This window comes from Gordonia westfalica (genome assembly GCF_900105725.1).
GTDB lineage: Bacteria > Actinomycetota > Actinomycetes > Mycobacteriales > Mycobacteriaceae > Gordonia > Gordonia westfalica.
Genome location: NZ_FNLM01000036.1, coordinates 229,452 through 460,137 on the forward strand (window position 1 = coordinate 229,452; position 230,686 = coordinate 460,137).

The window sequence follows — 230,686 nt, forward strand, 5'->3', positions numbered from 1 at the left end:
CCGACAGTCGTCGAACCGTCTGTGACTGGCAGAACGTCGACATCGACAGTCGCTCCGCCGGCGAGGGACACGGTTGTGTTCGTTGTCGTTCCGGGGGTGTCGCCGGCGTCCAGTGACCGCGCTGCGAACTCCCAGAGGGTGGATTGGTCAGACGGTCCGATCAGTCGTGCAGCAGCCGCGTTGCTGATGATGGTCTTCTCGTCCAGGCAGACCACCGCATGCCGGCTGTCCCGATTGTCTGCGAGGAACGACTGAAACAAGAGCTGTTCGTGTCGATGCGCCATCGTCGCGAACGCTTGCTCGATCTGGGCGGCGACCTCGCAGACCCACGACAGCATGATCGGGCTGGTGTCGCTGTAGCGGCAGGTCAGGTTCAAGGTACCGACCAGGCGTTTGGTGTTCGGCTGATAGATCGGTGCCCCGGCGCAGGTGAGCTGCAAAGACTCCGCGAAGAAGTGTTCAGGACCGGCGACCATGGCGGCATGGCCGGTTTCCAGCACCATCCCCCCACTGTTGGTTCCGACGGTCGTCTCCGCGAATGAAAACCCCGGTAGGACGTCGTGCTGGTCAAGGCGCCGGGAGAAGCCGCGGTCCTCAACCCACCGCGCGACCACGTATCCATTCGCGTCAGTCAGCGCCAAGCTGCTGGACGAATCGACCAGGGCGCTTCTCTTCGATTCCACCACCGGGACGCCGACCGTCAATAGCTGCTCGGCGGACTGGGTATCGGTTCGAAAAGTCGGGCGACTGCGCTCAGGTTCGAGGCCGTACATCAACGAACGCTTCCAGGAATGAGCGATCGCGGGACGGACGATGCCACGCTCGGTAGGGTCTGCCCCCTCCAGGAAAAGTTCCCGCTCGCGAAGCAGAGTCCTGGTGTGTTCGTCGATCGCCACGAAAAGTCCTCCTCACAGGCCCGCTCCAGCGGATACGCCGCTGATTGCCAGTCATCACTCCACCCCGCGCGATGTGAGGTGGGACACGCTGATGATGCCAAGCTACTGACATTGTGTCAACAGTGGATCCACTGGGTCGGATGCCGGGCCGAAAGGGTAGGGCTCAAGCGTGCCAATCGATGTGCGCTTCCACGATCCCAGTGTCCACCCGGTACCACCCTTTGCTCTCTGCGTACGCCAGCATCGCGTCGAACCCGCTCTGCCATTGGGGAGTCGGCTCGGCAAGAAGGGCGTCACTCGCGAGCGCGCGCAACATGCTCGCGTCGATAGTGAGACGCTCCTGCTCGGCGGAATCGCGCGCAAGCCCCACAGCGCGCAAGCTTGCGGTCACCTCGGCCAATTCAAGTCTCGAGCTCGCAACCACCGACAGGCGTTTCAGGTCCTCTGGCTCACGGACCGTCGGCGCCTCCGGCGGTGCCACAACTATGTACACGACAGCTCCTTACGTCTGGGGCGTAATCCGGCTCTTCCTGATTGACGGTGCGTGGAACAGGTTCTTGCGACCACAAGATGTAGGGGTGAGCAAGATCGCGGGGTGTGGGCGGTGAGCCTGGAGATATAGGCGGGTCCTGTGGTGTGAGGATGAAAGCTCTCACACACCCACCCGGACACCAACAGGACCCACGTTGCAGCGTAGCGCTATTGCCGACACCATCTGCCGCACCATCGAGCTCGGGGTGACGATCACCGGTGCCGCCCTCGACGGCGAGGACCGCACCCACGTGTTCTGCCAGGTCCTGGAACCGAAGAACACATGTCCCGGATGCGGACAGCCGGGTCGGCTGCGTGACCACATCGATCGTGAGGTCGCTGATCTGCCGATCGTGGGGCATCCGACTCGGCTGCATATCGCGGTGCCGCGCCACCTGTGCGAGAACCCGGACTGTGCCACCACGATCTTTCGTGCCGACATCTCGACCATCGTGGCGCCACGGGCCCACGTCACCCGCCGCACCACCACGTGGATTCTGCGGGCGATGATCGTCGACAAGATGTCGGTCAAGGCGGTCGCCGCGGCGGTCGGGTTGGGTTGGAACACCGTCAACACGCTCGCACTCGAGGAGGCCCGCATGCTGGCGTCCGCACCGGCCCGCCTGGACGGTGTGCGGGTCCTTGGGGTCGATGAGCACAAGTGGAAACACGTTCGCGGCAAGGGGGATTCGAGTTTCGTGACCGTGCTCGTCGACCTGACACCGATCGTCGATGGTACCGGCCCGGCACGCTTGCTGGACATGGTCGCCGGCCGCTCCAAAGCCGCGTTGAAGGATTGGCTGACCGCGCGCGATCCTGCATTTCGTGACCGGATCAAGGTCGTCACCATGGACGGGTTCGCCGGGTATCGCACCGCGACCGTTGAAACCCTGGACAAGGCGCGTGCGGTGATGGATCCGTTTCATGTGGTGCACTTGGCCGCAGACAAGCTCACGGTGTGTCGTCAACGCGTGCAACAGGATACGTGCGGACACCGCGGCCGCACCGGGGACCCGCTCTACGGCATCCGCCGCCCTCTGCTCACCCGAATCGGCTTGTTGACCGACAAGCAGAAGACCCGCATCACCAACGGCCTCGAAGCGCGTGAGGAACATCTGGCGGTCGCGGTCACCTACGCCGTCTATCAAGACCTGATTGACGCCTACGGCCAACCGCACAAGCGTGACGGGAAGATCGCGATGTACAAGCTGCTCAAACGCATCCACACCGGCGTTCCGAAAGAACTCGCCGAACTTGCCCAACTCGGCCGTTCGTTGTGGGCCCGACGCAAAGAGATCCTGGCGTACTTCGACACCGGTGCCTCCAACGGCCCGGTCGAAGCGATCAACGGACGCTTGGAACACCTGCGCGGGATCGCGCTCGGCTTCCGCAACCTCAACCACTACATCTTGCGGTCACTCATCCACTCCGGCGGCCTGGCAGAACGCCTACACGCACTCTGAATCAGGAAGAGCCCGTAATCCCTTCCTAGCTTCGCTGCACAAACGCGACGGGATGCGTCGCAATTCGAAACGATCGGCGGTTGTGGCGAGAGTGTAGTGATCTGGGACATTCGCTGTGATCGGGACGACATACCGTTTAGGGCGGCAATACTCACGCCTCATGTCAGGAGATCCCGAGTGACACAGTCGATCCAACGTCCCGAGTGGGCCGATCCTAAGTCGCCCGCCGCCCAAGCCGCAGGAAACGAAGAAGAACTGGTATTGGAGTTAATGCAGGCGCTGAGCAGCAACAACGCTGACCAGTTAATCGGCTATTTCGCGGACGAGGCCATGTACCAGAACATGCCCTTGCCTCCCGCCTACGGACGCGACCAAGTGCACGCAACGCTGACTGGTCTGTTTCAGGTCTTGCGCATCGACAGGATCGATACTTTTCACATCGCGTCCCGGGCGGGCGTCGTGTTCACCGAGCGTGTCGACCTGCTCACCGCACTCCCAACCGGTAGGTCATTCGAACTCCCGGTGCTCGGTGTACTGCACGTGAACAACGGAAAGATCTCGGGATGGCGCGACTACTTCGACCTCCGTAGTTTCGAGGATGCCGTCGACTTCCGGCTTGGGGGATAGAGGCGGCCGGAGTCGCCCGGATCGCTGTGCGCGGGCGGCTCCGGCAGTCGGCCCGCAACGAAATCCTATCGGCATTAAGAGGTTCGGTCGCGATGCACTCAAACCCGCTAGTAGTGCCCCATAGAGTGGTGTAACTCGGTGGCCGAGATCGTGTCTGACGCTGTGTTGTTGACCGATGCAAAGCGGCCACCGCGTGATCCTTCGAGTCAACCTTCCACAGAATCCTCGAGGAGTCATCGCGATGACCGCACCCCATATTGTCGACCCTGCCGGCCTACTCGGCCAAGCCCTCGCAGACGCGTCACCGGATCTGATGCGCGAACTGCTACAGACTATGATCAACGCCCTGCTCTCGGCGGATGCCGACGCCGTGTGCGGTGCCGAATGGGACGCACGATCTGCCGAACGCACCAACCGCCGCAACGGCTACCGTCACCGCCCCCTCGACACCCGGGTCGGCACCGTCGACGTCGCCATTCCGAAGCTACGCTCGGGCAGCTACTTTCTCGAGTGGCTCCTCGAACGTCGCAAGCGGGCCGAGTCAGCGCTGATCACCGTCGTGGCCGACTGCTACCTGGCCGGTGTATCGACCCGCCGGATGGACAAACTGGTCAAGACACTCGGCATCGCCTCACTGTCGAAGTCGCAGGTCTCACGCATGGCCGAAGACCTCGACGAGCAGGTCGCCGCATTCCGGCACCGCCGCCTCGACGAAGCCGGACCGTTCACCTTCGTCACCGCCGATGCGTTGACGATCAAAGTTCGTGAGAACAAGCAGGTCGTCAAGGCCGTCGTGCTGCTGGCGACCGGCGTCAATGGCGACGGCCACCGCGAGGTGTTGGGCATGCAGGTGGCCACCAGTGAGACCAAGGCATCGTGGAACACCTTCTTCGCCGACCTGGTGGCCCGCGGCCTGGGCGGGGTGCGCTTGGTGACCTCCGATGCTCATGCCGGGCTCATCGAGGCGATCGCAGCGAACCTGCCCGGCGCGGTATGGCAGCGCTGCCGCACCCACTACGCCGCCAACCTCATGGCAGTGTGCCCCAAGTCCATGTGGCCGGCGGTAAAGGCGATGCTGCACAGCGTGTATGACCAGCCGACCGCCACCGCGGTGCACGAGCAGTTCACCGGCTCCTCGAATACACCGACGGCCGGTTGCCCGAGGTCGCCGACCACCTCGGCGACGCCCGCGAGGACCTGCTCGCCTTCACCGGGTTCCCCGACGACGTGTGGCGCCAGATCTGGTCTAACAACCCCTCGTGAGTATCGGTCCGCAACCACAGCCATTCTCGCCCCTGTCGCCCGTTGTGCTCTGGATCACTTGTCGGCTAGAAGCTAGTGGAAGATCACCGATAGGTCTAATGGTCGGTCCATGCATTTGCGCTGATCAGAGCGATTCGACGGCCCGTCACGTGCGATCCTCTGGCCTGCAGAAACACAACTTTGTGTTGCGCCGATCACAGTAGGATCGACAAGGGCCGCGCAAGATCCGGGCACGACGACCGGGACTGGGCTCGGTTTGGAGGAGTGATGGACACCAACGCTCGACGACTGCGCCCGGTGGACCGGTCGTGCGGTGATGATTCGGCGCCGGCAGGGGAGAAGCCGCCGGTGTCTGAGATCCGGAGGTTGGTGGAGAAGCCGACGTACATGATCGGTTCGGTCCACAACGCTCTGGTCTTGCTGACCGAGATCCGCGACCAGGGCGGGCTCCGCCTTCGTGATGCGGCGCGAGAATTGGGTGTCGCCGAGTCGACTGCGCACCGCCTACTGTCCACGCTGGCTTACCACGGGTTCGTTCGTCAGGAGGCCGACCGTCGGTATGTCGCCGGACCCCAGATGGGGATCCAACCCGCTCTGGCCGGAATTCAGCGCGCGGTCCGCGACGCGAGTCTCCCTGAGTTGGATCGGATCACCAGGGCGACCAATGAGACGGCCAACGTGATGGTGCGCACCGGGTCCCTGGTGCGGACCGTCGCCTCGGTCGAGTCGACCCGACTGCTGCGTATCGGTAGTCGGCTGGGGCATGTGACCGAGGCGCATCGGGCCGCGGGCGGGCGCGTCATGCTCGCCGAGTTGGACGACGAGTCGATCGCTGCTCTCGATCTGGATTCGCCGCTTCCGGAGGGTTTCTCGCGAGTGCTGGCCATGGCTCGGGAGCGCGGATACGCGACTTCCATCAACGAGGTGGAGGATGGCCTGAGCAGCATCGCGGTCGCAATCCATCATGACGGCGAAGCCGTCGGTGCCCTGGTCCTGCTGCTGCCCTCCACCCGATTTCCCTTCGGAGCCGAAGGTCGACTGGTCAAGCACCTGGCCCACACCGTCACCCGGATCGAGAACCGATTGCTCCGCGACTTCTCGTCGTAGCCGATTGACCCCCGCGTTTTAAGGTCCTACCATAAGACCGTTAATGGACGACGAAGGGACTGAGACGTGGCCGGTGTGTGGTTCGACGAGTTGTCGGTTGGGCAGACATTCGATCATCCGATCCGGCGGACGGTCACGGAGACCGACAACGTGATGTTCACGGCGATGACGCACAATCCGGCGCTGCTCCATCTCGACGAGGAGTACATGAAGGGCACCCCCTTCGGCCAACGGATCGTGAACAGCGCGTTCACTCTCGGGCTGATGGTGGGCATTTCCGTCGGCGACACCACGCTCGGGACGGCCGTGGCGAACCTTGGGTGGGATGAGGTGCGCTTCCCGAAGCCGGTCTTCCACGGAGACACCCTCCGGGTCGTCACCGAGGTGATCGAACTCCGGGACTCGAAGTCGCGTCCCGACCAGGGGATCGTGACGTTTCTCCATCAGGCGTACAACCAGAACGACGAGCTCGTGGCCTCGTGTAAGCGGAGTGGACTCCAGCGGAAGAAGCCGGCATGAGCCGACCAGTTCGTTCGTTCCTGTTCGTCCCCGGCGACAGCGAGAAGAAGCTGTCGAAGGTCGCCACCTCCACCGCGGACGCGGTGATCCTCGACCTCGAGGACGCGGTGAGCGCGAACCGGAAGTCGGTTGCGCGGGAACTCGTCGCGGAGTTCATAGCGGGCGCCGACCGCGGCCGGCCCGGCCCGCAGCTGTGGGTCCGGGTCAACCCGCTCGACAGTGAGCACGCCTTGCCCGACCTGGCGGGCGTCGTCGGGGCCGCCCCGGCGGGCGTGGTCGTACCGAAGATCAACGGACCGGCCGACGTGGCGCGGATCGCCCACTATCTCGATGCCCTCGAGACGGCGCACGGTGTCGACCCGGGCAGCGTCCGTCTCCTGCCGGTGGCGACCGAGACGGCCCGGGCACCCTTCCGTCTCGGCGACTTCGCCGACGCCGGCATCGACCGGGTGTACGGACTCACGTGGGGCGCTGAAGATCTCAGTGCCGCACTCGGTGCGTCGACGAATCTCGGGTCGGACGGGCAGTGGGCGGTCACGTATCAGTTCGTGCGATCGCTGACTTTGATGGCTGCCCATGCCGCGAGCGTGGAGGCGGTGGAGACGCTGTACGTCGACATCCGCGATGAGGCGGGACTCGCCGAGTCGTCGCGCCGCGCCCGCGCCGAGGGTTTCAGTGGCCGTATCGCGATACATCCGGCGCAGGTCGACGTGATCAACGAGGCGTTCACGCCGTCGGCGACCGAGATCGAATTCGCCACACGCGTGGTGGAGGCCTTCGCCTCTGGCGTCGGGACGGTCGCCCTCGACGGGCGAATGCTGGATCTGCCGCATCTGAAGCAGGCGCAGCGCGTGCTGGCCCTTCAGCCCCCGGCATGTCAGTAGGTTTCCGCTCCCGTCAACGTTCCGTGTGCCAGAGGCCGAGCACTTCGATAGAAGTCTCGATCCTGCGCGCCGTCTCGTGGATTCGCGCGATGCCTCCGGCGTCGATGAAACCGCGATATCGGCCGGTCGGCAGCGCAACCACCAGGGCGCCGACAGCGACGCGCTCGACTGTGCGCAGGCAGACCGCGACGCTCGACAGGCCGCTCTCGACCTCGTCGATCGCCGACGCATGACCAAGTGCCCGGATGGCGGTCATTTCCTTCAGCAGACCGTCTGTGCGGTCCTCGTCACGGAACAATTTGCGCAGTGCCGAGTCGTCGAGTTCGGCCAGTAGAACCTTGCCTCCAGCGGCGCTCCGCGCGGGCGGCGCATGACCGACCCGGTTGCCCGCACGGAGGAGTCTCGGCGATTCCACTGACGCGATCACCCGGGCGAGTTTGTCGGTTCGGACAACGACGTTCACCGTCTCCTCGGTAACCTTCGAGAGGGCGCACATCTCAGGAAAACTCAGGTCGCGAAGCCGGCGATTCAGTTCCGAGGTGGCGGGGCCGACCCCCACCAGGGGTCCGGCTCGGTACCGGCGATCCGCATCCTGCGCAACGTAGCCGTGGTAGGCCAACGTCGACAGCAATCGATGTGCCGTTGAGTCTGCAACGCCGATCTCCCTGGCGGCCTCGCTCACTCGGACTGCCCCTTGATCCCGGATGGCATTCAGAAGCACGAGTGCATTGTGAACGGACTCGACCATGTAAGCGGGCCGCTCCACGGGTGCGCGTGCCCTGGGACGCGCGGGCATTGTCTGTTCGGGTGGGGTCACCGGCGACCTCCTAGACGTGGACGACATCGGGTGGGTCGCTATGGAAGCGGCCGAATCGGTCATTGAGTTCGCGAATGTGGTGCGTCCGCATGACGATTCCATACCCGTCTTCTGCGCGACCGCCGTAGGTCCACCGCATCAAGGACAGATGCACCAGGGCGCTGGGTGCGGCTATCCAGGGTGCGCCGATGTCCGGGGACGCGTGTGACAGATGAATGCCGGTGAGTACGTAGTAGTAGGTCGCGAAAAGGTTTGTGGTCGGGGAGATCCCGCCAGAAGAGAGATGAATGTACTCGTCGGCCTTGATGATCACGAAGGCGATACCGAAGAGAACTGTCACGCCCAGCAGGACACGCGCGCGCCGGACTCGACTGTCTCGCAGCGCATTCAGCGCAGCCAGAACACAGAACGAACTGGCCAGTAGGACGATGGTGTTGATCAGGCCAGACCACACGTCGAGATGTTCGGCTGTCGCAGCGAACGTCTCCGGAGACTGCTTCCTGGCCACCACGAAAGCGAGGAAGAACACCCCGAACAGGGTCATGTCCCCGAGAATGAAGACCCAGAGTCCAGGCTCTCCGGGGATACGGCGGCCGAGAACGTCTTCCTGTGGGCGAGTTGTGTCCGGCATCTCGACGGGCGCCGCGGTGGCGCGCTCCGAGTGGATGAAGGCAGGTGCGGCGGGCCGGCGCCGGTCCGCCGACGAGGCTCGGGCGTTGACGTCGGCGGTCATACGGGCACCGACTCGGTTGCGCTCTCTCGTCGGACCGCGGCGCGGATACTGAATCCCATGATGAACGCCCACGAGGCGTAGGCGGACAGCGCCAGCCAGAACGAGAAGATGCCCTGCCAGGCGAACGGGCCGCCCTTGAAGAAGTACGAGAGGACTCCGGGTAGGAACAAGAACGCCACCCAGAGGTTCGCGTAGGCAACCCAGCGAGGAAGGATCGGGTCGTCCACGCGGTCACGCAGGATGACGAGGGCGATCGCGACGTTCTGGACGACGAACGGAGCGACGGGCGGTACGAAGAGCAGCCATGCGAGATCATTCAGCATCACGGTCAACTCCGGCGACCGATCCGGCCGGAATGCGGCCACGTTCATGACGACCAACGGTACGAGCAAAAGAACCCACGTCACCGTCCCGGCCACAAGTTGCACGAAAGACAGTGTGGGGGAGCGCCCCTCGGCCTTGAGAAGCTGAATGGTGACAGCTGCCACGAGTATCCCCATCCCCGAGATCCCGAAGATGGACAGTGTCACTCCCGCTTGGAACGTGGCGGGCGCGTCAGCGTAGAAGGCGACGAGTTCAGCGGCGTCGAGGTCTGCGGCCGGCGGTGTGGGAAGTATCCCGGCGATGAGCCAGCCGATCAGGGCGACTCCGATCGCGATCGGTCCCGCCAGCGCGCTCCAGATATGTGTCTGCTGCGATTTCATGTGACTCCCTCGAAATGTTGCCGGGAGTCGCGGCGCCGGCCGGTCATCCCCGAGTACGAACATGCCAAGAGCAGCTCGCGTGGGGCGGGGATCGTCCGCGGTTATCTCGAACGAGGGATGCGGGACCGTTCCGCGATGGAAGGCGCCTGATCCCGCGGTACAGAGACGTCGCGGGACCAGGCGCCGGAACGCGGAGCTCAGTGACTGTCGAAGACCAGGACGGGTTTGACCACGTCGCCGTCGTGCTGAGCGGCCACGGCCCGGTTGATGTCGGCGAATGGGAATGTCGTGACGAGCTTGTCGAGGGGCAGGCGACCGTCTCGATACAGTGAGACGAGTTCCGGGATGAACTCGTCCGGCACACTGTCGCCTTCGATGATGCCCGTGACCGTCAAGCCCAGGGTCAACGCAGCGATGATGTTCAGGTCGATACCTGCCGCCGGATCCGAGGGCACCCCGATGAGGCCGATGGTGCCTCGGACGGCCACGGCGCCGATGAGCCCCTGGATCACACCGGGGATACCGGTGGTGTCGATGACGTAGTCCACGCCCCTTTCGACGACGGCGCGGATCTGCTCGGCGACGTCGCCGGAGGCCGGGTCGATGGCATGGGTGGCGCCGAGTTCGAGTGCGAGGCCCCGCCGTTTCTGGTTGGGCTCCACGACGATGATGGTCGCGCAGTCGGCGACGACGGCGCCGAGCACAGCCGACAGGCCGACCGATCCGCCGCCCGTGATGGCGATGGCGGAACCCTTCTCTGCCTTCACGGACCGGGTCACCGCACCGAACCCGGTCTGCACGCCGCACCCCAGCGGCGCGAGCAACGCGAAGGGGATGTCGGAATCCACCTTCACCACGTTGCGTTCGTTGGCCAGTGCCACCCGGGCGAACGATGACTGACCGAAGAACAGACCGCCGACCGGAGCGCCGTCCCGGCTGAGCGGCTTGCTGCCGTCCGGACGGACCCCACCGTAATTGACCTCGTTGAAGTGCTCGCAGTACGACTGCCGTCCCGTCGTGCACGTGACACATTCGCCGCAACTGTTGAAGGTGATTCCGACCTTGTCGCCCACCTGCACTTTGGTGACGCCGTCGCCGATCTCGAGGACCGTTCCAGCTCCCTCGTGACCGACCACGCCGGGGAACTCGATCGGGAGGACCCCGTCACGGGCAGCCAGGTCGGTGTGGCAGATGCCGGCTGCCTCGACCTGGACCAGCACTTCGCCTGCGCGTGGGCCTTCGATGTCGATCTCGTCGACACTGAAGTCGCTGCCTTGCCCGGTGAGCAGTGCGGCTTGCGTTTTCATGGATCTCTCTCCTGTGATGTGGTGATGCGGTTGTCGTTGTCAGGAACCGACCGGGGTCGCCGCGGTGACTTCGTGTAGCGACACCGACGGGTCACCCAGAGCGCCGGGTGACACCGGGGTACGTTGCGCGATGAACTTCTTGCCGGCGATGAAGTCGGACGGTGCGTTCGCGGCCTCCACCGCGTGGACCGTCTCGTCGGCCCCGAGGTGGTAGAGGGCGAAGGAACCCGGCTTCTTGCCGGGCCGAGGTACGATCCGAGCCCCGGGCCTGACGAGACCGGCGATCTTCAGTTTGATGTCGAACTGATCCGACCAGAACCATGGAACCTCGGGCTCCGGCTGCGGTCGCCCGGTCAGCGCGGCCACGACCTGCTTGGCCTGGTCGGTCACGTTCGGGATCGACTCGAGCCGAACCAGGTCACCGGTGTCGTTGATCGGTCGACGGGCGACGTCACCGATCGCGAAAACCGAGGGATCGCTTGTCCGCCCGCACCAATCGACGAGCACGCCGCCGTCGCAGGCCAGGCCCGCCTGATGGGCGAGTGCGTCGTCCGGGATGGCGCCGATCCCCACCAGGACCGTGTCGGCGGCAATGGTCGAACCATCCGCCAGGTCGACAGCCGTTGCCCAGCCGCCCTGTTGACGGACTTCCGTCACGGTCGCGTCGACCCGGATGTCGGTGCCGCGTGCACGGTGATAGTCGGTCAACCGTTGCGAGAGATCTGGACTCGCCACTCTCGCCAGGATGCGGTTCTCGCGCTCGACGACGGTGACGGGCACGTCGTGCGACCGTGCGACCGCGGCGACCTCCATGCCCACGTAACCGCCGCCGATGATGGCGAGCGTTCCGCGGGCCTCGAGGGATCGGCCCAGCGCCGCGGCGTCCTCGATCGTGCGCAGGGTGAGCACTCCCGCCGCGTCCGAACCGCGGACCGCCAGTCGTCGCGGTGACGATCCGGTGGCGAGCACGAGATGGGCGTATCCGAGCCGCTCGCCGGTCGACAACCGCACAGTCTGCGACGATCGGTCGAGTGCGGTCACCGATGCTCCCGTGCGGACCTCGATGTCGTTGTCGGCGTAGAAGTCCGGCGGCCGAATGGGCTGCTGAAAACCCGGGTCACCGAACTTCTTCGACAGCGGCGGCCGGTGATAGGGGAGGTGGGGCTCGGACCCGATCATCACCACGGGTCCGTCGAAACCGGCCTGCCGGAGCAGCGCGGCGAGCGTGGAACCGCCGTGCCCGGCCCCCACGATCACCACTGGACCCGATTCTGGACTCATCGGCCCGCGAACTCGAGTTCGACCGGCATGTTCTTCAGGCCACCGACGAAGTTCGTCTGGATGAATGTGGTGTCCCCGGTGAGATGCACGGCCTCCAGGTGAGGAAGAAGTGTCTCGAACATGATGCGCAACTCGATCTTGGCCAGGTGCTGGCCGATGCACATGTGCGGTCCGTAGCCGAAGGCGATGTGCTTGTTCGGTCGACGGTCGATGTCGAACAGGTCGGGCTCGTCGAAGACATCGGCATCGCGGTTGCCCGACTGGTACAAGAGCATGAAGCGGTCTCCGGGCTGGATCGATCGCCCCCGCAGCTCGTAGGGTTCGAGCGCAGTCCGCATGAAGTGCTTGACCGGTGACGCCCACCGCAGGGCTTCGTTGACGAGGTTGGGCACCAGCGACAGGTCGGCCTTGAGCCGCGACAGCACCTCCGGATGACGCGCCAGCGCATGGATGGCGCCGGCCATCGTCGACGAGGTGGTGTCGTGTCCCGCGGTGGCGATGGCGATGAAGTATCCGTAGGCCACTTCCTTCGGGAAGTACTCACCCTCGGCGGTTTTCGCCACGGCAATGATCGACGCCAGATCGTCGGTGGGGTTGTCGCGTCGATCCATCAGGAGTGCATCGAAATACGCGTAGAAGTCTTGGATCGTTGCGACCCATTGTTTGGCCGCCGCATCGGGGGTCAGCGGTTCGACGTCGTCGCGTGCCGCATCGGGATCCGCGGTGCCGAAGAACTCCTGGGTGAGGGTCATCATCCGCGGTTCGTCGGACTCGGGCACTCCGAAAAGGCTCATGATGACGTGCAACGGGTACTGAAGCGCGAAATCCTTGACGAAGTCGATCTTTCCGTCGCCGGCGAGGAGTCGATCGACCGATTCCGTGGCCAAGCCACGGATGGTGTCCTCCCACTGTTTCAGGTTCGCGGGTCGGAACCAGTCGGCGGCGATGTCCTTGACCACGGTGTGCTCGGGAGGGTCGAGATAGGTCAAGGTCTCCAGGATGCGCAGGCTGCCGTTGTTGATGGTTTTGGTGAACTCGTCGCCGGCTCGGTTCGCGAGAATCGGATTGAACTTGCCCTTGTCCTCGCCGCCCGCGCTGGAGAAGACGTGCGGCTGGCGTTCGATCTCCATGATGTCGGCGTGCTTGCTCACGAGGTAGACCGGGTCATACCCCTCGACCTCCGCGACACCGAGTGGGTTGTTGTCGCGCAACCATCGGTATGCCTCGAACAGTTGGGCGTCGTCTCGGTGCCCTTCGGGAAGGACGATCTGCTGCGCGATGTGGGCCGGGATGGGCGCGGACGGGGCGGGCTGCGCTGTCGAGGGCTGCACTGTCGAGGTCATGGGTCTCCTTCGAGCGATGGGCTGTACCCGTACAGCATGTTGTCCACATCACATTCACCGCATCACCCTGGCAGGGTATATCCGTCGCCCCGAAGAGGGATTCTGGTGTGACAGAGGTTCGGTCGAATCTGGTGTACCTCTGTCGGACAGACGATTACGTCCCGAAGAGGGATGCGGATGCGGCCTGAGACCCCGCACCATGAGTACCGGGCCGGTGGCCCCGTCATATCAACCACACCCAGAGGAGGTCTCGTCATGGCGCGAGTCGTGTATCACCTGCCCGACGGCACCGAACAGGCCGTCGACGTTCCGACCGGCCAGAGCGTGATGGACGGATCCGTGCGCAACAACCTGCCCGGGATCGTCGCAGAGTGTGGCGGAAGCTGTTCGTGCGCAACGTGTCATGTCTTCCTCGAGGGAGCGGGGGCCGGGCAGTTCGACCCGCCGTCCGACGAGGAGGCCGAGCTCGTCGAGTTCTTGGAGGGTGCCCGTCCGACCTCGCGGCTGTCCTGCCAACTCATCGTCTCCGACCAGGACGAGGTGCACGTCGAGGTCGCCGACTCGTCGTTCTGATCCCGACGGTCACATCGAGCGTCCGATCAGCTCGGCCCGGTTCGTCGCCCCCAATTTGCGCAGGATGTGCTTGACGTGTGTCTTGACCGTCTCGACCGACAGGGTGTACTTCTCGGCGATGGCCGCGTTGGACGCTCCGGCCACAACCTGTTCGAGAACCTCACGCTCCCGCTGAGTGAGCAGGGCTGCCGCAACAGCCAGATCGGACGCCGCGACGGTCTCGGAAGCCTCAGCGGCCGAGTCGAATCCGAGGTTGAGAAGCCGGTCGCCGAGTCTGCGGTACCGCAACTGCTGCTCGGCCACGAGATCCTCACTCTGCATCCGATCGAGCGCTGCGGTGGTGAGATCGATCAGGAGCCGACAGACCTCGGCTCCGTCCTCATCGAGCTCCCGGTAGACGACGAGAGTGATGTCCGGTTGCACGGTGAACGTCGTGGCCACGTCCGTGGACAGCGAACGATCCCGGACGGCGACGGACTTGCCCTCGGCAGCAGCGTGATTCGCATCGGCAGTCCCGTCGTCGCCGTCGGGTCCGGATCTCGCGACCTCCCTGCTCCCGGCATCGAGCAGGATGACCATCGTCGCGGGGACGCACTTCGCCACACCGTCACAGAGGGCGGCGGCCAGCTCCGTTCGGTCCGGTGCATCGAGGATGGCCGCCGCGGCCAGGTCGAGTTCCGGTCTGCTCGAGGGTTGAGGGGTCATCGCGCCGCAGTGGCGGTTCTGACTTCTCGATGGAAGGCCGCCGCCTGGGCGCGGGAACTCACGCCGATCTTGCGGAAGATCCGCCGTACGTGACATTTGACCGTGCCGTCGGAGATGAACAGACGATCGGCGATCTGCTGGTTGCTCGCGCCCGTGGCGAGCAACCGGAGTACTTCGTCCTCACGTTCGGTGAGTTCGACCGTCGAGCCGCGGGTGTGTTCGTCGGCTCGGGACCCGGGGTGTGTCTCCTCGGCGAAGTATGTCTGGGGCCGGCTTGCGAGGGTCGGGTGCACGATGTCGTCGACGAGTGCCGCCAGCTCCTGGCCCACCCGGCGGACACGACGGCGATTGTTCCGGGCGGCGATGACCGTCCCGGAGATCCGAGCGGCGAGGAGCAGGAGCCGGACGTCCTCGTCGGTGATCTCGTCACGGTTGCGGTCGACGTGCAGGGTCGCGACGGTACGGCCGTCGGCCACGATGGGTGCGGCCGCATAGGCGGCGGGATCGGAGAGATCGATGAGGGGCCGGTAGGCCTCCCGATGATAGGCATTGCGGCCTAGTACGTAGGGCCGTCGATGGCGGATCAGGTCGGCCTCGCGCGGCGCGCGGAGGAGCGGTACCGCCGTGCCGTCGACAGCGCTCAGCAATTCGTCGAACTCGTCGCGGATGCCCTCCCCGACGTGGACGTACTTCGGTGCCCACGAGGCGTCCCGCACCCAGGAGAACATCGCCTTCGAGAAACCCAGGGACGTGCAGGCCTCCCGGCAGGCGACAGCGCCCGTCGCGGATTCGTCGGCGCTCTGCAGCTCGGACAGAAAGCGACGCAGTCGCTGTGCGCTCGGTGCTGCTGCATGTGCGGAGTCCGCCGTCGTCATGAATGAGGTCTTTCGGATGGTTCGACTTGTGACGCAGAGCACACTCTAGCAGGGTGCTCTGCGTCGACGCCGCGGTCAGCCCGCCGGGGGCAGGTAGACGGTGTGCAGATGCTGGAAGGTGTGCAGCCCTTCGGGGCCCAGCTCGCGTCCCATGCCGCTGCTCTTGATGCCACCGAACGGGGCGACCGGATCGTTCGTGTAGTGGTTCACTCCGACCGTGCCGGACTTGACCCGGCCGGCGAGTGCGGCGGCGCGTTCGACGTCGGACGACCACACCGAGCCACCGAGGCCGTACTCGCTGTCGTTCGCGATCGCCAGGGCTTCTGCCTCGTCGCCGAACGGGATCACGCTCAGGACCGGACCGAAGATCTCTTCGCGGGCGATGGTTGCCGTGTTGTCGAGGTCGGCGAACACCGTCGGCTGGACGAAGTAACCGCTGTCGAGGTCGGTCGGACGCCCGCCGCCGGTGGTCAGACGAGCCCCCTCGCTCTTGCCCTTGGCGATGTACCCCTCGACACGTTCCCGCTGGCGCGCGGAGACGAGGGGACCGACCTTGGTCTCCGGATCGAGGGGATCGCCGACCTTGAGGGACTCGGCGAGGCCGGTGAGCGCATCGACGACCTCGCTGTACCTCGATCGCGGCGCGAGCACGCGGGTGTTGAGCCAGCAGATCTGACCGTTGTTCAGGAAGGTGACGCCGAACAGGGAGTCCATCGACGCATCGAGATCGACGTCGTCGAGCAGGATCGCCGCGGACTTGCCGCCGAGCTCGAGGGTGACCGGCCGCAGCAGCCGGCCGCACGTCTCGGCGATCGAGCGGCCCGCGGCAGTCGAGCCGGTGAACGAGACTTTGTCGATTCCGGGGTGTTCGACGAGATACGCGCCGATCTCGCGTCCGCCGGGCACGACGTTGAGAACGCCGGGCGGCAGTCCCGCGGCGGCCGCTGCCTCGGCCATCAGGAACGCGTCCAGGACGGTCTCCTCGGCGGGCTTGAGCACGACCGTGCACCCGGCCGCCAGGGCCGGCGCGAGCTTCAAGAAGCTGATGGCCTGCGGCACGTTCCACGGGACGATCGCGGCCACCACGCCGATCGGATGCCGCGTCACCCGGGCGGTTCCGCCGAGCATGCCCGCACGCTCGTCGACCTCGGGGGCCTCGACCATCATCTGGCTGAAGTAGCGGAGCAGGACGGCTGGGAAGCCGCCCTCGAACTGTTCGGCGAGCCAGATGGGCATCCCGTTCTGGATGGACACGCGACGGGACGTCTCGGCGGCCCGTGCTTCGAGTTCGGTGGCGAATCGTTCGAGGATCTCCGCACGCTGTTTGGGGTGCATCGTCGCCCAACCGTCGGCAGCGTCGAAGGCCGAGCGGGCGGCGGCAACCGCGCGGTCGATGTCGGCGGTGGATGCCGAGGGCACACTGCCGATCGAGCTCTCGGTGGTGGGCGAGTGAACATCGATGACATCGGTTCCGGCTGGACTCTGCCAGCCGCCGTCGATGTAGAACTCGCGGTAGTCGATGGTTGTCATCCTCGCTCCTAGATCAGCGCTTCGGCGGCGTACCGCTTTGTGAACGGCGTCACCACAGCATCGTCGATGATGCAGTCGAGTGCAATGGTTTGTTTGGTACGACCAAAAAATATCACCCGGCGAATGCGGCAACTACCCCTTTCGGGTGATCTTCGGCTGATCAGGGGATTCTGGGCATGGTGGTTCGGTCTGCTGGGTGCACGAGGCTTGCAGATTTGGTCCAACCATTCTAGCCTTCGGGTGATGTGCGCAACAGACCAACGGAGGATGGCGTCATGACGAGCGAACACAACCTCGGCCGATACACCGCGGCGCAGGTCGACGAGTTCTATGCGAGCGGTCAGTGGACCGACGAGAACTTCACCGAACTGCTACGGTCCCGCGCCGAGGCCAGTCCCGACAAGGTGTTCGTCACCGACGGCGTGCACGCCCTGACGTATACGGACCTCTACGACACGTCGCAGCGGCTTGCCCTCGGGCTTCACCGCCGGGGGCTCGTGGCGGGAGACCGCGTGGCGGTTCAGCTGCCCAACTGGGCGGCCTTCGTCGTGATCGCCGCGGCGCTGTCCCGGATCGGGGCGGTCATGGTCCCGATCATGCCCATCTATCGCAAAGACGAAGTCTCACATGTTGTCTCGGACGCGTCGGTGAAGATGGCCGTCGCGCCGGTCGACTTCAAGGGCTTCGACTACGTGTCCATGTTCGACGAGATCCGGCAGGATTCGGACACCCTGACCTCCATCGTGGCGGTGCGCGCTCCCGAATCCGTCCGTGGTGAACTCGCCGACCGCGACGTCCTCGTATTGGAGGATCTGGTCATCGGGGGCGTGTCCGCGGACCAGGTCGACGCCGAGCTGGACGTGCGTGTGCACCCCGACGATCCGTTCGTCATCGTCTACACATCGGGAACGACCTCGCGTCCCAAGGGATGCCTGCATACGTTCAACACCTACGCCTCCGGCGCCCGCGCGCTGACCGTGGCGTTCGGACACACCGAGGCCGACGTCCAGTTCGGGCCGTCGCCCATCACCCACACCACCGGCCTGGTGACGAGTGTGCTGATCCCTCTCCTCGCCGGCGCGTCCACGCATGTGATGGCGGAGTGGAATCCCGTGCAGGGTCTCGCCGAGATCGAGAAGTTCGGCTGCACCGCCGCGGTCACGGCCACGACGTTCCTGCAGACACTGATGGCCGCCGCCGACGAACATCCCGACGCGGACCTCTCGTCGCTGCGCGTGTGGACCTGCGCCGGTTCACCGATTCCGTCATCCGTCGTGGAGAACGCGAAAGCCAAGCTCCCGGGGGCCAGCATTCTCTCCCTCTACGGGCGCAGTGAGAATCTCTCGACGACCACCTGCACGATCGAGGACGATCCGCAGCGCGCCGTCACCTCGGATGGCGCGGCGCTTCCCGGTGCCGAGGTCAGGGTGGTGGGCGAAGACGGCTACGAAGTCCCGCGGGGCAGCGAGGGCGACATCGCCTACCGCGGACCCTCGCACATGATCGAGTACCTCAACCGGCCCGAGGAGACCGCCGAACTGTTCACACCTGAAGGTTTTTCGCGTTCCGGCGATGTCGGCGTGATGACCGACGACGGATTCGTCCGGGTGACGGGACGGACCAAGGACATCGTCATTCGCGGCGGCATGAACATCAGCGTTCGCGAGGTCGAGGACAAGCTGGCCGACCACCCGGATCTCTTGGCCCTCGCCGTGGTGGGGATGCCGGATGAGAAACTCGGCGAGAAGGTCTGCTGTTACGTCGTCGCCAAGGCCGGACACACCACACCGACCGTGGACGAGCTCCGCGACTACCTCACGAGCCGCGGTGTGGCGATCCAGAAGACGCCGGAGCGGGTCATCGCGATCGATGAATTGCCCATGACGGCAACCGGGAAGATCCAGAAGCACGTCCTCCGTAAGAAGGTCGCCGACGAACTCGACCAGCCGTCTGCCGCGGGTGCACTCTGAACGCGGGCCGGATCCCAACCGACGACTTCGTCGTCAGCGGCGCGGAAGCGCTTCTGCGCGTGCGTCCGATTTCACTCGGGGCGGATCGGGCCGAGTTGGCTGTCGAGTCCGGGCCATGGTTGGCCGACCCGATCGCCGGCGTGAGCCGAGGCTCCCTCGGGGTGGCTCTCGACGACGTCACCGGGCATGTCGTCGCGCGCGGAACCGACGAGCACCGATGGCCGGTGAGCCTTTCCATCCGTATCGATTTCCTGGCCGACCCACCGCTGGACAAGACGTCCATGAGCGTCCACGGTGAATTGATCGCGCGTGACGAGCGCAGCGGAACGACGCGCGGTTCGGTCACAGACGACTCCGGGCGGACCATCGCGCTGGTCACCCAGCGGTCGCACCTTGTCGCGGTCGAGGCACAGCCGACGAGTCCGCGGACATCGTTCGACCTTCCCTCGGTCGAGACGACCGTCCGGGACGCGTTGGGATTCACGGTCTCCGCCGGCGGCATTGTCGAGTTGCCGCCGACACCGCTGGCGGCCAACGGGATGGGCAATGTCCATGGCGGCGTGCTGATCTGCGGATCTGAGTTCGCCGCCATGTCGGCGGTCGATGCTGGTGGTGTCCTCCGCACCACCAGCATCGACATCGCCTACGTCCGCCCGGGGAATGCCGGTGATACGACGACCTTCGCATGTGATGTCGTCCACCGTGGTCGTTCCATGTCGGTGGTCCGAGTGGTTGCGGCCGGTTCGACCGGAAAGCCCTGTGCCGTGGCGACGGTGATCGTGCAGACGGTGCCCGCGTGAAGGGATGTGCCCGCGGGCGTCTTACGTCGGTGGGGCGTTGTGGGTGAAGGGCTCATCCCGGCTGCCCGATCCGTGCCCGTAGCCAAGCGACCAGTTCGCCGATCACCTCGATGCGGTTGGTCTCGTTCAGCACTTCGTGGCGGCCGTCGGGGTACACAGTGGCGGTGACATCGGTGAACCCGGTGTCGCGGAAGCGTGCCACCAAGGGTTCGAACAAAGCCAGTCCCGCGTTCACCGGGTCCTTGTCGCCGACGGCGAGGTAGATGGGTAGATCCTTACGGACGCTCGCGAGCGCGGCCGGATCCGACAGCGCTCGGGCGCCGAGGAACATCGCGCGCGTCCCTTCCACGTCGAGACCGAAGCCGCACAACGGGTCCGCGACGTAGGCGTCGACGATCGAGTCGTCGCGGCTCAGCCAGTCGTAATCGGTGCGCGGTGGCGCAAATCCGGCGTTGAACATCGCCAGATCCAGCGGTGTGTCGAGATCCAGGGCCGGCTCGAGAAGATCGAGAGCCGCGGTCCCGGTCAGTGCGATCGCGTCGAACAGTTCGCTGTCTCGCAGCAGCGCTTGCTGAGACGCGAACGAGCCCATGCTGTGCGCGACCAGACCGAGCGGCAATCCGTCCTCGCGTTCTCGGACATGTTGTGCGAACTCTCCGATGTCGGACACCAAGGAGGGCCACCCTGAGGCGCCGACGTATCCGGGTTCCAGAGCGCCTGTCGACGCGCCGTGGCCGCGCTGGTCGTATCCGTAGACGACGAAGCCGGCGTCGTTCAGTGCATCGACGACGTGCTGGTAGCGACCGATGTGTTCGCCCATTCCGTGCACCAGTTCGACAGCGGCCAGGGGGCGCGTCGGTGGTGACCATCGATGGGCTGCCAGGGCGACTCCGGCGACATCGGTGAAGGTGAACGAGTCATGCATCTGAAGTCCTCATCTCGATGTGAACCCACGAACCGCTTCAGACTCTAGTGACAACGGCGGCTTCTGGAACCGGGTTCCACCCTTCCGCGCGAAAGGTCCTACTTCGAAATTGGCCCTACCAATTGTCGAATGGTCCATTTACAGTCTGTGCAGCGCATCACATCGATGATCGACACCGGTTCGGATCACATCAACCGATGCGTGCGTCGGCGCAAGTCCGGCGGTCGCCATGCCTCCGATCACGCTGACGTGCGGAAGCAACCTGTTCAGAGAAAGTGGTGGGTGATGGATCTCGACGAGTCGGAGTCGAACCGCACGTCAGGAAAGGTGCCGATCGGCCGCAGTGCATACGACACTCTCGAGGAGGTGATCGATCGCATCGGAATGAATCCGGTCCACCTGCGGATCTTGCTGATTGCCGCATGCGGCGGGCTGTTCAACGTCATCGAGCAGTACAACATCGGTTATGCCGCACCACTTCTGGTGGAGCAGTGGGATCTGTCAGCGCGTTCGGTGGCGTGGCTGTCGTCCGCCACCTTCCTGGCGATGGCCGTCGGGTCGGTGGTGTCCGGCATCTACGCGGACAGGCTGGGACGAGAACCGCTCTTCATCGTCAACATCCTGATCTACAGCGTCGGTGCTCTCATCGCGGCCTTCGCGCCGAACTACGAGGTGCTGCTGTTGGTGCGGGTCATCGTCGGAATCGGACTCGGCGGTGAGATGGCACTCGGATACACGCTGGTGGCCGAGTTCATTCCGCGCCGACAACGTGCGGCCTCGAGCGCAACGATGAGCCTCATGCATGGCGGAGTCGGGATCTGGGCGGCATCGCTGCTCGCCGCTGTGATCCTCGGGCCAGTGGCTGCCGTACTGGGCCACCCGGAATACGCATGGCGAATCCTGCTGGGAGTCATGGTCTTCCCTGCGATTCTGGCGTTGATCGCGCGACGGAGCATGCCCGAGACCCCGCGATTCCTGCTTCGAGCGCATCGCATCGACGAACTCAACCTGACGCTGACCGCCCTCATGCAGAAACGCATTCGCCTGGGTGCGGGAGACGACGTCACCGTCTTCGTGGAGCCAGGGACCCGGCCGGAAGACGACCCCGCGGCGAGGCTACGGGACCTGTTTCATCCGAAGCTGCTCCGTAAGAACCTCATTGCGTCGGTTCTCGCCACGACGCTCTTCGCCGGAGTTGCATCGCTGACGGTCTATGTCCCCACCGTTCTCGTCGACCTCGGTTATGAAGCGAGTTCTGCGGCCGCGATCTCGACCCTGATCACCTTCGGCGGACTGCTCGGTGGGGTGATCGGAATCGTGGTGGGGCACCGCCTTCCTCGCCGCTTTGTTCTCGCGACATGCGCACTCACCAGTGCGATCGCGCTCGCCGTCTTGGTCGCACATCAGACCACTCTGCTGGTCGTCGTTCTGGGGTTCGCGACAGCACTTGCGTTGCAAGTGTTCTCGGGTTCGTTCTGGGGATACCTGCCCGAGCTCTACCCGACACGTGTCCGGGCCCTGGGGGTTGCCTTCGCGACCACGGTGGGCCTGGTGGTCGGCGCATCGCTCGGGCCTCTGCTCGCCGGCACGTTGTTGGACACCTTCGGTTCGACGACGATGTTCACCGCTCTCGCGGCGGTGATGCTGGTCATGCCGACGGCTGCGGTATTCGGTCCAGAAACGCACCGACGCGCGTTGTCCGAGGACTAGCGCGCCGATTACCGGAACCGCTGTGCCCGTGTCGACGACGATTCGGGCACAGCGGTTCTCAGGTGAACCAGAGTGAATCGACCCGATCGGGGGCGGTCAGTTCGACGCCACTCGGGCGCGTGCCCGCGCGCTGACGACGACCCGGTCGCCGACCGTGGCCTGTAGTGAGAGGTTGGCGACAGCGGTGTCCGCGGTTGTTTCGATCGAATCGACATCGCCTGCGAGCGTGAGTGTCTCGCCGATCTGCAGGGGTGAGGCGAAGCGCACGGAGAACCCGAGGAGGTGTTCGACGTGCACGAGGTCGGCAACCCATGCGGCGAGCATCCCCGCTTGCATCTGCCCCATGGAGATGACCCCGGGCAATCCGGCGCGCACCGCGTACTCCGGATCATGATGCAGCGGATTGAAGTCACCACCGGCTCCGGCGAATCTGACGATGTCGGTCTGGGTCACCGGGCCGATCGACCGGGGTTCGAGGTCCTGGCCGGCGGTGAGTAGGACGGGTTCGCGCATTGGTTCAGGCACCTCTCTCGATCAGGACCTCACGTTGTACGACCACGGGTTCACCTGCGGCATCGACCCACGTGGTCTCCAGGGTGACCAGCCGCATCGTCCCGCCCCGCTTACCGTCCCGGGTCGTATCGTCGACGATCCGCCGGGTGCCCGTGAGGTGATCCCCGGCGAGCAACGGTCGCCGGAACTCCCACTCGACCGAACCGACGACCACCCGCTCGATGGCCAGGCCGAGTGCGGCCACGAACTCGGCCTGATTGCGATGGTGACCGGCGACGACCACATGTGTCGGGGTCGCCGGAATGCGCTCGAACCCGGCTGCCGTGGCGGCCGCGGGATCGACGTGCACCGCGTCCTCGGCGTGTGTCGCACGAGCGAACTCCCTGATCTTGCCCGACTCGACGTCGAACGAGACGACGTCGAGGACGTTGTCTCCCGGCACCGCGAGTCCCATTGAATTCCTCCCTTGGGTTTTTGGTCTGACCTATTGTAGCGTTGGTCCGTAACGATGTGGAGGTTCGAATGGATCTGAGCGATTCGCCCGACGAAGCCCGCTTCCGGACCCGCGTCCGCGACTGGCTGACCGAGGTGCTGCCGACCCTGCCGTGGCCTGAGCCCTCCCGGCTCGAGGACAAGCGCGAGTTCTGGTCCGCGTGGCAACGACAGCTCTACGACGCCGGCTTCGCGGGCCTGTCCTGGCCCGAGGAGTTCGGTGGCGCCGGAGCCGATGCCAAGATCAAGGCCATCTTCAACGAGGAGATGGACCGCGCCGGTGCGCCGGAGCGGCTCAACATCATCGGCGAGGATTTCGCCGGCCCGACCATCGTCGCCTTCGGGAACAGTGAGCAGAAGCAGCGTTACCTCGGACCCATCCTGAAGGGTGAGGAGATCTGGTGCCAGCTCTTCTCCGAGCCGGAGTCCGGCTCGGACCTCGCTTCGCTACGGACGAAGGCCACGAAGGTCGACGGCGGTTGGAGCATCCAGGGCCAGAAGATCTGGACGTCGCGGGCGCAGATCGCGGACAACGCGATCCTGCTGGCACGCACTGGTGGTGGCGATCGACACAAGGGCATCACCTACTTCCTGCTCCCCATGGACTCCGCGGGTGTGACGGTACGTCCGCTCGAGCACATGCTCGGCGAGGCCGAGTTCAACGAGGTGTTCCTCGATGACGTCTTCGTCCCCGACTCGGCCGTTGTCGGCGAGGTCGACGGTGGCTGGAAAGTGGCGATGGGCACGCTCGCCTTCGAGCGAGTGGGAATCGCCACCGGCCGGGTGAACACGACCCGCGCGGTCAAGGACCTCGTGGCGCAGGTCTCCTCGACGACCGACGAGAACGGTGCTCCGCTCTCCTCGGATCCCACAGTCCGGCAGACGATCGCAGATCTGTACGGTCGGGCGCTCACCCACTACCTGATCGGCCAGCGGGTCATCACCGGTGCGGCGTCGGGTGAACCGCCCGGCCCCGTCGCCTCGATCGGGAAGCTCTACTTCTGCCCGCTGGTGGAGGACATCGCCGACTTCGGACTGTCGCTGGGGGAGATGGGCGGCCAGCTCGGTCTGTCCGACGGCCCGGCTGACGCCGTCCAGCAGCGGTGGCTTCGGCTCGCGTACCAAGCGCGTGGTACCGCGATCGCCGGCGGCTCGACATTCATCCAACGCAACATCGCGTCCGAGCGTGTGCTCGGGATGCCCCGCAGCTGAGAGGTCGCGACATGAGTTCCTACGTCTGGAATCCCACCGCCGAGCATCTCGAGCGTGCCAACGTTCTTCGATTGGCACGCCGGCACGGCATCGAGTCGATCGACGAGTTGCGCCGACGATCGACGGCCGATGTGTCCTGGTACTGGGATGCCGCGGTGCAGGATCTGGGCATCCCCTTCGCGACCCCCTACGAGGCCGTGCTCGACACCTCCCAGGGCATCCAGTTCCCCGAGTGGTTCGTCGGGGGCACCTTCAACGCGGTGAACGCCTGCATCGACCGATGGCTCGCCGGCAGCGCGCAGCGCCCCGCGATCGTCCACGAGCGCGAGGACGGTGCGGTCACCACTCTGACCTACGCCGAGCTGGCCGAACAGGTGGGACGGGTGGCGGCCGGCCTGATCGAGTTGGGTGTGGGCGAGGGCGACGCGGTCGCGATCTACATGCCGATGGTTCCCGAGGCGGTCATCGCCTGCTATGCGGCGGTCGGGATCGGCGCGATCATCGTGCCTCTGTTCTCCGGATTCGCCGCCCCGGCGATCGCGTCTCGGTTGAACGACGCCGAGGTCACCGCAGTGGTCGTGGCCGACGGTACGGTCCGGCGGGGCCGGACGGTCGGCATGTCGGGCGAGTTGAGCAAGGCGCTCGCCGACACTCCGTCGGTTCGATCCGTGATCACCGTCCAGAACGTCGGCGCTGACGTCGATCTCGGGGTCGACGGCAGGGATGTCACCGTCACCGAGTGGGCGTCACTGGTCGCCGACGGCAAGCCGGGTCACGTCTTCCGGCCGTTCCCGGCGATGCAGACGATGATGCTCGGATACACCTCGGGCACCACCGGCAAACCGAAGGGTGCGGTTCACACGCATGCGGGCTTCACGATCAAGGTGGCCACCGAGGTGGCGTACTCGTTCGACATCTCCGAAGGCGACTCGTTCTGCTGGATCACCGACATGGGTTGGGTGATGGGCCCGCTCGCGGCTTTCGGCACGCACGCCAACGGCGCCACCCTGGTGTTGTACGAGGGGTCGCCCGATGTGCCGGACACGGCCCGGCTGTGGGATCTCGTCGCACGCCACCGGGTGACCATGCTCGGCGTGTCGCCGACCCTGATCCGGGCACTGAAGTCGACGCCGCTGGAGCAGATCTCGCGATACGACCTCGGGTCGGTCCGCGTTCTGGGATCCACCGGCGAACCCTGGGATCCGGACTCCTATGACTGGCTTGCGGCCGAGGTCTTCGGCGGCCGGGTCCCTGTCATCAACTTCTCCGGCGGCACCGAGGTGGGCGGCTCCTTCCTGGCTCCCTATCCAGTGGAACCGATTCCGAGCTGCTCGCTGGGCGGCCCGTCACTCGGCATGGATGTCGACGTCGTGAGCGACGACGGAACGCCGCTGCGTGGCGCGATCGGCGAACTCGTGTGTCGTCAACCGTGGCCGGCGATGACCCGCGGGGTCTGGCGTGACCGCGAACGGTATCTGGAGTCCTACTGGTCGACCTTCGAGGGCATGTGGTGTCACGGGGACTTCGCGCTGGTCGACGACGACGGCCGGTGGTACATCCTCGGTCGTTCCGACGACGTGATGAACGTGGCGGGCAAACGACTCGCGCCGGCGGAGGTCGAGTCGGTGCTCACCACGCATCCGGCAGTGGCCGAGGCGGCCGCGGTGGGGATTCCCGACCCGAAGAAGGGCGAGACGGTGTGGGCCTTCTGGGTTCCCCGCGCCGGTGCCGACACCGAGAGCGTGTCCGACGAGCTGCGTCGACTGGTCGCTGACGGTCTGGGCAAACCCTTTGCCCCATCACAGGTCTGGATCGTCGACGCGCTGCCGAAGACGCGGTCGGCGAAGATTCTCCGCCGGGCGATCCGAGCGGCTGCCACCGACACCGACCCCGGCGATCTGTCGAGCGCCGAGAACCCCGACGCGGTGGGCGCGATTCGAGACGTCGTCCGCGGCACGTCGGCGAACTGAGGAGAAGCGTATGCACTGGGAGTTGTCCGACGAACAGGAGATGTTCGCCTCGTCCCTCCGTGAGTGGATCGGCGCAAAGTTCCCGACCGACGCGGTGCGGGAACTGCAGTCCGGGGGCGATGCGACGAGCTTCGGCGCCGCACTCCTCGGTGAGGGCTGGTGGGGCGTCGGCTATGCCGAAGAGGCCGGGGGTGAGGGCGGCGGTGTCCTCGAACTGGCCCTGGCGTCGCGCGAGTTCGGCCGAGCTGCCGTTCCCAACTCGCGGTGGCTGGCCGCGGCGCTGGCCGCTCCGCTCCTGACTGCCGACGAACTCGCCGCCCAGGTGGCGGGCGAACGCCGGTTCACCGTGGCCACCCGGGCCGACCGCGTGCCGAGCTGGAATCCGGTGGAGACGAACGGGTCGGAACTGACCGGATCGGTCGCTCATGTCCTGGGCGCCATCGAAACGGACGTGTTCCTCGTTCCGGTCGACGGTCCCGACGGCCCGGGATTTGCGCGTGTCGAGGCATCGCAGACCACGGTGACCGCGGACGATCTGCTCGATCGATCCCGTGCGACGGGCATGGTCGACTTCGCCGGCGCGTCGGTCGCCGAGGTCGTGGGCGGTGTCGACGGTCTCGCCGAGACCGCGAACCTGGCGGCGGTGCTGGTCGCCGCCGACGCACTCGGCAGCGCGGAGCGGATGCTCGAGCTCGCGGTCGACTACAGCAAGCAGCGCAAGCAGTTCGGGCAGTTCATCGGCTCATTCCAGGCGGTCAAGCATGCTGCCGCGCAGATGCTGGTGACCGTGGAGGCGTCCTTCTCGACCGTGCTCTATGCCGCGGCAGCTGTCGACGCCGGCCTCGAGGACGTCGAGCCGATCGCGGCGGTCGCCAAGGCCCAGACCACCAAATCGGTCGCGGATCTCGCCGACACAGCACTGACCGTGCACGGCGCGATCGGGTACACGTGGGAGCACGATCTCCACCTGTTCTACAAGCGGGCCAAGCTCGATCGGACGCTGTTCGGTGGTCCGAAGGCGTGGAACGAACGGATCGCCTCGGCTCTGTTGGACGGCACACCGTCGGAATGAACAGCCCTCTTGTATTTGGTCAGTCCATTGATATAGTTGCGAAGAAGTGAGAGACGGAGGACCGACGTGGATTTCGAGCTGACAGACGATCAGGCCACGATCCGAGATGCGGTTGCCGAACTGGCCGCCAAGTTCGACGACCAGTACTGGGCCGAGAAGGACGAGGCTCACGAGTTCCCTCGTGAGTTCTACGATGCGTTTGCCGAGGGGGGCTGGCTGGGCATCACCACCCCGGAGGAATACGGCGGCCACGGGTACGGGATCACCGAGGCGTCGATCCTTCTCGAGCAGGTCGCCGCGTCCGGCGCCGGGATGAACGGTGCCAGCTCGATGCACCTGTCCATCTTCGGTATGCACCCGGTGATCGTCCACGGCAGCGAAGAGCTCAAGCAGCGCACACTGCCCCGCATCGTGAGCGGTGACCTGCACGTGTGCTTCGGCGTGACCGAGCCCGGCGCCGGTCTCGATACCACCAAGATCACCACGTTCGCCAAGCGTGACGGGGACAAGTACGTCGTCAACGGTCGCAAGGTGTGGATCTCCAAGGCCGTCGAGTCAGAGAAGATCCTGCTGCTGACCCGCACGCAGAAGTTCGACGAGTCGCCCCGCAAGACGGATGGGATGACGTTGTTCCTGACCGACCTCGATCGGGACAAGGTCGACATCCGCCCGATCAAGAAGATGGGTCGCAATGCGGTCACGTCGAACGAGCTGTTCATCGACGGCCTCGAGATCCCCGTCGAAGACCGGGTCGGCGAAGAGGGCGAGGGCTTCAAGTACATCCTCGACGGCCTGAACCCGGAGCGGATGTTGGTCGCGGCAGAGGCGCTCGGTATCGGACGGGCGGCGATGCGCGCCGCGGTGCGCTACGGCAACGACCGTGAGGTGTTCGGCCGTCCGATCGGCAAGAATCAGGGAATCCAGTTCCCGCTGGCGGACTCGCTCGCGCGTCTCGACGCCGCCGAGCTGATGCTGCGGAAGGCGACCTGGCTGTACGACAACGGCAAACCCTGTGGCCGAGAGGCCAACACCGCGAAGTACCTATGCGCGGATGCGGGGTTCGACGCGGCTGACCGGGCGTTGCAGACCCATGGTGGGATGGGCTATTCCGAGGAGTACAACGTGTCCCGCTACTTCCGAGAGGCGCGCCTGACGCGTATCGCCCCGATCAGCCAGGAGATGATCCTGAACTACCTCGGGTCCCACGTTCTCGGCCTTCCCAGGAGCTACTGATGACCGCAGTCGACAAAGACGACCTGAATGCCGCCTACCCCGGCTCGGCCGGTGTGTTCGGGTTGACCGGCCGGACGGCGCTGGTCACCGGGGCAGGAGGCGGCGTCGGGGCCGCGGTGGCCGAGGCATACGCAGCCGCGGGTGCTTCGGTGCTGGTGACCGACATCGACAAGGACGCCGCGGCGTCGGTCTGTCAGCGCATCACCGCGCGTGGCGGCGTCGCAGAGCCCTTCGCGCTCGACGTCTGTGACAGCGATGGTGCGCGCGACGCAGCGGCGGCGGCCGCCCAGCTCGGCGGCGGCACCCTCAACATCGTCGTGAACAACGCCGGCGTGATCGCTCCTGCCATGTTCCCGAAGATGGACGAGGCGCGGTTCCGCAAGGTGCTGGACACCCATCTCATGGGCAGCTACCACTGCAGCCATGCCGCCCTCGATCACCTACCCGATGACGGCAGCGGCCGAATCATCAACGTGACGTCGGCGGCCGGCCTGACCGGGACGATCGGACAGGCCAACTACGGCGCGGCCAAGGCGGCCATCATCGGTCTGACCAAGTCGCTCGCCCGCGAACTCGCCAAGCAGTCGGTGACGGTCAACGCGGTTGCGCCGCTCGCGGCGACCGCCATGACCGAGAACATCCGTTCCAACGAGAAGCTCGCGGCGAAGACACTGGCTCGGATTCCGCTCGCCCGCTGGGCCTTTCCGGAGGAGATAGCGCCGACGTTCGTCTTCTTGGCTTCGGATGCGGCAGGGTACATCACCGGCCAGATCTTGCCGGTCGACGGCGGGACGGTGATCTGAGATGGCGCGTGTGACAGGACCTTTCGTCTCTTCGGGACGGGAAGTGGTGATCGCCGAAGCGGTGCGAACCCCCATCGGCAAGTCGCATCCCGAGAAAGGCTGGTTCCGCGACATCCATCCCAACGCGATGCTCGCGGCCTGCTACCAGGACCTCATCGGCCGGTCGGGCATTGATCCGAGCGTTGTCGAGGACCTCGTGATCGGCTGCACCGCACCGTTCGGCGAGCAGTCTCGCAACATCGGCCGCAATGCCTGGCTCCAGGCCGGGTACCCGCCCGAGGTGCCCGCCACCACCCTCGATCGCCGCTGCGGGTCGGCGCAGACAGCGGTGAACTTCGCCGCGTCGCTCGTGGCCTCAGGAGTCCACGACATCGTCATCGCCGGCGGCGTCGAACACATGGGACACGTGCCGATGAATTCGCCGGCCAAGATCAGCGAGCTGTACGGCGAGCCGTGGCCCGCGGAATTGCGGGCACGCTACGACTTCGTCACGCAGGGGGAGAGCGCCGAACTCATCGCCGAGCGGTGGGAGCTCTCCCGCGAGGAGATGGACCGGTTCGCCGTCCGCTCCCACGAACTCGCGGTGGCGGCGATCGAGGCCGGCCGCTTCGTCGACGAGATGGTGCCCATGGAGCTCGACGGCGAGGTGCGCACAGGAGACCAGACGGTCCGTCCGGGTACGTCGATGGAATCACTGGCCGGTCTGAAGACCGTGTTCCGCTCGGAGAACGGGCGGATCACCGCGGGGACGTCGAGCCCCGTCTGCGACAGCGCGGCCGCGGTGCTGCTGTGCACCCGGGAGGCCGCCGAGCGGCATGGGCTGCGGATCCGGGCGCGGATCGCCGACCAGACAACGGTCGGGGTGGATCCGATCATCATGCTGACCGGGCCCATTCCGGCGACGCGAAAACTGCTCGAGCGCAACGACCTCACCGTCGACGACATCGACCTGTTCGAGGTCAACGAGGCGTTCTCGTCGGTGGTGCTGGCGTGGCAGCGTGAGCTGAAGCCCGACGAGGACCGCGTCAACGTCAACGGCGGGGCCATCGCTCTCGGACACGCCGTCGGCGCGACCGGTGCCCGGCTGATCGCGAGCATCCTGCACGAGATGGAGCGCCGCGACAGCGCCCTCGGTCTCGTGACGATGTGCTGCGGTGGCGGTCTCGGCACCGGGACCCTCATCGAACGAGTTGATTGATGATCGACTTCGGGGCGTGGCTGCGGCCGGAGATGGGGGTGTGGTGGAGCCAGGCGGCCGCCGAGCCCCGTCCCCTGGTCGACCGGCTGCTGGAGCAGGCGCCGGGGCTGGGGCCACTGCGCCTGTTCACCGGTCTGAGTTGGAACGACCAACTCGCGCACTCGCTGTCACCGGCCGACATGATGGTGTCCTACGGCGGTCTCGGCGCGCTCCGCGAGCTCGGCGCCACCGACCAGCTCGACGTCGTGCCCTGTCACTATTCGGCCCTGCCCAGGATGTTCGCCGAGCACCGGCTGCCCTGTGATGCCGGGCTGCTGCAGGTCGCGCCGCCCGATCGTGACGGGATGTGCTCCCTCGGGATCGGGGTCGACTACATGGCCGACGCGATCGAGCACACGTCGCTGCTCTTCGCCGAGATCAACCGGCAGATGCCGGTGGTGGCCGGGTCGCCCCGGATCCCGCTGAGCCGTTTCACCGCCACCATCGAGACCGATCGTCCACTGCAAGAGGAGGATCGCAGACCCGTCGGCGACCTCGACCGGGCGATCGCCGGCCACATCGCGACTCTCGTCGATGACGGCGACACCATCCAGGTGGGCATCGGGTCGACCGGAGCGGCGGTGTTCGACGCGCTCTCCGGTCACCGGGACCTCGGTGTCCACACCGGTATGGTCACCGACGGAGTGCTCCGGCTGATCGAGAAGGGCGTCGTCACAGGTGCCCGTAAGCAGATCGACGTCGGGATGGCCGTCGCGGGTACCGCGTTGGGCTCCGCTGAACTCTACGAGCGGATATCCGAACTGCCGGTGTCGTTCCGCCCGACCAGCTACACGCACACACCGCCGGTGCTCTCCCGACTGTCCTCCCTGGTCGCCGTGAACTTCGCCATCGAGGTCGATCTCACCGGCCAGGTCGGAGCCGAGATGAGTCGCGGCACCTATCTGGGTGCCGTCGGCGGGCAGGTCGACTTCGCGCGTGCCGCGGCTCTGACCGGGAAGCGCTCGATAGTCGCACTCCGGTCGACGATGCGCGGACGGTCGTCGATCAAGTTCGCCCTCGACGAGGGTGTGGTCACCACCGCGCGCGCCGACGTCGACTGTGTGGTGACCGAGCACGGTGTCGCACATCTGCGCGGGCAACCCCTCGCTGAACGGCGGCGACGCCTCATCGACGTCGCCGCACCCGAATTCCGCGATGAGCTGGCCCGAGCGGTGCAGTCCGCAACCGGCTAGCGAGTCATCGCACATCCATCACTCTCGAAAGGACACACAATGAGCAACCGGGTAGCACTCGTCACCGGAGGCGCGCAGGGCATCGGCGAGGGGATCTCGCGCAAGCTCGGCGCCGACGGATTCCGCGTGGCGATCGCCGACCTCAACCTCGAGGTCGCACAGCAGACGGCCAAGGAGATCGTCGCGGCCGGCGGCGAGGCCATCGCGGTGCCGATCGACGTCACCGACACCGCCTCGGTCAAGGCCGCCGTCGAGCAGGTGACCGCCGAACTCGGTCCCATCGAGATCGCGGTGAACAACGCCGGCTGGGACGACTTCATGAAGTTCGTCGACACCGACGAGGACTTCTGGGACAAGATCCTCGAGATCAACTTCAAGGGCTCGCTGCGCGTGAATCACACGGTGGTCCCGGGCATGGTCGAGCGCGGATTCGGCCGCATCATCAACATCGGCTCCGACGCCGGGCGCGTCGGCTCCTCTCTCGAGGCGGTCTACTCGGGTGCCAAGGGCGGCACCATCGCCTTCACCAAGACGCTCGCCCGCGAGGTCGCCACCAAGGGTGTCACCGCGAACAGTGTCTGCCCGGGTCCCACCGACACGCCGGCCCTGCGCAAGTTCGCCGACAATTCGGGCCAGGATGCCGACAAGGTGCTCGGCGGCATGACGAAGGCCGTGCCGATGAAGCGCCTCGCCACCCCTGCCGACATCGCGGCCGCGGTCGCGTTCTTCGCTTCCGACGAGGCCGGTTACATCACCGGGCAGACGCTGTCGGTCAGCGGCGGCCTGACGATGGCATAGGTGTGGACAACGTGACTGTGGAGTGGTCGACGGTTCGTCGTTATGAGGACGTCGACTACTCCCGCACCGCCGACGGGATCGCCAAGATCACCATCTGTCGGCCCGAGGTACACAACGCCTTTCGCCCGCAGACCCTCATCGAGATCTCCGAAGCCCTCACCCATGCACGTGAGGACCCCACGATCGGCGTGATCGTGCTGACCGGTGAAGGCGACAAGGCGTTCTGTTCCGGCGGCGATCAACGCGTGCGCGGCGATACCGGCTATCTGACCGAACCCGACAAGCCGGGCGCGGTGGGACGGTTCCACGTCACCGATCTCCAGGTCCAGATCCGCCGACTACCCAAACCGGTCGTGGCCATGGTGGCCGGATACGCCATCGGTGGCGGCCACGTGTTGCAGATCGTCTGCGACCTGACCATCGCGGCCGACAACGCCCGACTCGGACAGGTCGGCCCGCAGGTCGGCTCATTCGACGGCGGCTTCGGCGCAGGATTGCTGTCGAACATCGTAGGCGCCCGCAAGGCCAAGGAGATCTGGTTTCTGTGCCGGCAATACGATGCCGCACAGGCCCTCGAGATGAATCTCGTCAACACGGTTGTGCCGCTGGCGGACCTGGAATCCGAGACCGTCGCGTGGTGCCGACGGATGCTGGAGCTGTCGCCCCTGGCGCTACGACTGATGAAGGCCAGCTTTCACGCGGCCGAGGACGGACTGGCCGGAATTCAGCAACTGGCCCACGACACCAATCTGCTCTTCTACTCGACCGATGAGGCCAAGGAAGGCCGCGAGGCGTTCAAGGCGAAGCGAACCCCGGACTTCGATCAGTTCCCCCGGCGTTCGTGACCCGACGGTGAAAGGTTCTCTCTCATGACGACGTTCGGCATCAACGCCTTCGGTACCGGATCGGGACCCGACCGGTTCTCGACGATGGTCGATCTCGCTCGTGAGGCCGAGGATGCCGGATGCACCGCGATCTGGACCAGCGAACTCTACAGCCGGTCGGCGACCGTTCCGATGGCAGCCCTGGCGGGCGGCACGAGCTCCATCCAGATCGGGTCGAACATCGCCTACGGTGTCGGACGGAGCCCACTGATGTGGGCGGCCGAGGCGCGAGACCTGGACGAGATGTCGGGCGGGCGGATCATCCTGGGGTTGGGCAACGGAACCCCGAAGATGATGGAGGCCTGGCACGGCGTGAGCGGTGAGGCGCCCGCGGCGCGGATGGCAGAACTGCTGTCGGTGCTGAAAGCCTTGTGGCGTCTGCACGAAGGTCCCGTGCACCATGATGGGCGCTTCTACTCGGTTCACGTCGCGCCGACCGCCGATGTCCCGGCGCCGATCCGGCCCGAGATCCCGATCTGGATCGCGGGCGTCAACAAATACATGCTGCGTACTGCGGGCCGCCACGCCGACGGGTTGGTGGGCCACCCCATGTTCACCGCCGAGTACGTCCGGGGTCCGGTGAAGGACGAGATCGCAGTCGGCGCGACCAGCGTCGACCGGGATCCCGCCGACGTGACCATCATGGGGATTCGGATGTGCGCGATCAATGACGACGTTGAACTGGCGCGTCGCCAAGCCGCTTTCGCCATCGGGCAATACGCGGCCTCCCGGGTTTACGATCGGCTGTTCGAGCTACACGGCTGGAGCAAGGACCAGGCTGTCATTCGGCAAGCCGCGCGGGACCGTGACGAGGAAGCACTCGTGCGAGCGGTCACCGACGACATGATCGACACGATCACCATCGCGTGCAAGCCGGCTGAGTTCGCGGACGCCTTGGCGCGCATCCCCGACGGCTTCGATCACCTCGACCTGATCGCGCCGCCGTGGGGCCTGTCCGACGAGGAGACCCGGTCGACGACCGCGGCGATTCTCGACGGGCTGCGGGTCCACCTCGCGGCCGGTAGATCCTGACGCAGTTGCCGCTCAGGCGTCGGCCAGGTCGATCTCGGTACGTTGTTCGACCTGGACGACCGCCTCGGCGTAGCCGTGGACGTGCTTGGTCATGCGCCGCATCGCCGCGGCGGGATCACCGGCCCGGATCGCGTCGGTGATGTTCTTGTGTGCGCGATGCGTGGTCTTGCGGACGTCGTCGTCGACGAATGCGGTGTTCTCGGTGGAACTGTAGATGGCGGTCGACAGCGCCGTCATGAATCCGGTGAGCAGTTCGTTGTGACTGGCAATCGCGACGGCGAGGTGCCAGTCGACATTCGCCTGCAGGAATGCCTCGAGTGGCAAGGTGATGTCGCCCAGAATGGCGTTCGCCGCGTCGAGTGCGGCGAGGTCGTCCTCGGTGCGATACTTCGCGGCCAGGCTGGCGCAGGCCGGTTCGATCGCCTCGCGGGTTTCCAGAAGCGCGGTGAGGCGAAGCTGCTGTCCTCTGATCAGCAAGCTGACCGAGGTGGCCACCGAGTCTCCGCCTGGTTGCTGGACGAAGGCGCCGCCGGACCTGCCGGTCTTGATCACGACCAGGCCCTGCACTTCGAGGATGCGCAGTGCCTCGCGAACGGTGGTGCGGCTCATCCGGGTCTGGGTGACCAGTTCTCGTTCGGGAGGCAGTGCTGTACCCGATGGGAAATCTCCCCGAAGAATGCGTTCGCGGAGGTCGTTGGCGAGAACATCGGATGCCTTGGGCACCTGCATCGGCTGGAGTTGAACGGGATGGCGCGCAACTGTGCTCGACGAGGATGGCTCGGGCATGAGACCTACTTCCTGTGCATTTGGTCGTACCTAATGTAACAGCACTGGAAGAGCATACGCGACTTCTAGCTGCGTAAGTGCGTTCATGGTAATTTGGTCGTACCAAAATAATGGTTGACTTGCCGTGCGACGACTGGCTACGTTGCAGGAAGAGACCGCGGTCGACGGACGACCACTGCGACGGGATGTGAGGGATCATCGATGGCCGAGCGAGCCGAGGACATTGTCACCTGGACGACGGCGAAGCCGGGTATCACCTCGGTCGTGCTGAACCGTCCGCCCGCCAACGCCCTGGGAATCCCGCTCCTGGACGGCATGCATCTCGCCATCGATGCCGCCGAGAAGGCCGGGGACGTCAAGGTCATGGTGATCTCGTCCGCACAGCCGAAGTTCTTCGCCGCGGGGGCTGACATCAAGCACCTCTCCTCGATCGATGCCGAGACGTTCACCGCCTACGGCGACAAGATGCGTGAGGTGAACGATCGCCTGGCCGCAGCGGGGTGGATCTCGATCGCCGCGGTGGACGGCGTAGCCCTCGGTGGAGGCCTCGAACTCGCGATGGCTTGCACACTCCGGGTCGCCGGTAGCGGCGGGAAGTTCGGCCTGCCCGAGGTGAAACTGGGTCTGATCCCGGGTGCGGGCGGGACGCAACGGCTTCCGCGGCTCGTCGGTCGTGGCCGGGCGCTCGACATCATGCTCACCGCCCGTCAGGTCGGCACGGACGAGGCGTATCGCATCGGTCTGGTGGACCGCGTGACAGACGGTGACGTAGTCGAAGCCGCACTCGCGTTCGCCGACGAACTCGTCGGACCCTCGCTGCCGGCCCAACTGTCGGTCGTCCGCACTGTCGACGCCGCCTTCGACCTTCCTCTCGGCGAGGGCGCGCGATTCGAGGTGTCCGAGATCCAGTCGCTCTTCGAGCGCGGGGAGGCGGCCGAGGGGATCTCGGCGTTCGTTGCCAAGCGCGCACCGCAGTTCCGCTGACACCCACCCGAGACCGACATCCGCTATCAACCGGCAAGGAGCCAGGCGATGAAAACTCTGGACGAGACCTTCGAGACCTTCCTCGTCGAGGAGGTGAAGCCGGGGATCGTGGTCGTCACGCTCAACCGGCCGGATCGCTACAACGCGATGACCAACACGATGTTCCTGGAGCTGGAGCGACTTGCCTGGGGCCTCGAGACCGAGGATGCCTGTCGAGTCGTCATCCTCACCGGCGCCGGGAAGGCGTTCTGTTCGGGCTACGATCTAGCCGACGCCGATGACCTGCCCAACCTCGGTGCCTTGGGCATGCTCGATCAGCAGGAACGTGCCGCTCGGGCGCTGTCTGCGATCCGGTCGCTGCGGGTGCCGGTGATCGCCGCGGTCAACGGCCCGGCCGCCGGCGGCGGACTCGCGCTGGCACTCGCCGCCGACATCCGGTTGGCCGGCGCCACTGCCAAGTTCAATGCTGCGTTCGTCCGGATCGGCCTGTCCGCAGGTGATCTCGGGACGTCCTGGCTGCTGACCCGCCTGATCGGGCCGGCGAAGACCAGCGAGATCTGCTTCACCGGCCGCATCGTCGAGGCCGAGGAAGCCGCACAGCTGGGCATCGCCAACTCGGTGAGTGCCGACGACGTGGTCGCCGATGCGATCGCCCTGGCCGAGAAGATCGTGTCGAATTCCCCCGGCGGGGTCCAGCTGTCGAAGCGCGCGCTGCAGGCGAACCTCGAAGTCGGTTCGTACGCCGCAGCACTCGAACTCGAGAACCGGGGGCAAGCCCTGCTCACGCGGAGCCCGGACATGGCCGAGGCGTTGAATGCCTTCAAAGAGAAGCGCGCGCCGGTCTTCCAGGGCCGATGAGCACCCACCGTTCCATCACGACCGAGGCAGGCGATCATGACCTTTGAGTTCCCGGAGCTGGAGACACTCACCTTCGAAGAACCCGAACCCGGTGTCGGTGTGCTCCGGATCAACCGGCCGGACCGGATGAACTCGCAGACCGTGACGATGTTCCACGAATACCTCGCAGCCGGACGTGCACTGCGCGACAGCGGATTGCGCGCGCTCATCCTCACCGGCACGGGGGAGCGCGCCTTCTGCGCCGGCTTCGATCTCGACGAGATCCACGTCATCACCGAGATGGGGGTGCGAGAGTTCCTGAAGTTCCAGGAGACCGCGACGGGCGGTATCCAGTCCATCCGGCATCTTCCCTTCCCGGTGATCGCCGCCATCCACGGTCCTGCCACCGGTGGCGGTCTGGCACTCGCGCTGGCGGCCGACATCCGGTTGGCGGCACCGACTCTGAAGATGAGCGCGGCGTTCGTCAAGGTCGGTCTCTCGATGGGCGAACTCGGCACCTCCTACAATCTCGCCCGTCTGGTCAACCCGGCGCGGGCGGCTGAGATCGGTTACACGGCACGGATCGTCGGAGCAGACGAGGCACTGGCCATCGGCCTGGTCAATCACGTCCACCCGACGGATTCGTTGCTCGACGAGGCGATGGCGATGGCCCGGCAGATCGCGCAGAACTCGCCCGGTGGCGTGCGGATGTCGAAACGGGCCATCCAGCGCAACACCGAGATCGGTTCGTACGAAGCTGCTCTGGAACTCGAGAACCGCGGCCAGGCGCTTCTCACACGCTCTGAGGACATGCCCGAGGCGTTGGCCGCGTTCAAGGACAAGCGGGCCCCCGAATTCATCGGGCGGTGACCGGGATGGCTTGGGACTGGGACGAGGAGACCCTCGCGGCGTTGCGTGTGTTCCTCGAGGATCGCGAGGTGCTCGCCGGTGACATCACGACGAAACCCATCGGCGACGGGCACTCGAACCTGACTTTTCTCGTCAGTGACGGAACTCGCAGCGTGGTGGTCCGCCGCCCGCCGCCGCCGCCGATCCCACCGGGAGCGCACGACATGCTCCGGGAGGCGAAGCTGCTGTCGGCGTTGTCCTCGAGTCCCGTTCCGGTTCCCGAGGTGCTCGCCGTCGCCCAGGCGGGCGAGGTGCTGGACGTCCCCTTCTACGTCATGAGCTTCGCCGATGGCCACGTGGTGACCACCACGACGCCGTCGCCGCTGGCTACGACGGAAGACCGCCGATCCATCGGCCACAGCATGATCGACACCCTCGCGGAGTTGCATGCGGTGGACTGGCGCGCAGCCGGACTCGAGAAGATGGGTCGCCCTGAGGGTTTCAACGCGCGTCACCTCCAGCGGATGCGCCGACTGGTGGTCGACGACAACGACCGGGTGCCGGAGGCCTTCGCTGATGTCGACAGCTGGCTGCAGGAGAACACTCCGCCGGAATCCGGCGGCACCCTCATCCACTGCGACTTCCGGATCGGCAACGTCGTCATCGCTCCGGATTCACCGGGGCGCGTCGCGGCGGTTCTGGATTGGGAACTCGCCACGATCGGTGATCCGTTGCTCGACGTCGGATATTTCCTAGCGACGGTCCCGTCGCCGGGACTGCCGATGAACCCCACCGCCGAGCTCAGTGCCGCGCTGCTGGAAGATGGGTATCCGTCGAAAGAGTCTCTGGCACAGCGGTACAGCGAGAAGACCGGACGCGACCTCGGCACTCTGGCCTGGTACACGACATTCGCGTTGTGGAAGCTTGCGGTGCTCTACGAATACAGCCGCCGGCGCGTGGAAGTCGGCATCGGCGATCCGTACTACACCGATCCTGTGCTCGTGCAGCGGTTCCTCGCCGACGCGCGTCGTGCGTCCGGTCTCGACTGAGCCCGGCTCCGGCCGGTGACGATCGGCCGCGGACAGCGGCCGCCAAGGGAAAGGACGGCAGATGGCCGCACACGCAGATACGGGCAGCTTCCGCGACCGCCTGGTCGGTCCGGAGGAAGTGGATCTGCCGCAGGGGTTCTTCGACCGCCTGATGTTCAACATGCATCCGGTCGAGGAGCAGGCTCCGTCGGTGATCATGGGTTACGGGATCTATCCGCCTCGCGGCACGAGCGACGGCTTCGTCGTCGTCACGGATCGCGCCGAGCAGCGAAACCTGCGGTTCTCCAGCGAGATCGAGGCCAGCGGGCGACAGGGGGCCGGTCCCTTCTCGTTCGAGATCGTCGAGCCCAACAAAGAATGGCGTCTCCGGCTGGCGTCGAACGACATCGCGGTCGAGTTCGACCTGACCTGGCGTGCGCGGACGCCGGCCTGGTTCGGCGAGGTGGCGGTCGAGAACGCGTCCGCCACGCGGACCGCATTCGACCACCTCTTCCAGTCGGGGCGGTACGAGGGCTCACTCCGGATCGACCACCGCGAGATCAACGTGAACGGTTGGTACGGGCAGCGGGATCGGTCTCGAGGCGTCCGCACGATGTCTGGTGGGCAGGGGCTGCACGTGTGGTACCAAGCCCAGTTCCCGGACTTCGCAATCGGGTTCCTGCTCGTCGAGACGCGCGACCACGACCGGCTGCTGCTCGAGGGCGCCGTCATGCATGAGGACGGCCGGCTGGATCCGATCGTCGACGTCCGTCATGCTCTGGAGTTCACCGAGACCGGCGACCTGTTGACCGGAGAGGTGTTGGTACTGACCGCCGCGGGCGAGAAGTACCCCGTGCGTGCCGACGCGCGAGCAGGTGGCGGTTACATGGCCGGTGCCGGGTACGGGGGCCACCACGGTGAGTCCCACGGTGTCGACCACGTCGAGCACGATCGGTACGCGCTCGACGGATCGGTGAACCCCCGCACCCTCGATTCTGCTCTCACCGACCGCTTGTGTTCGTTCGACCTCGACGGCACGAGTGGCTCCGGCATCTTCGAGTTCGCGCTCACCCGGAGTTCGAAGTACCGGTACCGATCCACCCTCTGAGCTGTTCACCGTCACGTCGCACGACAGAAGGGGGCGCATCCGATGGATGCGCCCCCTTCTGGCTGTCGGTGGAGGGGTCAGACGCTCCGTTGTGCCTTGCTCGTCTCCGAAGCGGCCTTGCTCGTCTCCTTGATCTGCGCCCAGTCGGCGTCGCTCAGGTTGGTGAGACCGGCGAAGGTGCCGGGGCCCGCCAGCATCTGACCCCCGTCCATTGCGATCGTCTGCCCGGTCAGGTAGTCACAGGCATCCGACAGCAGGAACATGGTCAGATTCGCGAGTTCTTCCATGGTCCCGGTGCGTCCCGCCGGGATCTGGTCGGCCTGGGTCGCGCCGACCGAGCTCTTGTCGGTCGGGTTGAGCATCTCCCACGCGTAATCGGTGGGAATGGGCCCGGGGGCAACGGCATTGACGCGGATGTTGTGCTTGGCCCACTCGACGGCCAGCGACATCGTCATCGAGTGAACGGCTGCCTTCGCCATGGCCGAGGGGACGACGAACGCCGACCCCGTCCATACCCAGGTGGTGAGCGTCGAAAGGACAGAACCCGGCAATCCGTCTGCGATCCAGCGCTTTCCAGCGGCGTGCGTGGTGTGGAAGGAACCGTTCATCACGGTGCTGGTGATTGCGGAGAAGGCGCGGGGACTGAGATCCTTCGTCTGCGCGATGAAGTTCGCGGCTGCGTTGTTGACCACTCCGGTCAGGGGACCGTGGTCGTCCCAGATGCGCCCCATGGTCTCGTCGACGTTGTCGTAGTCGCGCACATCCACGGTGTGGAAATGCACGGAGCCGGGCCGCGATGCGGACGCCTCTGCCGCCGCCTCCGACAGGACAGCTTCGCGCCGACCCCACAGATGGACCTCGGCGCCATGGTCGACGAGGTGCCGAGCGACACCACGTCCCAGGCCGGTACCACCGCCGGTGATCAGGATCCGCTTACCCGACAGGAGTTGTGGTGAGAATGTGGTTTCGGTCATCGTGTTTCTCCATCTGTTTCACGGTGTCGGCGGAAGTGATTCACAACCCGACGTGTTTGGCGATGATCTCGCGCTGGATCTCGTTGGTGCCGCCGTAGATCGGCGGTGCGAGGGCGCGCCGTACCTGCGCCTCCATGCCGTACTCACGCGCGTACCCATAGCCGCCCATCATCTGCATCGCTTCCAGGCTGGTGTGCTTGGCGACTTCCGTGCATCGCATCTTCGCCATCGCACTCTCCTGGGCGAGGTCGTCCTCGAGGCCTGCGTCGATCTTTGCCGCCACGTCATAGACGAAGACGCGGGCGAGCTCGACATCGGTTGCCAGATCGGCAATCCGGTGTCGTAGTGCCTGGAATGAGGAGATCGGTGCACCGAATTGTTCGCGCTCGCGGGCATAGGCGATGACGTCGTCGAGTGCCCGCCGGGCCGCGCCGATGCTCATCGCTGCGATGATCAACCGCTCGATGCTCAACCCTCGCATCAGTTGTTTCCATGCTTTGCGGGGTGTCCCGACGACGGCGTCCACCGGTACTTCCACGTCGGTGAAGAACACGTCGTTGCAGGTGTGGGGTTCCATCGTCTCGATGGCGCGGATGCCGAGACCGGCTGCGGACGTGGGCACCATCAGCAAGGTCATGCCCTGGTGTCTGGTGCCCGACGAATCCTCACGTGTGAGTACGAGAATGTGTTCGGCGACGTGTGCGGCGGAGATCCACGTCTTCTGGCCATTGACGATGTACCGGTCGCCGTCACGCCGGGCGCTGACCCGTAGGCCGGCGAGATCCGAACCCGCTCCCGGCTCACTGAGGGCGATCGCCTCGAGCCGTCCGGACGTCAGGTTGGTGACGATCGTCTTCTTCTGCGCGTCAGTGCCCCAGCGGAGATAGGTCTGCGCTGCGGTCAGTCCGGTCGAGTACCCGGTGATGGGGGCGAGTCCGCGCGCGGATTCCTCGAGGAAGATGCACTCATCGACGAATCCGGCCCCGCCGCCGCCGAACTCCTCGGGTAGGGACACGCCCAGCCATCCGTTGCCGGCCATGTCGGTGAGAACCGAGGGGCTGTTCGACAGCGTGCCACCCTCGGTCACGGCGTCACGCTGGGCGACGGTTGCCAGTTCGCGGCGACAGTAGTCCTGCACTGCCGCCGCGAACTCGCGTTGTTCTGGGGAGAACAGCACTCACTTACCCCGGTACTTGGAGAAGTCCGGCTTGCGCTTCTCGTTGAACGCGGTGATGCCCTCTTGAGCCTCCGGCGTGTCGCCGAAGATCTCGAGCGTCGAGTAGGCCATGGTGCCGATGCTGACGAAGTGCTCGGTGTCGGTGTTCATCGACTGCTTGAGAACCTTGAGCGCGGTGGGCGAGAAGTCGAGCATCTGGTCGGCCCACGCGCGAACCTCGTTGCGCAGCTCGGCGGCCGGGACAACCCGGTTCACCAGGCCCCAGTCCAGCGCTTCTTCGGCCGACAGTCGGCGCAGCATGAACCAGATCTCCCGGGCCCGCTTCTCGCCGACGACGCGTGCGAGGTAGCCGGAACCGAGACCGGCGTCGAACGAGCCGACACGCGGGCCGTTCTGGCCGAACTGCGCGGTGTCAGCGGCGATGGTCAGGTCGCAGAGGACGTGCAGCACGTGTCCTCCGCCGATGGCGAGGCCGTTCACCGCTGCGATGACCGGCTTGGGTGCATCGCGGATGACCCGGTGGAGCGCCTCGACCTCGAACAGGCCGCTTTGCGACGGGCCGTAGTCGCCGGTTTCCATCCGCTGCTTCTGGTCGCCGCCCGCGCAGAATGCCTTGTCGCCGGCACCGGTGAGCGCGATGACGCCGACTTCGCTGCTCGCCCACGCCTTCTTGAAGGCGAGGACGAGTTCGTCCACGGTCTGCGCCCGGAACGCGTTGTAGCGCTCGGGACGGTTGATGGTGATCCATGCCAGACCGTTGTCGACTTCGTAGGTGATGTCGCTGAACTCGGTCATCAGACTTCGGTGTCCTCTCGTGTGGTGGGCGCCCGCCCGATTGTGGCCTGTCCAGTTGTGGTTATTAGGACTGACCATTTGCATGCACCATAGCTGCCGAGCCAAGAGTGGGCAATAGGGCGCATGTGCGAAGCGGTTGTGGTCACTGGTCCGATCTTTGCATTTGGACTGGCCATATGTTGCGATTGTGTGACTCGCGGCATAGAGCCGCCGACGCCTATGAATGACGACGAACAGGAGAGCGGCCGATGATCATGACCGCGACCGACGCCACCGCGTCACCGACACGCCAGTTCAGCCGGTGGTGGTTCCCCATCACCGGCTTCCTCACGCTGCTCTTCGGCAGCAGCACCGTGAATGTCTTGTTCAACGTGCTGGGTACGGAGATTGCCGATGATTTCGGCTGGAACCGGAGCGTCATCACGAACGGGTTCTCCGTCGAGACAATCCTCACCGGTATCAGCATCGTCGTCCTCGGTGTGTTGGTCGACCGCTACGGTCCCCGAATCCCGGCCATTCCCATGACGATGGGGTTCGGTGCCGGGTTGATGCTGATGGCAGCGCTGCCGAACAACCAGGCCGTTTTCTATCTCTTGTGCATCGTGATCGGTGCGTGCGCAGGAGCGTTGAATCCGGTCGCGCATGCGACGGTGGTGAGCGCCTGGTTCGCCGACCGTCGAGGTCTCGCGCTCGGCGTGCTCATGGCGGGTATGGGGGCCTGCGGGGTGCTGATTCCCTACCTCGCGAACTTCGTGTTCGGGTTGGTGGGGTGGCGCGGGACCTTCCTCGTCATCGGAGCCCTCTGCACGATCATCCCGACCGCTGTGTACCTCTTCGTGACGCGGATGCCGGCTCGCTTCGACGAAGAGCGGGCACAGGCGCGCGCGGCCGGTCGAACTGCCGGCGAGTCACTGTGGTCGATCGCACGTCGCTCGCGGCAGTTCTGGTTGCTCAGCGCCGCAATCTTCCTCGTGTCCACGGCGACATTCGGACTGATGTCGCAGGTCGTCCCGATGACGACAGACAAAGGCATCGACCGGTCCGTGGCTGTGGCAGTGCTCTCGGTACTGAGTCTGTCGTCGGTGTTCGCGCGGCTACTCGTCGGCTACCTCCTCGACCGTGTGTTCGCGCCGCTGATCGGGTCGATCATCTTCGCATTGTGCGGCGTCGGCGTGGCGTTGCTCATAGCGTCGAACGGGCCCGCGCTGATGTTCCTCGGGGCCGTGCTCGTCGGTCTCGCTCTGGGCGCCGAGGGTGACATCGCGGCCTACATGATCAGCAGGTACTTCCCCAAGCATTCCTATGGACGCGTGCTGGGCTTCGTGTACTTCCTGTTCGCGATGGGGTCCGCCACCGGCGTGTTCATCCTCGGTCAGGTGTACGGACTCACAGGATCGTACGGTGCCGGGATCGTGCCCATCGTGGCGATGGTGGTCGTCGCCATCGTGTGCCTGCTCGGAATGGGTGCGTACCGGTACTCCCTGGACCACCGTGACCTGACCGATGACGCAGCGGGCGATGTCATGGGCCCGGGGGTGGAGGAAGCATCGCCCGACGACGTCTCGAAGGCTCGACGATGAGTGCGCGGGCAATCGTTTCCATCGGTAGGACGTCGATCGAAGTCGTGGCCACCGCCCTCGTTCTGATGGCCGGGATCATCGTCCTGGTCGTCGCCGAACTCGTGGGCTGGCTGTTCCGACCGTGACCCGAGGACGCAGTCGGCATCCGTACGCCGACTGCGTCAGGACACGCTCTCGACCACCGAGGTCCAGTGGCGCTTCGTCGGCCCATGCCAGTGCCGGCGAAGCGCCAGAAGCCGTTGTGCAGCTGCGCGATACGAGCAGTTCGGGTCATAGACGGAGGCAGAGCCGGGTCGGTGACGAGCAGCTGTTGCAATTCGGCGTCGAGCTGCATGAGTGCGGTCAAGAACTCGGCGCCCCCATCCGGCGTCAGCGCCTCGAATCTCTCGAGCAGGTGCCCGTATCGCTCCTCGAGGGCCGGCACATCCCATCCGCGATCGACGATGTCGGCGATCGGCAAGCCCAGCCCGTCCAGTTCACCCACGAATGAGATGCACGACCGGTCGAGTCCGAGTTCTCGGAGAGCCGCGCTCGTGCGGTGGTGCCGGTCGGTGTGGGGGACACCCACACCGAGGGCAACGGGTTGCCGAACCCATCCCAGCGGAGTGCGCGATAGACCCGATCACGGGTCGACCGGTGCTCGTTGGAGATCGTAACGATGACGACGCGCCAATGCCCATCCCACTCAGGGGCGTCGGCGAGCTGTTCGACCCCCCGGGATGCCGTCTTCTACCAGCGTCTGTCCAGCTGGTGTCAGCCGCCATGATGTGTTGCGGCCGTTTCGCTCCTTGGCGATCCAGCCCGCGCTCGAGCCGCGGGCTATCGATTGCCGGACGGCCGGCTCGGAGAATCCGGCATCCCGCATCACAGCCAGGAACGCCGCGGTGGGTATCGCGACATCGTCGGGATGAACCATGTCGCCCAGGATGTCCAGGAGAGTCGTCTGTGCGGTGCCCAGGGTGCGGCGCTCCAGACTGGTGATGTCGGTCTGAGCGGGGCTCTCGGCCATCCAAGTCATGCTCTCATGGACTCGCCGACTCGGGTTCGCCGATCACCTCCCGACGAAGTGCGGGGTGCGCCGCTCGAGGAAGGCTGCGCGACCCTCGCGCCAATCCGCGCTCGCGATCAGCGTCTGCTGTAGCGAAGCCTCGAGTTCGAGGTGGTTGGCCATCTGTCCCGGGACCAGGCCCGGACGGCCTGTTCGGTCATGCCGTAGGCGGCGGTCGGGCCTTGCGCCGGACGATCGGCCAGCGCGAACGCGTCCGGGAGCAAGTCGCCACTGACACGGCTGACCAGGCCGAGGGCGGCGCACCGTTGCACATCGAGCTTCTCGGCGAGTGTACGAACGAGAGAACCCGACGATCGAGGAGCCCACCGACGCGATCATCAAGATCGCCGCGACCTGCGTGTGCGGGTCGGACCTGTGGCCGTATCGCGGCATCGAAGACGTCGACCACGCGCCGATGGGGCACGAATACGTCGGCACGGTCACCGAGGTGGGAGACCAGGTGTCGACGGTGAAGGTCGGCGACTTCGTCGTCGGCTCGTTCTTCGCATCCGACAACACCTGCGAGATCTGCCGGGCGGGTTATCAGTCCCGGTGCGTCCATGCGGAGCCGATGGGCGCCATCGGCACCCAGGCCGAATACGCCCGGGTGCCGCACGCCGACGGCACCCTCGTCGCCACCCCTGGGCAGCCCGACGCCGACCTCATCCCGTCGCTGCTGGCCGCGTCGGATGTGCTGGGAACCGGGTGGTTCGGCGCGGTGGCGGGCCGAGGTGGGCCCGGGGAAGACGGCGGCCGTCGTCGGCGACGGTGCGGTGGGTCTTCTCGCTGTCCTCGCCGCTCAGCGGCTCGGCGCCGACCGGATCATCGCGATGAGTCGGCACGCCGACCGGCAGGCGCTCGCCCGTGAGTTCGGCGCCACCGACATCGTGACCGAGCGCGGCGACGAGGGCGTGGCCAGGATCAAGGAACTTGCCGACGGTCTCGGGGCGCACTCGGTCATCGAAGCGGTCGGGACACAGGAGTCGATGATGCAGGCGATCCGCTCGGCACGCCCCGGCGGGCACGTCGGATATGTCGGTGTCTCCCACGACGTGGAGTTGCCCGGGATGGAACTGTTCTTCTCCGAGATCCACCTGCACGGTGGTCCTGCCCCGGTGCGGCGTTTCCTGCCCGAGCTGATCGACCTCATCTGGAAGCGGGAGATCGATCCCGGGAAGGTCTTCGACCTGACCCTCCCGCTCGATCAGGCGGCCGAGGGCTACCGGGCCATGGACGAGCGTCGCGCGATCAAGGCGCTCTTGACCGTCTGACGTCACCGTCCGACTCGCGCCGAGAGCTGATCGTCGACGACGCGGCGGGCCGACGATCAGACGGAAGGGCGGCGGTCACCAGCCCGGTCAGGACCGCTTCCAGGCGGTCACCTCGAGCGGGAAGAGAGCAAGGCGCCCACTTCTTCGGTACCGCCCAGACGGGTGATGGTCAGGGCTTCATCGTCAAGGTGCTGGGCAAATTCCCGCTGGTAGGACGCTCGAACGAGCCTCCGTGCCTGGCCGACGGCCGACGTCTGTCGATCGAGAAGCAGGGACACAACACGGTCGACGTCGGTGGCGAGTTCGTCCAGCTCCACCACCGCATCCACGAGGCCCCACGCGAGTGCGGTCGACGCATCGATACGTTCGTTGAGAACGAGCATCTGAAGCGCCCGCCGCATGCCGATCGCGCGGGGGAGGCCGATCGACACCCCACAATCCGGTGACAACCCGATCATCGAGTACGCAGCGACGTAAGAGCTGGCGGGAGTGGCGGCCACATAGTCGGCTGCAAGGAGAAGGCCGAGCCCGGCGCCCGCAACCGGGCCCTGGATTGCGGCGACTATCGGGACGGGCAGCTCGTCGAGTGCGATGAGCGAACGATGTATGGACCCCGCGAGGTCGGCGAGGAACCGCGGGCGGTCCGACGCCGCTGCCATCGCCCGTACGTCGCCGCCCGCGCAGAAGATCTTTCCGGTCGAAGACAGGCGGACGACCCGTACGTCGGCATTCTCGCGGATCGACGTGATCGCCTGCGCGAGGCCGCCGGCGACCTCGAGATCGAGTGCATTGCCCGCGGACGGCCGGTTGAGTTCGATGGAGGCAACACCTCGATCGTCCACTCCGAAAATGACCGAACTCATGCCCACTCCATCCAGAAATCCAGTTCCAGCTCCACGTCGCCGGGTACGACGCGATAACCCGAGAAATCGGTCACACCGTCACCGGCCAGGACCTCGTCATCGATGAAGCACCGTCCGGTGACGAGGTCGGAGGGCTTGGTGATGATGCTGATCGCTGCATCGGCCATGATGTCCGGCGTTCGGCTACGCGAGATGAGTTCCTCACTCAAGATGTTGCGAACCGCGGCCGTGTTGATGGTCGTTCGCGGCCACAGGGAATTCACGGCGATGCCGTCGCCGGCGAGCTCGGCGGCAAGTCCGATGGTTACGAGGGACATCGAGAATTTCGAGATCGTGTACGCAGTCCCTATGTCCGCGAACCACTTCGGCTCGAGGTTGAGCGGCGGCGACAGGGTCAGGACGTGCGGGTTGGCCGATCGCCGTAGATGCGGGATGACGGTCTTCGTCAGGAGAAAGGCGCCGCGCGCGTTGATGTCCTGCATGAGGTCGTACTTCTTCATGCTGATATCTGCGGTCGGTGTCAGATCGAGCGCGCTGGCGTTGTTCACGACGACGTCGATGCCACCGAACTGTTCGACCGTGCGCACGACGGCGTCGGCCACCGACTCGTCGTCCCTGATGTCACCGACAAGTGGCAGCGCCTTGCCGCCGGCCGACTCGATCGCAGCAGCCGCGGTGTAGATGGTGCCGGGCAGCTTCGGGTGCGGCTCGGTCGTTTTCGCGATCAGGGCCACGTTGGCTCCTCGACGGGCCGCCTGGATCGCGATCGCCTCGCCGATTCCTCGGCTGCCGCCCGACATGATCAGGGTGCGGCCTTCCAGTGATCTGTCCTCGGGTTCAGTGTGCACGACTGGTCCTTTCGCGAAGGGGCGCCGCCTTCAGGCGCGATGGAAAGTGGGGATTCTCGATGTATTCCAGGAATTACACGAGAGGATCCGGCCCGGAGGGTTCCCCAGGCGCGAGTGCTCCGGACGGCGCTGCGCCGATGACCGGATCGGATCAGGTCTGAGAGTTGTTCAGTCGAACTCGATCCCGATGCGGTCGCTCGTCGGGGTCGCCTGACAGGTCAGCAGATAGCCGTCGTCGATGTCCTCGGGTTCCAGTGCAATCCCGTTGCCGTGGTCTACTTCTCCGGCGGTCAGGCGTGCCACACACGACCCGCAGTCCCCTTCGCGACACGAGTACGGGGCGTCGACGTCCGCGGCGAGGAGCGCGTCGAGCAGGACGGTGTCCGTGCCGCACCGGATGGTTCGGACGTCTCCGTCGATGGTGACCGTGATCTCCGATGCGCCGGAGCCCTCGTGAACGGGAGCGTCCAGCGTGAACGGATCCCCGGTCAACGACACATATCGCTCGACGTGTACCCGGTCGTGGTGGATGCCGTGTGCCCGCAGGGTGTGCTCGACGAGGTCCATGAAAGGTGCTGGGCCACAGATGAATGCTTCGCCCGTACCGACTGCGTCGGTGAGGACTCCGCTGACCGCATCCGCGGTGGGAAGACCCCGCTCGGTTTCGAGCCAGTGGTTCACGGTCAGTCGCGCGGGATGACGAGCTGTCAGTTCGTCGATCGCGCTCGCGAAGATGGTCGACTCATGGTCGCGGTTGGCGTAGAACAACACCACGTCGGTGTCGTGCTCCGCCAGTGCCGAACGCAGGATCGACATCACCGGGGTCACCCCGCTGCCGGCCGCGAAGAGGTACAGCGGTCCTTCCCAGGACCGTGGCGTGAAGACGCCCGACGGTGGGAGGATATGCAGCACCAATCCCGGTTCGGCGTTGTCGCACAACCAGTTCGACCCGTAGCCGCCGCGGGTTCGTTTGACGGTGATCGCCGGGGAGGCGTCGACGTTCGGGGCCGTGGACAGGGAGTAGCTGCGGGCGACGGGGCCGGTGCGGTCACTGGGGATACGGACGGTGATGAACTGTCCGGGCCGGTAGTCGGTGCCGGCAGGGAAGTCCAGCACGATCGTGCGGGCCTCCGGGGTCTCGTCGATGACCGCGGTGACGGTCACGTCGATGCCGAGGGTCCGTGCGACGGGAGAGATGGCCGATTGGGTCATGTGGTGGTCCTGGAGATGAGGGGAATGGCTCGGTACCACAGTTCGCCGAGTGCGGTGCCGAGCGCTTCGAGTCGCTCTCGTCGAGGGGTGCTGGTCGGCAGCCCGACATGGATGTAGGCCATCTGTTCGGTGGCACATCCCAGCGTCTCCGCGAGCAGATTGGTGTCACAGCTTTCGATCGCGCCGCTCGCGACGAGGCGTTCGAGCCAACGTTCGGTGCGTCGGACGAAGTCTCCACGAAGGTTGAGCCACAACTGTTTGAATCCCGGGTTCTCGCTGGCCGCGGCGGCCTCGCGGAGCAGGCGCAGCATGTGGCGGCTACGGGCGTAGGCCTGTAGATATGTCGTGTTGACCTCGATCAGCGATTCCAACTCACCGTGGGTTCGGTCGGGCCGCAACCGGGCGGTGGCCAGTTCCTGCAGCGACGGCCGGAGAGCCGCGAGGAAGATGTCGTCCAGGCCTACGAAGTGACGGTAGAAGTTGCCTTGAGAAACGTTGGCGCGGTGGGTGATGTCCGAGATGCGGGTGCGGGTGTATCCGTACTCGGTGAAGCACTCGGTGGCCGCTTTCACCAGTTTGTCGCGGGTCTGTTCACCGCGCTTGTTGGCGCGTTTGGTCGAGACCGCGGTCTCGTCGAGCAGTCCGGCCGCCGAATAGGCCGCGTTGATCCCGTCGTGCTCGCGTGTGTCCGGGCCGGTCTCGGTACTCATCGGGTCGCTGCTTCCAGCGACCGCGCTGCCTGTAGTGCCTTCAGCGGATGGTCATCAGGCAAGGTGTCGGGGAGGAACGACAGCAGTTCGTCGAGATACTCGTCGCTGGTGTCCCCGGAGTTCAATGCGTCGCCTGCGTAGACCTTTCCGGTCGTACCGTCGACGGTGACCGTCTGTCCCGCCAAGGTCTGCGAGAGGCCGATCCCACAGCCGACGACGCACGGCACGCCGATCTCGCGGCACACGAGTGCGGCATGAGAGGTGGTTCCGCCGACCTCCGTGACCACGGCGACGGAGTCGAACATCGCCGGGACATCGGCCGGGGAGGTCGATGGGCGCACGAGGACCACGCGTTCGCCCTCGGCGGCCGCGATGCAGGCGGCGTCGGTGTCCGTGTAGACGACGCCGACGGCGGCTCCCGGTCCTGCGCCCGTGCCCGAGGCGAGCAGTTCGGCGCACGCGTCGGCCGAGTTGTGCTGCGCGAGCGTCTCGGCCTGCTCTGCGCTGATCCGCGAGACGGCCTCCTCGCGGCTGATGAGGCCCTCACGGGCCAGATCGACGGCAATGCGTACCGCCGCACGTGCAGACCGTTTGCCCGATCGACATTGCAGCATGTAGAGCGTGCCGCTCTCGACGGTGAACTCGATGTCGACCAGATCGCGATGCTCGGCTTCCAGAGTGGCCGAGATCGCACTCAGATCCTGGTGCAGCTGCGGGGAGTGAACCTGGAACTGATCGATCGTCTGCGGAGTGCGTTCTCCGGAGACCACGTCCTCTCCCTGTGCTTGCGAAAGCCATTCGCCGAAGAGCTGAGGGTCGCCGGTGGCCGGGTCGCGGCTGAAGATCACACCGGTGCCGGACTGCTCGTCGCGATTCCCGAACACCATGGCCTGCACGGTCACCGCGGTGCCACCGCCCTCGCCGAGTCCGTGGTGGCGGCGATACGCAGTGACCCGCTCATTGGTCCACGAGCGGAACACCGCGCCGATGGCCTCGCGCAACTGGTCGTGCGGATCGGCAGGGGGTGCGGACGTGGCGTCACCGAGAACGATCTCGCCGTATCCCGCGCAGAACCGCGCCCAGGTGTCGCGCGCCCAGTCGTGGTCCCCGGTCGCCTCGGCCAGCTCGGCGGTCAGCTGCTCGGTCAGACCGAGGTTGAGGACGGTGTCCATCATCCCTGGCATGCTCTGCGCGGCACCCGAACGCACCGACACCAGAAGGGGAAACGGTCCGGCGCCGAAAGTCTTTCCGGTCTGCTGTTCGAGGACATGCAGTTGGTTGACGACCTCGTCCCACACCTCGTCGGGGAGCTGGCCTCCGTTGTCGTGGAACCGTGCACAGACCGGCGTGGTGATGGCGAAGGCCGGCGGGACCGGCAGCCCCAGCGACCGCATGCGGTTGACGCTGTAGGCCTTGCCTCCCAGCAACTCCCGGTCGGCCGGAGCGGTCCCGTCCAGTGCCAGGACAGCGGGTGTGTTCATCAGAGTGGTCCTTTCACTCGGTGGTGTCGACCCGAGCTCGAGGCTGGGACAGAGGGGTGGGGAGGGCTGCTGAACGCAGCGCGGTGAGTCCGCCTTCGACCGGGACGTCGATGCCGTTGACCCAGTCTGCAGCAGGGCTGAGCAGGAAGTCGATCACCGACGCCGATTCCGCGGCGGTGCCATGGCGGCCGACCATCGATGCCGATCGTGCAATGGCGTCGACGCCCATGGACTGTTCGAAGTCGGTGAGGATCGGGGTGTCGGTGGGTCCGGGACTGACCGACAGCGCGCGGATACCTCGGGCCTGCAGAGACGCCGACAAGGCGATGGTCCAATCCACGACAGCACGCTTGGACGTGTCGTAGGCCGCCGGGCCGTCTAGCTGTGTCCGGTCCAGCCATTCACGTAGCTCGTCGCGGTCGCGGACCTCGAGGAGTTCGACGATGTCGTCGTGCCCCAGGCTGTTCCGGTGTGCCGCGATCGAGGCCACGTTGACGACCGCACCTCCTGACATCCGCTCGAGCACAGCGAATGTCAGCGCCCGCAGGCCCAGGGTGTTCACCGCCAGGACGGTCTCGGCCGGCGCGGTGCCCGGCACGCCGGCGACGTTGGCCAATGCGTCGACGTGGTCGGGTAGATCCAGTGTTGCGATGGCCGCCAGGTCGGACAGGTCGCACCGGAGGGAGTGCGCGCGATCGTCCGGGCAGGCGGCTATGTCGATCGCGATGACGCGGGTGTCCGGCTCTCGGTCGAGCAGCCGATTCACCAGGGCCAGACCGATTCCCGACGCGGCGCCGGTGACGATCACCGTACGTGCGATGGAGGAGGCGTCGTTCATGCCATCACCGCCGATACCTCGGTGAACTCGGCGATACCCACACTGCCGAGTTCGCGTCCGTAGCCGGAGTTCTTGACCCCACCGAAGGGGACGGTGGGCCGTTCGCGGGTACGCACCCCGTTGATCTTGACCTGGCCGACCTCGAGGTGTGTCGCGACTTCGACCGCGTGATCCCGGTCTGCGGACCACACCTCGGCGGACAGGCCGTACTGGCTGTCGTTGGCCACCTCGATCGCCTCGGCCACATCGCGGTAATACTGCACCACCAGGACCGGTCCGAAGATCTCCTCGCGCACCGCGGACGCGGAGCGGTCGAGATCACCGAAGACGATCGGGGCCACGAAGCAGCGGGAGTTGCCTATGCCGAGTTGCTCTCCGGTACCGGCGATCACGCGACCACCGTCGTGCCGGGCGAGATCGATGTGGTCCAGAACTCGGCGGGCGTGCGCGGCTGATGCCAGCGGACCATGGGTGGTCTCGGGTGCTGTCGGGTCGCCGAACACGAGTTCGGCGAGCGCATCGCCGATCAGCTGCTCGATGCGGTCGGCATGCGCGGCGGGGAGCACGAGTCGTGTGGTCGCGTTGCAGGCCTGGCCGGAGTTGACCAGCCCGGAGGCCAGGATCCTCGGGACGACGGCGTCGAGGTCGGCGTCGGGCAGCACCACGGCGGGTGACTTGCCGCCGAGTTCGAGCGTGGTCCGGGCCAGTGACTCTGCGGCCGCCGCAGCGACCGCTTTTCCGCCGCGGACGCTACCGGTGAACGACACATGGGTGATGTCCGGGTGTGACGACAACGCCTGCCCGGTCTCTGGTCCCGTGCCGTTCACGATGGCGAATGCGCCTGCGGGAAGCCCGGCTTCGAGGAAGCACCGACGGACCAGTGCGGCATCGAAGGGCGTCGCCTCGGAGGGCTTGAGCACCACGGTGCAGCCGGCGGCGAAGGCGGCGGCGACCTTGGCGATGATCTGATGTACGGGCATGTTCCACGGTGTGATCGCCGCGACGACGCCGCCGGCAACGCGGCGCACGATCGCGCCGTCCACGGTCTGCTCCCAGGGAAAGCGCTCGGCAGCGTCTGCGGTGGCGCGCAGGACCGATGCAGGCAGCACTTGCTGGGTGGCGGTGGACAGAGCGGTCGGCATTCCCATCTCGGAGGTCACGGTCGCCGCGATCCGGTGACCATGGTGATCGATCAGATCCGCGGTCGCACGCAACACCGTTGCCCGATGCGCCGCGCTGGTCCGGGACCATGACGGCAGGGCGGCCACGGCTGCGGCGACGGCCTCGTCGACGATGGCACCACCGGCCTCATGGGTCGTACCGATCGCGCGGTCGGTGAACGGGTTGATCACCGGGATCGGTGCGCCATCGGCGATGACGCGGTCCTCGATCAGGGCCGCGGGACCCGCTCCGACGCCGGCGGGTGTCTCCAGCTCGCCGATAGCGCTCATCGGGTTGCTTCGATCCGGACCGGGAGCGACTTGATGCCACGGAAGAAGTTGCTCTGCAATCGATTCGGCTGATCGAGCACCTTGATGTCCAGTCCGCGCTCGATGACGCGGGTGAAGAACAGCCGTGCTTCCATCCGCGCGAGGTTCGAGCCGAGACAGGCATGCGCGCCCCACCCGAAGCCGACGTGCTCGTTGGGGAAGCGGTTGCCGACGAACGTCTCCGGGTTCTCGAAGGCGCGTTCGTCGCGATTTGCCGAGCAGAACCACATCACGACCTTGTCGCCCTGGCGGATGGTCTTGCCGTGCATCTCGAGGTCGCGGGTTGCGGTGCGCCGCATGGAAAGGACCGGCGAGACCCAGCGAACCATCTCCTCGACGACCACCCGGATCTTGGCGGGGTTCTCACGCATGAAGTCCCACCACTGCGGATTCTCGGACAGGACGTTGACCCCGCCCGACAGCAGATTGCGCGTCGTCTCGTTGCCCGCGACCATCAGGATCAGGTAGTAGGCGTCGAGGTAGCCACGGCTGAGCGGTACACCGTCGAGTTCGGCCGCGGTCAGCACGCTGATCAGATCGTCGGCGGGGCATTCACGGCGGAGCTTCTCCAGCCCGCGGAAGTAGTCGAAGACCTCGTCACGCGCTTTCACCGCGGTTTCGGGTCCCTCGGAGTAGTCGGGATCCTCGCTGGCCATCTGGTTCGTCCAGCGCAACAGGTTCGGGCAGTCCTCGAGCGGTGCGCCGAGGAGGCGCCCGATCATCACCAGGGGGAGCTGCGCGGCGATGGATGCGACGAAGTCGACGTCACCGGTGCCGGTGTGGGCATCGAGGAGTTCGTCGATGACGGCGGCGATGTCGCCTTCGAGCGACTTGAGCTTCACGGGCCGCACATGGGGGGTGACGATGCCGCGCAGCTTGCCGTGCTCGGGAGGGTCGACGTGGTGGATGCTGCGCGCACCCTCTCCTTCGGCGCGTCGACTGGCGATCTGGGTACCCTGCGTGACAGTGAAGTCTTCGGCGTTGGAGGCCACGGCCTTGATGTCCTCGTAGCGGGTCACCGACCAGAATCCCGGGCCATCGTGTTCGGCGTTCCAGTGCAGCGGGTCTGTGTCGCGCAGCTGTGCGAACAGCTCGTGGTCGACGCCCGCGGCGAAGGGGCTGAGATCCATCAAGTCGATGTTGTCAGCGATTGTCATGTCGTCTCCAAAGGACTCTGGTTTGTGACTGCACTTTCACTAAACCATAGTCTATGGTGTGTTGTGAACCACAACAAGAGAAAAGTCCGAGGTTGCTCGCCTGCGATAACCGGCTGATCGTCCGGGGGTGAGCAATGCGACTTGCGATTCGCAATCAGGAGTGACGTGTACCCACCGTCGACCGTGCGTGACCGCCCCGACGCCATCGCCTATGTGATGGCGGGGTCGGGGGAGCGCATCACCTACGCCGAGCTCGATCGACGATCGAACCAGCTGGCTCGATTCTGGCAGTCGCGCGGCGTCGGCCCGGGCGGCTCGGTCGTGTTGGTGATGGAGAACAACCTGGCCTGGCCGGTGGCGGTGGCCGCCGGGATGCGCAGTGGCCTCTACGTGACGCCGGTGAACTGGCACCTCAAGCCTGCCGAGTTGGCGGCACTCATCAGTGAGGACCGTCCGGCGGCGATAGTCACCAGCGTTGCGCTCGCCGAGCAGGTGGTCGCCGCGGTGGGCGGCACGACCGACGATCACCCGGTGATCGTGTGCGCCGACGGGGCGGTCGAGGGGTGTGTCGAGTGGGATACGGCCCTCGCCGATCAATCCACCGACCCACTGGAAACCGAGTTGCTTGGTGCGCGAGTGCTATACAGCGGCGGGACCACCGGGCGCCCGAAACGGTTCGCCCAGCCACTGCTCGGAGTACATCCCTCCGAGGCGCCGCGCCGACACTCCGGGCTGGTCGACAAGCTCGGGGTCGGTGCCGACTCTGTCCTGCTCTCCCCGGCACCCAACTATCACGCGGCGCCGTTCACGTTCCAACTGATCACCTTGGCTGCCGGCGGCACCGTGGTGTGCATGGAGAGGTTCGACGCCGCAGGGGCGATGAGGGCGATCGTCGACCACGGCGTCACCCACTCACAGTGGGTGCCGACCATGCTGGTCCGCCTGCTGCGTCTACCGGATCGGGAATCCATCGCGCTCTCGCCCCGTCACCAGGTGGCCTTCACGTCCGGTGCCCCGTGCCCGCCGCACGTCAAGGCGGCGATCTTCGACTGGTGGGGGCCGATCCTCCACGAGTACTACGGAGCCTCCGAAGGCTATGGCCACACCTACATCTCGCCGCTGGAGGCGCAGTCGCACCCCGGGTCGGTCGGCCGCCCCCTCGGCGCTGCCAGGGTGCACATCACCGACACCGACGGCGCCGACGTCGACCCCGGCGAACAGGGCACAGTCTGCTTCGAGGCCACCACCGGTTCCGGTGACGCCTCCCGTCCGGCACTTAAGCAGATGGGGGACATCGGGTACCTCGACGACGAGGGTTTCCTCTATCTCGTCGGGCGTCGTGGCTTCATGATCATCTCGGGCGGGGTCAACATCTACCCCGAGGAGATCGAGACGGCCCTGATGGCTCACCCCGCCGTCGCCGACGTGGCGGTGGTCGGTGTCCCGGATGCCGAGTTCGGCGAGTCGGTCAAGGCGGTCGTCGAGGTGCGCCCCGGAGCGGTGGTCACCGAGGCCGAGTTGATCGACCACGCGCGCGAGCGCCTGGCGCACTTCAAGGCGCCCAGATCCGTCGAGTTCACCACGGACCTACCCCGCCTACCCACCGGCAAGCTCGACAAGCGCACACTGGTCGACCGCTTCGCCACCGCGGACGAGGGCGCCGGCCCCGGTCCGTCGAAGGTCCCCGATTCGCAACAGTTGCCCAGCCCGTCGACGTTTCAAGGAGAGAAAGTATGACGACTAAGACCTCAACCGCCGAATTCGATGTGCTGCACGCCCTCAAGGTGAAAGGACTCGCCAGTGACGAGGCCTTGGCTGCGCTGACGGGTCTGGCCTCCGACACGTTGACCGCGACGGTCGATGCGCTCCGGGAATCGGGCTTCGTCCTGCGCCGTGAGGGCGGACGCATCTCCGGCACGATGATCACTCCGGCAGGCCGCGAGGAGTACGAGCGGTTGGCCGCGGAGTTCGTGCTCGGTGATTCCGAGCGTGTGGCAGTGGGTACGTTCCACGAAGCCTTCGGACCGATCAACGGCGATTTCAAGAGAATCTGCTCCGCGTGGCAGGTTCGTCCGGACGAAACGCCCAACGATCACACTGATCCCGACTACGACGCATCTGTCGTCGCCGAGTTGGGCGAGGTTCACGAGCGGGTCTCCGCTGCGCTGGATGCGGTCGGCGCCGACATTCCCCGGTTGGGTCGGTACAGCGCCCGACTGTCGGTCGCACTGCAGAAGGTGCGCGACGGTGACACCGCGGCGTTCGCCCGTCCGATGTACGACAGCTACCACGACATCTGGATGGAGTTGCACCAAGACCTGCTGCTGACGTCGGGCCGCGAGCGCGGCGCCGGTGACGAGTGAGAACTCGGTCCGGCAGCAGCGACTGAGCTCCATATCGATTGAGCCGCCCGTCACCTGGTGACGGGCGGCTCAACCGGTGTACAGGTTTGCTCGGCGCTGTCAGGCGAGTCGCGTCAGACCCAGTGCGTCGTCCAATCGCTCTGCTGCGTCCGCGTCGCGAAGGGGCTCGGTGTCCGCGTCGACTCCGCGCAACGCCGACACCGAGACGAATCCGTCGGCCACGGCGGCACTGTCGGTGCCCTCGCGGAAGCCGGCATCTCGCAGCACCCGGTTGATCAGCAGTGCGTTCTCGGTGCGTGAGAGTCGAAGGGAGAACATGCTCCTGGCGGCGAGCGAGGTCATCCGGATACCACGGAGATCGGCGAAGTCGACGTCAGGAACATTGACGTTCAACGTCATTCGCGGGGCGTTGGAATCGGCGATCCACCCGACGATGCGCTCGGTCACCGCCGCGGCGGTGTCGTAACGGCTACGCGGGGCGAAGCCGCAACTGACCGCGATGCCCCCGACTCCGGCCACGCGCGCGGCGAGGACGGCCCCGACCGTGCTCGAGAACAGGATCGAGCGTCCGGTGTTGTGGCCCTCGTTGATGCCGCTGACCACGAGCTCAGGCGGCGGTCCGAACGCGCCCGAGCAGAACGCGATCGTCGTCAATGCCGGCGGACAGTCCAACGCGAACACCGGGGTGTCACCGAGTTCGGCGAGCCGGTGCTCGGTCGTGGGAATCAGCGCGCCGTCCTCGATGGTGCCCAACGAACTGCCACTGCCGCTGCGCTCTGAACTAGGTGCGCCGACGACCACCTCGTGTCCCGCCGTGATGAGCGCCGACGCGACCGCGATCAACCCATCGGCGTCGTATCCGTCGTCGTTGGTGACCAGCACTCGCATCAGACTTCTCCTCTCGGCAGCCTGTCATCGCCGGCGTGCCTGCCGTAAATAGTGACTCACTCATCACATCTGTGTCCAGTAGGGACGGAGTGGACGGACGAAATCGCGTGTTTAGACGGGCGACAAGCAGTCACGAGTGGTTGACAACGTGAGTGGTGTCACAGAATAATGTGACACAGCGTTCGCTAACCGCCAAGTCGGCGGTGCGATGCCGGAAGCGGTTCGAGGATTCGGCCGCTGGCCCAAGACGAAACGGAAGGACGCCCGGACACATGACTGCCTGGCCGATCTCGAACGAGACCTCGAAAGTTTTCCCGCTGTACTCCCGCGCCAATGTCGGTGAGATCTTCCCGGACCCGATCACCCCGCTGAACGCTTCCCTCGGGTTCCAGCACACTCTCGAACCCGGATGGCGCGATGCGTTCATCGCGTGCGGGGTGTGGGACGACGACCTCTACGACGACTCGGTCGACTTCAACATCCTTCCGGCCTTCGGGAGCTACCTCTACATCAACATGTCCCTGATGCGCCTGTTCGGTGTGCGGGTACCGGGCATGGGTGCCGAGGCGGTCGACCTGCAGTACTTCGGCGACATGCCGGGCATCCCGAGCTACGAGAGTGAGAAGCGGGACTTCGACCAGAGCCCCGAGTACGAGGCCAAGGCCGGCGCGTGGCTCGCCGAGCAGGTTCTCGGCGCGACCGACCTCGCCGCCTACGACGCCGATCGCGACGAGGTCGACGAGATCCGTCGAAATCGGCCGGACATGAGCACGCTGTCCGACGCCGAGCTGGTCGAGCGGATGAAGTCGTTCGAGACCCTCTTGCGTCGACTCTTCAAGCATCACATCGAGGCGAGCCTGAAGTCCGGTGTCGGGCTCGGTGCCATCGCACAGCTGGCCGAGGCGGTCGGTAAGCCGGAACAGTCCCTCACCCTCGTCGCGGGACTCGGCAACGTCGATTCCGCCGGCCCCTCGCTGCGTATGTGGGATCTCAGCCGTCGGGCTCAGCATCCGGACGTCGCGGCTCTGTTCGACGCAGGCACCAAGGGCCTCTACGCGAAGCTCAGGGCTTCCGAGTCGGCCGCGGTCGCGGAGTTCACCGCCGAGCTCGACACGTTCCTCGCCGACTGGGATTTCCGTGGCCCCGCCGAGTGGGAGATCCGAGCCATCACCTGGGGTGTCGACCCGGACCTGGCCCTTGCAACCATCGATCGAATGCGCGATGTCTCGGATGACGAAGCGCCGGAGGCGAAGTCCGCCGAGCGCGCCGCGCAACGCGATGCTGCAGCAGCGGCGATCCGCGAGATCCTGGCCGCCGACGCGGAAGCCTCCGCGCAGTTCGAGGCGGTTCTCAATGCGTCCGCGTTGTGGATGCGAGGCCGCGAACGAGGCCGAACCACCGCTGCCATGCTCATCCACGAGCTCCGTCTACCGGCTCTCGAACTCGGTCGTCGCTTCGCGGACAAGGGCGCGATCGACACGTCCCGCCAGATCTTCATGGTGTTCGCCGATGAACTGCCGGACTTCCTCGTCAACCCGGAGTCCTACCGGGAGACCCTCGTGGAGCGGGAGAAGGTCTACCTCGAACTCTTCGACCGCACACCACCGTTCGTCGTCGACGGGACCCCGCCGCCGATCAGTGAATGGCCGCTGCGGTCGGAATCGAGTGTCGCAACTGCATCCAGCGGTGACACCATCACCGGCGTCCCGGCCTGCGGAGGCGTTGCACGCGGCCGTGCCCGGGTTCTCACGAATCCCGACGACCCCTCGGCCCTCGAGCCGGGTGACATCCTCGTCGCGCCGATCACCGATCCGTCTTGGACGCCGTTGTTCGTCGCCGCCGCTGCGGTCGTAGTCGACGTGGGTGCGCCCTTCTCGCACGCGGCGATCGTCAGCCGTGAACTGGGAATCCCCTGCGTCGTGTCGGCCACCGAAGCCACCCGGCGGATCACTGACGGAGCCATGGTCGAGGTCGACGGCACCTCCGGCACGGTCACTCTTCTCTGACCGGACTCGGCGCCCCCGAACCCGGGCGGCCCCGACGGACATTTCCGTCGGGGCCGCCCGTCCATCTGATCCGGGTTCGTTCGTCGGCTGATCGTCAGACCTCGCGGTCGGCCAGCTCCCCGGCGTTGCGGGTCCATGCCAGATATCCGACGCCGACGCCGGTGAACCACACGGCGCCGACGAGGAGCGCGATCCGGCCGTCCTGGTCGAAGAACAGCAGCACGAAGACGAGTGCGAGGAAGGCGAGCGCCAGCCATGTGGTGACCGGCGCGCCCGGAACGCGATAGTCGGAGGCGGGCAGTTCGCCGCGCGCGACCTTACGTCGGTAGGCCATCTGGCAGAGCAGGATCGTCGACCAGATCACGATGATCCCGACCGTGGACACCGCGGTGATGTAGGCGAAGGCGTGCTCGGGGTCGAGAACGTTCACCACCACACCGAGGACCATGACGGCTGCGCTCAGGGTGATGCCCGCGGCCGGGACCTTGCGGCTCGACAGCTTGGTCAACTGCTTCGGGGCGTCACCGGTGTGCGCCAGCGACCGCAGCATGCGGCCGGTGGAGTAGATGCCCGAGTTGCACGACGACAGGGCGGCGGTCAGCAGGATGAAGTTGACGATGCCCGCGGCCCCGGGGATGCCGATGTAGGAGAACACCGAGACGAACGGGCTCTGGCCCTCCTGGTAGTCCTTCCAGCTGCGCACCGACAGGATCACGAACAGGGCGCCGACGTAGAAGATGCCGATGCGGAACGGCACCGAGTTGATCGCCTTGCGCAGCGTGACGCGCGGATTCTCGGCCTCGCCCGCGGTGACGCCGACGAGCTCGACACCGACGTAGGCGAACATGACGATCTGCAGGCTGAGCAGTGCGTTGCTGAAGCCGGTGGCGAAGAACCCGCCCTCGTTCCACAGGTTCGAGACCGACGGTCCGACTTCGGGACCGAAACCGGAGATGGGGAGCAGCACGCCGATGCCGACGACGATCATGCCGAGGATCGCGGTCACCTTGATCGTCGAGAACCAGAACTCGGCCTTGCCGAACAGCCCGACGGAGATGAGGTTGGCGGCGAACAGGATGACCAGTGCGACCAGCGCGGTCACCCAGACGGGGATCGACGGCCACCAGTAGTTGATGTACTTGCCGGCGACCGTGATCTCGGCCATGCACGTGGTGGTCCAGACGGCCCAGTACGTCCAGCCCTGGCTGAACCCGGCGAAGCGTCCGAGGAATTCGTCGGCGTATTCGCTGATGCCACCCGAGACCGGGCGGTAGATCAGCAACTCGCCCAGCGCGCGCATGACGATGAAGATCGCGAGTCCGGCGAGGGCGTAGGCCAGGATGAGCGCCGGTCCCGCCTTCTCGATGGCACCGCCCGACCCGTAGAAGAGGCCGGTGCCGATCGCGCCGCCGATGGCGATCATCTGGACCGTGCGCGCGGTGAGTCCGCGCTCGTATCCCTCGTCGACGCCCGGTTCGGCGCCTTGCTCGATCGTCACGTGGGGAACTCCTGACCGCCGGCGGTTCGTGGGCGGGATTCAGGGTAGACCCGCACCGGATCGCGGGTTCACCAGCCTGAATTGTCCGAAAAGTGAAGGCGAGCAGACCGCGGGACCAAATCGCGACCCCCAGGTGTTGTGCACGATGACGCCGAAAAGCCCGGTCAGATCGACGAGCGCCGGCGTCGACAGGAGGAATCGTGAGCAACGAATACCGCAAGACCCCCGAGGCCTTGAACCGCCTCACCGACGCGCAGTTCCGCGTCACCCAGCGCGACGGCACCGAACGCGCCTTCGACAACGAGTACTGGGACAACCACGAGCCCGGCATCTACGTCGACGTCGTCTCCGGGCAGCCGCTGTTCTCGTCCACCGACAAGTACGACAGCGGCACCGGATGGCCTAGCTTCACCAGGCCCATCGACGCCGCCGCGGTGACCACCAAGTCCGACCGAACCCTGTGGATGCGACGCACCGAAGTGCGTTCGTCGGGTGCCGACAGCCACCTCGGCCACGTCTTCGACGACGGGCCGCGAGACGCCGGCGGGCAGCGCTTCTGCATGAACTCGGCTGCACTGCGGTTCATCCCGGTTCGAGACCTCGACGCCGAGGGCTACGGCGAGTACGCAGCACTGTTCGGCGACACCCCGAACACCACAACCCACACCGACGAGGAGACCGCATGACCATCGACACCGGCCAGATCACCGTCCGCCCCGGCACCGAGACCGCGGTCCTCGCCGGCGGATGCTTCTGGGGGATGGAAGACCTGATCCGTAAGCAGCCGGGTGTCCTCGACACCCGCGTCGGCTATACGGGCGGACAAAACGACCACGCCACCTACCGCAACCATCCCGGACATGCGGAGGCCGTCGAGATCGTCTTCGACCCGGCGCAGACGACGTACCGGGACATCCTGGCGTTCTTCTTCCAGATTCACGATCCGACGACGCGGGACCGTCAGGGCAATGATGTCGGGACGAGCTATCGTTCGGCGATCTTCCCGCTGAGCCCGGAGCAGGAGCAAGTCGCTCGGGACACGATCGCCGATGTGAACGCATCGGGACTGTGGCCGGGCGGGGCCGTCACGACCATCGAACCCGCGGGTCCGTTCTGGGAGGCCGAACCCGAGCACCAGGACTACCTGCTCAACTACCCGAACGGGTACACCTGCCACTTCCCGCGGGCCGGTTGGGTGCTCCCGAAGCGGGGTGCGTCGACCTCGTCGTGACCGGCCGGGGCCGGTCGGAACCCGCCGGTCCATAGAGGTAACTTGGGTATACAGGTGACGCTCGGTGACGCTGGGTTGACCTCGAGTGAGAACCTGAACGCCAAGTGTCGGTTCGGGCATCTGCAAGACCTTCGGCGACTGGGTCGACGTCCAATACCGCGACGAGGACGGCCGCCTGGTCACCGAATACGTCACCCCCGAGGGCTACCGCATCCGCGGCGACGCCGAAACCCTGGAAGACCTGTTCCCGAACCTGCGTCGCATCCGATTCGAACAACCCGCCCAGGCCCCACCGACACCGCGAGTCATCACCGGTGACGACACCCCGCCACCGACCAACCGAACCGCCGCGAAACACGCCCGGCGGCGAGCCGAACGTGCCCGCAACCAGCGCGAACGCGAACTACGCGAGCAGACCGACGGACCCGCGCCGTTCTGAACATGCCACAATCGAGAGCACCTGTTGGTACGTCTCGAGGAGCGCCATGTCCGATCCCGGGAGCGCGAAAGTACTCGTGGTGGGCGCGGTGAACGTCGACCTCGTCGTGAGTGCCGATCGGCTTCCGCAGCCTGGCGAGACCGTCGTCGGGCCGGACGTGGCCAGTCACGGAGGTGGCAAGGGGGCGAACGCCGCTGTCGCGGCGGCACGCGCCGGGGCGGCTGTCCGATACTGCGGTGCGGTCGGTGACGACGAGATGGGAGCGGCAGCTCTCGCGGAGCTTTCGGACGAAGGCGTCGATATCGCGGAGGTCGCTCGGGTCGCCGGAGTCTCCACCGGTGCGGCGCTGATCGTGGTGGATCCGTCCGGCGAGAATCAGATCGCGGTGGGATCGGGCGCGAATGCGCGCGTCGACCCGGACCGTGTGCGCGTTGCTGTCTCCCGCGCGGCGGACTGGGGCGCCGGCTGCGTGCTCATCAGCACGGAGATAACCCCTCGTGCAGTTGTAGCAGCGGTGAAAGCTGCTGCAGATAAACGCATCCCGTGTGTCGTGAATCCGGCCCCGGTCCTCGACGAGCTCGTCGAGGTGCTCTCGATCCCGGACATCCTCACCCCGAACTCCTCGGAACTGCGCGACCTGTACGCGCGGACTCCGTCGGCAGGTGCCGACCACGGCAGCCTGACCGAGACCGAGATGGCGATTGCACTTGCCGAGGGTCTCGAAGTGACCGTCATCGTCACGCTCGGCGCCGATGGAGTACTGGTCGTCGACCCGGCCGGGGGCGCGACGAGTGTGCCGGCCGGCCCGGTCGAGACGGTGGTCGACACGACCGGCGCCGGCGACACCTTCAACGGCGTGCTCGCGGCCTCGTTGGCCGCGGGAGATGACCTCGTCGTGGCCGCCAGGCGCGGTGTGTCGGCGGCCTCGATGTCGGTCGGTCACATCGGGGCTCGGACCGGGATGCCGACCGCAGAAGCGATCGAGCGTGCCGCGCTGTTGGAAACCTAGCGCGTCGCCGGCTTCGGCCGCTCCATGTAGCGATGGTGGTCGTCGCTGGGGAGGAAGTAGTCTCCCCGGCCGCCGGCGCGCAGCAGCGCCTGGGCGCGGGCGGTGTCGTAGGTCAGGTCGTCGCCGAGGAGTTCCGGTGAGATGTGCACCTTGACGACCTCCCCGAGGACCATCCAGGTGTCGACGGACTCTCCTGCGGCGGAACGTAGTTGGAAGACCTCGGTGACCAGGCACTCGAAGTTGACCGGGCTCTGGGCGACCCGGGGCGGTCGTACGACGTCGGAGTCGAGTGCCGTGAGGCCGGCGTGGTCGAACTCGTCGGCATCCGCCGGGATCGCAGCCGAGGTGGCGTTCATCTTCTCGCCGAGTGCGTCGGTCGCGAGATTCCACACGAACTCGCCGGTCGACTTCGCGTTGGCGACAGTGTCCTTCCAGCCGATGCTGGCGAAGCCGATGATCGGCGGGGAGTAGTTGAAGAGATTGAAGAAGCTGTAGGGCGCGAGGTTTCGCACCCCGGCGTCGGACACCGTGGAGATCCAGCCGATCGGACGCGGCGCGATGATCGCGTTGAGGGGATCGTGCGAGAGTCGGTGCCCCTCGGTCGGCGCGTAGGAGTGGTACTCGGTCATCGCTTCACCGTACGGGAGCGGGGTACGGTGAAGCGGACCTGATCCGGGCGAGACGATAGGGGCCGGAGTGACCTTCTCCACTGCTGATGAGCGCGATACCGATCGGGTCTTGCGTTCGTTCGCGAACATCCGCGATCTCGGTGGGCTGCCGCTCGTCTCCGGTGGTACGACCTCGCCCGGGGTGCTGATCCGCAGCGACGCCCCGTACGCGGACGACGACGACCCCGTCGGGGTGCCGTGGCCGCCGTCGACCGTGGTGGATCTGCGCGACCCGTCCGAACGCGGTGCCTTGAGGCTGACCTGGCCGGCCGAGGTGCGGCTGGTCAACCGCCAGGTGTCGTCGGGCGCCCGGATCGACCGCCTCGCCGACACCGCGCTGTCGGACATCTACACCGCGATGTTGCAGACCGGCGGAGATCGGCTGACGGCGGCTCTCAACGCATTCGACGCGACCGGTCCGACCCTCGTGCACTGCGCGGCCGGGAAGGACCGCACCGGCGTGATCGTCGCGATCGCCGCACTGCTCGCGGGGGTCGACGAAGCCGCGGTCGTGGCCGATTATCGGCGGACCGAGGAGAACATCGCCGGAGTGCTGGCTCGCCTGAAGCAGCGCGATCGGGTTCCGAAGGGAATTTCGCTCGATGCGCCGATCCTGCGTACGCCGCGGGAAGCGATCGACCTCGTCATCGACGCCCTGACCGGTCACCGGGGCGGACCGTGGGGCTGGTTCGAGGCACATGGCGGCGACGTCGAGCATTTCGAGGGCTGGGTGGCGCGGTTCGCGCCCCGCGCTGGATGACACCGCACCGAATGAGACGATCCGCAGTCGGCCCGCCAGGCGTCGAGGGGGTTTGGCGCCCGGCGGGCCTCTCGGAGAAATGTCGGGGTGGTGCATTCCTCCGCGACGCGTATGCCCCACGACGCCCGGCGTCAAACACCCGGAACCAACTGAGTACCCGCACGAACCGAACAGAGGTCTACATGCCTGGTCACGAGCCGAATTCACCGTTCGCCGACGAGGTGGTCGCCGGCGTTCTGGCCCACATGAACGGCGACCACGCCGACGATTCGCTGGTCATCTGCAAGGCGCTGGGAGATCGCCCGGACGCGACCGCGGCCGTGATGACCGGATTCGACGACCGGGTGGCGATCTTCGACGTCACGGTCCCGGAGGGCGTCGTCGAGATGCGATTCGACTGGGACCGCCCCATCAAGGACCGGACCGACGTGCGGATGGCAGTCGTGGCCATGTTCCGGGACGCCCAGGCCCGCCTCGGCATCACCCCGGCCTAGTCGCACCGGAGGACTCAGGCGGCGGTCACACCCGCTCGAAGATCGCGGTCAGTCCCTGGCCGCCACCGATACACATGGTCTCGAGTCCGAAACGAGCTTCGCGACGGTCCAGCTCACGCAGCAGCGTCGTCAGGATCCGCACGCCGGTCGCGCCGACCGGATGGCCCAGCGAGATGCCCGATCCGTTGACGTTGGTGCGATCGAAGTCGGCGTCGGAGAACTTCCACTCACGGGTGACCGCCAGGGCCTGAGCCGCGAATGCCTCGTTGAGCTCGATGAGGTCGATGTCGGAGAGTTCGAGGCCCGCACGGATGAGTGCCTTGGCGGTGGAGGGGACGGGCCCGATGCCCATCACCTCGGGCCCCACCCCGGCGACCGCCCAGGTGACCAGACGGGCGAGCGGTGTGAGTCCGAGGCGTTCGGCGTTCGCCCTGGTGGTCACCAGGCATGCTGCGGCACCGTCGTTCTGGCCGCTCGCATTGCCCGCGGTGACGGTGGCGTCCGGATCGGACCTGCCCATGATCGGGCGCAGCCTGGCCAGCGACTCCAGCGTGGTGTCGGCGCGGGGGTGTTCGTCGCGGTCGACGACCTTGTCGTCGCCCTTGCGCTGCGGAACCGACACCGGCACTATCTCTTCCGCGAACCTGCCGCTGTCGATGGCGGCCACGGCACGTCGATGCGATTCGACGGCCAGTTCGTCCTGCTCCTGCCGCGGGATCGAGTACTCGCGCCGAAGGTTCTCCGCGGTCTCGAGCATCCCGCCGGGGACCGGATGGTTCTTCCCCCGGCGGTGACGCGGCCGCGGGCCAGCCGATCGTGCAGCGCCGCAGGCGCACCCTTGGCACCCCACCGCATCGACTCGGTGTAATACTCTGCGCGACTCATGGATTCGACGCCGCCGGCGATGACCAGGTCGGCCACCCCGGTCTGGACGCGCATCGCGGCGTCGAGAACCGCCTGCAGGCCGGAGCCGCACCGCCGGTCGAGCTGTGAGCCCGGCACGGTGACGGGAAGCCCCGCGTCGAGTGCGGCGACGCGGCCGATGGCCGGCGCCTCGCCGTTCGGATAGCACTGGCCGAAGACGACGTCGTCGATGCGCTCGGGATCGATCGCGGTGCGTCGCACCAGCTCCGAGATCACCGTCGCGGCCAGGTCGGTGGCCGGGACGTCGACGAACGATCCTCCGTAGCGACCCACCGGAGTGCGGAGTGGCTCGCAGATCACGACGTCGTCGGCTGCCGGTGGTGTGGTGTTGACGGTCATTCGGGTGTTCCTTTGCGGTAGTCCACTTCCTGGCCGGACCAGCGTTGCGCCCAGTCACGCAACTCGACGGCCCGGATCTTGGTTCCGTTGCCGCCGACCGTGGTCGGCATCTCCTCGATCACGTGCACCGCTGCGGGAACCTTGAACGCGGCCAGGCGGTCCCGGCACCAGTTCTTCAATGCCGAAGCGTCGAGGTCGGAGTCGGCGTCGACCGGCACGACGAAGGCGACGGCCTCGGTGTATCCACCCGAACCAGTGATCCCCACGACCTTCGCGGTCTGCACGTTCTGGTGTTCGGCGAGACGATGTTCGATCTCGGCGGGGTCGACGAGAAAACCGCGCAGGCGCAACACATCTCCCATGCGGCACACGTAGCGGAAGCCGCCGGTGTCGAGTGCGCGCGCGAGATCGCCGCTTCGGAACCAGCCGTCAGCGGTGAACGCGCGCGCGGCGGCGTCCGGGTTCCCGAGATATGCGTCGACGACGTTGGGGCCGCGGAACTGCAGTTCACCCTCCTCGTCGGTGCCGAGGATGCGGTCGTCGAACGGGTCGGCGACCCGTACGTCGATGGCCGATTCGACCGGACGGCCACCGCCGTTCCAGCGCACCGATTCCGGGTCGTCGGATGACCAGAGGAGGGCGAGCGCGAAGACCTCCGACGAGCCGAAGACGCCGGTCGTCTGGGCCCCGGCCTCGTCGCTTGCCCATCGGGCGATGTCGTGGGATCGGCCGAGGAAGTCCGCGATACCGAGCCAGCGCAACGATCTCAGATCGGTTCGTCGCCCCTCGTGCCAGGTGTCGTACAGGCGCCCGAACAGGTCGTCACCGCCGACGATGTGGGTGACGCGCTGCGACTCGACCCGGTCGAGGGTGGCCGCGGCGTCGAAGACGGGCTCCATCAGGATGGCGGCGCCACCCGCGAGGCCGGCCATGGCCGTGCTGAATCCGAAGACCCCCGACACGGGGAGGACGCCGAGGATGACGTCACCTTCGCGGACGCCCATGATGGCGGCGTCGGCCTGCGCATGCCGGACGACCGCCGAATCCCGGTGTGCGGCCAGTTTCGGTGTGCCGGTGGAGCCCGACGTGGTGAACGCGACCGCGAGTTCGCCGGTGTCCGTGGCCCGGACGCCGGCGGGTGTCCACGCCGCCGTCGACGGCGTCTCGGGTGCGTGAACACCGGTGGTGTCGCCGCTTCCGGCGATCCAGGCGCCTGCGCCGAGATCGAAATCGGCCGGGGTGGCTTGTGTGTTCGACGGTCCGGGAACGACCGCGATCGCCGGGACGGGATCGGCAACCGCAATGGCATCGCGCAGCGTGCCGAAGATGTCGAGTCCGTGGAATTGTGCGGGGACGGCGACCACCGCCGGTCGCGCCGAGGTCAGGATGTGGGCGACCTCTCCGACGTTGTACCGGGTGTTCACCCCGATGACGTGCGCACCGAGGGCCGACGCGGCGAACTGCCAGACGAGTGCGTCGGACCAGTTGGGCAGATACACCGCCAGGGACTGACCCCGGCGGACACCGATGTCCGACAGCTCTTCTCGCAGTTGGTCGACCCGTCGCGCGAGCTCGGATCGCGTCCGGGCCATGACCTCGCCGGCGGCGACATCCATCGCGATGGGGCTGTCCGGGGACCGGCGGACGAGATCGGCGAGCATCCCGGCGAGGGTGGGATGGGTGGTGACGGTCATGACACGACCTCCGGGGTGCGGGTGCCGGCCGGCAGGGATCGCAGCCAGGCGTCGGCGCGTGACCCGAAGTCGGGGAGCTCCTCCATCGGGTAGTGGCCGTACCCGGCCAGCTCGGTGAACTGCGCACGCGGACCGTCGAGTTCGTTGATCTCGTCGGCGGCGCGACGGACGGCGTCGACGCTGATCCACGGGTCGTCGGCGCCGCAGATCAGATGCAGCCCACAGGTGAGGTCGGTGAGCCGGTCGCGGACGTCGTGGCTGCCCCAGCCGATGAGGTCCGACGACGAGATCTCCGGGTCCTCGCGTTTGTGCATGAGGCCGATGAGATGTGCCTGCGCGGCCGGGACCGAGCGTCCGACCGAGGCCAGGCTGCCGAGGTACGTGCGGTCGGCGCGGGCCGGTCCGGCGACATCTTCGAGTTCGCGTCGCAGACCGGCGATCTTGACCCGCCCCGGTCCGGTCTCGGCGGCCATCGCGACGGCCCCGGCGAGGGGGTACTCGGGCCGCGTCGCCAGCTCGAGCGTGAGCTTGCCGCCGATGGAACACCCGATGACGTAGGGCTTCTCGATGTCCAGGAGCCGTAGAACGGCCGTCAGCCAGTCGGCGTAGTCGACGAGGCTGGTGATCGGCCCGGTCGAGCAGGGTTCGGAACGGCCGTGACCCGGCAGGTCCGGGACGATGACCCGGTAGCCGCGGTCGGCGATGCCCTGTGCGGCACGGCGCCATTGGACGCCGCTCTGACCTGCGGTGTGGATGCACAGCACCGTCGGGATGTCGACGATGCGTTGCCCCGGCGTGGTTGGGTCTGGGGTGACGATCTCGACGAACGCCAGGGCGCCCTGGATCTCGAGGTAACGTGCCTCGATCATGAGTGCACCTCCCGCGCCATCGCCCGCGCGTTCATGATGATCGCGTGCAGCGGTTTGGTGAGTCGAAGGTATTCGTAACCGTTTCCGGCGGAGGAGAACTCACCGCGGAGCGCGCGACGCATGAAGTCGTCGGTGTCGGACAGCATCAGATCCACCCAGGTGGCGGGGGCGGCCTCGAAGGTGAACGTGGCACCCAGCAGGGCTCGCCGCGTGACATCGATGACCTGACCCTTGTAGATGCGCAGGTGCACTTCACGGTCACCGCATCGCAGTCCGACGGTGCCGTCCCAAGTGGAGACCGACGAGGTGAACGCGGCGTCGGAATGCAACCGTCCACGCAGTTGCTCACCCCACTCGACCGAGCAGAAGTCAAGAGAAGGAACAACTTCGGGACGGACCTCGGTACGCCAGGTCTCTGTTCCGCATTCGCGGACCCGCCCGGTGTCGTCGAGGAGACGGATCTCCCGATCGATGCCGTCGGGGCCGACGCGGGTCACGACGGTCGTGGCCTGGATACGGTCCGACTCGGTGATCGGCTCTGCGGCCGACCAGGTGACACCGGCCCGTGCGGCGGCCGGGATCGGATCGGCCAGCCACTCCGCCAGCACCATCCCGAACGACTGTGAACGAGAAGGGATGCGGAGTCCGTGACGTTCCAACACGTCGGTGGCGAGGTGGGTGCCGCTGGAGGTCCGGACGCCCACTCGGTGCGACGCGATCACCGTGGTCATGACCCGGCCCTACCCAGCAACTCGTCGGAGATGATGCGCATCTGGATCTCGCTGGTGCCCTCGAAGATCTTGGTGAGACGTGCGTCGCGCCAATGCCGTTCGACCTGGAAGTCCGTGGTGTACCCGGCGCCGCCGTGGATCTGGACGGCCTCGCTCGTCACGTGTTCGGCCATCTCGGTGGCGACGAGCTTGCACATCGACGCCTCGAGCGAACACCGCCGGCCGGTGTCGATGTCGGTGGCCACCGAGTACATCAGCTGGCGGGCCGCCTCGATGTCCGCGGCCATCTTGGCGATCTTGAAACGCAGGTGTTGGAAGTCCGCGAGCTCGTGGCCGAACTGCTTACGGGTGTGCATGTAGGCGATCGAGTCCTCGAGCGCGGCGCGGGCCAGGCCGATCGCCCGGGCGGCCGTGTGCGCGCGACCGACCTCGAGCCCGCTGACCGCCAGGTAGAAGCCTTTGCCCTGCTCGCCGAGCATGCGATCGGCGGGGATGCGGAAGTTGTCGAAGGACAGTTCCCAGGTGCTCCAGCCGAAGTAGCCGATCTTGCGGACCTTGGTGCCGGAGATGCCCTCGGGGAAGACGCCGCGTTCCTTCTCGACGAGGAAGGCGCTGATGCCGCGGTGCGGCTTGGCCGGGTCCTTGTTCGGGTCGGTGCGGGCGAACAGCACAAGGTAGTCGGCCTCGTCGGCGTAGGTGCACCACATCTTGGTGCCGTTGACGACCCAGTCGTCGCCGTCACGCGTCGCGCGGCAGGAGATGTTTGCGACGTCGGAGCCCGCCTCGGCCTCGGAGAGCGCATAGGCGCCGAGGTACTCGCCACGTGCCACGCGTGGCAGCAGCGCGGCCTCCTGCTCGGGGGTGAAGCCGCCGCCCATGCCGTTGCCGCGTGCCAGCAGTCCCGACACACTCATCCATGCACGCGAGAGCTCCTCGGCGACAAGGCAGTACTCGAAGACGCCGAGTCCGAGGCCGCCGTGCTCCTCGGGGATCATGATGCCGAAGAACCCGACCTCGGCCATCGCCTTCTTGAGGGTGTCGGGGATGGTTCCCTGGACTGGGTCGAGCTCGTTGGCGACCGGCAGGACCTGCTTCATGGCGAAGTCGCGGGCGAGGTCGCGGATGGCGATCCGGTCCTCGGTCAGATATCGCGGGCTGTCGGTCCGGGGCTGTGACGGCCGATGGGTCATGGCCTTCTCCTAGTGAATGCGAGCCGGAGGGATCGAGTCGGTGGCACGATCACTCATTAACGGTCGTTCACCATTAGAGCACCGGGTCAGCCGGCGGTCAATGCCTGATCGAGCCCTGGCCGGTATCCGACGAGGTTGAGCGCGTACTGGCCGTAGTCCTCCGCGACCTCTTCTGCCGTCCGCGGTCCGTCGGGTCGGAACCACACGGGGATTCCGGCGCACATCAGGAGAACCGCGGTGACCGCCTGGTGTACGCGATCCACATGAAACAAACCCTGGTCGACGGCCCTTTCGGCGATGTCGATGAACTGTTGCTCCTGGGCATCACGCGAGCCGACGACGCGCTTGCGGTCGATCTCGCCCAGGTAGCGCAGCTCGGTGTTCGCGACCAGGCATTCGCGAGGCTTCTGTGCGGTGTAGAGGGCATGCGTGACGACCGCCGCACGCCACTGTTCGGCGGGGGACTTGCCGGCCCGGCGGATCGCGTTACGGGTTGCGGTGAACTGCTCGTCGCTCGCGGTGCGGAGGATCTCGACCAGTAGATCGGACTTGTTCTCGAAGTGGTTGTACACGTTCGCGGCGCTGCAACCAGCGCGATTGCCGATGGTGCGCATCGTCGCGCCGTGGAATCCGGCGGTGAAGAACTCGTCGAGCGCGGCGTCGAGTATGCGGTCGCGGGACGCGGCGGTCGCCGACGGCGATCGGGTGTTCATCTGCTCAGGGTAAGGCGGAGTCGTCCGACCAGCAAGGACGCGTAGCCGAGGTCGGTTGACGCTTCCCATCGAGTCGGTTTATGGTGTGGCTCACATGAACGAGCGTTAATCTAGGTAATCAACCACACGGCCCCGATCGCGGGCCGACTCCGGAGGATGCGCATGACCACGAGCACCGAACCCGATCTGGCCGCGCGGGTGACGCGCCTCGAAGATCTCGAGGCGATCCGCGCGCTGGACGCGCGGTATTGCCGTCACCTCGACGACGGGAACTGGGATGACCTGATGGCCCTGTTCACCGACGACGGCGAGTTCGACGGCCTGTCGAACCCGCGTGGCAAGACCGAGATGCGGGCCTTCTTCGCAGGCCTCGCCGATGGTGGCCTCACATCGTTCTGGCACTTCATCACCAACCTCGAGATCGAGATCGACGGTGACCGGGCCGTTGCCCGGTCCTTCCTGTGGCAGCCGTGCGTACTCGACGGCATCGCGTCGATCGCAGCAGGTCGGTACACCGACGAGCTGGTCAAGCAGGACGGGCGGTGGCTGTACCGGGTGAAGAAGGTGCGCTTCCATTTCTTCGGACCGCTCACCGACGGATGGGACGAGGATCAGTTCGCGCTGGACTCGGCACGCGCTGCGGCGGTGAACCGGTGACCGAGCCGAGAACGCCGGCGGCCGGGGTGCGCTGGACCGACATGCTGGCCCTGCCCGAGATCGTCGAACTGCGTCGGCGTCGCCGAACCGTCACCATCGGCCTGGGCGTTGCGACGATCGCGCTGTTCGCGGCGTTCATCGTCGGCTTCGCCTACTTCCCCGAAACCCTGGGTAGCACGATGATTGCCGGAATTCCGTTGTCTCTGTGGGTGGTTCTCGCGGAGTTCGTCGGCACCTGGGTTCTGGTGTTCTCCTACTTCAAGCTGTCGGCGACCTATCTACAACCGGCCGCGGACTCTGCGACCGCCGCGGTGACGGCGGTCATCAGGGACGCCGACACGACGGGCATCTCGACGAGGGAGTACTCGGCATGAGCAACGACACCGACTTCTTGGCCATCGCCATCTGCGTGGCGGTCATCTCGCTGACCCTGTGGATCACCTTCGCGGTGGCGCGACGGTCGCGCAGTGCAGACGGGTTCTTCGCTGCGGGACGGTCGATCAAGAGCTGGCAGAACGGCTTTGCCATCTCCGGCGAGTTCATCTCGGCGGGCAGCTTCCTGGGTACCACCGGATTGATCTTCTACAAGGGTGTCGACGGAACGATCATCCTGTTCACCTCGGTCATCTCGTTCATCCCGGTCCTGCTGCTCCTCGCAGAGAAGATGCGCAACATAGGCAAGTACACGATCGGCGACGTTCTGGTCTTCCGGACCGAGTCCCGTGGCGTGCGTGTGGCCGTCGCCCTCAGCACCGTCGCGACCGGAACGTTCGTCCTGCTCGCCCAGTTGGTCGCCGCGGGCACACTTCTCGAGGCGATCTCGGGAGTCCCGTTCTGGGTTTCGGTGCTCGTCGCGGGAACCCTCATGGCGGTCTATGTCTTCGTCGGCGGGATGGTCGCCACCACCTGGGTTCAGGTGATCAAGTCCTCCATCCTGGCCATTCTCGCGGCGGTGATCGCGCTGGGCGTGCTGGCGAAGTTCGGCTTCAGCCTCCCTCTCCTGTTCTCGTCGGCCACCGAGCACGCCGTGGAGAGCGACGCGATCTTCACCCCGGGCGTGATCTTCGGCGACGGTGGAACGATCAACCTGCTCTCCTACGCACTGACTTTCGCGCTCGGCACGGCCGGCATGGCGCACATCCTGATCCGGTTCTTCACCGTGCCGGAGGCGGGAAGCGCGCGTCGCTCGCTGGGATGGACCGTGGCGCTGTGCAGCATGTTCTACCTGATCGTCGTCCTCATGGGCTTCGGCGCGGCTGCTGTTCTCGGTGGCGACGGTTCCGAGAAGGTCGGTCCCGGAGGCAACCTCGCAGCACCGGTGCTGGTCACGGAGCTGGGCGGCGGCGAGGGAACTCTCGGCGGCTCGCTCGCGCTCGCGCTCGTCTCGGCAGTGGCCTTCGCCTCGATCGTCGCGGTGGTCGCCGGCGTGGTGATCTCCGCCGCCGGCACTTTCGCGAGGGATGTGTGGCCGTCGCTGGTCCGGGCGAACCGTGGCGCCGGTGACCCGGCGGTCGAGGTCGACGAGGAGCAGCAGGCTCGGGTGGCCCGCTACGGCGCAGTGGTGTTCAGTGTCTTCGCGATCGGGACCACCCTCATGATCGGCGACGACACCAACATCACCTACTTCATGGGGATGGCGTTCATGGTGGCCGGCAGTGCTCATCTCCCGGCGCTGGTGCTCAGTCTGAGCTGGCGGCGCTTCACCGCAGTCGGGGCCAGATGGGGAATCCTCACCGGTTTGATCTCGACGATCCTCACCCTCATGCTGACCGACGCCCTCTGGATGGGCAGCGGCGACGCACCTCTCGGCATACAGCTGCCGGTCATCATCACCTTGCCGCTCGGCCTCGCCGCCTGCGTGCTGGGATCCCTGCTCTCGGGGCGCACCATCGAGGATGCCGGTCACGACGACGAGAAGTTCGCCGAGATGATCGTGCGGGCGGAGACCGGAATCGGTGCGGAGGCCGCCTCGACGCACTGATTCGGTGACAATCTCCTCGGACCCAGGGCTTCGGCGGTAGGGTCCGGGGAGATGAAAGGGGTTCGGCACGTGGGATCTTCGGCGCAGGGACGGCTGGCAGGCAAGGTCGCGTTCATCACGGGCGTCGCCCGAGGTCAGGGGCGGGCCCACGCGGTACGGCTGGCGTCGGAGGGTGCGCAGATCATCGGCGTCGATCTCGCCGGGCCGCTGCCGGGCGTTCCGTACGATCCCGCCACCGAGGACGATCTCGCCGAGACCCGGCGGCTGGTCGAGGACCTCGGCGCCAAGGCTGTCCTCACCCGTTGTGACACCAGAGATCTCGACGGACTCTCCGCGGCCGTCGGCGACGCGGTCGAGGCACTCGGCGGGCTCGACGTCGTGGTCGCGAACGCGGGTATCTGCATCCCCGAGACGTGGGATGAGGTGACCCCGCAGAGCTTCCGCGACACGATGGACATCAACGTGACCGGCGTCTGGAACACCGTCACCGCTGCGGCTCCGCATCTCATCGACCGCGGTGGGGGATCGATCATCCTGACCAGCTCACTCGCCGGGAAGAAGCTGCAGCCCTTCATGGTCCACTACACGACGAGCAAGCATGCGCTGGTCGGGATGTCGCGTGCCTTTGCGGCGGAGCTGGGACAGCACGACATCCGCGTCAACACAGTGCACCCCGGTGCGGTGATCACGCCGATGGGCTCCGGGCGCATGGTGGAACGCATCGAGGAGACGAACAAGGCGAACCCGCGTCTCGCCGGCATGGGGATGACCTTCCTGAACCAGTTCGCCGCCGAGGCCGACGAGGTCGCGAACGTGGTGGCCTTCCTGGCGTCCGACGAGTCGAAGTTCATCACCGCCGAGGAGATCTCGATCGACGGTGGCGCGCAGCATTTCTGAGGAGACCGCAGAACGCGCAGTATGGGCCGTGTACCCGGCCCGCACTGCGCGTCCACGCCCTTGCCACACTGATGGATCAGATCAGCGCATCTCGCCGGCTCCCTCGTAGGGGTTGAGGCTCAGCAGCAGGTCGCCCTCTTCGAAGCGCGAGTACCGGAAGTCGCGCGGGTCGACGTTCTTGAGGGTCGTGGTGCCGGTGAGCAGGAGGTCGGCGACCAGTTTGCCCACGGCGGGAGAGATCTTGAAGCCGTGGCCGGAGAATCCGGTCGCGAGGAACAGGCCGTCGACCGGAGCGGGACCGATGATCGGGTTGTAGTCCGGTGTGACGTCGTACGCGCCGACATACGAACTGGTGATGCGAGGGTCGGGCATGTCCGGGAGGCGATGCCCCGCCTTCATGACGATCTTGTCGACCGTGCTCGCGTCGGCGCGATTGATGTAGTTGTCGGGGTCGATGTACTCGGGCGCCGAATGGTCCGAATTGCCCATGAGCAGTTCGCCGTTGGGCTCGCGGCAGATGTAGGAGAGGCCGGCGAGGTCGGAGAGCACCGGTACGACGGGCGTCGGTTCGCCCTGGTCGATGAGAACCAGCTGCGCGCGTTGTGCCTTCACGTCGACCGGGACGCCGACACCGGCGGTCAGCTGCGGGGTCCACGGGCCGGCGGCGACGATGACCGTGTCGGCGTGGATGGCGTCGCCGTTGGCGAGCTGCGCGCCGATGACTCGACCGCTGCTGTCCTGCAGGAGTTCCGTGACCGCGGTCGACTGCTTGATCTTGACCCCGAGTTTGCGGGCGGACGCGCCGAAGGCCATACCGGCCATGTAGGCCTCGCCACGTCCGCCGAGCGGCTCGTAGGCGAAAGCGGCGAAGTCGTCGAGGTGCAGTCCTGGCCACAGTTCGGCCATCTTGTCGTGACCGATGAGTGAGACGTCGATCCCGAGGCCCTGCATCATGGAGACGTTCGCCTCCAGCGGCGCGATGTTGTTCTCACCCACGCCCACCACGTATCCGCACTGCTGGAAGGCCATGTCGTCGCCGAAGAGCTCAGTGGCCCGCGTGAAGATGTCGACGCCGTACCAGGACATCGCAGCCAGCGACGGGTTGCCGTAATGGCAGCGCACGACGCCGCTGGACTTGCCGGTCATTCCCGAGCAGAGGGTGTCCCGCTCGACGACGAGAACATCGGTCACGCCCTGGTCGGCGAGAGACCACGCGATCGCGAGACCCTCGAGTCCGCCGCCGACGATGAGATAACGAACAGTTGTGGTTGCCATGGCAGTTCACCTTTCGGTTGAGGTCAGGGGGATGAAGCGTTGGGGGTGTGAAGGATTCGGTTCAGCCGAGGAGTTCGGCGAGAACGGTGGCGAGGGCGTCGCCGCCGCGATCGGCGTCGGGGTCTTCGACGTACTCCTCGGGGGAGTGCGAGATACCGGTCGGGTTGCGCACGAACAACATTGCGGTGGGGATACGCTCCTTGAGGACGCCGGCGTCGTGTCCGGCGCCGGTCGGGAGGATGGGGGCGTCGGGCAGGATCGACGACAACCGTCCGCGCAGCGCGGGGTCGAAGTCGACGCGCGGGCTCATCGAGGCCTCGGTCAGCGTCATCGTGCAGCCCTCGGCGGCCGCGTGTTCGCGTGCCGCCGCGGCGATGTCGGCGACGAGAGCGGCGACGACCCCGTCGTCGGAATGCCTGACGTCGAGCCACACGTCGACCCGCGAGGCGATCACGTTGCTGCCGCCGGGAACCGGATCGAGTTTGCCGACCGTCGCGCGTGCACCGTCGACCAGCTTGCCCAGGCGCCGGACATCGATCACCGTGGCGGCCGCGGCCACCATCGGATCGCTGCGGTCGTTCATCAGCGTCGTCCCGGCGTGGTTGCCCTGCCCCGAGAAGGAGAGCAGCCATCGGCCGTGGCCGAGGATCGACGACCCGATCGCGACGGGCGAGCCGTGGTCGATGAGGCCGCGGCCCTGCTCGACGTGGAGTTCGACGAAACACCCGATCTGGGAGAGACGTTCGTCGTCGCGTCCCATGTGAGCCGGGTCGAGGCCGTTGCGGGCGGCCAGCTCGGCGAACGTGGTGCCATCGGCATCGGTGAGGCCCATGGCACGTTCGACCGAGACCGCCCCGGTCATCAACTGCGAACCGAGACAGGCGAGTCCGTAACGTGAGCCCTCTTCCTCCGGGAACACGGCGAGTGCGAGCGGGCGTGCCGGCTCGATGTTCCGGGCCCGCAGGATGTCCACGGCATTGAGGGCCGAGGCGACGCCGAGAGGGCCGTCGAAGGCGCCGCCGCCGGGCACCGAATCGAGATGGCTCCCGGTGACCACCGCATCGGACAGTGGCGCCCCGGTCGGGTTCCACCATGCCCAGATGATCCCGTTGCGATCGCATTCGACGTCGAGGGAGCGGTCCGTGGCGGCCGCGGTGAACCATTCGCGCAGTTCGAGTTCGGCACTCGAGTACACGGGCCGGCTGTAACCGCCTCGCGATGCATCCGTGCCGATGCCGGCGATCTCGGCCATCAGGCCGCTCACCGTCGAACCGACGTGTGTGTTGTCTGCCATTCTCAATTCCTCACTGTCGGTGTCGAATACGGCGCTCGGATGGTCACTCGGGCGAGTACGGAATCGCCGCTCACGTCGAGTCGTCCCTGCTCGAGTGACAGCGTGTCGAACGGTGCGAGTGTCTCCCCGCCGACGGTGAGCGAGCCGGACAGGAGGACCCAGGCTGCTCCCTCGACGGCGTCGAGTACCGCATCGCCGTGGGTGTGCTGCAACGTCAGTTCGCCGGTGCCGGCGTCGCGCCTGACCATCAGGTTGAGGAGCATGGTCGGTCCGCGCGTGAGCGTCGCGTCGACGACGCTCTCGCCGGCGAACCTCACCCGGTCCAGGCTGTCGAGGTGCCGCGCGTCTCCGTCGACCGTCAGGATCAGCGGATCGGCACCGACCACGAGCGCGACGCGTTCGAGGCCGTCAAAGGTCGAGAACGGTCCGGTGGCGTCGATGTTCGCCAGGCTGAGAGTCCAGTCCGGCCCGTCGTCGCCACCGACGGTGGCGATCCGCCGGGTGCGTCCGGCGCCGTTGCGCCACGGCGTCTCGGCGATGTCGCGGAGCCGGGTGACGCGATGGGTCATCGTCGACATGGCGGTGATCCCCTCTTGTGGAGTCGGGTGAGTGGGAGTCGGTTGATCGGTACATCAAGTAGACGTCCTCGATAAGAGAAACTCCAATATGTATTGCACGCCCATTATTCTGTGGCGCAGAATAATCCGATGGAGTTACGACACCTGCGCTCGTTCCAGGTCCTCGCCGAGGAGCTGCACTTCGGTCGGGCCGCGGCTCGGCTGCACATTTCGCAACCGCCGCTGACCGCGCACATCAAGGAGCTCGAACGCGAGGTCGGCACCGCCCTGTTCCATCGATCGACGAGGCGCGTCTCACTGACCGACGCCGGTGAGATCTTCGCGGTCCGGGTCGGTGACATCCTCGGTTCGCTCGACGAGGCCGTGGCCGAAGTGCGGGCGTATGCGTCCGGGAAGCGCGGGCGGGTCCGGGTCGGGTTCGTCAGCTCGGCGAGCGGGACCGTTCTCGGCCCGGGCCTGCGGATGTTCCGTGACCGGCGTCCCGAGGTTCAGCTCGACCTCGCGCCTCTCACGACGCGTGAGCAGATCGACGCGCTGTCGCAAGGGGACCTCGACGTCGGCCTGATCCGATCGGCCGGGTCCGGGCCCGGGTACACCGCCGAGGTGCTGGTGGAGGAGCCGCTGGTGGCCGTCATGCCGGCGACACATCGGTTGGCGAGGAAGGCGGAGGTGGAGATCGCCGACTTGCTCGAAGAGAAGCTGATCCTCTTCCCTGCGCATCTGATGCCCGGTTACGTCGCCCAGATCTGGTCGTTGTTCACCCCCACGGCGCCGAGCCGCGGGTGGTCCAGGAGGCGATCCATCACGAGACGGTGCTCGGCTTCGTCTCCGCCGATGTCGGGATCTCGATCCTGCCCGCGTCGGTGTCGCGTTTCCGTACCGACGACATCGCGATCCGGCCGATCAGCGGGTCGCCGACCACGCCGTTGATGGTGGCCCGCAACCCGGAGTCGCGGAATCCGGCGGTCGGGGCCTTCATCGACTGCCTCTACGCGGCCCTGCCGGGCGACCTCGGCGTCACCGAGTAGGCCATGGGGTGCGGAGACCGTCAGGTGGTGCCGCGAGCCATCAGCTCGACGGGGAGACGGCGGGACTCCACGTCGCGTCCGGCCGTCAGATCCAGCAGCCCGCGGACCGCGGTCTGGCCGATCTCGAGGGCGGGGGAGTGAATCGTGGTGAGCGGCACGGGAAGTTGCGCCGCGATCGGGATGTCGTTGTAACCGACGAGCGCCAGGTCCTCGGGGATGCGCAGACCGAGGTCGCGGGCGACGCCGAGCACGCCGACGGCGATCGTGTCGGACACCGCGAAGATCGCGCGCGGCCGGTTCGGTGTGTCGAGCAGAATCCGCCCGGCCTCGGTTCCGCCGCGCACCTCGAAACTCGACGGGACGACGCGATGATCGGGTAGCTCGATCCCGGCCGCGGCGGTCTCGGCGCGGAAGCCGGCCAGGCGGTCCGTCGCCGTCGTCGCGTGGGTGGGACCCGAGATGACGGCGAGGTCGGTGTACCCGCGGTCGATCAGGTGGCGTGCGGCCAGTGCGCCGCCGCGCACATCGTCGCCGCCGACGAAGGGGAGTCCGGCGTCGGCATGCCGGGTCAGCGTCATCATCGGGACGTCGCCGACCCGCAGCGACGCGATGAAGTCCTTCCCCGGTCGGTGCAAGCCGCTGAGGAGGAGGCCGTCGACCTGCCGTCCCACGAGCAGCTCGATGGCCGCACGCTGGGCTTCCGGGTCGTCGGGCGGGCTGGAGAGCAGCACCGAGTAGCCGGCGCGGGTCGCCTCCTGTTCGATGCCCTGATAGGTCGTGGCGACCACGCCGTCGGTGAGTCGGGTCATCACCACGCCGAGGGTCGTGGTCCTGCGGGTACGGAGACTCGCGGCCCAGAGATTGCGCTGGTAGCCGAGCTCATCGGCGACCTCGCGGACCCGCAGGGCCGATTCCGACCACCCGTCGGCCGGTTCGGACTGCCGCAGAACCCGGGACGCCGTCGACACGTGGACACCCGCGGCCTTCGCGATCTCCTTGAGCGTCGGCGTCCGCTGACCACCGGTCACGCTGGCCCCCATCCCTGTTGTTGACGTAGGTGCTCCGGAGCACCTACGTTAGTCCATGCAAACGTTCTCGCAAACGTTCTCGCTGAACTTGCACGATCAGTTACAGGCCCGACCCCCGGAGGTTCCGATGTCCCGACCCAGCACCTTGTCTCAGCTCTTCGCCCTGGACTCGTTGCTCGACGCCGACGAGATCGCGATCCGCGACACCGTTCGCGACTACGCCAACTCGCGTCTGCGTCCGCACATCGCCGACTGGTTCGAGGACGCGAAGCTGCCGGCCCGGGAGATCGCCAAGGAACTCGGCCAGATCGGTGCCCTCGGTATGCACCTCGAGGGCTACGGCTGCCCGGGCACGAGCGCGACCGCATACGGTCTCGCCTGCCTCGAGCTCGAGGCCGTCGACTCGGGTATCCGCAGCCTCGTGTCGGTCCAGGGGTCGCTCGCGATGTTCTCGATCCACCACTGGGGTTCCGAGGACCAGAAGAACGAGTGGCTGCCGCGCATGGCCGCCGGCGAGGCGATCGGTTGCTTCGGCCTGACCGAACCCGACTTCGGCTCCAACCCGTCCGGCATGCGCACCAACGCCAAGCGTGACGGCGACGACTGGCTGCTCAACGGCACCAAGATGTGGATCACCAACGGCTCGATCGCCGACGTCGCGGTCGTCTGGGCGCAGACCGATGAAGGCATCCGCGGCTTCGTCGTCCCCACCGACACCCCCGGGTTCTCCGCGCCGGAGATCCACAAGAAGATGTCGCTGCGTGCGTCGGTGACCTCCGAGCTCGTCTTCGACAACGTCCGACTCCCCGCCTCGGCGATGCTCCCGAAGGCCCAGGGCCTGAGCGGACCGCTGACCAGCCTCGGCGAGGCCCGCTTCGGCATCATCTTCGGTGCGATCGGCGCTGCCCGAGACTGCCTCGAGACCGCCATCGACTACTCGCAGTCGCGCGAGGTCTTCGACAAGCCGCTCGCCGGTTACCAGATCACCCAGACCAAGATCGCCGACATGGCGCTCGAGGTCGGCAAGGGACATCTGCTGGCCTACCACCTGGGTCGCCTGAAGGACCGCGGTGAGATCCGCCCCGAGCAGATCAGCACCGGCAAGCTCAACAACACCCGCGAGGCCATCAAGATCGCCCGCGAATGCCGAACCATTCTGGGCGCCAACGGCATCACGCTCGAGTACCCGGTCATCCGGCATGCCAACAACCTGGAGTCCGTCCTCACCTACGAGGGCACCTCCGAGGTTCACCAGCTCACCATCGGCCGCGCCCTCACGGGCCAGGCCGCCTTCCGGTGAGCGAGCGCGCGGCGCTCGACGGACTCGTCATCGCCGACTTCGGCCGGGTGCTCGCCGGGCCGTACGCGACGATGTTGCTCGCCGACCTCGGTGCCGAGGTCATCAAGGTCGAGCGGCCCGGCGTCGGCGACGACACCCGGTCGTGGGGTCCGCCCTGGGTGGGCGACCAGTCGTCGTACTTCCTCTCGGTCAACCGCAACAAGCGGTCGGTGGCGATCGACCTGTCCGATCCCGCGGGACTCGAGGAGGCGCGGCGCCTCGTCGATCGGGCCGACGTCGTCGTCGAGAACTTCATGCCCGGCACGATGGATCGCCTCGGCCTCGGTTACGACGCGGTCGCCGACCGCCGGCCGGACATCGTCTACTGCTCGGTGACGGGATTCGGGGGGAACAATCAGCTCCCCGGTTACGACCTGCTCATCCAGGCGGTCGGGGGACTGATGAGCATCACCGGTCCCGACCCGCAGACACCGACCAAGGTGGGTGTCGCGGTCGTCGACGTCATCACGGGATTGCATGCGGCCGTGGGCATCCTGTCGGCGTTGCGGCACCGTGACCGGACCGGTCAGGGGCAGCGCATCGAGGTGAACCTGTTGTCGTCGCTGATCTCGGCACTGGCCAACCAGTCGTCGGGATACGTGGCGGCCGGCGTGGTTCCGACGGCGATGGGCAACCGGCATCCCAGCATCGCGCCGTACGAGGTGTTCCGGACCGCGGATCGTCCGTTCGTGCTGGCCGTCGGCAACGACCGTCAGTTCGCCGGGCTGTGCGAGGTCCTCGGACGCCCCGAACTACCCGTCGACGAGCGGTATGCGACGAACAGTGCTCGGGTGGCGAATCGGGAAGAGCTGGTGGCGATCCTGAACGAGGCGCTGTCAACGGCGAGCGCGGATCACTGGTTCGACGCACTCACCGCGCGGCGGGTGCCGTGCGGCCCGCTCAACGACATCGCCGACGCCATCGCGCTGGCCGAACGTCTGGGTCTCGATCCGGTCGTGGAGATCGACGATCCGCGCCGGGACTCACCATTCCGGTCGGTGGCCAACCCGATCCGGATGAGTGCCACTCCGCCGAAGTATCTGTCGGCGCCCCCGCTGCTCGACGAGCACGCGCCGGCGTCCGACCTGGTGTGACGCACAGCAAACCCACCCTTTTTCGGCGAACCCACCACCCCGCAGGGTGGAGGATCTGCCGAAAAAGGGTGGGTTTGCAGGGTTTACGGCTAGGCGGTGGCCAGCTCGCGGCTCTCGGCGAGTTCGCGGTACGCGCTCACGACGGCGTCGAGCTGGGCCTGCGAATGCCGGCCGAGCCCGCATTCGGTGGAGATCCCGAAGTCGGGCAGGAACTCGGAGACGATCGCGGCACGCTTCCGCGCGCCGCCCGCGCCGTCCTCGGCGTGCAGCAGGCCGAGGAAGATCTCGGTCGACGGCTCGACCGCGAGATTCTGCAACGGCTGCCAGTGCGCGCGACGATTCCAGGCGGCGACCGTCGCGGCGTGGATGGCGTCGATCGGTCGGGACACGTGCCGCGACAGTCCGTTCGCGACGGTGACGATGGCCGACGCGTCGCGGGGCAGGATGTGACGGCCACCCCGGGCGGCGGCTTCGGCGTCCGGCGGATCGCCCATGAACGGTGACGCCCCGAACTTCGAGTCGCCGTAGCAGAGATGGAACGTCAGCTCGGCGTCGTCGGGAATCCACGACGCCAGACGCGCGGTCGCCGCGAAGATCGCCTCATGCCCCGCATACGGATTCCGGAACCAGCCTTCGACGGTGGCCAGCTCGGTCGGCAGATCCCACTGGACGGCGAGATCGATCGCCGGGATGAGGGTGAACAGTTTCTCGACGCTCTGCCGGAGTGCTCGCTCGTAGGCCAGCGCGACCTCGACCTGGGAGTCGAACTCCACGAACGAGTTCACGGCATTGAACGGTGTCGGGATCGAGACGAGGAACCGGGATTCCGGCACCAGGATGCCCTTCTCGCGGGCAGCCACGAAACGCTTGTACGACGCCGCAGCGGTGGAGTGGTAGTCGACGTCGCCGAATTCGACTGCGACACCCGGCTTCACGCGGCCGCGGCCGTCGACGACGTCGAGGGTCGGGTTCTCGAGGAACAGCGGACTCTGGGTGAGGACCCAGTTGGCGCGGTCGCCGGGTTCGCCGTCGGGAACGCGGAGCACTGCGGGCTGGAGGTCGGTGCCGACGAGCGAGAAGGCCGCATCGACATCGGGCACGTTGATACTGCCGGTGAGATAGAAGTTGGTCATGGAAAATCCTTGTGTGTCAGGAGAATCGGAACTCAGGTGTCAGAGGAGGACGCCGAGCCGGGGCGGCCGCGTGCCGTGCAGGGTGTTGTTGCCCAGGTGGACGTTCTTCCACCGGGCCGGGTCGTGCAGGGAGTGGACCCGGACGTTGCGCCAGTGCCGGTCCAGTCCGTACTTGCGATCGGTTGCCGACGCGCCTGCGAGTTCCAGTACACCGGAGGCGATCTCGACCGCGAACTCCTGGGCGAGTGCCTTCGCCGCGGCCACCGTCAACGACGCCGCAGCAGCCGAATCGCGGGTCAACTCGACTTCTGTCCGGGCTGCGTCGATCAGGCCGGCGCCCTTCTCGAGCAGGGCTTCGAGTGCGTACAGGCGGGCGGTGAGCTCGCCGAACCGGCGGACGACGTGTGGTTCGTCGGCGGCCTGCTCCACCTGCGCCTCGAACCACGGCCGCGACCGGGTCCGGACGAACTCGGCGCCGTCGTCGAGTGCGGCGCGCGCGATCCCCACATCGATCGCGGTGTGCAGGGCCTGGTCGAAGGCGCCCAGGACGGACGGGTCGGCGGTGGCCGGGTCCGGATCGGGGCCCTCGTCGAGGACCAGATGATCCGGCACGACCACCTGGTCGAGAACGACCTCCCCGCTGGCGGTTCCGCGCTGTCCGAACGAGGACCAGGCCTCGAGGTTCAGCCGTACACCCGGATCGGTGGCCCGGACGAAGACCGTCGCGCCGTGGTCGGTGCCCTCGATGCGGGCTCCGACGCCGATCCACGTGGCGCCGAGTGATCCGGTGGCGTAGTACTTCTTGCCGTCGAGCTGCCAGGTGTCGTCGTCGAGACGGCGGACGGTGGTCCTGCGCTCCACAGCGGTTCGGGTGCCGTTCTCAGCCGAGGCGTTGCCCAGCTGCGCGCCGGCCAGGATGTCGGCGAAGATCGTCGGCGCCGGCTCGCTGCGGCCGAGGCCACGGATACCCGCGCTGAGCACGAAATGCGAGAGGAGGAGCTGTCCGACGGCCGAATCGGCCTGCGCGAGGCGTCGGATGACCTCGACCGCGACCGACTGCGGGAGGTCGGGTCCGCCGTGTTCGGCGGGCACGAGGATGCCCAGCAGTCCGGAGCGGGCGACGATCTGCAGCTCCTCGACCGGCGGCACCCCGTCCAGTTCGCGCTGCAGGGAGCCCGCGCCGATCGCGGCGGCGACGGAATCGGCGGCGGCGAGCGCGGATGTTGGATCGGACAGCACCGGGACGCTCTGAATCCCGGAGATCGCGGGAGTGTCGGTGGCGGACGTGGGGGCCATCGTCGAGATCCTTTCGTGGACGACTGGTTTCGCGCCTACGCTAGGGTCTCGCCGAGCCGATCCGGCTATGCGTCAAGCAACGCTTACAGGTTGTGCAGGAACGGTGTACGCCGCTCGGCCGGAGGACGGCCGGGATCGTGGCGCCCCCACGGTCCGGGCCGCCGACAGCAGCGCCGCGAGCGGGCTCCCGGGGGTGGGAGCGGTTGTCGTCGCGAGTGCGATACGACGTACCGGAGGCGTGCCGGCGACCGGACGTACGACGACATCGGTTCGCGCACTTCGCAACGCGAGCGAGGGCACCAGAGACACCCCGAGGTCGGCGGCGACCAGGCCTTGGACCGTCGAATAGTCCTCCGCGCGGAACGAGACCGACGGCGTGAAATCGGCACGGCGGCAGGAGTCCAGGAAGACGCGGGCATCCGGACAGCTGCCGGTCGCCGAGCTCACCACCCACTGCTCGCCGGCCAGGGCCGCGAGCGGGACCTCGCGGACATTCGCCAGTCGATGACCAGAAGGGAGTACGACGAAGAACTCGTCGTCGAACAGTGTTGTGGTGCAGAGGTCTCGGTGCTCGCTCCGGTCACCCGGGACCTCGGTGATCACGCAGACCTCGACCTCGCCCTCGCGCAGTAGGTCCGTGCCGTCGTCGGGGTCGGCCGCCACCAGGCGGATCTCGGTCCGCGGGAAGGCCTCACGCATCCGGGCGACGGTGCGCGGCAGGATCTCCGACGCGGCACTGGAGAAGGAGGCGATCCGCACCACCCCGGATTCCGGGTTTGTCGCCCGCGCGAGGTCGCGCTCGGCATCGTCGATCGCCGCCAGGATGATTGCGGCATGGTCGACGAGTCGCGCGCCGGCCGGCGTCGGATGCACGCCGGACGAGGTGCGTACGAGCAACTGATGGCCGATCTCGCGTTCGAGTGCGGTGATCTGCTGGGAGATCGCCGACGTCGTGTATCGCGTCGAGGCAGCGGCAGCACTCATCGAGCCGCACCGGACCACCTCGGTTAACACCGCCAGCTTGCGCACATCGAACACGCCGAAACCCTAGAGCGTGCGCGGCGTGGATCAGACAGTTCTGCTCAGCCCGACCGAAAGGGTCAGTACGCCGACGCGGGCTGGGACGGGATGATTCCGTGGTGCAACTCCGCGACGTCGGGATGCGCGCGGGTGCGCGACTTCCAGGCGTTCTCGCCATAGGTGTTGAAGATCGGGTTGTCCGGATCCGCCTCGACGCCGCGCGACGCAGCTGCCAACTCCGGCGGCAGGTCGATGATCGGGATGACCGCGTCGAGGGCGGGGTTGAGGAAGAAGGGGATCGAGACCCGGTCGGACCCGGGGCGCGGCGCGCGGACGCGATGCCGGGTCGCTCGCAGGTACCCACCGGTCGCGACCTCGAGGAGTTCGCCGATGTTGACGATGAACGCACCTTCGACGGGAGGGACCTCGAGCCAGGTGCCCTCCGCGGTCTCGACCTCCAGCCCCTCCGAACCGGGTTCGACGAGCAGCAGGGTGAGGACTCCCGAGTCCTTGTGTGCGCCGACGCCCTGCGTGCTGTCAGCGGTACCCGGGTATCGCACCACCTTGATCAGCGTGGCCGGCAGCTCCGCGAACGCGGCGTCGAAGAAGGATTCCGGGGCCCCCAGCGACACCGACCAGTGCCGCAGCAGCCGCAGCCCGACCTCGGACAGTGCAGTGCCCCACTCCTCGAAGGCGTTGCGGAAACCGGCGGGCGAGGAAGGCCAGAGGTTCGGCCCCTGCAGTCGCCAGTAGCCCCCCGCGTCCGGGATGACGGACCGCTCCGGGCCGATGTCGATCTGCTCGCGCCAGTCCACCTTGCCGTTGGTGAGTTCGCCGCCGAGCCGTGAGTACCCCCGAAACTGCGGGCTCTGGAGCTGGCTGATCTCGTTCTTGACCTCGCCGGGTAGCGCGAAGAAGTCGCGTGCCAGCCGCAGGACCTCGGTGAACGACTCGGCCGGCACACCGTGGCCCGTCAGATAGAAGAACCCGTGATCGTGGGCTGCCTCGCGGAGCGCCGCACGAAAGGTCGCAGTATCGGTGTCGGCGTCGCCGAGGTCGAGGATGGGGAGCATGGGGCAAGCCTGCCAGAGCGCCATGTGGATGAGGAGTGTCGTTCAGAGACCCTGAAACCCCGTTCATGAGGTTTGCAGGCGCTACGTTGGGTACTCGGGTTCGTATCAGAAACGGCGGCCCGAACCGACACCGCGACGCGGTCGGCCGCCGGAGAGGAGTTCGATCGTGACCGAAGCGACCGACGACGTGCATCTCCGCATCGCTGAACTGGCACGCGAGTTGCACGGGGACGACGCAGACGACGAACAGGTGGCGAAGACGATCGTCGCGGGCGCGGTGACGGAGATCCCCGGGACCCAGTACGCCGGGCTGACCGTAGCGACCGACCGGAAATCCATCGAATCGTTCGGGGCGTCGCATGAGGTCGCCGAGATCCACGATCGAATCCAGGCCCGGGTCGGCGAGGGACCGTGCCTCTCTGCCGCGCTCCACGATCGTGTCGTGCGGGTCGACGACCTGGAGAACGACGAGCGGTGGCCGAAGTACCGGAGTCTGGCACTGGACGAGGTGCCGATCCGCTCGGTGCTGTCCTTCCAACTCTTCGCCAACCGCAACAAGATCGGTGCGCTCAATCTGTTCGCCGACGAGCCGAACGTCTTCGACATGCACGCCGAGGACGTCGGCGTCGTCTACGCCACCCACGCGGCTCTGGCATGGAACACCATCAAGAAGGATCAGCAGTTCCACAGCGCCCTGGCCAATCGCGACGTGATCGGACAGGCGAAGGGCATCCTGATGGAACGGTTCGACATCGACGCCCTCGCGGCGTTCGAACTCCTGAAGAAGCTGTCCCAGGAGTCGAACACCAAGCTGGCCGAGATCGCCCGACAGATCACCCTGAAGCGGTGACCTTGCCGGGGCGAGGTGTCGAGACCTACTCGGAGATCGCGAACTCTGTTGTGCTGGAACCGCTTTAGCCGTCGGTGAGGGCGCGGCCCGCCTCGTCGGTGGTTTCGAAGACGTGCAGGTTGTCGGACAGCCCGCCTGCCTCGAGTGGGCGACTGACAATGCGCCCGCCCACGAGGGCAACGGGTATCGAGCGCTTCCCGGTGTCCTCGACGAACGACCGGAGCAGCACGAGCCCGACGGTGCCGAAGAAGTTCACCGCCCGGAAGTCCAGGACCACGCCGTTGACGCGATCGAGGACGATGCGGTCGAGAGCGGCGGCGAAGTCGGCAGCCGTCTCGAGGTCGACGCTCCCGGAAAAGCCCTGAACGCAATACGATTTGGCAGAATCGAAGCGTCGGGTGGATGTTCTGGCCGTCGAGCCATCGGCGTCGAACGCCGAGCGGAAGACGATGGAAGTGGTGAGTGGCATGAGGTGCTCATCTCAGTTGCAGGTAGCGCAGGCGATCAGCCGATGATCGAACCCGGTTCGTGTCCGGCCGCTGCCGGCCGGACCCCAAGTTCACGATCGTCCGAAACGGAGATAAGCCGTGATATCTGCGAGCCGACGAGCCTTGGGTGCCCGTCGCTCAGAGTGGCGGCTCCAACCTGAACCGCTTTCCCTCACCCTACGGGTCCTTCGAGCGACGAACAAGGTGGCGCGGGGAATGTTCGCACGTCAAAAATCCCGCATCGTGAGACGCCGGAGGTGGACGTGCGACGAAGAACATGATTGTCTAGTACCGATGCGCGTCGAGTCGCGTGCGCACATCGCAATCCATGCTAGATAGGGCAGCTCTTCAGCCCATCGGTCGTCAAGATTGAACGTCTGGGTGGTGACTAATGGCGGCACAAGAACGCGCCGAGCACGATGATTACAGCGACGTCCTCCCTCTGCTGCGCGAGATTCGCGGTGAGCGCGACGAGGACTTACGTGCGAAAAGACGCGACAAGGTGATCGAGCGGTGTCTACCGCTTGCCGATCACGTCGCACGAAGGTTCTCCGACCGTGGAGAACCGGTTGATGATCTGCGCCAAGTCGCGCGGATCGGTCTCATGCATGCGGTCGACAGGTTCGACGTCGAGCGCGGCAACAATTTCCTCGCTTTCGCGGTTCCGACCGTGATGGGCGAGGTCAAGAGGTATTTCCGGGACAGCACGTGGTCGATCAGGGTGCCACGGCGTGCGCAGGAGGCCTCACTCAACATCGCGAAGGCCAGTGAGGAGCTGCTGCAGTCTCTCGGCAGGTCGCCGCGCCCGAGTGAGATCGCCGAACACCTCGGATTGCCTGTCGACGAGGTCATCGAAGGGATGGTCGCGCGCTCGGCGTACACCGCGAGTTCCATTGACGCCGAGGCGGGTTCGTCCACCGACGGCTGGACGCTGGCCGACACCCTGGGTGACGAGGACGAGCGACTCGACATGATCGAGGAGTTCGTGACCCTCCAGCCGGCGCTCGCGCGGCTCACCGAGCGGGAACGGACGATCCTCACTCTGAGGTTCTTCCGTTCGATGTCCCAGAGTGAGATCGCGCGGCAGGTCGGCATCTCCCAGATGCACGTGTCGAGGCTTCTCACCCGGATCCTCGAGACACTGCGCGAAGAGGTCGCCGACGACGAGTACGAGGAACCCCTGCTCAAGCACGCATGAACACCTCGGGCGCACGTCCGACCGGATCCTGAGGACCCATGCCGATCGCCGGCGTGGGTCCTCAGGTCCGTTCGGGGTCGCCCGACGGTGTGTCCCGGTCAGGGCTTGAGAATGACCTTGACCATGCCGTCGGCCTTGCGCTGGAACTTGTCGTAGGCGTCCGGCGCCTGATCGAGGGGCAGTTCGTGGGTGGCGAACGTGTCGACCCCGAGCGGGTCCTCGTCGGTCAGCAGCGGCAGGATGTCGTCGGCCCAGCGCTTCACATTGGCCTGCCCCATGTGCAGCCGGATCTGCTTGTCGAACATGGTCAGCATCGGCAGCGGGTCCGCCGCCCCGCCGTACACACCGGACAGCGAGATCGTCCCGCCGCGCTTGACGATGTCGATGGCCGAGTAGAGCGCGCCGAGTCGGTCGAGACCCGCCTCCGACATCGCCTTGCGCGCGATCGCGTCGGGTAGCAATCCGACGACGGTCTGCATCGCCTTGCTCAGCGGTGAACCATGCGCTTCCATGCCCACCGCGTCGATGACCGAGTCGGTACCGAGTCCGCCGGTGAGGTCGCGGATGGCATCACCCACATCATCGACCTCGTCCATGTTCACCGTCTCGATGCCGCGTGCCTTCGCGCGTGCGAGTCGTTCCGGGACTCGGTCGACGCCGATGACCCGTGCGCCCTGATGGGCGGCGATGCGAGCGGACATGTCGCCGATCGGGCCGAGTCCGAGCACGGTAACCGTTCCCCCGCTGGGTATCTCGGCGTACTCGACGGCCTGCCATGCGGTCGGGAGAACGTCCGACAGGTACACGTAGCGAGAATCCGGGTTCTCCAGCGGCACCTTGATGTGGGTGAATTGCGCCTGCGGCACACGGAGATACTCTGCCTGGCCACCGGGCACCGATCCGTACAGCTGCGAATAGCCGAACAATGCGGCACCCGTTCCCTGTTCGGTGACACGGGTCGTCTCACATTGCGTCATGAGGCCATCGTTGCAGAAAAGGCATGAGCCGCAGGAGATCTGGAAGGGGATGACGACACGGTCCCCCACCCTCAGGTCGCCGGTGTCGGAGCCGACCTCCTCGACGATGCCCATCGGCTCGTGGCCCAGGATGTCGCCGGCGTTCATGAACGGCCCGAGGACTTCGTAGAGATGGAGGTCGGAGCCGCAGATGTTGGTCGACGTGACCTTGATGATGGCGTCGGTGGGTTCGATGATCTCGGGGTCGGGGACCGTCTCCACCGACACGTGTCGTTTGCCCTGCCAGGTCACTGCGCGCATGTTTCAGGCCTTTCCCTGTTGTTGTTGGTCTTCCGAACGTTCGACACGGGCGCGCTCGTGCTTGCCGGCGTGATCGACGGGGAAGTCGTGATACCGCTCCTCGTAACGCTCGGCCTCTTCGGCCGTGGTCTCCGGCTGGATCGGGTCCTGAAAGGCGCGCTCGCCGTCGCGACCGGCGCGCCGCCGCAGGAGAACTCGGCTGCCGATGAGGAGCCCGACCGCCAGGATGCCGGCGATGACCGCGCCGATGGCCAGCCACACGGTCGCGTCCCGATCGCCGGCGCCGGCCGCGATGGCAGTTCCGCCGAGCACCAACATCAGCCCGAGACAAGAGAATCCGAGGAGACCGAGAGCCTTCAGCCCGCGGGACTTGCGCGCCGGCCGTCGGGCGATCGCCTCCCGCGAGGCGACCTCGCGTTCAGGTGTGAGATCTGGCATATCCGCCCCTTCGCCACTAGTGGGTGAACTCCGATTGGCTGTGCCCGTCGGGTACCGCAGTGGCGGCGCGCTGAAACGTCGACGGGTGTGGGACGGCGGTTGCCGCAGCTGAGCGCCGTGAAGGCTGCGGTGAGGGCATCGCCCGACGCGGCCGGGAGACCTACCGCTGGTGTTAATCTTGCGAAACGAGCTGCGGGGGGCACGGCGGGCGAGGCGTATCACTCGGACTCGGTTTGGACGACACCACAGCGGGGCACTCATGCAAAGACCGATGCAGATTCACCCAACTCGACGTGTGAAGAAGACTCAATTGATGACCGATTCAGACGCCACTTCCCAGCTGTCGATCAATGGCGGCATGCCTACGGTCCTGCGGATTCCGGCCGCGACCGATCGTCTGGCGGTGGTGCGTGCCCTGGTCGAAACCGCGTTGTACATCGACGACTGGTCGCTCGACGACGTGATCGACGCCAAGGTCGCCGTCGACGAGATCTGCTCTCAGATCATCGCCGCGGCCGCGGAGGGTTCGTCGTTGGAGATCACGCTGCACCTCTCGTCGAACGGGGTGGTCGGGGAGATCCGCGGTGAACTCGTGCAGGGGGTTGCTCTGAACGAGTCCACCTTCGGCTGGCGAATCGTCCGGACCGTCACCGACTCCCACACGGTCGAATACGCGGAGCCTGCGCTCGGTGAGGCCACGCGCGGAGTGTCCATCTGCTTTTCCAAGTTCCGTAGGTGACCCGGCGATCAGCTGGGGAGCAGGTGTCCGGTCCTCGGGACCCAGTCGTCGGTGGCCACGTCATAGCGGATGAGTCCTTGCTTCGCGAAGGCGTTGAGCCACCCCTCCATCGGCCACGAGTCCCATCGCCGGTGAAAGACACGTGCGTTGCGGAGAATGTCCTCGAGGTGTTCGACGGGCGGGTCCGACACCGGGTGATGCTGGTGATACGCATCGGCGCCACCGACCCATGCGATGCGAAAGCCGCTGTCAGCAGCGCACATCGCGAAATCGGTGTCCTCTCCGCCGTAGCCCCGGTACCCGGTGTGGAACCCACCGAGGTCGAGCCAGTCGGCGGTGCGGACCGCGAAGGACAGCGACCAGAACAATGCCAGCTCCGACGAGAGCCGGGTCTGGCACGGCCCCGGCGCCGGACGCGCCGGATGGGGGTCGACGAAACGGTGCAGCTCGCGCGGATCGAAGGCTTTCTGATCATGCTTCAGGTAGGTCACCGGCCCGCAGTACAGCAGTCGCATATCGGCTGTCGCGGAGCACGATCGGAGGTAACGCTGCACCATGACCGGGCCGGGGATGCAGTCGACGTCCAGAAACACCAGGAACGTGGCCCCGTCGTCGACCGCGGCCCGCGCACCCGCGTTGCGCGCCTGGGCGAGCGGCAGTGCGCCGGGTTCTTCGCCGGTGACGTGGAGGACCCGGATCGGGTGTCCGGGCGGAATCGAGTCGGCGACGACCGCGTCGATCCGCGGGTCGTCCATGGCGACGACGATGTGCACGTCGGGCCGCACGGTCGAGTGTGCGAACGCCTGCAACTGTCGGCGTAGGTGACGGTGGCGACCCGAGACGATGGTGATCACCGCGACCGTCTCGCTCGCGCCATCGTTCTCGTCTGGACGATCGGTGGGCGGTGGAAACGGGGTCATTGCCGTGCCACCGCTTCGATCGCGCGGGCGGCGCGTCCGGCCGCTCCGGCGGTCTGCCATCGGTTCCACGCGGGCGTGGAATCGCCGAGCGAGTCCACGATGGACCGCCAGCGGTCGACATCGGGCCACCTCGAGGCGACGAGCGCGAGCTCGGAGCGCGCAAGCGTGGCCGCAGTTGCCCGCTGCTCGGCGAACGGACGGTCCTCCGGCATCACGACCGTGGGACGGCCGGCGGCGGCGGCGTCCGCGACACTTCCCTGACCTGCTCCGATCACGGTCAGCCGGGCGCTGCAGAGGAATGGCCACGGGTCGTCGACCCAGGTTCCGAACGACGGACCGAGGCCCACCACCTTCAGGTCGGGGAGCGCGTCGGCGAGCCCGGTCGCCGGGTGCGGTGCCCGCCGGTCGCCGCCGGCCCCGGTGAGCACGAGGACGTCGGCGGCAAACGTCGGGTGGGAGACCTGCGGCCGCCCGTCGAAGCGGGAGATTCCACCGGTGAAGACCGTCTTGTGCAGATGCTCGACGAGCCAGTCGGGCCGGTACAGGTCGTCGGGCCAGGGAGCGATGACGGCGTCGGCGGCGCGGTAGGCGAGCTGATGTGGCAGATCGTCGCGCGTACCCGGCATCGCCATCACGACGACCGGCACACCGAGCAACCGGAGAAAGAGCGTGACCTCCACCGACACGTCGACGACCATCGCGGCCGGACGCCTGGTCGCCACGAAGTCGGCCAGCTGGGCCATCCGGTTGCGGAGCCCCTCGTCGTGCCGGGGTGCCCAGTGCAGCAGACCTCCGGCGTCGACGTCGGAGGGGGCGGGATCGGCGTCGTCCCGGTCCAGGGTGACGACCTCGCTGAAGGCGGGGTCGGTCAGTTCCGCACTGGTGAGCGCGACGACGTCGGTCCGCAGCTGTGCGCCGATGGCGGCGGCACGGGCACAGTGCCCGCGGCCCTGATGGTGGACGTAGTAACCGATCATGCCGACAACGCCTGTGCAGACGAGCGAACACACCGGCGATTCCGATCGGCGACCAGCTCGGCGTAGATGTCGGTGTACCGATCGATCATCGCGATGTCCGAACAAGCGGTCTCGGCTCGGCGGCGTACCTCGCGCCGATCGAACGAGAATGCTCTCTCGGCGGCCTCCGCGAGCGCATCGACATCGCCGCCTGCGACGAGCACGCCCGCAGTGTCGCCGACGATCTCCGGGATGCCACCCCGCGCGAAGCCCGCCACCGGGGTCCCGCAGGCAAGGGATTCGGCGACCACGAGTCCGTACGGCTCATCCCACACCGGCGTCACGAGCGCCGCGCCGCACGATCCCAGCAGCCGGGCGAGTTGGTGCTGGTGGAGATGACCCTCGTAACGGACACGATCGCCGAGGAACGGCGCGACGCGGTCCCGGAAGTAGGTCTCGTCGCTGACCGGTCCGGCGAGCCGTAGCCGGCGCCCGGCGATCCGGGCGGCTTCGATCGCGAGGTGGGCGCCCTTCTCCGGCACGAAGCGTCCGAACCAGACCAGGTCGTCGCCGCCGTCACCCAGCGGCCAGCGGTTCAGCTCGACGCCGTTGTGCACCACCGGTATCGGACCGAGGACGTGAGACCATGCGCGTGCGGTGTGCCGGCTGACCGCGACACACCTGGTCTCGGGTGCCAGCGCCAGCGCGGATTCGAGCCACGGTGTGGGCGGAGTGTGCAGCGTGGTGACCATCGGGGTGTCGACGGCGGGTCCCATCGCGACCGGCAGGTGATGCAGGCTGTGGTTGTGGATCACGTCGAAGTCGTCCGGGTTCCGGCTGAACGAGAGCATCAACGACAGGTAGGCGTGATGGTCGCGCAGCACCTCGGGCGGTGGCATCGAGACATCGGAACGTGCTGCGTCCGACGGCTCGAACAGCTCTCCGCGCAGACGATCAGACTCGACCGGTAGGTCGCTCCCGGCCCCGGCGAACAGCGTGACGTCGTGCCCCGCAAGGGTCAGCGACCGGGTCAGGTGCCAGACGTGGGCCTCGAGGCCGCCGGCGAACGGCTGCGCTATCGGGTGGCGGCTGGATGCGACGATCGCGATCCGTAGAGGCTCAAGCATCCAGCACCCGGGTGTAGAGACCCGCATGCGCTTCGGCGATCGACAGTCGCTGGACCCGTCGGTCCCGCCACATCGCCGCGGCCGGGCGAGCGGAATATGCCTGTGCGAGTGCGGCAACCAGGGAATCCGGATCGAAACGGTCCTCGGTGAAGTCGTAGGTGAAGCACTCCTGCTGCTCGTGGTAGAAGCCGCAACTGGGTGCGATCACCGAGGTCCCGAGGTCGTGGCACGCCTCCAGCCAGCCCGAGTGTGTGCCGAACCGGTAGGGCAGTACCGAGACCGAGAGGCCGCGCAGGTAGTCCCACAGCTGATCGTCGGTGAAGTAGTCGTGCACTCGCACGCGGGCGTACGGGTGGCGCGACAAGGCGAGGGCAGTGGTGCCGAAGTCGGGGTTGTACCAGTGGTTCCCGGGCACGAAGACCTCATCGTGGAGGTTGATCTGGATCGTCATGTCCGGGTAGTCGGATGCGGCTTCGAGCAACGTCATGATGACGGGCAGCGGGTCCATGTTGGCGCGGACGCTCTTCGCGTGCACGCCGACGACGAACTCGTCGGCAGGTGTCTCACGTGGGGCGAACCGGCCGGGCGGCACCACGTGCGGATGCGGCAACACGGTGGCAGACCGGTCCCAGCGTTGCGAGATCTGTTCGGCTGCACCCGGAGTGAGTGTGACGACCTCGTCGGCCGCCGGGACCAGGAGGTCGAGGACCTCCTCGTGCGCGCCGGGCTCCGGGTGGTGTGGATTGCGGAGATCGTGCAGCGTGTACACGAGCGGCTTGCCGTGGCGGTCCAGTTCACCGAGGACATCGGCCATCACCGACGGCTCGACCGCGTCGAAGCCGAAATGGAGGTGGAAGACGTCGAACTCGTTGTGGTGCTCGGCGATCCAGCGCGGATCGAGCATCAGCGGTGGCCACCATCCGCCGGGCACCTTGGCCCCGTCCGCCGGCACCGGGTCGGGCAGGCGGGTCACCGACACGGCCCCGGTGTCGAGGACGCTGACCGATCCGTTCACCGGCGACAGGTGCCGGACGTAGACATGTGACTGCGGGACGGACGCGACCCGGATACTTGTGGTGCCCACCCGGGTGGCCCGCGAGGTGTCCATCTTCTCGAGAGTTGCCGCGCCGCCGAGTTGCCCGATAAACCGACCGTCCACTGTTCCATCCGTTCACTTCGAGACATGAACGGCTGTTGACTCAACCGGGTCCGCATGAAGGCGGCGACACCGCCGCTGAATTGCCGAGAGTCGGCACTTCGCTTGCAGATACCCCGGTCCGGTGGCCATGAAACCCAGTGGTTGTGACTCCCGACGGGCTATGGCCGTCGGGAGCGGACTCAGTTCTCGTTCTGGTGGGCGTTCAGAAGCAGATGGTCGAAGGCCTGGCGAACCGGGTCCGGAAGCACCACGTACTTGTGGACACCGGAGACGATGTTCTTGGCCAGCTCGTTGACCTTGACGTTGGCCGTCTGCGACCGCCAGCGCATCACTTCGAATGCACGCTCGGGACTGACCCCGTAGGCCATCGAGATCATCCCCTTGGCCTGTTCGATGACGCCCTGGTGTTCGCGGAACCGCGCGACATGCTCGTCGACCTGGTATTTGACGGTTTGTTCGTCGTAGCCGGTCAGGTCCAGATAGAAGCCCTCGGCGCCGATCGGGTTGCCGGTCTCGTCGATGAGCTGCTGGGAGACCACCGCGACGTGATGCACCTGACCGGACGTGTCGATGATGCGGTGACGACTGGAGAACGGCGTGCGTCGGCTCAGCATCGTCGCAACCATCTCGTCGAAGGCGTGTCGGTCGTCGGGGTGCTTGTGACCGGCCAGCAGCTCGGTGGTCGGGGTGACCTCGCCCGGTTGGTATCCGTGCATCTCGGCGACCTCGTCCGACCACTCCCATTCCTCGGTGTCGAAGAGAAATCGAAAGCTGCCGACGTGACGGATACGAGAATCGTCGAGTGGCAGATCGTTGGTCTTTGGCACGGCTACCCCACGCTTAGAAAGGCACGCAAAAACGACAAAGTGCCAACGGTCTCGGGCGAGATAAGAGCTTACCCGGGATCGATCGGCGTGCGCGGAGGTGGTCGAACGGACCGTCGCCGAACTGGGCGGACTGAACATCCTCGTGAACAACGTCGCCTACCAGGAGGTGGTCGACGACTTCATGGAGGTGGACCCTGAACAGTGGTACCGGACGTTCGACGTGAACATCCACAGCTTCTTCCACACGACCCGCGCAGCGGTGCCGCATCTGACCGGCGGTGGCGCCATCATCAACACTTCGTCGATCAACGGGTTGCGTGGCAACGACAGCCTCATCGACTACTCGGCGACCAAGGGTGCGGTCCTGGCGTTGACGTACTCGCTCGCGCAGTCGCTGATGGAGAGGAGGATCCGCGTCAACTGCGTCGCGCCCGGACCCGTGTGGACCCCGCTGATCCCGGCGACGATGCCGGCCGAGGCCGTGAAGGACTTCGGGACGCAGGCCCGATGGGCCGTGCCGCCCAGCCCGATGAGATCGCGCCGTCGTACGTGTTCTTCGCGGCCGAGCAACTGTCGTCGTACTACACCGGTGAGGTGCTCGCTCCGATCGGTGGCGAAACGCTCCCGGGGTGAATGGTTCGCGTCCCGACACTATCGAGCGGGGGCCGTGAGCCAATCGGGCCGACGGAATCGGCTGGTGGTGTAAGGGACGGGGGCGATGATCTCCTGCCGGCCGTCCTGGATCTGATAGACCAGGTGGGCGAGCGCCACCGACGGGTCGTCTCCCGGCCCGCGGAAGCCGGCCGCGACGCCGGTCTCGGGATGGAACGAGTACGCGCCGTTCACCCCGCGGTAGGTGGTCGATCGCATGCGGCGGACAACGTCGTCGAAGTCCCGGAAGTCGTTGCTGCGCGCCCACGCCTGCGCGACCACGTGCGCCCGGTCGTATGCGAGGCCCGCGTGGGATCGCCCGGGCGCAGAGCCGAACCTCCTGGCAAACCGCTGGGCGAAACCGAGACCGATGGCGTCCGAATAGGTCCCGGTGGTCGTCGCCCACACGACGCCGTCGGCGGCGGCACCGAGCCGCTCGCGGAAGGCCGGCACCGATGGCGCGTAGATGGAGTAGACGATGCTCGGCGCGCGGGCGTCCCGAACGGCACGCACGACGTCGATGTGGTGGTCGACGAAATATGAGCCGATCATGACGGCGGCCGGTTCCCGGGCTATTGCCGCTTGTGCGGCGGCGGTCCACCCGTTCTCGTCCGCGACGTCGATCGTCACCAGCTCCCACCCCTCGGCGTCGGCCAGGGCCTGTGCGTGAGCGGTACCGAAATCGATGAGCTGCCAGGAGGTTTGTTGGATGCACACAAGGGTCCGTGATGTCGTGGGCAGTAGTCCACGGCGATGCAGGTCTCCGGCGAAGCCGACGAAGCGGGGTGCGTAGTGGACATCGCTGGGGCACAACTGCAGCACCCGCGAGTATCGGCCGCGGTCGTTTCGCACCCGTTCCTCCATCGCCCCGGATGTCGCGGCGTGGAGGTAGGGGATACCGGTGGCGGCGGCGGTGTCGTGCGCGACATCCTGGTGCGCGACGTAGGCCGACGTCAGGACGTCGACCTCGCGGTCGGCCAGTTGTTCGATCGCCGCGCGGGTCGACGCCGCGTCGGCGATGTCGATGTCGGTCACCTCGATATCGACAGGACGCCCGTGGACCCCGCCGGTCGCATTGATCTCCTCGATGGCGAGCTGGAGTCCGCGGCGCATCTCCGCCGCATCGCTCGCACCGGGGCCGGAAGCGGGTACCGCGGCCCCGATTCGCCATGGCCGCAGACGTACTCGCGGCGTTCCCGGGAGGCGGGCCGGACCGTGGTCGATGCCTCCGAGGACGCGCCCGATCCTGGTGCTGCACAGCTCATCCCGTCGCGAGACCGGAATCGGTACCAACATTATGCCCTCATCGACCGCGCGCACCGCGGCGGCTGTGCGTGACGCACAGTCCAGCTTTCGGAGCAGGTTGTCGACGTGGGTGGTGATCGTCCGAGGTGAGATGTCGAGCCATCGGGCGATCTCGGCGTTGCTCGCACCGGTGGTGACGAGGGTCAGGACTTCGAGTTCTCGTCGTGAAAGATCGTGTGGCAGCGTCTCCAGCGGTTCGCCGGAGATGAATGCGACCGTCGTCGCCGCCTCACTGCGGACGTCGATCCGCACGGAGCAGACCGGCTGATCAACTTCCCCGCGCCACAGGAAGTCCGCATGGGGAAGGTGTTCGCGAACGGCGGCGGCGGCAATGGCGCGCAAGCGATCGGGCACGCTTCGCCACGACCCGGCCTCGGCGACGCCCGGGTTGCCGCGAGCGTCGACCCGCACGCAGAACGGGGCGCCGTCCCATCGGTGCGCGGGAGCGCTCCGCGCGCCGGGGGTCGTCGCCATCTCGTGTCCTGTCGTAACTGTCGTGTCCTGTCGGGACAGGTGTCGGGTCAGGCGATTTTAGCTGCGACCCGGTCGGTGCGCCCGCCGAGCGAGAAGGGATGTCTGCGCCGGCAACCCGCGCAACCAGATGGTAACCAGCGGTACGTAATTGTGCGGATTCGCACGGGACCCTCCCGGATCTACCTTTCTCGCACGAACTCTGGTCTGAGAACGCGCGTGGCGCCGTCTCGCCAGGTCGATCGACGCGAAAGGTGTGCACATGAAACTCGGAGTCTTCGCCCCCACCCTCAGTACCGGTTGGGTGATCTCGACGGCGTCCCCGCAGTACCGTCCGAGCTGGTTCCTGATGCAGGAGACCGCGCTCAAGGCCGAGCACTACGGATTCGAGTTCCTCCTGGCACCCAACAAGTACAAGGGTATGGGCGGTGAGACCCGGTTCTGGGACTACGCGCTCGACTCGTTCACGACGATGGCCGGTCTCGCCGCGGTGACCCGCAAGATCCAGCTGATCCCGTCGATCTCGCTGCTCAGCGTGCCGCCGGTGTATGCCGCCAAGCAGGTTGTCACGGTCGCGAACATGGCCGGCCCGGGTCGGTTCGGTGTCAACATCATCACCGGCTGGGAGAAGCCGGAATGGGAGTCGATGGGCCTGTGGCCCGGCGATGAGTACTTCGAATACCGCTACGACTACGCGGCGGAGTACATGACGGTGATGAAAGAGCTGTGGGCAACCGGACAGTCCGACTTCAAGGGCAAGTTCTTCCAGATGAACGACGCCAAACTCGAACCGCACTTCGGTGACGAGATGGACGTCGCCGTCGTCTGTGCAGGGCAGTCGGACAAGGGGATGGTCTTCACCTCGCAGTTCGCCGACTATCAGTTCATGGGCGGCAAACTGGACCACGCCGAACTCGTCGGACAGATCGCCCGTGTGCGTACCGCGGGGGAGCAGGCGGGCCGCACGACCGAGGCCTACCCGCTCTATCAGTGCGTCGTGCGCGACAGCCTCGAGGAATGTGAGGACGTGATCGGCAACTGGCGTGAGAACCAGGACTATCCGACGGTCGCGACCATGACCGGTCACGCCTCGATGGACAGTTCCGGGGATGCCAACTCGCTGCATGCGACCCTCAGCAAGAGCGACAACTTCATGCTCTGGGAGGTCATCAAAGGTGACCCGAAGAGCGTCGCCGAGCAGATCCGCGCCATCTCGGAGGTCGAGGGTGTCGGTGGCGTGATGTTCACCTTCCAGGACTACCAGACCGATCTCGATCGATTCGGTACTCAAGTCATGCCGCTGCTGAAGTGATCTGACACAAGCGAACCCGAGAGCAGTGACACCGGAGGAGAAACCCGATATGAGCGACGTGCTGGCAGTCGCGGCGGTGCAGTTCGACGTCTCGCCGGAACCGTCCTGGCCGGCATTCGCCGATCGGGCCCGACGCCAACTCGACGAGGCCGGTGATGCCGACCTCGTCGTGTTCGGCGAATGCATGACGATCGGGCTGTCGGCGACGACTCCCGGCTGGGCCGGTCTGGCGCCTCGCCAGGCGTTCGAGGCGTTACCCGAACACGCCGCGGTCTACGAGGACCTCTTCGCCGCCGAGGCGAGCCAGCGCGGACAGACGATCGTGGCCGGGAGCACCTTCATGCGCGGTGACGACGGCCTGCTGAATGTCGCGCACGTGTTCTCACCCGACGGAACCGTTGTGCGGCACACCAAATCGCATCTGTTCCCCGGCGAATGGGATTGGCTGGCGGGCGAGGGGGACGAGGTCACGGTGATCGAGGTCGCCGGTGTCCGGTGTGGGATTCTCGTCTGTTACGAGGCGGAGGTTCCCGAACTCGCGACGATTCACGGTGGCCTCGGTGTGGACGTATTGCTCACGCCCAGTTACACATTCACCGTGGCGGGCTTTCATCGGGTCCGGCAGACGCTGGCGGCCCGGTGTATCGAGAACCAGATGTACGCGGTGCACTGCCCGGTGGTCGGGGTGGGTTCGGGGCCGGTCCCGGACGGCCGCGGGCACGCCTCGTTCCTCGGGCCGTGTGAAGCGGGACTTCCTGACGACGGCGTCATCGCCGCCGGCCCGCCCGACCAACCGGCGGTGGTCACCGCACGATTCGACCTCGACCTGCTGCGTGCGCTGCGGCGGGACGGCGCGGCCACGACGGTGAAGGATCGTGCACGGAAGCGCGGTATGTACGAGAAGTATGCGTCCTACCTGTGGCCGCAGGCGGGCGACCCGGCGGTCTGAGGCGTCAGGGGACGGGCAGCGGTGCCAGGCTGTTCCCGCGCGGGAGCGTTGCGCAGTTGCTGCGCGTGGGGATTCCGGTGAAACGTTCGGTGAGGTACTCCGCGGCCAGCGGCTCGAACGGCAGGAAGGCCTCCTGGTGGGTCAGTCCGTTGAGCTGTTGATAGGTGACATCGACTCCGCGCGAACAGTATTCGTTCGCCAAACCGATGACGTCACCGGTGACCATCAGTGTGTCGCCGATCGCGTTGTAGTGCCCGACGGCGAGAAACATCTTGGTTCTCGGCGTTCCCTGGCTGCCCATGATGTTGTCGTTGATGGCACGTACCACCCCGGGGACGTCGAGCAGGCCGGTGTAGGGCGGGACGACCATCGATGCGCTCGTCAGGCCGGGGTACTTCGACGCGAACTGTGAGATGCATTCCGCGCTCACGGCTTTCGTCACCTGCTCGCCGCGCGGCGACAGGAAGGACGACGTGTCGAGGTCATAGGTGCGCTGGTAGGCGACGACGAGCGCGGGGATCACCCCGGCCCACTTCGCGCTGCCGTCGATGTAGGGCAGGTTGTGCGCGAGGTCGACGGGTAGCCCGCCCGCGGCGGCACCGACGATGTTGAGTTCCGGTGCGTATCTCGGAGCGATTTCGGCTCCCCACTGCGTCGGGATGGAGCCGCCCGAGTAGCCGACGAGTCCGACCGGCGTGGACCGGGGTAGACGCAGGAATGTCTCGGCCGCCCGGATGCCGTCGAGCGCTGCATATCCCGACTGCCTACCGATCGTCCACTGCAGATCCTCGCCCTCGTAATTCGGGACCACGACGGTGTATCCGGCGGCGAGATAGCCTGCGATGAAACCTTGTTCGGTGGTGGCCGTGCCGTTCGCGTATCCACCCGAGAGGGTGTACGACGGGTCGCACTGGGAACCGAGGGCGTCGTAGGCCATGTGGTAGGAAACGAGCCGTGTCGGACCGGGGATCAGCGGGCGGAGCACGGTCGCCACCGTCGTGCGTCCGGCGCCGAACTGATCGGTCGTGCGGTACAGGACCTGGGTTCCGGTGATGGGGGTGGACAGGCGCGGTGTCCGGAACGTCATCGGCCTGGTCCGGATCACGGTCCCGGGCGCGACGTCCCGCAGCGAGCCGTCGTAGCGATAGAACGGATCGGCCGAGGGGAGCGGAGAACCCGGGCCGGGGTCGGCGTGGACGGTCGGTGGACCTCCGACGACCCCGAGAACCACGCCGATGATCAGCCCGACGAAACCTGCCACACGCAGGAAGTTCTTGCGCACCCCGAACGACATGGCTCATTCAAGCATCGATGATCGATCACCGTCGGACTTCCGCATCCGTCGCCGTCGGCGTCGAATGTTAGGTTGCGTAACGATGTCAGAGCAGACGCGCCGTCGCAGGACGACCGAACGTACGACGGCCGGCGTGATCATCACCGCCGTCGGCGTGATGCTGGTGGCGGCGAACCTCCGTCCGGCGGTGGTGTCGGTGGGTCCGTTGATCGGGACCATCTCCGCCGATGCGGGGTTCGGCAGTGCGGTGGCCGGTCTGCTGACCGCGCTGCCCGTCCTCTTCTTCGGCATCTCGGCTCCCGTGGCGCCACGGCTCGCGAATCGGTTCGGCATCGAGCGGGTCATCTTCGGGTCGCTGCTCCTGCTGATCCTCGGAATCGTCGTGCGACTGGTCCCGTCGTCGGTCGCACTCTTCCTCGGATCGGCGATCATCGGCGCTGCCATCGGGACGTGCAACGTGGTTCTGCCGGCGCTCATCAAACGCGACTTCGCACACCGGTCCGGTCTGATGACGGGCTTCTACTCGATGACTCTCTCGGGCGGTGCCGCGGTCGCCTCCGGCGTGAGCGTGCCGATCAACGATGCGCTGGGCGGGGATTGGCGTCTCGCACTTGCCTCGTGGGGACTTCTCGCGCTGGTCGCCGTCGTGGTGTGGGTCCCGCAGCTGTCGCACGTGCACCGGGTTACGGCGGCGGCACCGTCGGCGTCGTTGCTGCGAAATCCGATCGCGTGGGCGGTGACGGTGTTCATGGGCACCCAGTCGCTGATCTTCTACACCTTCGTGGCGTGGCTCCCGCAGTACCTCGTCGACGGTGGGATGTCGGCGGTGGGAGCCGGGGCCGTCGTCGCGAGCGCGCAGGTGGTCGCGCTGATCATGTCGCTGGTCGTACCGATCGTCGCCGGCCGGTTCGACGACCAGCGCGGGGTCACCTTCGTGGTGCTCGCCGTCTGCGCATTCGGCTTCGCCGGGCTCATCACCACCGATGTGTGGCCGGGCTTCTGGGCGGCGTGCGTGATGGTCGGCCCCGGCGCCTCCATCAGCCTGTCCCTGCTCTTCATGGTCCTGCGCAGTTCGGGGTCGGAGCAGACCGGGCAGGTCTCCGGTATGGCGCAATCGGTCGGCTACCTCGCGGCCGCCTGCGGGCCGATCCTGATCGGCTTCCTCCACGACGTCACCGACTCCTGGACGGTGGCGATGGCGGTGCTCTCGCTGTTCCTCGTTCCGCAGGCCCTGGCGGCACTCGGCGCCGCCCGGAACGTCAAGATGACCGACTGAGACGCAAGCGCCGAACCATCTCACGTCGGTCGGCGCCGGCCGCTACGCTGTGGCCCATGCATTGCGTGGTCGTGGGTGGGGGACTCGCCGGTCTGGCGTCGGCGGTGTGGCTTGCGGAGGCCGGACAGCGGGTGACGCTCCTCGAGCGCCGCGGTTCGCTCGGAGGTCGCACCATCTCGATGCCGCTCGCCGCGGTGGACGACGTCCCCGACAACGGTCAGCACGTCTTCGCCAGCGGATACGAACACCTCATGCGATACCTCGAGAGCGTCGGCACCCGAGAACACGTCGAGTTCCCCGGACACATGACGTTCCGGATGCCGGGCGGTGCCACCCGCAAGTCGGCTTTCGGCGGGCTGACCGGCCTGCGTGCCGCCATCGGGGACCTCCCCGGGGTCACGGGTCTGGACCGGCTGCGGACCGCGCTCGCCCAGGCGAGGCTGATCAGGCACGCGTTCCGGCAACCCGAATGGCTCGACTCCGTGACCGCCGACGAGTGGTTCCGCCGGATCGGCATGCCGCAGTCGGCGCGGGACGCGCTGTGGGACGGCATCGTCATCGGCCTCACCGGAGACAAGACCGAGATCTCGTCGGCCAAGGTGCCCGCCGACCTGCTGGTCACCGGCGCGCGCCGCGCGGTCGCGACGCGCACCCCGGTCTCCATCGGGTTCCCCACCGTGGATCTCGACACCCTGTTCATCTCCGGTGCCGAGAAGCGCTTCGCCGACGCGGGTGTCGACGTCCGCCATCGCGCGGTGGTGTCGTCGATCGACGTCGCCGACGGCACCGTCACCGGGGTGACGCTCGCCGACGGCGAGAAGGTGGCGGCCGACGCGGTCATCTGTGCCGTGCCGGTGTGGAGCGTGAAGGGACTGCTCGATCAGGTTCCGGGACACGAGCGGATCTACGAGGCCGTCGACAACCTCACCCCCGTCCCGATCGTGAGCGTCAATCTCTATCTCGACCGGTCGATCGGGATGACCGACTGGGGCGAGATCCTCTTCGGCGGAGAGGGAGTGCTCGAACAGGTCTGGGACCGGCAGCGCATGCACGGACGTGAACCGAAGGACAACTGGTTCTACTCCACGACGGTCTCGGCCTCCTACGACCTCATCGGCAAGACCAATGCCGAGATCACCGAGATCCAGATGGACATGCTCCGCAAGTACTACCCGCGGGCCGCGGAGGCGCAGGTGATCCACAGCCATGTGGTCCGGATGCCGAAGTCGACGTTCGCGCAGCGTCCCGGAACCGCGGGCATCCGCCCGGATCAGCGGACCGCCGTCGACGGCCTGGCCCTCGCCGGTGACTGGACCAGGACCGACTGGACCACCACCATGGAGGGCGCCTGCCAGAGCGCCTCGCGTGCCGTCGACGTGATCCTGGAGTACGCGAACTCCCGACGCTGAGTAGGTTCGTTCCATGCCGACGACTTCGTCTGTTTTCTACATCGGTGGGCCCGAGGTCATGCTGCGGATCAGCGGACACTCCATGTCCGCCGAACGAGGCCGGGCCCGCATCGAGACCGGGCCGTGGCTCGCCGACCCCGCGGCCGGCGTCAACCGGGCCGCTCTGGCGGTCGCCCTCGACGACGTGACCGGGCACGTCGTCGACTCCGGCAGCCCCGATGGACGCTGGCCCGTGTCTCTGAACATCCGGATGGACTTCGTGACCGACCCGCCGCTCGACGGCACGGCCCTCGACGTCACCGGCGAACTCGTCGCCCGTGACGAGCGCGGAGCGATGACCACGGGAACGGTGTCGGACCCGTCCGGCCGGACGATCGCGACGATCGTCCAGCGTTCCCACCTCGTCGACGCCCCGACGACTCCCGGTGCGCATGCGACCACCGAGGTCCTCGACACGCCGGACAGCCCGGTTCGAGACCAGTTGGGACTCGTAACGACCGCGCCCGGTGTGCTGACCATGGCGCCAACGGTTCTGTCGGCCAACGGTATGGGCAGCGTGCACGGTGGAATCCTCGTCTGCGCTTCCGAGCTCGCGGCGATGTCGTCGGTCGAGGCGAACGGGCAGTTACGCACCACCAGCATCGACATCACCTACGTGCGTCCGTGCAACGCAGCCGACACCACGACCTTCACCTCGGAGACCCTGCACCAGGGCCGCAGCCTGTCCGTCGTGCGAGTGGTCTCGGCGAACTCGTCGGGCAAACCCTCGTCGATCGCGACGGTCGTCCTGCAACACCTCTGAGATCCACGCCACAACTCGGGCTTTCGCAAGCGGCATACCAGCATGGTTGCAGGGGACCGCTTTTCCCTGGCAGGGTGCACACATACGGCCCTGAACAGGCGTGTGTAGCTGATCGCGCGCCCGGTGCGGCCGTTGATCTCGCGGTCCGCCGGCGTATGAGGCGGACTCGCGCACAACACAATCACCTTGCCTGCCGCCGCACGTCTCGTGCCCGAGCGGCCTGCCGGATGAGGGAAAGGATCGCATCGATCGTGGTAACTCAAACAGCAAGCCAGAACGTCACTCTTCGCAACGCCGATATCGCGGAGACCGAGAACCGGACACGCGGTGTCGACGTGTACCGGACCCGTCTCGCCCACCGCAGCCAGATGGAACCGCGTCCCCACAACACCGTGTGGGGGAGCATGGGCAACCCCGGCCCGCTGTCGGCGCCCGAACTCCGCCACTATGCCGACCGCGGGTACCACACCGAGAACAAGGTGCTGTCGGCCGCGGACATCGACGGGTGCCTGCGCGAGGTCTCGGACATCACCGATCGTCTCGGGCAGGACGACCGCGTGATCCGTGAGCCCTCCAGCGGTGACGTGCGTTCGTTGTTCGCGGTGCACCAGCTCAGCGACCTCATTGCGGAGATCTGTGCCCGCGACTCGATTCGCGGTGTTGCAGAACAGATCCTGGACGACGAGGTCACGATCCACCAGAGCCGGATCAACCTGAAGCCGGGTTTCGCCGGGGGGCCGTTCTACTGGCACTCCGACTTCGAGACCTGGCACGCCGAGGACGGAATGCCCGCGCCACGGGCGCTCAGTGTGTCGCTGGCGCTCACCCCGAACCTGTCCACCAACGGTCCGCTGATGATCGTCCCCGGTTCGCACCGCCGATTCATCGGCTGCGTGGGGGAGACGCCCGGTGGCTACCACCGGGAATCGCTGACCTCATACCGTCCGCCGTTCGGCACGCCGGAAGAGGAGGACGTCGCGGCACTCGCCGACGAACTCGGGATCGACACGATCACCGGTCCGGCGGGGTCGGCGCTCTACTTCGACTCGAACTGCCTGCACGCCTCGGGCGGCAACATCACGCCGTACCCGCGGAGCAACCTCTTCGTCGTGTTCAACGCGAAGTCCAACGCGCTGCAGGAGCCGTTCGGCGGTACCGAGCCGCGCCCGGATCATCTGGCGCACAGGTGACCCGAACAGAGTGCGGGATCAGTGCCGGAAAGCGGCACTGATCCCGCACTCTGTGTTGGGAGGGGGCGTCAGAAGCCCGTCGACGACCCCAGCTCCGGGGCGGGACCGGCGAAGTAGTGCTCGCCGTCGAACTGTGCGGGCAGGCCGGCCGCGAGGTAGGTGCCGATGCCCGGCTGGTCCAGCTCGGTGAACAGCGGATTCTGCTGCAGCACTCCGGATTCGACGACCTCTTCGAAGGTGCGGTACCGCTCGGACAGGACCGAGGCCCGCGCCAGCGCCTCCTCCACTTCGGCGGTGCTGTGGCGTGCGAACCACGCTGCGAACAGCGGCGTCAGGACCCCGCGGTGCGTGAAGCGGTCGGCTTCGGTGGTGAAGTCCGCGTCGAGAGCCTTCTCGACGGCGGCCACCGCGTCTCCGGTCTCGGTCATCGCCACCAGATCCCGCCAGTGCCGGGGGGTGAGGGCGACGAGCATGAAGCGGCCGCCGTCGGCCGTCACGAAATCCGTTCCGTACGTGCCGTACACGTCGTTGCCCGTTGCGGGGCGGCCGCTGCCGCCGAGCTGGGGTTCGGTGAGGTAGCCGAGGGTCCCGGCGATCGCGAGCGCCGTGTCCTCCAGCGGCAGTGTGATCTTCGCGCCCGCGCCGGTCTGGTCGCGGCGTCGTACCGCGGCGGTGATCGCGAGAGCCGCGTACAGGCCGCAGGCCACATCCCATGCGGGGAGCGCATGGTTGACCACGCCCGCGTAGTCGGTGGGGCCGGTGATCGCGGGGAAGCCCAGTGCGGCGTTGACGGTGTAGTCGACACCGGGAGTGCCGTCGGTGCGTCCGAGGAGCTCGAGGGTGATGACGTCGGCGCGCGTGGCGGACAGGGTCTCATGGCTCATCCAGGCACGTCCGCCCGCGTTGGTGACGAGGATGCCGCCACCCGGACCGCTCTCGGTGACCAGGTCCTGGATCAGCTTCTGGCCCTCGGGTTCCCGGAAGTTCGCGGTCACCGACTTCTTGCCGCGGTTGAGGCCGGTCCAGTAGATCGAGTTGCCGTCGGCGGTGACCGGCCAGCGGTTGGTGTCGGCAGCGCCGCCGATGGGGTCGACGCGGATCACCTCGGCGCCGAGCTGGGACAGCGTCAGGCCGCACAGCGGTGACGCCACGAAGCTCGACACCTCCACGATGCGCAGGCCCTCGAGCGGGCGGGGTGTGGTGCTCATGCGAAAGATCCTCCGAGGAAGGGTGTTCGGGTCAGGCCATCAGGACGTGGTAGCGCCAGTCGAGGACCTCGCGGTCCTCGGCATCGCCGTGGGCGACGACCTTCGACCGGAGCCGCAGGACTCCGCCGCCGCCGGCGAGCGGGGTGGCTTCCTCGACCTCGATCTCCGAGCTGAGGGTGTCGCCCTCGCGGACGGGTCCGGTGTGGTCGCACGAGTCCCAGGCCACCACGGTCACGAGATTGGGTAGGGCCCGATTGGCCTGCGACAGGGCGAGTCCGATGGTGTGCCCGCCGTAGACGAGCCGGCCGCCGGCCGCCTTCCCGGCCACCCGCTCGTCGTGATGGGTGGCTGCGATGTTCAGTGACAGCCGCGCGAGTTCCGGTGCGCTGGAGACGACGTCGGCGCTCGAGCGGTAGACGCGTCCGGCCAGGTCGGGCGAGAAGTGCTGCCCACCCACCGACGACCGATAGGTGTCCAGATCCCACCCGGGCAGAGCGGGTTCGGCATCCTCGCCGGGACCGATGGTGCTGAGGTCGTCGGCGTGCACGGTGCGGTCCGGGTCGGCGTCCGGGGACAGTGGCAACATCGCGCAGCGGTAGAAGTCGAGGACCGTGGCGCCGTTCTGATCGGTGGTGACCATGTGCAGTGCGGCGAGGCCGGTCGGGGCGCGTCCGGGCTTGGGCTTGTTCTCGCGCAACCCGACGACCTCGGTCACCGTGGTGAGCGTGTCACCGATCTTCGGGTAACTCAGGAAGCGCAGCCCGCGGTAGAAGAGGTTGGCCTTGACGTGGTGGGTGGCCAGCGTCGACTGGCCGATCGCGACGTCGGTGACCAGGCCGGGATGGGCGAGAGTGCCGCCATCGCCGACAACATGGCCCGCCAGATGCGCATCCAGTGAGAGTCGGAGGCGGTCACCGAGGATCGCCTGATGCGAGGCGGCGAGACCGGAGGTCAGCGTGAGCGACGGGGCGTCGTCGAAGACCTGCCCGTGTGTCAGCTCGTCGAAGTAGGGGCCGCCGACGGCGATCGGCTCACTCATCGACCGCTCCCTTCGCGAGGACGCGGCGAGCGGAGACGGCGAGGGCCTCGTCGAGCATCCGGCCGTCGAGCTCGGCGGCACCGGCGCCCGCGGCCGCTGCCTTCTCCAGCGCCTCGAGCACGCGTCGCGCGTCCTCGATCGAGGCCGCATCCGGGGTGAAGATCTCGATGGCGCTCGCCAACTGGGCCGGATGGATCACCCAGGTGCCGTCGAAGCCGAGGTCGCGGACCCAGCGCTTGGCATCGCGGAAGGTGTCGTCGTCGGCGATGGTGAGGTGGGGTCCGTCGATCACGTCGACGCCCGCGGCCCGCGCGGCGAGGAGGACCGAGTCCTGCACGACGTGCCAGGTCTGCATCGGCAGGCCCGACGCCCGGCCGAGCGAGGCGCCGAGATCGGCGTACCCGATCAGCACGGCGTCGAGGCGGTCGGTGGCCGCGCAGATCGTGCCGGCGTCGCGGATGCCGCGCGGTGTCTCGAGCAGTGCCTGGAGGCGGACCGACGAGTCGCCGAGCTGCTTGTCGGCCTCCTGGAGGTCGCCCGGGGTGTCGGCCTTGGGGAGCACCACCGAGGTCAGGTTCGCCATCCGGGCACACGCGGCCAGATCGTCCGATGCCCACGGGGTGTCGATGGCGTTGATGCGCAGGGAGACCGCGCGCTCGGCACCGAACTCGGCGACGAGTTCGGCAGCGGCGGCACGCGCCGAGTCCTTGTTGGCCGGGGTGACCGCATCCTCGAGGTCGAGAACCACCTCGTCGGCGATGGACGCCAGCGCCTTGCGTGCCTTGCGGTCGTCGGAGGCCGGAGCCACCAGAACGCCTCGTCTTCTCTGCACCATTGCTCCCAGTGATCGTGTCAACCCGGATGCCGGGTTTAAATGTGCGGCCAAAGTCGTGCCTTGACGTTCTATCAGACCTCGGTGTCTGTTGGAAAGGTTGACATAGGTACGGCCGATGGACAAAATGGCCGTACAAATCAGCCCGACTCCGAAGATCACAGGTGAGCCCCCTCATGAGCACGCTGTCAGCCGAAGAATCCTTCCTCGTCGAGACCGTCCGGTCGTTCGTGGACCGCGAGGTCAAGCCGACCGTGCAGGAGGTCGAGCACGCCAACGAGTATCCGGAGAAGTGGATCGAGCAGATGAAGCAGATCGGCATCTACGGTCTGGCCGTGCCCGAGGAGTATGGCGGTTCGCCGGTCTCGATGCCCTGCTACGCGCAGGTCACCCAGGAACTCGCACGCGGCTGGATGAGCCTGGCGGGTGCGATGGGCGGTCACACCGTCGTCGCCAAGCTGCTCACCCTGTTCGGCACCGAGGAGCAGAAGCAGAACTACCTGCCGCGGATGGCCACCGGCGAGATGCGGGCGACCATGGCGCTGACCGAGCCGGGTGGTGGTTCCGACCTGCAGGCGATGTCCACCGTCGCCAAGGAAGACGGCGACGAGCTGGTCATCAGCGGGGCGAAGACCTGGATCAGCAATGCCCGACGCTCCGGGCTGATCGCCCTGCTGTGCAAGACCGACCCGGCCGCACAGCCGCGGCACAGGGGCATCTCCATCGTCCTCGTCGAACACGGTCCCGGACTGACCGTCTCGCGTGATCTGCCGAAGCTCGGGTACAAGGGCGTCGAGAGCTGCGAACTCTCCTTCGACGGCTACCGCGCACCCAAGTCGGCGATCCTCGGCACCGTGCCCGGCAAGGGTTTCGGCCAGATGATGAAGGGGCTGGAGACCGGACGCATCCAGGTCGCCTGTCGCGCACTCGGTGTCGCGACCGCCGCCCTCGAGGATTCGCTGGCGTATGCACAGCAGCGCGAATCCTTCGGTCAACCCATCTGGAAGCACCAGTCGATCGGCAACTACCTCGCCGACATGGCCACCAAGCTGACCGCCGCCCGTCAGCTCACCTGGCACGCCGCCGATCAGTACGACAAGGGCGAGCGGTGCGACATGGAGGCCGGCATGGCCAAGCTCTACGCCTCCGAGGTCGCCATGGAGATCGCCCTCAACGCGGTCCGCATCCACGGCGGTTACGGTTACTCCACGGAGTTCGACGTCGAACGGTACTTCCGCGATGCGCCGCTGATGATCGTCGGCGAGGGCACCAACGAGATCCAGCGCAACGTCATCGCCGCGCAACTCGTTGCGCGGGGCGGGATCTGACGGCGTCGATCAAGACGAGGTCGATCAAGACGAGGTCGATCAGGAGCAGGTCGATCCACAACAACCGGCGTCATCGGGACAAGGGAGTGGGATGAGCGAGGTCGGGCAGTCCGAGCCGGCGTACAAGACGCTGGCCGCAGAACTGCGATCGCACATCGCGCAGGGTCGGTACAAGGGCGGTGTGCGGCTGCCCACCGAGTCCGAGCTGTCGCAGGAGTACGGGCTGAGTCGGCAGACGGTGCGCCGGGCCTTCCTCGAACTGGTCACCGAGGGGTCGGTGTATCGCGTTCCGGGCCGGGGGACCTTCGCCACCGAGAACGCCGGTCAGTACCTACGGCAGCTCGGCTCGATCGACGATCTGATGAACCTCTCGACCGACACCGAGATGCAGGTCCTCGAATCGCCCTCGCGTCGAGTGGATCTCGAGGCCGCCGGACGCCTGCGACTCGACACCGACGTGGTCTATCGAATCGTGTTCCAGCGCTTCCACGACGGTGTGCCGTTCGTGGTCACGACGGTGTCGTGGCCGGAGTCGGTGGCCCGGCTGGTGATCGATGCACCCGAGGTGAAGGCCGGTGCGACAAGCGATCACACGATGATCGGCCTGCTCGAACCGCACCTGCAGTATCCGATCGAGGAATGCGCGCAATCGATCACGGCCACCACTGCGGAGGCCGAGACCGCCGAGCGGCTCGGCTGCCCGGTGGGTCACGCCGTGCTGCGCGTCGACCGACTCTACACCGATTCACGCGGGCGGGCCGTCGAACTCGCGATCAGCTACTTCCTGCCCGAGCACTACACGTACCGCGTGACGCTGCGTCGTAGCGGCCTATGAGGCAGATGCAGCCCTGAGGCGGACGCACAACGAGAGTGGCCCGGCAGCGACGACTGCCGGGCCACTCTCGTGTTCGGGGGAGGGTCAGTTCCTCGCGGGTGCCGGCTGTTCCTCGACGATGCTCGACGCGTTTCCCTTGGAAGGGATCAGCAGCGTGATCGCCACGCCGATGAAGGCCGCGGCGGCCGCGATCAGGAAGCACCAGGTGAACGTCGACTCGTCGGGTACCTCGGTGCCGCCCAGCGAGATGGTCGCGCTGGCCAGGATCAGGGCCATGACGGCGGAGGCGACGGTCGTGCCCAGCGATCGCATCAAGCCGTTCAGTCCGACGGCCGCGCCCGCCTCGGTGGCCGGCACCGAACCCATGATCAGGGTCGGCATGGCCGCGTAGCCGATGCCCACGCCGATGGCGCAGATGATGGAGGCCAGCATCAGCTTCCACGCCGCGTCCATGAGGAAGAAGGCGAACACGTAGCCGACGCCGAGGATGCTCGCGCCGATCGCGAGGGTGAACTTGGCGCCGATCTTGTTGATCAGCAGGCCCGACAGCGGGGCGAAGAACATCATCATCAGACCGCCGGGGGCCATCCACAGACCCGCGGCCAGGATCGACTGTCCGAGGCCGTATCCGGTTGCCTCGGGCAGACGCAGCAGCATCGGCAGGATGATGGACTGCGCCATCATGCCGAAGCCGATGGCGGCCGCGGCGATGTTCGTCAGCAGCACGGCCGGCCGGGCCGAGGTCCGGAGGTCGACCAGCGGCTCGGACTGGCGGAGCTCGAAGAATCCCCACAGCACGAGGACCGCGATCCCGCCGAGGCCGAGGGCCAGGGTGGGTCCCGAGGTCCAGCCCCAGTCGTTGGCCTTCGAGACCGCGATGAGGAAGGCCGAGAGACCGATGGCCAGGCCGATGGCGCCGGGGATGTCGAGACGACCGCCGGCGGCGGTGTTGACGCGCGGAACGAGGAGCAGCACTGCTGCGATGATGAGCACGCCGAGGCCGGTCGCGACGTAGAACAGGGCGTGCCAGTCCCAGGTCTGGACGATCCAGGCCGACAGGGGGAGTCCGATCGCGCCACCGACACCGAGCGTCGCACTCATCGCGGCGACGGCCATCGAGGTGATACGCGGCGGGGTGATCTCGCGGATCAGGCTCATGCCGACGGGGATGAAGCCCATCGCCAGGCCCTGGACGGCGCGACCGATCACCAGCGGCACGAGTGAGTCGCCGAGTGCGCAGAGCAGCGATCCCAGGGTGAGCAGGATGGCGCTGGCGAGCAGGACGCGCTGCTTGCCGAACATGTCGCCTAGGCGTCCGGCGATGGGCATCGCGACGGCCGCGGCGAGCAGGGTGGCCGTGATGACCCACGAGGCGTTGCCGATCGAGGTCCCGAGCAGACGCGGCAGGTCCGGCTGGATCGGGATGATCAGCGTCTGCATCAGCGAGGCGACGAGTCCGCCGAAACACAGCGCCACGACGCTGCCGATGGCGCCGGCGGGTGCCTTGTCGGCGGCGGGGGTGGCCTGGCCGGCGACCGCGTCGGGCGCCTGACCTTGTACGTGGCTCATATGTGAGACCTCCTTCGAGGTATGCAGCATACATATGTAACCTACATAGGCAAACCGGACAGTAGATTGTCCTGGTCGATGTGATGGAGGAGACATGTCCGAGGACCACGCGCCGTGGCAATCGCCGGTACACCGAGACCTGGCGGCCGAACTGCTGCGTATGTCCCGGCGTCGGAGCCTTGTTCATCCGTCGGTGGGGTTGGAGAAGTCGGCGTTCGCGATCCTGTGGGTCCTCTCCGACGGTCGGCCGCGCACTCTTCGTGAACTGACCGAGGAACTCGAACTCGAGCAGTCCACGGTCAACCGCCAGGTGAACGCCGCGATCAAGCACGGCTACCTCGAACGTTTCGAGGTCGAGGGCTCGGTCTCGAAGCTGATCCGTCCGACCGAGGAGGGTCGCGAGTCCTTCAAACGCGACGGTTTGCTGCGGGCGCAGCGACTCGAGCAGGTCTTTGCCGATCTCGGACCGGGTAGCCCGGAAGGATTGCTCAATGAGTTGCGGGCATTCAACGACGCCTATGAACGGACGCAGGACCGGCACGGTGCCGGCGAGCGTGACAAGAAGAGCGATCAGAGATTCAAGAGAGGGTTCGCATGACCACAGGGGCGGCACGTACGCGGTGACCGGATCGGCGTCGGGAATGGGTGCGGCAGTGGCCGAATCCCTGCGCGGGGAAGGGCGCACGGTGATCGGCGTCGATCTGCGGGACGCTGATGTCGTTGCCGACCTGTCGACTGCGCACGGTCGGCAGAAGGCTGCCGACGAGGTTCTCGCGAAGGCCGGCGGCAGGCTCGACGGTGCGGTCCTCGCCGCCGGCATGGGGCCGACCGAGGGGCGTGAGCGGATGATCACCGAGGTCAACGTCCTCGGCGTCACCGACCTGCTGACCGCATGGCGTCCCGCCCTCGCTGCTGCCGACAAGGCGAAAGTGGTTGTCTTCGGCTCAAATTCGACGACGGTGACGCCGTTGGTGCCGCGGGGTGCGATCCGACGGCTCATCAACGGCGACACCGCGGGTGCGACCCGGCAGATCTGCCGACGTCGCGGTGTCACCGCGCCGGTCGCCTATGCGGCGTCGAAGATCGCGGTCACCCAGTGGGTCCGCTGGCAGGGGACCAAGCCGGAATGGGCCGGCGAGGGCATCCGGGTCAACGTGATCGCGCCCGGCCCGGTGATGACACCGCTGCTGCAGTCGCAGCTCGACAGTCCTCAGGCCAAGAGTGTGAAGTCGTTCCCGGTTCCGGTGCGCGAGTTCGGGACGCCGGAGCAACTCGCCGCGTGGGTGATGACCATGCTGTCGCCGGCCGCCGACTTCATGGCCGGCACCGTCATCACCGTCGACGGCGGAACCGAGGCCCTCATGCGTACCCGGGACTGGCCGAAACCGCTGCCGGCGCGGGGGATGCCCAAGCTGCTGTGGAAGATGTACCGCGCCCCGAAGGAAGGGCAGGTCGCGCAGTATTAGCCCTTCGATACGCCCTCCGCAGGCTTCGGGCTACTCAGGGAGCGGGGGATACGCCGTCTGCAGGCTTCGGGCTACTCAGGGAGCGGGGGATACGCCGTCTGCAGGCTTCGGGCTACTCAGTACCCGCCCGCTCGCTGAGGAGCGTCCGGAGCCCCGACCGCCGAACCTCAACTCGACGGGCAGACGTCGATCGACGTCTGCCCGTCGGGGTTCACGTCGACCGGTGGTTGGTTGGGTGACGGTGTCTCTCCGGGCTCAGGCAGCAGACCTGGGTGCGTCGCGTTCTTTCGGATCAGGCGGCGGAGGGTAGGTGGTGTCGGTCGTCGGGGCGAATGGTCAACGCTGCCAGGATGACTCCGACGACCACGCCGACGAGGGTGTCGCCGACGCGTGCCGCTGCGATGTCGGTGCCGCCGGGGTGGCCGATCGTGGTCAGCAGTAGCGCCATGGCGGTGACGAAGGTCGAGGCGACCGCGTAGTTGCGGGTCACCGTCAGTTCCGCGCCCATCTGGCACACCACGATCACGGCGACGATGGGCCAATACCTCAGATCGGCGGAGATCAGGGCGGCGGCGAGGAGTGCGCCCGCGGCGTTGCCGAGGAGCCGCTGGATGGCGCGTTGAACGGCGTGGCCGTAATTCACGCCCTGCAACGTGGCGATCGCGCCGAGCGTCGCCCACAGCGGATGGTCCAGGCCGACGGCGACCGCGAACGTACCGGCGATCAGGGACGCGAGGCCCACCCGAGAGGCGCTGAACCACAACGCCTTGTCCTTCGCTGCGCGGAGGTGGTCGGGAGCAGGCTTGGTGACGGGCGGCGATCCCGGGCTCTTCGCCCGTGGCGTGCGAAGGTCACTGCGCACCTTGCGGAGTTCGGCTTCGAGCCGCGCGAAGTCGTCCCGTCGAGATCGTCCGGGTTCCTGGTCGGTCAGGGTGTCCTCGGCGACGTCGAGCAGTGCTGCCAGTTCGTGGACGTGCTCGTCGACGCGGCGCTTAGGGGTGAGAGCGATGGTCTCCCGAGCGCGGTCGATGGCCGCCTGCGCAGCCGGAACCGACTCCGCGCCTTGCTGTTCGGTCGCGGACACGGCGGCCAGTGCACGCGCCACGGCCACCCGGGAGGGGCTGTGCGGATGGGACAGCGCCGGGGCCATCGCCACGAGCCAACCGGCGAGACCGCCGAGTGCGGAAGCGACGGTGACGGATGCGGCGTCGGCCCACGTGTCGGCGAACCCTGCCGCGCCCGCGGCGGCGAAGATCATGACGACCGGCCCGGGGCCGGTGATGCCGAAGACCAGGACGAGCCAATAGGCGATGCCCGCGCCCGCGGACACCAGCACCACCTGCGACCAGATCGGTGCGGCTGCCACGCCGAGTGTGGCACCGAGCGCGGTGTAGGCGACGATCAGTGCCGCCACACCCGCGAGCTTGCGGGCCAGTCGCGGATAGGGCTCGTAGCGGAGGAATGCGGCGGCCAGCGAGCCGAGTGCGGCGAACCCGGCGATCTCGGTCCGGCCGAGGAGCCCGCCCACCACCAGGACGATCGCGCCGGCAAGGCCGACGCGCACGGCGATCGCCACCGTCGGATCGGCACGCCGGAACTCGAGCGTGCGGCGCCACGCCGCCGGGGACACCGAATGGGCGAGCGCCCGCCGCGAATGCTGCAGTCGGTTGCGGTCACGGGCGATGGCGGGGGCGTCGTGCATTCGTCCAGGGTAATACTTTCTAGGTAAATTAGCTATAAAGCATCTGCGAAATGTTAAGATCGCCGCATGTCAGCGCGCTCCGAAGGGTCGGATTACGTCGATCGTGCCCGACGGGAATGGGCCGAGCGGTACCCCGACCTCGACTGTCGTCCGGTCGATGTCATCGGGCGGATCGTGCGGATCAGCTCACTGGCCCTCGCACGGTTCGATCGCGATCTCGCCCCTCGTGGGATCACCCGTACCGAGTTCGACGTGCTCGGCGCACTCGCGCGCAGCGACGTCCCGCTGCGCGCGAGCGAGGTGACCTCGGTCGCCGGGATCTCCGGGGCGTCGACCACCAAGAACGTCGAACGGCTGGTCGCGATGGGTCTGGTCGAACGCGAACGTCTCGAACGCGACGGTCGTGTGGTCCTGCTGTCGCTGACGCCCGCGGGACGAGAAGTGGTCGACGAACAGTTCCCCCGCCGCATCGAGAGCGAGCGTCAGATGCTCGACGACCTCGACGACGACGAGATCGACATGCTGGTGACCTTGCTGCGGCGGGTCACCCGCAATGTCGAGTGATCTCGCCGGTCTGAAGGGGGATCGCGTCAGAGTCCGACGCGCTCGAGGGCCTCGTCGAACTCCTCGGATGCCTCTTTCTCGGTCTTCCCGTCGGCGAGTGCCTGCCGGTACACCGCGAACAGCTCGGCGCCGCGTTCGGAATAGCGTCGGGTCCAGCGTTCGCTGTCCTGTCGCCAGTAGCCGATCACGTCGCAGGAGTCGCGGCTCCACCGCAGCTCGCTGCGCAGGTGTTTGCGGACCGCCCGTGACTCCGAGGCTTCCCCGGCGAACCAGCAGTACGCGGCGGTGTCGCGGGCCGCGGGGAGGTCGAGGGAAGCGACCGTCTCCGCCAGTCGGCTCGGTGTTCGCCCGTTTCCGCCGATGAGGGTGACCGTCTCCACCTCGCGATCGGGCAGGTAGGCGAGATCGGTCGGCGCGGGCACCTCGGCCACCACCGTCACGCCGTCGGCCGACGGGAGTTCCTCGATGATCCGCGCGAGCGCGGGGAGTCCGGCGAGGTCGGCGGCCAGGACCAGCCGGTCGGTGCCGTCGGGCGGCGTGAACCAACTGCGCGCGTGCGTCATCACGACCTCGTGACCCGGTTCGGTGCGCTGGGCCCAGGTCGTCGCCGGTCCCGCCGCATGGATGACGAAATCGACGACGACGGTGCCGGCCGCGGGATCGGCGGTGCGGATCGAGTAATTGCGCCCGTCCGGCGCGGGGTCGGCGTCGTAGTACGCCCAGGTCCCGTCCCGGCACTCCATGTCCGGGGTCGAGCGCTGCGATTCGAAGGGGAAGTAGATGCCCACCGCCTCGTCGGCGACGCCGGGCAATCCGAGCCCGGGCAGGTCGTCGACGTCGAACGTCAGACGACGCAGGTTGGGCGTGAGGTCTTCGACCCCGCGGACGCGTGCTCTCGAGTAGCCCATAAGGCCACCCTAACCTCATCGGGAAGGGGCACCCGGGGTCTGGCCTCCGTTACTAGGATATGCAACCATCTGAGGAGGCCTGTCGGTGTGGAGAGGAGTTTCGGTCGTGTCGGAACAATCAGTGCTGGTCCCGTCTGTCCTGACGGAGGAGAACGGGTCGGCGCGGTCGCTGATCCTCAACCGTCCGAAGTCGATCAACGCGATCGACCACGAGATGGCCACCGAGATCGCGGAGCGGCTCGACGAGTGGGCCGGTGACGACGCCGTCGAGGCTGTCGTCCTCTATGGGGCCGGCGAGCGCGGTCTGTGTGCGGGCGGCGACATCGTTGCCATCCACCGCGACGCATCGGCCTTGAGCGGCAATCCCGACTCCACCGACCTCGACGCCGAGAACTCGCCCTCGGCGAAGTTCTGGTTCGACGAGTACCGGCTCAACGCCGCGATCTCCCGCTACCCCAAGCGCTATGTCGCGATCATGGACGGCATCGTCATGGGCGGCGGCGTGGGCGTTTCCGCGCACGGCAACGTGCGCGTCGTGACCGACCGCACGCGTCTGGCGATGCCCGAGGTCGGCATCGGGTTCGTCCCCGATGTCGGTGGTACCCACCTGCTCTCGCGCGTTCCCGACGGTCTCGGCCTCTACGCCGGGCTCACCGCTGGACACCTCCGCGGCGCCGACGCGATCGCCATGGGTCTCGCCGACCACTTCGTCCCGTCCGACTCGCTGTCCGCGTTCATCGAGGCCATCGGGGCCTCCGGCGTCGACGCCGCGATTGCTGAGTTCGCCACCGAAGCTCCCGAGTCGGAGCTCGCCGCACAGCGTGAGTGGATCGCCGAAGCCTTTGCCGCCGAGACGATCCCGGAGATCATCGACCGCTGCCGCGCGGTCGGCAACGAGATGGCGACCAAGACCGCCGACGCCATCGCGGCCAAGAGTCCCACCGCGCTCGCGGTGACGCTGCGGTCGCTGCGCGAGGCCGCGGCCGACGCGACCCTCGAGGACACCCTGGTCCGCGAATACCGCGTGTCGCTGCGGTGCCTCCTGCATCCCGACATGGCCGAAGGCATCCGGGCACAGGTCATCGACAAGGACCGCAACCCGAGTTGGGCAGAATTCTCGGAGGCGGGCGTCGACGCGTTCTTCGCGCCGCTGCCGCACGACCTGACGTTCCTCGCCTGACGTCACTGCCTGACCGACCAGCACAACCCGAAAGAAGGAAAGACGTGACCGAATACCAGACCATCCTCGTCGAACGCCGCGGCCGGGTCGGCATCATCACCCTCAACCGCCCGAAGGCTCTCAACGCCCTCAACTCCGAGCTGATGAACGAAGTCGTTTCCGTCGTCAAGGAATTCGACGTCGACGAGGCCGTCGGCGCCATCGTCATCACCGGTTCGGAGAAGGCGTTCGCCGCCGGAGCGGACATCAAAGAGATGTCCACCAAGACCTACGCAGAGGTCGCCAACCAGCAGTTCTTCGGCGCCTGGGACGAACTGTCGCGCACCCGCACGCCGATCGTCGCCGCGGTCACCGGCTACGCCCTCGGCGGCGGCTGTGAACTCGCGATGCTCTGCGACTTCATCATCGCCGGCGACAACGCCGTCTTCGGCCAGCCGGAGATCAACCTCGGTGTCATCCCGGGCATCGGTGGCTCGCAGCGCCTCACCCGCGCCGTCGGCAAGGCCAAGGCGATGGACATGATCCTCACCGGCCGCAACATGAAGGTCGACGAGGCCGAGCGTGCGGGTCTCGTCTCGCGTGTCTTCCCCAAGGAAGAAGCCCTCGCCAAGGCCATCGAGGTCGCCGAGGTCATCGCCTCCAAGTCGCTCATCGCCTCGGCCCTGGCCAAGGAGGCCGTCAACCGTGCCTTCGAGTCCGGCCTGACCGAGGGCGTCCGTGCCGAGCGCGGCCTCTTCTACTCGACCTTCGCCACCGACGACCAGACCGAGGGCATGGCCGCCTTCGTCGAGAAGCGGGACCCGAACTTCACGCATCGCTGATCTCACGAACATCGCTGCGCTACAACCGAACTCTCGCTCCCTGAGGTGCGAGGAGCGATAGCGACGAGCCTCGAAGGGCCTGATGAGAGATTCTCGCCAGGCCCTTCGTGACGCTCGCAAGCTCGCTCCTCAGGGAGCGAGTAGCAGCTGCGCTGGCTCGCTTCTCAGGAGCGCGGGGTTGCGTTCAGGAGAGGGTGCGCAGCACCGCCACCGCTCGGTCGATGAGCGGGGTTCGACGGGCCGCGGCGTATGCGGCCGCGAGGTCGACGTGGTCGATCGGTGCGGCAAGCGGCCGGTAGACGACGCCGGCCACTCCGAGTGCGGAGGTCGGCTCGGGCACGATCGCCACTCCGAGCCCGGCCGCGACCAGCGTCACCAGCGTCGAGGTCTCCTCGACCTCGTGACGGATCAGTGGCACGAAGCCTGCGCGCTCCGCCGCTGCGGCGAGGACCCCGCTGAGCACTGATCGCCCGCCGCCCACATGCGAGATGAAGTCCTCTCCCCGGAGCTGTGCGATCGCGACCGGCTGGTCTTCGGGGGTCGCGGTGAGTGGATGGTCGGCCGGAAGCGCGACGATCAGGCGGTCCTTCCGGATGGACTCGACGTGCAGACCGCGTGTCTCCACGGGCATGCGGAGCAGGGCCAGGTCGATGTCGCCCGACTCCAGTGCTGCTATCTGTTCGGGCGCGAGCATCTCGCCCCGGACGCTGACATCCACATCCGGCAGCTCGTTGCGCAGTGCGCGCACGAAGCGAGGGAGCAGCGAGTAGGTCGCCGATCCTACGCAACCGATCGCGAGGTTGCCCTGCCGGCCGTCGGCGATGCGCTGTGCGCGGCGGGCGGCGGCGTCGACGGAGTCGAGGATCGCGACCGCCTGCCGGAGATAGTCCTCGCCTGCGGCGGTCAGTTCGACGCGCCGCGTCGACCGGACGAGCAGTGCGACGCCGAGTTCGTCCTCGAGTTGGCGGATCTGCTGGGACAGCGGCGGCTGGGCGATGTGCAGACGTTGAGCCGCGCGGCCGAAGTGCAGTTCCTCGGCGACCGCGCAGAAGTACCGTAGGTGGCGCAGCTCCATGCGGGCCATCCTACCGATTGATACTCCTGATATATCAAAGGCGGGCAAATGGATACTTCTCCATATCGCTGCAGGTCCCTAGGCTGGTTGCATGGCATCTTCGAGCACCGCGGACACCGACATCGTCATCTGTTCACCCCTGCGTACCCCCGTCGGGCGTATGGGAGGAGCGTTGTCCTCGGTGCCGGTGACCCGCCTGGCCACCGACCTGCTGAAGGAACTGACCACCCGCACCGGACTCGGCGAGGGCGACATCGACGACGTCATCCTCGGACAGGGATATGCGAGTGGTGAATCGCCGGCCCTCGGCCGGATCGCCGCACTCGACGCCGGGCTGGGTGTCGGCGTCCCCGGCATGCAGGTCGACCGCCGATGCGGCTCGGGACTGCAGGCCATCCTGACCGCGGCGTCGTCGGTGGCGACCGGTGGCGCGCGGCTGGTGGTCGCCGGTGGTGCCGAGTCGATGTCGAATGTCGAGCACTACGCACTCGGGCTGCGCTCGGGGATCAAGCAGGGCGGTGTCGAGCTGATGGATCGCCTCGACCGCGGTCGGCTCACCGCGGGCGGCGAATCCCACCCGGTGCCCGGCGGCATGATCGAGACCGCCGAGAACCTGCGCGCGAAGTACGGCATCTCCCGCGCCGACCAGGACGAGTACGCCGCACGGTCACATCATCGGGCCGTCGCCGCCCACGAGGAGGGCCGCTTCGACGACGAACTCGTCCCGGTCACGATCCCCGGACGACGCGGCAAGCCCGACACCGTCGTCGACCGCGACGAGCACCCGCGAGCCGATGCCACCGCCGAATCGCTCGGCAAGCTCCGTCCCATCCGGCTCGAGCTCGACGCGGACTCCACGGTCACGGCGGGCAATGCCTCCGGGCAGAACGACGGCGCGGCCATGTGTGTGGTGACGACCCGCGCGGAGGCGCGTCGTCGTGGCCTGGAACCGCTTCTCGCCCTGCGCTCCTGGGCTATCACCGGCTGCGAGCCGGAGACCATGGGCATCGGCCCCGTCAGTGCCACCGCAGCCGCTCTCGACCGTGCCGAGCTCACCCTCGACGAGATCGACCTGATCGAGCTCAACGAGGCTTTCGCCGCACAGGTTCTCGCCTGCCTCGACGAATGGAAGATCGACGCCGGCGATGAACGCCTGAACCCCAACGGCTCCGGTATCTCCCTGGGCCATCCGATCGGTGCGACCGGCGGCCGCATCCTCGCCACCGCCGCCTACGAGGCCCGCCGCCGCGAGGCGCGGCACGTCCTGGAGACGATGTGCATCGGCGGAGGCCAGGGCCTTGCCGCGATCTTCGAGGCCACCCGATGAGCGCCGTCGAAGTCCGCCCGGTGCAGGTGCACGCCGTGGTTTCCGGACGTGCCGACGGACCCGCAGTGGTGCTGTCGAACTCGCTCGGGTCCACACACCGCATGTGGGATGCGCAGCTGGCCGCACTCGAGGAGCGGTTTCGGGTGGTCCGCTACGACACCCGGGGTCATGGGGAGTCGCCGGTGCCGGAGGGGCCCTACACGATCGACGACCTCGCCGACGACGTCATCGCGCTGCTCGACCGCCTCGACATCGAACGCGCCCATCTCGTGGGTCTCTCGCTCGGCGGCATGACCATGATGCGGGTCGCCGCCCGAAACCCCGAGCGGGTCAACCGGATCGCGCTGCTCTGCACGGGAGCCCAGCTCCCGCCGCGGGAGGCCTGGCTCGACCGGGCCGCCACGGTGCGGGCGAACGGGACCGGGGCCGTGGCCGAATCCGTCGTACAGCGATGGTTCACGCCCGAATACCTGAGCACTTACGGCAGTTCGCGGACGTTCCACGAGAACATGGTCGCGGCGACCCCGGCCGAGGGTTATGCGTCGTGCTGTGAGGTCATCGCCGAGATGGACCTCCGGGACGACCTGTCGTCCATCGCCGCACCGACGCTGGCCATCGCGGGCGCCGACGACCCGGCCACCCCGCCGGCGAAGCTCGAGGAGATCGCCGACAACGTGCAGCAGGGCCGCCTGCTCGTCGTGCCCGACTCGGCTCACCTGGCCAACGCCCAGCAACCCGACATCATCAACCCCGCACTCATCGAACATCTGGAGCAACAATGAGTTACGACAAGCGCGCCGCGTCGGCCGCCGATGCCGTCGCCGACATCCCCGACGGTGCGAGTCTCGCCGTGGGCGGTTTCGGTCTCGCCGGCATCCCCGGCTTCCTCATCGACGCCCTCCTCGCGCAGGGGGCGAAGAACCTCACGATCGTCTCCAACAACTGCGGCGTCGACGGCGCGGGTCTCGGTCTGTTGCTCGAGAATCGGCGCATCGACAAGGTGATCGCCTCCTACATCGGCGAGAACAAGGAATTCGGCCGGCAGTTCCTCTCCGGTGAGGTCACCGTCGAACTGACCCCGCAGGGCACCCTCGCCGAGCGGATGCGCGCCGGGGGCAGCGGAATCGGAGCGTTCTTCACCCCCACCGGTGTGGGAACCCTCGTCGAGGAGGGCGGCCTGCCGTGGCGGTACAACGCCGACGGCACCGTCGCCGAGGCCTCCCCGCCCAAGGAGGTCCGCACGTTCAACGGCACGCCGATGGTGCTCGAGGAAGCGATCGTCACCGACTACGCGCTGGTTCGCGCCGCCGTCGCCGACAAGGCCGGAAACTGCCGGTTCCACGCCGCGGCACGCAATTTCAATCCGCCGGCCGCGATGTCGGGCCGCACGACGATCGTCGAGGCGGAGAAGGTCGTGGAGGTCGGTGAGCTCGGACCCGACGAGATCCACCTGCCCGGCATCTTCGTCAAACGCATCGTCGAGCTGACGCCGGAACAGGCCGCGCGCAAGGGGATCGAGAAGCGCACCATCCGCGAACGCCCGACCGCCGTCACGGCATAGGAGACATGACAATGACCTGGAATCGCAACGAGATGGCCGCCCGCGCAGCGAAAGAGCTGACCCGCGGCGACTACGTCAACCTGGGCATCGGTCTGCCGACCATGATCCCAGACCACATGCCCGACGATTCGGGGATCTTCCTGCATGCCGAGAACGGAATTCTCGGCGTCGGTCCCTTCCCGTACGACGACGAGGTCGATCCCGACCTCATCAACGCGGGCAAGCAGACCGTGTCGGTGCTGCCCGGCGCGTCGTACTTCGACTCCGCCACCAGTTTCGCGATGATCCGCGGCGGGCACGTCGACGTCGCGGTCCTCGGCGGCATGCAGGTCGCCATGAACGGTGACCTCGCCAACTGGATGGTTCCCGGTGCGCTCGTCAAGGGCATCGGCGGTGCCATGGACCTCGTCAACGGCGCAGGCAAGGTGATCGTCCTGATGGAGCACGTCACCAAGAAGGGGGAGCCGAAGCTCCTCGAGCACTGCGCCCTGCCGCTGACCGGCCGGAACGTGGTGAGCCGGGTCATCACCGACCTCGGCGTGTTCGATGTCGCCGGGACAGGTTTCGAGGTCGTGGAGCTCGCGCCGGGCGTCGACTTCGGGATGGTCGTCGAGAAGACCGGGGCGCCCCTGGTCGATCAGCGTCGGGAGGCGGCCAGCTCCGCACGTGATCGCAGCCCGAGCTTGGCGTAGATCCGCGTCAGGTGGTACTGCACCGTCTTGGGTGAGATGAACAGTTCGGCCGCCACCTCGCGGTTCGAGAGGCCTCGTGCCACCAGCGAGGTCACCGCCTCCTCCTGCGGGGTGAGCTCGGCGGCATCCTTTGTGGCGCCGTGGGTCTCCACGCGTGAGGTCGCCATCCCGCCGGCCTTCAGCTCGCGGTCACAACGCTCGACGTAGGTGTTCGCCCCGAGCGACACGTACAGATCGCGGGCGGTCCCGATGACGGCGTCGGCGGCGCGCCGTTTACCCGCCCGTCGCAACGTCTGCCCGTAGGCGAAGTTGACCCGCGCCTGGTCGTAGCGGAGTCCGAGGCCGTCGAGCAGTTCGATGCCCTCCTCGAATGTCCGACGCGCGCCGTGGATGTCGCCGATCGCACCGAGGTGCCGTCCGCGGGCGTACTTCATCCGGGCCGCCGACGAGCGGTGCCCGCGTTCCTCTGACCGCTTCCCGTACTCCCGGAGCAGAACGTCGGCCGCATCGTACTGCCCTTCCAGGACAAGGGCGTTCGCGAGTACGTCCACCCAGGGCCACAAACCCGGCTCGGAGAGTGCGGGGACGCTCTCGGACATCGCCCTCAGCGGTACGAGTATGCGCCGGACCTTCCCGTAATCCGCTGCGGCCTCGGCGAGTTGGGCTCGTGCCAGCATGTCCGGGATGCGCATGATCTCGTAGTCGCCGATCGACGTGGTGCTCTGGGCGACACTGCGGTGAGCCTCCTCCCAGTCGCCGCGCAGGGAGTGGATCTGGCTCGACGTCCAGTTGAGCAGCGGGGTGGTCAACGCTATGCCGCTGGTACGTGCCAGCGAGTGGCCGGCGTCCACGTTGCGCATGGCCTCGTCCCAGTCGCCGGTGAGGAACTGGACCCGCGCCAGCCAGGCCAGCGCCCACATCGAGATCCGCGTCGAACCGCCCAACTGTGCCATCGACACGGCGGTCTCCAGATTGGTTCGTGCGGCATCGATCTCGTCGAGTCCCAGCTGCAGCCACCCGCGGCCCATGATGGCCCGCTGCGCCTGCGCGCCGTACCGGATTCGTTCGGAGAGGGACTCGTACTCGGCGCGGGCGGCGTCCGGATGCCCTGACCACGCCAACCCGAGTCCGCGGATGACGGCGGCCTCCACCCGGGCAGCCGAACCGCTTCCGGCCATGTCGATCGCCCGATCTGCCCAGGTGACCAGTTCGGTGCCCTGGCACCGGACGAGATTGTGCAGCACATGGCGTTGCGCGATCAGGGCGGCCACGTCGGGCTCGCGATCGAGATTGACGATGCCCCAGGCGCGGTCGAGGCGCAGCTGCGCCTCCGCCGAGCGCCCACGCAGGATGGCCAGGTAGGCGAGCGTCGCATTGCGCAGCGGTGTTTCGCGCAGACTCTCCACCGTCGGGACGAGTGCACCGGCACCCGTGCAATCACCCGCGGCGAGAAGCGAATCCACGGCGAGGGTGACACGGGTGTCGCGCTCGAGCGGATCCGGGGTGAGTCGGCCCGACTGGCGATAGAGCCCGGCGGCCTCCGCCCACGCACCGTCGGCGCCGCGGGTGCGGGCGAGCTCGGCCAGGTCGTCGGCGAGACCGGCATCGGCCGTCGGGGTGGCGGCCACCCGATGATGGAGCCGGCGGGCGGGGTCGACGACCACGTCGGCGGCCCGTCGGTGCGCCTCGCCCACCGCCTTCATCCCCAGGACCTCGAGGATGGCGGCGCGTACCAGGGGAGTGACGATCCGGGGCTGCGCCTCGGCGGGCGTCAGCGCTCCGTCCGAGGTGACCAGACCGGTGCGTCGTGCGTCGTCGATCGCCTCCAGCGGGTCCTCGACGCCGGCGAGGGTGATGGCGGTCGAAAGCGGCTCGGCGGCATCGAGGATCGCGAGCGCCTCGATCAGTGCCCGGGCGGGCGTACTTCCCTCCGGGAGGCGCTCGCGCACGGAATCGACGACATGCGCGGGGGCGGGGAGTGCAGCGCCGCTGCGCGACCACGTGCCCACCGGTACCTCGTCGAGCAGGGCGACGATGTCACGCGGATTGCCCGACGTGTGACGGGCCAGTTCCGCCCGCATCGCGGGATGGAGCACGATGCCGCGCTGCTCGGCCAGATCCGCGGTGCCCTGGGCGTCGACTCCCTCGAGCCGCAACTCGTCGAACGCCTGGCCCGCGAGACGTGTGCCCGGACGCGCGGTCGTGACGACGACGAGGATGCGGCGCGAACGGTGCTCCCGGATCAGGGTCACCAACGCGTGCAGAGACGCTTCGTCGGCGAGATCGGCGTCGTCGATCGCCACGAGCACCGGACCATCGGTCGTATCCGTCGCCGCGACCAGGGCATCCACGAGACCGTCAGCCGGCTCCGACTCGGCGTGATGGTCCTGGAGGAGCTGGCGGATCAGCGAACCCGGAGTGGCGGACTGCCAGGGTGAGACCCTCGCCCACAACGTGGCACCGGCTCCCGGGGAGGCCAGGTGGTGGTGGACGAGATGAGCGAGCAGCGTCGACTTGCCGGAACCCGGATCCCCGGTGACGGCGAGCAGTTCGGCCCCTGACACGGCGTGGAGCCGCGACGACAACACCTTTATCTCGCGGTCCCGCCCGACACATGCGGCAGTGACCATCATCGCTCCATGGTAGGTACCCTCGGCGACGGCCGCCCCGGGTTGCCCTATCCCTGGTCGCCTCCCGCGACCGGCAGGACCGTGCCCGTGATGTACGACGCCTCATCCGACGCCAGGAAACAGATGGCCGCCGCCTGCTCGTCGAGCGTCCCGTAACGGTTCATCAACGACGACGCCTTCGTCTGGTCGATGTGGGCCTGGAACCACTGCGTCTCGACCTCGTTGCGCGGCTCGGGGGTGCCGCGGGAGATCCGGCGCGGCGGCGCCTCGGTGCCGCCCGGTGCGGCGGCGACCACCCGGATGCCGTCGTCGGCGTACTCCATCGCCAGCGACGCGGTCATCGCGTTGACGGCGCCCTTGGCGGCCGAGTACGGGATGCGATGGATTCCGCGCGTCGCGGCCGACGACACGTTGACGATCACCCCGCCGCCGTTGTCGATCATCGACGGCAGCACCGCCCGGCACGCATAGAGGGTGGTCATCAGGGACCGGTCGATCTCGGCGCGGATCTGGGTGTCGGTGAACTCGGTGAACGGCTTGAAGTTGATCGCCCCGCCGACATTGTTGATGAGGACGTCGACGCGGCCATAGGAGGAGACGGCCCGTCGGACCACGGACTCGGCGCCGTCGTAGGTCTCGAGGTCCGCGATGGCCGACACCGCGCCGGGACCCGTCGACTCGAGATCGCGGGCGACCTCCTCGACGAGGTCCGACCGGTCGGCCAGGACGACCTTGCCACCCTCCGCGCTGATCCGGCGCGCGGCCTGCTCGCCGATACCCTGTGCGGCACCGGTGATCACCACGACCTTGCCGGCGAACCGACCGGGGGTGACGAAACGCGGACGGCGCGAGGCCATCTCGTCGGCCATCGCACGACGCATCGTCTGCTTGGAACGCTCGGCGTGCGCGGAGATCAGATCGCGCGCGGCGTCGTGGTCGCCGGACTCGAAGGCCGACACGATGTCGAGATGATCCTGCGCGCAGAGCGGGTGGCACCACGTCGCGTTGCGCAGCACCTCGGTCATCCGGCCTTTCACGCCGAGGGCCTTGTAGGCCTCGAGTAGATGGTCGTTGCCCGTCAGGGTGAACAGATAGTCGTGGAAGGCGGCGTTGGTCTCGGTGTACTGGGCGGCGTCGACGAACCGGTCGCCGTCGACATAGGGCACCGTGGCGTCGGCGAGCAGGCGGTAGCCGGTCAGCTGCTTGGTGTCCAGGCGGCCGAAGGTCAGTTCCAGCGCGCCGAGTTCGAGAGCGGCACGCGCCTCGAACAGTGCGTCGGACTCGTGGATGGCCGGATGTTCCTCGCCGATCTGGTATCCCTGCGAACCGACGACGGTCGGTGCGGTGGCGGGTTCGGGAGCTGTGTCGTCGGGGGTGCCGTCGACCTGAGCGGACGCGTGCAGTTGGGTGAGGTCCGACGCCGCGAACATCTCCTGCCCGGCGATCGTGCGCAATGTCCCGGCGTGCGACACCGCCGGTCGGATCTCCCCGGCATCGGCGTCGAGGTCTGCGCCGCCGATCCCGCCGCGCCACATCTGCTGGCCCCCGATGCGCACCAGGGAGTCGTCGTCGGCGACGGCGGGTCGCGGACCGGACCATGCATCGAGCTCCGCGGCCGGCAGCGTCTCCTGTCCCGCGATCGCACGGGCGTCACCCGCGACCAGGATCGGGTCTTCCACGGCCGCAACGTCGGACGCCTCCGGCAGGACGACGTCCGTGGACTCGGCGACCTCTTCCTCGGTGGGCTCATTCACGGCGGACGGCTTCGCGGCCAGCGCGAACTTCTCGTAGTAGAAGCCGGTCGGTTCGATCCCCGCCTGCGCGACGTGCTTGCGTACGGCCTCGACCATGGGTGGCGGGCCGCAGAGGTAGATCGCGACGTCGCCGTCGTAGAGATGGGCCGGTTCGATCAGGCTCATCACGTAACCCTTGTTGGCCGCGGAACTCGCCGGATCCGAGACGCAGTGGTCCCAGGTGAAGCCCGGCAACTTGTCGGCGAAGTACTCGATCTCGTCGATCGCGACCAGGTCGGTGTCGGTGGAGACACCGTAGATCAGGTGCACCTTCCGACGGCTGTTGTCGGCGTGCAGTTTCCGCAGCATCGACAGGATCGGGGCCAGCCCGGTGCCGCCGGCGAGCAACAGCACGGGGCGGGTGGCCTCGCGCAGGAAGAACGAGCCGTGCGGGCCGGTGAAGCCGATCTCCTCGCCCCGCGTGGCGCGGTCGGTCAGATACGTCGACATCGCGCCACCCGGGGTCAGCTTGATGAGGAAGACCAGTCGATCCTCGTGCGGACCGTTGGCGAAGGAGTACGACCGCCGGACCGGATTCCCGTCGCCGTCATCGCTGCCCGGCACCTCGATGTTCACGTACTGGCCGGGAAGGAAGGCCAGTTGCCCGCGGTTCTCGATCCGGATCTCCAGGCGCATCGTCGACTCCGAGAGCCGGTCGAGGCCGACGACGGTGCCGGTGAACCTCGAGGCCTGCGTCTTCGCGACATCCGAGGTGGCCGCGATCTGCAGCACCAGATCGGATTTCGGCTTCATGCAGCACGGCAGCGCGTAACCCTGTGCCGATTCGTCGTCGGAGAGCGCATCCTCGATGTAGACGCCGCCGTCGTAGTCGCCCGACTCGCAGAACGCCTTACACGTTCCGCAGGCACCGTCGCGACAGTCGAGCGGGATGTTGATGCGCTGCCGGTAGGAGGCGTCGGCGACGGTCTGATCCTCGCGGCAGGTCACGAATCGGGTGACCCCGTCCTCGAAGGACAGCGCCACCTGATGGGTGTTCTCGGTGCCGGCCGCGGTGCCGGCCTCTGCATCGGTGATGACAGTCATGGACGGGATCCTCTTGATCTGTGTCTCGGCGGTTGGGTCTCGGCAGTCGGGTCCGAGAAATGGAGGGTCAGAAGTGGTACACGTCCACCACGTGATGGATGTAGTCGTTCTTCAGCACGATCGTCTTGCGCCGGATCAGGGGCTGATCGCCGGAGAAGTCGATGGTGTAGAACGAGGTCCCGTAGTACGGGTCGACGGTGTTGTATCGGAAATACATGGTGTGCCAGTTGAATCGGACGTCGACGAGATCCCCACGACGTTCGATCACCTCGACATTGCTGATGTTGTGGCTCGTCCGCGGTTCGGGAAGCGAGGTCGCCGAGGACCTCTCGGTACGAATCCGGAACACCCGGTCCTCGAGGCCGCCCTTGTTGCCGTAGTAGATGAGCGAGATCTCGCGCTGCGGGTCCTCGGTCAGGCGATCGTTGTCGTCCCAGGAGGGCATCCAGTACACGACGTCGTCGGCATAGCAGTCGAGCCACTTCTCGAACTCGCGGTCGTCGAGGTAGCGGGCCTCACGGTAGAGGAACTGCTCGATCATGTTCTGGGTGATCAGCTTTCCACCGGTACCGGCGTCGGTGCCCGTGGCGGGGTTGGTTTCTGCGGTGGTCATGATGTCCCTTCGATGAAATCGGCGCGGGCTCAGCGCTGCTCGGCGGTGGCCGCTTCTTCGGCGGCGACCGCGGCCCGCATCGTCTCCAGCCAGTAGCCGTGCTGCACGGGGTAGAGGCCCTCGTCCTCGTTCTTGACGCCCGCCGAGATGACGCCGGACATGCCGAGTGACTCGGCGACCTCGTCCGGTCCGGTCAGCCAGTGCTCCGCCCCGCGGCTCATGTCGTTCCACGGCGCGGCCTGCGCTCGGAAGGTGAGCTGGCAGGAGCGGAACTCCTCGAGATCGTCGGGGGTGGCCATGCCCGAGGCGTTGAAGAAGTCCTCGTACTGGCGGATGCGATGGGCGCGAGCGGAATCACTCTCACCCTTGGGGGCGATGCAGTAGATCGTGACCTCGGTCTTGTCCGGGGCGATCGGCCGGAAATGACGGATCTGCGTCGAGAACTGGTCCATCAGATACACATTCGGGTACAGGCACAGGTTGCGCGAGCCCTTCACCATGAACTCGCCCTTGGCGTCGCCGTGGGTCTTCTTGAGCTCGTCCATCTGGTCCCACAGCGGGCGGTCCTGCGGATTGGCCGCCCAGGTCCACAGGCACAGGTGGCCGTTGGGGTACGACCAGTAGCCGCCGCCGGACTTGCCCCATCCGCCGGCGTCGAGCGCCTTGGTGTCGTTCTTGGACTCGCCGGTACCACGGCGCGACGTGGTGGCGGCGTAGTTCCAGTGGGTCGCGGTGACGTGGTAGCCGTCGGCGCCGTTCTCCGCCTGGACTTTCCAGTTGCCGTCATAGGTGTAGGTCGACGCACCGCGCAGGACCTCGAGGCCCTCGGGGGACTGGTCCACGAGCATGTCGATGACCAGCCGGGTGTCGCCGAGATGGTCGTCGAGCGACTGCACGTCGTCGTTGAGGCTGCCGAACAGGAAGCCGCGGTAGCTGTCGAAGCGCGCCACCTTGGTCAGGTTGTGTGAGCCGTCGACGTCGAAGGTGTCGGGGTAACCGGCGCCCTCGGGGTCCTTGACCTTCAGCAGGGTCCCGTCGTTGCGGAAGGTCCACCCGTGGAACGGGCAGGTGAGGGTCATCCGGTTGTCGGTCTTGCGGCGGCAGATCATGGCGCCGCGGTGAGCGCAGGCGTTGATCAGGCAGTGCAGTTCGCCGCTCTTGTCCCGGGTGATGACCACCGGCTGGCGGCCGATGTAGGTGGTGAAGTAGTCGCCGGGGTTGGGCACCTGGCTCTCGTGGGCCAGATAGATCCAGTTGCCCTCGAAGATGTGCTTCATCTCCAGTTCGAAGATGTCCTCGTCGGTGAAGATCCGCCGGTTGGCCCGGTAGACGCCGGCCTCGCGGTCGTCGACGACCGCGTCGCCGAGGACAGAGTTCACGTGGTGAAGATGTTCCGTTACGGACGCGGTCATGTGCTGTACCTCCAGATGTGGGCTGCTCTTTGCACTGTCGCACCGCGTGGCGCCGATCACACTAGGGCAATAGCCAGTCCTGACCAAGCATCGGATTCATAAACAGCGTCGATCAATGGACGCGGAGAATGTCTTTGTCTTGTATGTATCGGGGCTCTACCGTGGGATGGGTGGTCCCGGTCACAGTCGGTGATCGGTGACGGATCTCTACGAGAAAAGACGAGTTCATGGAGCTGAGGCACCTGCGCTACTTCGCAGCCGTTGCCGAGACCTGCCATTTCGGTCAGGCCGCGGCGACCCTGCACGTGGCCCAGCCTGCGCTCTCCTACGCCATCCGCCAGCTCGAAGCCGAACTCGACGTCACACTGCTCGTCCGCACCACCCGCCAGGTCTCGCTGACCCCGGCGGGCGCGTACCTGAAGGATCAGGCCGAGCGCATCCTGGCCGGCGTGGACGACGCCGTCGACGGGGTGCGCCGGATAGCGGCCGGGCGGAGCGGCCTGGTGCGGCTCGGGCTCACCGGCATCGCCGCGTTCTCTCATCTGCCCCGGATCGCGCGGGTCGTCAAGCGCGAACTCCCGGACGTCGACCTCACCATCCGTTCCGACATGCTGACACCCGGGCAGTGCGATGCCCTGCGCACCGGCGCGATCGACCTCGGCGTCCTGCGTCCGCCGGCGATCGGGGAGGACATCGAGATCCGGGTGATCGACGACGAGCCGCTGGTGCTGGCCGTGTCGGTTGATCATCGGCTCGCGATCGAACCCGTCGTATCGGTGGCGGATCTGCGCAGTGAACCGTTCGTCATGTACGACAGCCGGGATTCGGCGGTCAACGACGCTACGGTGAAGACCTGTCGCGCAGCGGGATTCGTTCCGCATCGGGCCCATCAGGCGTCCGGGACCGCAGTGCTGCTCGCCCTGGTGGCCGCAGGTCTCGGGGTAGCCGTACTTCCGGCGTCCGTGCGGGCCCTGCCCCTCGACGGGCTGGTCGTCCGCGACCTCGTCGACGCCGACACGGTCGAGTTGGCACTGGCCTGGCGAACCGGTGTCGACAACCCGGTCATCAGCGCGGTGGCCGACGCCATCGCATCCGCCTTCGTATCCGGTCCGGCCGACGCCGGCCGGGACGACCTCAGCGCTCAGCTCAGCGCCCAGTTTGGAGATGAAAGATGAAGATCACTCGCGTGGAAGCGATTCCATTCGCGATCCCGTACGTGAAGCCCCTGAGGTTCGCCTCGGGTGAAGTGCATGTGGCCAACCACGTCCTGGTGCGTGTGCACACCGACACCGGGGTGGTCGGCGTCGCCGAGGCGCCGCCGCGGCCGTTCACCTACGGGGAGACCCAGGACGGCATCATCACCGTCATCGACACGATCTTCGCCCCCGCCATCGTCGGCCTCACGCTGCTCGAACGCGAGGTGGTGGCCTCCCGCCTGGCCCGCACGATCGGCAACCCGGCCGCCAAATCCGCTGTGGACATGGCGATCTGGGACGCGCTGGGCAAGACCCTGGATCTGCCGGTGGGAGACATGCTCGGTGGGTTCACCGACCGGATGCGCGTCAGTCACATGCTCGGTTTCGCCGAACCGGCGAAGATGGTCGCCGAGGCCGAGAAGGTGGTCGACACCTACGGCATCCGGACGTTCAAGGTGAAGGTCGGCCGGTATCCGGTCGGACTCGACACCGCTGTCGTCCGGGCGCTGCGCGAACGGTTCTGCGACGAGATCGAACTCTACGTCGACGGCAACCGAGGCTGGACCGCGGCGGAGTCCGCGCGGGCGATGAAGGAGATGTCCGACCTCGACCTGTTGTTCGCCGAAGAGCTTTGTGACGCAGCCGATGTGATGGGCCGGCGGTGGCTCGTCGAGCAGCTCGACGTCCCGTTCATCGCCGACGAGTCGGTGCCGACGCCGGCGGATGTCACCCGCGAGATCCTCGGACGTTCGGCCACCGCGATCAGCATCAAGACCGCGCGAACCGGGTTCACCACCTCGCGCCGCACCCACCATCTCGCCGAGGGCCTCGGCATCCCGGTGGTGATGGGCAATCAGATCGACGGGCAGGTCGGTACCGCGTGCGCACTCGCCTTCGGCAGCGCCTTCGAGCTGACGTCGCGCTATGCGGGTGAGCTGTCGAACTTCCTCGACATGAGCGACGACCTGCTGACCGAGCCGCTGCAGATCCGCGACGGACACCTGCATCGGTCGACCGCGCCCGGCATCGGTTTCGAGATCGACCCCGACAAACTCGAACGCTACCGCACCGACAACTGAAAAACCCATCACCACAGATCGTTTCGTGGCAGCCCCACGAGCAGTGAGTACAAGGAGAACCGACATGACCACCACCGAGCACCCGAACGAGGTCGCGACCGCAGCTGCCTCCGGCGCCTCTGCCACCGAGCGTTTCCACGCCGACAAGTCGCCCTTCGAGGCAGTCAAGGACACCCCGCCGGAGCGCGTGGCGACCCTCATCAACGAGGTGCTGGCCGGCGTCCACGACACCATCCGCAAGCACAAGGTGACCTACGACGAGTACAACGCGCTCAAGGCGTGGCTCATCAACGTCGGCGAAGACGGTGAGTGGCCGCTGTTCCTCGACGTGTGGGTCGAGCACGTCGTCGAGGATGTCGCCACCGAGCACCGCGAGGGCAACAAGGGCAGCATCGAGGGGCCGTACTACGTGCCCAACGCGCCCGACCAGGGCTCCAAAGGTGCAGTGCCCATGCGCGAGGACGAGAAGGGCGATCCGCTGCTGTGGAACGGCCAGGTCCGCTCGTGCGACGGCACCCCGCTCGCGGGCGCCAAGGTCGAGCTGTGGCACGCCGACGACGACGGCTACTACTCGCAGTTCGCACCGGGCATCCCGGAATGGAACCTGCGCGCCACCTTCACCACCGACGACCAGGGCAACTTCGAGATCACCACGATCCGCCCGGCGCCGTATATGATCCCGACGGACGGCTCCTGCGGAAAGATGATCTCGGCGGCCGGCTGGCACCCGTGGCGTCCCGCCCACCTGCACCTCAAGGTGTCGGCACCCGGCCACGAGCAGCTGACCGCGCAGCTGTACTTCCCCGGTGACGCGCACAACGACGACGACGTCGCCAGCGCGGTGAAGCCCGAACTGATCCTCGATCCCCAGGACAACGGCAAGGGCGGCTACACGGTGGCCTACGACTTCGTGCTCGATCCGGTGAAGTGATGCTGTTCCACGTTCGGATGGACGTCAACATCCCCGACGACCTCGACCCGGATGTCCGGGCCGAGACCGTCGCCCGGGAGAAGGCGTACTCACAGGATCTGCAGCGTTCCGGCAAGTGGCCGCACATCTGGCGCATCGTCGGCGAATACTCGAACTACTCGATCTTCGACGTCGAGTCCAACGACGAGCTGCACACGCTCCTGTCGGGTCTCCCGTTGTTCCCGTACATGGACATCAAGGTGACGCCGCTCGCGACACATCCGTCGGACATCAAGGCCTGACGCACACACGACCTGCCCCGCCGGCCTTACGCGTCGGCGGGGCACGTCGCGTTCAAGGGTGGCGAGCTCACGCCAGGTTGCGGTCCTCGCCGTCGATCAACACCGAAAGCATTGCGTCCCAATGTCGCAACGGCAGCAGGTGGCCTTCACCGGGGAAGACTGTGAGATCAGCGTCGGGTAGGTGGCGCGCCAGCCACTCGCCGTTGGACAGGGTCGTCATCGCGTCGTCGGCGCCGTACCAGAGGTGAACGGGCGCAGAGACGTCGGCGACCCGAAAATCCCACGGGCCGACGAAGGCGACGTTGTCCCAAGCGATGGCGTCGGGCCCTCGATGCAGCGCTTCGGAAAACGACTCGAAGAGCATCCGCCGTACCGACAGATCCTCGATGACCGCGGCGTCGCTTGTACCCCACATCCAGTCGATCCAGGGCGCGGCGGGGTCGTTCCTAACCGACATCATCGCGGCGAGCATGTCCCGGTTGCCCTCGAGGAAGGTCTCGGCCGCCCGTCCGGGGTCTGCCGGCAGATGCGCGAGGGCTCGGCGGTCGTTGTCGGTCAGGAGCTCTCGAGCCCCGGGTACGTCGAGCGCGGGTCCGGGGCCACCGGACACACCGACGCCGGTCACGCGGTCGGGCATCAGCGCTGCTGCGGCAAGCGCGAAGGGCCCGCCACCCGACCACCCGAAGACGGCAAAGCGGTCGAGTCCGAGGCGGTCGGCCAGGGCCTCGACGTCGCGTGCCACTGGCGTGAGGCCGATTGGTGCGGGGTCCGACGCGCCGTATCCGGGGCGGTCGAAACTCACCACCCGGACGCCGTGTCGCTGGGCGATCTGATCGCCGAAAGCGGCCTCGAGACGGGAGCCCGGAGTCCCGTGGAAGTGTACGACGACAGGTCCGGTGGCCTCGCCGACGTCCCGCGCCGAGATCGATCGTCCCTCGATGTCCATCGTGAACTCCGTCATCGTGCGGAGCCTACGTGGAACGTCACGGTTCTGTACGTACCGTGAACATCGTGATCTCTGGCGGCGCGAGAACCCTCACGGGCGGACCCCACGCACCGGCGCCGCGCGTCGTGTACAGGACGGTGTTCCCGACCCGGTCGAGACCGGTCACCGACGGCTGTTGCAGCGGAACGAGATACCGGATCGGCCACATCTGCCCGCCATGGGTGTGGCCCGAGAACTGGAGATCGACGCCCAGCTCGGAGGCCTCGACGGCCTGTTTGGGCTGATGTGCCAGCAGGAGGACGAAGTCGTCGGGTGGCGAGCCCGCCAGGGCGGAGGGAAGATCCGGCTCGTAGGGTTCGGGTGCCGTGGCGTCGTGGATGCCGGCGAGCTGGATGGTGGCGCCGTCTACCGTCAGCGGGATCCGCGAGTTCCGCAGGGTCCGTACGTCGTAGAACTCCCAGGCGTCGAGCCAGCGGCCGCCGTCGTCGGAGTAGTACTCGTGATTACCGCTGACGCCGAACATCCCGAGGGGTGCGCGGAGATCGGTGAGCGGTTCCAGGGTGTCGCGGACGTAGGGGATCTTGCCGTCGGTGAGGTCTCCGACGAGGAGCACCAGATCCGGGTTCTGCGCGTTGACCTCGTCGACGATGCGCCGGGTGAACGAGGCGTCGCGCGCGGGCCCGAGGTGGAGGTCGGAGACCACGGCGATACGGAGTCCGTCGAACTGTGCGGGCAGGTTGTCGAACGCCGCGCTGACCTCGATCACCTGCGGACGGGAGGCCTCGAACACGCCGTAACCGGTGACTCCGAGCGCCACGACGACCACGGCGGCAGTTGCGATCCGCAGACGACGCAGTCGGCGTTCGGCCGCGTCGATTGTCTCGTCGGTCCCGGTCCGGCGGCGTCGAATCCGCCGAATCATGTTCGCGCCGAACGAGATCAGCCCGACGATAGCTAGCCCGAGGAACAGGTAGAAGACCGCGCCGATCCAGATCAGGCCGACGGTGCCGATCGGTCGCGCCCACGACGGGTCCAGCGACCGGCCGCTGGCGAACCCTACGACCGCCAAGGCCCACATGACCGTGAGCGCGACATCGGCGACGCCCGACCACGGGCGGGGGAGGTCGGTTGCGCGGACGATCCGGCGGTGCAGCCAGAACGTGATCAGACCGAAGAAGACCGCCGGAACCAGCACGGCCAGGAACAGCGCCACGAAAGGCCCCCTGTGAATCGCGGAGATTGTCCCGCAGGTGCCGGACCGCCCCATTCTCGCATCGCTGCCGACAGGCCTTCGCCGGGGTGTGGAGCGAGCGTCGATAGGCTGACCGACATGAGCGATGTACTGATCAACCCGCTCGACCTGGCCGAGATGTTGCTCGGGACGCCGCCCGTGGTGCTCGACGTGCGCTGGCAGCTCGGCGACTTCGACGGTCGCGAGGCCTACCGGGAAGGCCACATCCCCGGCGCGGTGTACGCCGACCTCGACTCCGAGCTCGCCGCGCCCCCGTCCGGGGCCGTCGGCGGTCGGCATCCGATCCCCTCGATCGAGGACCTCCAGGCCGCCGCGCGGAGCTGGGGGATCACCGACGGCGTCCCGGTCGTGGTCTACGACGACTCGGGCAACCTGGCCGCGGCCCGTGCATGGTGGTTGCTGCGCTGGGCGGGCATCGCCGACGTACGCCTGCTCGACGGCGGTCTCGCCGCCTGGCAAGCCGAGGGCCTGCGCACGACGACCGGTGACGGTGGGCGCCCGCGTGCCGGAACGGTCACGCTGACCGGCGGGAACCTCCCGGTCGCCACGATCGACGACGTCGCGGCCGGCACCGCGACCCTGCTCGACGCGCGCGCCGGCGAGCGGTACCGCGGTGACGTCGAACCGGTCGATCCCCGCGCCGGGCACATCCCGGGCGCTCGCAGCGCACCGACCGTGGACAACGTCGACGAGACCGGCCGGTTCCGGTCCGCGGACGACCTGCGCCGACGCTTCACCGATCTCGGCATCATCCCCGGGGACGGTCGCGAGGTGATCGTCTACTGCGGTTCCGGCATCAACGCGGCGCACGAGATCGCGGCACTCGCGATCGTCGGTGTCGGCGCGACGCTGTTCCCCGGCTCGTTCTCGCAGTGGTCATCGGACCCGGACCGGCCGGTGACGCTGGGCAACCAGCCCTGACCCGACCTGGCGGTGTCGTGTCGGCTACTTCAGGTGCGGGCAGGGCGGGTTCTCGGCGAGACCGCACATGTTCTGGTGCAGGTAGCTCGGCACGTCGGTCGGCGCGACGTCGGCGTGCATGTTCACCAGGTTGAAGCCGAGGAAGAACACCGCGAGGATCACGTTCATCACCGCCGAGAACGCCAGGATGCGCACGACCGCCACGCCGCGGGTGATCTTGAGCCGCTCGATACCGGCGTCGGTGATCAGCTGGTCGCCGTTGCGGCGGAAGAGGTAGAAGCACATCGAGGCCACCATCACGACGGAGCCGAAGAAGACGCCCTCATACAGCGGGAACTGGTTGAGGGTGCCGGTGAAGATCGACCAGGTGTCGTTGACCCGCAGGTACGACCACAGTCCTTGGCGCTGCAGGAACTGCTCGGAGGCGGTGTCGAGGATGAGGAAGATCAGCAACAGGGCCACGATGATGCCGGCCTTGTTGAGCCGCGGCCATCGCGCCCGGGCAGACTTCACCAGCTTGTCGATGCCGACGACGGCCAGCGGGAGAAACAGCATGTAGTCGGCGAGCTCGTACAGGATCGGTGCCGGGGTCTCGGGGCCCTTGGCCACCCACCCCGGTACGAACTCACCCCAGGTGCCCATGTTGAGGAACGCCGAGTTGTACGAGAACACCGGCACCACGGCGTTGACGCCCACGTCCTGCCAGCAGGTGAGCAGCCAGCCCATCATGAAGACGCCCAGGGTGGGGAACTTCCCGTCCTTGCGGGTGCGATGCACCAGCCAGATGATCGACGCGATCACGCCGACGATGCAGATGACCTCCGACGCCCGGATGATGACCAGGGTGTGAGTCGGCACCTCGTCGGGGCCGGTCGGGATCGGGGAGAACGAGTCGGAGAAGATCCAGCGGATGTAGACGTAGGCCTGAATGGCGACGAACACCGCTCCCAGGCGGGCGAGCCAGACGATCGGCGGCGACTCCCTGGCCACGGTGACCGTCCCGGTGTCATCCGGTGAGGTCTGCCCGATCGACCCCGAATCGGGTTTCTCCCCAAGTGAACTCGACCCAAATGAACTTGACATTGGAACTCTCAGTCCTCCCGACGACCGGTTACCGGTCTCATTCGATTCTGATCGCGCTCTGCGGACAGTTGGCGATCGCCTCTTTGGCGGCGGCCTCCCGGTCGATCCCGATGTCTTCGATGAGCGGAAAGCTCACCCCGTCGTCGTCGAGATCGAAGAGGTCGGGCGCGACGGCGATGCAGCGACCGTGACCGCCGCACTTGTCCTGATCGACGACGAGCCTCATCGGGCCGCCGCCCACTGGATCGTCTTGTGCTGCAGGTACTCGGACAGGCCGTGCGCGCCGAACTCGCGTCCTATGCCGCTCTGCTTGTACCCGCCGAACGGTCCGTCGGGCATCAATCCGCCGCCGCCTCCGTTGACGACGACCATCCCGGTGCGGAGCTTTCGCGCAATGCCATGTGCGCGTACGGGGTCGGCCGACCAGACGCCACCGGAGAGTCCGTACGGACTGTCGTTGGCGATCTGGACGGCCTCGGCATCGTCGGTGAAGGGGATGATCACACCGACGGGGCCGAAGATCTCGCTCTGGGCGATCTTCATGCGATTGTCCACGCCCACGAAGATCGGTGTCCTCGAGGAGGATGTCCGCCGATTTGCCGCCGAGTTCGAGGACCACCTTCTTCAGCGACTGTGCGCCCTGCCCATACACTTTCGTGCCGACCGTGTCGCTGCCGGTGAAGCTGATGATGTCTACGCCGGGGTGGGTGGTCAGCGCCTCGCCGGCCTCGACGTCGCCGGTGATGATGTTCAGCACGCCCGGCGGCAGGCCCGCGGCGTCGGCGATCTCGCCGACCACGAGGGCCTCGAACGGGAGGTAAGGCGGGCACTTGAGTACCACCGTGCACCCGGCCGCCAGTGCCGGCGCGACCTTGCAGACGTTGGGGAAAGCGGGAAGTTGAAGGGTGTGATCAGGGCGGCGACACCGAACGGCTCGCGGACCACCACGCCCTGACCGATGCCGTTGCCGATGACCGGCGGGAGCGCGGTCTCGAACTCGAAGGCGGGCAGAATCCGGTCGACGAGGTCGAAGAAGTGATCGATCGGGGTGCCGACCTGTAGGAACTCCGCCAGCGGTCGGGTCGATCCGGCCTCGGCGATGGAGAGGTCGACCAGTTCGGCGCGCCGGTCGGCGAACCCTTCGGCCATCCGCCGCAACACCGCGGCACGCTCGCGCACCGACATCTGCGGCCACGGTCCCTCGTCGAAGGCGCTGCGTGCGGCGCTCACCGCGTCCTCGACATCGGCGACGGTCGCCTGCGGCACGGTGCCGATCACCGCCTCGGTCGCGGGATTGATCACGGTGATCGTCTCGTCGCCCCGGCCGTCGACCCACTTGCCGTTGATGAAGAGCTGACCGGTACGTGTGCTCTGACCTGATACATCCGACATGATGCCGGTACCTCCCTCGTGCCGACCGTTGAGCTATATGAGTTATATGATTGAACCGTATATGGGTGTGTGTCCCACTCGGGTCGTTTCGCGAAAACGGTGTCGGGGGTTGGCCTGGTGCTACGCTTGGTCGGCTCGCTGCCTGGGCATTCGGAAGGTGTAGGAATTGACCAGCAACTTGTTCGACGAGAACGGCCTGTCCCAGCGAATTCAGGTGCCGAAGACCGCGGAGCTGATCGCACAGCAACTTCGTGGACAGATCGTGCGCGGCATTCTGAAGCCCGGTGACACTCTTCCGCCGGAAACCGTGTTGGGTAAGCGATTCGACGTCTCGAGGCCCACGCTTCGGGAGGCGTTCCGCATCCTGGAGAACGAGTCGCTCATCGTCGTTCGGCGCGGTTCGCGGGGTGGGGTACAGGTGGTCTCGCCCGACGTGTCCGTCGCCGCCAGGCACATCGGGCTCCTGCTGCAGATCCAGCACACGACCCTGGCCGACCTATACGAGGCTCGCATGATCATCGAGCCCGCCGCGGTGCGGATGCTGGCAACGCGGCGTTCGGCCGAGGATGTCAAGGAGCTCGTCGCGGTGATCGACGAGTTGGCCGAACTGGTCGACGCGGGGGCGGAGTCCGCCGATCTGGACCAGTGGTCGCGGACGGCGTTCCGTTTCCACGACTTGATCCTGGAGCGTGCGGGCAATCAGGCGATCGGGCTCATCGGCCAGGTTCTCGCCGACGTCGTCGCCACCCATATGTCGCGCGTCGTATCCCGGTCGACGGACACCGTCGAGGTGGCAGCCCAGTTCAGGAAGTCGATTCGGGCATTCCGCAAGCTCATCACGTTGATCGAGGCCCGCGATGCCAATGCGGCGGAGGCGCACTGGCGTCGACATATGAAGACAGCTGCCAAGAAGATGCTGTGGGGGCGGTTCGCGACGGAGTCCGTGGTCGACCTTTTCAACTGATCGTTGATTCCAAAACGGTGAACTGATTTCACTCAATCATCTACGATGGGCGGTGTGCGGCTCGATGCTGCACACGAATGTCCTCGACCTCACGTGGATTGGCGGGAAATCATGGGTGTCGGCCTTCTCCTGGACATGGTGGAATCCGGGCTCGGTGATCGCGTCGCGCTCGGTGACCGTGCCTCGGGCCTCACCCACGCCGAGGTGGTCGCCACCGCGCGGGGCGGTGCGACGAGGTCGATGGCCGGTGGCTGGCGAGCAAGGTGGATCTGCCGAAGCGGTGTGACACTCGCTGCACCACTCGACCGAGCGTTGTAACAACTCGATCGAGCGGTTATTGTCGTTCGGGTGATCGCCGACATCTCCGAACCCACCGCTCGCGCCGGCCGCCGTGAGTGGTCCGCCCTGGCTGTGCTGGTCCTCGTCGTGACCCTGCTCGCCGTGGACGGCACCGTCCTGTATCTCGCAGTGCCGTCCCTGACCGCGGACATCGAACCCAGCGGGACCGAGCTCCTGTGGATCGGCGACATCTATTCGTTCGTCCTGGCGGGTCTTCTCATCACGATGGGCAATGTCGCCGATCGGATCGGGCGCAAACGCCTTCTGCTCATCGGCGCTGCGGCGTTCGGCTTCGCGTCGGCGATCGCGGCCTTCGCGCCGAACGCCGAAACCCTGATCGCCGCCCGGGCGCTCCTCGGCATCGCCGGGGCGACGCTGATGCCCTCGACGTTGTCGATCGTTCGCGCGATGTTCGCCGACGCGAGACAACGCACGACGGCGATCGCGATCTGGTCGACGGGCGCCATGGCCGGCGCAGCGGTCGGCCCGCTCGTCGGAGGTGTGCTGTTGGAGAGCTTCTGGTGGGGATCGGTGTTCCTGATCAACCTGCCCATCATGGCGCTGGTTCTGATCGCCGGGCCGATCCTGATTCCCGAGTCCCGCGGCGACGCCTCCACCACGATCGACCTGTGGTCCTCGCTGTTGTCGATCCTCGCGATCGTGCCGCTGGTGTACGCGGTCAAGCACTGGGTCGGGAGCGGCTGGGATGCGACGATCCCGGCCTTCGCGGCAATCGGTCTGGTCGCCGGCTGGATCTTCGTCCGGCGTCAGCTTCGGCTGACCCATCCGCTGCTCGACGTCAAACTGTTCCGCGTGCCGGCCTTCGCCGGTTCGGTCGCCGCCAACGCCCTGGCCATCTTCGCTTTCGTCGGCCTGCTGTACTTCTTCTCCCAGTATCTGCAGCTCGTTCGGGAGTACGGGCCGCTGCGGGCCGGGATGGCGGAGTTGCCCACCACCTTGGCGTCGATGGTCGTCATCGTCTTCGTGGGTGCGCTGGGCCGCCGGCTGGGAGCCGGACGCGCGATCGGGGTGGGTCTGGCGTTGGGGGCGGCCGGGCTGGTCGGTATCGGCCTGACCACCTTCCAGTCCTACTGGGGTCTGGGTCCCGCTCTCGTGGTGATCGGATTGGGTATCGGCGTGGCGATGACGCTGTCGACCGACGCGGTGGTCTCGGCGGTGCCGAAGGAACGTGCCGGCGCCGCCTCGGCGATTGCCGAGACCGCGTACGAGCTCGGAGTCGCGCTGGGTATTGCCGTTCTCGGATCGATTCATCTCGCGATGTATCGATCGCACCTCGACCTGCCGTCCGGGACCGACCCGTCCGATGCCGCCGCCGCCGAGGCCTCGCTGGCCGGCACCGTCCAGAACGTCACCGATCCGGTGGTCGTCGAGGTGGCCCAGAACGCCTTCGCCACCGCCGTGCAGACCACCTCGTACATCGCGGCCGCGATCCTGGCGGTCTCGGCTATCGTGGCGTGGCGCGTGATCCCGTCTCCGCGAGGTGTCATGGTGGACAGTCATGGAGCGCACTGAGCCGACGGCGACGCGGGACAAGGAACGCACTCGGCAGGCAATCCTGGAGGCAGCCGAGCGGACGTTCTCCGAACGGGGGTCCAAGGCCAGTCTGACCGATGTCGCCAAGGCGGCAGGGGTGACGCAGAGCGGTCTGCGGCATCACTTTCCGAGTCGCGACGCGCTCCTCTGCGGCGTCATCGAACACAGCATGGAGCGTTTCTGGGCCGAGATCCACGCACACGTGGATCTGTCGGAGAATCGGCCGGGAAAACTCCTCCGCGGCTACATCCGGGCCCTGACCGGGGACAGCGACGTCTTCGCCAAGGTCCTCGACCCGTCTGGACTCAGCGCAACGCTGGGGCACCCGACCGGAGCGGACGAACTCTATGTCCGTGACGCCGAGCGCTGGAGTGCCGCGATGGAGGCGGACGGATTGCCCAGGGCGCGTGCGCTGGTCATCGCGCACGCCGCGGAAGGGCTGGCGATGTCCCGGTCGAGTCCCTTCCTCACCGAAGGTGATCTGCAGTTGGCGCGGGCGGAGTTGCTGGCGATGACCGAACAACCCATGTCTCCGTGACGGCTGTTGTGATCGGTGTGCGTCAGCGTCGGGAGATCGGCGGGCCCCCGGCTGGTCGTAGGGCCCAGGACGGCACCCAGTGCGTCACCTTCTCCTGCCGGTCCTTCGCGGTGATCGTGTAGGTCACCTTGCCGTACCAGGCACCCCATTCGTCGCGACCCCATTCGGTGAGTACGCCCAGGTGGACGGAGCGGATCTGCAGGCCTTCCGGGTTGTACTCGCCGGTGAAGTGGGGTGCTGTCGGGTACAGGGCGCCCAGGTCGATGAGCACCGCCTTGTGGCCGACCCGCACGAACGCCGGCCGGTGTGGTTGGCCGTTGTCCCCGCCAATCCACTTCATGCCCACGGAGGAATTATCGCACGTATGTTCGAGTCGCGGCAGTGGGGTGGGTGGCCGTCTCGTCGGCGGAGCGCCGGGTCCCGCTCACCCATTCCGTTCCCGCTCACGTTGCAACGGTGAGTGGGAACGGAACTGGTGCGCGGTGGTGCGGGTGGCGGCTGCGGGCGGGAATCCCATCTCGATCAGCAGTTTCTTGGTGGTCGACCCGGCTTTCTCCGCAACGCCCAGCGAGTCGAGAGTCGCTGCGTGGGTGGCGATCTGGTGGTCGGCGACGTTGCCGATCAGCCGCCAGGACTTCAACTGTGCGTACGTCGTGCGGCCGGTGTGGGGTCGTCGGAGGGCGGGGTGATCTCGACGAGTTGGTCGAGGAGTGCGTCGAGTGACGTGGTGTCGGTGTCGATCATGACGGCAGCCGTCCCTCTCATGGAGGTGATGCGGTTGGTTGGGGCCGTCGTCGACTACTGCTGCGTCATCGATTTCTGTGTCTTCAGTTCTACCCCGGGGGTCTGACAAACCTGCGGGCCGGCTCCGCCGACCGATCTGACCGGCGAAGGGGTCACACTCAACTTCACGACGAGACGTAGGCCTCAATCGAACCTCCGGCCTGCGAACGTCGCCGACCCGTGTGAACATGGTTGGAAGATTCTGGAAAGCGCAGGTGACGCCGATGAAAGAACGTTTTGTTGGTTGCATCGTGGGGGGTGCGGTCGGTGACGCACTCGGGGGATCGGTCGAGTTCATGTCGCGATCGGCGATCATCGAGCGGTTCGGCCCGACGGGCATCACCTCCTACGCGCCGGCCTACGGCGGCTCCGGCACCATCACCGACGACACCCAGATGACCCTCTTCACGGCCGAGGGACTGCTGCGCGCGTGGCTGCGGGATTGCGACGGCGGAATCTCGTGTTTCGCGGCGGCAACTGCGCGCGCCTACCTCCGATGGTTCATCACGCAGGGCGAACATCCCCGGCACGGTGTGCTGCCGATGGGGGAGCGCACCAGCTGGCTGACGGGACAGCGAGAACTCCACAGCCAGCGCGCTCCGGGAAACACCTGCCTGAGTGCCCTGCGTTCCACGACGCGGCCGGGCTCACCGGCGGCCAATGACAGCAAGGGCTGCGGCGGGGTCATGCGCGCTGCGCCGGTCGGGTTGTTCGCCGCGCGCGCCGAGTGGTCGGCGATGGGAACCTTCGATCTCGGAACCGCGATCGCCGCGTTGACCCACGGCCACCCGTCGGGGTCGCTGACCGGCGGTGTCGTCGCGCTGATGGTTCGTGAGCTCGTCGAAGGCGCCACGCTCGACGAGGCGCTGAGCGCGGCGAAGGCCATTCTGCACACCAAGCCGCAGCACGAGGAAATCTTGACCGCCGTCGAACTCGCCGAACGACTCGCCGGCGAAGACGTCGCGCCGGAAGAAGCGATCTGCCGACTCGGCGAGGGTTGGGTGGCCGAGGAAGCGCTCGCGATCTCGATCTACTGTGCACTCGTCGCAGGCGACTTCGAGCAGGGCGTCGTGCTCGCGGTGAACCACGATGGTGATTCGGACTCGACCGGAGCGATCACCGGCAACCTGCTCGGCGCGCGTGACGGTGCCGGCGTCATCCCCGAACGCTGGCTCGAGCAGCTCGAACTACGCGACGTCATCACCGAGGTGGCGACCGACCTGTACGAGTTCACCGACTGGGAGCTCGACGCCCCGGGCGTCGCCGACAAGTACGTGGGACTTCAGCCGACGGGCTGATTCGAGAGTCTGAGGCCGCCGGGCCTTCGTGGCTCGTCGCCAACGCTCCTCGCATCTCAGGCAGCAGTGATGCCGATCCCGGCGTGCTCGAGGAATCGTTCGACGAGTCGGTCGCAGCGGGCCGCGGCCTCGGCTGCGGCAGAATCGATCTCGACGGCGAGGGCCCGGGTGTCGACCCTGCCGTCGTCGCTGCCCGACCGGACGCTCGTGAATCCCTTGCGCCACCCGGTGAAACAGTCCGGCGTGATCTCCGGATGGAACTGCACGCCCAGATGCGGTCCGGAGACGTAGGCTTGGACGCCCGCGTCGTTGACCGCGATCACCTCGGCGACGTCGGACACCGTGATGGTGTCGTGGTGGAACTCCATCCACGGGCCCGCCTCGACCAGATCGGGCCGGGTGGTTCTGACAGTGACGAAGCCGTGCTCGGGACGCGTGCTCGGTGCCACCGCACCGCCGAGGGCACACGCGAGGATCTGGGCGCCGAAGCAGACACCGAAGATCGGGACCTGCTGGGCGATCGTGTCGGACAGGTACCGCAGCTCGGATTCGACCCACGGCAACGAGGTGTCGAAGGCCGAGTCCGGGGACCCGGTGACACAGGCGGCGTCGAATCCGTTTGCGTCGGGGAGAGATCCGTATTCGACGTCACGGATGACGACGTCGAATCCGCGGCCGGTGAAGGCGGGGAGCAACGAACCGAGTACCGCTTCGCGCCACTCCGGCCGCACGCCGTGAACCAGTGCGAGAACGCTGCCGCTCACTCGAACTCCTCTCGATCCTGTGGGGCCAGCCAGATTAGTCGTTCGCGTGGCTCACAAGTCGATCGGGGCAACCGGGATCGACAGTGACATCCGGCGTGGTTCGCGAGGCGATCGGCATCCGGGCAGGTCAGCGTGTCGACGTTCGATGACCGAGGTGCGCAATACGCGCGCCACGGTCAGGTTGCCGATCGGTTACAGCTCTCGGATTGAGTACTCCTGCACGGTGATGCCGCGGTGCCGTCCGGCGCCTCCACGGCCACCGGTGGCATGAGGAGGCAGGACACATGACAGTGAAGGTCGCGGCGGGCACAGGAGGCGCCGGAACCCGTTTGCTCGCAGGGGCATCGGGTGTGGGCTTCATCCTCGCGATCTGCGGGTCCAACGCGATGACGCCGCTGCTGCCCGGATACATGGATCGCCATGGATTCGGGCCGGCCGCGGCGGCGGTACTGTTCGCGACCTACTTCGTCGCCCTCATCGTCATCCTGCTGATCTCCGCCCGCGGCCCGCTCATCCGTCACACGCGCAAGGTGCTGCCCATCGCGTTCAGCACGGCGATCGTCGGCGACCTCGTGGAGATCGTCGGCGCCTGGTATCCACTCGTACTGTTCCCCGGGCGTCTGATGACCGGTGCGTCGGTCGCCCTGAGTACCGGTGCGGCGGCGGCGATGATGGTGGCCGCGAAAGGCGAGAAGGGCCGCGCGTTCATGGCGACCGGGTCCCTCATCGGTGCCGGTACCGGTCTCATCGCCGCGATCCTCATCGCGGTGTACCTGCCCTGGCAGCTGGTGACCGTCTACGCGATCCACGCGGTCGTGATGACGATCTGCCTCGGTTTCCTGTTCGCCGGACTCCGGGCGGCTCCGGATCTCCTCGCGCTGGGCAGAGATCCGGTGCCCACCGTCGGACAGGAGATCGCGGACGTGCCCTCGGCCCACACCGGTGATCTCGACGTGGTGGTCGAGGAGTCCCGATCCCGTGATCCCGGCGCGTTCCTCGTCGGCGGTCTCGCATGGGCCATCGGCGCGCTCGCGGTGGGTGCCATGCCGAATGCGATTCTCGCGACGGGCATCAGCGACTCGTTGCTCGTCGCGCAGTGCGTGGGCGGCGCATGCTTGATCGTCTCGATGCTCGCGAACTTCGCCGGCGTGGGGCTCCGCGTGATCACCTCACTGCCGTCCGTGGCGATCCTGCTGGCGGTCGGCTGGTCGATCGCCATCGCCGGTCTCGCGGGGGCCTTCTCGAGGTGATGCTGCTGGGGACCGTCATCGGCGGCATCGGCCAGGCCGGCGGGTACCGGGTCGCGTTGGCGTACATCACCGTCGGGCTCACGCCCATCCAGCAGGGACGCGTGGCGGCCACGTTCTCGGCCTTCGCCTACAGCGGGGCGGGGGTGATGGTGGTTCTCGACGGCATCGCCGGACAGCTGGCCGGAACCATCGGCGGGGCCGTGGTGATAGGTGTGGTCTACGCGGTCATGTCGGCGATCGCGATCGCGTTGGTGCTCCGTCGTGCGCGGTCGACGGCCATGCCGGCAGTGGCCCGTCCCGCGGATCGCGAGACGGCGGACACGACCTCCTGACCGTCGTCGACCGTCGGTGACATCGCAGGTCAGGCGGTTTTCTCCGGTCCGTGTCGAGCGTGTGCCTACGGTGGGAGTCATGGCACCCGTCGCACGCGTCTCCGGTCCGATCACCTGGCTCGCCGTGATTCTCGCAGTGGCGCAGGTGGTGGCGCCGGTTGTGCCGTTCTCCGGGATCGGTGCATCGCCCAATGAGTCGACGACCGATCTGCTGATCACGCCGGCCGGGTGGACGTTCTCCATCTGGAGCCTGATCTACCTGCTGTCGCTCGTCTTCGCGCTCGCCGTGGTGTGGAAGGGATCGACGGGAACCGCCGACCAGCGGCGTCTTCTCATCGATCTCGAGATCGCCTTCGCCGGCGCGGCCATCTGGATTCTGGTGTCCGCCGCGGAATGGACATGGGTCACCCCGATCGTGCTGACCGTCATGACGGTGGTGTTGCTCGACGCCGCACGGATCGCGGCGCGTCCCGCCGACGACGCGGCGCCGGGGTGGCTGCGGGTGCTCGCCCGCATCCTGGTCGGCGTCTACGCAGCATGGGCGACGGCCGCGGTCTTCCAGAACTGGGCGGCCGCCATCGGCGCCGACCTCGCCGACCCGCAGTCCCTCGGCTGGCAGCTCACGATCCTGATCCTGTGCGCCCTGTTCGGCCTCGCGGTGACCGCCGCGGTCGGGTCCGTGCTGGTCGCCTATCCATTGACGCTGATCTGGGCGTTCCTCGGCATCCTGGCCACAGCGCAGGGCGAGACGACTGCCGTCGTGGGCGTCTCCATCGCGACGATCGTGGCGCTGGTGGTCACGACGGGCGTCCTGTTCGTGCTGCGGCGTCGAGGCGGGGCGCGTGACGCGGTCGGAGTGTCCTAAGGCGTTCTGCCGCGGGCCACATCGTCGTCGGCTCCTAGAATCTCCCTCGTGCGCAACAAACCCGTCACGGGGTACGACGTCGCCCGCCGGGCCGGGGTGTCACAGTCGACGGTGTCGCGTGCGTTGCGCGACGACCCGCGGGTGATCAAGGAGACCCGCGACCAGATCCAGGCTCTGGCCAAGGAGATGGGGTACGTCCCGCACGTCACCGCGCGGAGTCTCATCACGCGTCGGTCGTCGACGATCGGGGTGGTGACCGGTGACCTGCGGAACCCGTCTTTTCCGGTTCTCGCCAACACACTTCAGGACCGGTTCGCCCGCGACGACTATCGCGTGTTGCTGCTGAGTGACCGCGAGGGCTCGACGGACACCCTGGACAAGGACCTCGAGGCGCTGCGCGGGGGACTCGTCGACGGCGTCGTCTACATCTCGGCCCGTCTCGATTCGCCGGTGGTGTCGCAGATGCTGGACTGGCGGATGCCGCTGGTCATCCTCAGCCGCGACGTCGACGGTGCGCAGGCGGGACGCGTCGACCGCGTCACCTCCGACAACATCGGTGGCGGCCGGCTCGTCGCGCAGCACCTCGTGGAGCTGGGGCATCGTCGTGTCGGACTGATCTCCGGGCCGGTCGACAACCCGAGCATCAAACTCCGCGAGACCGGGTTCCGGGATGAACTGGCAAGGCTCGGAGTAGGTCTCGAGGAGGAGCTGGTGTACCGCGGCGACGTCGACGCCAAGACCGGCCTCGACGGCGGCTTGCGGTTGCTCGGCCGTGCCGATCGGCCCACGGCGCTGTTCTGCGCCACCGACTACGTCGCATTCGGAACGCTCGACGCGGCCAAACGGCTGGGACTTTCTGTGCCCGAAAATGTTTCGGTCGTGGGCTACAACGATCTCGACCTGGCGGGCTGGTCGATCTTCGACCTCGCCACCGTCCGTCAGCCACTCGAGGACATGGCACTCGCCGCAGCCGAGTTGCTGCTGGCGCGCATCGACGGCGCTGCGGGCGGCCCCGTGCACCGCCAGTTCGGCGTCGAATGGGTCCGGCGCGGCAGCGTCGGCCCGCGCGCCGAGCAGGTGTGAACGACGTCTCCGAGCCCGGCAACACTTCCGTAACCGTCGGATCATCGACACGCAAAAACCCCTGCATACATTCGAATGCATCCAGTTCGGGGCGACCCGGCCGACACGGCCGGAGGGCGGCATCGAGGCCACCACTGGACCGCAATCCATCGGCGGAGACCAGGCGCGGCATCGCGGCGCGCGCGGGGTTTCACACGACAACGCAGCGTAGGAGTGACATGGAAATCGGCGTCTTCATCCCCATCGGCAACAACGGCTGGCTCATCTCCAAGAGCGCGCCCCAGTACATGCCGTCGTTCGAGCTGAACAAGACCATCGTGCAGAAGGCCGAGGAGCACGGCCTCGACTTCGCCCTGTCGATGATCAAGCTCCGCGGGTTCGGTGGTGACACCGAGTTCTGGGACCACAACCTCGAATCCTTCACGCTCATGGCGGGTCTCGCGGCGGTCACCGACAGGATCAAACTGTTCGCCTCGACCGCGATCCTCACCCTGCCGCCGGCAATCGTCGCGCGGATGACGAGCACCATCGACTCGATCGCCCCGGGACGGTTCGGTGTGAACATCGTGACCGGTTGGGCGCCCGGCGAATACACGCAGATGGGGCTGTGGCCGGGCGAGGAGTACTTCGGCTACCGGTACGAGCAGGCCGGAGAGTACGTGAAGGTCCTGCGTGAGCTGTGGGCCGACGGCTCCAGCGATTTCAAGGGCAAGCATTACACGATGGACGACTGCGTCCTGTCCCCGCCGCCGGCAGCCAAGACGGCACCGATCGTCGCAGCGGGACAGTCGAACACCGGCATGAAGTTCGCCGCGGAGAACGCCGACTTCAACTTCGTCCTCGGTTCGGGGGTGAACACACCTCTGGCCGTGCAGGAGTCGACCGCGACCCTCGTCGCCGCCGCCAGGGAAACGGGCCGTGAGGTCGGGGCCATGGTCCTGTTCATGATCATCGCCGACGAGACCGATGAAGCGGCACAGGCGAAGTGGCAGGATTATCACGACAACGCCGACCTCGCCGCGCTCGGCTACATGGCCGACGAGTCGGCCGCCGACGCGACCGCCGACGACAGCTCGACCGCCAAGACGATCTCGCTGCCCGAGGGCGCGGTGAACTTCAACATGGGCACCCTCGTCGGTTCGTACGAGACCATCGCGAAGATGCTCGACCAGGTCGCCGAGCTCGAAGGGGTGAAGGGCATCATGCTGACCTTCGACGACTTCGTGCAGGGGGTGGACACGTTCGGAACGAAGATCCAGCCGTTGATGAGGTGCCGCCAGGAGGACGTCGTCGCGGCGTGAGACGACACCTGGTGGGCGGGCCGGATGGTCTGCTCACCAGGTGGTTTCGATACGGCTCGTCGCAAGCTCCTCGCCTACTCAACCGGCGGGGAAGCAGCTCGCCGCAAGCTCGGCCATGGTGGCCGAGTAGGCCCGAGGCGCCGGCCGAGGGGCGTATCGAGGTCAACCGGCGGGGAAGCGGCTCGTCGCAAGCTCGGCCCTGCCGGCCGAGGGGCGTATCGAGGTCGACCAGGCGGGGATTCGAGAAGGGTGAAGATGGTGCAGGCGTTGGATATTGCTGTCGTGCAGATCGGTGAGCTCACCGAGGATGTCGACCACAATCTGGATCGACTCGTCGATGCGGTCGAGGCCGCGACGGAAGGGGATGTGCCCGACCTCGTCGTCTTGCCCGAGCTGATCACCGCGCCGTACTTCTGCACCAGCCACGACACCGACCGGACGGGATGGACGCAGACCATCCCCGGGGCGGCGACCGCACGGTTCGCCACCATCTCACGAAAGCGCGGATGTGCCATCGCATTCGGTACCTACGAGCGGACGACGGACGGAACGTTCCACAACTCGGTCGTCATCGTCGACGGGTCGGGGGAGATCGTCGAGTGGCGAACCCCGCATGGTGGCCTGATGCCCGCGTATCGGAAGCTGTCGCTGCCGGCGAGCAAGGTCAGCGGTATCGACATCGACGAGAAGTACCACTTCGCTCCGGGGCCGGCGCCTGCCACCGCCGATCTGCTCGGCACCCGCTTCGGGTGCGTCATCTGCTACGACCGGACCTTCCCCGAGTACTGGGCGGTCGCCCGCGCGCTCGGCGCCGAGGTGATGCTGGCCGTCGTCTCGTCGCTCGGCTCCCGCGAGGACCTCTTCCTCGCCGAATTGCAGACGCGTGCACTGGAATCCCAGACCTGGGTCATCGCGGCCAACCGGGCCGGGCCCGAGACGCTCAACGGGGTCACCGTCGACTACTTCGGGTTGTCCTGCGTCATCGCCCCCAATGGCGAGATCGTCGCGCTGGCGCCTGCACATCGATCGGGCGAGACACTGCGATTCACCATAGACCTGGACCGGGTCACCGAGGCGCGACGCGCGCTGCCGCTGCGACGCGATCGCCGTGCCGATGTGATATCGCTGCTGGACGATCTGACCTCCGGTGTTCTACAACCACTTCCGGTTGATCGACGGTCGGGCCGCGACGACGACGCGCTTCCGACGACCGTCACCCCGATCGGGACGCGAGGGTGACCGCAACCCACTGCCCGGAACTCGGCACCCAGGTGCGGATCGCGCGAGGCCGTGCGCCCGCCGCGATCGACTACATCAGAGCGCTGAGCCAACGGGCGCCTGCGCTCACCGACCATCACCGGCGTCGTCCATGAGTGAGGTGTCCACGTGCGGTGCGATGCTGCACCCACACCCGTGGCGGGTGTTCGCCGCCACGAGCATCGGTGTGATCGCGGTCTTCGTCGCGATGAGCGGGCTGACGGTCGCCCTGCCGACGCTCAGTCGCGAACTCGACGCGACGCCCACCCAGACGACGTGGATCCTGTTGGGCTACATGGTGGTCACCACCGCGCTGATCCTGGTGTTCGGCAGACTCGCCGACATCGTCGGACGCCGGCCGCTCTATCTGTCGGGCCTGATCGTGTTCACGCTCGCCTCCGCGTTGTGCATCGTGAGCCAGTCCGCCGAATTCCTCATCGTGGCGAGGATTCTGCAAGGTGTCGGAGCGGCGGCGGTGGTCACCAACAACACGGCGCTGCTGACCGACACCTTTCCGCCCCATCTGCTCAGCCAGGCGCTCGGCTGGAACGCGACGGTCGCCGCGCTCGGACAGATCATCGGACCCGTCGTCGGCGGTGCGGCGACCGCGCTGATCGGGTGGCGAGGACTGTTCGTCGCGGTGCTCGGGATCGCGCTGATCGCCACCGTGTCGTCGTTGCTCGTGATCCCGCGCAGCGTGGGCCGCATCCGCTCCCGCGAACCGTTCGACCTCGGCGGTGCGTTACTGGCGACCACACTGCTGACGGTCGTCGTGCTGGCCCTGACCCCGGGTCCGGGTTCAGCCGCCTGGCTGCCCTGGTCGTACGCGGCGGTCGGCGTCATCGTCGCCGTGGTGCTGGTGGTCGTCCAACGCCGGCGTGCCCACCCGCTCATCGACCTGACGCTGTTCGCCGACCGTGGCATCTCGCTGGTGCTCCTCGCCGGTCTGCTCACCGCGACGGCGACCTACGCGGTGGCCCTGATCATCTCGCTGTATGTGCAGGCCGTGGACGGGACATCCCCGTTCGTCGCCGGTCTGCTCGTCACGCCGGTCGCGGCCGGTACCGTCATCGCGGCGTCGGCCGCGGGGTGGCTGGTCACCAGAATCGCGCCTCGAACCCTTGCCGCGTCGGGAATGGTGCTGAACACCGCCGGCGTCCTGGGGGTGGCCCTCGTGCTGTCGGCCGACGGTTCGCTGCCGGTGACCGCACTGTTCCTGTTCCTGATCGGCACCGGCATCGGGTTGTTCATGACGCCGAGCACGAGCGTGCTGATGCTGACCGTGCCGGCGCAGCGGCGCGGCATCGCGAACGGGATGCGCTCGACGCTGCAGAACGTCGGAAATCTGCTCAGCACCGCGATAGTCGTCGCGATCGTCCCGATCGGGCTCGGTGCGGCTGCACAACAGGCGGCGTACGGCGGGTCCCCGGCCGCCTTCGACGCCGCCGAATTCAACCGGTTCGTGGACAACCTCCAACTCGCCGGCGTCGTGCTCGGAGCGCTGTCCGCGGTGGGGATCGTTGTGTGTCTATGCTTTCCGCGACATCAGATGCCCAGGACCCAGGATACGGCGCCCGTCCCCGAATACGCCACGACGAAGGAGTCAGCATGAGCGAAACCTCAGCGCCCGCATCGCCACGACTCGGACGGGCCGAGCAGGCAACCGATTACGCGCAGGCCGGTTTCGGGCAGGAACTGTTGCCGGGGGAGCGTCCCGCGCTGGTGCTCGTCGACCCGGCCCGCGCCTACATCGACCCCGACTGCGCGCTCTATGCGGGAGTGGAGGAGAACGTCGAGGCGATGCGGGCCCTGCTGGCGTCGGCCCGGGCGGCCGGCATCCCGGTGATCGTCACCGAGGTGCGACTACGGCGCGACGGTGCCGACGCCGGGATCTTCTTCCGAAAGGCGGGGACCCTCAAGGCATTCTGTGAGGGCAGTCCGTTCGGCGAGTTCATCGACGGTCTCGCGCCGCTGCCCGACGAGCTGCTGGTGACCAAGAAGTACGCGAGCGCCTTCTTCGGTACGAGCCTGAACTCCTACCTGACCTCGCTGCGGATCGACACCGTGTTCCTGGCCGGTCTCTCGACCAGCGGGTGCGTCCGGGCCACCGCACTCGATACCATGCAGCACGGCTTCATCCCGATCGTCGTCGAAGAGGCTGTGGGAGATCGTGATCCGGCGATTCACCATGCCAATCTCTTCGACATGCAACAGAAGATGGCCGAGGTCTGGTCGCTGGCGCGCACCCAGGAGTTCCTCGGCCGGCTGACCGCACCGTCGACCGACGGCTGAACATCCACGAGAGGCACCGCCATGACCACCACCGTCGTCGCAGGTAATCCCAAACCCGGTTCCCGCACGCTCGACGCCGCCAATCGGCTCGCCGAGTCGCTGACCGGGTCCGCACCCGACCACGTCGTCGACGTCATCGAACTCGGCCCGGGTCTCCTCGGCTGGGGCGACGAGAAGGTGAAGGCGGCCGTCGAAACCGTCGCGTCCTCGGACCTGGTCGCCTTCGCGAGCCCGACGTTCAAGGCGACCTACACCGGTGTCCTGAAGCTGTTCCTCGACCAGTTCGCCACCGGCGACGGTCTGCGCGGCGTCACCGCGGTGCCGCTGATGCTGGGTGCGGGTCCGGCGCACGCCATGGCGCCCGACCTGCTGCTGAAGCCGGTGCTCGTCGAACTCGGCGCCGTGTGCCCGGTGCCCGGTCTGTACCTGATCGACTCGACCTACACGGAGGACACCCGGCTCGCCGACTACACCGAGCGGTGGGCGTCGGCGCTGCAGGTGCAGGCCTCCGAGGCCTGATCAGCCCTTCTGGGTCCGGCGGCTGCCGGCGTGCCAGTCCTCCTGCTCGGGCGCCTCGTCGTCGGTCACTCCGAACGCCCGCAGTTGCGGCTTCTCCCGGAGACTCCGCTTGAGTTCGGCGAATCCCGGGAAGCTCGCCAGCCCGATCACGTGGTCCCACAACGTGACTGCGTCCTCGTCGCTCGGCAGGCGGCTGATGACCGGCCCGAAGAAGGCGACGCCCTCCGGCGGCCGGAAGTGGATGATCGGTGTGCCGACGTCACGGCCGGTCAGTGCGAGCGCCTCCTCGGTCTCGGCTCGGATCTCCGCGTCGAAGTCGGTGTTCTCCAGTGCGTCGAGGTGGTGGGCGGGTAGTCCGAGGTCGTCCAGAACCGGCGTGAGGAACCCGACCGTACCTCGATGGTCGGTGTTGTCGACCGTGTACGTGCCGGTGTGTTCCTCGAAGAACTGCGTGCCCAGGGCGGTGTAGAACGGGCCGATGGGGGCTCGGCCGTGTTCACGACGGATACTCGCGGCGACGCGGAGCAGTCGGAGTCCGGCCGTGTGTCCGGCCTCGTACTCGGGCGGGAAGTGTTTGTCGTAGTCGATGTGCGCGTTCAGCAGTCGCAGCGAGATGAACCGCCAGTCGACGGTGTAGTCGCGCTGTGCCTGGACTTTCCGGACCCATTTGCTCGTCATCCAGGCGAACGGACAGACGGGATCGAAGTAGAAGTTGATGTCGGCGTCGGTCATGCTTCGACGGTAGCGTCCGAAACGACGAAACGCCCCGGGTGATCAGATCACCCGGGGCGCTTTCGAATCGTGCGTCGACGTCAGAGTTCGACAGAAGCGAGAGCCTCGTTGAAGGTCTTGCTCGGGCGCATGACCGCGGCGGTCTTGTCCCAGTCGGGGTAGTAGTAACCGCCGATGTCGACCTGCTGACCCTGAGCGGAGTTCAGCTCTTCGACGATCGTCTCCTCGTTGGCGGCGAGGGTCTCGGCCAGCGGCGCGAACAGCTTGGCGAGGTCGGCGTCCTCGGTCTGGCCGGCCAGCTCCTGGGCCCAGTACAGGGCCAGATAGAACTGGCTGCCGCGGTTGTCGAGCTCGCCGGTCTTGCGCGACGGGCCCTTGTCGTTCTCGAGCAGCTTGCCGGTAGCGGCGTCGAGCGCCTTCGCCAGGATCACCGCACGCTTGTCGTCGAACTTCTTGCCGAGGTCCTCGAGGCTGACCGCGAGGGCGAGGAACTCACCCAGCGAGTCCCAGCGGAGGTGGTTCTCCTCGATGAGCTGCTTGACGTGCTTGGGTGCCGAACCGCCGGCGCCGGTCTCGTACAGGCCGCCGCCGGCCATGAGCGGCACGATCGACAGCATCTTGGCGCTGGTTCCGAGCTCCAGGATCGGGAAGAGGTCGGTGAGGTAGTCGCGCAGGATGTTGCCGGTCGCGGAGATGGTGTCGAGGCCGCGGACGACGCGTTCGAGGGTGTACCGCATGGCGCGGACCTGCGACATGATCTGGATGTCGAGACCCTCGGTGTCGTGCTCCGGAAGGTACTTGTGGACCTTCTTGATCAGCTCGTTCTCGTGCGGGCGGTACGGGTCGAGCCAGAACAGCACCGGCATACCCGAGTCACGGCAACGGTTGACGGCCAGCTTGATCCAGTCCTGGATCGGGGCGTCCTTGACGATGCACAGACGCCAGATGTCGCCTTCTTCGACGGTCTGGGTCAGCAGGACCTCACCGGTCTCGATGTCGGTGATGTTGGCGGTGCCGCCGACGGGGACCTCGAAGGTCTTGTCGTGCGAGCCGTACTCCTCGGCCTTCTGCGCCATCAGGCCGACGTTGGGCACGGTGCCCATCGTCGTCGGGTCGAACTGCCCGTTGGTCTTACAGAAGTTGATCATCTCCTGGTAGATGCGGGAGAAGGTCGACTCCGGGTTGACGGCCTTGGTGTCCTTGAGGCGTCCGTCGGCGCCGTACATCTTGCCGCCGGCGCGGATCATCGCGGGCATCGAGGCGTCGACGATGACGTCGCTGGGGGAGTGGAAGTTCGAGATGCCGCGGGCCGAGTCGACCATGGCCAGCTCGGGACGGTGCTCGTGGCACTTGTGCAGGTCGTCGATGATCTCCTCGCGCTGGGCGCTCGGGAGCGACTCGATCTTGCTGTACAGATCCGACAGGCCGTTGTTCACGTTGACGCCGAGCTCGTCGAACAGGTCGCCGTGCTTCTCGAAGGCCTCGCGGTAGAAGACCTTCACGGCGTGGCCGAAGACGATCGGGTGCGAGACGCGCATCATCGTTGCCTTGACGTGGAGCGAGAACATGACGCCGGTCTTGTAGGCGTCCTCGATCTGCTCTTCGTAGAACTTGATGAGCGCCTTCTTGCTCATGAACATGCTGTCGATGACATCGCCGTCGGTGAGCGAGACCTCGGGCTTGAGGATCAGGGTCTCGCTGCCGTCGTCGGGGATGAGTTCCATCTTGACCTTGCGGTCGCCGTCGACGGTCATCGACTTCTCACCGTGGTAGAAGTCGCCCTCGCGCATGTGCGCGACGTGGGTGCGCGACGCCATCGACCACTCGCCCATGCTGTGCGGGTGCTTGCGCGCGTACTCCTTGACGGCCTTCGGGGCGCGGCGGTCGGAGTTGCCCTCGCGCAGGACCGGGTTGACAGCGCTGCCAAGGCACTTGGTGTACCGGTCGCGGATCGCCTGCTCTTCCTCGTTCTTCGGGGTGCCGGGGAACTCGGGAAGGTCGTAGCCCTTCTCGCGGAGTTCCTTGATCGCGGCGAGCAGCTGCGGGACCGAGGCGCTGATGTTGGGGAGCTTGATGATGTTGGTGTCGGGGTCCTGGGTGAGCTTGCCCAGTTCGCCGAGGTTGTCGGTGACCTTCTGGTCGTCGGGGAGGAGATCGGAGAATTCGGCGAGGATGCGCGCTGCGACCGAGATGTCGCTGGTGTCGACTTCGATGCCGGCCGCCCCGGCGAAGGTGCGCACCACCGGCAAAAACGCGTGGGTGGCAAGCATCGGAGCTTCGTCGGTCAACGTGTAGATGATGGTCGGCTTTTGGGTGCTCATGCCTAATGTTCTCGATTCTGTCTGTATTAACCGGTGTCGCCGGCGACCTTGTGAGTCAGGCTTCACCGATACCACGCTTGCGGTGTGCTCGTGTGACAACTACTCCCCGATTCTGCCCCCTGTGATCAGCCTCGCGTTCAGGGGCCTCGGGTCTTGTGGTTTGATGCCGCCCGAGCCGGGGCGCCGCGGTGCATTGGTGACCCGCGTCGGTGCAGGTAGTTCATATTGTCTCGCGTTCGACGTGACTCCGCGCGTGGGCGATGGCCTCGTCGAGGGTGTCGACGAGATGATTGTCGTGGCGCAGCTCCTCGAAGACCCCGACCCCTTCGAGGAGGTCGAGGTGTTCGGGCTGCACGCCCTTGATGATGACGGTGATCCCGCGCTTCTCGAGTTCGGTGACGATCTCGGCCATCGAGTGGGCGCCCGTCGCGTCGAGCATGCCGAGGCGGGACATCCGGATGATGACGACCGAAACCGACTCGTTGCGGTCGGCACCCTCGGCGATGGTCGTCGAGATCCTCTCGGCGGCGCCGAAGAACATCGCGCCGTCGAGCCGGAGCAACGCGATCCGCTCGTCGCCGGGTCGAGGTTCGCCGGGCAGGGGCTCGCGGGTCACGCTCGCCCGCTGCGCCACCTGGCGGAGGGCGAAGAACGCGGCCACGACGATGCCGATCTGGACGGCCTCGATGAGGTCGAGGGTGACGGTGATGATCGCGGTGACGACGAAGATCAGGGCGTCCGAGCGGGTCGACCGCAGGATCGCGCGGACGGTACCGACCGACACCATGCGGAACGAGGTCACCATGAGCACCCCGGCGAGCGCGGCGAGGGGGATCGTCGAGACCGGCCCGGTCGCCAGATAGACGACGGCGAGGAGCAGCAGTGAATGCACGATCGCGGCCACTCGGGTCCGTGCGCCGGACCGCACGTTGACCGCGGTGCGGGCGATGGCTCCGGTGGCCGGCATGCCGCCGAACATCCCCGACGCGATCGAGGCCAGACCCTGACCGGAGAGTTCGCGGTCGGGGTCGTAGGGGCCCGTGGGAGACATGGTGGCCGCGACCCGTGCCGACAGCAGCGACTCGATCGCGGCGAGTGCTGCGATGGCGACCGCGGCGCCGAGGATCGTCTGCAGCATGGCCGGGTCGACGTGCGGGATCGACGGCGCGGGCAGCGACGACGGCAGCTCGCCGATGCTGGCGACGTCGAAGACATCGGTGAAGTGGACGACCAGCGTGACGACGATGACGGCGGTGAGGGACTCGGGGATACCGCGGTGGAGGCGCGGCAGCACGATCATGATCGCGGCGACCATCGCGACGACGGCCAGCGCGGGCCAGGCGGCCGACCAGTCGGCGTGGACGACGACGTCGACGGCCGCGTTGAGGGTGCGTTCGCCGGACGGGGCGACGGTGCCGAATGCGGCCGGAACCTGCTGCAGGAAGATGATGGCGGCGATGCCGAGGGTGAACCCCTCGATGACCGGCCAGGGGATGAAGGTGACGGCGCGGCCGAGACCGAGGATGCCGGCGATCAGCACCAGGACGCCGGCCAGGATGGTGACGATCGCGATGCTGCCCAGTCCGTGTTCGGCGACGATCGGCGCGAGAATGACGGCCATCGCGCCGGTGGGGCCGGAGACCTGCACGTGTGAGCCGCCGAAGATCGCGGCGACGAGCCCGGCGACGACGGCGGTGATCAGGCCGGCGGCGGCGCCGACGCCCGAACTGATGCCGAAGGCCAGGGCCAGCGGGAGGGCCACGACACCGACAGTGATGCCCGCGACGACGTCGGCGCGCCAGCTGCGTCGAAGTCCCGCGTAGTCGCTGCGGCGGGGGATGAATCCGGCGACCCGGGAGAGGGTGGCGGTGATCGCGGCACTCACTTGCGGGTCACCGGTGGGAGCGAGGAGATGGCGTCGAACTGGTCACGCTGCGCGTCCAGGGTGTCGACCAGGAAGGTGCGGGCGATGACGAGGAGGTCGGAGATCTTCGGGTGGGCGAGCTCGTAGAAGACGGCGTTGCCGACGCGGTTGGCGGTGACCACCCGGTGGCGTTTCAGGACGCCCAGGTGTTGCGACAGCAGCGTCGGCTCGAGGTCGGTGGCCGCCAGGAGTTCGCTGACCGGTGTCGGCTCACCGTTGGCGCTGAGCACCTCGAGAACGCGGATGCGCGCGGGGTGGGCAAGGGCCTTGAAGAGGTTGGCCTTGATCTCGTAGAGCGGTTGGTCGGGGCCGGTATCGGGCACGGGTCACTCCGGGACGGTCTGATCAGCGACATGACGGATTGATGGATTGAGAATTTACTCAATCCATACTATAACCGGTCCCGGACACGGAAGCACCCCGCGGCCCTGGTCCGCGGGGTGCCCCCGATCGATCCGGCCCTGGATCAGCTCAGATCGAAACGATCGTTGTCCGACACCTTCGCCCACGCCTTGGCGAAATCGTTGACGAACCGCTCGGCGGAGTCGTCCTGAGCGTAGACCTCGGAGAGCGCGCGGAGCTGCGAATGCGAACCGAACACCAGATCGGCGGTCGTCGCCGTCCACTTGGTCTCACCGGTGGCGCGGTTGACGACCTCGTAGACGTTCTCGTCGGAACCCGACTTCCATTCGTAGTCCATCGAGACCACGTTGCGGAAGAAGTCGGTCGACAGGACGCCGGGGCGGTCGGTGAACACGCCGTGCTTCGATCCGCCGTAGTTGACGTCGAGGACACGGAGGCCACCGACGAGTGCCGTCAGCTCGGGTGCGGTCAGATCGAGCATGTAGGCGCGCTCGAGGAGCAGCTCCTCCAGCGGTGCCTTCTCGCCGCCACGGCTGTAGTTGCGGAAGCCGTCCGCGCGCGGTTCGAGCACCTTGAACGAGTCGACGTCGGTGGCGTCCTGCGTGGCGTCGGTACGTCCCGGCGTGAACGGCACCGTGACCGGGAATCCCGCTGCCTCCGCGGCCTTTTCGACAGCGGCTGCACCGCCGAGGACGATGAGGTCGGCGAGGGACACCTTCTTGCCGCCGGAGGCGGAGTCGTTGAAGTCCTTCTGGACCTGCTCGTACACCGGCAGCGCCTTGGCGAGTTCGCCCGGCTCGTTGATCTCCCAGTTCTTCTGCGGTTCGAGGCGGATGCGCGCGCCGTTGGCCCCGCCGCGCTTGTCGGTACTGCGGAAGCTGGCGGCCGACGCCCACGCGGTCTTGATCAACTGCGTCGGCGAAAGTGCCTCGAGCAGCTTGCTCTTCAGCGACGAGACGTCGGCGTCGTCGATCAGTTCGTGGTCGACGGCGGGCACCGGGTCCTGCCAGATCTGCGGCTCGGCGACCCAGGGGCCGAGGTAACGGCTGACCGGACCGAGGTCACGGTGGAGCAGCTTGTACCAGGCCTTGGCGAAGGCCACCTCCAGCTCCTCGGGGTGGTCGAGCCAGCGGCGGGTGATGTCGGCGTAGATCGGGGACTCGCGCATCGAGACGTCGGTGACGAGCATCGTGGGTGCGCGTCCCGGGCCGCCGAAGGGATCAGGGATGGTGCCTGCCCCCGCGCCGTCCTTGGCGACGTACTGCCACGCACCGGCCGGGCTCTTCTGCAGCTCCCACTCGTAGCGATAGAGGATCTCCAGGAAGCTGTTGTCCCACTGGGTCGGCGTGTTGGTCCAGACGACCTCGAGGCCGGAGGTGATGGCGTCCTCGGCCTTGCCGCTGCCGTAGCTGGACTTCCAGCCCAGACCCTGCTGCTCGATCGGTGCACCCTCGGGCTCGGGGCCGACGAGGCTCGCGTCCCCGGCGCCGTGGGTCTTGCCGAAGGTGTGGCCGCCGATGATGAGAGCCGCGGTCTCCTCGTCGTTCATGGCCATCCGGGCAAAGGTCTCCTGGATGTCGTAGGCCGCGGCGATCGGATCCGGCTTGCCCTCGGGGCCTTCGGGATTGACGTAGATCAGGCCCATCGTGGTGGCGCCCAGCGGCTTGGCGAGTTCGCGTTCACCGGAGTAGCGCTTGTCGGTGCCGAGCCACTGGTCCTCGGGGCCCCAGAACACCTCCTCCGGTTCCCAGATGTCCTCGCGGCCGAAGCCGAAGCCAAACGTCTTGAAGCCCATGGATTCCAGGGCGACATTGCCGGCGAAGACCAGCAGGTCCGCCCACGAGAGCTTGTTTCCGTACTTCTGCTTGATCGGCCACAGCAGGCGTCGGGCCTTGTCGAGGTTGGCGTTGTCCGGCCAGCTGTTGAGCGGGGCGAAGCGCTGCGCACCCTGTCCGCCGCCGCCGCGGCCGTCGTAGATGCGGTAGGTGCCGGCCGCGTGCCAGCTCATGCGGATGAACAGGCCGCCGTAGTGGCCGTAGTCCGCCGGCCACCAATCCTGCGACTGCGTCATCAGCGAGACGAGGTCCGCCTTGAGCGCCTCGACGTCGAGCTTCGCGAATTCCTTCTTGTAGTCGAAGTCCGGGCCGAGCGGGTTGGACAGCGAGGAATGCGCGTGCAGCTTCTGCAGGTCGATCTGCTCCGGCCACCAGTCCTTGTTGGTCAGGGGCGCATGCGCTTTCGGCTCCGGCGACGGAATCGCCGGATTCTCGCTCTCGCTCGTGCTGCGAGTCTCGGCGGGGTTGGGTGGGCGGCTGTCGGAGGTCACGACATTCCTTTCGATGATGAAACCGGTTGGGCTGCGATCACGGATGTGATCAGGTCGGGGCTGTACTGATGCAGTCCGGGCAGAGTCCCCAGTAGATGATCTCGGCCTCGTCGAGGACGTAACCGTGGTCGTGGGAGGCGGTGAGGCACGGTGCCTCACCGATTGCGCAGTCGACGTCCTCGACGGTTCCGCAAGACCTGCAGACAACGTGGTGATGGTTGTCGCCGGTGCGGAACTCGTAGAGCGACAACGAACCCGACGGCTGAATCCGCCGGATCAGGCCGGTGTCGGTCAGTGCTCGCAGTACGTCGTAGACGGCCTGACGGGACACGTTCGGCAGCGTCTGGCGGACGATGCCAAAGATGGTCTCGGTGTCGCTGTGGGGATGTTCGTCAACGGCATGCATGACCGTCACCCGTGGTTGGGTGACGCGGAGGTCTGCGGCCCGGAGCTGCTGGGCATAGTCCGATGTCGATGCCACGTCACCCACCATAGGCACACCGCCTACGTGTTCACGTCGTTTTTCTGGATCTGATCAAAACTTCATGGGAACAGCCGGTTTCCGCGGGTCAGTTCAGAGTGAGTGTGATGCGGTCCGGGCGCAGGTAGTCCTGCGGGTCGCGGAGATAGCGGACCTCGGGTCGCGCGTCGATCGTCGCCAGCGCGTCGAAGAAGGCTCGTTCGCGATTGACGGCGGGGGTCGCGATCACCGGGAACCAGTCGTCGTGATGATTGGGCACAAAGACTTTCGGTCGCAACGCGTCGATGTAACGCAGCGGATCGCCCAGACCGTTGGTGATCTCGTTGAAGCCCTGGATGGAGCCGACGTGCAGGTCGACCGGGCCGAAGGCGCGGAGGCCGGCCACGATCGCCGGTCCGCCGGGATCCTGGCCGACCGGACCGACCGAGTCGTTCCAGACGATCCGCCGGCCGCCGACCTCGAACGCGTAGAGGACCGCGCCGCCCTCCGGGTCGTCGAGATGCCCCGCGAGCCGTCCGAGTTCGTCGGCGTGCGGCGGGTCGGTGAGGAGGCGGTCGCTCGGCGGGATGGGCAGGAGCGGGGGATGCTGGCCGGTGGGTGCCTTCAGGGTCGAATGGATGTTGGTCATCGCGGTGATCGCGATCCCGGGAATCCCGCGGTAGGGCCGGGTGCTGCCGGGGCGTGCGCCGGTGGCGGCCACCACGTCGCAGGCGACGCCGGGCGCGGACCGGCGGAAGAAGGCGCAGTGACCGGCCGAACCGACCAGTCGGGCGCCGGATGCCCGGGCGATGTCGGCGGCATCCGCGGCGTGGTCGAAGTGGCCGTGCCCGATCAGGATGTGCGATGGCTTGACGGCAGCGATCTGTTCACGCGTCGTCGGGACGTGGCGGCTGTACACATTGGGCACCCAAGCATCGGTGAGGAACACCTTGCCCGCCATGGCGGCCGCGAAGCTCGAGACGCCGAACCAGGAGAAGATGACGCGATCGTCGCGCACCGCGCCCGTTGTCTGGTCGACGTTGTGGGCGCCGAACACCGCCGAGCGGGCCGAGACCAGCGCGGTGTCGGCATGAGCCGCACCCGGAGCGGGCAGGGCGACGCCCGCGACGGCCAGGAGCACGGACAGGACCAGGACGACGCCACGGTGCATGAACCGGCAGTCTACGGCCGTCCGGGAATGGTGACAGGAGTTGTCCTGAAAGCTTGGGAGCATCGTGCTGTGACGACGAATGAGAGCAACCCACCCATCATCCTGATCGCCGGGCACTGGCTGGGGGCATGGGCATGGGACGAGGTACTGCAACACCTGACCGCGGACGGTCGGCGAGCCACTCCGATGACGCTTCCCGGCCTCGACGAGCGTGACTCCGCGCGGGCCTCCAGGACGCTCGACGACCAGGCGAAGGCGATCAGGGAGACGCTCATCCGAGCGGGGGCTTCCGATACCGAGCCGGCGGTCGTCGTGGTCCACAGCGGGGCCAACGCGCCGGTGAGTCTGGTGCTCGATCAGCGGCCCGACCTCATACGACGCGTGGTGTGGGTCGACAGCGGACCCGTCGCGTCGGGGAGTGTCTTCGCCCCGGATGCGCCGGAGGATCTGGACGAGTTCCCCCTGCCGCCCTTCGACGTACTGGGAGAGCAGGCGAGCCTCGAGGGGCTGAGCGCCGAGGCGCTCCGGCGATTCCGGACCAGGGCCGTGCCGGAACCCGGGCCCGTGCTCCGGCAGCGGGTGGAGCTCACCAACGATGCGCGGCCGGCCGTCCCGGCCACTCTGGTGTGCTGCTCGATCCCGCAGGTGCGGATAAGGGAACTGGCCGACGCTGGCCACCCGATGTTCGCCGAGGTCTCGCGGCTCGACCGGGCCGACTTCGTCGACCTCCCGACCGGGCACTGGCCCATGTGGAGCCGCCCCGGCGACCTCGCGCACATCATCGTCGAAGCGGCCGCTCGCCCGGCCGGTTGAACACGGCGCATCGGGACTCTACGGCTGCGCGCACGCCGGTGCGTCGGCGTCCTCCGACAGCGGCTTGCCGGGTGGCATCAGGTACAGGACGTCGAGGATCACCGGAACGGTGCCGAGGTTGGTGCCCTCGTGGGTGTTCACCTTGCCCGCGGGTTCTTCGATGATCTCGCCGGCCCGGTAGACGACGGGTTTGCAGTCCGCACCCGGGTGGGTGAGCGTGCCCTGCCGGACGAGGGCGTAGATCTGGGCGTCGTGGTAGTGCCAGCCGGTGGTGCCCTCGGGGGCGATGGTGATCTCGCGGACCTCGACGTGCACGCCCTGCGGGACGAACGGCAGGAGTCCGGCGGGGATGTCGGCCTCGGCAAGGGTGGTCGCCGAGACGCCCGATGAGGGAGTCGCGGTCGCGGTGGCCGGACTCAGCAGCGCTGGTGTGAGGAGTATGGCGGCGGCAAGGGTGCCGACGGCCGTGGTGCGGAAGCGGAGGGTCATCGGGTGACCGTACGTTGCCGCGACGTCGTTGACCTGCGGTTTGGCGGATCTTCGCTGACCGGATCCGTGGACTCAGACGAGCGGACGGCCGAGCCGGCAACGCAGGCGGACGTCGCGCAGCAGGATGTGAAAACCGATCTGCGACAACCAGAGTGGTTTGCGGCGCTCGGCCTCGACCAGTTCGGCGACGTATCCGTCGAACCACTTCTGGTCCTCGTCGGTCCATTCGACGCGCAGTGCCTTGCGGAACGGTTCGGGGAGGTAGCCGATCGTCCGTCGGAGCTTGACCGGACCGTAGCGATCCTGGATCGACCGGGGTGCGTAGCCGAAATTGGCGATGTCGAGGAGGAAGTCCCGGATCTCGTCGCTGATGTCGATGCGGGCGACCTGGGAGTCCCAGTACTCGTCGAAGGCCTCGCGGTTCTCCGGCCACGCCTCGGCGGGCATCTGCAGCGTCGTGCCGCACACCTTGCCCTGCTGGTAGAACTCCTCGCGCTCGGCGCCCTGCAGCGGACCGTGCACGCGCTCGTAGATGTCCTCCCACCCGAAGTACAGGCAGGCGGCGACCCACAGCTGGAGGTCCGGGTTCATCGCGTTGTATTCGACCGGGCTGTCGGAGTCCGACCGCACCTGGGCGTGCTGGCCGTTGACGGCCTGGCGATAGCGTCGTCTGTCATCGGCATTGCCCATCGCGGCGACCGCGAGGTACGACGCGGTGGTGCGGGCCCGCTTCACGGGATGCTTGTCGAGGCGTCCGTTCTCGACCTTGCTCCGAGCGACGCCATAGCCGACGGCCGGGTTGGCGAGCTGCATGATCACGTTGGTCGTGCTCATCGTCTGCCCCATCGACAGCAGGGATCTCGCGAAGAAGCTGCTGTCGATGTTGTCCATCTCGACTCGCGTCATCTTGCGTTTCTGCTGAGACATCGGCCCCCCGGTCGGCTCTGCGCGTGCCACACAATGTGACAACGGCTGTGATCAATTTGTCAGACCGGCGGGTCCGGTGTCAACGGTCTGTCGGGCCGGATCAGGGTGACGGCGCACGACGACGGCCGTCATCCGGGTGGGATGGCGGCCGTCGGTGGTGGCCGGTACTCCAGATCAGCTGTCGGTGCCGACCAGTTCCTTGGCGAGTTCGGCGAATCGGATCTCGATGGCCGAGACGACCCGCTGCCGGTTCTTGTGGGTCTCCTCATAGGCGAGGGTCACGCGCAGGTCGGCCGGCGTCGTCAGTTCCTTGACCGCGGCGACGGCATCGCCGACGTTGAGATCGACGTAGCCGTCGATCGGCAGGTCCTCGGCGTCGACGGTTCCGGTGATCTCACGGAGCTGGTGGAGCGCATCCGCGGCACGCTTCGCACCGTTGTCGCGGGCGCTGTCCTCGACTGCTTCGAGAGCGGCGTCGCGACCGGCGGCCACGGTCTTCGAGACGGCGGTGCCGGCGTGCTCGATCGCGTCACCGGCACGCGAGGCGGCGTCGGCCGCATCGTCGACAGCGCTCGCAAACCGGCTGCGTACCAACGTGATCGGGTCGGGGATCTGCCGAGCGAGGTCGGCGGTCCGGTCGATGGCCCACGACGCGCCGATCGCCGGTGCGGTGAGGGCACGTGCCGCGAGGCCGCCGGCCCACTGGGTCGGGCCCCGGCGTAGCGCCGTCGGTCCGCCGAGCGCTTCCTCGGCCAGAACCGTGGTCAGCCAGTCGACCGTCGCGGTGTGGGCGACGATCAGCCGGTCGGCGAGGTCGACGAGCGCCTTGTCCTCCTGGCCGGTCGCCAGGGCCTTGAGATAGGTCGAGCGGGCGAGTAGCCGCTGCTCGAGGGCGAGGTCGTCGAGCAGTGCCTCGTCGAGTGGCTGGGTCTGTTCGGCGACGGTCTTGGCGAACGCGCCGACACGGCCCAGCGCGGGGCGGATCACGTCGACGAGCCCGCCGCGTTCGCGGAGTGCGGCCTCGATCGCCTCGGCGCGCTTCCGGGCGTTGTCGGCGTTCTGGGAGAGCTCCTTGCGGATCGCGTCGGTCCGGGCCTGGGCCTGACGCGTCTCGGCGATCTGGATCTCGGTGTGGGTCATCGCGAGGATTGCACGAAGTTGCTGATGGACGGTGGTGGTCGAAACGGTCATGGGTCTCGCTCCCTTCTCTGGGGATGGCGTACAACCCGAGTGTTGCCACGACGGTCTGGTGTGTAACCCGCCTCTCGATATCGGCGGTGTTTCAGTGTCCAGAGTTGTTGCACCCCAGATGTTTACAGCCTTAGTGAAGTGGATCACACCGAATGGGGGCCCTTGGGGTGAACTACTCCAAGGCGGCAAAACGCCCTCGATCCGACGCGGATGTGCGTCGTGCCGAGGGCGTTCTGCCCGGGTTATCCCGAAGCGACCGGTTTATTCGAAGCGGTCAGTAGGTGTAGAAACCGCGTCCGGACTTGCGGCCGAGATGACCCGCGTCGACCATGCGGCGCAGCAGGGCCGGCGGCGCGAAATGCGGCTCGGCGAACTCGTCGTACAGGGACTCGGCTGCTGCCAGGGTGATGTCGAGGCCGATGGTGTCGACCAGCGTCAGCGGGCCCATGGGGTAGCCGCAGCCGCCCTTCATCGCGGTGTCGATGTCCTCGGCCGAGGCGTAGCCGGAGTCGTACATCCGGATGGCCTGGCACAGGTAGGGAATGAGCAGGGCGTTGACGATGAAGCCCGAACGGTCGCCGGCGTTGACCGGGTTCTTGCCGAGGACGTCCCTGACGTACGCGCTGACGGCGTCGGCGGTCTCCGGCGCGGTGACCAGCGTCGAGATGATCTCGACCAGCGGCATCACCGGGACCGGGTTGAAGAAGTGGACACCCACGACGCGCTCGGGACGCTTGGTGGCGGTCGCGACCTTGATGATCGGGATCGACGACGTGTTGGTCGCCAGGATCGTGTTCTCGCCGACGGCCTCGTCGAGGCGGGCGAAGATATCGCGCTTGAGCTGCTCGTTCTCGGGTGCGGCCTCGATGACCAGGTCGCGATCGGCGAGGTCGGCGTAGTCGAGGCTGACGCGCAGGCGGCCGAGGGCGGCGTCGGCGTCGTCCTGGCTGAGCTTGTTCTTGCTGACGGCGCGGGCCAGGGACTTCTCGACGCGCCCACGTGCGGCGTCGGCGAACTCCTGCTTGACCTCGATGATGACGACATCGCTGCCGGACTTCGCGCACACCTCCGCGATGCCCGCTCCCATGGTGCCGCCGCCGATGACGCCGATGTTCTGCACAGTAAAACCTCCGAGTCGAGTTACCCGACAAACGGTAGTACGTCGGCTCGGCCCGGCGGAGTCGAGGCCATCGGTGACGGGCTGTCGCCGTCCGCTCCGTGAGCAGGGCGTACTTGGACGGATGACCAATGTGTCCCCGGCCCGGGCTTCGGCGTGGCTACGCTGACGGAGCGTCGAGCTCTTGCTTCGACGCACGTCGACCCGGGAGTGTTCGCATGAATCGCAGGTCACCGGCCGGAATTGCCGGCATCGTCTCGATCTCCGCGGTGGTGGCCCTGGTCGTCGGGCTGCTCGTCGGCGGTGCCGGTTCCGCGGAGGCCCGCACCCTGGACGGGGTCCGGTACGCCCAGGCGAGCCCGGGGACTCCTTATCGTCAGACCTGGACGTCGCCGCGCAATTTCGTGGCCTCGGTGTGGTCTCCCTCGATGCAGACGCAGGTCCCGTTGCTGGTGCAGACGCCGGCGAACGGCAACCAGGCGGCGCCGGTGATGTACATGCTGAACGGATCGTCGGGCGGCGAGGAGGACGACGACTGGACGCACGCCACCGATGCGAACGCCTTCTATGCGAACAAGAACGTCTGGACCGTCACCCCGATCGGCGGCGCCGCCAGCTACTACGCGAACTGGCGGCGCGTGGACCCGGCGGCCAATTTCCGTTACCAGGTGAAGACGTCCCGGCCGTTGCGCTGGGAGACGTTCCTGACCTCGGAACTGCCGTCGACCTTCGAAGGGAGGCACGGCGGATACAGCTTCGGGCGGTCCCGTGCGATCTCCGGTATCTCGATGTCCGGCAACTCGGTGATCCGTCTCGCGGAGAACCACCCCGGTCTCTACCGCGCGGTCGGCGCCTATTCGGGGTGCGCCGAGACCGCGACGCCGGCCGGACAACTCCTGGTGCGGAACGTGGCACTGGTTCCCTACGGGGCCGATGCGTCCAACATGTACGGACTTCCCGGCGATCCGGAATGGGCTGCTCAGGACCCGGTCATCAACGCGTACAAGCTCGCTCGCCGTACCCCTGCGTTGTGGATCAGCGCAGCCACCGGGCTGCCCGGCGGTCACGACAACCCGGGCGACCGCAGCGTCCGCGGCGACATCGGCAAGCTTGCCGCCCAGGTGACCGTCGGCGGCATCGACGAGGCCGTTGCGCGGAACTGCACGGTCACACTGGCGCAGCGACTTGCTGCTCTCCGAATCCCCGCCGTCGTGCGCTACCCGGCGGTCGGGACACATTCGTGGGGTTACTGGCAGGACCAGATGCACGAGTCGTGGCCCATGTTCGCCCGGGCCCTCGGGGCGTGATCCGGCCTTCTCCGCGTCGCCCGGGAAGTCCGCCCACCTTGTCCTTCAGCCGCCTTTCAACTTCGCGGGGCTACGTTCGGAATGTGGACCCGGCTGAGAAGTACCGCCGACGATCGCCTGTCGAGAAAGAACTCGGGGACGACCGGCGATGACGGCGATGCGACGTGCGCTGTGGATGTCCCAGGTGTTGCAACCGGACGTCTCTCATGTCGTCGCATTCGGGCTCACGCTTCGCGGTCCCCTCGACGTTCCGCGCCTCGTCGAAATTACTCGCGCGATACTCGAACACGTCGGGTGGAATGACGTACACATCCCGGCCGGATACTCTCCGGCCGAGTCGAGCCCGTCGGATGGCATTGCCCCCGAACCACTCCGGCGTGCCCATTCGTCGATCGACGCCGTCGTGCCTGTCGATCTCTCCCGATCCGCCGATCCGGACGCGGAAAGTGAGTGCCGCGCCCAGCATTTCATCGATGCCGCGGACGGCGCAGACCTCACGATGCCGTTGTTCCGCAGCGAGTTGCACCGCCTGGCCACCGACCGGCACCGGTGGGTGGTACGTGTCCACCACGTGCTGACCGACGGCGCCGGGGTGTTGCGGGTCATGAGTCATGTCGCTGATGTCTACGGCGGTTTGGTCGCTGCGGCCGATCTGCCCGTGGCGGACCCCGATCGGCTGGCGGACGACGAGAACCGGTACGCGGACTCGCGGCGCCGGGAATCCGATGCGCGACACTGGCAAGACGTTCTCGACGGATATGAACCGTCGCTCCTGTCGGCTTCGTCCGCGCGGATGACGTCGGAGATCACCCGCGTGACACGGCGACTGACCAGCCCCCGAGCCGCGGCGTCGGAGGAACTCGTCGCCGCGTTGGCGGGTCTGTGCGCTCGACTTCTCGACACCCCCGACGTGGGGTTCGCACTCCCGGTCGCGGCGCGCACGTCGGCGGTGCGTCGATGCGCTGTGCAGCCGTTGTCCAACGTCGTGCCACTGGCGCTGAACGGGATCGGCGACCTCCCGGCGGCGGAGGCGGTCCGGTCGGTGGCGTCGGCGGTGATCGACGCGTTGCGACACCAGCTCTACCCGCGGGAGGACATGCTGCGTGATCGCCGGCGAGCCGCGGCCTTCGGCGTGGTGGTCAACCTCTTGCCTGCCTTCTCGCCGCCCGTCGTCGACGGCCTCCACTGGTGCCTCGAGGTGATGCGCACCGGTCCTGTCGCCGATGTCGCGGTCACGATGCACCCCGCCGATCAGTCCGGTCATCGCGCGGTCACCTGGGAGGCTCCGGCCGCGACCTTCGACGTCGAGGCGCTGGACACGCTGGCCGCGCGATACGACACCTACCTGACGGCGTTGACACGCGAGATCGATGACGGGGTGACGATTCCCGACGAGGCCGTCTTCGTGGAAGGGGAGTGGGATCGCTTCCGACGCCGGCGCGGGCCGGCAGCGCCGCCGTTCATCCCGACGGCCAGGATGTTCGCCGAGTACTGCGCGGCCGACCCGTCGGCTGTTGCGCTCGTCGACGGCGAGATCGAGTGGTCGCGCGCGGAACTCGCCGAGCGGGTGCGTCGTGGTGCGGGTCAGCTCGCGGCTGCGGACGTGCGCGCCGGGGACCCGGTGGCGGTGGCCGTCGAGAGGTCGGCCGCGTCGGTGGTGGCGTTCTGGTCCGTGCTGATGGCCGGCGGTGTCTGGGTTCCCCTCGGCGATCCGGCTGCCCCCGAGGCGAGAACTCAAGCGCTCCTTGCCCGTTGCGGAGCGCGAGTCGGACTGTGCGGTCCGGGGGTCACCGTGGAGGGCAGCATTCGATGGTTGGTGATCGATGGCGGAGGAGATTGCGCCGCACCGACTTTCGGCGGCGCCGATCAGTGGCGCCCACCGGGATTCGACTCGGGTCCCGACGACACGGCATACCTTCTGTTCACCTCTGGCTCCACCGGGCATCCGAAGGGTGTGGTCATGCCGCACCGCGGAATCCCCGCCCTCGTCGCCGAGATCCGGGAAACGTATGCGCTGACCTCGCGGTCGCGTCTGCTGCACGTCTCGTCACCGACCTTCGACACCGGCATCGTCGAGATGCTGTCGGCCGTGGTGACCGGGGCAGCGCTGGTCATCGCGCCCGCATCGACCCAGGGTGGCGACCCTCTCGCCGAGCTGATCCGGCGAGAGGGCGTCACCCACCTCATCATGACTCCGTCAGTGCTCGACACCTTGCCGGTCGATCTCGCGGACGGGCTCACCCAGGTGATCGTCGGCGGTGAGGCACTGCCTCGCCGACTCGCGGACATGTGGAGTGCACGTGTCCCCCTGCGTAATGCCTATGGCCCCACCGAGACCCGATGCAGCATCAACATCTCCCGACCGCTGTCGCCGCACGGTGAGATCACCGTGGGTCCGCCGATGGTCGGGGTGACCGAAGCCGTCCTGGATCGGCGCGGCCGGCCTCAGCCGCCCGGCGCGCTCGGCACGTTACATTGTGCGGGAACGCAATTGGCGGACGGCTATCTCGACGACCCGGCGCAGACGGACGAGGCCTTCGTCGATTGCACGATCTCCGACGATCCGGTGATGTACCGGACCGGCGACGTCGCCACCTGGACCGACGCCGGGGACCTGCGGATACTCGGACGCCGAGACGGACAGGTCAAGTTGCGCGGCCTGCGGATCGAGCTCGGCGAGATCGACGCCGCGCTCATCCGCTGCGCCGGAGTCCGCCGCTGTGTGACGACATTCCGTGAACTGCCGTCGGGACGGCCCGGGATCGTGTCCTTCGTGGTTCCCGCCGACATGTCCCGTCCACCCCGCCGAAGTGCGATCCGCCGGGAACTGGCGCGAATGCTGCCGTCGTACATGGTGCCGGCCGTGGTCGTCATCCTCGACGAGATGCCGCGCGCCGCCACCGGGAAGCTGAGCCTTGCTTCTCTGCGGGACCTCCCACTGCCGGTGAACGGTCCGTCGAGGGATGCGGTCGGCCCACACGAAGCGCTGTTGCTCGAAGTGGTCGGCGAAGTCCTGGGCGTCGAATCGGTCGATCCCGTACTGGGTTTCGTGGAGCAGGGCGGCGACTCGCTGGCCGTCGTGCGAGTGGCTCGGAGACTCGCGGAGGCGGGACACCCGGAGATCAAGCCGAACGACGTGTTGACCGCGCCCGACCTCGCATCGCTCGCCGAGCAGATGACGGGGCCGTCGCAGCAGGTGCGCGAAGGGCGAGACGAGCCCGCCGGCGACGACGATGCCGTCGAACGTCCGCTGACACCTGCCGAGCGAACCGTGATGCGCGAACCGGACCACCCGCTCGCGCAGCTGATCTGCGTCGCCTGGGTCCCCGCATCGTGGGCGCGACCCGGCGCGGGGGAGACCTCGGCGCTGATCGGGGCTCTCCTCGAACGGCATCCGGCCCTGCGTTCGGTGTATCCGGACACCCCGACGGGACCGGTTCGGCGGACGTCGGGTGACGTTCCGGTCGACTCGGTCGTGACCCGGATCGACGTTGCCGAAGTGCCCGACCGGGAGCGTCTGCGGGCAGAGGCGAAAGCGATGGCGGCCGACCTCGATGTGCGGGTCGCCCCGCCGCTCGCGGTGCGGCTCCTCGTGGGACCGGACGGTGTCGTCATGGGTGCCGTCGCGGTGTTGCATCACATCGCGGTGGACGGGCGCTCGCTCGGCGTGCTCGCTCAAGACGCCGAGACGCTGATGACGGGCGGAGCCCTGGCAACGGAACACGCATCTTCCGGGCCCACTCATACGAAGACGCCGAATGCAGACGACGAGGGAGAAGACCTCGAGCTGCACAATTTCTGGAAGGAACTGCTTGTACAGCAGAGCGATTCGGCTTTCGGATGGGACGGCGTCGAACCGGCGTCGTGGACGAACGATGTCGCGATCCGTCGTCGGGGGTTGATCGACGCCGACACCTACGGTCGTTTCCGGAGCCGCGCGGCAGCAGAGAACATGACGCCGTTCGAGGCGTTCGGAGACGTGGTGGCCACCGCGCTGGCGAAGATCACCGGACAGTCCCGCGTCCTGGCCGCCACGACGGTGTCCAAGCGTCCGGCGGGCGCCGAGGACGTCGTGGGGAACCACGTGCTCGCCGTCATCACCCCGCTGTCGGCGGGCGACGATCGGGAGACCTCGGTCACGCTGCGACGCAATTGCATTCGTGCGGCAACGACACCGATGGAAGACGTACTCGATCTCGCCGGCCGGACCGTCGACGATGACCGTCTGTTCCCGGTGCCGGTCTTGCTCGGTTGGTCTCCGGTGATCGCACCTCCGTCATCGGGCGGAACCCTCTACGCGTTCCCGCCGCGCCGCACGCGTTGGCTGCTGCAGGTGGAGGGGTGCCCGGCGTCGACCGGCGAACTCGAGATCGGCGTCACCGGTGCGACTCTGGCGCTGGGGGCCGAGCGGACCGAGCAGGTGCTCGCGGAGGTGAGCAGATGCCTTCGTCGATGGTGAGATGAATCCGACGGTGCGACAACATCCCTGGTCGGAGCGGTTCAGGTGGCGGAGCGTCCGCCTGCGGCTGACGGTCGTCGGCGTCGCAACGCTGTTCGTGGCCTTGGCGATAGCCGGTGGGCTGGTGCTGATCGTCGTCTACCGCTCTCTCACCGATGCCGTCGATGAGGCGACGTCGACGCGCAGTGAGGACATCGCCGATGCGCTGGCTGAGGGCGGGCTCGCGGCGGTAAAGCCGACCGAGTTGGAGCCGACCGACTCGATCGGCGTCGTGCAGATAATCGGCCCGGATGGGGCCGTGCTCGCGGCGAGCCATGAGCGACAGCGCGTCCGGCCGCTCGTGGCCCCGGTCGAAGCCGGGGCGCGGCTCACCGCGGTCGACGCGGCATTCCCCGGCGACGACACGGAGTTCCGCGTCACGGTTCGGGGTGTGGCGACACCGGACGGGGAGGTGCTCAGCGTTGTCGTCGGAGCGGGTGAGGGCCACATCCACGCGACGGTGTGGACGGTCTTCGGGGTGCTGGGCGTGGTGTTCCCGATCATTCTCGCCGTGGCCGCAGCGACGACCTACCAACTCGTCGGCCGCACACTGCGACCGGTCGAGGCGATTCGCACCGAGGTCGCCGAGATCTCGAGAACAGGTGTGGCGCGCCGGGTTCCGGTGGCCGACACCGACGACGAGATCGCCACCCTGGCAGTGACGATGAACGAAATGCTGGATGCGCTGGCATTCGCTCGCGAGCAGCAGATCCGGTTCGTCGGTGACTCCTCGCACGAACTCCGGAGCCCGCTGGTCACGATCCTGGGATTGCTCGAACTCGCGGTCCGGACAGGTGATCCGATCGATTCCGAGACGGTGTCCACCCTTCTCCTGCCCGAGGCCCAACGGTTGCGCGACCTCGTCGACGACCTTCTTCTCCTGGCCCGCGCCGACGAGTCGGGGCTGCGACCGTCGCTCGAGGAGGTCGACCTCGACGACATCGTGAACGACGAGGTCACCCGGCTCGATCTGACCACCGATCTGGAGATTTCGGCGACCGTGCTGCCGGTGCGCGTGGCGGGCGACCGCGATCAGCTCGGTCGCGTCGTGCGGAACCTGTGCGACAACGCCGTCCGGCATGCCGATTCCGCCGTGTCGGTGACCATGGTCGTCGACCCGGAGAGCGTGACGGTGCGGGTCGCCGACGACGGTCCGGGTATCCCCGTGGACGATCGTGCACGCGTCTTCGACCGCTTCGTGCGTCTCGACGATTCACGGGATCGCCGCGGCGGCACCGGACTCGGCCTCTCGATCGTGGACGAGATCGTGCGTGCACATCATGGGACCGTGACGGTGTTCGACACCGACGGCGGTGGTTGCACCATCGGGGTGTCGTTACCGCACCGGGCCGATCATGCCGACGGGTCACCGCCGTTGTCGGCGAGGCGGTAGCCGGCGCCGCGGACGGTCTCGATCGTGCGGCACCCGAAAGGTGTGTCGATGTGCCGGCGTAGATAGCCCACGTACACCTCGACGATGTTGTCGTCGCCGCGGTAGTGCTCGTCCCACACCGCCCGCAGGATGTCGGTCTTGCTGACGACGTTTCCCTTGTGGCGCATCAGATACTCGAGAACCGCGAATTCTCGGGCGGTCAGGCGGATGGGTGTCTCGCCACGTCGGACCTCGCGTCGCGCCGGATCGAGTGAGAGTGACCCGGCCCGGAGGACGGTGGGTCGTTCCGGAGCGCCCCGGCGCGCGAGGGCGCGCAATCGGGCGGACAGGACGACGAAGGAGAACGGTTTGACCAGGTAGTCGTCGGCGCCGAGGTCGAAGGCGTCCGCCTCGTCGTACTCACCGTCCTTGGCGGTCAGCATGAGAACGGGGGTCCACACACCGCGATGTCGCAGTTCGCGAACGAGTTCGTAGCCGTTGAGTCGCGGCATCATGATGTCGCTGACGATGACGTCGTAGGTTCGGGCGCAGGCGGATTCGACACCCTCGGCGCCGTCGGCGGCGGTGTCGACGGTCCAGCCCTCGGCTTGCAGGGTCCGACGCAGGGTCTCGGTCGCCCGCGGATCGTCCTCGACGACCAGTACACGCATGTGTTCCAGTATCTGCCCGGAATAGCCCGGCTCGACGTGATTCACGTGTTCGTGCGTGTCAGGACCAGACCGCCTTGGCGCCGGTGTCCCCGGCCAAGAACACGATGTACACCGAACCGAGTGCCACCACGACCGTTGCGATCCCCAGCGCAACTGCCACTGCACGCTGCGAGAGCTTTTCTGAGGCGGGGATTTTCGCATGAAGGGCAGTCATGAACCGCTCGTCGTGCAGTGCCCACCAGAGGACGGCGAGCGCGAACAGCGGACCCACCCAATAGATCACCTGCTCGCCGAATCCGGCGTGGCGTTCGATCGCGGGGCTGGGGCCCACCTGCTCTTCCAGTGATTCCCCGGCACTGGTGGTGAGCGGAAGTGCGATGAGCGCGACGAGAGTCACCAGGGGAGTGAGGATCCCCAGGCGGGCACGAGCGGCGGGCCAGCACACCGCGGCGATCGCCATGAGGGCGCTGAGCGGAACCAGCACCACGACGAGGTGCACCAGTAGCGGGTGAAGAGGCAGTCCGTTGATCGTGCTCACGCAGCGACGGTAGCCCCGTGGTGTTGAAGGGGAGCTGAATCCGTCGGGCAGGTCACGTCCGATGGAACGAACCGTCGTCGGTGCGTGTGACCTGGCCGTGGCGCGTGAGTCGTTCGAGATGGAGCTGCGCGGTACGGCGTTCGACGGCGTCGACGAACGGCATCTGTACGTGCGGCCGGTAGACGAGTCGGTGCTCGACGATCTCGTGGAGTTGTCGGGGCCGGTCCAGGAATTCCAGCAAACGTTCCTCGCGGCGGTGGATGACGCCCTCATAGGCAGTCAAGCGTTCGCGGAAGTCCTTGGAGCCCTCCACGACTCCCTTCTGATGAAACGTTCCGTACCACCGGGCGTCGACCTCGCGCACACGCGCGATGGAGGCGAGATAGTCGTCGACGCTGCTGCCGACGTCGCCGTACATGGGGCCGAACGATGTGAGATCGATGTCGGCGATGTAGAAGAAGCCGGTCGGTTCGACGAGAACGCCGCAGTGTCCGCGGGTGTGGCCGGGGAGGTGGACGACGGTCGCGGTGACGTCACCGAGGTCGAAGACGTGCCCGTCGCCGATGCCTTGAGCCTCCGGGAAGCCGGGCGTGAGCGCGAAGGTGTCGCCGATCTGGGCGTCGACTGCGGCGCGTTCCTCCGGCGTCAGCCCGTACCCGTCGAGTAGGACCTGGAGTGAGCGAACCCCACCGACCTCGTCGTGATGCGCGAACTTCGCGGTGTCGAAGTGTCGCAATCCGGCGATGTGGTCCTCGTGCGCGTGGCTGATCATGACCGCGTCCGCATCGACCGGGTCGTGGTCGACGTCGAGGGACGGGTCGAGGACCAGCGTCGCCTCGGAGCCGTGTGCCACCACCGTGTTGCCGCGGGGGAAGGCTCCGCCGCCGGCGGGCTCCAGCACCGTGACTTCGTCGAAGCGGGTTTCGGTGAAGCTCGGCGCAGTGGTCACCTCGTCTGCCTACCTGCGTGGTGCCTGGACTGTCAACGGCGGTCGTCGCCGGGAGAGGGGGTCGTCGCCCGGGCGGTCAGCGGCAGGACGATCCAGGCCATCGAGAACAGGACGAGCGTGCAGACGCCGGCGACGACCGGGGGCACGGGCCCGGCGGTGGCTCCGAACACGACGGTGATCGCACCCGACAGCGCCAGGCCGAGGAGAGTCAGGCCGGCGAAAGACAGATAGTGCGCGCGGTTGACCACCAGTGCGAGTTGATGCTGACGGAACAATGCGCGATGCAACGCGACCGGAGCGGCGAGCAGGATCGCCGCCCCGACAGCGAACGAGACGGTGACCAGGTAGACGACGCGTAAGGCACCGCCGAGTTCTTCGAAGCCGTCATGGAACGGCAACGTGAGGAGAAACCCGGTCAGGACCTGCACTCCGATCTGCACCACGCGCAGCTCCTGGAGCAGGGAGTTCCAGTTGCGGTCCAGGCGTTGTGTCTCGGTCTCGTCGCGTTCTGCCCTGTTCCAGTCGGCATCGCCCGATCGCCGTTCGGGAGGTTCGCGGTGCGGTGGGTCGGCCACCCTCTCATCGTGGCACCTGTCGGAGCCGATATCCGCGTCCGCCGTATTGCAGAGCGGTCACCGATGACGACCCCTGGCGGATCACCGGGAGCCGGAGGACCATCGGTCCATGGCCACGTCACTGGATGAAGTCACGAAGTCTCAGTTGGGTCTGCTGCGGTGGACGGACATGCGCCGGCGTGTCCGCGCCTTCGTCGACGGCCAGGTGGTAGTCGATTCCGCTGCGCCTATTCAGGTGTGGGAACCACATCGGGTGGTCGGGTGTTACGCGGTGCCGTCCGCAGACATCGTCGGGCCGCTCGAACACCACACGCCGACGCTGCCGCCCGCCGAGCACCCGCCGATCCTGACCCCGGCGCACCCGTTCGCGCTGCACACTGCATCGGGCGCGACGTACGACATCGTTGCCGACGGGCGGACGCTCGCCGGAGCGGGCTTCCGGCTCGACGACCCCGATCTCGCCGGGTACGTACTGCTCGACTGGGACGCGTTCGACGAATGGCGTGAGGAGGAGCAGACCGTGATGGGCCATGCGCACGACCCTTACCAACGCATCGACTGCCTGCCCACCAGCAGACACGTCGTCGTGCGGATCGGCGACACCGTGCTGGCCGAGAGCCGGCGCCCGACGCTGCTTCTCGAGACCCACCTACCGGTCCGGCACTACATTCCGCGGGAAGACGTCCGGATGGACGTCCTCCAGCGTTCCGACACCGTCACGGTCTGCGCGTACAAGGGGCAGGCGACGTACTGGTCGGCGATCGTCGGCGACGAGGTGATCCCCGACGTCGCATGGACCTACACCGATCCGCTGCACGACGCGGAGCCGGTACGGGACCTCATCTGCTTCTACGACGAGCGCGTCGACCTGGAGATCCGCTGATCACGAGAACGTCGGCGGGTCCGCAGGCCGCTTCAACTGGGCGAAGCTCGAGGTGCCCGCCAGGGCGACGAGCGAGGTGTAGAGGGTCTCCGCCTCGTCGCCGGTCGGGATGCCGGCGAGCACCGGACCGAAGAAGTACGTGCCGTCGATGCCGACGATCGGACTGCCGCCGTCCTCGCCGAGTGCTTCCTGGCTGCGCTCGTGGGACTCACGCACCGCGTCGTCGAAGGAGGCATCGTCCATGCTGTCGGCCAGTTCCGCCGGGAGTCCCGCCTCGGCCAGGACCTCGGCGACCACACTCGGCGTCATCTCGTCACCCGCGTGATGGATTCGCCTGCCGAGGGCCGAGTACAGCGGCTCGATCACGTCCGGACCCGCCTTCTCGGTGGAGGCCGCGACCACTCGCCCGAGGCGGCGAGCCGTGTCGAGTCGGCGACGCTGCTCGTCGGAGTCCGGTTCCTCGTCCTCGTTGAGGATGGCCAGGCTCATGAGATGCCAGTCGACGTCTGCATCATGGGCGGTCGCGCGGTCGAGCAGCCATCGCGACGCGGCCCACGCGAAGGGACACACCGGATCGAAGTAGAAGTCGAAGTGGGTCATGGACGTACGTGTACCCAGTGCGGCCGAGTTCGATGCGTGCGGTGTCAGCGCAGCGAATACCGGATCGGCAGGTGCTTGAGCCCGCCGACGAAGACCGTTGCGGCCAGTTCGGGTTCGCCGGCCAGTTCGATCGAATCCAACCGCGGAATCAGTTCGCTGAAAAGGCTCTTCATCTCCATCCGCGCCAGCGCGGCGCCCAGACAGAAGTGCACGCCGTATCCGAACGCAAGGTGCTTGTTGGGGAATCGCCCGACGTCGAAGGTGAACGGGTCGTCGAAGACCTCCTCGTCGCGGTTCCCGGAAGTGTAAGCGAGATAGACGGATTCGCCCTTGGCGATGGGTACGCCGCGGACCGAGGTGTCGGCGGCGGCGGTGCGCATGAATTCCTTGACCGGGGTGGTCCAGCGGATCATCTCCTCGACCGCGGTGCCGATGAGTTCGGGGTCGCGGCGAAGGCGGTCGAGCTCGCCGGGGTTGTCGATGAGTGCGCGCAGACCACCGGAGATCGCATCCTTGGTGGTGTCGTGGCCGGCGCTGGCGACAATCACGTAGTAGGAGGCGGTGTCGACGTCGGACAGGGGCTCGCCGTCGATGCGGCCGTTGGCGATTGCCGACGCGAGGTCGCCGGTGGGACTCGCGCGCCGGGAGGCGGTCAGTGTGCTGAAGTAGTTGAAGAAGTCGAGCAGGGTCGCCATCCGCTCTTCGAGCGTGGTGCCGCGCTGGTACTCCTTGTCGTCGGCGCCGAACATCTCCTGGGTGAGCTGGTGCATCCGGGGAAAGTCCTCTTCGGGCAACCCCAGCAACGACAGGATCACGTACAGCGGGAAGTGGATGGCGATGTCCTCGACGAAGTCGCATTCCGGACCGATCTCGACCATCTTGTCGACGTAGCGTTTCGCCAGCGCATCGACCTGGACCTGCAGCTCGCGCAACGCTTTTGGCCGGAACCAATCCTGGCCGATCGCGCGCACCTTCTTGTGGTGCGGGTCGTCCATGTGGATCAGGGTGCGCAATCCGGCGCCGGACTCGAGCTGCGACCGGGCGAAGTCGTCGGCCACGGCGGTCACCAGCACCGGGCGTGGTTCGCTGAGCCACAGGTTGTTGTCGCGCTCGATGTCCATGATGTCGGCATGTTTGGTGATCGCGTAGAACGGCCGGTAAGGAGCCTTGTCGACGTAGGCGACCGGGTTGTGTGCCCGGAGGTAGGTCATCGCCGCGTGTAGTCGAGGCTCGTCGGCATAGGCCGTCGGATCGGCGAATACGTTGGCGGCCTCGTCGGTCATGCTCGTGCTCACCGGTGGTGTCCTTCCGTCCACGGGGTGCGGTTGCTTCGAGTGTCCGATATCAGCGTGTTCCAGATCGGCGGATTGGTGAACCTGATCGATCTACGCTGGACACATGCCTTATCGGGTCCTCGCCGACGGCATCGCGGTAACGCACCTGCTGTTCCTGCTGTACGTCACATGCGGCGGGTTCGTGGCGTGGCGATGGCCGCGCACCATTGTGCTGCATCTCGTCGCGGTGGGGTGGGGGGTCGCATCGGTGGGTCTACGGGTGAAGTGTCCGCTCACCGACGCCGAGAACTGGGCGCGGCATCGCGCCGGCGAGGCGGGGCTGCCGTCGACAGGGTTCATCGACCACTACCTCACCGGGGTGATCTATCCGGAATCGGCCGTGGGGCTGGTTCGCGGGTTGGTCGCTGTGCTGGTCATCGTCTCGTGGGTGGGGTTGTGGCGGCGGGTGCGGACCGGCTCGCGCCACCGCAGAATCGCGAGTTCGGGGTAGACGCGCTACCTGGGGCCAGCGCTTGTGGAGCGAGGTCGCGATCGTGATGGCCGGCGGGCGGGTTCAGCGGGTGCCCCGCGGCAGCGCGCGCCGGGGTCTCAGCAGCGGGAGCATCCAGTCGTACACGGCGTCGTCGTTGAGCAACGTGAAGTGGTGGGCGCCGCCGATGTGGAATCCGTCGTCGACCTCGAATCCGAGGTGATGCTTGCGATCCCGACCACCGCCACTATTGGTCAGCACCAGTCCGTCGCCGACGATGCGGCCGAACGGGTGGTCTGGACGTTGGGTCACCGTGGCCGTCACGTAGAGGTGTCGCGCCCCCTCCATCAGGGGCGGATAGTCGACGGCGGGCTGGGAGAAGGCTTCCGGATCGGCGTCCCGCCAGTGTTCCTCGGTGACGGCCCCGCGGAACAGGTCGCGAACCCCGGCGCTGCGACGACCGAGCAAGGTGCCGAACGGTCGGCTCGTCGGCCACAGGCGCAACGCTGCCGTTGCGCGGTGGACTCCTCGAGCCAGCGGTGCCCCGAGGTGGGGAGTGCCGAGGCATACGGTGTGTCGAATGAGCTTGGGCCAGTAGGCATCACGCGCGGCGCCTTGATGGCATGCGCTGCGGATGACCAGACCGCCCATGGAGTGGCCGATGAGGGTGAGGCCCGTGATCGGAACCGGCCACAGCAAGACCAGGTCGTCGAGCAGTCGCGTGAGATCGCGGCCGTTTTCGCTGATATGGCGTCCCGTGTTGTACCGGATCTGAACCTCGGTGCTGCCGAGATCGTGGGCGAGGCGAGTGCCGTAAGTGGGCCGGTTGCCTCGTTCCCACGCGAACTCGGTCTCCATCAGGCCGTGCAGGAAAATCGTCAGGTGTCCGGTTGCCTCGGGGAAGGCGGTCGCGAGTCCATCCGGGGTGATGGGAACGGCCGCGCCATCGACGCGGATTGCGATGTCGGGGGCCAGGGGCGAATGCTCGGCGGTCAGCTGATCGCCGATCAGTCCGTCGAGGATGCCGAGGGCCACGGCGCCTCGTTTGGTCTCGGAGGGAACGCCGCTGTTGTGCACCGCCAGCGACTCGGCCAGGTCACCGGCCACGTCGACGGTCGACGTGATCGCCGAGTAGATGGACGTGCTGATCGCGTCGTGCACCATCTGGGCGGGGCCGACCCTCGGACCCCACACGACCCGCAGGCCGGTGAAGACGGTATCGGCCACGGATGAATGGACGGTCGCGATCCCCGCGACCGCTTTGTTCAGCTCATCGCGGCCCAAAGCTGCCAGCGCCGGCAGTTCGCGAGTGCGTGCAGGTTCGGCAGACATGATTTCAGTGTACGTCTGTCCACTGAAGCCCTGTTCGCCATTCGAGATTGTGACGGTGGACAGGCTGGTCGGCGGTCGCGGTGTCTTCATGGTCGGCCGGGGTGTGACCTGACTTGGCTCATTATTCCGGGTTTGGCGGTTCGGATGCCCGTTGATCTGGGGTGATGGGTTGCGGGGTGGACCCTAAATCGGGGCCTCGTAGGCTGCTGTGGTGGCATTTGTGCGGACGGTGAAGACGGCGTCGGGAGCGACGGCGGTCCAGATCGTGCACTCCAACCGGCGTGGCGCCCGCGATATCGAGCACATCGGGTCGGCCCATAACGAGCAGGAGCTCGCCGCGTTGAAAGCGGCCGCGGCCGAACGGCTCGCGGCCGGGCAACAGCAACTGGATCTGGGTGTGTTGGCCGGGCCGGGCACACTACCGATCACCTCATCGCGGATGGCGGTGTTGTGGGACTGCCTCGACGGGGTGTTCACCGAACTCGGATTTACCCAAGCCACCAAGGGTGACAACGTGTTTGGCGATCTGGTGGCGGCGCGGATCGTGGAACCAACCAGCAAACTCGACTCCCTGCGCGTGCTGGCCGAGATCGGTGTCGACACCGTCTCCTACGCCACCCTCAAGCGCAGACTGCCCATCTACGCCGAACCGGAATGGCGGCGGGGGCTGGCCGCGGCGTGCGCAGCGCATGCCGGCCTGGGACCGGCAAGCCTTGTGCTCTATGACGTTACGACGCTGTACTTCGAGACCGACAAGGCCGACGGATTCCGAGAGCCCGGCTTCTCCAAGGAACGCAGGCTTGAACCCCAGATCACCGTCGGCCTTCTCACCGATGCGACCGGGTTTCCGCTGATGGTGGAAGCGTTCGAGGGCAACCGCGGCGAGACCGCCACGATGATGCCCACCCTCAAGCGGTTCATGGCCGCCCACCAGTTACGTGACATCACCGTCGTCGCCGATGCCGGGATGATCTCCGAGGCCAACAAGAGGGCTATCGAAGCCGCCGGTCTGTCGTTCATCCTCGGGGAACGCATCCCCACCGTGCCGTATGTGATTGACAAGTGGCACAACGACAATCCCGATTCCACGCCGCCGGACGGGTTGATCCTGACCCAGCCGTGGCCGGCGGGCAACAAGAACAAACACCGCCGCGATCAGGTGGTGTACTACCAGTTCAAAGCCGATCGGGCGCGTCGCTCACTGCGCGGGATCGCTGAACAGGTCGCCAAAGCGCAGAACGCGATCGCCGGCAAAGGGTCGATCAAACGCAACCGGTTCGTCAAGCTCACCGGCGGTGACCGCAGCATCAACCGCGAGTTGGAAGCCAAAGCGCGACTGCTGGCCGGATGGAAGGCGTACGCCACCAACATCACTGCTCCCACACCGGAATTCGTGATCGGCTCCTACCATCAGTTGTGGCGGATCGAGAAGAGTTTCCGCATGTCGAAATCCGACCTCGCCGCCCGACCGATCTTCCACCACACCCGCGACTCGATCGACGCGCACCTCACGATCGTGTTCGCCGCCCTGGCCATCACCCGCATCATCGAGGCCCGCTCCGGCTGGTCGATCAAGAAATTCGTCTCCACCGCCCGCCGCTACCGCGCCATCACCATCAAAGCCGGCGAGCACACCATCAACGCCGCAGACCCACTACCCGACGACCTGCAACAAGCCCTCACCGCAATCCGTGGTGGACACTAAATTGAGCCAAGTCAGGTCTTAGTTTGCGCCTCGTTTCGGTGGTGCAATGCAATCTGACAGAGTGGAGACCCAGTTCGTGACAGGGCCGACGGACATACCGATTCGATTGGGCCGAAGCGGGATTGTCCGCGAAGGCGACGCGCAGGTCGATCCGATCTTCGTGCCAAATGCGACCGACCAACTCTTCAAGCGGCCTTCGGTAAGGCGTTGACGGCGTTGCATGAGAACCGCAATACCGCGCGCTACGTCGAGGGAAGACTGCGACTCACCCTCCAGGAAGCCCACCGCCACGCAGCACCGTCGGTCTCATGATCGACTACGCACGCGCGCTTCGGCCCCACACGTCCCTGCAAGGACTTGAAAGAGCTGTATCGTCGAAGCGGCCACAACGCGAACTTTCGTGAGGCGACCGGACAACAACCGGAGGGCGCCGCCTCACGAGACTTTAACGCGGGGTGGTGGAGGCGTGACGTATTATCGGCTGGTGTTGGTGCTGGGAATCCTATTGCAGGCGGTCGGTGCGATAGCCATCGGCTTCGCTGCAATCACGCCCCCTTCGTTCCTATCGATGCCTGAGTTCAAAGCAGGACACCGGCGTCGAATCGAGATAGTTGATGAAGCTAGGCGGAAGGGCTATCACCACCTCCCGATCGAGCAGCGCGACACCTACCTTGATCAGGCCGATGCCGACCTGCGGGCTGATCTTCAACGCCTGGAGGACGGCATTGCGAGTGCCTATTGGGCAGATAGGGCCACTACATCCAGATGGACCCTGATTGGACTTGCACTGACCATCGTGGGATCGGCATGCCTCCTATGGGACACTGCGGCATGACCATCAGAGGCAACTATGACGTGGTCGGGTCGGGTTTGCGTCGATGTTGAGGTTCGAACTTCCGCGACCCGGCGAATGACGTCTCGACTAAAGATGCCCTCGCCTTGTCGCTCCGCAGGCTTTCTTCTCGATTTCGACGCAAACGATCCTCCGTTGGAATTCCCTTGATGGGTGACTACGCGTTGCGAAACCCGATTGATGGATGGCGGGTCATGTCCGAAACCTGCACCGTTAGTGAATCACCCCAGGTTTGATACCGCTTCCTTCTGAGTCAGGAAGGATGAGCACATGCCTAAGAGAATCGACCCGGAGGTCCGTTCGAGGGCCTTGCGGTTGCTGGAGGCCCACGGCGGCGAGTACACGTCGTTGACTGCCGCGGCCGAAGCGGTCGCCAAGCAGGTCGGTGTCGGCGGGGAGACGGTACGTCGATGGGCCGTACAAGCCCAGATCGATGCCGGCGCCCGCTCCGGGACCACTACGAAGGAGTCCGCCGAGATCAAGCGCCTCAAGGCCGAGAACAAGCAGTTACGAGAAGACGTTGCCATTCTGAAAGCAGCGACAACTTTCTTCGCGGGGGAACTCGACCCCCGCAACCGATGATCGTGGCGTTCATAGATCAGATGCGCGCCAACGGGTTTGCGGTCGAGTCGATCTGCCGGGTCCTGCGTGGGCAGGGCTGCCAGATTGCCGCACGAACCTACCGGGCATGGCGATCACGCACGCCTGCCGCACGGACGGTCTCTGATGCCCACGTCGTCGATGCGGTGCGCAATGTGGTTTGGCGCACCGGTGACGACGGCCGGCGGAAGATGACTCCTGAGGGCCTCTACGGGCGGGTGAAGATGCGCGCCCATCTGCATCGGACAACTCTGCCGGGGGTGTCCTATGGCGCCGTTGATCGAGCGATGAAAGTGTTAGGCCACAACGGTATTCGAAGGTCCAAGGGAGTCCGCACGACCGTCAGATCCGCTGATGGTGTCCGCGCGGAGGATCTGTTGAACCGACAGTTCAGTGCTGCCGAACCGAACCGGGTTTGGGTGACCGATTTCACCTACTGCCGGACCTGGGCTGGGTGGGTGTATGTGGTGTTCATCCTCGACGTGTTCTCCCGTCGAATCGTGGCATGGCATGCCTCGACATCGAAGTCGGTGGAGTTGGTGACAGTCCCGCTTCGGATGGCACTGTGGCAGCGCAATCGGGAAGGGCATCCGGTGAAAGCTGCTGAGCTTATTCATCATTCGGATGCCGGAAGTCAGTACACATCGGTTACACTGACTGAGCGTCTGCGACTCGAAGACCTCGCAGCGTCGATCGGATCGGTCGGGGACGCCTACGACAACGCGCTGGCCGAGTCGGTGAACGGCTTGTACAAGACCGAGTGCATCCGGACCACGATCTTCCACTCCGGCCCGTACCGGACGATCTCCGACGTCGAGTTCGCGACCGCTGGTTGGGTCGACTGGTACAACAACAGCAGGTTGCACTCGAGTATTGGCCAGATTCCCCCGACCGAGTTCGAAACGCTCCACTACGCTGGCCTCGGCCCCGAGGACCAGCCCACATTGGAGGCGGCACAAAACCTGGGGTGATTCATCTTGTCCTAGCCCGCATTATCGAACCCACCAGCAAGCTGGATTCACTGCGCGTGCTGGAGGAAGTTGGCGTGGACACCATGTCCTATCGCAGCCTGACCCGCCGCCTACCGCGGTACGCGACCGTGGAGTTCCGTCGCGGGCTGGCCGCAGCGTGCGCAGCGCGCGCCGGACTGGGGCCGGCGAGCCTCATCTTGTACGACGTCACCACGCTGTACTTCGAAACTGACAAGGCCGATGGGTTCCGTGAGCCCGGATTCTCCAAGGAACGTCACCTTGAGCCGCAGATCACCGTCGGCCTGCTCACCGACGCAACCGGGTTTCCGCTGATGATCGAGGCATTCGAGGGCAACCGGGCCGAGACCGCCACCATGCTGCCTACTCTGCGGGCGTTCATGGCCGCCCACCAGCTCTGCGACATCACCGTGGTCGTTGATGCCGGGATGATCTCCGATGCCAACAAGAAGGCCATCGAGGCCGCCGGACTGTCGTTCATTCTGGGCGAGAGAATTCCGTCGATTCCGTACCTGATTACGCAGTGGCACAGGAACAATCCCGACTCCACGCCACCGGACGGACTGGTGCTGACTCAGCCGTTTCCGGCGGGGTCGAAGAACAGCGCCGTGACCAGGTCGTCTACTACAAGTACAGCGCCGATCGGGCACGCCGCAGTGTGCGCGGCATCAACGAGCAAGTCGCCAAGGCTGAGAATGCGGTCGCTGGCAAGGCAAAGCGCCGGTCAAGCGCAACCGGTTCGTCACGCTCAAAGGCGCCGACAAAAGCGTCAACCGTGACCTCGAAACCAAGGCTCGCACGTTGGCCGGTTGGAAGGCTTACGCCACCAACATCGATTCTCCGACACCGGAATTCGTGATCGGCTCCTACCACCAGCTGTGGCGGATCGAGAAGAGCTTCCGCATGTCCAAGAGCGACTTGGCCGCCCGGCCGATCTTCCATCACACCCGCGACTCGATCGAAGCCCACCTGAGCATCGTGTTCGCCGCACTCGCGATCACCCGCGCCATCGAGGAACGCTCCGGCTGGTCGATCAAGAAGTTCGTCACCACTACCCGCCGCTACCGCACCGTGCAGATCAAAGCCGGCGCCCACACCATCACCGCCGCTGACCCGCTACCCGACGACCTGCAAGAACTCATCGCCGCAATCCGCGGTGCGCACTAATCTGACCGAAGTCAGGACCGACCACGAGGTCGCGGCCTGGTTCACGCTCTTCAACCCCGACCTCGGGTGCAAAGCGGCTCTGCAAGTCCTCGACGAAGAACCGTTCGAGGAATCAGGTGGCCTGGTCCTCACAAGCTGCGTTGGATTTCACCGCTAGCCGCAGGGAGCGAAAGCAGCCCGCGTGAGGGAGTCGATGGCCGAGGGTGAGCTTCGAATACCTGGGCTCAGGATAGCCATCGGAGGGTCATCGTCGATGTCACCTCCTCGTCGCTTCAGATCAATCTCGTTCAGACAGCCGCTCACTTTGGCGACGTCGCCATCGAACCTATCGGGAGTGCTCAGCACTCGCGGTACAGGACTGAGACTCGAGCACCCTCTTGTAGAGGTGCTTCACGCTGGTATTCCGGTAGGTCGCATTGAAGTCATCGTCGATCTGGCCGGTGAAACGCCAGCGACGCTTGGCAGTGCGATGGGGTGTCAGAGTCCATTCGTCGTCGACGAGCCAGCCGGGTTCCCAGGATGCGGGGTTAATGCGGTACACCGCGCGGATAACGCCTCGGTGCACAGCGAAGGCATACTTTGCCTTCTCGCGGCGCGCGGAGAGCCGCCACCATTGGCGCGTGGCGTCGTACAAGTCGTCGGCGCTGATGGTCGGGGTCCAGAGGACAGGGATCTTGATGAGAAGCGAGGGGACCGTGATGTCGGGGGCTTTCGGTGCATCGTAGAGGCTGGAGACAACGTCGACACCGGCGAGTCCGTGGGTGGATGTGTGGTGGCCGGTGAAGAGGTTGGTCAGAGCGAATCGATCGTTGGCCATTGTCGGGTCCAGGAGCTGGCACAGATCGATCAGGCTCGCTTCGACTGCATAGGCCAGCTTTTCCGATGCTAACCCATGGCGAATGATGAAGGCGTCGACGTGCAGACCCGCTTGATGGATCTTGTTGATGACATCGATCTTTTGGCTGACCTCATCTTCGTCAGCAGCGAGGTGCGCATCGTTCGCGTTGGCGAAGACTCGGTTGCCTTTACCTTTGCCGATATAGAAGACGCGGCTATCGATCGGGTTTCGCAGCGCGTACACGTACCAGCCCAATCTCTCGGCGACGTACGGGCTGAATGCAGATGTCGGCGTCATCGGGGTATCTGGCTGGCTGACGGGTGTTGCATTCATCGATCGATCCTGCGGTTCGGCATGCGGTCCACTTTATCCGCGCCTATCGGATGCTTTGTCCGCGTGTACCTTCCGAGGCGACATCAACGCGCGTCTTTGTCGATCCATCAACGTTTGGTGCGGTTGCGGGTCGCCAACACCGCCAACGCGAGCAGAACGGGCCCGAGGATGCGGACGGCGATGTCGATGAGGTGGCCCCAGCTGGTGAGGGTGACCCCGGACAGTCCGGCGGGCCGGAACAGGGCGACGGTTTCCTGGGCGGCGAATAACCAGGATCGCATCAGCGATAACCCGTCCGCAGCCGGTGCGGTCGAGGTAATGGCCCCGGTGTCGAGGTTCACCGACGTCGGCGCCTTGGTCACAGTCTTGGCCGCCCACGCGTCGTTGGTGAAACACCAGCCCGCGACCGCGATAACGATGAGGAGTGTGGCCAGAGACCGCCACGCCCGCAGCCCGTACCCGGCGATCAGCCAGTACGCGGTGAGTAGGCAGCGTTCCACCGAGATCGGTCTGGACGCGAGGCGCCGCATTTCCATTTCGCCGTAGTAGAAGTCGGCGGCGCCGGGCTCATCTTTGCTGTCCTCAAGCGCTTTACGCAGCGACCGGTAGGTGGCGGACACGTTGCGATGCGACAAAGGTGCGGTGGGAGTCGCGCTAGATTCATCTGTTGTGGTGGTCGGCGTATCGGCGACCTCAGTGGTGGTGGGGTGGGGGTCGCGGAGCCTGAGTTCGTCGTGCAGGACTCGTCGGCTGGTCCGCCACCACTTGCGTCCGCGAGCGGGCCACGCCCGCATTATGTCTTTGTCTCCGCGATGGTTGGTGAGGATGTCGTCGCCGGTGATGACGAGTTTGTCGAGACCGTCGGCGCCAGTGAAGGTGCAGGCTCGCAAATCCATTCCGGACAGCGTGGTGCCCGCGATATGCGCGCGTTGCAGAGAGGTCACCAATGCGCTGGGCGCGTGGCTAAGCGCTGCACTGAGGTCGCGGTCGAGACGGTCCAGGTCGTCACGCAGGCTGTCAGGTATGGACATGTCTTGCACGTTGCGTAGCGGGATCGCTACCCAGCTCCCGCCGCCGGATCCTCCGCGCCGCCTTCTCGGTGTCGCCGGCACTGTAACCGGGACGGCTTCGATGAGTGACCCCTCGGCGAGATCGGCGTCCTCGAGGCTTACCGTCGCGCCGGCAACCACCAGATGCAAGCGCTCGGCGCGGGTGCGTTTCAGGGTGATGCGCGACGCCGCCACCTCGAGCTGCACCGGCTGCTTGAAGATTGTCCGATCGAGTCGGATGTCAACTGCAGCGAGTCCTGTCGTGACTATCGAGGACGTCTCCCAAATCGTGTCGGACCAGTCAAGTGTGCGCCACAGAGAGCCCTCAAACCGGGCGTCCGCAGAGAACGTCGCCCCGGCGAACCGGGCGTCCCCGGTGAACGTCGTCCCGGCGAACCGGGCGTCCGCAGTGAACGTCGCCCCGGCGAACTGGGCGTCCCCGGTGAAGGTCGTCCCGGCGAACCAGGCGTCCGCAGCGAACGTCGCCTTGTCGAACCGGGCGTCCGCAGTGAACGTCGCCTTGTCGAACCGGGCGTCCCCGGTGAAGGTCGCCCGGCCGAACCAGGCGGCCTCGGTGAACGTCGCCCCGCCAAACCGGGCGTCTGCAATGAACGTCGCCCCACCGAACTCGGCGTAGCCGGGGAACGTCGCGCCACCGAACCGGGCGTCTCCGGTGAAGGTCGTCCCGGCGAACCGGGCGGTCTTAGTGAACGTCGCCTTGTCGAACCGGGCGTCCCCGGTGAAGGCCGCCCGGCCGAACCAGGCGGCCCCGGTGAACGTCGCCTTGTCGAATCGGGCGGCCCCGGTGAACGTCGCCTTGTCGAATCGGGCGGCCTCGGGGAACGTTGCCTCGGCGAACCAGGTGGTCCCGGTGAAGGTCGCCCAGGGGAACTCGGCGGTCTCGGTGAACGTCGCCTTGTCGAAGCGGGTGATCCCGGTGAAGGTCGCCCCGCCGAACGAGGCGGCTCCGGTGAACGTCGCCCCGCCGAAGCGGGCGGCCTCGGTGAACGTCGCCTCGCCGTAGCGGGCGGCCCCAGTGAAGGTCGCCCCGGCGAACTCGGCGGTCCCGGTGAACGTCGCCCTGACGAACAGGGCGTTCCCGGTGAGGACACAGTTGGGAAGGCTGAGGTTGATGGTGGCGCCGCGGAGGTCGAGTCCGCCGTCGATGCGGGTTCCGACCAGGTGAACAGGGCGTTGCTGATCGAGTAGAAGGTGGCGGAGGTAAACGGCGCGCACGACGCGGTCGTCGGTCCAGCCAGCGGCCACGTCGGCCGACGGCGCCCAATGCGCGTCGGCCCGTTCTTCAGGGCTTCTCAGATCGCACCGCTTGCCGGCTTGGGCGGCGGCGAGCAGCAGGCGTTCGGCGGGGGTGGTCGGTTCCACGGGCGCTCGCTCCTCGAGTCCTGGGACCGAGGCGGCCCGGGTGCGGCCGCGTGGCCGCGCATCCGGTTGATCGTAGCGGCGTGTCCGGGTTCCGGTGCTGTGCGACACCGCAACACACCCGACCGCGGGATTACGTGTGGAAATGTGTGGAAGATTCTCCACACAACGGGGCGCTCGCCAGGTCGGCGAAACGCTCCCCGGGGCTCTTCGAACGCAACGAAACTCCTCGGCACCCTTCTTTGATCAGCAGCAGGCGGTTATCCGATCTCACCACGGACGACATCCCGCCCCGCACTGGTGCCGGGTCCCGACGCCCAAGAAGGGTACGGAGTGCAGCTTGTTGATTCACCCGGAAGTCCGCTACTAGCGACGGTCCTGACCCACTAGATTTTGAGGCAGCCTAGTCAAGGGAGAGCCGCATACGTATGAGTACGACCAACGCCAACCTGATCTGGAAGATCGCTGAACTGTTGCGAGGCCCGTTCCAGCCGAACCAGTACGGGGACGTGATCCTGCCGTTCACCATCCTCCGCAGGTTGGACTGCATCCTGGAGCCGACCAAGGATGACGTCCTGGTTGAGTACAAGAAGCTGTCGAAGTCGAAGGTTGACCCCGATATCGTCCTAAAATCCAAGTTCAAGGTCCCGTTCTACAACACCTCCCGCTGGGACTTCCGAGCGCTGACCTCCGACGCCGAAGGTATCGCCGACAACCTGGCCGACTACATCAATCACTTCTCCCCGAACATCCGCGACGTGTTCGACGGCTTCGGCATGGAAGACCTCATCGAACGCCTCAGCAAGTCCGATCGCCTGTACCTGATCGTCAAAGAGTTTGCGGCCGTCGATCTGCACCCCAAGGCGGTCAACGGTTACGAGATGGGCTTGATCTTCGAAGAGCTCATCCGCAAGTTCGCCGAATCCAACAACGCCGCCGCCGGTGACCACTTCACCCCACGCGAAGTCATCGCCCTCATGGTCGACCTACTGTTCGCAACCGCCGACGACGCCCTCACCAAACCGGGCACGGTGCGCACCATCTACGACCCCGCCGCGGGCACCGGCGGCATGCTCTCAACGGCGTTCGACCACCTGTTGGAGATGAACCATAAGGCGCGGCCGGTGCTGTATGGGCAGGAGATCAACCCACGCTCGTACTCAATGTGCAAGTCCGACATGATCATCAAGGGTCAGGATGTCGGCAACATCTACCTCGGCGATACCCTCACCGACGACAACTTCCGCGGCCGGCACTTCGACTACCTTCTCTCCAACCCGCCCTTCGGCGTCGACTGGAAAACCCAGCAGCGCGCCGTTGACGAGGAGTACCGCGTCCGCGGCTTCGCCGGCCGCTTCGGACCGGGCCTTCCGCGCGTCTCCGACGGATCACTGCTGTTCCTGCTGCATCTGATCTCCAAGATGGAACCGGTCAAACAGAACGGAGACGGCGGATCACGCCTGGCGATCGTCCTCAACGGTTCACCCCTGTTCACCGGCGGCGCCGGATCAGGTGAGTCGAACATTCGGCAATGGATCATCGAGAACGACATCCTCGACACGATCATCGCCCTGCCGACCGACATGTTCTACAACACCGGCATCTCCACGTATATCTGGATCCTCGACAACAACAAACCCGCCGAACGTCGAGGAACTGTCCAACTCATCAACGCCGTCGACATGTTCGGCAAGATGCGGAAATCGCTGGGTTCCAAACGCAAGTTCCTGCACGACAACGACATCGCACGGATCGTCCAGCTCTACTCCGATCATGTCGACGACCAGGGTTCCGACGACGCTGCGTCACTGTCGAAGATCTTCGCCAACGACGACTTCGGCTACCGCACCATCACCGTCGAACGACCGTTGCAGCTCGCCTTCCGCATCGATGACGCGAAGATCGACGCAGTCCTCGCGGTCAAAGCGATCACGAAACTCGGCACCGACGGCCAGGAAGCGATCCGAAAAGCCCTCGTCTATCTGTCGGAGTGGGAATGGGCCAACCGTGACGCCTTCACCAGCGAACTAAAAGAAGCGCTGCGCGACAACGGCTTCGTCAAGCCCGGCGCACCAGTTCTCAAGGCGATCTGGTTGACGATCGGCGAACACTCCGACGCCGCCGACGTCATCACCGACCGCCACGGTAACCCCGAACCCGACCCCTCCCTCCGCGACACCGAGAACGTCCCACTCTCTGAGGACGTCAACGACTATTTTGAACGCGAAGTCCTGCCACACGTCCCCGACGCCTGGATCGACCACGACAAGACCAAAGTTGGCTACGAGATCCCCTTCACCCGCCACTTCTACCGCTACGTCCCACCCCGACCCCTTGAAGAAATCCAGAAAGACCTACGCCAACTCGTCGGGGAGATCCAGGAGATGTTGAAGGAGGTTGGCGCATGAGCGCCCACCCAACAACGCAGCTTCGCCGACTCGCGCGGATTAGGAACGGCGCGGATTACAAGGAAGTTGAAGATCCAGAAGGTGAGTACCCGGTCTACGGTTCGGGCGGGATATTTAGCAGGGCGTCGCGCTATCTGTACGAGGGTCCTTCTGTGCTCCTGGGTCGCAAAGGAACAATCGACAAGCCACTCTTGGTTGACGGAGAATACTGGACCGTCGATACGATGTTCTGTGCGCAGCCAGCGGTCGGCGTCGATCCGCGATTCCTCTACTATGTCTGCACTACAATCCCTTTCGGGATGCTCTCTACGAACACCGCGTTGCCCAGCATGTCGCAGGGCGACCTCAACGCCGTGATGCTTCCGCGTCCGCAGGAATCCGAACAGGTACGGATTGCTGACTTCCTTGACCGCGAGACGGCGAAGATCGATGCGTTGATCGCCAAGCAGGAGCAGTTGATCGCGACCCTGCAGGAAGACCGCATCGCCACCATCACCCACGCGGTGACACGGGGCCTTGATTCGGAGCAAACGGTCCCAGCGGAAAGTGCTTGGGTCGGCAGGCGGCCGCGGACATGGACCGAGACGAAGATGAAGTACTTGATTGACTCTGTTGAGAGCGGCACCAGCGTGAATGGAGCAGACACATCTCCGGCCGCAGATGAACTCGGCGTCCTGAAGACGAGCGCTGTGTCGACCGGGAGCTTTGTCCCAACTGCCAGCAAGACGGTTGTGGGCGAAGACGTTCAGAGGTTATCCTGCCCCGTCCGTGCAGGAACTCTTCTGGTGAATCGTGCAAATTCACCGCGGTTCGTGGGATCTGCGGCCTATGTGGACTATGCACCCGAAAATCTGTACTTGTCAGACAAGATCTGGCAGTTCGATCTGCGAGGGGCTGCGGCTGAGTTCGTTCACCTCTGGACTCTCACGCCGGGGTATCGATCTCAGATACAGAGTGGAATTGTTGGAACGAGCTCGAGTATGCAGAACGTGTCGATGGCGGACTATCGCGAACTTGCCCTCGCGGTTCCAGACTTGGTGGAGCAGCGTTCGATCGTGAATGCAGTACGGGCAAGGGTCGGTGTCATCATCAATTTGGTGAACAAGAGTACGGAGAGCATCGCCACACTCCGCGAGTACCGGTCTGCGCTGATCACCGATGCGGTGACCGGCAAGATCGATGTGCGAGAGATGGTTTGACATGCCGCAGCATCACGAGGTAATCCTGGAAACAGAGATCTGCGAGTACCTCGCGGATCACGGTTGGCTGTACTCGCCGAACGATGCTGGCTACGACAAAGCATTGGCGTTGTTCCCCGAGGATGTGTTCGCGTGGCTGGCCGATACCCAGCCCGAGGAGTTGGCGAAGCGGGTCAAGCCGGAACTGACGGGCAAGGAACGCTCGGAGGCCGAATCCAAGGTGCTGGCTACCCTGGCCAAACGACTTGATGCGGATCTGAAGGCCGGTGGCGGCACATTGAACGTGTTGCGCAGTGGGTTCAAGGATCTCAACGCCAAATTCCTGATGTGTCAGTTCAAGCCGAATACGACCCTGAATGAGACGACCGCGAAACGCTATGACGCGGTGCGGCTTCGGGTGATGCGGCAGGTGCACTACTCGTCGCGCAACGCCAATGCGATTGATCTGGTGTTGTTCGTGAACGGGATTCCGGTTGCGACTGTCGAGTTGAAGACCGACTTCACGCAGAACATCACCGATGCGGTGCGGCAGTTCAAGAAGGATCGGCTGCCGAAGGGGGAGCCGCTGCTGGAGTTCGGGCGGCGGGCGGTGGTGCATTTCGCGGTGTCCAACAGTGAGGTGCAGATGACCACGAAGTTGGCCGGTGACGAGACGTTCTTCCTGCCGTTCAATCGCGGCGATGACGGGAATGCCGGTAACCCCCTCAACCCGGATGGGTCTCCGTCGTCGTACTTGTGGGAGCAGATCTGGGATCGGGACACCTGGCTCGACATCCTGGGCCGGTTCATGCATCTGCACATTGAGGAGAAGGTCGACCCGGCGACCAATCGGAAGCGTCGTAAGGAGACGATGCTGTTTCCTCGCTTCCACCAGTGGGATGCGGTCACCAAGCTGATCGCGGCCGCCAAGGAGGAGGGGCCGGGCAACAAGTATCTGATTCAACATTCCGCGGGGTCGGGGAAGACGAACTCGATCTCGTGGTTGACACATCGGTTGTCGGTGCTGCACAACGATGCGAACAAGCCGGTGTTCGATGCGGTGCTGGTGATCACCGATCGGACGGTGCTTGATTCCCAGTTGCAGGAAGCGATCCGGCAGATCGATGACACCCCGGGGATGGTGGCGCACATCGATGCGTTGAGTGGCTCGAAGTCGGGCAAGCTTGCACAGGCGTTGGAGTCGGGGACGAAGATCATCATCGTCACCATCCAGACCTTCCCGTACGCACTCGACATCATTCGGACCGGCAAAGGGTTGGAGGGGCGTTCGTTTGCGGTGATCGCCGATGAGGCGCACTCCTCACAGGCCGGTGATGCGTCGAAGCAGTTGAAGAAGGTGCTGACTGCGACCGAGTTTCAGGACGTCGAAGACGGTGGCAGCGTCGACGCTGAAGATGTGCTGGCTGCGGAGATGACTGCGCGTGCGGCGGCGTCGAATATCTCGTTCTTCGCGTTCACGGCCACGCCGAAGGCCAAGACGCTGGAACTGTTCGGGCGGCGACCGGCCGAGGATGTTCCGCCGGAGCCGTTTCACTTGTACTCGATGCAGCAGGCCATTGAAGAGGGCTTCATCCTGGATGTGCTGCGCAACTACACCCCGTACAAGACGGCGTTCCGGTTGTCGCACAACGGGCACAGTTACTCCACCGAGGACACCGATGCCGGCGGGACCGTCGTCGTCGACGCCGACCCGGGCGCGGATTCGCACCTGGTGGACAAGCGGGAAGCCATCAAGTCAGTGATGAATTGGGTGCGGCTGCATCCGACGAACATCGCGCAGAAGGTGCAGATCATCGTCGAGCACTTCCGCTCCAATGTTGCCTGGCGCCTCAATGGCAAGGCCAAGGCGATGGTGGTGACGAGCTCACGCATGGCGGCGGTGCGCTACAAGTTGGCCTTCGACGCCTATGTTGCCGACCAGGGATACACCGATGTGGCGGCGTTGGTGGCATTCTCCGGTGACATCACCGATGACGACAACGGCCTGGACAAGGTCACCGAAACCAGCATGAACCCGGGGCTGAAGGGACGCGACCTGCGAGTCGCTTTCGCGACTGACGAATATCAGGTCATGTTGGTGGCCAACAAGTTCCAGACCGGTTTCGATCAGCCACTGCTAGTAGCGATGTACGTCGACAAGCGGCTCTCCGGGGTCCAGGCGGTACAAACGCTGTCGCGGCTGAACCGTACCGCGCCCGGCAAAGATCAGACCTTTGTCATCGACTTCGCGAATGCCGCCGAGGACGTCGTCGACGCATTCGAGCCGTACTACGAGGCGACGACGCTGTCGGATGTCACCGACCTCAACATCGTGCACGCCACCATGGCCAAACTCGACGCCGCCGATATCTATCAGTGGAGCGAGGTCAACAGCCTTGCCGCTGACTTTGTCGCGAACAAGGGCAACAACGCCCTGACCAAGTGGGTCACGCCCGCGCAGCACCGATTCCGAGATCGTGAACGAGACGCAACGACCGCTGGCGACACGGCTGCGCTCGATGAACTGGACATGTTCCGCAAGGACGTCGGGACGTTCATCCGCCAGTACGACTTCCTCTCCCAACTGTTCGACTACCAGGATGTCGACCTGGAGAAGCTGTCGATCTACCTGCGTTACCTCGCGCCGGTGATCCGGCGCGAGAACGTGCAGCACGCGATCGACCTGTCGGCAGTCGATTTCGACTACCTTCGCCAGAACAAGCAGTCAACAACTAGCGGCACGCTCGAAGGTGGTGCGCAGCTGCCGCCGGCCGGTGAAGGTGGAGGAAGTGGCTCCGTACGCGATCCGGAAATGGTTGAGCTCGACGACGTGATTGCCACGATTAATGACCTGTTCGAGGGTGTTCACTCCGACGCTGACGTTCGCAGTGTTGTCACCCACCTGCGGGACAAGTTGGAAGAGAGCGAGAATCTGAAGACTCAGGCTCGCAACAATTCTCAAGCGCAGTTCGAGGCCAGCCCGGACATCGATATCGAGTTCAACGGTGCCGTGATTGAGGCGATGGATGCGCACTCGGATCTCTCCGGGCAGATACTCAACAACGCTGTGATCCGAGACAAGCTGGTATCGGAGCTGGTCCCGGCGATCTACCGTCGGTTGCGAGTGGAGCACGGACCGTGAGTTCGGCACAACAACGTCCGACGTCAACGAGAAGGAGTTCCTGATGGGGTTTCAGACGCCGCTGTACGAGCTCAGCGAGTATCTGAAGTGGGCGGAGCTGGGGAAGATTCAGCTGCCCGATTTCCAACGCGGGTATAAGTGGGAGGACGAACGAATTCGGCAACTGCTCGTGACCGTCCTTCGTGGTCACCCGCTGGGTGTGGTGATGCTTCTCAACACGGGCAACGATCAAATTCGCTTCAAGCCTCGCCCGATTGAAGGCACCAACGTACCCACCGGAACACACGCAGAGTCGCTGTTGTTGGACGGGCAGCAGCGGTTGACGTCCCTGACCCAAGCATTGACCGCCGATGGCGTTGTACACACCATGGACAGCCGCGGCAAACGCATGGATCGCCGCTACTTCATCGACATGCACCTCGCTGTTCAGGGTGAGGACCGCATCGACGAAGCAGTTCTGTCCCTGCCTGGTGACGGAATCGAACGCATCAACTTTGGCAAAAACGTTGTCCGCGACGTTTCTACACCTGAAAAGCAGCGGGCCGTGGGTCTGTTTCCGGTGAACCTGATCTTCGGCGACGCCATGTCTTGGCTGTTTGATCTTGAGGACCGCGACCTCGCTAAAGAATTCAACAACGATGTCATCAAACCGACTGGCACCTACAATATCCCGGCAATCGAGCTCGACAAGGACACCAGCAAAGGTGCAGTGGCGACGGTATTCGAGAAGGTCAACGTCGGTGGGCTCCCACTCAATGTGTTCGAACTGTTGACCGCAACCTTCGCCGGCGACCCCGACTACTACGAATCGCATGGCACAGATTTTCGCCTCAACGACGACTGGAAGGAAACGCAGGCGAAGTTCGTCGCGTATCCCGTGCTCGCTGGCTTGGAGAACACAGACTTCCTGCAGGCCGTCACGCTACTCACCACCCGCAAACGTAATCTCGCCTATATTGGCCCGAGGCCTCCCGCCGTGTCCGCGAAGCGTGAAGACGTCCTGAAGCTCACGCTCGACGACTATCTGGAATGGGTTGGGCCGCTTCGCGAAGCGTTCATCTGGGCGTCGGACTTCTTGGCCGACCGTCACGTCTTCGACACCAAGTTCCTGCCCTATCCCAAGCAATTGGTTCCGCTCGCTGCCATTCGAGTGGCGATGGGCCACGACGCCGACCTTCTCGGTCCCCGCGAGAAGTTGGTCCGTTGGTTCTGGTGTGGGATTCTCGGTGAGTTGTACGGTGGCGCAATCGAAACGCGGTTCGTGCGTGATCTCGAGCAGGTGCCGGAATGGGCCCGTGGCCATGCCGGTGCCGCAACCCCCAACACCGTCAACGACGCAACGTTTGTGGAATCCCGACTCCATTCGCTGCGGACGCGAAATGCCGCTGCGTACAAAGGGATCTACGCTCTGCTGCTCGGCAACGAGGCCCGCGACTGGATGGAAGACAAGGCGCTCGACAAGGTTCAGTACGTCAGCCTCGCCGTTGACATCCACCACATCTTCCCGAAGAAGTGGTGTGAAAGTCACAAGATCGATGATGAACGTCGCGAGAGCATCGTGAACAAAACCGCGATCTCTGCAGTCACCAATCGCACTATCGGCGGCAGCGCGCCCTCGGTGTATCTCGCGCAGATCGAGAAGAAGGCGCAGATCGACGACGTGATGGCAGGTCCCCGATAACCGGTCCAGTCGGTCCTAGAGCCAGTTCTTTCTTGCGGTCGGTCAGTCGATCTCGCAGCCCACGGGGTGGTGCTGGTGGGTGCATCGGGCAGCGTACTCGGCCGGGGTCTTGTAGCCCAGCGCTGAGTGGCGGTGTCGGTGGTTGTGGTCGTCTTTGAAGTCTTCGATGACCACGCGGGCCTCCAACAGGGTGGGCCAGCAGTTGCGGTTCAAACACTCGTCGCGCAACCGGTTGTTGAACGACTCGATGAACCCGTTGTTCCACGGCGTGCCAGGCGGAATGTAGGAGATCCCCACCGACCCTGCACAGAACGTCTGGAGGGCCTCAGAGATGAACTCAGGGCCGTTGTCCATGCGCAGCACCTTCGGTGGGCCACCCCAGATCGCGAAGGTCTTCTTCAACTCCTCGATCAACCGGTCGGCGGCGATCGAGCGATCCACAATGTTGAGCAGCGACATCCGGGTGTGTTCATCGACCATGGACGCGATCTTGATCTTGTGTCCGTCGACAGTGGAGTCGAACTGAAAGTCCAATGCCCACACCACTTTCGGTGCGTCCGCGGTGACAATCGGCACCGACGACTGGCCGGCCCGTTTACGCCGCGGCGCCCGGCGCACCTGCAATCCTTCTTCCTTCCACAGCCGGTGGACCTTCTTCTTGTTCACGGTGTCGCCTTCGTCGAAACGTAGCCAGGCCCACGCCCGACGGAACCCGTGGCGTGGGTTCTGACGGGCGTAGGTTCGTAGCTGCTGGCGCAGGCCAGCATCCGGGTCAGCCGGGGTGTGCGCTTGCGGCAGTTGACGATACGCTGAACGAGCAAGCCCAACAACCTTGCACGCCTTGCGTTCTGACATGTTCATCACGTCTTTGAGCATGTCGATGGCGGCGCGTTTGGCGGTTGGGCTCAGAATTTTCCCTTGGCGATCTCCCGTAGCGCGTCCTTCTCCAACTCGGCATCGGCGAGCAGCCGCTTGAGCCGGCCGTTCTGCTCACGCAGCTCCTTGAGCTCCTTGGCCGCGTCACCGTCCATGCCGCCGTACTGGCGGCGCCAGTTGTACAACGTCGCTGCCGACACCTCGAGGTCGGCGGCGATCTCCTCGCCGGTCTTGCCCTGCGCCGCCAACTCGTCAGCCCGGCGCAACTTGCGCACAATGTCCTCTGCCGAGTGGCGCTTGCGTCCTGCCATGATCCTCATCGTCCCTTCTCTGCCCTCAACAGGGCAATCAGGACTCTAAAACAGACCGGACCGGTTCACGGGGGACACGCCAGTGAGGCTCGACGGTCTGGTCGAAGCCCACCTGGTTCCAGCCTCGTCTCTGCGCGCCGACGACTTCGATTCCTACTTCGTCGAGCGTCGGCGACGATTGTGCGACCTGGTGGAGGATGCGATGGGCAAGGCGGTGCCGCGAGATGTGGGCCACGGCGCTGAGGAAGACTCGACGCAGTTCGAGATCGCCGAGATCGAGGAACTGCCGGACGAGGTAGATTAACCGATTGGGCGGACTGTCCTGATCGAAACAATAGCTCAGATCCACTCCTATTGCTGTCTGGCAGCGGAACGTCGCGCGAGCGAACTGATATGCTCACCTAGCGCTATGAGATCCGGATGGATCGGTGATCCAGTCTTGGCCGCATCGACTGCAGTCTCACGCACTCGCTCGTTGAGAAGTGCACCGCCTTGAGGCAGTAGGTGTTCGGAATTGAGGAATTTCTTGATGTTTCGAGGAGGCTTGCCGCCCGCGTTTGCCTCCCATTGCTTTTGGATAGCGTCCCACGAAACATCGTGTTGAGTCAGAATCCCTGACGCTGGGAGATAGCAGATAATGTCGGGCTTTCCAAGCCCGTAAACCTCGATGCGGTCGAGCGTTTTCGATTCCACTGCAGATTTCGCCAGCTCAGCGAGCATGTCCGCTTCGTCGACACGAAGCGCTGCAAGCTGACCGACCGACGCCAGTGTTGCCGTGTTGTCTCCCGATTTATAGGTCGCTTTGATATCTTCCCACACTGGCTGAAGGATGCGATTCGTCAATCCGTCGAGGACTACCAAGATTGACCCGTTCGTGGCCTGAAACATGAACCGTGCTTCGGCCAAGGACTTGGCGCGCGCAGCACCACGCATCGCGTAGATACCTGCCGAGGCTTCAACCAGCTGGGTGCGGAGCAGGTTCTCCAGAACGTACTGATCATGTAGGCCCTCAACCACCACGGCAACATTCATGAGCTGAAGAAGATCACCCATGGCCAATCCGAGGTCGATTCCTGCAACTTCTGCCTCTATCGAATCGCTGATTGCCAAACGCCAAGGACGGAGGGCCGTAGCGCCAGCGGCATTGCGATAGGTGAGAATCCGTTGTGCTCCAGGGCTGCCAATTACGAGCGGAGAATGTGTCGCAGCAATTATGCTGATCTGTGCGCGGTCGATGAGATTTGTCAGACCATCGGCCACCCGCTGCTCTGCCAGCCGGTGCAATCCGCGTTCGGGTTCGTCGCACAAGAATAAGGTGGGGCGCGTCTCACGCTCGGCGAGGGCGAGGGCGATCGCAAGGTTGGTCCATCGCAATTGTGCGCTTGATAGCTCGCAGATTCCAGCCCAATTAGAATCTGAGGTTCCTATTGAAAATTCCCAATGGGGCTGGCTGCCCAATAGTAGCTGATCGGGGTTTGGTACGTTGAATCGCAATACGGGCGGATTGATCAGAACCTCACTGAGGTAACTGTTGCACTTGTGTTCTATTGCGGCGATACCCTCGGCCAGTTTTGGTGCAACCGCGAAACCGCCATCCTTGGTCGCAGCATAGGCGGTGGGGCGAGATTTCTCAGTGCCGCGTTGCGGTTGACCTACAATTGACTTCAGAGTCAACGAGTCAGCATCGAACTCGTCAGAAAGTCCATCGATTATCGATACCGGAGATATTGTACACGAAGAACCCAAGCGTACTACTGGAAATGCGGAAGGTGATCCTCGGTGGAGTGATTCGCTATTCCCGCTCGAATATCGATAAGAAGGTGCCATGTAGTATTCAAAAACGTTGACATCTTCCACGAGGGCATCGGACAAGAATCGCGGTTCATCCTCGTGGTTGTGAATATCTTCAATGAACTGGCTCAGTTTGATACAGGAATCCTCGAGGGATCTTCTGAGATGAGCGTTCTCGAACGGATGACCCGCGAGCCAGAGTACGCGTCGGCCGTCCTCGCGCGATTGAAGCGTGAAGCGGCCGTTCTCGGCGATGTGCTGTAGGGCCAGTCGGTCGCTACTTGGCAGGCCGCGCTCGACTGAATGTAGCTCGATCAGCGCGTCGAGCTTCTGTAAAATCGTCCAGTCGTGGTCAGGTGCGCGTGACTCCTCGTAAAGAATCTCGTATTCGTCAAACCTGCTAGACGTGTACATCTGTCCACGCAGCTCTCGTGTTGCCCGAGACAGCTGTTCGGATAGCTTCTTGGTGAACCCACTGCTGGGATTGCTTGACACGTCGACCCAGAAGTGGAGGTCGGCGCGCACGCCACTGGATAGTCGGCCGGACAGTGCATCGGCGATGCAGTGAAGCAGTCGCGTCTTGCCCGCGCCGTTGAGGCCATAAAGGACGGACAACTGCTCGTTCAGTTCGAAATGCACCATCTCGTCCAACGGTGCTTTTGCGCGTACCGATACATGAGTGAGTTCGAAGCCGTCGCCAGTGATCGACATGGGCGGAGCCTATCGCGGTCGACGGCCCCCGGAGTGTTCGTTCCGCGGCCGCTACTCGATCTACGAACCGAAGCGGTCCACTCCACTCGCGTCGTGGCAGGTCTGCTGGCTGCAGTCGTCTTAGTCATTGGGCGGCTGACGAGCCTATGGTCTGGATCACTGCGAGTCCAGGATTTGTGGCTGGTGCGGCGTTCCAGTCCAGGAATCCAGGATTTGTGGTCTGCAGTCCAGACTTCGGGCGAGCGCGGCATCTTGGATAGAGTGACACACATCACAAGATTGGTAGGCATGAGCGGAATGGACTCAACTTTGTTGGCGTTGCATCCTGCGTATGGCTCATACTTGAGCCTGTTGGACTAAAGAGAAAGGTGCACGCGAGTGGACAGCTTCACCCCCACCACGAAGACACAGCAGGCATTGAGCGCTGCTGTGCAGGCGGCGGCCAGTGCTGGCAACCCCGACGTGCGGCCCGCCCACATCCTGGTGGCACTGCTCGATCAGTCCGACGGCATCGCGTCTCCGCTGCTCAAGGCAGTGGGCGTGGACCCGTCGAATGTTCGTGCGCAGGCCCAGATGTTGGTCGACCGCATGCCGACGGTTGCGCAGGCCAGTGCCACCCCACAACTCTCCCGCGAATCGATCGCGGCGGTCAGCGCGGCTCAGCAGCTGGCCGGTGAACTCGGCGACGAGTACGTCTCGACCGAGCACATCGTCGTCGGTCTGGCGACCGGTGACTCCGATGTCGCCAAGTTGCTGCACAACGCCGGAGCAACCCCCCAGGAACTGCGGGATGCGTTCGTCGCAGTCCGCGGGAGCCGACGCGTCACGAGCGAGGACCCGGAGTCGACCTACCAGGCGCTCGAGAAGTACTCGACCGACCTGACGGCAGCCGCCCGTGAGGGCAAGCTCGACCCGGTCATCGGTCGCGACACCGAGATCCGGCGCGTCGTGCAGGTGCTCAGCCGACGGACCAAGAACAACCCGGTCCTCATCGGTGAGCCCGGCGTCGGCAAGACCGCGATCGTCGAGGGCCTCGCCCAGCGTGTCGTCGCCGGTGACGTGCCCGAGTCGCTGCGGAACAAGACTGTCATCTCCCTCGACATGGGTTCGATGGTCGCCGGCGCGAAGTATCGCGGCGAGTTCGAGGAGCGGCTGAAGGCCGTGCTCGACGAGATCAAGAACTCCGACGGCCAGATCATCACCTTCATCGATGAGCTGCACACCATCGTCGGAGCCGGTGCCACAGGCGATTCCGCGATGGACGCCGGCAACATGATCAAGCCGATGCTCGCTCGTGGTGAGCTGCGGCTGGTCGGTGCCACGACCCTCGAGGAATACCGTAAGTACATCGAGAAGGACGCCGCGCTCGAGCGTCGATTCCAGCAGGTGTACGTCGGCGAACCGTCGGTCGAGGATGCCATCGGCATCCTGCGCGGCCTGAAGGACCGGTACGAGGTGCACCACGGTGTGCGCATCACCGACTCCGCATTGGTCGCTGCCGCAACTCTTTCCGACCGCTACATCACCTCGCGCTTCCTCCCCGACAAGGCCATCGACCTCGTCGACGAGGCGGCGTCGCGGCTGCGGATGGAGATCGACTCGCGCCCCGTCGAGATCGACGAGGTCGAGCGCATCGTCCGCCGGCTCGAGGTCGAAGAGGTTGCGCTGCAGAAGGAAACGGACGCGGCGTCGAAGGAACGGCTCGAGAAGTTGCGCGCCGAACTGGCCGACCAGAAGGAGAAGCTCAACGAGCTGTCCGCACGGTGGCAGTCGGAGAAGACCGCGATCGACGCGGTACGCGACCTCAAGGAAGAGCTGGATCGTCTCCGTGGAGAAGCCGAACGCGCCGAGCGCGACGGTGACCTCGGACGCGCAGCCGAGCTGCGGTACGGCCGAATCCCCGGACTGGAGAAGGAACTCGAGGCCGCGCTGGAGAAGACCGGTACCGATCCCGGGCAGGACGTGATGCTCCAGGAGGAGGTCGGACCCGACGACGTGGCACAGGTCGTGTCGTCGTGGACCGGAATCCCGGCCGGACGCATGCTCGAAGGTGAGACCGCCAAGCTGCTGCGCATGGAGGACGAACTGGGCAAGCGAGTCATCGGACAGAAGGCTGCCGTCGAGGCCGTCTCCGACGCGGTGCGTCGTGCCCGGGCCGGCGTCGCCGACCCGAACCGGCCACTGGGTTCGTTCATGTTCCTCGGCCCGACCGGCGTCGGCAAGACCGAGCTGGCCAAGGCGCTCGCCGAGTTCTTGTTCGACGACGAGCGGGCGATGGTCCGCATCGACATGAGCGAGTACGGCGAGAAGCACAGCGTCGCAAGGCTCGTCGGTGCTCCACCCGGTTACGTCGGGTATGAGGCCGGTGGTCAGCTGACCGAGGCGGTGCGGCGTCGGCCGTACACGGTGGTCCTGTTCGACGAGATCGAGAAGGCCCATCCGGACGTGTTCGACGTGCTGCTGCAGGTGCTCGACGAAGGTCGACTCACCGACGGCCAGGGACGGACGGTGGACTTCCGCAACACCATCCTGATCCTGACGTCGAACCTCGGCGCCGGTGGCGACAAGGAACACGTCATGAACGCGGTGCGCTCGGCCTTCAAGCCCGAGTTCATCAACCGCCTCGACGACGTGGTCATCTTCGACCCGCTGAGCCCCGAGGAGCTGGTGGCGATCGTCGACATCCAGCTCGGACAGCTCAAGAAGCGGCTGGCCCAGCGTCGCCTCGACCTCGAGGTCTCGCCGAAGGCCAAGGAATGGCTGGGTGCACGTGGATTCGATCCGCTGTACGGCGCCCGTCCGCTCCGCCGCCTGGTGCAGCAGGCCATCGGCGACCAGCTCGCCAGGCAGCTGCTCTCCGGCGACATCCGCGACGGCGACATCGTTCCGGTGAACGTCAGTGCCGACGGCGAGTCGCTGGTCCTCGGCTGATCACGAGTGACGCGACCAGGGGCCCATCCCTTCGGGGGTGGGCCCCTTTTGTCGTTTGGCGCTGCAGACGGGTCAGCGGGGGCGAGTCGACCACTCGCGACCCCGCACGTCCTGGCATCATCGCTGACATGAGCAGGATGAACGCCGTCGAGCTGCCGGCCACCGCGCTCGGCGAATTCCTGGAGTCGACGGCGTTCGCCGAGATGCTCGACCCCGACGACGAGCGGTCCGCATCACGGGACGCGCGGGCGCGGAAGGCCGAGGTCGTCGACGTCATACGCGCGATCGACGCCAACGCGGGTCGACGGTTCGTCGATCGTGAGCGCGCCGGTGAGGTGATCATCGGCGGGCTGCGGGGCGGCGGACTCGGGGTGCGGCCGTCGGTGGTCGACGCGGTTCTGGATCTTCTGCGGCCGGTCGGCGTCGCAGCGCCGGGCGCGCCGAAGCCCGTTCCTCTCGAGGTGCAGTCGGTGCTCGGTGTGTACGTCTACGCCCTGGTCGATCCGCGTGACGCGTCGGTGTTCTACGTGGGTGCGGGCCGCGGGAATCGAGTCCACCAGCATGCGCGTGCGGCCCTCGCCGGCGCGACGCCCGATGCGGGGGAGGTTGTCGGGGAAGCCGATTCGCCGGCGACCTGGTCCGCGACCGAGGAACGCATCCGGGACATCGACGCCGACGGATTCGGCGTGGAGCACTGGATACTCCGGCATGGCGACGACGTCGTCGACTCCGCTGACGCGCTGGCGGCGTATGTCCGTCGGTACACGGTCGAATTCGCGGAGCTGGCGCGACTCCCGCTGACGAACAGTGCGCCCAGCGGTGCAATCCAGCTGGAGGAGATGGTGTTACGGCATGCGGCGCCGCTCGCGCCGCCACTGCCCGAGCCCTGTGTGCTGGTGAAGGTCGACGACTCCGCCCGGCCGGACGCCGGCGCCGACCAGATCTACGAGTGGGCGAGAAGTGGATGGCGGGCCGGACCGCATCGAACGGTGCCCGATCTCCCGGTCCTGGTGTTCGCCGACGACATCGTCCGTGCGGTGCACCGCGTCGACTACTGGGAGGCGTATCGGGACGCCGACGGCAACCTCGACCCGAAGCGGTGGGTGTACACCGGAGCGCCGGATCCCGAGCTGGAGGAGCGGTACGTCGGGACCAGCCTGCGCGAGGTGCGCGAGCGACGCGGCGGGAAGTGGAACCACAACGGGTGGCACCCGTACGGGCAGGTGTGACCGGTCGGTACGACGAAAACCGCCCCTGCAAAACACCCTCCAGAGGGTCGCCGCTGACACATACACACTTTCGTCGGCGGTCCTGTGGAGGGTGCTCTCCAGGGGCGGTTCGCAGCGGCGCGGCACTGGCACCCGGGCTGCGGGGGAGACCTAGCCGACGGCGGCCAGGCCGGGCACCGTCTGACGCAGACGGATCAGTCCGTCACGGATGCGGGACTTGACCGTGGGCAGTGCGACGCCGAGGTGCTCGGAGACCTCGCGGTAGGTGAGTCCGTGGAAGTAGGCGAGCTCGATGGCCTGCCGCTGAAGAGGCGTGAGGGCTTCGAGGCCGGTGTGGATCAGTCGGGCGATCTCCCGGCGCTCCACGGACTCGCTGACCTCGTCGATCTCGCGACCGGTATCGGCGATGCCGTAGGCGACGGTGCGCCGGGTCGCGGCGGATTCCGAACGCACCCGGTCGACGGCCCGGCGATGCGCCAGGGTGAGAATCCAGGAGAGTGCGGACCCGGACCTGGGGTCGTAGGTCTCGGCGTTGCGCCAGACGGCCAGGAAGGTCTCTTGGGTCGCTTCCTCGCTGTAACCGGGATCGCGCAACACCCGCAGGGTCATGCCGTACACCCGGTCGCACGTGGCGTCGTAGAACTCGGCGAAGGCGTCCATGTCCCCGGTTGCCACACGGGAGAGGAGCTTGTTGAGATCGGCCTCATTCATCACGAAACTCCTTGCCGCAGATGTATTTTCGCTCGTCCGGAGCGGGGTCGGCGACCGGGTTGAAGTGCTCTGGACTGCGATGTGTTCAACGCTAGGCGGGTTGCGGCGAGAAGTGATTGTCGCGAGACACAACGGGATGCTTTCGCAATCTTTGATAACAGAAAGGTAACGGCGGCGATCTGTCGTAGCCGTACCGTAGCCTGCGCCACGAAGGGAGACGTATGTCTGACGACACCATAGAGGGGCCGGACGGTCGGCGGCGCTGCTTCTGGGCCGGGCGGGAACCGGAGACCACCTACCACGACACCGAGTGGGGATTCCCGACCACCGACGATACGTCGTTGTTCGAGCGCGCCTGTCTCGAGGGATTCCAGTCCGGCCTCAGCTGGCGCACGATCCTGCTCAAGCGTGAGAACTTCCGCGCGGCATTCGCCGGCTTCGACGTCGAGAAGGTGGCGCGCTACACCGACGCCGACGTGACGCGACTGCTGGGCGACGCGGGCATCATCCGGCATCGCGGCAAGATCGAGGCGGCGATCAACAACGCGCAACGGGCCGTCGACCTCATCGACGAGCACGGATCGCTCGAGTCGTACTTCTGGGGATACGCCCCGGCCGGCGCGCACGTCCCCCACTCGATGACGACGTCGCCGGAATCGGTCGCGATGTCGAAGGACCTCAAGAAGCGGGGATGGCGCTTCGTCGGTCCGACGACGATGTTCGCGCTGATGCAGGCGACCGGGATCGTCAACGACCATGCCTACGAATGCGTCATTCGGGAAAAGGTGGACGCCGCCCTTCGGCAGCGATTGTAGACAATCCGACGATATGCCATCATCCCTGCATGAACGCCCAGATCGGCATCGGCATGGTGTGCCCGTTCGACATGGCCCTCGACCGTGAGCTGTGGCGTTGGATGCCGGATTCGGTCTCGCTCCACTTCACGCGGACCGGCTACCTCGACGCCCCCGTCGACGTCGAGCTGTGCCGGGATCTCAACAATCACGCCGAGATCTCGGCGGCGGTCCGCGCCGTCTCGTCGGTCGGGCCGCGGGCGTTCGGCTACGCGTGTGCGTCGGGCAGCTTCGTCTACGGGATGGCGGGCGCGGTGGAGATCTCCAACTGCATGATCGCGGCGGGCGCGGAGCGGGCGGTCACCACGTCGGAGGCGTTGATCCGGGCACTCGACACGATGAACGTCGGCACGCTGGCCGTGGCGACGCCGTACACCGCCGCGCTCACCGGGCTGCTCTGCGACTTCCTCGCCGAGGCCGGGAGGTGCGTCGTCGCCCAGGCGGGTCTCGGCCGCGACCACGAGATCTGGACGATCCCGTATCACGTGACGGCCGACCTCATCCGCGCCGCGAATCATCCCGACGCCGACGCCGTCTTCGTCTCCTGCACCAACCTGTGGACCTACGACATCCTGGCCGACCTGGAGGCCGAGCTCGGCAAGCCGGTTCTCTCCGCCAACCAGGTGACCGCCTGGGCGACACTCTGCGACGCCGGTGTGCTCGGCGGTGAGATCACCCCCGCGGGCTGGTCGACAACCCCTGCACAATCGCTGTTCACCCGTAGCATTGCCGCATGACCTCTGACACCGCGACGTTCGGCGAGGCGGGTACCGCCAAGTACGTGAACCTGACGACCTACCGCAAGGACGGCACCCCGGTGACCTCGCCGCTGTGGGCGGCACTCGACGGCGACCGCCTCGTCATGTGGACGGTCGCCGACTCGTGGAAGGTCAAGCGGCTGCGGCGCGACCCACGGGTGGTCGTGCAGGCCTGCGATGTACGGGGACGCAAACTGTTCGGCGAACCCGTCACCGGCACCGCCGAGGTGCTGGACGACGCCGGCAGCGACCGGGTCAAGCGGGCGATCGCCGACAAATACGGTCTGTTCGGGCGAATCAGCCTCATCGGCAGCAAGATTCGCCGTGGCAGACACGGCAGCGTGGGAATAGCGATCACCGCGGCGTAGCGGGCGCCCGGCGGGTGCCGCCGGGCGACAACGAGCCGTCAAGAACGGCCGGCCTGCCGTAAGAAAGCCGTTAAGAACTCTCCTGTGCCGCTCGCGGCGCGTGATCCTTCGGTGTGCCCATCACACGGTGGGCCATCGGTGCGATCAGAGAGTGAGACGTCGTGGCGGATCTGCTGTTCCTGCTGCTTGCCATCTCCGGGTTCGGCTTGTGCATACTGGCCGTTCGCGGCCTCGACCTGCGGATCAAGTCGTGACCGCCGACGGGGTGATCAGCGTCGCTCTGCTGGCGCTCGCGGCGATCACGGTGCTGCTCCTCCTCCTGGCTCTCGTGTACCCGGAGAGGTTCTGAGAAGCGATGAGCACAACTGTTGCCGGGCTCCTGCAGGTCGGGACGCTCGTCGTGATCCTGGCCGCCGTCTACGTGCCGCTGGGCGATCACATGGCGCGCGTGTACACCGGCGAACGAGACCTCGGCGTCGAGCGTATGCTCTATCGACTTGCCCGCGTCGATCCGCGTAGGCAACAGTCCTGGGTGGGGTATGTCCTTGCCGTACTGGGGTTTTCGGCGGTCTGCTTCGTGGTCCTCTACGCGATCCAGAGGATGCAGGGAGCACTTCCGCTCTCCGACGGCAAGGCCGGTGTGTCTCCGGCGATGGCGTTCAACACCGCGATCTCCTTCGTCACCAACACCAACTGGCAGTCGTACTCTCCCGAGATCGTGATGACCAACCTGACCCAGATGACGGGACTGGCGGTACAGAACTTCGTCTCCGCCGCGGTCGGGATGGCCGTTGCCATCGCGCTCGTCCGCGGGATCGTCAACCGCCGGGCCACCGGTGAGATCGGGAACTTCTGGGTGGATCTCGTACGCGGGGTGATCCGGATCCTGTTGCCGCTGAGCATCATCGTGGCGACGTTGCTGCTGAGTCAGGGGGTTGTGCAGTCCTGGCACAGCGGATTCGCGTGGACGACGACGGATGGCGCAGAGGTGCGCAGTGTCATCGGCCCGTTCGCTTCCCAGGAGGCGATCAAAGAGCTCGGTACCAACGGCGGCGGGACATTGTCGGCGAACTCGGCGCACCCGTTCTCCAATCCCACGCCCTTCTCGAATCTGGTCGAGATCCTCGCGCTGCTGGTGATCCCGGTCTGTCTCACCCGGACCTACGGAACCCTCGTCCGGGACCGGCGCCAGGGACTGACCCTTCTCGGTGTGATGGCAGGGATCTGGGCGATCATGCTCACCGCCGTATGGATCTTCGAGAGTCACCCGTCCGGGGCGGCGTCGGCCGCGGCGGGCGCCATGATGGAAGGCAAAGAGGTGCGCTTCGGGATTCCGGGTTCGGCGCTGTTCGCGGTGTCGACCACCGGGACCTCGACCGGTGCCGTCAACTCCGCGCACGACAGTTTCTCCGCGGGCGGTGGCGGCACGGTCCTGTGGAACATGCTCCTCGGGGAGGTCGCGCCCGGTGGGGTCGGATCGGGACTGTACGGAATCCTGGCGATGGCGATGATCACCGTCTTCGTCGGTGGACTTCTGGTCGGCCGGTCGCCGACGTTCCTCGGAAAGCGGATCGGCCAGCCCGAGATGACGACGGCGGCGCTCTATGTCCTCGTCATGCCGGCACTCGTGCTCGCGGGTACGGCGATCTCGGTGATCCTGACGGCGACGGGGGAGGCGCAAGGGAACAGCGGCGAGCCGGGTACACCCGGTGCGATCCACGGTTTCAGCGAGGTTCTCTACGCCTACGCGTCGGCGGCCAACAACAACGGCAGTGCCTTCGGCGGGCTCACGGTGACCGATGACTGGTTCCAGGCCTCCCTGGGCGTGACGATGCTGCTGGGTCGGTTCGTGCCGATCGTGCTCGTGCTCGCCCTCGCGGGCCTTCTGGCCCGGCAGCGTCCGCGCGGCACAGTCGACGAGAGCGCAGCCGAGAGCGCCGGTGTCACCGGAACCGGCCCCACCGGCCTTGCCGGCCCCGGTCGCGGGCGCGCCGTACTGGAGGCCACGCCGGCCGAGTCGGTCGCACGTCCGGAGGCGCTCTCCGCCCTGCCCACGCACGGTTTCCTCTACGGGTCCCTGCTCATGGCGACCATCGTGCTGGTCGCCGGACTCACCTTCTTCCCGGCCATGGCGCTGGGACCGATCGCGGAGGCGCTGCTGTGACCACACGACTGATCGACACCGACCGGGGCGCCTCCCGCACCGAGCGCGACCCGCGCCACGAACCGGAACTGGTGTCCCGCGGCGCTTTCGACCTCCGCTCACTCGTGACGTCGATGCCCCTGGCCCTGCGGAAACTGAACCCTCGTGATCAGGCCCGTAACCCGGTGATGTTCGTGGTGTTCCTCGGCGCTGCCGTGACCACCGTCCTGGCGATCCTGCGCCCGTCATGGTTCAGCTGGACCGTTGCGGCCTGGTTGTGGTTCACCGTCGTCTTCGCCGCGCTCGCCGAGGCCGTGGCCGAGGGGAGAGGGCGGGCGCAGGCCGAGAGCCTGCGAAAGATCAAGCGTGACATCGTGGCCCGCCGGTTACGAGATGGTCGGTTGGGAGACGGGGGCGTCATCGACGAGGTGCTCGGTGGTGCGTTGCGCGTCGGCGACCTCATCGTGGTGGAGGCCGGAGAGGTCATCGCCGGCGACGGGGATGTGGTCGACGGCATCGCGACCGTCGACGAATCGGCGATCACGGGTGAGTCGGCTCCCGTCGTCCGGGAGTCCGGAGGAGACCGGTCCGCGGTCACCGGCGGCACCGTCGTGCTCTCCGACCGGATCATCGTCAAGATCACGACGGCACCGGGCGAGACCTTCGTCGACCGCATGATCGCGCTGGTCGAAGGTGCGGACCGCAAGAAGACGCCCAACGAGATCGCACTCGACATCCTGCTGACGAGCCTGACGATCATCTTCCTGCTGGCGGTGGTGGCGGTCGGACCCATGCAGCAGTACGCGGGTCGGTCGCCGGACCCGGTCGGGCTGATCGCCCTGCTGGTCTGCCTCATCCCGACCACCATCGGCGCGCTGCTCAGCTCGATCGGCATCGCGGGGATGGATCGGCTCGTCCAGCGCAACGTGCTCGCGATGTCGGGCCGGGCGGTCGAGGCCGCCGGGGACATCGACACCTTGCTGATGGACAAGACGGGGACCATCACCTACGGCAACCGCCGGGCCACCGCGCTGCATCCGGCCCCGGGCGTGCCCGTCGACGAACTGGCGCGGGTGGCCTCGGAGTGCAGTCTCGCCGACGACACTCCCGAGGGGCGGAGCATCGTCGAGTTGTGCCGGACCTCGTACGGGGTGGAACCGGTCGCGGCGGCCCCGACCGTCGGCGCGGCGCGCCGCGAGGTGGTCGCCTTCACCGCCCAGACCCGCATGAGCGGCGTCGACCTGCACGACGCCGAGGCGACGGTGGTGTACCGCAAGGGAGCGGCCGACGCACTCGGGCGCTGGGTCGCCGACTCGGCGGGAACCGTGGAACCGGCGGTCCTCGCGGACGTGGAGCGCATCTCCACCGACGGCGGTACCCCGCTCCTGGTCGGGGTGCACGAGGCGGGCCACCCCGCCCGCGTGCTCGGAGTGATCGCGCTGTCCGACGTCGTGAAGCCGGGGATGACCGCGCGATTCGCCCAGTTGCGCTCGATGGGCATCCGCACGGTCATGGTCACCGGCGACAACCCGCTCACCGCCCGCGCCATCGCGGCCGAGGCCGGGGTCGACGACTTCGTCGCCGAGGCCACCCCCGAGGAGAAGCTCGCACTCATCCGTTCCGAGCAGCAGGCCGGACGCCTCGTCGCGATGACCGGAGACGGAACCAACGACGCACCCGCGCTCGCGCAGGCCGACGTCGGGCTGGCGATGAACACGGGGACCTCGGCGGCCAAGGAGGCCGGCAACATGGTCGACCTCGACTCCGATCCCACCAAGCTCATCGAGGTGGTCGCGATCGGGAAGCAACTGCTCATCACCCGCGGGGCTCTCACCACCTTCTCGCTCGCCAACGACCTCGCGAAATACTTCGCGATCCTCCCGGCGATGTTCACCGCCGTCCACCCGCAGCTCGACGCCCTCAACATCATGCGTCTGCACTCGGCGGAGTCGGCGATGGTCTCGGCGGTGATCTTCAATGCGCTGATCATCGTCGCGCTCATCCCGCTCTCGTTACGGGGAGTGCGATATCGCCCGTCGTCGGCCTCGAAGCTGCTGGGGCGCAATCTGCTCGTGTACGGCCTGGGCGGCGTGCTCGCCCCCTTCGTCGGCATCTGGCTGATCGATCACGTGGTCCGTTTCCTTCCCGGGATGGGGTGAGCAAGATGAAGATGATCGTGACCGGTCTCCTCCGGCAGAGCGTTGCAGCACTGGGGATGCTCCTCGGGCTCACGCTCATCCTCGGATTCGCCTATCCCGCCGCGGTGTGGGCGATCTCGCGGGTCGACTCGTCGAGTGCCGAGGGTTCCCGTCTCGTCGATGCCTCCGGATGTGTGGTGGGCTCGTCGCTCATCGGACTCGATCCACAGGTGCCGACGGGCGCGCCGGACCCATATCTCCACGCGCGTGTCCTCGGTGCCGAGGGCGCGCCGATGGCCACCGGGGATCCCTCCGCGTCGGCGGCGAGCAATCAGGGTCCGAACAGCGTGATCCTCCTCGACAACATCGAGGATCGGCGGGCGTTCATCGCCGACCGGGAGGGCGTGGCGCCGCAGGCGGTTCCGGCCGACGCCGTCACCGGATCGGGGTCAGGGCTCGACCCCCACATCAGTCCGGCATATGCCGAACTGCAGGTGCCGCGACTGGCACGCGAGAATCGCCTCTCGCCGGAGGTGATCCGCTCGCTCATCGCCGCCCACACACAGGGCAGACAGTGGGGGTTCCTCGGGGAGCCCGGTGTCGACGTCCCGTCGGTGAACCTGGCGCTCGGTCACGGGCCGGCCACGTGTCACACCCGTTGACCGGCGATAGAATCGGCGGATGACCTCAGCGGCGGGACCGGCGACGACGCCGGTCACGACACCGCAGGCGGCGTCGCGCAGGCGGTCGGACGGGCGAGGCAAACTGCGGGTCTTCCTCGGATGCGCGCCTGGTGTCGGGAAGACCTACGAGATGCTCGCGCAGGCCCGGAACCTTCGGGACGAAGGCGCCGACGTGGTGATCGCGGTCGTCGAATCACATGGGCGGCCGGCGACCGCGGCCCTCGTGGAGGGCCTGGAGGTGATCCCCAGGATCGCCCGTCCCTATCGGGGGTCGACGTTCGACGAGATGGACCTCGACGCCGTCCTGGCGCGCCGTCCGCAGGTGGCGCTGGTCGACGAACTCGCTCACACCAACACTCCGGGATCTCGAAATGCCAAGCGTTGGCAGGACATCGAGGAACTCCGTGACGCCGGTATCGACGTCTGCTCGACCGTCAACATCCAGCACCTCGCCGGCCTGAACGATGTCATCGCCCAGATCACCGGCGTCGTGCAGAGGGAAACGGTGCCCGACGACGTCGTTCGCGGCGCCGACCAGATCGAGCTCGTCGACATCGACCCGCAGGCGCTACGGCAGCGCCTGTCCGCGGGCAAGGTCTACCCGAGCAGCCGGGTCGACGGGGCACTGGGCAACTACTTCCGTCAGGGAAATCTCACCGCGCTGCGCGAGCTGGCGTTGCTGTGGCTGGCCGACCAGGTCGACGACAAACTCGCCGATTATCGTGCGGCGCACTCGATCACCGACACCTGGGAGGCCCGCGAACGAGTCGTGGTGGCGATCACCGGCGGGCCGGAGTCACCCACCCTGCTGCGTCGTGCGAGTCGTATCGCGTCGCGATCGAGCGCGGAACTGCTTGCCGTGCATGTGGTCCGGGGAGACGGCCTGAGTGATCACGGCATCGATCTCACCGCACTCAGCGAGCTCGCCGCGGGGTTCGGCGCGCGGGTCCACACGGTGGTCGGCGACGACATCCCGGCCACCCTGCTGGAGTTCGCGCGCGGGGTCAATGCCACCCAATTGGTTCTGGGTACCTCCCGCCGACCGCGTTGGCAACGGATCTTCGACGAAGGTGTCGGGGCGACGGTCGTGAGCGGCAGCGGACGCATCGACGTGCACATGGTCACGCACGAGGAGACACCCCGCCGGCATCGGCTCGACATCCGCGACACCAGGTTCCACCGACCGTTGAGCTGGATCCTCGCGGTGCTCGTGCCGCTGCTGGCGACCGGTGTGTTGCGGCTGCTCGATCCGTGGCTCGGGTTCACCAGCCAGTCGGCGCTGTTCTTCGTGTCGGTACTCGCGGTGTCGATGCTCGGAGGTATCGCGCCCGCGGCATTGTCTGCGGTGGTCTCCGGTCTGCTGCTGAACTACTTCTTCACCGATCCCCGATTCACCTTCACCATCGATCAACCGGACAACCTGATCACCATCCTGGTGATGCTGCTGATCGCGACCGCCGTGGCCGCCCTGGTCGATTCGGCGACCGTGCGGCGCGCCCAGGCGCAGGACGCGACGCGCGAGGCGGAACTGCTCGCGATGTTCTCCAGCGTCGTGCTCGGCGGTGCCGATGTCCCCGGTTTGTTGGAGCGGTTACGCGAGACCTACGACCAGTCGGCCGTCGCCCTGGTCCGTCGTACATCGAAAACCTCTCGGACAGTGGAGGCCTGGGTCGGTGACCGCCCGCTGAGCGGTCCGGACGAGGCGGACACGACGTGTTCGGTACCGGGTGAACAGTTCGAGCTGCTGCTCCGCGGGCCGAGACTCGGCGCGCGGGACCGGCGGGTGCTGGCCGCCGTCGCCGGGCAGGCGGCAGGTGCGGTCGAGCGGCACGCGCTGGAGGTCGAGGCGGCATCCGCCGAGGCCCTGGCCCGGACGGATGAACTCAGGCGCGCGTTGCTGTCCGCGGTCGGCCACGACCTCCGAACACCGCTCGCGGCGGCCAAGGCCGCGGTGTCCAGTCTTCGTAGCGATGACGTCACCTTCAGTCCCGACGACACCGCGGAACTGCTGGCGACGGTGGACGAGTCGGTCGACCACCTGGCGGGACTCGTCGGCAATCTGCTCGACTCCTCCCGTCTCGCCGCGGGTGCCGTACGTCCCCAGATGCAGCACACGTTCCTGCCCGAGGTCGTGCACCGAGCCGCCGCCGGGGTGCAGCGGCTCAACCCGGACCTCGTGCTGACCATCGACCTCGGCCAGGCATGGGCATACACCGACCCGGGTCTGCTGGAACGTGCTCTCGCAAATCTCATCGACAACGCCCACCGGCACGGCGGGCCCGACGTCGAGATCACCGTCAGCGGAACCGGTGACGACCCGCCGCGCTGCGTTATCCGCGTCGTCGATCACGGGCCCGGACTGCCCACCACCGACCGCGAGCAGGTGTTCGCGGCTTTTCACCAGGGCGGCGACACCGCGGGGGCGTCGTCGGGGGTGGGGTTGGGGTTGTCCGTGGCGAACGGATTCATCACGGCGATCGGAGGAGAACTGTCGACCGCCGACACACCCGGGGGCGGTGCCACGATGGTTGTGAATCTGCCTACCGTGGAGGATTTTTCCGGGTCGGAGGAGGGGATACGGTGAACGCCGACAAGAGCCGCGTCCTCGTGGTCGACGACGAGCCCCAACTGCTGCGAGCGTTGCGGATCAATCTGAACGCGCGCGGTTTCGCGGTTTCGACGGCGGCGACGGGGGCGGCGGCCCTGTCGGCGGCCGCGCGGTTCAACCCGGACGTCGTCGTACTGGACCTCGGGCTTCCCGACATCGACGGGTTGACGGTCCTCGAGGGCCTGCGCGGATGGACGACCGTTCCGGTCATCGTGCTCTCGGCGCGGACCGACGCGGCGGACAAGGTCGTGGCGCTGGACTCCGGGGCCGACGACTACGTCACCAAACCCTTCGGGATGGAGGAGTTCCTGGCCCGGCTTCGCGCCGCGCTCCGTCGCGGCGCGGCGTCGGGGGTGACGACGGAGTCGCCGGTGGTGGACGCCGGCGCATTCGTCGTCGACCTCGCCGCGAAACAGGTGACGCGAGCGCAGGAGCCGGTCCACCTGACCCCGACGGAGTGGGGGATCCTGGAGATGCTGGTACGGCACGAAGGAAAGCTGGTGTCCCAGAGCGACATCCTGAACTCGGTGTGGGGCCCCGGATATCTGGGGCAGAGCAACTATCTTCGCGTCTACCTGGCGAGTCTCCGGCGGAAACTCGAAGACGACCCGGCACACCCGCGTCACCTGGTCACGGAGGCGGGGATGGGTTACCGATTCGTGCGCGGATGATCGGCGCCTGCTCATGATCAGCGCGGCCGCGATCCCGCCGGGCCTCGCTGCGCAGTCGGCGCTGGGGCCTGCCTGGGAAGACTGGCTTCGCCGGTTACCGGCAACGGTATCGGCGCTTCTCGACGCCTGGGAACTCCGCCGCGACGGGGACGAGCTGTGGCACGGGTTCGAGTCGCTGGTGGTCCCGGTGCTCGGGCGGAACGGGCAGCGTGCGGTCCTGAAAGTGGCCTTCGACGGCGATGACGAGGGGGCGCAGGAAGCACTCGGGCTGCAGCACTGGTCCGGACGCGGAGCGGTGAGAATGTTGCGCGCCGACCCGCGCCGGCGCGGGCTCCTCCTCGAACGGCTGGAGCGGACCGATCTCACCTCGGTCGACGACGACGAGGCGTGTCAGGTGGTGGCTGACCTGTACGGTGCCCTGCACATCCCGGCACCGGGGCGGATGTGGCTGCTCACCACGCACCTGGGGCGGTGGCTGGATCGGCTCGCCGGGATGCCCCGAGATGCGCCGGTCCCGAGACGCTTTGTGGAACAGGCACTTTCACTGGGGCGGGACTTGCTAACCGACCCGGCAACGGTCGGCGTTGTCGTGCACGGCGACCTTCACCACGAGAACGTGCTCGCCGCGCCCTCCGGCGACCGGCGCTGGCTGGCGATCGACCCCAAGCCGATGTCGGGCGATCCGCACTACGAACCCGCGCCGATGCTCTGGAACCTTCTGGACCGCCGACGAGGCGACCCCCGTCATGTGATCCGCTCGCGTTTCCACACCATCGTCGACGCCGCGGGTCTGGACCCGGACCGGGCCCGCGACTGGGTGATCGTCCGGATGGTCCTCAACGCGCACTGGGCGATCGAGGATGCGGACCGCATGAGCAGGGCGCTCACCGACGCCGACCACGAGTGGATCACCACATGTATCACGGTGGCCAAGGCCGTCATCGAGTGAACGTCACCGACCGAAGAGAGTCCCCAGTTCCGGTATCACCGCCGAGATCCCGGCGAGGCGCAGGCCCTGCCAGGCGGTGACCTGGTTGGCCGTCAGGACGGGCTTGGCGAACTTCTCCTCGAGTCCGGTGATCCACATCGCGGTGTGCAGGGCGGTATCCGGGATCAGGATCGCCTGCGCGTCAGGATGATCCGCGGCGGTGATCATGTCGAAGAGGCCGTCACCGTCGAGGATTCCGGCCTCGGACGCCGTCTCGATGTCGTTGGCGCGCAGAGAGATGACCTCGATCCCACCGTCGGCGAGGAATCCGATGAAGCGCGACGCCAGGGGATCCGGGTAGGTGGCGGCAATCGCCACCCGCGACAGTCCGAGTCGGTGGCACGCGTCGACGAAGGCCAGCGAGGTCGACGACGCGGGTCGCCCGGCGAGGGCGGCGATGTCGGCGACCTGGCGTCGAGCACCGTCGAGGCCGTACACGAAGCTCCCGGACGTACACGCCCACATCACCGACGCCGGGTGGTCTGCCTTCGCCCGGCGCACGCCGTCGGCGAGGCGATCCTGCTCGCCGACGGCGGCCATCGCGTCGACGGTGTGGTCGTCGGACTCGATCTCGGTGATGGTCACCGGCAGGCGGACCGCGGCACCGGCGGACACGAGAGCGGACTCGATGAGCGCGTAGTCGTCTTCGGCGGCGTGGCCGGGATACAGCATCGCGACGGTGGTTGTCACCCGGACACCTCCAAGGTAGATTGTCAACAATCTACCAACTCAATCACCTGAGGGGGCGCATGTCGGACACGGCACGGTGGCTCAGCGCCGTCGAACTGGCCGAGGCCTACCGTACGGGTGAGCTGACGCCGGAGCTCGTGGCCGTCGAACTGCTCGACGCCGTGGACGACGTCGATCCGTCCGTCAACGCATTCTGCCTCGTGGACCGGGACACGACGCTCGCAGCCGCCCGCGAGAGCACTGCGCGGTTGCGTGCGGGAACACCCCTGGGGCCGCTCGACGGCGTGCCCGTCAGCATCAAGGACCTGCTGCTCACCAGCGGCTGGCCCACGCTACGCGGCTCGCTGATGATCGAGCCGGACCAGATGGTGTGGGACACCGACGCCCCGGCCGTCGCGCGACTCCGCGAGGCCGGCGCGGTGCTGCTGGGCAAGGTCACCACGCCGGAGTTCGGCTGGAAGGGTGTCACCGACAGCCCGCGCACCGGCATCACCCGCAACCCGTGGAACGCGTCGCGGACCTCCGGCGGGTCGAGCGGTGGTTCTGCCGCAGCGTTGGCGGCCGGGCTGGGGCCGCTGTCGGTGGGAACCGACGGCGGGGGATCGATTCGCATACCGGCCGCGTACTGCGGGGTCGTCGGATTCAAGGCGACGCTCGGCCGCGTGCCGATGTATCCGCCGAGCCCGTTCGCCCCGGTCGCTCACGTCGGCCCGATGACGAGGACGGTCGGGGACTGTGCGCTGCTCCTCGATGTCTTGAGCGGACATGATCCGCGGGACTGGTCGGCGCTGGCGACCCCGACCGAGAGTGTCGCTGCCGCCGTCGCCGATGTCCGGGACCTCTCCGATCTGCGGATCGGTTACAGCGCCGACCTCGGCTTCGGTTCGAATGATGTTGGTGTGCAGGCGAATGCTGACCGCGTCGTCTCGGTGCTCGAGCAGCTCGGTGCCACGGTGGAGAAGGTCGACCTCGGCTGGGATGACCCGGCGTGGGCCTATCACGTCATCTGGTTCGCCGGTGCCGACGTGGTGGTGCGAGCGCTCGGACCGGGCGCGGAGGAGAAGGTCGATCCGTTGCTCCTCGAAGCGCTCGAACGTCATCGGGACCTCACCGCCGACGACTTCGTGAGCGCGAACGCGCTACGCATGGAGATGGGGACCGCCATGGGCCTCTTCCACGAGGAGTTCGACCTCCTCGTCACCCCCTCGATGCCCACCGTCGCCTTCGAGGCGGGACGAACGGTTCCCGACGGATCGGCGTCGCCCGACTGGACGTCATGGACGCCGTACTCCTATCCGTTCAATCTCACGGGCCAGCCGGCGATCACGGTGCCCAGTGGATTCGTCGACGGTCTGCCGACGGGAGTGCAGTTTGTCGCTGCACGACACCGGGATACGACCGTGTTGCGGGTTGCGGCGGCCTACGAGGCGGCCGCGGGCTTCACGATGCTGGGGGATCGTCCGTGACCGAATGCGCCGACCGATTCATCACCGTGACACTCGAGAAGCGAGGGGTGACCGCGGTGGCGCGGATGCTCGACGCGGAGGCGCCACGGACGGCGGCGGCGGTCTGGGACGCGCTGCCGCTGGGCGGCCAGGTCTTCCACGGCAAGTTCGCGCGCAACGAGATCTACACGCTGTTACCGGCATTCGCGCCGGTGGAACCGGGTGCGGAGAACACTACCATCACGCCGATTCCCGGCGATCTCTGCTACTTCACCTTCGACGGCGTGTTGGACAACCCCGCCTACGGATACGACCCGGGTTCCGCACCGGCGGGACACCGTCTGCTGATCGACCTGGCCGTGTTCTACGGCCGGAACAACCTGCTGGTCAACGGCGACGTCGGCTGGGTTCCGGGCAACGTGTTCGCCACCATCACCGAGGGCCTGGAAGAATTCGCGGCTGCGTGCAACGACGTCTGGATGGGCGGCGCGCGGGGTGAAACGCTGACCTACGCCCGCCTGTCGCGGTAAGAAAGAAGGAATGACGGTGACGATCAACGTGGATGGAGACAACCCGGGCGCGGACGGTCCGGGAGGTCGACGAACCGTGTCTCACCAGGGAAAACAGGGTGGTTCGACGCGCCGCCGTGTCCTCACCCCGTTGGTGCAGGAGTCGACACCGGCGATCATCGCGCGTAAGTTGCACAATGCCATTGCGAACGGTGACTTCCCGCCGGGGTCGCAGTTGACGGAGTCGGGTCTCGCCGCAGACCTGGGTGTCAGCCGCGGTCCGCTGCGTGAGGCGATGCAACGTCTCACCGCGGAGGGTCTGCTGGTCAGCCATCGCAACCGGGGCCTGTTCGTCGTCTCGTTGGAAGAGGATGACATCCGCGACATGTACGTCGCCCGCACGGCGGTGGAACGTGCTGCCGTGCAACAGGTCATCGCGCACCGCGAATCGGACGCGGTGAGCGCGCTGAACGAGGCCGTCGAGGCCATGCGCGCGTTCGTCGATGAACCCAACGGTGCGGGGATGGCAGAGGCGGACATGGGATTTCATCAGACGTTGGTGGAACTTGCTGAAAGTCAGAGGCTTTCGCGCCTCCATGAGACGATTCTGGTGGAGACGCGAATGTGTTTGCGAGCCATGCGAGGGACATATTCATCGGGAAAGGATCGGATCGACGAACATCAGGCGTTGGTGGACGCCATCGCTGCGGGGGATTCTGCGAAGGCAGATGCACTGATGATCGAGCACATGGCCGACGGTCTGCGCCGATTGATCGGTGACGCCGACGATCTCACCGTGTCCGGGAGCTGAACGCTCGCGGTTTCGAATGTCCACGGGTGGTGAAAGAGCCGCCATCCGTGCACAGGGGTCCACCAGCTGCGGAGATGACCTATGAGGGGCAGCGGTACGGCGCCCCGACGACATTCAGGAAGCGCAGATGAGCGACACGACACCAGCGGATACTTATGAGCAGCTCGCCCCGGACCCGGAATCACCCGAGGGCCGGAAACTACTTCACAAGGCCATCGGTGCCTCGGCCATCGGAAACGCCACCGAGTGGTACGACTACGGCGTATACGCCGCGGCCTCGGTCTATCTGACCCAAGCCTTCTTTCCTGGTGACTTCGGAACCATCGGCACCATGCTGGGTTTCGCGGTCTCCTTCGTGCTCCGCCCTCTCGGCGGCATGATCTGGGGACCCATCGGCGACCGCATCGGTCGCAAATCGGTTCTCGCCATGACGATTCTGCTGATCTCGGGCGCCACCGCGCTCATCGGCCTGCTACCCACGCACGCTTCGATCGGCGTGTGGGCGCCGATCCTGTTGATCCTGCTCCGCGTCGTCCAGGGTTTCTCGACCGGCGGCGAATACGGCGGTGCGGCAACGTTCATGGCCGAGTACGCGCCGGACAACAAGCGCGGCAAGTACGGTTCCTTCCTCGAGTTCGGCACCCTCGCCGGCTTCTGCGGTGGTACCGCATTCGTCCTGCTCCTGCAGTTGGGTCTCACCGACTCTCAGATGGACCAGTGGGGCTGGCGCATCCCGTTCCTGCTCGCGCTGCCCATGGGCCTGATCGGGTTGTACCTGCGGTCGCAGATGGACGACACCCCCGTCTTCCAGGAACTCGAGCAGGAGAACGAGATCACGGGAAGCGCATGGACGCGCTTCAAGGATCTGCTCGTCAACTACCGGCGGCCGATCCTCACGATGTTCGGCATGGTGATCGCCCTGAACGTCGCCAACTACACGTTGCTGGCGTATCAGCCGACCTACCTGCAGAACACGATCAACCTGAGCGAGACGTCGGCGAGTGTCGTCAACCTGATCGGGCAGCTCGTGATGATGTTGCTCATCCCGTTCTTCGGCTGGTGGTCGGACTCTACCGGACGTAAACCGATGTGGTGGGGGTCGCTGATCGGCCTGTTCGTCCTCGCGATACCGCTGTACTGGCTCATGGGCCAGGGATTCGCCTGGGCGATAGTGGCATTCGTGATCCTCGGAGCGCTCTACATCCCGCAGCTGGCCACCATCTCGGCGACCTTCCCGGCCATGTTCCCGACGCAGGTGCGATATGCGGGCTTCGCGATCTCCTACAACGTCGCCACCGCCGCCTTCGGCGGTACGGCACCGCTGGTCAACGACGCCGTGGTCGAGAACACCGACTGGAACCTCTTCCCGGCTGCGTACATGATGGGTGCCTGCGCCATCGGCATGATCGCTCTCCTGTTCCTGAAGGAGACCGCGGGATGCTCGATCCGCGGAACCGAGATCCCCAGCAAGGAGAACGACTTCCACGAGTTGCAGGAGATGCCGGCGGAGTCGAAGGCCTGACCTCGATACGGTCCTCGCCCAGGGGCTCGGACCTACTCGGCCGGCGGATGTAGCAGCCTCAGCCCGGCGAGCGTGTACGCCTTTGCCGCAGTGACCAGATCTGCGATGGCGACCGACTCGTCGGGCTGATGTGCGTCGGTGTTGATGTTGCCGGGGCCCAACACGATCGAGGGGATGCCGAGGTCGCGGCTGACGAAGCCGCCGTCGCACGCAGCGCTCCACCCTCCCACCGAGGTCGCGGTACCGGCATCGGTGACCGAACCGACGGCCGCGGTGACGAGCGGATGG

The 230,686-nt window shown here is 66.5% G+C and carries 206 protein-coding genes, 10 pseudogenes and 1 other annotated feature (2 of these 217 only partly in view); of the genes and pseudogenes, 117 read left to right on the top strand and 99 right to left on the bottom strand.

Annotated elements, in window-relative coordinates; translation table 11 throughout:
• A protein-coding gene (locus BLU62_RS27390) for a sigma-54-dependent Fis family transcriptional regulator (RefSeq protein WP_074853531.1) crosses the window boundary here: on the bottom strand, positions 1-896 show its 5' portion. It extends 880 nt beyond the left edge of the window; the window shows 896 of its 1,776 coding nt (coding positions 1-896); its start codon is at positions 894-896; its stop codon lies off the left edge, out of view.
• A gap of 163 nt (positions 897-1,059) precedes the next feature.
• Positions 1,060-1,389, bottom strand: a complete 330-nt coding sequence (locus BLU62_RS27395; protein WP_074853533.1) for a hypothetical protein — start codon at positions 1,387-1,389, stop codon at positions 1,060-1,062.
• Positions 1,390-1,582: 193 nt separating this feature from the next.
• Here BLU62_RS27395 and BLU62_RS27400 point away from each other — a divergent pair, with 193 nt between their 5' ends.
• From BLU62_RS27400 to BLU62_RS27425, 6 genes and pseudogenes are all read left to right on the top strand, one after another.
• Positions 1,583-2,890: an ISL3 family transposase gene (locus tag BLU62_RS27400; RefSeq protein ID WP_074851222.1), complete on the top strand. Its 1,308-nt coding sequence runs from the start codon at positions 1,583-1,585 to the stop codon at positions 2,888-2,890.
• A gap of 177 nt (positions 2,891-3,067) precedes the next feature.
• On the top strand, positions 3,068-3,517 hold the full coding sequence (locus BLU62_RS27405; protein ID WP_074854282.1) for a limonene-1,2-epoxide hydrolase family protein: 450 nt from the start codon (positions 3,068-3,070) through the stop codon (positions 3,515-3,517).
• Between the two features lie 241 nt (positions 3,518-3,758).
• Positions 3,759-4,777, top strand: a pseudogene (locus tag BLU62_RS27410) (IS256 family transposase); the annotation flags it as partial.
• Between the two features lie 270 nt (positions 4,778-5,047).
• Complete coding sequence (locus BLU62_RS27415; protein WP_099047929.1) at positions 5,048-5,887, top strand: IclR family transcriptional regulator; 840 nt, start codon at positions 5,048-5,050, stop codon at positions 5,885-5,887.
• A gap of 66 nt (positions 5,888-5,953) precedes the next feature.
• Entirely contained in the window at positions 5,954-6,406 is a 453-nt protein-coding gene (locus BLU62_RS27420; protein WP_074853534.1) for a MaoC family dehydratase, read from the top strand.
• Positions 6,403-7,290 (top strand): HpcH/HpaI aldolase/citrate lyase family protein, encoded by an 888-nt coding sequence (locus BLU62_RS27425; protein ID WP_074853536.1) that lies wholly within the window; start codon positions 6,403-6,405, stop codon positions 7,288-7,290. The genes BLU62_RS27420 and BLU62_RS27425 overlap by 4 nt, the downstream gene beginning before the upstream one ends.
• Before the next feature lie 13 nt (positions 7,291-7,303).
• Here BLU62_RS27425 and BLU62_RS27430 read toward each other — a convergent pair whose 3' ends face one another.
• The 6 genes from BLU62_RS27430 to BLU62_RS27455 form a co-directional block, all read right to left on the bottom strand.
• Positions 7,304-8,170, bottom strand: a complete 867-nt coding sequence (locus BLU62_RS27430) for an IclR family transcriptional regulator (protein WP_425284618.1) — start codon at positions 8,168-8,170, stop codon at positions 7,304-7,306.
• Positions 8,118-8,840 carry a cytochrome c oxidase subunit 3 gene (locus tag BLU62_RS27435; protein ID WP_074853540.1) on the bottom strand — a complete coding sequence of 241 codons (723 nt, stop codon included), beginning with the start codon at positions 8,838-8,840 and terminating at the stop codon, positions 8,118-8,120. Before BLU62_RS27435 ends, BLU62_RS27430 begins: the two co-directional genes overlap by 53 nt.
• Positions 8,837-9,544 carry a hypothetical protein gene (locus BLU62_RS27440; protein ID WP_074853542.1) on the bottom strand — a complete coding sequence of 236 codons (708 nt, stop codon included), beginning with the start codon at positions 9,542-9,544 and terminating at the stop codon, positions 8,837-8,839. Before BLU62_RS27440 ends, BLU62_RS27435 begins: the two co-directional genes overlap by 4 nt.
• A 197-nt stretch (positions 9,545-9,741) precedes the next feature.
• Positions 9,742-10,851, bottom strand: a complete 1,110-nt coding sequence (locus BLU62_RS27445; RefSeq protein WP_074853543.1) for an NAD(P)-dependent alcohol dehydrogenase — start codon at positions 10,849-10,851, stop codon at positions 9,742-9,744.
• Positions 10,852-10,890: 39 nt separating this feature from the next.
• Entirely contained in the window at positions 10,891-12,111 is a 1,221-nt protein-coding gene (locus BLU62_RS27450) for an NAD(P)/FAD-dependent oxidoreductase (RefSeq protein ID WP_342028660.1), read from the bottom strand.
• A gap of 17 nt (positions 12,112-12,128) precedes the next feature.
• A complete protein-coding gene (locus tag BLU62_RS27455; protein ID WP_074853547.1) occupies positions 12,129-13,475 on the bottom strand; it encodes a cytochrome P450 in 1,347 nt (448 codons plus the stop codon).
• A 255-nt stretch (positions 13,476-13,730) separates the two neighbouring features.
• On the opposite strand from BLU62_RS27455, the gene BLU62_RS27460 reads away from it, so the two are divergent.
• Entirely contained in the window at positions 13,731-14,048 is a 318-nt protein-coding gene (locus BLU62_RS27460) for a 2Fe-2S iron-sulfur cluster-binding protein (protein WP_074853549.1), read from the top strand.
• A 9-nt stretch (positions 14,049-14,057) separates the two neighbouring features.
• Here the strand turns inward: BLU62_RS27460 and BLU62_RS27465 are convergent, their stop codons facing one another.
• The 3 genes from BLU62_RS27465 to BLU62_RS27475 form a co-directional block, all read right to left on the bottom strand.
• Positions 14,058-14,753, bottom strand: a complete 696-nt coding sequence (locus BLU62_RS27465) for a helix-turn-helix transcriptional regulator (protein WP_074853551.1) — start codon at positions 14,751-14,753, stop codon at positions 14,058-14,060.
• Positions 14,750-15,628, bottom strand: a complete 879-nt coding sequence (locus tag BLU62_RS27470) for a helix-turn-helix transcriptional regulator (protein ID WP_074853553.1) — start codon at positions 15,626-15,628, stop codon at positions 14,750-14,752. Before BLU62_RS27470 ends, BLU62_RS27465 begins: the two co-directional genes overlap by 4 nt.
• A gap of 75 nt (positions 15,629-15,703) precedes the next feature.
• Entirely contained in the window at positions 15,704-17,158 is a 1,455-nt protein-coding gene (locus BLU62_RS27475) for an aldehyde dehydrogenase (RefSeq protein WP_074853555.1), read from the bottom strand.
• A 275-nt stretch (positions 17,159-17,433) separates the two neighbouring features.
• Here BLU62_RS27475 and BLU62_RS27480 point away from each other — a divergent pair, with 275 nt between their 5' ends.
• Together BLU62_RS27480 and BLU62_RS27485 are read left to right on the top strand one after the other, a co-directional pair.
• Positions 17,434-19,128 carry an AMP-binding protein gene (locus BLU62_RS27480; protein ID WP_074853557.1) on the top strand — a complete coding sequence of 565 codons (1,695 nt, stop codon included), beginning with the start codon at positions 17,434-17,436 and terminating at the stop codon, positions 19,126-19,128.
• Positions 19,129-19,268: 140 nt separating this feature from the next.
• Positions 19,269-19,928 (top strand): PaaI family thioesterase, encoded by a 660-nt coding sequence (locus tag BLU62_RS27485; protein WP_342028661.1) that lies wholly within the window; start codon positions 19,269-19,271, stop codon positions 19,926-19,928.
• Positions 19,929-19,980: 52 nt separating this feature from the next.
• Here BLU62_RS27485 and BLU62_RS27490 read toward each other — a convergent pair whose 3' ends face one another.
• The gene (locus BLU62_RS27490; protein ID WP_074853561.1) at positions 19,981-20,853 is read right to left on the bottom strand and encodes an alpha/beta fold hydrolase; all 873 of its coding nucleotides are present in this window, start codon (positions 20,851-20,853) and stop codon (positions 19,981-19,983) included.
• Positions 20,854-21,000: 147 nt separating this feature from the next.
• Here BLU62_RS27490 and BLU62_RS27495 point away from each other — a divergent pair, with 147 nt between their 5' ends.
• Positions 21,001-22,563: an MFS transporter gene (locus BLU62_RS27495; RefSeq protein WP_074853563.1), complete on the top strand. Its 1,563-nt coding sequence runs from the start codon at positions 21,001-21,003 to the stop codon at positions 22,561-22,563.
• 96 nt (positions 22,564-22,659) lie between these two features.
• On the opposite strand, the gene BLU62_RS27500 is transcribed toward BLU62_RS27495, so the two are convergent.
• Together BLU62_RS27500 and BLU62_RS27505 are read right to left on the bottom strand one after the other, a co-directional pair.
• Positions 22,660-23,076 (bottom strand): MaoC family dehydratase, encoded by a 417-nt coding sequence (locus BLU62_RS27500; RefSeq protein ID WP_074853564.1) that lies wholly within the window; start codon positions 23,074-23,076, stop codon positions 22,660-22,662.
• A gap of 4 nt (positions 23,077-23,080) precedes the next feature.
• On the bottom strand, positions 23,081-23,530 hold the full coding sequence (locus BLU62_RS27505) for an FAS1-like dehydratase domain-containing protein (RefSeq protein ID WP_074853566.1): 450 nt from the start codon (positions 23,528-23,530) through the stop codon (positions 23,081-23,083).
• Between the two features lie 68 nt (positions 23,531-23,598).
• Between BLU62_RS27505 and BLU62_RS27510 the strand changes: the two genes are divergently transcribed.
• From BLU62_RS27510 to BLU62_RS27555, 10 genes are all read left to right on the top strand, one after another.
• Positions 23,599-24,780, top strand: a complete 1,182-nt coding sequence (locus BLU62_RS27510) for an acyl-CoA dehydrogenase family protein (protein ID WP_074853568.1) — start codon at positions 23,599-23,601, stop codon at positions 24,778-24,780.
• An 11-nt stretch (positions 24,781-24,791) separates the two neighbouring features.
• Positions 24,792-26,750 carry an AMP-binding protein gene (locus tag BLU62_RS27515; protein ID WP_074853570.1) on the top strand — a complete coding sequence of 653 codons (1,959 nt, stop codon included), beginning with the start codon at positions 24,792-24,794 and terminating at the stop codon, positions 26,748-26,750.
• Positions 26,751-26,760: 10 nt separating this feature from the next.
• Entirely contained in the window at positions 26,761-27,822 is a 1,062-nt protein-coding gene (locus tag BLU62_RS27520) for an acyl-CoA dehydrogenase family protein (protein WP_074853572.1), read from the top strand.
• A 66-nt stretch (positions 27,823-27,888) separates the two neighbouring features.
• On the top strand, positions 27,889-29,055 hold the full coding sequence (locus BLU62_RS27525; protein WP_074853573.1) for an acyl-CoA dehydrogenase family protein: 1,167 nt from the start codon (positions 27,889-27,891) through the stop codon (positions 29,053-29,055).
• Positions 29,055-29,858 (top strand): SDR family NAD(P)-dependent oxidoreductase, encoded by an 804-nt coding sequence (locus BLU62_RS27530; RefSeq protein ID WP_074853575.1) that lies wholly within the window; start codon positions 29,055-29,057, stop codon positions 29,856-29,858. Before BLU62_RS27525 ends, BLU62_RS27530 begins: the two co-directional genes overlap by 1 nt.
• Position 29,859: 1 nt before the next feature.
• The gene (locus BLU62_RS27535) at positions 29,860-31,056 is read left to right on the top strand and encodes a thiolase family protein (RefSeq protein WP_074853576.1); all 1,197 of its coding nucleotides are present in this window, start codon (positions 29,860-29,862) and stop codon (positions 31,054-31,056) included.
• Positions 31,056-32,288: an acetyl-CoA hydrolase/transferase family protein gene (locus BLU62_RS27540; protein WP_074853577.1), complete on the top strand. Its 1,233-nt coding sequence runs from the start codon at positions 31,056-31,058 to the stop codon at positions 32,286-32,288. The genes BLU62_RS27535 and BLU62_RS27540 overlap by 1 nt, the downstream gene beginning before the upstream one ends.
• A 39-nt stretch (positions 32,289-32,327) precedes the next feature.
• A complete protein-coding gene (locus BLU62_RS27545) occupies positions 32,328-33,086 on the top strand; it encodes an SDR family NAD(P)-dependent oxidoreductase (protein ID WP_074853579.1) in 759 nt (252 codons plus the stop codon).
• Positions 33,087-33,097: 11 nt separating this feature from the next.
• A complete protein-coding gene (gene menB, locus BLU62_RS27550; RefSeq protein WP_074854284.1) occupies positions 33,098-33,931 on the top strand; it encodes a 1,4-dihydroxy-2-naphthoyl-CoA synthase in 834 nt (277 codons plus the stop codon).
• A 24-nt stretch (positions 33,932-33,955) separates the two neighbouring features.
• Complete coding sequence (locus BLU62_RS27555) at positions 33,956-35,002, top strand: LLM class flavin-dependent oxidoreductase (protein ID WP_074853580.1); 1,047 nt, start codon at positions 33,956-33,958, stop codon at positions 35,000-35,002.
• 12 nt (positions 35,003-35,014) lie between these two features.
• Here the strand turns inward: BLU62_RS27555 and BLU62_RS27560 are convergent, their stop codons facing one another.
• On the bottom strand, positions 35,015-35,731 hold the full coding sequence (locus BLU62_RS27560) for a FadR/GntR family transcriptional regulator (RefSeq protein WP_244278420.1): 717 nt from the start codon (positions 35,729-35,731) through the stop codon (positions 35,015-35,017).
• 258 nt (positions 35,732-35,989) lie between these two features.
• Here BLU62_RS27560 and BLU62_RS27565 point away from each other — a divergent pair, with 258 nt between their 5' ends.
• The 5 genes from BLU62_RS27565 to BLU62_RS27585 all read left to right on the top strand — a co-directional run bounded on the left by BLU62_RS27565 (position 35,990) and on the right by BLU62_RS27585 (position 40,594).
• On the top strand, positions 35,990-36,772 hold the full coding sequence (locus BLU62_RS27565; RefSeq protein ID WP_074853584.1) for an enoyl-CoA hydratase/isomerase family protein: 783 nt from the start codon (positions 35,990-35,992) through the stop codon (positions 36,770-36,772).
• A gap of 48 nt (positions 36,773-36,820) precedes the next feature.
• Positions 36,821-37,630, top strand: coding sequence for an enoyl-CoA hydratase/isomerase family protein (locus tag BLU62_RS27570; RefSeq protein WP_074853586.1), 810 nt, complete (start codon positions 36,821-36,823; stop codon positions 37,628-37,630).
• A gap of 36 nt (positions 37,631-37,666) precedes the next feature.
• A complete protein-coding gene (locus tag BLU62_RS27575) occupies positions 37,667-38,479 on the top strand; it encodes an enoyl-CoA hydratase/isomerase family protein (RefSeq protein WP_074853587.1) in 813 nt (270 codons plus the stop codon).
• Positions 38,480-38,484: 5 nt separating this feature from the next.
• Positions 38,485-39,507: a phosphotransferase family protein gene (locus tag BLU62_RS27580; RefSeq protein ID WP_074854285.1), complete on the top strand. Its 1,023-nt coding sequence runs from the start codon at positions 38,485-38,487 to the stop codon at positions 39,505-39,507.
• A gap of 61 nt (positions 39,508-39,568) precedes the next feature.
• On the top strand, positions 39,569-40,594 hold the full coding sequence (locus BLU62_RS27585) for an Rv3169 family protein (protein WP_074853589.1): 1,026 nt from the start codon (positions 39,569-39,571) through the stop codon (positions 40,592-40,594).
• Between the two features lie 77 nt (positions 40,595-40,671).
• Here the strand turns inward: BLU62_RS27585 and BLU62_RS27590 are convergent, their stop codons facing one another.
• The 3 genes from BLU62_RS27590 to BLU62_RS27600 are packed head-to-tail and all read right to left on the bottom strand — an operon-like array spanning position 40,672 to position 43,540.
• Complete coding sequence (locus BLU62_RS27590) at positions 40,672-41,568, bottom strand: SDR family oxidoreductase (RefSeq protein ID WP_074853591.1); 897 nt, start codon at positions 41,566-41,568, stop codon at positions 40,672-40,674.
• Positions 41,569-41,608: 40 nt separating this feature from the next.
• On the bottom strand, positions 41,609-42,745 hold the full coding sequence (locus BLU62_RS27595) for an acyl-CoA dehydrogenase family protein (RefSeq protein ID WP_074853592.1): 1,137 nt from the start codon (positions 42,743-42,745) through the stop codon (positions 41,609-41,611).
• The gene (locus tag BLU62_RS27600) at positions 42,746-43,540 is read right to left on the bottom strand and encodes an enoyl-CoA hydratase-related protein (protein ID WP_074853594.1); all 795 of its coding nucleotides are present in this window, start codon (positions 43,538-43,540) and stop codon (positions 42,746-42,748) included.
• Positions 43,541-43,788: 248 nt separating this feature from the next.
• Between BLU62_RS27600 and BLU62_RS27605 the strand changes: the two genes are divergently transcribed.
• The 3 genes from BLU62_RS27605 to BLU62_RS31690 all read left to right on the top strand — a co-directional run bounded on the left by BLU62_RS27605 (position 43,789) and on the right by BLU62_RS31690 (position 45,610).
• Entirely contained in the window at positions 43,789-45,120 is a 1,332-nt protein-coding gene (locus BLU62_RS27605) for an MFS transporter (RefSeq protein WP_074853596.1), read from the top strand.
• The gene (locus tag BLU62_RS34445; protein ID WP_280141571.1) at positions 45,117-45,245 is read left to right on the top strand and encodes a hypothetical protein; all 129 of its coding nucleotides are present in this window, start codon (positions 45,117-45,119) and stop codon (positions 45,243-45,245) included. The genes BLU62_RS27605 and BLU62_RS34445 overlap by 4 nt, the downstream gene beginning before the upstream one ends.
• Positions 45,246-45,430: 185 nt before the next feature.
• Positions 45,431-45,610, top strand: a complete 180-nt coding sequence (locus BLU62_RS31690) for a hypothetical protein (RefSeq protein WP_139180090.1) — start codon at positions 45,431-45,433, stop codon at positions 45,608-45,610.
• A 92-nt stretch (positions 45,611-45,702) separates the two neighbouring features.
• Here BLU62_RS31690 and BLU62_RS35010 read toward each other — a convergent pair.
• Together BLU62_RS35010 and BLU62_RS31695 are read right to left on the bottom strand one after the other, a co-directional pair.
• A pseudogene (locus BLU62_RS35010) lies at positions 45,703-45,780 on the bottom strand (hypothetical protein); the annotation flags it as partial.
• A gap of 25 nt (positions 45,781-45,805) precedes the next feature.
• A complete protein-coding gene (locus BLU62_RS31695) occupies positions 45,806-46,129 on the bottom strand; it encodes a hypothetical protein (protein WP_159441587.1) in 324 nt (107 codons plus the stop codon).
• A gap of 328 nt (positions 46,130-46,457) precedes the next feature.
• Here BLU62_RS31695 and BLU62_RS27615 point away from each other — a divergent pair.
• Positions 46,458-47,439, top strand: a pseudogene (locus BLU62_RS27615) (zinc-dependent alcohol dehydrogenase family protein).
• Positions 47,440-47,546: 107 nt separating this feature from the next.
• Here BLU62_RS27615 and BLU62_RS27620 read toward each other — a convergent pair.
• From BLU62_RS27620 to BLU62_RS27655, 8 genes are all read right to left on the bottom strand, one after another.
• The gene (locus BLU62_RS27620; protein ID WP_005197937.1) at positions 47,547-48,302 is read right to left on the bottom strand and encodes an enoyl-CoA hydratase/isomerase family protein; all 756 of its coding nucleotides are present in this window, start codon (positions 48,300-48,302) and stop codon (positions 47,547-47,549) included.
• Positions 48,299-49,150, bottom strand: a complete 852-nt coding sequence (locus BLU62_RS27625) for an SDR family oxidoreductase (protein WP_074853598.1) — start codon at positions 49,148-49,150, stop codon at positions 48,299-48,301. The genes BLU62_RS27620 and BLU62_RS27625 overlap by 4 nt, the downstream gene beginning before the upstream one ends.
• A 168-nt stretch (positions 49,151-49,318) precedes the next feature.
• Positions 49,319-50,362, bottom strand: a complete 1,044-nt coding sequence (locus BLU62_RS27630; protein ID WP_074853600.1) for a ferredoxin--NADP reductase — start codon at positions 50,360-50,362, stop codon at positions 49,319-49,321.
• Entirely contained in the window at positions 50,359-51,072 is a 714-nt protein-coding gene (locus BLU62_RS27635; protein WP_005197940.1) for a TetR/AcrR family transcriptional regulator, read from the bottom strand. Before BLU62_RS27635 ends, BLU62_RS27630 begins: the two co-directional genes overlap by 4 nt.
• Entirely contained in the window at positions 51,069-52,553 is a 1,485-nt protein-coding gene (locus BLU62_RS27640) for a pyruvate, phosphate dikinase (protein WP_005197941.1), read from the bottom strand. The genes BLU62_RS27635 and BLU62_RS27640 overlap by 4 nt, the downstream gene beginning before the upstream one ends.
• 13 nt (positions 52,554-52,566) lie before the next feature.
• A complete protein-coding gene (locus BLU62_RS27645; RefSeq protein ID WP_074853602.1) occupies positions 52,567-53,391 on the bottom strand; it encodes an SDR family oxidoreductase in 825 nt (274 codons plus the stop codon).
• A complete protein-coding gene (locus BLU62_RS27650; RefSeq protein WP_074853603.1) occupies positions 53,388-54,842 on the bottom strand; it encodes an aldehyde dehydrogenase family protein in 1,455 nt (484 codons plus the stop codon). The genes BLU62_RS27645 and BLU62_RS27650 overlap by 4 nt, the downstream gene beginning before the upstream one ends.
• Positions 54,839-56,038, bottom strand: a complete 1,200-nt coding sequence (locus BLU62_RS27655; protein WP_005197960.1) for a cytochrome P450 — start codon at positions 56,036-56,038, stop codon at positions 54,839-54,841. Before BLU62_RS27655 ends, BLU62_RS27650 begins: the two co-directional genes overlap by 4 nt.
• A 165-nt stretch (positions 56,039-56,203) precedes the next feature.
• Between BLU62_RS27655 and BLU62_RS27660 the strand changes: the two genes are divergently transcribed.
• Both BLU62_RS27660 and BLU62_RS27665 read left to right on the top strand, forming a co-directional pair.
• Positions 56,204-57,775: an AMP-binding protein gene (locus BLU62_RS27660; protein ID WP_074853605.1), complete on the top strand. Its 1,572-nt coding sequence runs from the start codon at positions 56,204-56,206 to the stop codon at positions 57,773-57,775.
• A complete protein-coding gene (locus tag BLU62_RS27665; RefSeq protein WP_005197962.1) occupies positions 57,772-58,401 on the top strand; it encodes a MarR family winged helix-turn-helix transcriptional regulator in 630 nt (209 codons plus the stop codon). Before BLU62_RS27660 ends, BLU62_RS27665 begins: the two co-directional genes overlap by 4 nt.
• 99 nt (positions 58,402-58,500) lie before the next feature.
• On the opposite strand, the gene surE is transcribed toward BLU62_RS27665, so the two are convergent.
• Positions 58,501-59,289, bottom strand: a complete 789-nt coding sequence (gene surE / locus BLU62_RS27670) for a 5'/3'-nucleotidase SurE (protein ID WP_005197963.1) — start codon at positions 59,287-59,289, stop codon at positions 58,501-58,503.
• Positions 59,290-59,561: 272 nt separating this feature from the next.
• On the opposite strand from surE, the gene BLU62_RS27675 reads away from it, so the two are divergent.
• On the top strand, positions 59,562-61,295 hold the full coding sequence (locus BLU62_RS27675; RefSeq protein ID WP_074853607.1) for a PEP-utilizing enzyme: 1,734 nt from the start codon (positions 59,562-59,564) through the stop codon (positions 61,293-61,295).
• 94 nt (positions 61,296-61,389) lie between these two features.
• Here the strand turns inward: BLU62_RS27675 and BLU62_RS27680 are convergent, their stop codons facing one another.
• Positions 61,390-62,793, bottom strand: a complete 1,404-nt coding sequence (locus BLU62_RS27680) for an amino acid permease (RefSeq protein WP_074853609.1) — start codon at positions 62,791-62,793, stop codon at positions 61,390-61,392.
• Positions 62,794-62,993: 200 nt separating this feature from the next.
• On the opposite strand from BLU62_RS27680, the gene msrB reads away from it, so the two are divergent.
• From msrB to BLU62_RS27695, 4 genes and pseudogenes are all read left to right on the top strand, one after another.
• Positions 62,994-63,479 (top strand): peptide-methionine (R)-S-oxide reductase MsrB, encoded by a 486-nt coding sequence (gene msrB, locus BLU62_RS27685; protein ID WP_074853611.1) that lies wholly within the window; start codon positions 62,994-62,996, stop codon positions 63,477-63,479.
• Positions 63,476-64,024 carry a peptide-methionine (S)-S-oxide reductase MsrA gene (gene msrA / locus BLU62_RS27690; RefSeq protein WP_074853612.1) on the top strand — a complete coding sequence of 183 codons (549 nt, stop codon included), beginning with the start codon at positions 63,476-63,478 and terminating at the stop codon, positions 64,022-64,024. Before msrB ends, msrA begins: the two co-directional genes overlap by 4 nt.
• A gap of 72 nt (positions 64,025-64,096) precedes the next feature.
• Positions 64,097-64,463 (top strand): annotated as a pseudogene (locus BLU62_RS34110) (HNH endonuclease); the annotation flags it as partial.
• Positions 64,464-64,509: 46 nt separating this feature from the next.
• A complete protein-coding gene (locus BLU62_RS27695; protein WP_074853613.1) occupies positions 64,510-65,472 on the top strand; it encodes a PfkB family carbohydrate kinase in 963 nt (320 codons plus the stop codon).
• Here the strand turns inward: BLU62_RS27695 and BLU62_RS27700 are convergent.
• Entirely contained in the window at positions 65,469-66,101 is a 633-nt protein-coding gene (locus BLU62_RS27700) for a flavin reductase family protein (RefSeq protein WP_074854286.1), read from the bottom strand. The genes BLU62_RS27695 and BLU62_RS27700 overlap by 4 nt on opposite strands.
• 67 nt (positions 66,102-66,168) lie before the next feature.
• Between BLU62_RS27700 and BLU62_RS27705 the strand changes: the two genes are divergently transcribed.
• On the top strand, positions 66,169-66,900 hold the full coding sequence (locus BLU62_RS27705) for a tyrosine-protein phosphatase (RefSeq protein WP_074853615.1): 732 nt from the start codon (positions 66,169-66,171) through the stop codon (positions 66,898-66,900).
• Between the two features lie 182 nt (positions 66,901-67,082).
• Positions 67,083-67,394: a DUF2470 domain-containing protein gene (locus tag BLU62_RS27710; RefSeq protein ID WP_074853616.1), complete on the top strand. Its 312-nt coding sequence runs from the start codon at positions 67,083-67,085 to the stop codon at positions 67,392-67,394.
• A gap of 25 nt (positions 67,395-67,419) precedes the next feature.
• Here the strand turns inward: BLU62_RS27710 and BLU62_RS27715 are convergent.
• The 6 genes and pseudogenes from BLU62_RS27715 to BLU62_RS27740 all read right to left on the bottom strand — a co-directional run bounded on the left by BLU62_RS27715 (position 67,420) and on the right by BLU62_RS27740 (position 73,854).
• Positions 67,420-68,657, bottom strand: a pseudogene (locus tag BLU62_RS27715) (acetyl-CoA C-acetyltransferase).
• Positions 68,654-70,351, bottom strand: coding sequence for an AMP-binding protein (locus tag BLU62_RS27720; protein ID WP_074853618.1), 1,698 nt, complete (start codon positions 70,349-70,351; stop codon positions 68,654-68,656). Before BLU62_RS27720 ends, BLU62_RS27715 begins: the two are co-directional and overlap by 4 nt.
• A complete protein-coding gene (locus BLU62_RS27725; protein WP_074853619.1) occupies positions 70,348-71,220 on the bottom strand; it encodes an alpha/beta fold hydrolase in 873 nt (290 codons plus the stop codon). The genes BLU62_RS27720 and BLU62_RS27725 overlap by 4 nt, the downstream gene beginning before the upstream one ends.
• Positions 71,217-71,951: a hypothetical protein gene (locus BLU62_RS27730; protein WP_074853621.1), complete on the bottom strand. Its 735-nt coding sequence runs from the start codon at positions 71,949-71,951 to the stop codon at positions 71,217-71,219. The genes BLU62_RS27725 and BLU62_RS27730 overlap by 4 nt, the downstream gene beginning before the upstream one ends.
• Positions 71,948-73,141 (bottom strand): acyl-CoA dehydrogenase family protein, encoded by a 1,194-nt coding sequence (locus tag BLU62_RS27735; protein WP_074853623.1) that lies wholly within the window; start codon positions 73,139-73,141, stop codon positions 71,948-71,950. The genes BLU62_RS27730 and BLU62_RS27735 overlap by 4 nt, the downstream gene beginning before the upstream one ends.
• A gap of 86 nt (positions 73,142-73,227) precedes the next feature.
• The gene (locus tag BLU62_RS27740) at positions 73,228-73,854 is read right to left on the bottom strand and encodes a TetR/AcrR family transcriptional regulator (RefSeq protein ID WP_074853624.1); all 627 of its coding nucleotides are present in this window, start codon (positions 73,852-73,854) and stop codon (positions 73,228-73,230) included.
• 162 nt (positions 73,855-74,016) lie between these two features.
• Between BLU62_RS27740 and BLU62_RS27745 the strand changes: the two genes are divergently transcribed.
• From BLU62_RS27745 to BLU62_RS27760, 4 genes are all read left to right on the top strand, one after another.
• Positions 74,017-74,511: a nuclear transport factor 2 family protein gene (locus BLU62_RS27745; protein WP_074853626.1), complete on the top strand. Its 495-nt coding sequence runs from the start codon at positions 74,017-74,019 to the stop codon at positions 74,509-74,511.
• Between the two features lie 41 nt (positions 74,512-74,552).
• Positions 74,553-74,885: a DUF485 domain-containing protein gene (locus BLU62_RS27750; RefSeq protein WP_099047942.1), complete on the top strand. Its 333-nt coding sequence runs from the start codon at positions 74,553-74,555 to the stop codon at positions 74,883-74,885.
• Positions 74,882-76,492 carry a solute symporter family protein gene (locus BLU62_RS27755; RefSeq protein ID WP_074853630.1) on the top strand — a complete coding sequence of 537 codons (1,611 nt, stop codon included), beginning with the start codon at positions 74,882-74,884 and terminating at the stop codon, positions 76,490-76,492. The genes BLU62_RS27750 and BLU62_RS27755 overlap by 4 nt, the downstream gene beginning before the upstream one ends.
• A 69-nt stretch (positions 76,493-76,561) precedes the next feature.
• The gene (locus BLU62_RS27760; protein ID WP_244278421.1) at positions 76,562-77,389 is read left to right on the top strand and encodes a mycofactocin-coupled SDR family oxidoreductase; all 828 of its coding nucleotides are present in this window, start codon (positions 76,562-76,564) and stop codon (positions 77,387-77,389) included.
• A gap of 81 nt (positions 77,390-77,470) precedes the next feature.
• Here the strand turns inward: BLU62_RS27760 and BLU62_RS27765 are convergent, their stop codons facing one another.
• From BLU62_RS27765 to BLU62_RS27775, 3 genes are all read right to left on the bottom strand, one after another.
• Positions 77,471-78,664 (bottom strand): NAD(P)/FAD-dependent oxidoreductase, encoded by a 1,194-nt coding sequence (locus BLU62_RS27765; protein ID WP_074853634.1) that lies wholly within the window; start codon positions 78,662-78,664, stop codon positions 77,471-77,473.
• Positions 78,665-78,725: 61 nt separating this feature from the next.
• The gene (locus tag BLU62_RS27770) at positions 78,726-79,958 is read right to left on the bottom strand and encodes an allantoate amidohydrolase (RefSeq protein ID WP_074853636.1); all 1,233 of its coding nucleotides are present in this window, start codon (positions 79,956-79,958) and stop codon (positions 78,726-78,728) included.
• Positions 79,959-79,960: 2 nt separating this feature from the next.
• Complete coding sequence (locus BLU62_RS27775; RefSeq protein ID WP_084811959.1) at positions 79,961-80,536, bottom strand: HutD/Ves family protein; 576 nt, start codon at positions 80,534-80,536, stop codon at positions 79,961-79,963.
• Between the two features lie 129 nt (positions 80,537-80,665).
• Between BLU62_RS27775 and BLU62_RS34450 the strand changes: the two are divergent.
• Together BLU62_RS34450 and BLU62_RS34455 are read left to right on the top strand one after the other, a co-directional pair.
• A pseudogene (locus BLU62_RS34450) lies at positions 80,666-81,196 on the top strand (LysR family transcriptional regulator); the annotation flags it as partial.
• 122 nt (positions 81,197-81,318) lie between these two features.
• The gene (locus BLU62_RS34455) at positions 81,319-81,564 is read left to right on the top strand and encodes a LysR substrate-binding domain-containing protein (protein WP_280141572.1); all 246 of its coding nucleotides are present in this window, start codon (positions 81,319-81,321) and stop codon (positions 81,562-81,564) included.
• Between the two features lie 20 nt (positions 81,565-81,584).
• Here BLU62_RS34455 and BLU62_RS27785 read toward each other — a convergent pair whose 3' ends face one another.
• The gene (locus tag BLU62_RS27785; protein ID WP_074853637.1) at positions 81,585-82,604 is read right to left on the bottom strand and encodes a LacI family DNA-binding transcriptional regulator; all 1,020 of its coding nucleotides are present in this window, start codon (positions 82,602-82,604) and stop codon (positions 81,585-81,587) included.
• Positions 82,605-82,719: 115 nt separating this feature from the next.
• Here BLU62_RS27785 and BLU62_RS27790 point away from each other — a divergent pair, with 115 nt between their 5' ends.
• Complete coding sequence (locus BLU62_RS27790) at positions 82,720-83,892, top strand: acyl-CoA dehydrogenase family protein (protein WP_074853638.1); 1,173 nt, start codon at positions 82,720-82,722, stop codon at positions 83,890-83,892.
• Positions 83,889-85,025: a CaiB/BaiF CoA transferase family protein gene (locus tag BLU62_RS27795; protein WP_074853640.1), complete on the top strand. Its 1,137-nt coding sequence runs from the start codon at positions 83,889-83,891 to the stop codon at positions 85,023-85,025. The genes BLU62_RS27790 and BLU62_RS27795 overlap by 4 nt, the downstream gene beginning before the upstream one ends.
• 89 nt (positions 85,026-85,114) lie before the next feature.
• Here the strand turns inward: BLU62_RS27795 and BLU62_RS27800 are convergent, their stop codons facing one another.
• The 4 genes from BLU62_RS27800 to BLU62_RS27815 all read right to left on the bottom strand — a co-directional run bounded on the left by BLU62_RS27800 (position 85,115) and on the right by BLU62_RS27815 (position 89,547).
• A complete protein-coding gene (locus BLU62_RS27800) occupies positions 85,115-86,158 on the bottom strand; it encodes a hypothetical protein (RefSeq protein ID WP_074853641.1) in 1,044 nt (347 codons plus the stop codon).
• 39 nt (positions 86,159-86,197) lie between these two features.
• Positions 86,198-87,454, bottom strand: coding sequence for an acyl-CoA dehydrogenase family protein (locus BLU62_RS27805; protein WP_074853643.1), 1,257 nt, complete (start codon positions 87,452-87,454; stop codon positions 86,198-86,200).
• A gap of 72 nt (positions 87,455-87,526) precedes the next feature.
• Positions 87,527-88,492 carry a LysR family transcriptional regulator gene (locus BLU62_RS27810; protein ID WP_074853645.1) on the bottom strand — a complete coding sequence of 322 codons (966 nt, stop codon included), beginning with the start codon at positions 88,490-88,492 and terminating at the stop codon, positions 87,527-87,529.
• 62 nt (positions 88,493-88,554) lie between these two features.
• The gene (locus BLU62_RS27815) at positions 88,555-89,547 is read right to left on the bottom strand and encodes an isopenicillin N synthase family dioxygenase (RefSeq protein ID WP_074854288.1); all 993 of its coding nucleotides are present in this window, start codon (positions 89,545-89,547) and stop codon (positions 88,555-88,557) included.
• Between the two features lie 166 nt (positions 89,548-89,713).
• On the opposite strand from BLU62_RS27815, the gene BLU62_RS27820 reads away from it, so the two are divergent.
• Complete coding sequence (locus tag BLU62_RS27820; RefSeq protein WP_074853647.1) at positions 89,714-90,397, top strand: GAF and ANTAR domain-containing protein; 684 nt, start codon at positions 89,714-89,716, stop codon at positions 90,395-90,397.
• Between the two features lie 64 nt (positions 90,398-90,461).
• Here the strand turns inward: BLU62_RS27820 and BLU62_RS27825 are convergent, their stop codons facing one another.
• On the bottom strand, positions 90,462-90,866 hold the full coding sequence (locus tag BLU62_RS27825; RefSeq protein ID WP_074853649.1) for an STAS domain-containing protein: 405 nt from the start codon (positions 90,864-90,866) through the stop codon (positions 90,462-90,464).
• A 410-nt stretch (positions 90,867-91,276) separates the two neighbouring features.
• Between BLU62_RS27825 and BLU62_RS27830 the strand changes: the two genes are divergently transcribed.
• Positions 91,277-92,083, top strand: a complete 807-nt coding sequence (locus BLU62_RS27830; protein WP_074853651.1) for an RNA polymerase sigma factor SigF — start codon at positions 91,277-91,279, stop codon at positions 92,081-92,083.
• Positions 92,084-92,181: 98 nt separating this feature from the next.
• On the opposite strand, the gene BLU62_RS27835 is transcribed toward BLU62_RS27830, so the two are convergent.
• Together BLU62_RS27835 and BLU62_RS27840 are read right to left on the bottom strand one after the other, a co-directional pair.
• A complete protein-coding gene (locus BLU62_RS27835; protein ID WP_074853653.1) occupies positions 92,182-93,360 on the bottom strand; it encodes a zinc-dependent alcohol dehydrogenase in 1,179 nt (392 codons plus the stop codon).
• Positions 93,361-93,363: 3 nt separating this feature from the next.
• Positions 93,364-93,798 (bottom strand): hypothetical protein, encoded by a 435-nt coding sequence (locus BLU62_RS27840; RefSeq protein ID WP_074853654.1) that lies wholly within the window; start codon positions 93,796-93,798, stop codon positions 93,364-93,366.
• Positions 93,799-94,111: 313 nt separating this feature from the next.
• Here BLU62_RS27840 and BLU62_RS27845 point away from each other — a divergent pair, with 313 nt between their 5' ends.
• Complete coding sequence (locus tag BLU62_RS27845) at positions 94,112-94,537, top strand: ATP-binding protein (RefSeq protein ID WP_074853656.1); 426 nt, start codon at positions 94,112-94,114, stop codon at positions 94,535-94,537.
• Between the two features lie 8 nt (positions 94,538-94,545).
• Here the strand turns inward: BLU62_RS27845 and BLU62_RS27850 are convergent, their stop codons facing one another.
• The 5 genes from BLU62_RS27850 to BLU62_RS27870 all read right to left on the bottom strand — a co-directional run bounded on the left by BLU62_RS27850 (position 94,546) and on the right by BLU62_RS27870 (position 99,526).
• The gene (locus BLU62_RS27850; protein WP_074853657.1) at positions 94,546-95,457 is read right to left on the bottom strand and encodes a glycosyltransferase family 2 protein; all 912 of its coding nucleotides are present in this window, start codon (positions 95,455-95,457) and stop codon (positions 94,546-94,548) included.
• Entirely contained in the window at positions 95,454-96,434 is a 981-nt protein-coding gene (locus BLU62_RS27855; protein WP_074853659.1) for a hypothetical protein, read from the bottom strand. The genes BLU62_RS27850 and BLU62_RS27855 overlap by 4 nt, the downstream gene beginning before the upstream one ends.
• Positions 96,431-97,540: a glycosyltransferase family 4 protein gene (locus BLU62_RS27860; RefSeq protein WP_074853660.1), complete on the bottom strand. Its 1,110-nt coding sequence runs from the start codon at positions 97,538-97,540 to the stop codon at positions 96,431-96,433. The genes BLU62_RS27855 and BLU62_RS27860 overlap by 4 nt, the downstream gene beginning before the upstream one ends.
• Positions 97,533-98,648 carry a glycosyltransferase family protein gene (locus BLU62_RS27865; protein ID WP_074854289.1) on the bottom strand — a complete coding sequence of 372 codons (1,116 nt, stop codon included), beginning with the start codon at positions 98,646-98,648 and terminating at the stop codon, positions 97,533-97,535. The genes BLU62_RS27860 and BLU62_RS27865 overlap by 8 nt, the downstream gene beginning before the upstream one ends.
• A gap of 230 nt (positions 98,649-98,878) precedes the next feature.
• Complete coding sequence (locus BLU62_RS27870; RefSeq protein ID WP_074853662.1) at positions 98,879-99,526, bottom strand: PAS and ANTAR domain-containing protein; 648 nt, start codon at positions 99,524-99,526, stop codon at positions 98,879-98,881.
• Between the two features lie 88 nt (positions 99,527-99,614).
• Here BLU62_RS27870 and BLU62_RS27875 point away from each other — a divergent pair.
• A pseudogene (locus BLU62_RS27875) lies at positions 99,615-100,159 on the top strand (SDR family oxidoreductase); the annotation flags it as partial.
• 18 nt (positions 100,160-100,177) lie between these two features.
• On the opposite strand, the gene BLU62_RS27880 reads toward BLU62_RS27875, so the two are convergent.
• A complete protein-coding gene (locus BLU62_RS27880) occupies positions 100,178-101,956 on the bottom strand; it encodes an ABC transporter substrate-binding protein (RefSeq protein WP_074853664.1) in 1,779 nt (592 codons plus the stop codon).
• A gap of 259 nt (positions 101,957-102,215) precedes the next feature.
• Here BLU62_RS27880 and BLU62_RS27885 point away from each other — a divergent pair, with 259 nt between their 5' ends.
• Together BLU62_RS27885 and BLU62_RS27890 are read left to right on the top strand one after the other, a co-directional pair.
• Positions 102,216-103,265 (top strand): LLM class flavin-dependent oxidoreductase, encoded by a 1,050-nt coding sequence (locus tag BLU62_RS27885; RefSeq protein WP_074853665.1) that lies wholly within the window; start codon positions 102,216-102,218, stop codon positions 103,263-103,265.
• Between the two features lie 49 nt (positions 103,266-103,314).
• Positions 103,315-104,214, top strand: coding sequence for a nitrilase-related carbon-nitrogen hydrolase (locus BLU62_RS27890; RefSeq protein ID WP_074853667.1), 900 nt, complete (start codon positions 103,315-103,317; stop codon positions 104,212-104,214).
• A gap of 4 nt (positions 104,215-104,218) precedes the next feature.
• On the opposite strand, the gene BLU62_RS27895 is transcribed toward BLU62_RS27890, so the two are convergent.
• On the bottom strand, positions 104,219-105,508 hold the full coding sequence (locus BLU62_RS27895) for a lipase family protein (RefSeq protein ID WP_074853669.1): 1,290 nt from the start codon (positions 105,506-105,508) through the stop codon (positions 104,219-104,221).
• An 82-nt stretch (positions 105,509-105,590) separates the two neighbouring features.
• Between BLU62_RS27895 and BLU62_RS27900 the strand changes: the two genes are divergently transcribed.
• The 4 genes from BLU62_RS27900 (at position 105,591) to BLU62_RS27915 (ending at position 110,185) form a co-directional block, all read left to right on the top strand.
• Complete coding sequence (locus BLU62_RS27900) at positions 105,591-106,784, top strand: CynX/NimT family MFS transporter (RefSeq protein ID WP_074853671.1); 1,194 nt, start codon at positions 105,591-105,593, stop codon at positions 106,782-106,784.
• Positions 106,785-106,831: 47 nt separating this feature from the next.
• On the top strand, positions 106,832-108,193 hold the full coding sequence (locus tag BLU62_RS27905; RefSeq protein ID WP_342028669.1) for a hydroxysqualene dehydroxylase: 1,362 nt from the start codon (positions 106,832-106,834) through the stop codon (positions 108,191-108,193).
• Positions 108,194-108,206: 13 nt separating this feature from the next.
• Positions 108,207-108,995: a PaaI family thioesterase gene (locus BLU62_RS27910; protein ID WP_074853674.1), complete on the top strand. Its 789-nt coding sequence runs from the start codon at positions 108,207-108,209 to the stop codon at positions 108,993-108,995.
• 251 nt (positions 108,996-109,246) lie between these two features.
• The gene (locus tag BLU62_RS27915; RefSeq protein ID WP_074853675.1) at positions 109,247-110,185 is read left to right on the top strand and encodes a phytanoyl-CoA dioxygenase family protein; all 939 of its coding nucleotides are present in this window, start codon (positions 109,247-109,249) and stop codon (positions 110,183-110,185) included.
• A gap of 68 nt (positions 110,186-110,253) precedes the next feature.
• On the opposite strand, the gene BLU62_RS27920 is transcribed toward BLU62_RS27915, so the two are convergent.
• Genes BLU62_RS27920 through BLU62_RS27930 form a run of 3 tightly spaced genes read right to left on the bottom strand, consistent with a single transcriptional unit; the run spans position 110,254 to position 113,240 of the window.
• The gene (locus tag BLU62_RS27920) at positions 110,254-111,393 is read right to left on the bottom strand and encodes a CoA transferase (protein WP_074853677.1); all 1,140 of its coding nucleotides are present in this window, start codon (positions 111,391-111,393) and stop codon (positions 110,254-110,256) included.
• Positions 111,394-111,424: 31 nt separating this feature from the next.
• A complete protein-coding gene (locus BLU62_RS27925; protein ID WP_074853679.1) occupies positions 111,425-112,432 on the bottom strand; it encodes a MaoC family dehydratase in 1,008 nt (335 codons plus the stop codon).
• The gene (locus BLU62_RS27930) at positions 112,425-113,240 is read right to left on the bottom strand and encodes an HpcH/HpaI aldolase/citrate lyase family protein (protein WP_084811960.1); all 816 of its coding nucleotides are present in this window, start codon (positions 113,238-113,240) and stop codon (positions 112,425-112,427) included. Before BLU62_RS27930 ends, BLU62_RS27925 begins: the two co-directional genes overlap by 8 nt.
• Positions 113,241-113,440: 200 nt before the next feature.
• Between BLU62_RS27930 and BLU62_RS27935 the strand changes: the two genes are divergently transcribed.
• The gene (locus BLU62_RS27935; RefSeq protein WP_074853682.1) at positions 113,441-114,592 is read left to right on the top strand and encodes an acyl-CoA dehydrogenase family protein; all 1,152 of its coding nucleotides are present in this window, start codon (positions 113,441-113,443) and stop codon (positions 114,590-114,592) included.
• A 91-nt stretch (positions 114,593-114,683) separates the two neighbouring features.
• Positions 114,684-115,427, top strand: a complete 744-nt coding sequence (locus tag BLU62_RS27940; protein WP_074854290.1) for a GntR family transcriptional regulator — start codon at positions 114,684-114,686, stop codon at positions 115,425-115,427.
• A gap of 84 nt (positions 115,428-115,511) precedes the next feature.
• Here BLU62_RS27940 and BLU62_RS27945 read toward each other — a convergent pair whose 3' ends face one another.
• On the bottom strand, positions 115,512-116,996 hold the full coding sequence (locus BLU62_RS27945) for an MFS transporter (protein WP_074853683.1): 1,485 nt from the start codon (positions 116,994-116,996) through the stop codon (positions 115,512-115,514).
• 94 nt (positions 116,997-117,090) lie between these two features.
• Between BLU62_RS27945 and BLU62_RS27950 the strand changes: the two genes are divergently transcribed.
• Together BLU62_RS27950 and BLU62_RS27955 are read left to right on the top strand one after the other, a co-directional pair.
• The gene (locus BLU62_RS27950; protein WP_074853685.1) at positions 117,091-117,594 is read left to right on the top strand and encodes a MarR family winged helix-turn-helix transcriptional regulator; all 504 of its coding nucleotides are present in this window, start codon (positions 117,091-117,093) and stop codon (positions 117,592-117,594) included.
• Between the two features lie 43 nt (positions 117,595-117,637).
• Positions 117,638-118,462, top strand: coding sequence for an SDR family oxidoreductase (locus BLU62_RS27955; RefSeq protein ID WP_074854291.1), 825 nt, complete (start codon positions 117,638-117,640; stop codon positions 118,460-118,462).
• 292 nt (positions 118,463-118,754) lie between these two features.
• Here BLU62_RS27955 and BLU62_RS27960 read toward each other — a convergent pair whose 3' ends face one another.
• Positions 118,755-120,164 carry an FUSC family protein gene (locus BLU62_RS27960; protein ID WP_074853687.1) on the bottom strand — a complete coding sequence of 470 codons (1,410 nt, stop codon included), beginning with the start codon at positions 120,162-120,164 and terminating at the stop codon, positions 118,755-118,757.
• 66 nt (positions 120,165-120,230) lie between these two features.
• Between BLU62_RS27960 and BLU62_RS27965 the strand changes: the two genes are divergently transcribed.
• Positions 120,231-120,728, top strand: coding sequence for a MarR family winged helix-turn-helix transcriptional regulator (locus BLU62_RS27965; RefSeq protein ID WP_074853689.1), 498 nt, complete (start codon positions 120,231-120,233; stop codon positions 120,726-120,728).
• A 26-nt stretch (positions 120,729-120,754) separates the two neighbouring features.
• Here the strand turns inward: BLU62_RS27965 and BLU62_RS27970 are convergent, their stop codons facing one another.
• A complete protein-coding gene (locus BLU62_RS27970) occupies positions 120,755-121,636 on the bottom strand; it encodes a siderophore-interacting protein (protein ID WP_074853691.1) in 882 nt (293 codons plus the stop codon).
• A 106-nt stretch (positions 121,637-121,742) separates the two neighbouring features.
• Here BLU62_RS27970 and BLU62_RS27975 point away from each other — a divergent pair, with 106 nt between their 5' ends.
• Entirely contained in the window at positions 121,743-122,816 is a 1,074-nt protein-coding gene (locus BLU62_RS27975) for an enoyl-CoA hydratase/isomerase family protein (RefSeq protein WP_074853693.1), read from the top strand.
• A 44-nt stretch (positions 122,817-122,860) separates the two neighbouring features.
• The gene (locus BLU62_RS27980) at positions 122,861-123,637 is read left to right on the top strand and encodes an enoyl-CoA hydratase (protein ID WP_074853694.1); all 777 of its coding nucleotides are present in this window, start codon (positions 122,861-122,863) and stop codon (positions 123,635-123,637) included.
• A 184-nt stretch (positions 123,638-123,821) separates the two neighbouring features.
• Here the strand turns inward: BLU62_RS27980 and BLU62_RS27985 are convergent, their stop codons facing one another.
• The gene (locus BLU62_RS27985) at positions 123,822-124,712 is read right to left on the bottom strand and encodes a LysR substrate-binding domain-containing protein (RefSeq protein WP_074853696.1); all 891 of its coding nucleotides are present in this window, start codon (positions 124,710-124,712) and stop codon (positions 123,822-123,824) included.
• A 91-nt stretch (positions 124,713-124,803) separates the two neighbouring features.
• Between BLU62_RS27985 and BLU62_RS27990 the strand changes: the two genes are divergently transcribed.
• The 4 genes from BLU62_RS27990 to BLU62_RS28005 are packed head-to-tail and all read left to right on the top strand — an operon-like array spanning position 124,804 to position 128,292.
• On the top strand, positions 124,804-126,039 hold the full coding sequence (locus BLU62_RS27990; RefSeq protein WP_074853698.1) for an acetyl-CoA C-acetyltransferase: 1,236 nt from the start codon (positions 124,804-124,806) through the stop codon (positions 126,037-126,039).
• On the top strand, positions 126,036-126,821 hold the full coding sequence (pcaD, locus tag BLU62_RS27995) for a 3-oxoadipate enol-lactonase (protein WP_074853700.1): 786 nt from the start codon (positions 126,036-126,038) through the stop codon (positions 126,819-126,821). The genes BLU62_RS27990 and pcaD overlap by 4 nt, the downstream gene beginning before the upstream one ends.
• Positions 126,818-127,600 (top strand): CoA transferase subunit A, encoded by a 783-nt coding sequence (locus BLU62_RS28000; protein ID WP_074853702.1) that lies wholly within the window; start codon positions 126,818-126,820, stop codon positions 127,598-127,600. The genes pcaD and BLU62_RS28000 overlap by 4 nt, the downstream gene beginning before the upstream one ends.
• Before the next feature lie 11 nt (positions 127,601-127,611).
• Positions 127,612-128,292, top strand: a complete 681-nt coding sequence (locus tag BLU62_RS28005) for a 3-oxoacid CoA-transferase subunit B (protein WP_074853704.1) — start codon at positions 127,612-127,614, stop codon at positions 128,290-128,292.
• Here the strand turns inward: BLU62_RS28005 and BLU62_RS28010 are convergent.
• The 4 genes from BLU62_RS28010 to benA all read right to left on the bottom strand — a co-directional run bounded on the left by BLU62_RS28010 (position 128,238) and on the right by benA (position 135,784).
• A complete protein-coding gene (locus BLU62_RS28010; protein WP_074853706.1) occupies positions 128,238-130,925 on the bottom strand; it encodes a helix-turn-helix transcriptional regulator in 2,688 nt (895 codons plus the stop codon). The two genes, BLU62_RS28005 and BLU62_RS28010, sit on opposite strands and share 55 nt — an antisense overlap.
• A gap of 44 nt (positions 130,926-130,969) precedes the next feature.
• Complete coding sequence (gene benC / locus BLU62_RS28015; RefSeq protein WP_074853707.1) at positions 130,970-133,759, bottom strand: benzoate 1,2-dioxygenase electron transfer component BenC; 2,790 nt, start codon at positions 133,757-133,759, stop codon at positions 130,970-130,972.
• A gap of 67 nt (positions 133,760-133,826) precedes the next feature.
• Positions 133,827-134,372, bottom strand: a complete 546-nt coding sequence (benB, locus tag BLU62_RS28020) for a benzoate 1,2-dioxygenase small subunit (protein WP_074853709.1) — start codon at positions 134,370-134,372, stop codon at positions 133,827-133,829.
• A 29-nt stretch (positions 134,373-134,401) separates the two neighbouring features.
• Positions 134,402-135,784 (bottom strand): benzoate 1,2-dioxygenase large subunit, encoded by a 1,383-nt coding sequence (gene benA, locus BLU62_RS28025; protein ID WP_074853711.1) that lies wholly within the window; start codon positions 135,782-135,784, stop codon positions 134,402-134,404.
• Between the two features lie 227 nt (positions 135,785-136,011).
• On the opposite strand from benA, the gene BLU62_RS28030 reads away from it, so the two are divergent.
• The 4 genes from BLU62_RS28030 to catC all read left to right on the top strand — a co-directional run bounded on the left by BLU62_RS28030 (position 136,012) and on the right by catC (position 139,271).
• Positions 136,012-136,959 carry a LysR family transcriptional regulator gene (locus BLU62_RS28030; RefSeq protein WP_074853713.1) on the top strand — a complete coding sequence of 316 codons (948 nt, stop codon included), beginning with the start codon at positions 136,012-136,014 and terminating at the stop codon, positions 136,957-136,959.
• Positions 136,956-138,059, top strand: a complete 1,104-nt coding sequence (locus tag BLU62_RS28035; RefSeq protein ID WP_074853715.1) for a mandelate racemase/muconate lactonizing enzyme family protein — start codon at positions 136,956-136,958, stop codon at positions 138,057-138,059. Before BLU62_RS28030 ends, BLU62_RS28035 begins: the two co-directional genes overlap by 4 nt.
• Before the next feature lie 64 nt (positions 138,060-138,123).
• Complete coding sequence (gene catA / locus BLU62_RS28040; protein WP_074853717.1) at positions 138,124-138,990, top strand: catechol 1,2-dioxygenase; 867 nt, start codon at positions 138,124-138,126, stop codon at positions 138,988-138,990.
• The gene (catC, locus tag BLU62_RS28045; RefSeq protein ID WP_074853719.1) at positions 138,990-139,271 is read left to right on the top strand and encodes a muconolactone Delta-isomerase; all 282 of its coding nucleotides are present in this window, start codon (positions 138,990-138,992) and stop codon (positions 139,269-139,271) included. The genes catA and catC overlap by 1 nt, the downstream gene beginning before the upstream one ends.
• 67 nt (positions 139,272-139,338) lie before the next feature.
• On the opposite strand, the gene BLU62_RS28050 is transcribed toward catC, so the two are convergent.
• Both BLU62_RS28050 and BLU62_RS28055 read right to left on the bottom strand, forming a co-directional pair.
• A complete protein-coding gene (locus BLU62_RS28050) occupies positions 139,339-140,232 on the bottom strand; it encodes an alpha/beta fold hydrolase (protein ID WP_005198098.1) in 894 nt (297 codons plus the stop codon).
• Between the two features lie 22 nt (positions 140,233-140,254).
• Positions 140,255-141,430 (bottom strand): metallophosphoesterase, encoded by a 1,176-nt coding sequence (locus tag BLU62_RS28055; protein WP_074853721.1) that lies wholly within the window; start codon positions 141,428-141,430, stop codon positions 140,255-140,257.
• Positions 141,431-141,547: 117 nt separating this feature from the next.
• Here BLU62_RS28055 and BLU62_RS28060 point away from each other — a divergent pair, with 117 nt between their 5' ends.
• Positions 141,548-142,390, top strand: a complete 843-nt coding sequence (locus BLU62_RS28060) for a sulfurtransferase (protein WP_074853723.1) — start codon at positions 141,548-141,550, stop codon at positions 142,388-142,390.
• Positions 142,391-142,414: 24 nt separating this feature from the next.
• Here the strand turns inward: BLU62_RS28060 and BLU62_RS28065 are convergent, their stop codons facing one another.
• The 3 genes and pseudogenes from BLU62_RS28065 to BLU62_RS28075 form a co-directional block, all read right to left on the bottom strand.
• Positions 142,415-143,380: a spirocyclase AveC family protein gene (locus BLU62_RS28065; protein ID WP_244278423.1), complete on the bottom strand. Its 966-nt coding sequence runs from the start codon at positions 143,378-143,380 to the stop codon at positions 142,415-142,417.
• Between the two features lie 130 nt (positions 143,381-143,510).
• Positions 143,511-143,714 carry a ferredoxin gene (locus BLU62_RS28070; RefSeq protein WP_074853725.1) on the bottom strand — a complete coding sequence of 68 codons (204 nt, stop codon included), beginning with the start codon at positions 143,712-143,714 and terminating at the stop codon, positions 143,511-143,513.
• Positions 143,696-144,865: pseudogene (locus tag BLU62_RS28075) on the bottom strand (aldehyde dehydrogenase family protein). The gene BLU62_RS28070 and the pseudogene BLU62_RS28075 overlap by 19 nt, the downstream one beginning before the upstream one ends.
• 166 nt (positions 144,866-145,031) lie before the next feature.
• Between BLU62_RS28075 and BLU62_RS28080 the strand changes: the two are divergent.
• The 4 genes from BLU62_RS28080 (at position 145,032) to BLU62_RS28095 (ending at position 148,260) form a co-directional block, all read left to right on the top strand.
• Positions 145,032-145,829 carry a FadR/GntR family transcriptional regulator gene (locus BLU62_RS28080; protein WP_074853727.1) on the top strand — a complete coding sequence of 266 codons (798 nt, stop codon included), beginning with the start codon at positions 145,032-145,034 and terminating at the stop codon, positions 145,827-145,829.
• Positions 145,830-145,940: 111 nt separating this feature from the next.
• Positions 145,941-146,147 (top strand): hypothetical protein, encoded by a 207-nt coding sequence (locus BLU62_RS34115; RefSeq protein ID WP_074853729.1) that lies wholly within the window; start codon positions 145,941-145,943, stop codon positions 146,145-146,147.
• Positions 146,148-146,177: 30 nt separating this feature from the next.
• Positions 146,178-147,701 carry an MFS transporter gene (locus tag BLU62_RS28090; protein ID WP_074853731.1) on the top strand — a complete coding sequence of 508 codons (1,524 nt, stop codon included), beginning with the start codon at positions 146,178-146,180 and terminating at the stop codon, positions 147,699-147,701.
• The gene (locus BLU62_RS28095; RefSeq protein ID WP_074853732.1) at positions 147,688-148,260 is read left to right on the top strand and encodes a TetR/AcrR family transcriptional regulator; all 573 of its coding nucleotides are present in this window, start codon (positions 147,688-147,690) and stop codon (positions 148,258-148,260) included. The genes BLU62_RS28090 and BLU62_RS28095 overlap by 14 nt, the downstream gene beginning before the upstream one ends.
• 22 nt (positions 148,261-148,282) lie before the next feature.
• On the opposite strand, the gene BLU62_RS28100 is transcribed toward BLU62_RS28095, so the two are convergent.
• Together BLU62_RS28100 and BLU62_RS28105 are read right to left on the bottom strand one after the other, a co-directional pair.
• Entirely contained in the window at positions 148,283-148,600 is a 318-nt protein-coding gene (locus BLU62_RS28100; protein WP_074853734.1) for a hypothetical protein, read from the bottom strand.
• A gap of 141 nt (positions 148,601-148,741) precedes the next feature.
• Positions 148,742-149,004, bottom strand: a pseudogene (locus BLU62_RS28105) (HNH endonuclease); the annotation flags it as partial.
• 263 nt (positions 149,005-149,267) lie between these two features.
• On the opposite strand from BLU62_RS28105, the gene BLU62_RS28110 reads away from it, so the two are divergent.
• Positions 149,268-150,341 carry an ADP-ribosylglycohydrolase family protein gene (locus BLU62_RS28110; RefSeq protein ID WP_074854293.1) on the top strand — a complete coding sequence of 358 codons (1,074 nt, stop codon included), beginning with the start codon at positions 149,268-149,270 and terminating at the stop codon, positions 150,339-150,341.
• Between the two features lie 56 nt (positions 150,342-150,397).
• Here the strand turns inward: BLU62_RS28110 and BLU62_RS28115 are convergent, their stop codons facing one another.
• Entirely contained in the window at positions 150,398-151,105 is a 708-nt protein-coding gene (locus BLU62_RS28115; RefSeq protein WP_074853735.1) for a type 1 glutamine amidotransferase, read from the bottom strand.
• Positions 151,106-151,389: 284 nt separating this feature from the next.
• Between BLU62_RS28115 and BLU62_RS28120 the strand changes: the two genes are divergently transcribed.
• The 9 genes from BLU62_RS28120 (at position 151,390) to BLU62_RS28155 (ending at position 160,004) form a co-directional block, all read left to right on the top strand.
• Positions 151,390-152,355 carry an MFS transporter gene (locus BLU62_RS28120; RefSeq protein ID WP_244278424.1) on the top strand — a complete coding sequence of 322 codons (966 nt, stop codon included), beginning with the start codon at positions 151,390-151,392 and terminating at the stop codon, positions 152,353-152,355.
• Positions 152,355-152,687 carry a hypothetical protein gene (locus BLU62_RS34120; protein WP_244278425.1) on the top strand — a complete coding sequence of 111 codons (333 nt, stop codon included), beginning with the start codon at positions 152,355-152,357 and terminating at the stop codon, positions 152,685-152,687. Before BLU62_RS28120 ends, BLU62_RS34120 begins: the two co-directional genes overlap by 1 nt.
• A gap of 79 nt (positions 152,688-152,766) precedes the next feature.
• On the top strand, positions 152,767-153,552 hold the full coding sequence (locus BLU62_RS28125) for an MFS transporter (RefSeq protein ID WP_074853737.1): 786 nt from the start codon (positions 152,767-152,769) through the stop codon (positions 153,550-153,552).
• A gap of 48 nt (positions 153,553-153,600) precedes the next feature.
• Complete coding sequence (locus tag BLU62_RS28130) at positions 153,601-154,635, top strand: LacI family DNA-binding transcriptional regulator (protein WP_074853739.1); 1,035 nt, start codon at positions 153,601-153,603, stop codon at positions 154,633-154,635.
• A 218-nt stretch (positions 154,636-154,853) separates the two neighbouring features.
• Positions 154,854-155,936 carry a pyrimidine utilization protein A gene (gene rutA / locus BLU62_RS28135; protein WP_074853741.1) on the top strand — a complete coding sequence of 361 codons (1,083 nt, stop codon included), beginning with the start codon at positions 154,854-154,856 and terminating at the stop codon, positions 155,934-155,936.
• A 255-nt stretch (positions 155,937-156,191) separates the two neighbouring features.
• Positions 156,192-157,175 (top strand): carbon-nitrogen hydrolase family protein, encoded by a 984-nt coding sequence (locus BLU62_RS28140; protein ID WP_074854294.1) that lies wholly within the window; start codon positions 156,192-156,194, stop codon positions 157,173-157,175.
• 130 nt (positions 157,176-157,305) lie between these two features.
• Positions 157,306-158,805 carry an MFS transporter gene (locus BLU62_RS28145; RefSeq protein WP_084811961.1) on the top strand — a complete coding sequence of 500 codons (1,500 nt, stop codon included), beginning with the start codon at positions 157,306-157,308 and terminating at the stop codon, positions 158,803-158,805.
• Positions 158,802-159,485 (top strand): isochorismatase family protein, encoded by a 684-nt coding sequence (locus BLU62_RS28150; protein WP_074853744.1) that lies wholly within the window; start codon positions 158,802-158,804, stop codon positions 159,483-159,485. The genes BLU62_RS28145 and BLU62_RS28150 overlap by 4 nt, the downstream gene beginning before the upstream one ends.
• A gap of 21 nt (positions 159,486-159,506) precedes the next feature.
• Entirely contained in the window at positions 159,507-160,004 is a 498-nt protein-coding gene (locus BLU62_RS28155) for an NADPH-dependent FMN reductase (protein ID WP_074853746.1), read from the top strand.
• Here BLU62_RS28155 and BLU62_RS28160 read toward each other — a convergent pair whose 3' ends face one another.
• From BLU62_RS28160 to BLU62_RS28190, 7 genes are all read right to left on the bottom strand, one after another.
• Positions 160,005-160,736: a mycothiol-dependent nitroreductase Rv2466c family protein gene (locus BLU62_RS28160; protein WP_074853749.1), complete on the bottom strand. Its 732-nt coding sequence runs from the start codon at positions 160,734-160,736 to the stop codon at positions 160,005-160,007.
• Between the two features lie 80 nt (positions 160,737-160,816).
• Positions 160,817-163,057, bottom strand: coding sequence for an NADP-dependent isocitrate dehydrogenase (locus BLU62_RS28165; protein ID WP_074853751.1), 2,241 nt, complete (start codon positions 163,055-163,057; stop codon positions 160,817-160,819).
• A 220-nt stretch (positions 163,058-163,277) separates the two neighbouring features.
• Positions 163,278-164,942 carry a SulP family inorganic anion transporter gene (locus BLU62_RS28170; protein ID WP_074853753.1) on the bottom strand — a complete coding sequence of 555 codons (1,665 nt, stop codon included), beginning with the start codon at positions 164,940-164,942 and terminating at the stop codon, positions 163,278-163,280.
• Positions 164,939-165,304: an ArsR/SmtB family transcription factor gene (locus tag BLU62_RS28175; protein WP_074853755.1), complete on the bottom strand. Its 366-nt coding sequence runs from the start codon at positions 165,302-165,304 to the stop codon at positions 164,939-164,941. Before BLU62_RS28175 ends, BLU62_RS28170 begins: the two co-directional genes overlap by 4 nt.
• Positions 165,305-165,447: 143 nt before the next feature.
• Positions 165,448-167,670, bottom strand: coding sequence for a catalase/peroxidase HPI (gene katG / locus BLU62_RS28180; RefSeq protein WP_074853757.1), 2,223 nt, complete (start codon positions 167,668-167,670; stop codon positions 165,448-165,450).
• Between the two features lie 49 nt (positions 167,671-167,719).
• Positions 167,720-168,151, bottom strand: coding sequence for a Fur family transcriptional regulator (locus BLU62_RS28185; protein ID WP_208863709.1), 432 nt, complete (start codon positions 168,149-168,151; stop codon positions 167,720-167,722).
• Between the two features lie 88 nt (positions 168,152-168,239).
• Positions 168,240-169,301, bottom strand: a complete 1,062-nt coding sequence (locus BLU62_RS28190; RefSeq protein ID WP_074853761.1) for an MBL fold metallo-hydrolase — start codon at positions 169,299-169,301, stop codon at positions 168,240-168,242.
• Positions 169,302-169,370: 69 nt separating this feature from the next.
• Between BLU62_RS28190 and BLU62_RS28195 the strand changes: the two genes are divergently transcribed.
• Positions 169,371-170,114, top strand: a complete 744-nt coding sequence (locus tag BLU62_RS28195) for an alpha/beta fold hydrolase (RefSeq protein WP_074853763.1) — start codon at positions 169,371-169,373, stop codon at positions 170,112-170,114.
• 18 nt (positions 170,115-170,132) lie between these two features.
• Here the strand turns inward: BLU62_RS28195 and BLU62_RS28200 are convergent, their stop codons facing one another.
• The 4 genes from BLU62_RS28200 to BLU62_RS28215 form a co-directional block, all read right to left on the bottom strand.
• On the bottom strand, positions 170,133-170,603 hold the full coding sequence (locus BLU62_RS28200; RefSeq protein ID WP_074853766.1) for a cupin domain-containing protein: 471 nt from the start codon (positions 170,601-170,603) through the stop codon (positions 170,133-170,135).
• 72 nt (positions 170,604-170,675) lie between these two features.
• Positions 170,676-171,509 carry an oxygenase MpaB family protein gene (locus tag BLU62_RS28205; RefSeq protein WP_425284622.1) on the bottom strand — a complete coding sequence of 278 codons (834 nt, stop codon included), beginning with the start codon at positions 171,507-171,509 and terminating at the stop codon, positions 170,676-170,678.
• Between the two features lie 195 nt (positions 171,510-171,704).
• Positions 171,705-172,721, bottom strand: coding sequence for a hypothetical protein (locus tag BLU62_RS28210; RefSeq protein ID WP_074853770.1), 1,017 nt, complete (start codon positions 172,719-172,721; stop codon positions 171,705-171,707).
• A 274-nt stretch (positions 172,722-172,995) separates the two neighbouring features.
• Entirely contained in the window at positions 172,996-173,841 is an 846-nt protein-coding gene (locus BLU62_RS28215) for a 3-hydroxybutyryl-CoA dehydrogenase (protein WP_074853772.1), read from the bottom strand.
• A gap of 215 nt (positions 173,842-174,056) precedes the next feature.
• Here BLU62_RS28215 and BLU62_RS28220 point away from each other — a divergent pair, with 215 nt between their 5' ends.
• From BLU62_RS28220 to BLU62_RS28230, 3 genes are all read left to right on the top strand, one after another.
• On the top strand, positions 174,057-175,145 hold the full coding sequence (locus BLU62_RS28220) for an alpha/beta hydrolase (protein ID WP_074853774.1): 1,089 nt from the start codon (positions 174,057-174,059) through the stop codon (positions 175,143-175,145).
• Between the two features lie 175 nt (positions 175,146-175,320).
• A complete protein-coding gene (locus BLU62_RS28225; protein ID WP_074854296.1) occupies positions 175,321-179,604 on the top strand; it encodes a non-ribosomal peptide synthetase in 4,284 nt (1,427 codons plus the stop codon).
• A gap of 1 nt (position 179,605) precedes the next feature.
• The gene (locus tag BLU62_RS28230) at positions 179,606-181,036 is read left to right on the top strand and encodes a sensor histidine kinase (protein ID WP_074853775.1); all 1,431 of its coding nucleotides are present in this window, start codon (positions 179,606-179,608) and stop codon (positions 181,034-181,036) included.
• On the opposite strand, the gene BLU62_RS28235 is transcribed toward BLU62_RS28230, so the two are convergent.
• From BLU62_RS28235 to BLU62_RS28250, 4 genes are read right to left on the bottom strand one after another with little or no spacing between them, the layout of a single operon-like run.
• Positions 180,997-181,686, bottom strand: coding sequence for a response regulator transcription factor (locus BLU62_RS28235; RefSeq protein ID WP_074854297.1), 690 nt, complete (start codon positions 181,684-181,686; stop codon positions 180,997-180,999). The two genes, BLU62_RS28230 and BLU62_RS28235, sit on opposite strands and share 40 nt — an antisense overlap.
• Before the next feature lie 58 nt (positions 181,687-181,744).
• Complete coding sequence (locus BLU62_RS28240; protein ID WP_074853777.1) at positions 181,745-182,224, bottom strand: DUF2231 domain-containing protein; 480 nt, start codon at positions 182,222-182,224, stop codon at positions 181,745-181,747.
• A 52-nt stretch (positions 182,225-182,276) separates the two neighbouring features.
• Positions 182,277-183,173, bottom strand: coding sequence for an MBL fold metallo-hydrolase (locus BLU62_RS28245; RefSeq protein ID WP_074853779.1), 897 nt, complete (start codon positions 183,171-183,173; stop codon positions 182,277-182,279).
• Between the two features lie 32 nt (positions 183,174-183,205).
• The gene (locus tag BLU62_RS28250) at positions 183,206-183,748 is read right to left on the bottom strand and encodes a DUF6328 family protein (protein ID WP_074853781.1); all 543 of its coding nucleotides are present in this window, start codon (positions 183,746-183,748) and stop codon (positions 183,206-183,208) included.
• Between the two features lie 109 nt (positions 183,749-183,857).
• Between BLU62_RS28250 and BLU62_RS28255 the strand changes: the two genes are divergently transcribed.
• Entirely contained in the window at positions 183,858-184,631 is a 774-nt protein-coding gene (locus BLU62_RS28255; protein WP_074853783.1) for a DUF427 domain-containing protein, read from the top strand.
• Here the strand turns inward: BLU62_RS28255 and BLU62_RS28260 are convergent, their stop codons facing one another.
• On the bottom strand, positions 184,632-185,231 hold the full coding sequence (locus BLU62_RS28260) for a mycothiol-dependent nitroreductase Rv2466c family protein (RefSeq protein WP_074853785.1): 600 nt from the start codon (positions 185,229-185,231) through the stop codon (positions 184,632-184,634). It abuts the gene before it with no gap.
• A 44-nt stretch (positions 185,232-185,275) separates the two neighbouring features.
• The gene (locus BLU62_RS28265; RefSeq protein ID WP_074853787.1) at positions 185,276-186,514 is read right to left on the bottom strand and encodes a cytochrome P450; all 1,239 of its coding nucleotides are present in this window, start codon (positions 186,512-186,514) and stop codon (positions 185,276-185,278) included.
• Between the two features lie 115 nt (positions 186,515-186,629).
• On the opposite strand from BLU62_RS28265, the gene BLU62_RS28270 reads away from it, so the two are divergent.
• Positions 186,630-187,016, top strand: a complete 387-nt coding sequence (locus BLU62_RS28270) for a DUF2784 domain-containing protein (protein WP_074853789.1) — start codon at positions 186,630-186,632, stop codon at positions 187,014-187,016.
• Positions 187,017-187,079: 63 nt separating this feature from the next.
• Here the strand turns inward: BLU62_RS28270 and BLU62_RS28275 are convergent, their stop codons facing one another.
• A complete protein-coding gene (locus BLU62_RS28275) occupies positions 187,080-188,327 on the bottom strand; it encodes an esterase/lipase family protein (protein ID WP_074854298.1) in 1,248 nt (415 codons plus the stop codon).
• Between the two features lie 211 nt (positions 188,328-188,538).
• Here BLU62_RS28275 and BLU62_RS28280 point away from each other — a divergent pair, with 211 nt between their 5' ends.
• The 4 genes and pseudogenes from BLU62_RS28280 to BLU62_RS28300 form a co-directional block, all read left to right on the top strand.
• Entirely contained in the window at positions 188,539-190,032 is a 1,494-nt protein-coding gene (locus tag BLU62_RS28280) for an IS1634 family transposase (RefSeq protein WP_074854299.1), read from the top strand.
• 466 nt (positions 190,033-190,498) lie between these two features.
• On the top strand, positions 190,499-190,867 hold the full coding sequence (locus tag BLU62_RS28285) for a hypothetical protein (protein ID WP_074853791.1): 369 nt from the start codon (positions 190,499-190,501) through the stop codon (positions 190,865-190,867).
• A 288-nt stretch (positions 190,868-191,155) separates the two neighbouring features.
• A protein-coding gene (locus tag BLU62_RS28295) for an IS3 family transposase (protein ID WP_099047933.1) occupies positions 191,156-192,456 on the top strand; the annotation gives its coding sequence in 2 pieces (ribosomal slippage) (positions 191,156-191,429 and positions 191,429-192,456; 1,302 coding nt in all).
• Positions 191,428-191,559, top strand: a sequence feature (AL1L pseudoknot). Its footprint overlaps the gene before it by 132 nt.
• 5 nt (positions 192,457-192,461) lie before the next feature.
• Positions 192,462-193,641: pseudogene (locus BLU62_RS28300) on the top strand (IS1634 family transposase); the annotation flags it as partial.
• A gap of 325 nt (positions 193,642-193,966) precedes the next feature.
• On the opposite strand, the gene BLU62_RS28305 reads toward BLU62_RS28300, so the two are convergent.
• Together BLU62_RS28305 and BLU62_RS28310 are read right to left on the bottom strand one after the other, a co-directional pair.
• A complete protein-coding gene (locus BLU62_RS28305) occupies positions 193,967-194,812 on the bottom strand; it encodes an LEM-3-like GIY-YIG domain-containing protein (protein ID WP_139180091.1) in 846 nt (281 codons plus the stop codon).
• Positions 194,813-194,919: 107 nt separating this feature from the next.
• Positions 194,920-197,244: a pentapeptide repeat-containing protein gene (locus tag BLU62_RS28310; RefSeq protein ID WP_074853799.1), complete on the bottom strand. Its 2,325-nt coding sequence runs from the start codon at positions 197,242-197,244 to the stop codon at positions 194,920-194,922.
• A 425-nt stretch (positions 197,245-197,669) separates the two neighbouring features.
• Between BLU62_RS28310 and BLU62_RS28315 the strand changes: the two genes are divergently transcribed.
• From BLU62_RS28315 to BLU62_RS28330, 4 genes are read left to right on the top strand one after another with little or no spacing between them, the layout of a single operon-like run.
• Positions 197,670-199,649 carry a type I restriction-modification system subunit M gene (locus BLU62_RS28315; protein ID WP_074853801.1) on the top strand — a complete coding sequence of 660 codons (1,980 nt, stop codon included), beginning with the start codon at positions 197,670-197,672 and terminating at the stop codon, positions 199,647-199,649.
• Positions 199,646-200,848 (top strand): restriction endonuclease subunit S, encoded by a 1,203-nt coding sequence (locus BLU62_RS28320; RefSeq protein WP_074853803.1) that lies wholly within the window; start codon positions 199,646-199,648, stop codon positions 200,846-200,848. Before BLU62_RS28315 ends, BLU62_RS28320 begins: the two co-directional genes overlap by 4 nt.
• Before the next feature lies 1 nt (position 200,849).
• The gene (locus tag BLU62_RS28325) at positions 200,850-203,969 is read left to right on the top strand and encodes a type I restriction endonuclease subunit R (protein WP_074853805.1); all 3,120 of its coding nucleotides are present in this window, start codon (positions 200,850-200,852) and stop codon (positions 203,967-203,969) included.
• Positions 203,970-204,012: 43 nt separating this feature from the next.
• A complete protein-coding gene (locus BLU62_RS28330; RefSeq protein ID WP_074853807.1) occupies positions 204,013-205,650 on the top strand; it encodes a GmrSD restriction endonuclease domain-containing protein in 1,638 nt (545 codons plus the stop codon).
• A gap of 42 nt (positions 205,651-205,692) precedes the next feature.
• Here BLU62_RS28330 and BLU62_RS28335 read toward each other — a convergent pair.
• Positions 205,693-206,837 (bottom strand): IS3 family transposase gene (locus BLU62_RS28335; protein ID WP_099047927.1). Its coding sequence is split into 2 segments (ribosomal slippage): positions 205,693-206,570 and positions 206,570-206,837, totalling 1,146 coding nucleotides; the frame shifts between segments, so codons are not numbered across the junction.
• Positions 206,838-206,919: 82 nt separating this feature from the next.
• On the opposite strand from BLU62_RS28335, the gene BLU62_RS28345 reads away from it, so the two are divergent.
• A complete protein-coding gene (locus BLU62_RS28345; protein WP_074853809.1) occupies positions 206,920-207,141 on the top strand; it encodes a hypothetical protein in 222 nt (73 codons plus the stop codon).
• Positions 207,142-207,188: 47 nt separating this feature from the next.
• Here the strand turns inward: BLU62_RS28345 and BLU62_RS32625 are convergent, their stop codons facing one another.
• Positions 207,189-209,339 carry an ATP-binding protein gene (locus BLU62_RS32625; protein WP_139180092.1) on the bottom strand — a complete coding sequence of 717 codons (2,151 nt, stop codon included), beginning with the start codon at positions 209,337-209,339 and terminating at the stop codon, positions 207,189-207,191.
• Positions 209,340-209,717: 378 nt separating this feature from the next.
• On the opposite strand from BLU62_RS32625, the gene clpB reads away from it, so the two are divergent.
• A complete protein-coding gene (clpB, locus tag BLU62_RS28355; protein WP_005198149.1) occupies positions 209,718-212,270 on the top strand; it encodes an ATP-dependent chaperone ClpB in 2,553 nt (850 codons plus the stop codon).
• A 137-nt stretch (positions 212,271-212,407) separates the two neighbouring features.
• A complete protein-coding gene (locus tag BLU62_RS28360) occupies positions 212,408-213,499 on the top strand; it encodes a hypothetical protein (protein WP_074853813.1) in 1,092 nt (363 codons plus the stop codon).
• A 150-nt stretch (positions 213,500-213,649) separates the two neighbouring features.
• Here the strand turns inward: BLU62_RS28360 and sigK are convergent, their stop codons facing one another.
• Positions 213,650-214,210, bottom strand: coding sequence for an ECF RNA polymerase sigma factor SigK (gene sigK / locus BLU62_RS28365; protein ID WP_074853815.1), 561 nt, complete (start codon positions 214,208-214,210; stop codon positions 213,650-213,652).
• 221 nt (positions 214,211-214,431) lie between these two features.
• Here sigK and BLU62_RS28370 point away from each other — a divergent pair, with 221 nt between their 5' ends.
• From BLU62_RS28370 to BLU62_RS28415, 10 genes are all read left to right on the top strand, one after another.
• Positions 214,432-215,025 carry a DNA-3-methyladenine glycosylase I gene (locus BLU62_RS28370; protein ID WP_074853817.1) on the top strand — a complete coding sequence of 198 codons (594 nt, stop codon included), beginning with the start codon at positions 214,432-214,434 and terminating at the stop codon, positions 215,023-215,025.
• Positions 215,026-215,054: 29 nt separating this feature from the next.
• On the top strand, positions 215,055-215,801 hold the full coding sequence (locus tag BLU62_RS28375; protein WP_074853819.1) for a maleate cis-trans isomerase family protein: 747 nt from the start codon (positions 215,055-215,057) through the stop codon (positions 215,799-215,801).
• Entirely contained in the window at positions 215,798-216,190 is a 393-nt protein-coding gene (locus BLU62_RS28380; protein ID WP_074853821.1) for a PPOX class F420-dependent oxidoreductase, read from the top strand. Before BLU62_RS28375 ends, BLU62_RS28380 begins: the two co-directional genes overlap by 4 nt.
• 250 nt (positions 216,191-216,440) lie before the next feature.
• On the top strand, positions 216,441-216,539 hold the full coding sequence (locus tag BLU62_RS28385; protein ID WP_084811963.1) for a potassium-transporting ATPase subunit F: 99 nt from the start codon (positions 216,441-216,443) through the stop codon (positions 216,537-216,539).
• A 6-nt stretch (positions 216,540-216,545) separates the two neighbouring features.
• A complete protein-coding gene (gene kdpA, locus BLU62_RS28390) occupies positions 216,546-218,354 on the top strand; it encodes a potassium-transporting ATPase subunit KdpA (RefSeq protein ID WP_074853825.1) in 1,809 nt (602 codons plus the stop codon).
• An 11-nt stretch (positions 218,355-218,365) separates the two neighbouring features.
• A complete protein-coding gene (kdpB, locus tag BLU62_RS28395) occupies positions 218,366-220,492 on the top strand; it encodes a potassium-transporting ATPase subunit KdpB (RefSeq protein WP_244278449.1) in 2,127 nt (708 codons plus the stop codon).
• A gap of 5 nt (positions 220,493-220,497) precedes the next feature.
• The gene (locus BLU62_RS28400) at positions 220,498-221,133 is read left to right on the top strand and encodes a potassium-transporting ATPase subunit C (RefSeq protein ID WP_074854301.1); all 636 of its coding nucleotides are present in this window, start codon (positions 220,498-220,500) and stop codon (positions 221,131-221,133) included.
• A gap of 19 nt (positions 221,134-221,152) precedes the next feature.
• Positions 221,153-223,738 carry a sensor histidine kinase gene (locus BLU62_RS28405; protein WP_084811964.1) on the top strand — a complete coding sequence of 862 codons (2,586 nt, stop codon included), beginning with the start codon at positions 221,153-221,155 and terminating at the stop codon, positions 223,736-223,738.
• Positions 223,735-224,433, top strand: coding sequence for a response regulator (locus BLU62_RS28410; protein ID WP_074853827.1), 699 nt, complete (start codon positions 223,735-223,737; stop codon positions 224,431-224,433). The genes BLU62_RS28405 and BLU62_RS28410 overlap by 4 nt, the downstream gene beginning before the upstream one ends.
• 13 nt (positions 224,434-224,446) lie before the next feature.
• On the top strand, positions 224,447-225,382 hold the full coding sequence (locus tag BLU62_RS28415) for an aminoglycoside phosphotransferase family protein (RefSeq protein ID WP_074853829.1): 936 nt from the start codon (positions 224,447-224,449) through the stop codon (positions 225,380-225,382).
• A 3-nt stretch (positions 225,383-225,385) separates the two neighbouring features.
• On the opposite strand, the gene BLU62_RS28420 is transcribed toward BLU62_RS28415, so the two are convergent.
• Complete coding sequence (locus tag BLU62_RS28420) at positions 225,386-226,111, bottom strand: maleate cis-trans isomerase family protein (protein ID WP_074853831.1); 726 nt, start codon at positions 226,109-226,111, stop codon at positions 225,386-225,388.
• A gap of 59 nt (positions 226,112-226,170) precedes the next feature.
• Here BLU62_RS28420 and BLU62_RS28425 point away from each other — a divergent pair, with 59 nt between their 5' ends.
• The 4 genes from BLU62_RS28425 (at position 226,171) to BLU62_RS28440 (ending at position 230,398) form a co-directional block, all read left to right on the top strand.
• Entirely contained in the window at positions 226,171-227,577 is a 1,407-nt protein-coding gene (locus tag BLU62_RS28425; RefSeq protein ID WP_074853833.1) for an amidase, read from the top strand.
• Positions 227,574-228,086: a DUF3830 family protein gene (locus BLU62_RS28430; RefSeq protein WP_074853835.1), complete on the top strand. Its 513-nt coding sequence runs from the start codon at positions 227,574-227,576 to the stop codon at positions 228,084-228,086. The genes BLU62_RS28425 and BLU62_RS28430 overlap by 4 nt, the downstream gene beginning before the upstream one ends.
• Before the next feature lie 10 nt (positions 228,087-228,096).
• Entirely contained in the window at positions 228,097-228,876 is a 780-nt protein-coding gene (locus BLU62_RS28435) for a GntR family transcriptional regulator (RefSeq protein ID WP_074853837.1), read from the top strand.
• Between the two features lie 127 nt (positions 228,877-229,003).
• Positions 229,004-230,398 (top strand): MFS transporter, encoded by a 1,395-nt coding sequence (locus BLU62_RS28440; RefSeq protein ID WP_074853839.1) that lies wholly within the window; start codon positions 229,004-229,006, stop codon positions 230,396-230,398.
• 32 nt (positions 230,399-230,430) lie between these two features.
• Here the strand turns inward: BLU62_RS28440 and BLU62_RS28445 are convergent, their stop codons facing one another.
• Positions 230,431-230,686, bottom strand: partial view of a M20 family metallopeptidase gene (locus BLU62_RS28445; protein ID WP_074853841.1) — the end only. 968 nt of this gene lie beyond the right edge of the window; the window shows 256 of its 1,224 coding nt (coding positions 969-1,224); its start codon lies beyond the right edge, outside the window — the gene reads right to left on this strand; the stop codon is at positions 230,431-230,433.

Excerpts from the sequence above, each read along its gene's own strand:
- BLU62_RS27415 (WP_099047929.1), top strand. The coding sequence starts at position 5,048 with ATGGACACCAACGCTCGACGACTGCGCCCGGTGGACCGGTCGTGCGGT.
- BLU62_RS27425 (WP_074853536.1), top strand. The coding sequence starts at position 6,403 with ATGAGCCGACCAGTTCGTTCGTTCCTGTTCGTCCCCGGCGACAGCGAG.
- BLU62_RS27430 (WP_425284618.1), bottom strand. The coding sequence starts at position 8,170 with ATGACCGATTCGGCCGCTTCCATAGCGACCCACCCGATGTCGTCCACG.
- BLU62_RS27435 (WP_074853540.1), bottom strand. The coding sequence starts at position 8,840 with ATGACCGCCGACGTCAACGCCCGAGCCTCGTCGGCGGACCGGCGCCGG.
- BLU62_RS27440 (WP_074853542.1), bottom strand. The coding sequence starts at position 9,544 with ATGAAATCGCAGCAGACACATATCTGGAGCGCGCTGGCGGGACCGATC.
- BLU62_RS27445 (WP_074853543.1), bottom strand. The coding sequence starts at position 10,851 with ATGAAAACGCAAGCCGCACTGCTCACCGGGCAAGGCAGCGACTTCAGT.
- BLU62_RS27455 (WP_074853547.1), bottom strand. The coding sequence starts at position 13,475 with ATGACCTCGACAGTGCAGCCCTCGACAGCGCAGCCCGCCCCGTCCGCG.
- BLU62_RS27460 (WP_074853549.1), top strand. The coding sequence starts at position 13,731 with ATGGCGCGAGTCGTGTATCACCTGCCCGACGGCACCGAACAGGCCGTC.
- BLU62_RS27465 (WP_074853551.1), bottom strand. The coding sequence starts at position 14,753 with ATGACCCCTCAACCCTCGAGCAGACCGGAACTCGACCTGGCCGCGGCG.
- BLU62_RS27470 (WP_074853553.1), bottom strand. The coding sequence starts at position 15,628 with ATGACGACGGCGGACTCCGCACATGCAGCAGCACCGAGCGCACAGCGA.
- BLU62_RS27475 (WP_074853555.1), bottom strand. The coding sequence starts at position 17,158 with ATGACAACCATCGACTACCGCGAGTTCTACATCGACGGCGGCTGGCAG.
- BLU62_RS27480 (WP_074853557.1), top strand. The coding sequence starts at position 17,434 with ATGACGAGCGAACACAACCTCGGCCGATACACCGCGGCGCAGGTCGAC.
- BLU62_RS27490 (WP_074853561.1), bottom strand. The coding sequence starts at position 20,853 with ATGCATGACTCGTTCACCTTCACCGATGTCGCCGGAGTCGCCCTGGCA.
- BLU62_RS27500 (WP_074853564.1), bottom strand. The coding sequence starts at position 23,076 with ATGCGCGAACCCGTCCTACTCACCGCCGGCCAGGACCTCGAACCCCGG.
- BLU62_RS27505 (WP_074853566.1), bottom strand. The coding sequence starts at position 23,530 with ATGGGACTCGCGGTGCCGGGAGACAACGTCCTCGACGTCGTCTCGTTC.
- BLU62_RS27510 (WP_074853568.1), top strand. The coding sequence starts at position 23,599 with ATGGATCTGAGCGATTCGCCCGACGAAGCCCGCTTCCGGACCCGCGTC.
- BLU62_RS27515 (WP_074853570.1), top strand. The coding sequence starts at position 24,792 with ATGAGTTCCTACGTCTGGAATCCCACCGCCGAGCATCTCGAGCGTGCC.
- BLU62_RS27520 (WP_074853572.1), top strand. The coding sequence starts at position 26,761 with ATGCACTGGGAGTTGTCCGACGAACAGGAGATGTTCGCCTCGTCCCTC.
- BLU62_RS27530 (WP_074853575.1), top strand. The coding sequence starts at position 29,055 with ATGACCGCAGTCGACAAAGACGACCTGAATGCCGCCTACCCCGGCTCG.
- BLU62_RS27535 (WP_074853576.1), top strand. The coding sequence starts at position 29,860 with ATGGCGCGTGTGACAGGACCTTTCGTCTCTTCGGGACGGGAAGTGGTG.
- BLU62_RS27540 (WP_074853577.1), top strand. The coding sequence starts at position 31,056 with ATGATCGACTTCGGGGCGTGGCTGCGGCCGGAGATGGGGGTGTGGTGG.
- BLU62_RS27545 (WP_074853579.1), top strand. The coding sequence starts at position 32,328 with ATGAGCAACCGGGTAGCACTCGTCACCGGAGGCGCGCAGGGCATCGGC.
- BLU62_RS27555 (WP_074853580.1), top strand. The coding sequence starts at position 33,956 with ATGACGACGTTCGGCATCAACGCCTTCGGTACCGGATCGGGACCCGAC.
- BLU62_RS27560 (WP_244278420.1), bottom strand. The coding sequence starts at position 35,731 with ATGCAGGTGCCCAAGGCATCCGATGTTCTCGCCAACGACCTCCGCGAA.
- BLU62_RS27565 (WP_074853584.1), top strand. The coding sequence starts at position 35,990 with ATGGCCGAGCGAGCCGAGGACATTGTCACCTGGACGACGGCGAAGCCG.
- BLU62_RS27570 (WP_074853586.1), top strand. The coding sequence starts at position 36,821 with ATGAAAACTCTGGACGAGACCTTCGAGACCTTCCTCGTCGAGGAGGTG.
- BLU62_RS27575 (WP_074853587.1), top strand. The coding sequence starts at position 37,667 with ATGACCTTTGAGTTCCCGGAGCTGGAGACACTCACCTTCGAAGAACCC.
- BLU62_RS27580 (WP_074854285.1), top strand. The coding sequence starts at position 38,485 with ATGGCTTGGGACTGGGACGAGGAGACCCTCGCGGCGTTGCGTGTGTTC.
- BLU62_RS27585 (WP_074853589.1), top strand. The coding sequence starts at position 39,569 with ATGGCCGCACACGCAGATACGGGCAGCTTCCGCGACCGCCTGGTCGGT.
- BLU62_RS27590 (WP_074853591.1), bottom strand. The coding sequence starts at position 41,568 with ATGACCGAAACCACATTCTCACCACAACTCCTGTCGGGTAAGCGGATC.
- BLU62_RS27600 (WP_074853594.1), bottom strand. The coding sequence starts at position 43,540 with ATGACCGAGTTCAGCGACATCACCTACGAAGTCGACAACGGTCTGGCA.
- BLU62_RS27605 (WP_074853596.1), top strand. The coding sequence starts at position 43,789 with ATGATCATGACCGCGACCGACGCCACCGCGTCACCGACACGCCAGTTC.
- BLU62_RS34445 (WP_280141571.1), top strand. The coding sequence starts at position 45,117 with ATGAGTGCGCGGGCAATCGTTTCCATCGGTAGGACGTCGATCGAAGTC.
- BLU62_RS31695 (WP_159441587.1), bottom strand. The coding sequence starts at position 46,129 with ATGGCCGAGAGCCCCGCTCAGACCGACATCACCAGTCTGGAGCGCCGC.
- BLU62_RS27620 (WP_005197937.1), bottom strand. The coding sequence starts at position 48,302 with ATGAGTTCGGTCATTTTCGGAGTGGACGATCGAGGTGTTGCCTCCATC.
- BLU62_RS27630 (WP_074853600.1), bottom strand. The coding sequence starts at position 50,362 with ATGACCCAATCGGCCATCTCTCCCGTCGCACGGACCCTCGGCATCGAC.
- BLU62_RS27635 (WP_005197940.1), bottom strand. The coding sequence starts at position 51,072 with ATGAGTACCGAGACCGGCCCGGACACACGCGAGCACGACGGGATCAAC.
- BLU62_RS27640 (WP_005197941.1), bottom strand. The coding sequence starts at position 52,553 with ATGAACACACCCGCTGTCCTGGCACTGGACGGGACCGCTCCGGCCGAC.
- BLU62_RS27645 (WP_074853602.1), bottom strand. The coding sequence starts at position 53,391 with ATGAACGACGCCTCCTCCATCGCACGTACGGTGATCGTCACCGGCGCC.
- BLU62_RS27650 (WP_074853603.1), bottom strand. The coding sequence starts at position 54,842 with ATGAGCGCTATCGGCGAGCTGGAGACACCCGCCGGCGTCGGAGCGGGT.
- BLU62_RS27655 (WP_005197960.1), bottom strand. The coding sequence starts at position 56,038 with ATGACAATCGCTGACAACATCGACTTGATGGATCTCAGCCCCTTCGCC.
- BLU62_RS27665 (WP_005197962.1), top strand. The coding sequence starts at position 57,772 with ATGACGACTAAGACCTCAACCGCCGAATTCGATGTGCTGCACGCCCTC.
- surE (WP_005197963.1), bottom strand. The coding sequence starts at position 59,289 with ATGCGAGTGCTGGTCACCAACGACGACGGATACGACGCCGATGGGTTG.
- BLU62_RS27675 (WP_074853607.1), top strand. The coding sequence starts at position 59,562 with ATGACTGCCTGGCCGATCTCGAACGAGACCTCGAAAGTTTTCCCGCTG.
- msrA (WP_074853612.1), top strand. The coding sequence starts at position 63,476 with ATGACCATCGACACCGGCCAGATCACCGTCCGCCCCGGCACCGAGACC.
- BLU62_RS27695 (WP_074853613.1), top strand. The coding sequence starts at position 64,510 with ATGTCCGATCCCGGGAGCGCGAAAGTACTCGTGGTGGGCGCGGTGAAC.
- BLU62_RS27700 (WP_074854286.1), bottom strand. The coding sequence starts at position 66,101 with ATGACCGAGTACCACTCCTACGCGCCGACCGAGGGGCACCGACTCTCG.
- BLU62_RS27710 (WP_074853616.1), top strand. The coding sequence starts at position 67,083 with ATGCCTGGTCACGAGCCGAATTCACCGTTCGCCGACGAGGTGGTCGCC.
- BLU62_RS27720 (WP_074853618.1), bottom strand. The coding sequence starts at position 70,351 with ATGACCGTCACCACCCATCCCACCCTCGCCGGGATGCTCGCCGATCTC.
- BLU62_RS27725 (WP_074853619.1), bottom strand. The coding sequence starts at position 71,220 with ATGATCGAGGCACGTTACCTCGAGATCCAGGGCGCCCTGGCGTTCGTC.
- BLU62_RS27730 (WP_074853621.1), bottom strand. The coding sequence starts at position 71,951 with ATGACCACGGTGATCGCGTCGCACCGAGTGGGCGTCCGGACCTCCAGC.
- BLU62_RS27735 (WP_074853623.1), bottom strand. The coding sequence starts at position 73,141 with ATGACCCATCGGCCGTCACAGCCCCGGACCGACAGCCCGCGATATCTG.
- BLU62_RS27740 (WP_074853624.1), bottom strand. The coding sequence starts at position 73,854 with ATGAACACCCGATCGCCGTCGGCGACCGCCGCGTCCCGCGACCGCATA.
- BLU62_RS27745 (WP_074853626.1), top strand. The coding sequence starts at position 74,017 with ATGACCACGAGCACCGAACCCGATCTGGCCGCGCGGGTGACGCGCCTC.
- BLU62_RS27750 (WP_099047942.1), top strand. The coding sequence starts at position 74,553 with ATGCTGGCCCTGCCCGAGATCGTCGAACTGCGTCGGCGTCGCCGAACC.
- BLU62_RS27755 (WP_074853630.1), top strand. The coding sequence starts at position 74,882 with ATGAGCAACGACACCGACTTCTTGGCCATCGCCATCTGCGTGGCGGTC.
- BLU62_RS27765 (WP_074853634.1), bottom strand. The coding sequence starts at position 78,664 with ATGGCAACCACAACTGTTCGTTATCTCATCGTCGGCGGCGGACTCGAG.
- BLU62_RS27770 (WP_074853636.1), bottom strand. The coding sequence starts at position 79,958 with ATGGCAGACAACACACACGTCGGTTCGACGGTGAGCGGCCTGATGGCC.
- BLU62_RS27775 (WP_084811959.1), bottom strand. The coding sequence starts at position 80,536 with ATGTCGACGATGACCCATCGCGTCACCCGGCTCCGCGACATCGCCGAG.
- BLU62_RS27785 (WP_074853637.1), bottom strand. The coding sequence starts at position 82,604 with ATGGGGGCCAGCGTGACCGGTGGTCAGCGGACGCCGACGCTCAAGGAG.
- BLU62_RS27790 (WP_074853638.1), top strand. The coding sequence starts at position 82,720 with ATGTCCCGACCCAGCACCTTGTCTCAGCTCTTCGCCCTGGACTCGTTG.
- BLU62_RS27800 (WP_074853641.1), bottom strand. The coding sequence starts at position 86,158 with ATGACCAACTTCTATCTCACCGGCAGTATCAACGTGCCCGATGTCGAT.
- BLU62_RS27805 (WP_074853643.1), bottom strand. The coding sequence starts at position 87,454 with ATGGCCCCCACGTCCGCCACCGACACTCCCGCGATCTCCGGGATTCAG.
- BLU62_RS27815 (WP_074854288.1), bottom strand. The coding sequence starts at position 89,547 with ATGCTCCCCATCCTCGACCTCGGCGACGCCGACACCGATACTGCGACC.
- BLU62_RS27825 (WP_074853649.1), bottom strand. The coding sequence starts at position 90,866 with ATGCCACTCACCACTTCCATCGTCTTCCGCTCGGCGTTCGACGCCGAT.
- BLU62_RS27830 (WP_074853651.1), top strand. The coding sequence starts at position 91,277 with ATGGCGGCACAAGAACGCGCCGAGCACGATGATTACAGCGACGTCCTC.
- BLU62_RS27835 (WP_074853653.1), bottom strand. The coding sequence starts at position 93,360 with ATGCGCGCAGTGACCTGGCAGGGCAAACGACACGTGTCGGTGGAGACG.
- BLU62_RS27840 (WP_074853654.1), bottom strand. The coding sequence starts at position 93,798 with ATGCCAGATCTCACACCTGAACGCGAGGTCGCCTCGCGGGAGGCGATC.
- BLU62_RS27845 (WP_074853656.1), top strand. The coding sequence starts at position 94,112 with ATGACCGATTCAGACGCCACTTCCCAGCTGTCGATCAATGGCGGCATG.
- BLU62_RS27850 (WP_074853657.1), bottom strand. The coding sequence starts at position 95,457 with ATGACCCCGTTTCCACCGCCCACCGATCGTCCAGACGAGAACGATGGC.
- BLU62_RS27855 (WP_074853659.1), bottom strand. The coding sequence starts at position 96,434 with ATGATCGGTTACTACGTCCACCATCAGGGCCGCGGGCACTGTGCCCGT.
- BLU62_RS27860 (WP_074853660.1), bottom strand. The coding sequence starts at position 97,540 with ATGCTTGAGCCTCTACGGATCGCGATCGTCGCATCCAGCCGCCACCCG.
- BLU62_RS27865 (WP_074854289.1), bottom strand. The coding sequence starts at position 98,648 with ATGGACACCTCGCGGGCCACCCGGGTGGGCACCACAAGTATCCGGGTC.
- BLU62_RS27880 (WP_074853664.1), bottom strand. The coding sequence starts at position 101,956 with ATGGCGACGACCCCCGGCGCGCGGAGCGCTCCCGCGCACCGATGGGAC.
- BLU62_RS27885 (WP_074853665.1), top strand. The coding sequence starts at position 102,216 with ATGAAACTCGGAGTCTTCGCCCCCACCCTCAGTACCGGTTGGGTGATC.
- BLU62_RS27890 (WP_074853667.1), top strand. The coding sequence starts at position 103,315 with ATGAGCGACGTGCTGGCAGTCGCGGCGGTGCAGTTCGACGTCTCGCCG.
- BLU62_RS27895 (WP_074853669.1), bottom strand. The coding sequence starts at position 105,508 with ATGTCGTTCGGGGTGCGCAAGAACTTCCTGCGTGTGGCAGGTTTCGTC.
- BLU62_RS27900 (WP_074853671.1), top strand. The coding sequence starts at position 105,591 with ATGTCAGAGCAGACGCGCCGTCGCAGGACGACCGAACGTACGACGGCC.
- BLU62_RS27910 (WP_074853674.1), top strand. The coding sequence starts at position 108,207 with ATGCCGACGACTTCGTCTGTTTTCTACATCGGTGGGCCCGAGGTCATG.
- BLU62_RS27920 (WP_074853677.1), bottom strand. The coding sequence starts at position 111,393 with ATGAGCACCACACCCCGCCCGCTCGAGGGCCTGCGCATCGTGGAGGTG.
- BLU62_RS27925 (WP_074853679.1), bottom strand. The coding sequence starts at position 112,432 with ATGAGTGAGCCGATCGCCGTCGGCGGCCCCTACTTCGACGAGCTGACA.
- BLU62_RS27935 (WP_074853682.1), top strand. The coding sequence starts at position 113,441 with ATGAGCACGCTGTCAGCCGAAGAATCCTTCCTCGTCGAGACCGTCCGG.
- BLU62_RS27940 (WP_074854290.1), top strand. The coding sequence starts at position 114,684 with ATGAGCGAGGTCGGGCAGTCCGAGCCGGCGTACAAGACGCTGGCCGCA.
- BLU62_RS27945 (WP_074853683.1), bottom strand. The coding sequence starts at position 116,996 with ATGAGCCACGTACAAGGTCAGGCGCCCGACGCGGTCGCCGGCCAGGCC.
- BLU62_RS27950 (WP_074853685.1), top strand. The coding sequence starts at position 117,091 with ATGTCCGAGGACCACGCGCCGTGGCAATCGCCGGTACACCGAGACCTG.
- BLU62_RS27955 (WP_074854291.1), top strand. The coding sequence starts at position 117,638 with ATGGGTGCGGCAGTGGCCGAATCCCTGCGCGGGGAAGGGCGCACGGTG.
- BLU62_RS27960 (WP_074853687.1), bottom strand. The coding sequence starts at position 120,164 with ATGCACGACGCCCCCGCCATCGCCCGTGACCGCAACCGACTGCAGCAT.
- BLU62_RS27965 (WP_074853689.1), top strand. The coding sequence starts at position 120,231 with ATGTCAGCGCGCTCCGAAGGGTCGGATTACGTCGATCGTGCCCGACGG.
- BLU62_RS27970 (WP_074853691.1), bottom strand. The coding sequence starts at position 121,636 with ATGGGCTACTCGAGAGCACGCGTCCGCGGGGTCGAAGACCTCACGCCC.
- BLU62_RS27985 (WP_074853696.1), bottom strand. The coding sequence starts at position 124,712 with ATGGAGCTGCGCCACCTACGGTACTTCTGCGCGGTCGCCGAGGAACTG.
- BLU62_RS27990 (WP_074853698.1), top strand. The coding sequence starts at position 124,804 with ATGGCATCTTCGAGCACCGCGGACACCGACATCGTCATCTGTTCACCC.
- pcaD (WP_074853700.1), top strand. The coding sequence starts at position 126,036 with ATGAGCGCCGTCGAAGTCCGCCCGGTGCAGGTGCACGCCGTGGTTTCC.
- BLU62_RS28000 (WP_074853702.1), top strand. The coding sequence starts at position 126,818 with ATGAGTTACGACAAGCGCGCCGCGTCGGCCGCCGATGCCGTCGCCGAC.
- BLU62_RS28005 (WP_074853704.1), top strand. The coding sequence starts at position 127,612 with ATGACCTGGAATCGCAACGAGATGGCCGCCCGCGCAGCGAAAGAGCTG.
- BLU62_RS28010 (WP_074853706.1), bottom strand. The coding sequence starts at position 130,925 with ATGATGGTCACTGCCGCATGTGTCGGGCGGGACCGCGAGATAAAGGTG.
- benC (WP_074853707.1), bottom strand. The coding sequence starts at position 133,759 with ATGACTGTCATCACCGATGCAGAGGCCGGCACCGCGGCCGGCACCGAG.
- benB (WP_074853709.1), bottom strand. The coding sequence starts at position 134,372 with ATGACCACCGCAGAAACCAACCCCGCCACGGGCACCGACGCCGGTACC.
- benA (WP_074853711.1), bottom strand. The coding sequence starts at position 135,784 with ATGACCGCGTCCGTAACGGAACATCTTCACCACGTGAACTCTGTCCTC.
- BLU62_RS28030 (WP_074853713.1), top strand. The coding sequence starts at position 136,012 with ATGGAGCTGAGGCACCTGCGCTACTTCGCAGCCGTTGCCGAGACCTGC.
- BLU62_RS28035 (WP_074853715.1), top strand. The coding sequence starts at position 136,956 with ATGAAGATCACTCGCGTGGAAGCGATTCCATTCGCGATCCCGTACGTG.
- catA (WP_074853717.1), top strand. The coding sequence starts at position 138,124 with ATGACCACCACCGAGCACCCGAACGAGGTCGCGACCGCAGCTGCCTCC.
- catC (WP_074853719.1), top strand. The coding sequence starts at position 138,990 with ATGCTGTTCCACGTTCGGATGGACGTCAACATCCCCGACGACCTCGAC.
- BLU62_RS28050 (WP_005198098.1), bottom strand. The coding sequence starts at position 140,232 with ATGACGGAGTTCACGATGGACATCGAGGGACGATCGATCTCGGCGCGG.
- BLU62_RS28060 (WP_074853723.1), top strand. The coding sequence starts at position 141,548 with ATGAGCGATGTACTGATCAACCCGCTCGACCTGGCCGAGATGTTGCTC.
- BLU62_RS34115 (WP_074853729.1), top strand. The coding sequence starts at position 145,941 with ATGGGTGTCGGCCTTCTCCTGGACATGGTGGAATCCGGGCTCGGTGAT.
- BLU62_RS28095 (WP_074853732.1), top strand. The coding sequence starts at position 147,688 with ATGGAGCGCACTGAGCCGACGGCGACGCGGGACAAGGAACGCACTCGG.
- BLU62_RS28100 (WP_074853734.1), bottom strand. The coding sequence starts at position 148,600 with ATGAAGTGGATTGGCGGGGACAACGGCCAACCACACCGGCCGGCGTTC.
- BLU62_RS28110 (WP_074854293.1), top strand. The coding sequence starts at position 149,268 with ATGAAAGAACGTTTTGTTGGTTGCATCGTGGGGGGTGCGGTCGGTGAC.
- BLU62_RS28120 (WP_244278424.1), top strand. The coding sequence starts at position 151,390 with ATGACAGTGAAGGTCGCGGCGGGCACAGGAGGCGCCGGAACCCGTTTG.
- BLU62_RS34120 (WP_244278425.1), top strand. The coding sequence starts at position 152,355 with ATGCTGCTGGGGACCGTCATCGGCGGCATCGGCCAGGCCGGCGGGTAC.
- BLU62_RS28125 (WP_074853737.1), top strand. The coding sequence starts at position 152,767 with ATGGCACCCGTCGCACGCGTCTCCGGTCCGATCACCTGGCTCGCCGTG.
- rutA (WP_074853741.1), top strand. The coding sequence starts at position 154,854 with ATGGAAATCGGCGTCTTCATCCCCATCGGCAACAACGGCTGGCTCATC.
- BLU62_RS28140 (WP_074854294.1), top strand. The coding sequence starts at position 156,192 with ATGGTGCAGGCGTTGGATATTGCTGTCGTGCAGATCGGTGAGCTCACC.
- BLU62_RS28145 (WP_084811961.1), top strand. The coding sequence starts at position 157,306 with ATGAGTGAGGTGTCCACGTGCGGTGCGATGCTGCACCCACACCCGTGG.
- BLU62_RS28150 (WP_074853744.1), top strand. The coding sequence starts at position 158,802 with ATGAGCGAAACCTCAGCGCCCGCATCGCCACGACTCGGACGGGCCGAG.
- BLU62_RS28155 (WP_074853746.1), top strand. The coding sequence starts at position 159,507 with ATGACCACCACCGTCGTCGCAGGTAATCCCAAACCCGGTTCCCGCACG.
- BLU62_RS28160 (WP_074853749.1), bottom strand. The coding sequence starts at position 160,736 with ATGACCGACGCCGACATCAACTTCTACTTCGATCCCGTCTGTCCGTTC.
- BLU62_RS28165 (WP_074853751.1), bottom strand. The coding sequence starts at position 163,057 with ATGAGCACCCAAAAGCCGACCATCATCTACACGTTGACCGACGAAGCT.
- BLU62_RS28190 (WP_074853761.1), bottom strand. The coding sequence starts at position 169,301 with ATGCACCGTGGCGTCGTCCTGGTCCTGTCCGTGCTCCTGGCCGTCGCG.
- BLU62_RS28200 (WP_074853766.1), bottom strand. The coding sequence starts at position 170,603 with ATGACCCTCCGCTTCCGCACCACGGCCGTCGGCACCCTTGCCGCCGCC.
- BLU62_RS28205 (WP_425284622.1), bottom strand. The coding sequence starts at position 171,509 with ATGACGCGAGTCGAGATGGACAACATCGACAGCAGCTTCTTCGCGAGA.
- BLU62_RS28210 (WP_074853770.1), bottom strand. The coding sequence starts at position 172,721 with ATGACCGTTTCGACCACCACCGTCCATCAGCAACTTCGTGCAATCCTC.
- BLU62_RS28220 (WP_074853774.1), top strand. The coding sequence starts at position 174,057 with ATGAATCGCAGGTCACCGGCCGGAATTGCCGGCATCGTCTCGATCTCC.
- BLU62_RS28225 (WP_074854296.1), top strand. The coding sequence starts at position 175,321 with ATGTCCCAGGTGTTGCAACCGGACGTCTCTCATGTCGTCGCATTCGGG.
- BLU62_RS28230 (WP_074853775.1), top strand. The coding sequence starts at position 179,606 with ATGAATCCGACGGTGCGACAACATCCCTGGTCGGAGCGGTTCAGGTGG.
- BLU62_RS28235 (WP_074854297.1), bottom strand. The coding sequence starts at position 181,686 with ATGCGTGTACTGGTCGTCGAGGACGATCCGCGGGCGACCGAGACCCTG.
- BLU62_RS28255 (WP_074853783.1), top strand. The coding sequence starts at position 183,858 with ATGGCCACGTCACTGGATGAAGTCACGAAGTCTCAGTTGGGTCTGCTG.
- BLU62_RS28260 (WP_074853785.1), bottom strand. The coding sequence starts at position 185,231 with ATGACCCACTTCGACTTCTACTTCGATCCGGTGTGTCCCTTCGCGTGG.
- BLU62_RS28265 (WP_074853787.1), bottom strand. The coding sequence starts at position 186,514 with ATGACCGACGAGGCCGCCAACGTATTCGCCGATCCGACGGCCTATGCC.
- BLU62_RS28270 (WP_074853789.1), top strand. The coding sequence starts at position 186,630 with ATGCCTTATCGGGTCCTCGCCGACGGCATCGCGGTAACGCACCTGCTG.
- BLU62_RS28275 (WP_074854298.1), bottom strand. The coding sequence starts at position 188,327 with ATGTCTGCCGAACCTGCACGCACTCGCGAACTGCCGGCGCTGGCAGCT.
- BLU62_RS28305 (WP_139180091.1), bottom strand. The coding sequence starts at position 194,812 with ATGAATGCAACACCCGTCAGCCAGCCAGATACCCCGATGACGCCGACA.
- BLU62_RS28315 (WP_074853801.1), top strand. The coding sequence starts at position 197,670 with ATGAGTACGACCAACGCCAACCTGATCTGGAAGATCGCTGAACTGTTG.
- BLU62_RS28320 (WP_074853803.1), top strand. The coding sequence starts at position 199,646 with ATGAGCGCCCACCCAACAACGCAGCTTCGCCGACTCGCGCGGATTAGG.
- BLU62_RS28325 (WP_074853805.1), top strand. The coding sequence starts at position 200,850 with ATGCCGCAGCATCACGAGGTAATCCTGGAAACAGAGATCTGCGAGTAC.
- BLU62_RS28330 (WP_074853807.1), top strand. The coding sequence starts at position 204,013 with ATGGGGTTTCAGACGCCGCTGTACGAGCTCAGCGAGTATCTGAAGTGG.
- BLU62_RS32625 (WP_139180092.1), bottom strand. The coding sequence starts at position 209,339 with ATGTCGATCACTGGCGACGGCTTCGAACTCACTCATGTATCGGTACGC.
- BLU62_RS28360 (WP_074853813.1), top strand. The coding sequence starts at position 212,408 with ATGAACGCCGTCGAGCTGCCGGCCACCGCGCTCGGCGAATTCCTGGAG.
- sigK (WP_074853815.1), bottom strand. The coding sequence starts at position 214,210 with ATGAATGAGGCCGATCTCAACAAGCTCCTCTCCCGTGTGGCAACCGGG.
- BLU62_RS28370 (WP_074853817.1), top strand. The coding sequence starts at position 214,432 with ATGTCTGACGACACCATAGAGGGGCCGGACGGTCGGCGGCGCTGCTTC.
- BLU62_RS28375 (WP_074853819.1), top strand. The coding sequence starts at position 215,055 with ATGAACGCCCAGATCGGCATCGGCATGGTGTGCCCGTTCGACATGGCC.
- BLU62_RS28380 (WP_074853821.1), top strand. The coding sequence starts at position 215,798 with ATGACCTCTGACACCGCGACGTTCGGCGAGGCGGGTACCGCCAAGTAC.
- kdpA (WP_074853825.1), top strand. The coding sequence starts at position 216,546 with ATGAGCACAACTGTTGCCGGGCTCCTGCAGGTCGGGACGCTCGTCGTG.
- BLU62_RS28400 (WP_074854301.1), top strand. The coding sequence starts at position 220,498 with ATGAAGATGATCGTGACCGGTCTCCTCCGGCAGAGCGTTGCAGCACTG.
- BLU62_RS28405 (WP_084811964.1), top strand. The coding sequence starts at position 221,153 with ATGACCTCAGCGGCGGGACCGGCGACGACGCCGGTCACGACACCGCAG.
- BLU62_RS28415 (WP_074853829.1), top strand. The coding sequence starts at position 224,447 with ATGATCAGCGCGGCCGCGATCCCGCCGGGCCTCGCTGCGCAGTCGGCG.
- BLU62_RS28425 (WP_074853833.1), top strand. The coding sequence starts at position 226,171 with ATGTCGGACACGGCACGGTGGCTCAGCGCCGTCGAACTGGCCGAGGCC.
- BLU62_RS28435 (WP_074853837.1), top strand. The coding sequence starts at position 228,097 with ATGACGGTGACGATCAACGTGGATGGAGACAACCCGGGCGCGGACGGT.
- BLU62_RS28440 (WP_074853839.1), top strand. The coding sequence starts at position 229,004 with ATGAGCGACACGACACCAGCGGATACTTATGAGCAGCTCGCCCCGGAC.